This window comes from Brevirhabdus pacifica, assembly GCF_002797755.1.
Taxonomy (GTDB): domain Bacteria; phylum Pseudomonadota; class Alphaproteobacteria; order Rhodobacterales; family Rhodobacteraceae; genus Brevirhabdus; species Brevirhabdus pacifica.
Genome location: NZ_PGFI01000013.1, coordinates 108,535 through 333,780 on the forward strand (window position 1 = coordinate 108,535; position 225,246 = coordinate 333,780).

The window sequence follows — 225,246 nt, forward strand, 5'->3', positions numbered from 1 at the left end:
GCGGCCACCTGACGGGTCGAGCGCCCCGACGCGATCACCATGTGATCGGCCAGTTCGGTCCGCCCGCGCAGATCGATGGTCACGACATCCTCGGCCTTGTCGCTGGCCAGGGAGTCCAGGATTTCGTCAAGAAGTTGTTTGCTCGTGGCATTGTCCGCCGCCGATTCGGCGCCGGCATGTCGTGCGGCCGTCATATCGACCGTCTCCGCATGTTGAGACAGGACATCGTCCTCCTTAACAACGCGCCGGCAAGCCCCGGCGCCGGGCATGGGGCCAATATAGCAACCGCAAGCCCCATTCTCAATTGCGCCGGCCATTTTTTGCGCAGCACGGTCAGTCGAGCACCACCCCCGGGCTCTTGGGTATCTCGCCCAGGATGCGCACCTCGCGCTGGGGGAAGGGGATGTTGATGCCGTTTTCCTTGAACGTGTCCCACAGCGCCAGGAAAACGCCGCCGCGCACGTTGGTCAGCCCCTCGGTCGGGTCGCGGATCCAGAAGCGCAGCACGTAGTCGACCGAACTGTCGCCGAATCCCACGATGTGACAGACCGGCGGACGGATCGACAGCACCCGGTCGACCGACTTGGCCGCCGCGATTGCCAGCCGGCGCACGTCATGGGGATCGTCGTCGTAGGCGGCGCCGAAATTGATGTCGAGGCGCACGTAATCGTTGGAATGGGACCAGTTGACCACCTGGGTGGTGATCAGGTCCTCGTTCGGGATCAGGTATTCCTTGCCGTCGCGGGTGGTGATCGAGACGTAGCGCGCGGTCAGGGCGTTGATCCAGCCGAAGGTCTCGCCCAGGCTGATGACGTCGCCGGGCTTGATCGACTTGTCGAGCAGGATGATCACCCCCGACACCAGGTTCGAAACGACCTTCTGCAGGCCGAAGCCAAGGCCGACGCCGATGGCACCCGACAGCACCGCAAGGCCCGTCAGGTCGAAGCCGACGGATTTCAGCCCGATGAAGAAGGCCGCGCCGTAAAGCACGATCTGCAGGATCTTGACCGCCAGCACCCGCATGGAGGGCGACAGATCCTCATTGCCCTGGATGCGGTTCGAGGTGGCCGAGGAGACCAGCCGCGCCCCCGTGAACAGCAGCGCCGTGATCACCAGCGCCTTGAGAATGGCGAGCGCGGTCAGGCGAAACTCGCCAAACTCCAGCGCCAGCCCCTCCAGCATCCTGCCGAAGCTGTCGTCCAGTTCCAGATAGTAGAGCGTGACGTAGATCCACGCGCCCCAGGTCGCGACCCGGCGCAGCAGCGGATTGCGGATCAGCCGGGCGATCAGCCCGACGACGAACCAGGCGGTGACGATGGTGGCGAAGAGCCCCACGAAATAGCTGCGAGAGGGCCAGGTCAGCTCGCGCATGACGAAGACGACGCCCCAGGCAACCAGCATGGTGGCGATCAGCCAGATCCGCCGGTGCAGCAGCACCAGGACCCGCATCCGCCACTTCGCCAGGCCTTCGAGGCTGCGCATCCAGTCGTGCATGCGTGGCGCCACGACCATCCGCAGCAGGTAGGCGACCAGCACGATCCCGACGACGATGCCAAGCTGATAGAGCCGCCAGGGCAGCAGGAGATCGTTGAGCAGGGCCTCGACCTGCGACCAGAGGCCGATCGCCTTGTCGGACACGGCGTCGGGGAGGCCGGGAATTTCTGGGTTCATTCCGCCTGACCTTTTTTTGCCAGAGTTGCACAGCGCCCCGGCGCGCCGCAACAGTTCCGGCCGCCCCGCCCGCCGCCGCGGCACTGTGCGGGGCGGATCGCGGCTGTCGGGCAACGGATTCGTTATCCTCCATCAGCCGATCGTGTGGGGAAGCCGGGGGGATGGGCCCTAGGTTCCGGGGTCGATGAAACGACAACAGGGAACACAGCAATGAACAAGCAAAGACACACACGTCCCGGAACAGCGATCCTGGCCGCCGGCCTTGCACTGGCACTGGGCGCCGCGGCACAGGCCGCCCCCGTCGCGGTCGAGGCGGTGATGACCCCGAAAGAGCAGATGAAGTTCGAGTTCGGCGACGGCTCCAAGCACTTCGTCCTGGCCGTGCGCCGCGAGGGCAAGGCCGAGGGCGAGGGCATCCTGGCCGGCGCCTCGGTCACCGAGTTCGGCTGGCACGACATCCGCCCGCCCGTCGATGGCGACCCGCAGGGATACCTCGAGATGACCGACGCCGATGGCGATCTGGCAGTTCTGAAATGGTCCGTGCGCGCGATCTTCATGGCCGGCGAGGGCAAGCCCGCCCTGCATGACAACGGCGTCTGGGAACTGGTCAGCGGCACCGGCAAGTTCGAGGGCATGCGCGGCGTCGGCTCACTGGTCATCGAACCGGCGGGCGAGACCGAGCGCCGCTTCATCCTTGAAGGCGAGATCAGCGACGCCCCCTGAGGCGTGGCCTCCAATCAGACGATCCGGGACGGCCCTTTGGAACGGGGCCGTCCCGAGCCATCCGCCTTTGGCCCCCGCCGCTCCGGACCGGCCAAGTGCCTTCAAAACCCCTCGTCGCGGCCTGCGCCGCCCCCGCCCCGATGGCGGCACATCGGCCCAACGCGCTTCGCGCGCTTGCTGCCCGCCAGGTTAAGTTGTATTTGAGCGGCGTGACTCAGTTTTTTGACATGGATGACCGGGCGCGCCTTCCCTGGCGGTTCCACGGTTCGACGCTGACAATCCTGGCAGCCGAGTAGCGCCTGCGCGACCGGTGCCGCCTGCGCGGCCACCCGTCTTGATGCCCTTTCACGTTACATACCTATGCGGGAGATCCCCCGATGACTGCCCCCAAGACCCTCTATGACAAGATCTGGGACGCCCATGTCGCCCACGAGGCCGACGACGGCACCACCCTTCTCTACATCGACCGGCACCTGGTCCACGAAGTGACCAGCCCGCAGGCCTTCGAAGGGCTGCGCATGAACGGCCGCAAGGTCCGCGCCCCCGAGAAGACCATCGCCGTGCCGGACCACAACGTCCCCACCACCGAGGGGCGCGACACCTATATCGAGAACGAGGAAAGCCGCATCCAGGTCGAGGCGCTGGACCGCAACGCGCGCGAGTTCGAGCTGGTCTACTACCCGGTCAGCGACATCCGTCAGGGCATCGTCCACATCGTCGGCCCCGAGCAGGGCTGGACCCTGCCCGGCATGACCGTGGTCTGCGGCGACAGCCACACTGCGACCCACGGCGCCTTCGGTGCGCTGGCCCACGGCATCGGCACCTCGGAGGTCGAGCATGTGCTCGCCACCCAGACGCTGATCCAGAAGAAGTCCAAGAACATGAAGGTCGAGATCACCGGCAAGCTGCGCCCCGGTGTGACCGCCAAGGACATCACCCTGGCCGTCATCGGCGAGACCGGCACCGCCGGCGGCACCGGCTATGTCATCGAATATTGCGGTGAAGCGATCCGCGACCTGTCGATGGAAGGCCGCATGACCGTCTGCAACATGGCGATCGAGGGTGGCGCCCGCGCCGGCCTGATAGCGCCGGACGAGAAGACGTTCGACTATGTGATGGGCCGCCCCCACGCGCCCAAGGGCGCCCAGTGGGAAGCCGCCCTGGCCTGGTGGAAGACGCTTTACACCGACGAAGGCGCGCATTTCGACAAGGTGCTGACACTGAAGGGCGAAGACATTGCCCCGGTCGTGACCTGGGGCACCTCGCCCGAGGACGTGCTGCCGATCACGGCCAGCGTGCCCTCGCCCTCGGATTTCGAGGGTGGCAAGTCCGAGGCGGTCAAGCGCTCGCTCGACTACATGGGCCTGACCCCCGGCACGCCGCTGGACCAGGTCGAGATCGACACGGTTTTCATCGGGTCGTGCACCAACGGGCGGATCGAGGATCTGCGCGCCGCCGCGGCGATCCTGAAGGGCAAGAAGGTCAAGGACGGCCTGCGCGCCATGGTGGTGCCGGGTTCGGGCCTGGTCCGGGCCCAGGCCGAGGAAGAGGGCCTGGCCGACATCTTCAAGGAGGCCGGTTTCGAATGGCGCCTTGCGGGCTGTTCCATGTGCCTTGCCATGAACCCCGACCAGCTGTCGCCCGGCGAGCGTTGCGCCGCCACCTCGAACCGCAATTTCGAGGGGCGCCAGGGCCGGGGCGGACGCACCCACCTGCTGAGCCCCGCGATGGCGGCGGCCGCCGCGATCACCGGGCGGCTGACGGATGTGCGCGAACTGATGTAAGGCCCCAGGGCCACGGGCCGGCCTGCCTCCGGCGGGGATATTTTTCCTCGAGTGAAGCCCGCCGGGGCGGCCTGTCCGAGCAAGGAGACGACAATGGACAAATTCGAAAAGATCACCGGGGTGGCGGCGCCGATGCCGCTCATCAATGTCGACACCGACATGATCATTCCCAAGCAGTACCTGAAGACCATCGCGCGCACCGGCCTGGGCAAGAGCCTGTTCGACGAGATGCGGTATGACGACGACGGCAACGAGATCGAAAGCTTCGTGCTGAACCAGCCGGCCTATCGCAATGCCGAGATCCTGGTCGCAGGCGACAATTTCGGCTGCGGCTCCTCGCGCGAGCATGCGCCCTGGGCGCTGAAGGATTTCGGCATCTCCTGCGTGATCGCCCCCAGCTTCGCCGACATCTTTTACAGCAACTGCTTCAAGAACGGGATCCTGCCCGTCATCCTGCCCCAGGAACAGGTGGACGTGCTGATGAAGGACGCCGAGAAGGGCGCCAACGCCCGCATGACGGTGGACCTGGAGAACCAGACGATCACGACCTCGGAGGGCGAGAGCTTCGGCTTCGAGATCGACGCCTTCAAGAAGCATTGCCTGCTGAACGGCCTGGACGACATCGCGCTGACCTTGGAGAAGGGCGCCGCGATCGACGCCTTCGAGGCCAACGTCAACCAGCAGCGCCCCTGGGTCTGACCCGGGCCGCGCCACCGGCCAACAAGGCGGGCGGCGGCGATGCATGTGACATTTCGGGGCCCGGCCTTTCGCGTGAAGGGCCGGGCCCCGGTGCTTCCGACGCGCCCCGACGCAGGGCGCGGCTGATGCAAAGGGGCGACAGTGAGGGGGCGAAAACCCCTTCGCGCGGCCCCACCCGGCCCGGCGGCCTTGTCGCTCGGGGTGAAAAAAGGCAGGAATAAGACAATAAAGAGGCATTCCGCCACAATCGGACGGGGCCCGAAATGGAACAAGGATCCGGCGTGTACCGGGTTCGTCCAGTCGAGAGGCAGAGCAGTGATCCTACGGGTAGCAAGCGCGCTTTTGCGTGCATTCCTGATGATGACCTTGATCGTCCTGCCGTCACTTCTGGTGCCGACGGCCGGGGTGAACACCCATCTCATCACCCTGATCATCGGCCTGTCGCTGGCTGTCTTCGTCTTCACCGAGTACATGGCCCAATCGCCCGGCATTCTGGAATTCCGCGATGCGCCGCCCTACAACCGCATGCGCTTCCTTTTGCTGTTCGGCTCGATCATCCTGGCGGCGGTGGCCTATCGCGCGCCCTGGGATGGCACGCCGCTGGTGCGGCTGGTCTATTCGCTGGGCCTGCTGGTGGGGCAGACGCTGGACGTGCCCTTCAGCCCGATGCGCCTGGCCAGCGGGCTGATCCGGCCCGACGCCTCGCCCTGGATCTCGCAACTGGTCTACGTCACGCTGGGCCTGTCGTTCATCATGAGCGTCTTCGTCGTCTGGTCGCTGCTGCTGATCCTGCGGGTTAATAACTGGCCGTCGCGGTCGCGGGCCTTCAACCTGTGGGTCAACCTGCCGACCTTCGATCCGACCAGCGGCGGCGACGTGGTGGCGAGCCTGGTGCGCTCGGCCCGGATTAACATTTCATTGGCGATTCTGCTGCCATTCTTCCTGCCACTGGCGATGCGGGTAGTGATCGGGACACTGGATCCGAGCGCCCTGAACGCGCCCCTGTCGATCATCTGGATCGTGTCCATATGGATGTTCCTGCCCACCTGCTGCGTCATGAAGGCGATCGTCATGCACCGCCTGGCGCGGCTGGTCAGCATGCAGCGGCGCCTGGACCGGGTCCGGGAGGAACCGGCGGAGTTGGTTCCCGCCTGAGGCCGTCAGACCCGGGGCAGCGCCGGGCGGCTGGGCTTCACGGTCTTCATCGAACATGGCGTTTCGCTTGGTTGGTGCGGCACGGGGGCATTGCCGCCTGCCGGAATGTCGGCCTGCGCCTTGTCGCATTCCTGCTTGTCGGACTCCTTTGCACAGTGCCGGTCCGGGCGGCCTCGGCGCAGGCGCCCCCCCTTCCGCTGACGCCCCCTCCGCCCGAAAAGGGCAGCCTGCGGATTGCCGTCTTCAATGCCGAGTTGACGCGGCGGGGACCGGGGGTCCTGTTGCGGGACATTTCGCAAGGGCGCGATCCGCAGGTCGAGGCCGTGGTCGCGGTGATCGCCGCCGCGCGGCCCGATATCCTTCTGCTAGCCGGCTTCGACACGGATCTCGACGGGCATGCACTGGCAGCCCTTCGCGGGCAGATCTCGCGGGCAGGGCATCCGATGGACCATGCCTTTGGCGCCCTGCCCAACGCCGGCCTGTCCAGCGGGATGGACCTGGACGGGGACGGTCGGTTAAACGGGCCGCGCGATGCCCAAGGCTACGGGGCCTTCCACGGCGCGGGGGGCATGGCCCTTCTGTCGCGCCTGCCGCTCGGGTCCGTCACGGACCTGTCCCCCCTGCGCTGGGCGGAGCTGCCGGGTGCCCGCCTGCCGCGCCGGGGGGGCAAGCTGTTCCCGGACGAGAAAGCCGCGCAACAGCGCCGGCTGTCGTCGGTCGCCCATTGGCTAGTGCCGGTGCCCCTGCCCGATGGGGGTCGGCTGATGCTGATGCTCTACCATGCGGGGCCCCCGGTCTTTGACGGGCCGGAGGATGCCAACGGCCTGCGCAACGCCGAGGAGAACCGCCTGTGGCGGCTGGTGCTGGACGGCTGGGCGCCTTCCCAGACCGAGGGGCAGCTGATCGGGTCCGGGGATCTGCCGGTGCTGGCGGGGATATCGAACCTTGATGTGCGACGTGGCGAGGGGCGGCGCGCGGCGATGGCCGCACTCCTGCGCCACCCCCGGCTTCGGGATGCGCGCCCGGCATCCGCCGGCGCGGCGGCGGCGAATTCGGGGGCACCGAACGGCGAGCCGGCCCTCGACACGGTCGACTGGCCCGAGGAGGACGCGGCGGGCGGCCCCGCGCCGGGCAACCTGCGGGTGGCCTACGTGCTGCCCGACGCCCGGCTGCGAGTGACAGGCGCCGGGGTGTTCTGGCCGGCGCCGCAACCAAAGGCGGGCGGGGCGCGCGACAGGGGAGGACGGGGCTGGGCCGAGATCGTGGCCACCGCCTCGCGCCACCGGCTGGTCTGGGTCGATGTCGCGCCATCGCCACCCGGCGCATCCGGGCCGCGCAGAGCCGACATTTCGCCACTCCGGGGACGTGTTCGGGGGACAACGCCCGGCGCGGGCCGGGTCCGGCCCAGCTTGACCCCCCCTGCGGGCCGGGATACGCCATCCGGCGACCCATTCAAGGAGCCCGCGACCCATGAGCAACCCTACCCTTCTGATCCTTCCCGGCGACGGCATCGGCCCCGAAGTGATGACCGAGGTGCGCCGCATCATCGACTGGTTCGGCGACAAGCGCGGCCTTAAGTTCGACGTGGCCGAGGATCTGGTGGGCGGCGCCGCCTATGACGCGCATGGCACGCCGCTGACCGACAAGACCATGGCGCATGCCCAGTCTGTCGACGCCGTTCTGCTGGGTGCCGTCGGCGGCCCCAAATACGACGATCTGGATTTCTCGGTGAAGCCCGAGCGTGGCCTGCTGCGTCTGCGCAAGGAAATGGACCTTTACGCCAACCTGCGCCCCGCCCAGTGCTTTGACGCGCTGGCCGATTTCTCGTCGCTCAAGCGCGACATCGTGGCCGGGCTGGACATCATGATCGTCCGCGAGCTGACCTCGGGGATCTACTTCGGTGAGCCGCGCGGCATTCAGGCCGACAACGAGGGCGGGCGCGTCGGCGTCAACACCCAGCGTTACACCACCAACGAGATTCGTCGCGTCGCGCGCTCGGCGTTCGAACTGGCCCGCCGCCGCTCGAATCGCCTGTGCTCGATGGAGAAGGCCAACGTGATGGAATCTGGCATCCTCTGGCGCGAAGAGGTGCAGTGGGTCCATGACAACGAATACCCCGATGTCGAGCTGACCCACATGTATGCCGACGCCGGCGCTATGCAGCTGGTGCGCGCGCCCAAGCAGTTCGACGTCATCGTCACCGACAACCTCTTCGGCGATCTGCTGTCGGATGCCGCCGCGATGCTGACCGGCTCGCTGGGCATGCTACCCTCGGCCTCGCTGGGGGCGCCGGCTGAAAACGGCCGGCCCAAGGCCCTTTACGAGCCGGTGCACGGTTCGGCCCCCGACATTGCCGGTCAGGGCAAGGCCAACCCCTGCGCCTGTATCCTCAGCTTCGCGATGGCGCTGCGCTACTCGTTCGACCAGGGCACCGAGGCCGACCGCCTCGAGGCCGCGGTCGAGTCGGTCCTGCGCGACGGCGTGCGCACCGCCGACCTGATGCAGGCCGGCGACCGCGATCCGGCCTCCACCACCCAGGTCGGCGACGCCGTCCTCAAGGCGCTCGACGCCAGCCTCTGAGACTTCGCGGAACCCGGCCCCGGGCCGGGTTCCGCCCCTGCCCACCACCGGGGGAAGCCCGCCGGTTCGCGTCCGGCGCAGGCCCGGCGGGTTGACCCCGCCGCGGACGCTGCTTTTATCAGCCGTCAATCGCCTGCGGAGATCGCCCATGCCCGATACAGCCCGATCCAACCTGCGCGGCACGATCCTGGCGCTGCTGGCCTTTGCCACCTTCTCGACCCATGACGTGGTGGTGAAAAGCCTGGGCGGCTTCTATTCGGCGCCGCAGATCCTGTTCTTCAGCGTCCTGCTCAGCTTTCCGCTGGCGACGCTGATGCTGGTGCGCGACAGGACGGCCGGAAACCTGCGCCCTGTGCATCCCTGGTGGTCGGCCCTGCGCACGGCGGCCAGCGTGGCAACGGGGCTTTCGGCCTTCTACGCCTTCTCGGTCCTGCCCATGGCGCAGGTCTACGCCATCCTTTTCGCGGCCCCGCTGCTGGTGACGATCCTGTCGATTCCGATCCTCGGTGAAAGGGTCGGGCGCCACCGCTGGTTCGCCATCGCGCTGGGCATGCTGGGGGTGCTGGTGGTGCTGCGCCCCGGGGTGACCCCGATCGGCGCCGGGCACCTCGCGGCGCTGGTGGCAGCGGTCGGTTCGGCCACGGCCTCGGTCGTGGTGCGCAAGATCGGCAATGATGAACGGTCGGTCGTCCTGATGCTCTACCCGATGATGGCCAGCGTGGTGCTGATGGGGCTGATCATGCCCGTCAGCTACACCCCCATGCCCGTTACCCACCTGGGCATGCTGGCGGTGATCTCGGCCCTCAGTTTCGTGGCGGGGCTGCTCCTGATCGGGGCCTACCGGTCGGGCGACGCGGCGGTGGTCGCGCCGATGCAGTATTCCCAGATCCTGTGGGCGGTGCTTTACGGCGCGCTTTTCTTCGGCGAAAGCCCCGGCATCTTCACCCTCATCGGGGCCGGCCTGGTGATCGCCAGCGGCGTCTATATCGTGCTGCGCGAAAGCATCCGCGGACCCTCGCGCAACCAGCCGGTGCAGAAGATGCGGAGCCGTCAGGACAGCTGGCTTTCAATGCGCGCGGTGGCCCGCGCCACGCGCCGGCCGGTGGTCTGAATCACGGCCCCCGCGATAGGCATCGCGGGCCGGGCAAGCTGCTTGACACGCAACCGAAAAAAGCAAATAACCCGCCGCAACGGCAGACGCCCCGAGCCATCTGCCCCGCGCCCGAGCGGGGAAATGACAGGGCCGGACAAGCGTGCCGTTCGCGTCGGAGTGTAGCTCAGCCTGGTAGAGCACTGTCTTCGGGAGGCAGGGGTCGGAGGTTCGAATCCTCTCACTCCGACCACTTATTTCTCAAGCGATTGGATTGGCTGCGGACTGTTTGCCGCCGGGACGGATGTCGGGACGGATTTTCGCGCAGGTTTCGCGCCCGCGAAGGCTGGGTCAGCGGTCGGGGCCGAACAGCAGCGGCGCCGGAAGGTTGGGCCTTGTCAGGTCGGGGATCACCCATTCGGCGCCGGTGAAATCCTCGTCGGCGGTGTATGCCGACGGCGTTACCACGACCTTCAGCCCCGCCCCACGGGCCGATTTCAAACCGTTCAGGCTGTCCTCGAACGCAATCGCTTGCGACGGGTCAAGATCAAGCCGGCTGAGGGCCAGTTCGAACACATCGGGCGCGGGCTTCTTGGCGGCGACCTGATCGCCCGCCGCGATGACCTCGAACACCTCCGTGGCAGGGCGGCCCCAGCAGGCGCGGCACAGGGTCTCGACATTGGGAAGGTTGGTGGTGGTGGCGACGGCGACCCTGATTCCGGCATCCACCGCCGCCTGGATCAGCTGCGCGACGCCCGGGCGCAGGCTCAGCTCGCCCCCGGCTATGATCTCGCCGTAGATCTCGGTCTTGCGGCGGTGCAGGCGCGCGATTTCCCCGTCGTCCGGCATCCGGGCCCCGATATCGTCGCGATGGCGGCGGATCCGCTCCTTGCCGCCGGTGGTCTTCAGCAGCCGCTTGTAATCCGCGACCGTCCAGCACCAGTCCAGCCCGGCCTCGTCGAAGGTGCGGTTGAACGCCCTGCGATGCGCCTCTTCGGTTTCGGCGAGGGTTCCGTCCACATCGAATATTAGCGCCCTCAGGGTCATGCCCCCTCCGCCGCGGCGCGGATGGCGGCGATGTTGCGGCCATAGACATCGGGGGCTTCCACCGAGCCGCCGCGGAACACGGCCGAGCCTGCAACCAGCACATCCGCCCCTGCGGCGCGGACAAGCGGGGCGGTGTCGGGATCGACGCCGCCGTCTATCTCGATATGGACCTCGCGGTCGCCGATCATCTCGCGCAGGCGGCGCACCTTGGCCGTCATGTCGATGAACTTCTGGCCGCCGAAGCCCGGGTTCACCGTCATCACGCAGACCAGATCGCACAGATCGAGGACGTGGGCGATTGCCTCGGCCGGGGTGCCGGGGTTCAGCGCGACGCCCGCCTTCATCCCGGCGGCGCGGATCGCTTGCAGCGTTCGGTGGATATGCGGCCCCGCCTCCACATGGGCCGTCAGAATGTCGGCCCCTGCGTCGGCGTAGGCGTCGATCGAGGAATCGACCGGTGAGATCATCAGGTGGACGTCCATCACCGTCTTGACGTGCTTGCGGAACGCCTTGACCGCCGGCGGACCGAAGGTCAGGTTCGGCACGAAATGGTTGTCCATCACGTCGACATGGACCCAGTCGGCGCCCTGCGCCTCGATCGCGCGGATCTCCTGTCCGAAATTGGCGAAATCGGCGGACAGGATCGACGGCGCGATCTTAACGTTGCGATCAAAACCCATCTTGGGCCCCCTCTGGTTCTGGTTTGCGTGCGGCGCGGATCAGGCGGCCTTGGCGGCGCCGATGACCGGGTCGAGCGATCCGTCGGCATAGCGTCTGGCCATGTCATCCATCGGGATGACCTTGATCTTCGAGGCGTTTCCGGCCGTTCCGAACCGCTCGAACCGGTCACGGCACAGATCCTCCATCTCCTGCATGGCGGGGATCAGGAACTTGCGCGGGTCGAACTCTTTCGGGTTCTGGGTGGCGACCTTGCGGAACTGCGCGGTCATCGCCATGCGGCAATCGGTGTCGATGTTGACCTTGCGGACCCCGGACTTGATGCCCTTTTCGATTTCCTCCACCGGCACGCCGTAGGTCTGGGGCATCTCACCGCCGAATTCGTTGATCATGTCCTGCAACGACTGCGGCACCGAGGAGGATCCGTGCATGACCAGATGCACCGTGGGAATGCGCTTGTGGATTTCGGCGATGCGCGTCATCGCCAGGATCTCGCCGTCGGGCTTGCGCGAGAACTTGTAGGCCCCGTGCGAGGTGCCGCAGGCGATCGCCAGCGCGTCGACCTTGGTCGTGGCAACGAAATCGGCAGCCTGGTCGGGGTCGGTCAGAAGGTCCTCCATCGACAGCTTGCCGACCGCGCCCGATCCGTCCTCTTCGGCGGCTTCCCCGGTTTCCAGCGATCCCAGAACGCCCAGCTCACCCTCGACCGAGGCGCCGACCCAATGGGCCATCTGCGACACCCGCTGCGTGATGTCCACGTTGTATTCGTAGGAGGCGGGCGTCTTCATGTCCGCCTCGAGAGAGCCGTCCATCATCACCGAGGTGAAGCCGTGGCCGATTGCGCTGAGGCATGTCTGTTCGTTGTTGCCATGGTCCTGATGCATGCAGATCGGGTTGTTCGGAAACATCTCGGCCAGCGCCTGAACCATGTGGCGCAGCATGATGTCACCGGCGTAGGACCGGGCGCCGCGACTGGCCTGGAGGATCACGGGGGCGTCCACGGCCTCGGCGGCCTTCATGATGGCGATGCCCTGTTCCATGTTGTTGATGTTGAATGCCGGGACCCCGTAACCATACTCGGCGCCGTGATCCAGAAGCTGGCGAAGCGTAATCAGTGCCATTTGCGGTGAACCTCCTCAGGCTGCTTTGGTGGCCTGCATCAAGGCCGCGATACCGGGGAGCGCCTTGCCCTCCAGCCATTCCAGGAATGCCCCCCCGGCAGAGGAGACATAGGTGAAGTCGTCCGCGACCCCGGCGACGTTCAGCGCCGCGACGGTGTCACCGCCGCCGGCCACGCTGACGCAACTGCCCGCGCGCGTGGCCCGGGCGGCCTTTTGCGCCAGCGCGACCGTCGAACGGTCGAATGGCGGCACCTCAAACGCGCCCAGCGGGCCGTTCCAAAGGATCGTCCGTGCCCCGGCCACGACCTTCTCGAATTCGGCCAGCGAGTGGGGCCCGGCGTCGAGGATCATCATGTCATCGGGGCATTCGTCGGCGGCGAAGACATGCTGTTCGGCCCCTTCTGCAAATTCGCGCGCGCCGACGCAATCGGTAGGCAGCACCAGCCGGCAACCGGCCTTGGCGGCAAGCGCGCGGATCTCGGCGACGGTCTCGATCTGGTCGGCTTCGTGCAGCGATTTGCCCATGGGGGCGCCATCTGCGAACAGGAACGTGTTGGCCATGCCGCCGCCGATGATGACGGCATCTAGCTTGCCTACCAGGTTCTTCAGCACCGCGATCTTCGAGGACACCTTGGCCCCGCCGACAATGGCGACGGCGGGGGATCGGGGCGCCTCGAGTGCGGCGGAAAGTGCCTCGATCTCCTCGATCAGCAGGGGGCCGGCGGCCGAGGGCAGCAGCCGGGTGATCGCATGGGTAGAGGCATGGGCACGGTGGGCGCAGGAAAAGGCGTCGTTGACATAGATATCGCCAAGACGGGCCAGCCGGGCCGCGAAACCCGGGTCGTTCGCGGCCTCGCCCTCGTCGAAGCGCAGGTTCTCGCACAACAGAACCTCGCCGTCGCGCAACAGGGCGGCCTGGGTTTCGGCAGCCTCGCCCGTGCAGGTTTCGGCGAAGCGCACCGGCACGCCCAGCGCGTCGGACAGCGCCGGGCACAGCTTTCCGACCGAAAACTCGGGCTCGGGGCTTTGCGGATCGGGGCGACCGAAGTGGGTCAAGATCACAAGCCGGGCGCCCCGGGCCAGAAGCGGTTTCATCCCGGCGGCGAAGCGTTCGATACGCGTCGCGTCGGTGATCCGGTCGCCATCGACCGGCACGTTGAGGTCGGCGCGGACCAGCAATCGCTTGCCGCGCACGTCCATGTCATGGATGCGAGAAATATCCATCAGATCAACCTTTCCTTCGTTCCGGTTCATCCCAGGCCAAGCTTGCGTTTCGCCACGGCGGCGACATTGGCGGCGGTGATGCCGAAATGTTCGTAAAGCTCGGGGGCCGGCCCCGAGGCGCCGAATCCCGTCATGCCGACGAAAGCGTCGGAGCGTTCCAGAAACACCTCCCAGCCGTGGCGCACCGCGGCCTCGATGCCGACGCGGGGGACCGTGCCCCTGACCTGCTGGCGGTATTCGGAGGGTTGTTCGCGGAACAGCTTGAAAGAGGGGGCCGAGACGACCGCGGCGCCAATGCCTTCGGCGGCAAGCAGATCGGCGGCGTTCATGGCGATCTCGACCTCGGAGCCGGTGGCGATCAGCGTCACCTGGCGGGTGCCTTCGGCTTCGCGCAGCACATAGGCGCCCCGGGCGACAAGGTTTTCGCCTTCGTGTTCGGTGCGCAGTGTCGGCAGCCCCTGCCGCGACAGGCACATCAGCGTCGGCGTCGCGGTGGCGGTGGCGGCGATCTGCCAGGCCTCAGCGGTCTCGACCGCGTCGGCTGGGCGGATCACCGTAAGGTTGGGAATGGCGCGCAGCCCCGAGATGGTTTCCACCGGCTGGTGAGTCGGCCCGTCCTCGCCCAGACCGATGGAATCGTGGGTCATCACATAGGCGACCGGGAGGCCCATCAGGGCCGACAGGCGGATCGCGGGACGGCAGTAATCGGCAAAGGCCAGAAAGGAGCCGCCATAGGTGAAGAACCCGCCATGCAGCGCGATGCCGTTCATCGCCGCCGCCATCGCGTGCTCCCGGATGCCGTAATGGATGTAATCGCCCGAATAATCGCTGCGGGTCACGGGCCGCATGCCGCTTGTCATCGTGTTGTTGGACCCGGTGAGGTCGGCCGATCCGCCAATCGAATTCGGTAAGGTGCTGTTGATCACTTCCAGCGCCATTTCCGATGCCTTGCGGGTCGCCACCTTGGGCTTGTCCGCCGAAAGCCCGGCCTTGTAGGTATCGATCGCCTTGGCCAAGCGGTCGGCGTCGACCGGCGCGAGGGAGGCATCGAACGCACCGCTTTCGGGGCTGTCGGCCTTGCGCGCGCGCCACTCGGCGCGAGCCTCGGCGCCGCGTCGCGCCACGGCCTGCCAGGCGGCCCGCACGTCATCGGGCACCTCGAACGGGGGCGCGGTCCAGCCCAGCGCGTCGCGGGTGGCGGCGATTTCCTCGTCGCCCAGGGGGGCGCCGTGCACCTTGTGGCTGCCCGCCTTGTTGGGCGCGCCCTTCCCGATCACCGTGCGGCAGGCGATCATCGAGGGTTTGCCGGTCTCGGCCCGGGCGGCCTCGATCGCGGCGGCGATGGCCTGGTTGTCGTGACCGTCGATTGACTGGACATGCCAGCCCGCCGCCTCGAAGCGCATGGCCTGATTCATGGATGTGGACAGGTCGGTCCCGCCGTCGATCGTGATCCGGTTGTCGTCCCAGAAGACGACAAGGCGGCCAAGGCCCAGGTGGCCGGCAAGGTCGATCGCCTCGTGGCTGATCCCCTCCATCAGGCATCCGTCGCCGGCCAGGACATAGGTGAAGTGATCCACCAGCCCATCGCCGAACCGCGCGTTGTGCATCCGCTCGGCAAGGGCCATGCCGACAGCGGTCGAGATCCCCTGACCCAGCGGGCCGGTCGTGGTCTCGATCCCCTTGGCGTGGCCGTATTCCGGGTGCCCGGCGGTGCGATAGCCCATCTGCCGGAAATTCCGGATCTGGTCGGCATCCATGTCGTCATAGCCCAGAAGATGGTTGATCGCGTAGACCAGCATGGAGCCGTGGCCGGCACTCATGACAAAGCGGTCGCGATCGGGCCATTGGTGGTCGGCCGGGTCGATCCGCATGAAGCGGTTGAACAGGACGGTCGCCACATCGGCCAGGCCCATCGGCGCGCCGGGGTGGCCGGAATTGGCGGCCTGGACCGCATCCATGGACAGGACGCGGATCGCGCTGGCCATGCGGGCCTCGTCCGAGGTGACGGGGATCTGTTGGTTCATCTTCGCGTCCTCACTGTTTTCTGGACTCGTCGACCAGCCGCTGGATCATCGGGGTGAAGATCAGCTGCATCGCCAGGTCCATCTTGCCGCCGGGAACGACCAGGCTGTTGGCGCGGGTCATCCAGCTGTCGTGGATCATCGAGGTCAGATACTGGAAATCGATGCCGCGCGGATTTTTGAAGCGGATGACCAGCAGGCTCTCGTCGGCGGTGGGGATCCAGCGCGCGATGAACGGGTTCGAGGTGTCCACGACGGGCACGCGCTGAAAGTTGATGTCGGTTTCGGAAAACTGCGGACAGATGCAGTGCACATAGGCGTGCATGCGCCGCAGGATCGTGTCGGTCACGGCCTCGGTCGTGTACCCGCGCGAGGCCTTGTCCCGGTGGATCTTCTGGATCCACTCCAGGTTGATGACCGGCACCACCCCGATCTTCAGGTCGGCCAGCGCCGCCAGATTGACCTGATCGTTGACCACGGCGCCGTGGAGCCCCTCGTAGAACAGAAGATCGGATTCCTCCTGAAAGGCGGTCCAGGCGGTGAAATGCCCGGGCGGGACGCCGAATTTCTCGGCCTCCTCGTCGTCATGGACATAATGGCGCTTCAGCCCGTTGCCGGTCTCGCCATATTCGCGGAACACGCGCTCCAGCTCGCCCAACTCGTTGGCATCATAGCTGAAGTGGCTGAAGGTGTAATCGCCCTCGGCCATCCGCTTTTGCAGCTCGGTTTTCATCTGGGCGCGGTCGTAACGGTGAAAGGCGTCCCCCTCGATCGAGGCGGCCTTAACCCCCTCGCGACGGAAGATCGCATCGAAGGTGGTCTTCACCGTCGAGGTGCCCGCCCCGGAGGAGCCTGTGACCGAGATGATCGGATGCTTCTTTGACATTTCGCTCTCTTTCTCAGGCGCGGAACAGGCCGCGATTGCCGAAAAGGGCCGAGATCTCTTCATCCGGCAGCTCATGGTAGCCCGCGACGCGCATGACCTTGTCCACGCCCCCGAAGACCAGCGGCGATCGGGCGTGAAGCTCGTCGGGCACTATGTCCAGGATCGGGTCAGACCCGTTCGAGGCCATGCCGCCCGCGGCCTCGACCAGAAAGGCGATCGGCGCGCATTCATAGACCAGACGAAGGCGGCCGTGGGCGTAACCCTCCCGCGCGTCGGACGGGTAAAGGAAGATGCCGCCCCGCGTGAGGATACGGTGGGTTTCGGCGACCAGCGAGGCGACCCAGCGCAGGTTGAAGTTGCGGCCGCGCGGCCCTTCGGCGCCGGCGACCAGATCGTCGACATAGGCGCGGACCGGCTTGGTCCAGTGCCGGTAGTTCGACGCGTTGATCGCATATTCCGCCGAGTCGATGCCGACCCCGGCGGGCGAGGCGACCTGAACGAATTCCTGCGTCTCAGGGTCCAGCACGAATTTGAGAATGCCGTCGCCCACGGTCAGAACCACGGAACATTGCGGCCCGTAGATCGCATAGCCCGCAGCGATCAGTTCGCGCCCCGGGCGAAGGAAGGTCGCATCGCCGTCCGGTCCGGCGGGGTAGATGCCGAAGATGGCCCCGATCGAGACGTTGGTGTCGATGTTGGAGGAGCCGTCCAGCGGATCGATCGCCAGGCCAAGCCCGCCCTGCCCGTTCAACTCGACGACGCTGTCCTGTTCCTCGGACGCGTAATAGCGCACGTCGCTTCCCGCGAGGGCGGCCATGAAAGCCTCGTCCGCGATAACGTCCAGGGCCTTTTGCGCATCTCCGTCGGTATTGGTGCCGGCGGCTTTCGCCAGATCGCCCTCGATCTCGCCCCGCGCGATCAGGCGCGCGGTCTTGCGGAACACATCCGCCATCCGCTCCAGAACGTCCGATACGCCCGGGTGGCCCTCGACCGACGGAAAGCAGGTTCTTTTCGGATCTGCCACGTTCTTTCCTCCCAATCTGTGCTTTTCTCAGGGGTGACACGTTGCGAGACTTCAATAAATTTAATAATTGTGACGTATCTTTAAATTATTTGGATATCTGCCGTGTTCGACGCCGTCACACTGAAACAGCTGCGCAGCCTGAAGACCGTCGCCGAAACGCGGTCGATCACCGAGGCGGCGGCGCTGCATTCGCTCAGCCCCCCCGCGATTCACAGTCAAATAAGGAAGTTGGAAAGCCTTTTGGACGTTCACCTGTTGGCCAAGGATGTGGAGGACGGCGGCCTTGCCGCGACGGCCGAAGCCCGGATCCTGATCTCGGCGACCCAGCGGATCGAGGGCATTCTGGGCTGGGCCCGCGACAATTTGCGCGCGCTGGAAAGCGGCAATGTCGGCCACGTCCGGCTGGGGTTCGAATCGACGGGCCGTTATTTCGCGCCGCGCGTGGTGGCGTTGCTGAAGCACTGCTGCCCCAGCGTCGAAATCAGTTTCGAGGTCGCCAACCGGGGCAAGGTGATCGAGCGTTTCGAACAGGAACTGCTGGACCTTGCCTTCATGGGCCGCCCGCCGCGGACCGCCGGCATCGAGGCCGCACCGATCGGGGAGCACCCCTTCGGTCTGTTCGTGCCCAGCGGCCACGAACTTGCCGAAAGGGGCGATTACAACCCCGAGGGTCTTCTGGGACAGGTAGTCTTCGCGCGCGAACCGGGGTCCGCGACCCGGATCCTGCTGGACCGCTATCTGGACCAGATCGAGGGCTATGGCCCGCCGAAGCTGATCCAGCTGGATTCGAACGAGACGATCAAGGAATGCGTGATGGCCGGGCTGGGGGTCGCGATGCTGTCGCATCACGTCGTCCAGCGGGAACTGAAGGAGGGGCGGCTGACCGAACTGAAATGGCCGCGGCTGCCGATCATGCGCTATTGGTATCTGGTGTCGCACCGCAAGGAGGATGGCGCCGAAAGCACCCAAAAGGTGCGCCAGGCGGTCCTGGACGCCCACGGCTCGTTCATCGAGGGGTAGCGCTCAGTCGCTGAACTTGACCAGTCGGGTGACCTGGATATCCGATACGAAAACGACGCCGGAATGTTCCGAGAAGAATGGCTCCAGCCCCTCGAGGATGGGATCCACCCGCTCTTCCACGATGGCGGCGATGACCATGACAAGGACATCGTCCTCGTTGAACATCAGATGCCCTTCGTGAAAGCCCTGGCTTCCCTTGCCCGACAGGTTGTTGACGATCGTGTATCCCTTGACCCCCGCACGATCCAGAAGGTCCTTGGCGAAACCGACATGTTCGCCCCCAAGGACGATTTCGATTTTCTTGAGCGGGCTGAGTTTGATCTTGGTCATCTTGTCACCAGGTCCTCTGTTTGGTCGATCTGGCTCGGGCGCGTGATCCATTTCGACTCATCAAAAACATGTGCCTGCCCCGTCACGGGATCCAGGATCACCATCCGTATCCAGCCGTTCAGCACCAGCCGCTTGACCGAGGCGACGCCGTTGATCGCCCGCATCGCATGGTCAAAGGGGGCTTCGATCAGCGTCGTCAGGCGCAGGGGCTGATGATAGGGCTGACCCCGGTTCAGCACGGTCTGCGACGGCAGGCCGGTGCGCAGGTCGCTGAGATTCCCGGTCATGACCCCGAACTGCCCGGTGACGTTTTGATAAACCTTCGAACCCGCGCCCAGCCGGTCGTTATCGACGGTCGAGAAGTAATGTTCGAGGTTGATCCACTGGCCCACCACCAGCGGTCCGGTCAGGATGTTCTCGAGCAGCCGGCGCTTGGGATCCAGCCGGTAGTCGTAGGAATGCAGGAACGCCCGGCCGTCCATGCTGGTGCCCCGCGTCAGATCGCGGCGGCCGATGACGAAATAGGCGTTGCCCGACAGGCCCCATTCGGGGCGCACCTGCGACCAGTCGACCGCGTTGCGCTGGGTGCCGCGCAGGGCCGCGCGCGGATCGCAGCCGTGGTCGCTGCGGAACCCCAGCGCCGGCAGCCGTTCCTGGGCGCACAGCCGGCTGGCCGAGGCAAGGCCCACCCGCAGCCGGTCCAGATAGACCAAATGGGTTGCCGGCAGAAGCTCCAGATCGTGCAAGGCGATCTCGTCGGTGGTGGTGTTGTGCATGGCCGGCAGGAACCAGGTGTCGTCGGGGATCTCGATTCCCTTTTCCGCCAGCCGGCGGCGCACCGTGTGCTTGTTGGCCATGTTCGCCAGGATCCGCGCGCTGGACAGGCCGTCGTTGCCGCCGCAGGCGCCGCAGTCGAGCGAGGATTCATAGGCGTTGTTCTCGGACGTGCTGCCATGGCCGACCAGCAGGACGAAGCGCGAGAAATTCTCGCTTAGCCCGATGGAGCTGAGGGCCTGCTGCACGAACATCACCTGTTCTTCCAGACCGAAGCCGACCCGGCCCAGATGCTCCATCTGCATGTCGGCGACGCCGCGGTTGATGCGGTAGACCTCGCGCAGCTGCTCGACGAAACCCGCCAGGCCAGGCTCGTCTGTCTTCAGGCGGGCGGCCAGATCCGGCGAGGGTTCGGCGTTCTTCAGGGCGTATTCACGCAGCTCGCGCACGATGGCGTCGTTGATGTCCTCGGTCGGCAGGCCCAGCTCATGCTCTGCCGCTTCGATGATGACGGCGCGCTGCACGGCGCGGACGATTGAGTCGGCCTGCTCGCGGCTCAGCTTGTCCAGGATCAGATGGGTGCGGGGCTTTTTCGCGTCCAGCCGCTCGCGCAGACGGTGATAGGTCTGTGGCGCCAATGTCTTGCCGATCATGTCCAGACCGAACAGAAGCCCGATCGCCTCGACCGTCACGAAGGGCGAGATCACGGTCTCTTTCAACTCGTGCATGACCTTGTCCAGCAGCGTCACCGCGGCTTCGTCGCTCCAGTCCGCAGCGGACATTTCCAGGACCAGGTTGCGGGGGGTCAGCAGCACCGGGCAAAGGTGTTTCTCGCTGCCCTTGCCAAGTTCCAGCAGGCTGGCTGGAACACCGAAGAAGCCGGCGATGCCGAAGGTCTGGTAGTCGCCCACCCCCTCCAGGTGACGCCGGATCCGTTCGGACCGCACGTCGATACAGAAAGCGGCCTGCACGAAGGGTCTTTTGTCCCGGGGCGGCGGCGGCGTCAGGGTGAGACCCCCCATCAGCGTATCCAGCGCCGTGGCCTCGCTTGCGCGCAACCAGATCATCCCCTCGCGCCGCTCGATCCGGGAAAGAAGGTCCACCAGCGCCGCAAGATCCTCGGGCCCGAGCGACATCAGCGCGTCCAGCTGACCGGTTTTCCGGCCCAGGCGTTGCAGTTCCCCGGCCAGCCGCCGGTGGGCGGCGCGGTGACGTTCAGCCAGATAGCGGCTGGCGACCTTGTCCAGCCTGCTGGCTTTACCGCGTTCCACCGCAGTCTGCACGTCGCGGATCATCGGGGCCGGCACGCGGCGTTCGTGATAATCCCGCCGAAGCGCCATTTCGAAGGGCCGTTGCGCACACAGATCGCGCAGGGCCGGAACGGTGACCGGGCAGCCCTCAAGCCCCTGCATCAGGGCCATGCCGAGGGTGCAGCGGACCGCAAGCAGATCGACAAGGTCGCCGGGATGTTCCTGCGACCAGTAGTAACGCTTGGCCTGGGCCCGCCAGCGGATGAAACCCGACCACCCCTGAAGCCGCATCATCTCGCGGGTGAGATAGGTCGGCCGGGCCTCGGACGGCACGCCGATCGCGCTCAGCACGTGGTCGATCACCCGCTCGGGACCGGGCGCGGTGCCCGCCGGCGCGCCGGCCTCAACCTCGGCCAGCACGCGCCTTGCCCCCGAGGGGGCGACATTGCGCCAGGCTGTGAAGAACCCCTTGCTCCGGTCCGGCATGGACCAGACCGACTGTCCCTCGTCGAAAAAGGCAAGACAGGCGCGGATCACCTGTCCGTCCAACCTTTCGCCCAACTCGGTGCCGAACAGGGCGTCGATGGCCTCGTAAAGCGGGCGGTCGTCGGGAAAGGCCGCAAGAAGCTCGGCTTCGACGGCTTCTCGCGATGCCGGGGCGGCGGGGATTTCTGCGCCGTGCAGGGCGGCGTGAAGATCGGGCCCCTTCGCGGCCACCGCCGGCGACAGTGGGTCGATACATCCCGTCAGAAGGCTTTTGACCCAGGCCCCAAGGTCGATCCCCGGCAGGGTCGCCGCGTTCTTCGCCTCGCCCGCCGCTTCGCCGATCGCCGCGGCGATCTCGTGTTCCAGCGATTCTGCCGAGACCTTCCCGCCTGCCAGATAGGCCTGATACTGCCCGCGCGACAGGAACGTCCGCGCGCGGAAGAGATCGGCGCCTTTCGCCAACGCCTCCTCGAAGGCAAGATGTTCCAGACCGTGAAGCGGATTGCGTTTCACGAATGTCCGCATGGGCCAGAAGAATGGCACAGCCTCGCCCGCCACATAGGCTGTGGCGCGAATGCTGAGTTGGCGGCCAAGATCCTGTTTCACAGCAACATCCCCCCCAGAACGATCCCTGTTGCCCCCAGCCCGACGAAACCGGCGCCGTAGATCCGGGCAAGACCGGCAGGAATATCGTCGGTTCGCTCACGCCGGGGCCCAACCGCGATCCCCGCGAAGAGGCGCGCGGCCGACCATGACCACAGGATCCAGCAGCCAAGGATGGCAAGCGTGGTCGGCGCCGAAAGGCGGGACTGATCGACAACCAGCGCCAGCATTGTGAAGAAGGACGGCGAGACCGGCATGGCGATCACGGCAAGCAGGGCCGCGACAAACAGGGCCGACAGCTTTGGCGCCGCGGTTGCCAAACGAAGGTCCATACCCGCATGGGCGGCGCCGAACCGGCGTTCGATCAGCTCGACCAGCACACTCATCATCGCCAGAGGCAGCCCCAGGCCGAGCGCCTTCCAGAGTAACCCGTCATGCCCCGCCCCGGCCCACAGAAGCGCCCCCGAGGAGACGGCAAGAAACACCACCCACAGGCGCGCGTCCTGCAAGGCCACGGCCCGCCAGGCATAGAACACGGCCGTCAGCATCGCCCAGGCCAGCATCCAGTCGGGTGGAATGAACCCGGCCCGGTCCAGCACCGCCGCGCCGGGCAGAAGGCAGACCAGCAGTAAAAGCGACCGCAATGTTCCGTTGCCGATACGCTCGAAAACAGCGACCGCCAGAATGCTGAAGGGAAACAGCGGCAGCAGAAGGGCGGCACCGGCCAGAAGGGCAAGATCCGAGCTCATCTCAGCGCCAACCCAGCATGGCGTTGATCCGGCCGGCCCCGCCGATCACGGCCCGGGCGGTCCGGGCATAGACATCGCCCAGGAAGAATTCGCGCGAGACGGTGGCATAGAACATCCCGCGCAGCCGGCGGCTCCAGACGGGGGCAGGCAGGCGCTTGCGCTCGGAGTAATAGGTGAAGATCCAGCCCAGGACGATGACGGCGGCCAGCAGCGCGACGAAGACATCGAAATAGATCAGCTTCACCCCGGCGGCAGTGTAAAGCGCCTTGCGGAAGGCCTCGTCGGGATAGAGGTACAGATCGAACGTGTGGGCGATGGCCGAATAGCCGATGACGACGATGGTGAAGGACACCAGGATCAGCGAGAACAGCCGCAAGGGGTTCTCCGCCCGCATGTGATAGGTGGCGAAGATCAGCTGCGCCCCCGTCATCCACCCGAAGAACAGCAGGATCACCGCGCCCTGCTTTTCCATGAACGCCTGCTCGACGAAGTAATGGGCCAGGAACAGGATCACCGCGGGTACGGTCAGGGTAAAGATCGCCATGGCAAGCCAGGGCCGCCGCCGGCGCGCGACCTGGCGTTCGACGATGAAGGTATAAAGATCCTCGGCGGGGACACCGTCGTCGCGGCGCGCCGAACGGATGACCCCGGCGGCGTTCAGGAACATCGTGCCCTTGAACATGCCGTGCGCGATCAGGTGATAGATCGCCAGCGAAAAGGCCCCGACCCCGCATTCCATGATCATGAACCCCATCTGGCCCATGGTGGAATAGCCCAGCGATTTCTTGATGTCGTGCTGGGTCAGCATCAGCACCGATCCGACGATCGCGGTGAAGAGCCCGACCACGAACATCAGGTGCAGGATCTCGCCCGCATGGACATAGACCGGTGCGAAGCGGTTTACCAGCACGCCGCCGGCGTTCACGATGCCCGCATGCATCAGCGCCGAGACCGGCGTCGGGCCGTTCATCGTGTAGGGCAGCCAGGTGTGCACCAGAAACTGCGCCGAGCGGGCAAAGGCCGACAGCGCGATCAGAAAACCCACGACAACCGGCAGCGGAAGGCCGAAGGCGGTCGTCTGGGGTGTGTCGCCCAGGCGCGCGAAGATCTCGGTCAGCGACCAGGTCCCGTAGGCATGGAACAGCAACGCGGCCGCAAGCACCATCGGCAGATCGCCCAGCCGGTAGGTGAAGAAGGTCGTGAAGGCATGGCGTTGCGCGGGCCGGCTGTGCAGATCCTGCCCCAGCAGCAGATACAGCAGCACCCCGACGAAATGCCACGCGATGAGCAGCAGGATCAGGTTGCTGGCCGAGACCATGACCAGCAGTGCTGCGGTCATCAGGTTCAGCAGGATGAAAAAGCGCGCGTATCCCGGTTCATCGGCCATGTAGCGCCGGGAATAGACATGCACGATCAGGCTGAAACCGGCGATGACCCATGCCAGGATGGCGCTCAGCGGATCACGGAAGAGGGTGAGCCAGCCGCCCAGGACGATCTCGGCCCGGCCCTCCCATCCGCGGATCGCGGACCAGAATTCCAGCGTCGTCAGCGCAAAGCTGAGCGCGATCAGCGCGACGCTGATCTCGGAAACCTTCCGACCCATGCGCGCCGACAGAAAGAACGTCAACACGGCCGAAATCAGCGGAAGAGCCACGACAGAGGGAAGAAGGAGTGTCATCAGCGGCACCCGGGAACGTCAGTCGTCGCGGTTGCGGCAGATCACGCCGTGCAGGCCCCGCGGATCCATCCGGGAATGCATCGGCGAACCCGCGAAGACGTAGATGGGCGGGAAGGCAGGCACCCCCTCGGGCAGCGGCCGGTCGCGCAGAAGGATCACGTCGGCGTGCCGGGCCTCGTCCCCGCAGGGGTCGATCGCGGCATAGATCATGCCCGACCCCCGTTGCCGGGGCCCTTGGGCGCAACGGGTCGAAAGGACCGCGCCCGCACGCGCCGCGGTGTCCGGCGCCGCATCGACCCACAAGGCGATGCCCTGGCGCGAAAGTTCTGCCTGAAGCCTGCCGGCAAGTGCGGCCTGCTGTGCGGGGGGAAGACGACGGCAGGCCAGAAAGACCGCGCCTGCGCCGGAGGAGCGTGCCCGCAGCGCCGCGTCGCGGGCCCAGGCCGAGACATCCACCGCCGGCGGATCGACCTGCATCACGCGGGGCGGCAGGGTCAGCAGCTTCAGCGCCTTGAAATTCGATCCCAGGATCGGGGCGACATGGGGCTGGTCGGGGCGCACCCAGTCCAGCCTTTGGTTTTCGCGCCCGTGCGGGGTGCCGGACCATTCCGCCGCCTCGAACAACGTCAGCTCGATGCTGCGTCTTTCGAAACGATGGGCATAGCGGCTTACCGGTCTGAGGTTCCGCGCCACAAGGCCGGTTTCCTCGTGAAGTTCGCGGATCGCGGCATCGGCGGCGGCTTCGCCGGGTTCGACCTTGCCGCCGGGTATTTCCCAGGTGCCGGGCGACATCTGGTCGGCCCTACGCTGTGCCAGGAGCACCCTGCCCTGTTGGTCGCGGACGATGCAGGCAGCCACGGCGATCGTTCCGGCGCGATCTGGGGCGGTCGGCCCGGGCCGCCGCGCGTAACGGTGCGCGAGACCCTGCATCAGTCGGGCCAGACGGAAAGCTCGGCCGGGGTCGCCGATCCGAAGGCGTCGGTCGTCCCAGCTGTCTGGCCAACCGTCCGGTCCGTGATCCGATCAGCGGTCTTCGGCTGGTCGTCGCCGGATTTGGCCTTGGCGGGCTTGCGGCCCGGTGCCTTGGAGGTTGGGGCATCGGTGTTCATTCCGCGCCCTCCGCATAGGCTTCGTTGATCCGCAGGGCGAACTGGTCGCGCTCCGGGTCGTCTGGGATCGTCACGTTCACATAGGTCGCGGCGAACCCGAGGTCGGGAAACAGCCCTGTTTCTTCGGACAGGGCGTTAACGCGGTCCAGAAAGGCGCTTGTGCGCGCATAATCCGGAAATTCGAAACGGCGGGTGATGGATGCCGTCTTTCCGACGGTCTTCCAGTCGCTGGGCGTTGCTGCTGTCACACTCATCCCCGTTCCTGGCGTGATAGTCGTCATCAGTGTCATGATTAATGCCTCCCATCTGCCCTCCGCCGGATCCTGGGACCCGACGGAGGGGGATTGAAACGAAGCCAGACGTCCTGTCGTTGGCCGTTTATGCGCTGGCGTCGGTGGGGAGGACGTTCTCGACCTCCGAATGCGGACGGGCGATGATGTGCGCCGCCGCAAGGCCGTCTCCGACCCGCTCGCAGGCGTCAGCGCCCGCACGAACCGCCGCGTTCACGGCACCGGTTTCGCCGCGCACCATGACGGTGACATAACCGCCGCCCACGAACTGGCGCGAGATCAGGCGCACTTCGGACGCCTTGGTCATGGCATCCGCTGCCTCGATTGCCGGAACCAGGCCACGCGTTTCGATCATTCCCAGGGCGATGCCCGCTCTTTCAGTCGCCATTGTTTTCTCCTCTCTGGCTAAGCTTCTTCCATTCATCGCGCCGCCCGGACTGCCCGGGCGCCGCCGATCCGTTACGTTCCGGCGCGTGCCGGTCCGTGCCATTTGTCTTCGTCCCAGTCGTCGATGATCCCGCCGATCGTCAGATCGGTCGTGACCCGCGGGTCACCGGTGGCGATCCGCGCGGACGAATAGGCGATGGTGATGACGAAATCGCCGACCCTTGCGCCCACCGCGTCGACCGCGACCTCGAAATTGCCCCGGGCATCCTCGAGAACCCGCAGGGGGCGGGCTTGCAGGCCGCTCACCCGTTGGGTGGTGACCAGATCCCGGACGACGCGCATGATGTTCATGGTGCCGCCTTCCCGGCCGCATCGGCCTCCCAGAAGTCGATGATGCCTACGATTGTCAGGTCCGAGGGGTATTTCGCGTGGCCCGCGGCGTCCTTTGCCGCCGAGCTGCCGACCGCAATGACCCAGTCGCCTTCCTTGCAGCCCACCGGATCGACGGCGACCGAGCGGCTTCCGCCTTTTTCGCGCACGACCAGAAGGCGGTGATTTTCAAGCTGCGTGATCCGCGCGGTGGCGACCAGCGTTCGTTCCACCTGAAAGATTTTCATGTCCGAGCCTCCAGAAACTCCAGCGCACCGCCGGTGCCGGGCCGCAGCGCCGCCTCGACCGTCACGCGGGCCTCGGTTTCCATTGCGAGAACCGCCGCGCGCATCCTGTCCGCGACCTCGGCCGCCGCCCGGTCGTCGCCGGGGATCTCGGGGTCGAAGTCCCGCAGCACCAGGACCGGCACGTTTGCGGAGGATTGACCGGCCAGGATATGAAGGCCGACCTTCAGGTCCTGCGCGCCTTCCTCGACCGAATTCATCTGCGCCTGGAACGCCAGGTTGCGCAGCTGCACATCATCCACCGGGTCGCCGATCACGATCAGCTTTTCGGCGTGGCCCGCTTCGGGATAGGGGCCGTGATATTTCTGCAAGACGGCATCGACCTGGGCGATGTTGTTCTTCAGAAGGTAGCCGCAGAACCAGCGCATTCCCTCGGTTCCCGCGTCGTCGGCGTGAACCCCGGCGGCCCGGGCGACCGCTTCACGCACCGCATCCTTGGCGGCGTCGCGGGGCATGTCGCGGGTCGTCTGGTATAGGTCGGCCGCATCGACGAAACGGTTGTCATCCATCGCTCCCGAGGCGTCGGGCACATGCACGCGGATCGCGTCCGTGTCGGTGTCGAGCCCGATCAGAAGCAGGGCGATTTCGTCCCCGGCGCCGTGCATGGCCTGGGCGGCCGCCTGGAATTCAAGCAGGCGGCCATGAAGCGCGGTCATGGCGCGGCAGGTATCGCTGCCGTGGGCGGCACAGCCGTCGTGGGCGGGATCGACGCTGGAGTAGTGATAGACGCCGACCTTCAGGAAGCGGGTGCCCGCGTCGGGCGCGTTGGGCAAGCCCCGGCGATGACGGTTCAGCTCGACCTCTTCCCATTCGTGCAGGTTCTGCGCCACGTTGAACATGGCCCCCGCGAAGGATTTGCGCGCCGTGACGATGGACAGCGGGATCCGCAGAACCGCCCCCAGCAGACCGGCCAGGCGGCCATCGGCGCAGGGGGTGATATCGACCGCGTGGAAACCCCAGCGGCGGATCAGCTCGGCAACGGGCTCGCCATCGTCCGAGGCGTAGCGGTCCCGTTCCGTCCCGCTTTGAACAAGCGTCGCGAACAGGCGGCTGGCGGCGCGGGCATGGATCGCACCCATGTCCAGCGGGCGGGTCCAGTGGGCGTGAAACCAATCCGGGTCGGCATCGACGCCGATCGCACGAAGCCGCGCGACGGCAAGGGCCGGGAAATCATCCTCGAACTGCCGGGGCGCAAGATCGCGAAGCGTCTCGGACAGACGGGCGAAGCTGCTTTCGACCTCCTGCTCGCGGCGGTCCAGGTCCAGCGCGATCGCCGGTTCCGCGAAGGGGTGACTACCCCCCCCGACCGATAGGGAGAGGGCCGGCCGGGAGGGTGTGCTGCGAGGGCGCGCTTTCTGCGCCATCGGAACCCAGCTTGCGCGCCAGGCCTTGTTCGGCCCGGAGGAGGTGTGAATTGCGCTCATCATCCGGCCGCTCCGCCCGAAAGGGTGACCGTCGCGCCGGAGGCGGGCGTGCCGCCGGTGGCGCCGGTAACGGGGCTGACGGGATCATAATGAGGGGCCTTGGACTTGAAGGACCGGGCGCCCGCGAAGGAGTTCGCGCTACCGGACCGCTCCGAAGGGTTGCGCCCGGCGGCAAAGAAATCCTCGGTGCCGGTCACGTGCCGGTTTTCGCTCCAGGCCGAGCCGGTGATGTTCGCGCCGCGGGTAGAGCCCTCGCCGGTGATGTTGCCGCGGGCGGGGCGCTGGCCGGATTGCCCGCCGCCTGCCCCGCTACGCCGGGGGGCATGGAATTCGGCGTTGCCCGTCACCTTGCCCTCGCCCCGGGCGAAGGTGCCGGTGATGGCGGAAGGTGCCTGTTCCTCGGCCGGGCGGGTGGCGCGGGCCTGAAGATGCGTCTCGCGCTGGGGCGACATCACCGAGAAGCCGGCGATCGACTGGCAGACGGGGTCGCCGTCATCCTCGCGGCCACGCTCCGCGGCGACGAAATAGCTGGAGCCTGTGATGTTACGGTCGGCGCCGCGCCCTGTGCCCGAGACCATGGGATCGTTGAGCGGCACGTTGCCGGTGATGGCGCGCGGCATCTGCTTGGCGCGGCGCGCGTCCTCGGCGCAGGCGGTTTCGGGATCGCACCAGCCCTGGGCACCGCTGGCGCCGTAATAGGGCGTGCCGGTCAGCGTCTGGCAGGCACCATGTTCGGAGCCGGTGACCCGGCGGTCGCGTTCCATCTCGGGGCCGGTGATCGTCTGGCCGCCCCAGGTCTGGGATGCCGTGACCTTCCCGCCCGAGGCCGGATCCGCGCGGCCGCCTTCGGGGGCCGACATCGCCTGCTGGGATGCGGGGGCAAGATATTGCGATCCGGTCAGACTGTGGGCCGAGCCGTTCTCGTCCCCGGTGACCCGGGCCGAACGCCCGATCGCCGTGCCCGAGACCGAATGCCCCGCCAGCGTCTGCTCGACCGCGCGTTCGGTGTCGCGGCTGCGGGAGCCGACAGAACGTGCCGAGCGGCCCAGGTTCGTTCCGAAGACCGATGTACCATGGGGCTGCGATTGCCGGGCGAACTGCGCGCCGGTGGGCACGATGCTTTCCCCGCGGCCTTCGACATCGGTGAATTTCTGGTCGGCGTTGCCGGTGATCCGAAGATCGGCGTTGTCCTCGTCCCCGGTGATGCGCACGCCCGACCGGACCATGGTGCCCGATACGGTCTGTCCGCCGCCGGTCCGGGCATGCCCGACCTTGCCGGCCGAAGCGCGGTAACCGCCCTCGGTCCCGCCGACATATTGCGTGCCGGTCAGCGGCTTGTCATGGCCTGCCTCGGCGCCGGTCATGGCGCGGCCCGAGGCATAGCTGAGGCCGGTGACGGTCGCGTTGGCGACGGCGGTGGTGACCGAATGCACCTTGCGGGGGTAGCTCATCTCGCCCTGGCGCGCGGCCTGGGCCTGCGTGGCGCAGGACTGCTCGCCATTGCCGAGCTTGGCCCGGCGGGCGCGATACATCTGTGCGATTTCCCGCCCCGACAGCCGTTCGGGCGCCGGACCCGGCAGATCGACCGAGCTGGGATCGGGCATCGAACTGCCCATGGGGGCCTGTGCGACATCGCGGGGCATATCAGCCTCGCGGAAGCCCGAGCGGACGCGCTCGCTTGCCGCCGGAAGCGCGGCCTTGCCCTTGGAGAGGGCGCGGCGGCGGGCGATCGACGCCTCGCGGCCACCCTTGGGCTGGGGCGCGGAGCCCGCGTTGGAATTCTGGGGTGCGGACGGCTGAGCGGTGGCCGTGGTCCCGGGCAGCGACGCCTCCCGGAAGCCCGAGCGGAGACGCTCGGAGGCACCAGGCAGCGCGGCCTTGCCCTTGGACAGGGCGCGTCGACGCTCGATCGAGGCGGCGCGGCCGGTGGCGACCCCGCCGGCGGCCGGGGATGCCGGTGCCGGGGGCGGGCTCACGACCGTGTTCATGGTCACTTTCGCGTCCGCAGGGGTCGTCTTGGCGGGCATGTCGGCTTCACGAAAACCGGAACGCACCCGTTCGGAGGCCACCGGAAGGGCGGCCTTGCCCTGGGACAGCATCCGCCGTCTCAGCTGCGAGGCCTCGCGTCCGGACATGCCTTCGAGTGTGTTCTGGCTTGTCATGTTATACTCCACTCCGATCCGTCTTGATCCCAGGTTCCGTTGCTCAGGCGCGGTAGACCACGAAGGCCATGCCCTGCGATTGAGCGTAGTTGTCGTAGGCGATGAACCGGACATGCATGCCCGGGTTGGCCCGGTGACATGCCTCGAGTTCGTTCAGCACCAGTTCCACCGATTGCGTGCCGAAGAACGGCAGCTTCCACAGATACCAGAAGTTGGAAAAGGACTTCTCGGGCTCGGTGTATTCGATGGCGGGGTTCCAGCCGCGAGAGATGCAATAGGCGATCTGCTGCGCCATCCTCTCGGGGGACATCGGGGGAAGATACGAGAATGTCTCGGTTCTCGTCTTGGTTTCGGGATAGGCGGATGCGTCAGCCATGATCGTCTCCGATTGTCATTTTGCGGGAAGTGCGGCTTCTCAGGCGTCGAGCTTGTCGACGGTGTCGAAGTCGAACTTGATCTCTTTCCAGGTCTCCATGGCGACCGCCAGCTCGGGGCTGTGGCGGGCGGCCTCGGTCAGGATATCGCGACCTTCCCTCTCGACCGCGCGACCCTGGTTGCGGGCCTCGGTGCAGGCTTCCAGGGCGACCCGGTTGGCGTGTGCGCCCGCGGCGTTGCCCCAGGGGTGGCCAAGGGTGCCGCCGCCGAACTGCAGACAGGCGTCATCGCCGAAGATCTGGACCAGCGCCGGCATGTGCCAGACGTGGATACCGCCCGAGGCGACCGGCATCACACCGGGCATCGCGCCCCAGTCCTGGTCGAAGAACAAACCACGCTTGCGGTTCTCGGGGATGAAGGGTTCGCGCATCTGGTCGACCCAGCCCAGCGTCGCCTCGCGGTCGCCCTCGAGCTTGCCGACGACGGTGCCCGAGTGCATGTGGTCGCCACCCGAAAGCCGCAGACACTTGGTCAGGACGCGGAAGTGGATGCCGTGCATCGGGTTGCGGTCGACGACCGCGTGCATGGCCCGGTGGATGTGCAGCAACATGCCGTTTTCGCGACACCAGTTGGCAAGGCCCGTGTTGGCCGTGAAACCGGCGGTAAAGAAATCGTGCATGATGATCGGCGCGCCAAGTTGCTTGGCGAATTCCGCGCGCTTGTACATCTCTTCGGGCGTGGCCGCGGTGACGTTCAGGTAGTGACCCTTGCGCTCGCCGGTCTCGGCCTCGGCCTTCTGGACGGCCTCCATGACGAACTCGAACCGGTGCTGCCAGCGCATGAAGGGCTGAGAGTTGATGTTCTCGTCGTCCTTGGTGAAGTCCAGACCGCCGCGAAGGCATTCATAGACCGCACGACCGTAGTTCTTGGCCGACAGGCCCAGCTTGGGCTTGATCGTGCAACCCAGCAGCGCACGGCCATACTTGTTCAGCCGGTCGCGTTCCACCTGGATGCCGTTGGGCGGGCCGCCGCATGTCTTGACGTAGGCCAGCGGGAAACGGATGTCCTCGAGGCGCAGCGAGCGCACGGCCTTGAAGCCGAAGACGTTGCCCACAAGCGAGGTCAGGACGTTGACGACAGAGCCTTCCTCGAACAGGTCGATGGGATAGGCGATGAAGGCGAAGAAGGCGTCGCGGTTGCCCGGCACTTCCTCGATCCGGTAGCAGCGACCCTTGTAATATTCCAGGTCGGTCAGAAGGTCAGTCCAGACCGTCGTCCATGTGCCGGTCGAGCTTTCGGCTGCGACCGCGGCGGCGGCTTCCTCACGCGGAACACCTTCCTGGGCTACGACCTTGAACACGGCCAAAAGGTCCGTATCCAGAGGCACGTAATCGGGCGTCCAGTAAGTCTTGGCGTAGTCCTTGACGCCTGCTTGATACGTTTTCTCGGCCAACGCAGCTCCTCCCGGGTCGAATTTTTGAACAGTCATCTACTGTGGTTGCTTGAACCATAGGCGGGTTTAGAACATTCGCACAAATTACCTGTTGTTTAATTCTCATAACTATTGCTTATAGATTGTATGAGGATTGATCTGCGCCAGTTGGAGATGATCGACGCGGTCGCGCGCCTTGGGTCGCTGACCCAGGCGGCGGAGGCTCTCCACGTCACCCAGCCCGCCATTTCCAGTCAGATCCGCAAGCTTGAGGAACAGGTCGGGCTGCCCCTGATCGAACGGGACGGGCGCGGCATCCGCCTTACCGAGCCGGGCCAGAGCGTGGCCGACCACGCCCGGCGCGCGGCCCAGCTTCTGGAGGACCTGCGCGAGGATTTGCGCCAGTTCAAAAGCGTCGACAAGGGCGTGCTGAGGGTCGCGGTCGTGTCGACCGCCAATTACTTCATCCCCGAATACATCGCCCGATTCCGCGCCGCTCATCCGGGGGTCGAAATCAACCTGCGTGTGGCCAACCGCGACGAGATCCTGGAGATCCTGGCGGCGAACGAATCCGATCTTGCCATCACCGGCCAGCCGCCGGACGACGCGGATCTGGTCGCGCGGCCCTTCAAGGAAAACCCGCTGGTCGTGATCGCCCCCCCCGGGCACCCCCTGGCCGGGCGCAAGGGGGTGGGACCGCGCGATTTGGTGAAATACCCGTTCGTGACGCGCGAACAGGGCTCGGGCACCCGGGGGGTGATGGAACGCGCCTTCCTCGAACACGGGCTGGAATACTCAATCGCCTGTGTCCTGTCGTCGAACGAGGCCGTCAAACAGGCCGTGCAGGCCGGGCTGGGCCTTGCCGTGATCTCGCGGCAGACGATCGAGTTGGAACTGGAAACCGGCAGGCTGACGACCCTGCAAAGCGACAAGCTGTCCCTGGAACGCCAGTGGTTCCTGCTCTATCGCAGCTATCGCAGGCTGTCGCCCGCCGCCCTCAGGTTCAGGGATCAGCTTATGACGCCGGCCCCGTGATCCCGGGCGCGGCGCGCCAGGCTCAGCGCAGCGCGTCGGTGCGGTGCAGACGGACCTTCAGCCCGCCGAAGGCGACCGGCGGCTCCTCGGGGCCGAAGGGCAGGCCCGTCGCCTTCGCCAGCCCCGGGTCGCTGGTCACCAGCCCCACCCGCCAGCCCCGGAACCGGTCGGTCAGGACCTGCCCCAGCGTGCCGTAAAGGGCGAACAGCAGCTTCTTGTTGCCGATCCGCGCGCCATAGGGCGGATTGACCATGACCAGACCGGGCGGCCCCGGCGGCGGGGTCAACTGGCCCACGGGCAACATCTGGAACCCGGTCGTCGCCGCCACGCCGGCGCGTTCGGCATTGGCCGTGGCCATGCGAATCGCCCCCTGATCGCGGTCGGAGCCGTAAAACCGCACCGCCGAGTCGGGTCTGGGCAGGGCGCCGGCCCCGCGCATTTCCTCGAAGGCGGCCGCGTCGAAACAGGCCAGATCCTGGAAGGCGAAGCGGCGGTCGCGCCCGGGGGCCAGGCCGGCCGCGATCTCGGCGGCTTCGATCACGAAGGTGCCCGATCCGCACATCGGGTCGACCACCGGCTCGGACCCGTCGAAGCCGCAGCGCCGCAGGAACATCGCGGCAAGGGTTTCGCGCATGGGGGCCTTGCCGACGGCCTCCTTGTGACCGCGTCTGTGCAGGGGCTCGCCCGAGGTGTCGACGCTGAGCTGCACCCGGTTGTCGTCAATCCGCACCTTCAGGACCAGCGCGGCCTCGGGGGTGACGGAGGCGCCCAAGGTGTCGCGGATGGCGTTCTCGATCCTCTGGGCGGCGGCCCCGGCGTGGTAGATCTTGGACTTGCGGCTTGTCACCTCGACCCGCAGGGGCACGTCGGGGCGCAGGAACCGGTCCCAGGGGAATTTGCGCGCGCGCTTGTCCAGCTGTGCCAGGTGAAAGGCCATGAAGTCGCCGATCCGGGCCAGGACCCGGCCGGCGCCGCGCAGTTGCAGGTTGGCGCGCCAGACATCCGGCCAGCCCCCCTGAAAGATCACGCCGCCGGGCACGACCTCCAGCGGGCCGAAGCCCTTTTCCTCCGCCTCGCGGGCAAGGATCTGTTCCAGCCCCGGGGGGGCGGCAAGGAAGATCTCGAATGTGTCGGAACCTGTCATGGGGCGGGCTTACAGGGTCCGGGGCCCGCCGACGACAGGAATCTGCGTCTATCCGGCCCGCGCGCGCAGCAGGATTATTCCGCCCGCGCGCACAGCACGACGGCCACCGTCCGCAGCAGGATGCGCAGATCCCCGCGCAACGAGGTGGTGCGGTGATAGAGGTCATCGAAGGCGGCCCGGTCGGCGAAGCCCGATTGCGACCGCCCCGAGACCTGCCAAGGTCCGGTCAGCCCCGGCCGCATCCGGTAATAGAGAAATCCGCCCGCCGCGCCGTAAAGCCCGCGCTGAGAGGGCATGAAGGGCCGGGGCCCCACCAGACTCATTTCGCCCCGCAGCACGTTCCAGATCTGCGGCAGCTCGTCCAGGCCGGTGCGGCGCAACAGGCGGCCGACACGGGTGATGCGGGGATCGGCGGTCAGCTTCTGATGCCGGCGCCACTCGGCCGCCAGCGCTGGGTCGTCGCGGCACAGACGGCGCAGGGCAAGGTCGGCATCGGGGATCATGCTGCGCAGTTTCCAGCACCGGAAAACCCGGCCGTCCAGCCCCACCCTATCCTGGGCGAAGAAGGCCGCCCCGCCGCCGGCCCGCACCGCCAGCCACAGCAACAGCATCAGCGGCGCCAGCAGCGGCGAGAAGAGCGCGATCAGCGACAGGTCCAGCGCCCGCTTGCCCCCTCGGCGATAGAAGCCAGGCGCGAGTGCGGCGCCTCCCCCCAGGACGGCCCCCGGGGGCATGGCCGCCCGCAACCTGCGGCGGCGGGTGTCGGGCATCCTGTCCCCGGCGGGCAGCAGGCCGGAGGGGGTGGGGGCGGTTCGGTCGGTCATCTGGCGTCATCCTGGCGGGCAGCGCGCCCGGGGGACCGGGCGCTGGAATGACCTTCAGAGTTTCGACAAAAGGTAATTTTTTTGAGAACGAAGGATTAACGCTGATCGCGGCGGCCCCTTCCGTGGCGGAAGGAGACCTTTCGGAATTCGACACGAATTGTCTTTGTTTTCCTGCGGTGCCTTAACCCCCTCTTCCATGCGCGCGGGCCATGACTAAGCCGGGTGGTGGGCGTGTGCCCGGCGGATCCTGTATCGCCGGACACAGGTCTGGGGTGCCACATGAGATATATCCGACCCGGGGCGGGCCCCGGGATGGAACGGGGGCGGACCGGTTGGTCGCGCCCCCCGAATCGGCTTTTCCAATCCTGGGCGACCTGGGGGCGGCTGACGATCCTTTGCCTGTGCCTGGCCTGGGGGGCGACCGGGCCCATCCAGGCGGCATCGGCCAAACCGCCAGGCGCGCCGCCGCTGGTCATCCGTGGTGATCCCGGCGGCCTGCTGGAGGAACGGCTGACCCTGATCCGGCGGTTGCGGGCCAGCGGTCAGCGGGTCGAACTTCGGTCGGGCGAATGTCTGTCGGCCTGCACCCTTTATCTGGGGCTGAGCAATCTTTGCGTCTCGCCCGGCGTTGTCTTCGGCTTTCACGGCCCGTCGTCGGTGTTGCGGGGGCTGGCCCTGCCGCCGGACCTGTTCGAGAAATACTCCCGGCTGATGGCCGCCCACTATCCGCCCCCGCTGCGCCGGTGGTTCCTGCGCGAGGGGCGGCAGCGGACCTTGGGGTTTCATCGCATCGACGGCGGCACACTTATCGGGCTGGGTGTGCCGGCCTGCGCCGCCTGACCCGTCCGCCGGGCTCAGCGCGGGCTTGCCGCCACCGCCACCCCGACGGGCAAGGTGTCGAACGTGCCGTTGGCCACGGCCCCGGCCACCTGGCGCAGGGTGGTCTCCTGTGCCGGATCGTCGGTCGCGTCTGCGAGGCGTACGAGCACGCTTGCCAACGCGTCCGCCAGATCGGCCGCGCGCGAAGGCGGGGCCGAGGTCACGGCCTGCAACACCGCCGTGGCCAGAAGGGCGATGCGGCTGCGCAGATCGGCCGGCGCCAGCCCGGCCGCGGCCAGCCGGGCAAGATGGCCGTCGACGATGGCGCGGCAACTGCTGCCCGAGCTGGCGCAGGCGGCGGTCACCGCGCCCGGGTCGATGGCCACGCCCTGGGCCGGGGCGGGCTGGGACAAAGCGACATGCGCCAAGGCTGCGAACGCGAACGCCGGCGCCGGGATGGGGGAGAAACTGTTCATGCCCTCAGCCTTGCCCCGTATCGGTAAATATTTTGTTCACCTCGTTTTGCTCAGCTGCTTCCCGACTGGGGCTGGGAAGGACGACGATGATGACACAGGCGGAGTTGCTGGCGGGGGTGCTGAGCCGGGGCGGTTGCCTGGCCGCCGGCCTGGCGCTGATGACCGGGGCCCTCGGGCTTGCCGGGCCCGAGCTTGAGGCGTTGCGCCTGGCCGGTCGCGCAGCCGCCACGCCGATCTGGGCCTGGCCCGAAATCCCGGAGTTGAGCCGCACCGCAATGGCGCCAGGCCGCCGCGCCCGTGCCGCCGTGACCGATGGTTGCATCGCCGCCCTGCCCCCGGGGCCCAAGGGCCTTGTCCCCGAACCCGCCCTGCGCCGCGCCGCCCGACCCTGTGCAGCCCTGGGCCGCGCCTTGACCAACCGCACCCCGACCGACGCCAGTGCCTGGCTGATGCGCGCCCATGCCGCGCGCCACCTGGACCATCTTCCCACCGCGCGGTCCATGCTGGAGCGCGCACATCGGGCGGACCCCGAGAGCGCACATGCCGCCCGCATGCGGCTGGGCCTTGCCGCGGATCTCGACGGGCCCGCCTACGACGGACGGGCCGAGGACATGCGACTGGTCGCAAAATCCTGGCAGGGACAGCGGTTTCTGGCGGGGCTATACCGCGCCGCCCCTCGGATCCGCCCTGCACTGACCGCCGTGCTGGAGGGGGCAGACCACGCGGTCCAAAACGGCTTTCTGCGCGCCTTGCGCCAGATGAGCGGCGGAGCCCGTCCTTGAGCGCCGCGCACGCCTCCCTGCCCCCGGGCTATCCTGGCCGGACGCTGTCCGGGCTCGGGGATCTGCCCGCCCGGGCCGCCCTGACCGCGCCGCTGGCGGTGACCCTTGGGGCGCCCCTGGTCATGGGATCGGACCGCCCGCTCGCTTGGCTGAGCTGGGCGGGGGTTCTGGGCCTTGCTCTGAGCTTGCGTGCCCTGGACCGGCGAGCGGTTCGGGGATCGGCCACGCCGGCACTGACCGCCCTGCTGCCGGTCGCCGCCGCTTGGGTCTGGGCAGTCTGGCTGGCGCTGGAGGGTTCGGCCGATCCGGGCGCCAGCCTGGCCGGGCTGTTGCGCTGGCTCTCCTATGGCGCGCTGTTCGTGCTGGGGCTGGAACTGGGCTTGGCGGCGTCATCCGAGGACGGGGCGGGACGCCGCCGCCTGGCTTCGTGCATCCTTCTGGCCGGGGCGGCACAGGGAGTGCTTGCGCTGGGCCTGCTGCTGGGGGGCGATCTGTCCCCGTGGGGCACCAAGGCCCATTACCCCGACGCCGCGACCGGCAGTTTCATGAACCCCAACGCCCTGGCGGCACAGCTGGGAATGGCCGGCATCTGCGGTCTGGCGCTGATGCGCGGCTCCATGCGCACAAATGGCTGGCTCCTTCTTGCGCTGATGTTGATGGCGGCGGCGCTGCTGGCTACGGGGTCGCGCATGGGGGTGCTGGCCGCGCTGGCCGGCGGCGCGACTGTCTGCGTGGCCCGCGACACGGGGCGGCGATCGGGCCGCTTTCCGTTCTGGTCGCTGGGCCTGACGGGGGCGGCGGCGCTTGTCATGATGCCCCGCCTGGCCGACCTGCCCGCCGACCTTGCCATCCGGGCCGAGCTTTACCGCCAGGTGATCGAGATGATCGCCCTGCGGCCCTGGACGGGCTACGGGTTGGATGCTTTCGCAACCGCTTTTCCGCCGCTGCGGACGGCCGGTCTCCCGCCGGAACTCGTCTGGCTGAATCCCCATTCCACCTATCTTTCGCTGTGGGTCGAACTGGGACTGATCGCGGGCAGCCTGCCGCTTCTGGCGCTGGGCCTCATCGCGATGCGGCTGATCGGGCCTAGGGCGGGTGCGAGTGTGCCGGCGGATCCGCTGCGCCTGGCGGCGCTTGGCGTACTGGTGCAGGCGGGCCTGCATGCGTCGGTCGATTTCAGCTTCGAGATCGCGGCCAACGCCTATCTTCTTGTCCTGATCCTGTCGCTGGGCCTGACCGCCCTGCCCCGAACGGAGACCCTCCAATGAACCCTCCGCCCTTCCGCCCCGCTGCGGGGGCGATCCTGTCGATCCTCCACCGCAGGCTGTCGTCCTTTCTCATCGGTTTCGCCCTGGTGCTGGGCCTGGCCCTCGGCGCGCTTGCCGCGCTGGAGCCGCGGTTCACCGCCTCGGCCCTCATCCTGGTTGATCCCGGGCAGAAAAACCTGCTGAGCGCCGAGGCAGGCACCCCGGTTGCGGGCCCCCGCGCCGACGCCCGGGTCGAGAGCGAGGTCGGCATCCTGCGCTCGGACCGGGTGGCGCTGGCCACGGTGCGCGCCGCCGACCTGCTGGATGATCCAGAGTTTTCCCCCCGCCCCGGACCATGGACGCGGCTGCTCGCGCTGGCCGGGATCTCGGCCGCCACCCCACCCGTGGGCGCCCAGGTTCTGGAACAGACGCTGGCCAAGCTGCGCCGTGCCACGACCGTCCGGCGCGAGGGGCTGACCTACCTGGTGCGGGTTTCGGTCACCGCCGCCGAGCGCGACCGCGCGGCACATCTCGCCAACACCATGGCGCGCACCTACATCCGGCTACAGCTTGAGGCCAAGGTCGACAGCTTCCTGGCCGCCCGGGATCTGCTTGAGGGCCAGATCGAGGCCGCCCGCGACCGGCTGGCCCGGTCAGAAGATGCGCTCGACCGTTTCGTCGATGCCAATCCCGACCTGCTGGGATTGTCGGCCGGCGCCCCCCGGATCCGCCAGCTGCGCCAATCGCTGAAGGAGCTGAGTGCGCCGCGCCGACGTGCCGACGCCCTGGCGGCGATGGCCGGAACGGCGGTGGTCAACCGCGACTGGGACCGGCTTGCCGCCGCGCTGGAGGACGAGGCGCTGGAGGGGCTGCTGTCGCGGCGGCACGAGCTGGACCGCGTGGCCGCGGCCCCGGGCCGCCAGTCGGACGCCGTCGGCCTGCGCGAACGGATCGCCGGGCTGGAACTGGAAATCGCCGAAAGGGCGCGGCGCGTCACCGAAGGCCTTCGCGACGAATCCGGTCGCTTGGACGACGAGGCCGCGCGCCTGCGCGAGGAGATCCGCCAGGAGCTGGGCGCCACCATATCCGCCGACGCCCTTTCGCGGGCCTATGCCCTGCGCCAGGACGCCGAGATCGCGCAGCGCCATTACGCGACCCTGCTGTCGCGCTTGCGCGAGTTGGAGGCGCAATCGCTCCTGCAGGTCGCCGACAGCCGCATCGTCTCGGATGCTCTGACGCCCGGCGAGGCCAGCTTTCCCCGGGTGGGGATCCTCCTGATGATCGCGCTGATCGCGGCATCGGGGGTGGGGATCGCGGTGGCGGTCGGTCAGGAATACCTGAGCCGGCCGATCGTGACCGCCGATCAGCTGCGCAGGATGCTGCCGGGGGGCGCCCGGGTGGTGGCCCTGCCAAGGGTGGCCGCGCCCCGGGGTGGAACACTCCAAGGGCGGGAACCCGACAACAAGCCGTCGCCCGCAGATCTGGTGCTGGACGCGCCGCTATCGGCCTATGGCGAGGCGCTGCGCCGTCTGCGCGCAGAGGCGCGGCGGGCGGCCGATGGGCCCGCCCCCGATACTGCAAGCGGTTGCCGGGTCATCATGGTCGGCTCCTGCCTGCCGGACGAAGGCAAGACCACGGTCGCGGTCTCGCTGGCGCGAAGCTGCGCCGCAAGCGGGCAGCGTACGCTTCTGATCGACGCGGACCTGCGCCGTCCGGGCGTGCATCGGCTGCTGGGCCTGCCGCCCTCTGGCGGGCTGCTGCGGCTGCTGGACGGGGATGATGGGAAGGGCGTCTCGGCGGCGCGATCCCCGGGCGTGCCCGGCGCCGCGCTGCATGGCGATCCCCGCTCCTCCCTCTCGGTGCTGACGGGGCGGACGCCCGGCGAGCGGCCGGACGAGCGGGCTCTTCAGGACGGCCGCCTTGCCCGCCTGATCGAGCGGGCGCGCCATTCCTGCGAGGTGATCGTGATCGACACGCCGCCGCTGCACCCGGTGGTGGACGGGCTGCACGTCCTGCCGCTGGTCGATGGGCTTGTGCTGTGCGTGCGCCAAGGGCGGACACCATCGGAGGTGCTAGCAGCTACGCTGCGCAGCATCGGCGACGTGTCGCCGGGGACGGCCGTCGTGACGGCACTGACCCATAGCCCCCCCTCGCAGGTGCCGGCCGGCGAGGGGTATTACACCGACGCGCGCGGTGCTGTGATGTCGTAAGGGGCGGCGAAGGGGATCAGCCCCCGCGCGTCAGGCGGCGGGCATTGGCGCCCGTGCGCTTGCGCAGTGGGCGGATCCAGACCGCCAGCACCTGGTCGGCGCGCCGCCCGCGCATCAGCGCAGAGCCCGCCGCGAAGGCTGCCTCGGCAAAGGCCTCGGGCTTTTCGCTCAGCATCCTCTGGTTCTCGCCTGCGGCGGCGGGGATCATGCCGGCCATGCCCATCAGCCGCCAGGCGATGACAAGCTGGGCCTCGATTGCCAGCTGCTGAAGCTGAAAGCCGGTGCGGATAAGGTCGACGGGGGTGGAATGGGTCCTGCGCATGGGGGAGGGATCCTTGTGAATGCATGGATCAACTTCGGCCAAGGCAAATAAGATCCCCCGCGCCGCTGACGTCGGCGGATTGGTGTCGGCCGTCCCCCCGAGGGGTCACATCGCGGGGCCCATTTTGGTTTCGCCCGGCGCGCGCAGGCGCCGCCAGAAAACCACCGCCGGCACCGTCAGCGCCGCCAGAGTCAGCAGGCTTGCCACCGGGCTGGAGAACAGGAACAAACCGTCCCCGCCCGTGGCCGAGAAGGCCTGGCGCGCCGTATCCTCCAGCCGGTCGCCCAGGATATAGGCGATGACGAAGGGCAGCGGCGTGATCCCAAGCCGACGCATCCCCCAGCCGAGCGCGCCGAACAGCACCACGATCACCATGGCCGAAAAGCGCATCTGCTGGATGTAGATCCCGCTGAGCGTCAGCAGCAGGACGAAGGGCATGAGGATATGCTCGGGCACCCGCGACAGCACCGCCAGCCAGCGCATCATCGACCCGCCCATCAGCCAGTTGAAGGCGTTGGCCAGCATCATCATCGTGAAGATGCCGAAGACGATCACCAGCTCTGGATTCACGAGGCCGGGGCTGGTGCGGAAGGCGGTGGGGCCGGGGTTGAACCCCTCGATGGTCTCGGCGGCCAGGATCAGGAAGACGGCCGCGACATTGCCGGGGATGCCCAGGGAAAGCGCAGGGATCAGGTTGGCGCCCACGACCGAGGAATTGGCAGCCTCAGCGGCGGCGACCCCTTCGATCGCGCCCTCGCCGAAGGGGACCCGGTCATCCGCCCGCTTGCCGGCCGCCCCCGCATCCATCGCACCCGCCGCAGCGCGCGCCCGCAGGGCGCGGGCCTGCCGCATCCGCCCGGCCCGGTAGCCCAGCAGCGCCGCCAGGGTCGAGCCGATGCCAGGCAGCGCCCCGATGATCGTCCCGATCAGGGCCGAGCGGGCGATATGGGGCAGGAGGCGCCGGCGTTCCTGCCGGGTCAGCCGGCCCGCAAGGCGCTGGTGGACGGGGCGGGGGGTCCGGCGCAGGCGGCGGGCGTGCCACATCCCCTCGAACCGGGTGAAGACCTCCCCCAGGATCAGCACGCCCAGGATTACCGGCGCGGGTGCGAACCCGTCGGCCAGATCGTCGATCCCCAGGGTCAGGCGCGGGTGGAAATCCAGCCCCGTGCCGACATAGGCCACCAAAAGCCCCAACCCGGTCGAGATCAGGCCCCGCCCGACCGATCCGCCGATCGCCGCCGAGACGAAGGCCAGCGACAGCAGCAAAAGGGCTGTCTTTTCCGGCAGGTCGAGGAAGCGTTCGACCCCCACCGCCAGGAAGGGCGCGCAGAGGATCAGCACCAGGTCCGAAAACGTATCCCCCGAGGCCGATGAGAAATGCGCCACCCGCAACGCCTTGCCCGCCTGCCCCTGCCGGGTCAGCGGGTAGCCGTCCAGCGCGGTCATGTAGGCATCGGGCGTGCCCGGGGTGTTGAACAGGATCGCCGGGACGGCACCGCCCACGGTCGCCCCCTTCATCACCCCGATCAGAAAGCCCATCACCGGCAACAGGGCGTCCGACCCGAACCCGAAGACCGAAATCAGGATCGGCAGGGAGACCGCCATCGCCATCGGCCCCGCCAGACCCGGCGTCGCCCCCACGGCCACGCCCAGCACGAAGCCCGCCGCCACCATCACCAGCGCCGCCGAGACGCCATAGCCGCCCAGCGCGAAAAGCGGGTCGCCCAGAAGGACGGCCAGGATGCCCAGCCAGGCGTGATGCAGGATTTCGGTCATGGCGCGGCGTTGGGGGGCAGCAGAAGATGTTTGAACGGCAGGTCGAAGACCGCCCAGATCGCGATGGCCATCAGCAGGCCCAGGCCCAGCGCCCGCCAGCTGAGCCGATGCTCGAACGTGGCGATCAGCGCGGCGACCATGCCGCCGCCGCCCAGCACGAAGCCGATGGCGTTCCAGGGCGGGCTGGCCCGTAGGGCGCGATACTCGGGCACCGGGAACCCCGCCAGTTTGGCCAGGCCCAGAAGAACGGGACCGGCCCAGACCACCACAAGCGCCGCGGCGCAAAGCGTGGCGGCCAGGAACAGCACGAACAGCGCCCGCTTGCGCGCGCCCTGCCCCCCTTCCGTGCCCGCTCTCATAACGCCGGTCGGCGGTGACGCTCCCCGTTCAAATGCGGTGAGCAGACCGCCCAGGCCCAGCACTGCCGCCGCCAGAAGCGGCGCGAAGGCGTCGCCCAGCATCACCTGCCGCCGGGCGTATTGCAGGATTCCGGTCTGGGTATCGGCAGGAACCCAGACGGCCCCCAGAAGCAGCGCCGCCAGCAGGGTCGCCAGTCCCAGCGCCAGGCGCGACCTGCCCCGGCCCCCCCTGACGTTCGGGGTCGCGTCGTGCCGGCCCGCCAGCGCGCCCGCGTCCGCACCCGAAAAGGCGCCGGGCGGACCGGATCGGCCGGAAGGCTGGGACGGGCCGCTCATCCGATCGTCAGTCGCTGGCTGATGTCATCAGCGCGTCGGCATCGTCCCATGCCTTGCGCACCAGCGTGTCCAGCTCCTCGCCAGTGGTCAGGACCGCGCCGCCGAAAGCGCGCTCGACGAAGGCGGCGGGCTTGGTCGCGGGATCGCTCAGCACCTCGCCGATGGCCTGGGCCAAGGCGGTGCGCGCCTCGTCCGGCAGACCGGCGGGGGCGACGAAGATGAAACCGCCATCGGCGTTGAAGGGCACCCCGAATTCTCCGATCAGAGGCGCCTCGGGCGATTGCACGAGGGGTTCGCTCATGGCCGAGGCAAGGTTCACCAGATCGCCCGAGGCGACGCCCGACGACTGGACCCCGGCGATCATGCCCGCGTCCAGATCGCCGGCGATGATGCCGTCCAGCACCGCGCGCCCACCCGGCAGCTCGACAATGTTCAGCCGCGCGCCGGATTCCCGGCCCAGCACGTAGGCAAGATCGGCAAGCTTCGGGCTCATCACCCCGAAACGCAGGGGCTTGTCGTCGCGGGAGGCATCGATGGCGTCGGCCAGCGTCTTCCAGCCGCGCGCGCTTTGGGCAACGATCCCCATCTGGAACCCAGCGGTGGTCGTCAGCATGGTGAAGTCGTCCAGCGTCAGGTCCGAGTTCGAGGCCCGCATGTTGTAGCCAAGCGTCTCGATCGCGACGATGCCGATGGCGGTGCCGTCGGCGGGGGCCTTGCGCAGCTTGGCGGCCATGGCAAGGCCGCCCTGACCGGTGACATTTTCCGGGATCAGCTTCCAGCCGCGACGGTTCTCCAGCTCTTCGGCGATCAGGCGGGCCTGGGTGTCGGCGCCGCCGCCGGCGCGATAGGCGATCATCATCTGGATCGGGCCCGGCGGCGACCATTCGGCCGCCGTGGCGGGGGCGGCGAAAGCCACGGCCCCAAGCACGAGGGCCCGCAGGCCGCGGGCCCAAGGCGCCACACTCCGCTTCACAACCCCTTGCAGCGACCCCATATTGAACATCGAACCCGAACCGAACATGACCATTCTCCTGTGTTCACCATATCGTTGACCGCACAACTTCTTGATTGACGCCCAATCAGTTGGTGACGATACTCCCCGCACATACCAGCAGAGGGTTAACATGTCCGCAGGAGTCTCTGCAGCAAAACAATCATTGGATTCCTTCCAGGAAGCCGAGCTGAACCGGTTCATCACGTTCCGCATTGCGCGCCTGCACGCCAAGCTCAACATCCAGGCCGCCAAGCTGCTGGCCGAGACCGCCGGGCTCAGCCTGACCCAGTGGCGGATCATTGCCCTGCTGGGCAACATGGGCCAGTGCAATTCCTCGGACCTCGTCCGCGTCTCGGCCATGGACAAGGGACTGCTCAGCCGCCGCCTGAAATCCCTTGTGCAGGAGGGGCTGGTCGTGTCGATGGTCGACCGGTCCGACAGCCGGGTGCACCCTTTGCGCCTGTCGGCCAAGGGCCGCCGCCTGTTCGAAGAAACCCTGCCCCACACCCGCCGCCGTCAAGCCGCGATCCGCGCCTCCCTGACCGACGAGGAGCTGGAGACCCTTTTCACCATCTTCGAGAAGCTGGACCGCGCCGCCGAGCTGACCGAGTTCGACTGACCCCGCCGGCCGCCTCCGCCCCGGCCCGCAACCTTTCCCCTACACCGCGCAGAATTGCAGACCCGTCCCGACGGCCCCCGGCCCCTTGCCCCCCGCGCGCGATAGTGGCACCTGAGGCCAGGTCCCGAACGGAGCAGGCTCTTGAGAACCGGTCTATTGTTTCTGGTGCTGGCGTATATCCTCAGCCAGTTCTACCGATCCTTCCTTGCCGTGATGAGCCCCGTGCTGGCCGCCGACATCGGCGCCCGGGCCGAGGATCTGTCGCGCGCCTCGGGGCTGTGGTTTCTGGCCTTCGCCTGCATGCAGCTTCTCGTCGGTGCGGCGCTGGACAGGGTCGGTCCGCGGCTGACGGCGGCAGTGCTGCTGACCCTGGGCGGCGGCGGCGGTGCCGCGGTCTTTGCCATGGCGCAGGGGCCGGCCGCGCTGGACGTTGCGATGGTGATGATCGGGATCGGATGCTCGCCCGTGCTGATGGCCTCCTATTACATCTTCGCGCGGATGTTCCGCCCCGCCGTCTTCGCCACCCTGGCGGGGGCGCTGATCGGCGTCGGATCGCTTGGCAACCTAGCCGGGTCCCTGCCCATGGCCTGGGCGGTGGAGGTCTTTGGCTGGCGCGGCACCATGTGGGGACTGTGCATTGTCACGTTGCTGATCGGTGCGGCCCTCTTCGCGCTGGTGCAGAACCCGCCGCGCCTTGAGCATGACGGGCCGCGCGGATCGGTGCTGGATCTGCTGAAGATGCCGGTGATCTGGGCAATCCTGCCGATGATGTTCGTCAACTACGCCCCCGCCGCCGGCATCCGTGGCCTGTGGATCGGGCCCTACCTCGACGAGGTGTTCGGCCTGGATGCGGTCGGCATCGGGCGGATGACCCTGGTGATGGGCCTCGCGATGATCGCCGGCAATTTCATCTACGGCCCCCTCGACCGCATCTTCGGGTCGCGCAAATGGGTGATCCTTGCGGGCAACCTGCTTTGCGCCGGGGCGCTCCTGCTGCTGGCGGTTCTGCCGGCGGATTCGCTGGTCGCCGCCGTCGCGCTGATGTCGGCGGTGGGCTTTTTCGGTGCCTCCTTCCCGCTGGTGGTGGCCCACGCGCGGTCCTTCTTTCCGCCCCACATGATCGGGCGGGGGGTGACGCTTCTGAACCTATTCGGGATCGGGGGCGCCGGGCTGATGCAGCTTGCGACCGGCCGCATCTACGAGCGGATGGCGCCCGCCGGCGCGGGGGGACCGGCCCTGGCCGACACCGCCGCCCAGTCCCAGGCCTTCGCTGCGATCTTCCTGTTCTTCGCGCTGGCGGTCCTGGCGGGCTGTCTGGCCTACCTGTGGTCGCGCGACAGCACCGAATGACCGCTCACCGCCCCGGCCGGGGCACGCCGGGGCTTGCCCAACCGACCCCGGGTGCGCCAGATGGCAGGATGAAACCCGCAACTTCCCAGATCGCCGTTGTCGCGCCGAACCTCAAACGGCGCCTGTCGGGCGTCACCGCAACCATCGTCCGACTGGTGCCGCTGATGGCCCGCACGATGGGAGTCGTCGCCACCGGCCCCGGCCTGCCGCCCGAGGTGCCGCACATCCCGCTCGCGCGCGCCGCAACCCTGCCCCGGGACCGCTGGCGCGTTTGGCACGCCCGCCGCAACACCGAGATGCTGCTGGGCCTGGCGCTGCGCCACGTGCTGCGCAGACGCTACAGGCTTCTGTTCACCTCGGCCTCCCAGCGGCGTCACAGCGGCTATACGAAGTGGCTGATTGCCCGGATGGACGGGATCATCGCCACCTCGCAGAAGACGGCGCAATATCTGGAACATCCCTCGACCGTGATCCTGCACGGGATCGACACCGACCGCTTCTCGCCCCCTGCGGACCGGGCGGCGCTGCGGGCGCGCCTGGACCTGCCGGCCGGGCGGGTGATCGGCTGTTTCGGACGGATCCGCGAACAGAAGGGCACCGATGTCTTCGTCGAGGCGATGTGCCGCCTGCTGACGGCCATGCCCGGAGTTTCGGCCGTGGTCATGGGCCGCGCCACCGGCCCGCACGAAGAGCTGCTGGCGCGGCTGAAGGCACAGGTGGCGGCGGCCGGCCTGTCCGATCGCATCCTCTTTCCGCCCGAAGTGCCGGTCTCGCAGGTCGCCGAATGGTACCAGGCGCTGGACCTCTTCATCGCGCCCCAGCGGTGGGAGGGTTTCGGCCTGACGCCACTTGAGGCGATGGCCTGCGGCGTGCCGACGATTGCCACCCGCGTCGGTGCTTTCGAGGAGCTGATCCTCGACGGGCGCACCGGCCGCCTGATCGCCCCCGGCGACGCCGCCGAGATGACCGATGCCGCCCGCGACCTGCTGTCTGACCCCGAGGCCCTGGCCACCATGGCGGAAGCGGCCCGCGCCGACATGCTCAGCCGGTTCCGGCTGGAGCGGGAGGCCGAGGAGATCATGGCCGTCTACCGCGACTTGCTGGACAATGCCCCCGGCGGGGCGGCCTGATCCATGGGCGTGCGGGGCGACAGCCGGCAATTGGGATGTTGCCAAGCGACGGTTTCGGCGGCAGGACAGGCGCAACTTCCGCCCCGCCGCGCCGGATCGCGGCCCGGGGCCAGGCGAAGGCAGCGGGGCAAGACCATGGAAAGCGGTTTCTGGAACAGGCGCGCGGCGGATCTGAGGCAGGCGATCGGCACCCGCCGGATGCGCCTTGCGGGCATGGTCCTGCTATCCGGCCGCGATGGCCCGGCCGCCGCCCTGCCCGCCCGCACCCGCCGCGAGGTGCTGGAGGGCACCCACCGAAGCGCCGCGGCCGCGATGATCCGCGATTTCCTGCAACCCGGCGACAGGGTGCTGGAGGTCGGCACCGGCCCGGGGCTGACCGCCCTTCTGGCCGCCGAACGCACCGGCCCCGGGCAGGTCGTCACCTACGAGGCCAATCCCGCGCTGGCGCCGCTGATCCGCGCCAATTTCGCCCTGAACGACAGCGCGCCCGACCTGCGGATCGCGGCGATCTCGGCCGACGGGCGGGACTTCCCCGTCGCGGGCCACGCCCCGACCCCCGGCCTTTCAGTCGACGCGGCATTGGCCGAGCATCGCGCCAACGCGCTGGTGCTTGACGCGGGCGGCTCCGAGGTCGAGATCCTGACCGCGGCCGACCTGCGAAGGATCGCGCGCATCATCCTTGCCACCCACCCCGAGCGCACCGGCCCCGCCGCCCAGCGGGCGCTGGAAAAGACGCTGGTGGACCGGGGATTCCGCGTGTGGGCCCGCGCCGGCGCAACCTGCCTGGTGACCCGCTGATGTGGCCTGCCTACCTCATAAACCTTGCCGACAACACCGAACGGCTGGACCGCTCCAAGGCGCAGTTCGACGCCCAGGGCATCGCCTTTTCGCGCATCGACGGCGTCAACGGCTGGGCCATGTCCGAAGACGAGCTGTCCCGTGTCCACGACGCCGAGGGCAACGCCCGCATCGCGCGCCACCCGCTCGTTCCCGCTGAGATCGGCTGCTACCTCAGCCACATTGACGCCTGGCGTGCGATTGCCGAGGGCGACGCGCCGGGCGGCTTCATCTTCGAGGATGATTTCGCCGCCGAGGGTTTCCTGGCCGAGACGCTGGCCCTGCTGACCGCCGACGCCGAGGAGGGGGGCGCCTGGGACATGGTGAAGCTGTTCGCCTTCGACCCCGACGCCCGGCTTCTGGACCCGCGCCCGCTGGGGCGGTTCACCATCGGCATTCCCTACCGGGTGCCGACCTGCCTGATCGGCTATGGCCTGACCCGCGCCGCCGCCCGCCGCCTGTCGGAGGGCGCCCTGCCGATCCGCCGGCCCGTGGACGAGGATCAGAAATTCTTCTGGGAGACGGGCCTGCGCGTCGCGCTGATCACGCCGCCGCCGATACTGGTCGGCGACCAGCAGGCCGCCACCGGCACCATCGGTGAGACCCGCCGCAAGGCTGCCCGCAACGGCGGGTTTCCGGCCCGCCGCGGCCGGCTGGCCCAGGCCTGGCGCAGCCTGCGCTACCAGATCAACTACACGCTGCGCCTGCACTGGCACCGGCTGAAAGGGACAGGACGATGAGCGACGCCGCCGCCCCCCGGGCTGATACGGACTACCGCGCTGACAACGCCCCTCAGCGTATCCTCCACATGCATTTCGGCAAGGAGGGCGGGGCCGAGCGGTTCTTCGTCAACCTGGCCCGCGCCTTCGACGAGCGCGGCATCGAGCAGCGTTTCGTGATCCGCCCGAACCGCAGCTTCCTGCCCGCGCTCCAGGCCATGGGGCCGGTCATGCAGAACGATTACCGCCGGCTGTCGCTGAGCGCGCCGTTCCTGACCTGGCGGGTCCACCGCATGATCCGCGAGTGGCAGCCCGACGTCATCATGGCGTGGATGTCCCGGTCGTCGCGGCTGATCCCGGATTACCCACCGGCCTTCAAGGTGACCCGGCTTGGCGACTATCCCCGCCACCTGAAGCATTTCCGCCATAACGATGCGATCATCACCAATGCCCCCGGCATGGCCGAGGCCTGCCGCGAACTGGGCTGGGAGGGCGGGCTTCACATCGTCTCGAACTTCCCGCGCGAGGTGACGCCCGTCGCCATCGACCGCGCCAGCCTCGACACGCCCGAGGATGCTTTCGTCGTGGCCGGCACCGGGCGTTTCGTGCGCCGCAAGGGGTTCGACACGCTGATCCGCGCCGTCGCCGCCATTCCCGACGCCTGGCTGTGGCTGGCCGGAGAAGGGACCGAGGACGCCAACCTGCGCGCCCTGGTGGACGAGTTGGGGATGGCCGGGCGCACGCGCTTCACCGGCTGGGTCGATGAGCCGATGCACATCGTCGCCGCCGCCGATGCCTATTGCATGCCCTCGCGCCATGAACCGCTTGGCAATGTCATCCTTGAAAGCTGGCGCGCGGGCGTGCCCACCGTCACCACCCGCTCCGAAGGTCCCTCGTGGTTCGTCGAGGACGGTAAGGACGCGCTGATGGTCGACATCGACGACACCGAGGCGATGACGGCCGCCTTCCTCCGCCTGCGCGACGACCCAGCACTTGGCCGCACCCTGGTCGAGAACGCCAGCGCCAAGCTCGCGGCCCGCTTCACCAAGGAGCGGATCGTGGACGAGTACCTCGACCTCTTCGCGCGGCGGGGCTGATGCGGGCGCTGATCATCAACCTGGACCGCGCGACGGACCGACTGGCCCTGCAACAGCGCCAGATGCAAGTGCTGGGCATCGCGTGGGCGCGGGTCGCCGCCGTCACCCCCGACACCCTGGAGCCGCCAGTCGACGATCCGCTCTGGCACCGTTGGCAGCGGCCCCTGCGCGCCACCGAAAAGGCCCTGCTGGCATCGCACGCCCGGGCCTGGAGCCAGGTCGTCAAGCTTGATGAGCCGTGCCTGATCCTCGAGGATGACGCCCTTCTGGCCGTCGAAACACCTGTCGTCCTGGACCGGATCGCCGCGACTGACGGTATTGATCACGTCTCGCTGGAAACCCGCAGCCGCAAGAAGATCGTCGCCCGGCGGCCTCACCCGACCCTTCCGATCCGCCGTCTGTGGCAGGACAGGACCGGCTCCGCCGCCTATGTCCTCTTCCCGTCGGGCGCGCGCAAACTGCTGGGCCGCGCGGCCTATGCCGCCGCCCCTTCGGACGCCGCCATTTCGGGCACCTATTCCCTGCGCTCCTTCCAGGCCGATCCCGCGCTGGCGATCCAGCTGGACCAATGCGCGGCCTATGGCGTGCCGCAGCCGCTGGCCACGGCCTCGTCCATCGACGCGGTGCCGAAGCCCCCGGCCACCGACGGCTACTCGCCCCTGAAACAGCGCCTGTTCCGCGCCCGCCGCATCGGCGCGCAGCTGCGGATGGGGTGGCGCCAGCTGTCGCGCCTGCCGGTCGCGCAGCGTATCCACGTGCCCCCCGCCGAACGCTGGCCCGACCTCACCCTGCCGGAATAGCCCACGCCAGCCCGCGCACCGCCGCTGCAGAAGCGCACGTCTTCATTGTCGTGAAAATATCCCCGCCGGAGGCCGCGCGCCCGCCGCCTGCGCCCGTGTGGACAGACGCACCCCGCTCAGACCCCTCTTTCCCCCGCCGGGGAATTCAACTACAAGCCCGCGTCAACCCCGAGATGACCAGAGGAGTACCCGTCATGGGCTACAAAGTCGCCGTCGTCGGCGCCACGGGCAACGTGGGCCGCGAAATGCTGAATATTCTGGCCGAGCGCCAGTTCCCCGTCGATGAGATCTGCGCGCTGGCCAGCCGCAAATCCCTCGGCTCCGAGGTCAGCTTCGGTGACAAGACCCTCAAGACCAAGGACCTCGACACCTTCGATTTCACCGGCTGGGACATCGCGCTGTTTGCGGTGGGTTCGGACGCGACGAAGATCTATGCGCCCAAGGCCGCCAAGGCCGGCTGCGTCGTGATCGACAACAGCTCGCTCTACCGCTACGACGCCGACGTGCCGCTGATCGTGCCGGAAGTGAACGCCGACGCCATCACCGGCTACACCAAGAAGAACATCATCGCGAACCCCAACTGCTCGACCGCGCAGATGGTGGTGGCGCTGAAGCCGCTGCATGACCGCGCCCGGATCAAGCGCGTCGTTGTCTCGACCTACCAGTCGGTTTCCGGCGCGGGCAAGGCGGGCATCGATGAGCTGTGGGATCAGACCAAGTCGATCTACAACCCGGTCGACAACAAGCCGCCGACGAAGTTCACCAAGCAGATCGCCTTCAACGTCATTCCCCATATCGACGTCTTCATGGAAGACGGCTCGACCAAGGAAGAGTGGAAGATGGTGGTCGAGACCAAGAAGATCGTCGATAAGGATATCAAGGTCACCGCAACCTGCGTTCGCGTTCCGGTCTTCGTCGGCCACGCCGAGTCGATCAACATCGAGTTCGAGGAGTTCCTCGACGAGGACGAGGCCCGCGAGATCCTGCGCGAAGCCCCTGGTGTCATGGTCATCGACAAGCGCGAGGACGGCGGCTACGTCACCCCGACCGAATGCGTCGGCGACTTCGCCACCTTCATCAGCCGCATCCGTCAGGACGGCACGATCGAGAACGGTCTGAACCTGTGGTGCGTGTCCGACAACCTGCGCAAGGGTGCCGCCCTGAACGCCGTCCAGATCGCCGAGACCCTGGGCCAGCGCTGCCTGAAAAAGGGCTGAGCGGGCGCCGGCGCCCGGCTTTGGCCGAAGCAGAACAAGAAAAGGCGCCCCGCGGGGCGCCTTTTTTTCTTGGCCTATCCTGTGGTTCAGGAGGTCATATACGAATTTTCAAGAAATTCTCGTCTGCTCGTGAAACTTTAGGGGCCCTTCGACCGTAAGTTCTTCATGGATGTGGGGGCATCCAACGGGAAGACCTGACATGACTGCCATCATTGCCACCTGTGCCCGCCTTGCAGACGTTCTCAACCGCCGCAGCGCCATGGTCATCGCCGACCAGCCCATGCGCCCGCAGCTTTCCCGCTCGGAGCTGACGGCGCTTTTCGCGGCCGACCTGGCCCAGCAGGACACCTGCCTGCTTGCCCGCGCCCGCTGAGTGACCGCCCCGCGCGCCGACCGACCGCCCTTGCGGATGGCACGGCGCACGGGGGCCGATCCGGCCCGGTCAGACCGGGTGAAACTCTCCGTCGTCGGGGTGATAGCTGTGCAGCGTGCCTTCGCTGATGTCGGTCCACAGGCCGTGAAGCGACAGGAGCCCTGCATCGGCCCGCTCCTTGACGAAGGGGAAGGTCAGCAGGTTCTCCAGCGACACAAGCACGGCCTGATATTCAAGCGCGCGCGCCTTCTCTTCCTCGGGGACGTCGGCGATCCGCTCGTAGCCCGGGCGAAGAATATCCATCCAGCGGCCCACGAAGCTTGAGCTTTTCTCAAGCTCGGGCGCCTCGCCGGAACACATCTTCAGACAGCCGTTGACGCCACCGCAAAGCGAGTGGCCCAGCACCACGACATGGGCCACCTTCAGCACCGTCACCGCGTATTCCACTGCCGCCGAGGTGCCGTGATGATCGCCGTCGGGCTCGAACGGCGGCACAAGGTTGGCGATGTTGCGGTGGATGAAGAACTCCCCCTGTTCGGCCCCGAAGATCGAGGTCACATGAACGCGGCTGTCGCAGCACGAGATCACCATGGCGCGGGGGCGCTGCCCCTCTGAGGCCAGAAGCCTGTACCAGGCCTTGTTCTCGTCATAGGTCGTGGCTTTCCAGCCGTGATAGCGCTGCGCCAGGAAGTTGGGCAGGGGTTTGATGCTGGACATTGGTCCCTCCGGGCTGAGTGTCCCGCCACATCTAGGGGGAGGATGCCAATAATTCGAGCGATTTTTTTCCTGCGTCCTAAAGGTTTTCTACGGCCTTTCCCTGCAATCTTGCAGAAGGCGGCCATTTCGGGAACCAGCCAATGCCCCTTACCTTCGGACTTCGGGATCATGTCTTTGTCGACGACGCGGTACTTCACGGGCTTCGCGGTGCGCTGGGCTGTGTCGGCGCCGATCAGGCCATCACCCTCAGCTACGAAATCATGTCGGACCGGCTGAAGGAGATGGCGCGCCTCAGCCAGGCGGGCGACCTGGCGGGCGTCGCGGCGCGCTGTGACAGCGTCGACGCCATGGGCCGGGCGGTCGCCATGACCTCGGTCTGCGCCGTTGCGGGCGACGCCGGCCAATGTGCCCGGCGGGGGGAACTGGCGGCGCTTGCCGCCGTGCTGTCGCGACTGGGCCGGGTGCTGGACCGTTCCATTATGCAACTTCTGGACCTCTGACGCGGCAACCCTCACGGGCGGTGACTGCCGGTGCCCCCACCCTCGACCGCCGATCAGCCCAAGGGGCCGCCGCCGGGGCTTGCCCCGCCGGGCCATCTGGATAGTCTGGCCGCCGGTCAACACGAGGTTTTTCATGACGCCCGCCTTCGCCCCCCGGACTGCCGACGCGTCCGACGCAATCCCCGTCCACCTGCTCGACGAAGGGGACATTGAGGCCCGCATTGCCGGCTGGCGCGAAAGCGGTCAGGCCAACCTGGCCGATTGGGCCGAGGCCACGAAATTCACAGGCAAGGCGGGGCAGGTCCAGGTCGTGCGCGCCGCGACAGGCCAGCCGCTTGCCGTTCTCGCCGGCCACGGCACCCCGGCCACCCGCCGGCGCGGGCGCTTTGCCACCGCCGGTATCGCGGCGGGCCTTCCGGCGGGCACCTACCGCCTGGAATGCGATCTGGACGGCCCGGCATTGGAAGAGGCCGCCCTGGGCTGGCTTCTGTCGGCCTATCGCTTCGATCGCTACAAGAGCATGCCCCCGGCCGAGGCCCTGCTGCTGGCCCCCGACGGCGTGGACGCCAAGCGGCTTGAGATCCTGGCGGCGGCCGAGTTCCTGACCCGCGACCTGGTCAACACCCCCGCCTCGGATCTGGGGCCCGACGCGTTGGAGGCCGCGCTACGTGACCTGGCCGAGGCCCATGGCGCCGGCGTCTCGGTGACAGCCGGCGACCAGCTACTTACCGACAATTTTCCGCTGATCCACACCGTCGGCCGCGCCGCCGCCCAGGCGCCCCGGCTGCTGGACATGCGCTGGGGCAGCGAGGGCCCGACGCTGACGCTTGTGGGCAAGGGGGTCTGTTTCGACACCGGCGGGCTGAACATCAAACCCGGCACCTCCATGGGTCTGATGAAAAAGGACATGGGCGGCGCGGCCAACGTGATGGGCCTGGCAAGCGCGATCATGGCGCTGAAACTGCCCCTGCGGTTGCGGGTGCTGATCCCGGCGGTCGAGAACGCGATCGACGGCAGCGCCTTCCGCCCGGGCGACATCCTGCCCTCGCGCAAGGGGCTGACGGTCGAGGTCAACAACACCGACGCCGAGGGGCGGCTGGTGCTTGCAGACGCGCTAGCCCTGGCCTGCGAGGAGCCGCCCGAGATGCTGATCTCGATGGCAACGCTGACGGGCGCCGCGCGGGTCGCGGTCGGCCCGGACCTTGCCCCCTTCTATACCGACGACGACGACCTGGCCCGGGAACTGTCGGAGGCGGGCGGGCGGATGGCCGACCCGGTTTGGCGCCTGCCCTTCTGGGACCCTTACGAGGCACTGATCGAACCCGAGACCGCCGATCTGGACAACGCCCCCTCCGGCGGGTTCGCCGGGTCCATCACCGCCGCGCTGTTCCTGCGCCGCTTTGTCGGCGAGGGGCAGCGTTATTGCCATTTCGACATCTTCGCCTGGCGCCCCACCGGCAAGCCGGGCCTGCCCAAGGGCGGGCTGGGCCAGGGCCCGCGCGCCCTGCTCCACACGATCGAGCGGGTGCTGCTGGCATGAGCGATCCGCGCCTGACCCCGGCCAATGGCCGCGTCGCCCACGACAGCCTTCGGGGCAAGGTGCAGGCCGAACGCTTCACCCCGGGCACCGCCCATCGGGTCGCCGTGCCGCTGGTCGATCTCTGCCGTGCGCCCGGGGGCGCCCGCGATCGCCAGCTACTAGCGGGCGAAGGGTTCCTGGTGCTGGAACGGCGGGACGGCTACGCCTTTGGCCAGGCGGCGAATGACGGCTACGTCGGCTACCTGCCCGAGGATGCCCTTGGCCCCGACGGCCCCGTCACCCACCGGGTGGCGGCCCTGGCCACCCATGTCTATGACAAGGCGAATTTCAAATCCCGCGATCTGAGGCGTTTGAGCCATGGCGCCCTGTTGAACGTCACCGGCACCGAGGGTCGGTTCGCCCGGCTGGCGGATGGCGGCCACGTGCCAATGCAACACCTGGCGCCGCTGGACCGCCCCGACAGCGATCCCGCCGCCGTCGCCCTGTCCTTCCTGGGCACACCCTACCTGTGGGGCGGCAACAGCGCCGACGGAATCGATTGCAGCGGCCTGGTCCAGCGCGCGCTGCTGAGCTGTGGCATCGACTTCCCCCGCGACAGCGATCAGCAGGAGGCAGGCCCCGGAAAGGACCTGTCCCCCGACGCCCCCCTGCAGCGGGGCGACCTGATCTTCTGGAAAGGACACGTGGGCATGCTGCTGGATCCCGAAACGTTGATCCACGCCAACGCCCATCACATGCAGGTCGCGGTCGAGCCTCTGGAAACGGCCGTCGCCCGGATCGCCCAAGCCGAGTTCGGCGAATTGCGCAGCCGCCGCCGTCCGCCCGTGCCCCGGGGCTGAACCCGCCCGGCCCCCGGCGAATGTCCGAAAAAAAGGGCGGCTACTCGACCGCCCGGATCAATTTTCGCTCCAGCACCCGCAGGACGCTTTTCAGATCGTGCCCGCGTTTCAGGATCCGCCCATCCATTCCGATCACCGAATATTGCCCCTGCCGCAGGGCCAGGCGCGGGCGCTTTTCGATTCTGTAGATCGGGTGCTCGGCCGTGCGCCGGAAAATCGAGAAGATCGCCACCTCGCGCAAGCTCGAGATGCCATAATCCCGCCACTCTCCGGCGGCGACCATCCGCCCGTAAAGCCCCATGATCGCCCCCAGCTCGCGCCGCTGGAAATGGACCTTGTCGTCGGGGGCCTGGCCTGTAAGGGGCACGGGGGTGTGAGTGTTCATTCCCGAATGGTGGCGTCTGATCCCCGGGAAATCAAGCATGGCGGTGAGGAAGCGGGCGAATCCCCCATCAGCCGCGGATCCCGCCCCAATCTTGCCCACGAATTACCCCGCCCCCTCCGCGTTCGGATCACCTTCTGACCCTGATTGACTGCGATAAGGATCCCATAGCGATGAAGCGCTAACCCCGGTGTCGTGGATTTATTGCCCCCACCCAGCCTGCGGCACCGGGGACCTTACAAACCAAAAGCCTCGGCCCTCCCGGCCGGGGCTTTTCGCTTTCAAGCCCCCGAAAACAGCCCCCCGAACGAAAAACGGCGCGCAGGAGATGCGCGCCGCTTGGCATGTCGGGTAGGGCCGAAGTTTGGCCTCAGGCGTCCAGATTCTCGACGTTGAGGGCGTTGGTCTGGATGAACTCGCGCCGGGGTTCGACCACGTCGCCCATCAGCTTGGTGAAGATGTCGTCGGCCTCGGCCAGGTCCTCGATGCGGACCTGCAACAGGGTGCGGGCCTCGGGGTCGAGGGTGGTTTCCCACAGCTGGTCGGGGTTCATCTCTCCTAGGCCCTTGTAGCGTTGCAGCGACAGGCCCTTCTCGCCCTCGGTCAGGATGGCGTCCAGCAGGTCGACGGGGCCATAGATCAGCTGCTCGCGGTCCTTGCGGACCAGCTTGGCGGGCTTGTCGTAAACCTCCTGCAGCGCATCGGTCATCTGCCCCAGACGGCGGGATTCGCCCGAACGCAGGACCTGCCCGTCAAGGGTGCGGACCTCTTCGACCCCACGCAGGGTGCGGTTCAGGCGCAGGCCACGATCCTGGGTCTGGCGGCCTTGCCAGCCACGCTCGTATTCCACGGCGATCAGGTCCAGACGCTCGGCCACGCGGTCGGCGGTGCCTTGCAGATCGGCATCCACCACACCGGGCTTGAAGGCGCCGGCGATGGCGGCCTGTTCAAGGATGTGGGACGGGTAGTGGGTGGGGAAGGCCTGAAGGATGCGCCGGGTCTGGCGGGCCTCTTCGACGACGCGGGCCAGATCCTGACCCATGATCTCTTCGCCCGTGCCAAGGCGCAGGACCGCGCCATCGACACCCTGCTGGATCAGGTAATCCTCCAGCGCGGTCTGGTCCTTCAGATAGACCTCGGACTTGCCGCGGGCCACTTTGTAAAGCGGGGGCTGCGCGATATAAAGATAGCCCCCCTCGATCAGCTCGGGCATCTGGCGGAAGAAGAAGGTCAGAAGCAGCGTGCGGATGTGGGCGCCGTCGACGTCGGCGTCGGTCATGATGACGATCTTGTGGTAGCGCAGCTTCGAGATGTCGAATTCGTCTCGGCCGATGCCGGTGCCAAGCGCCATCACAAGGTTGCCGATTTCCTGACTGCCAAGCATCCGGTCGAAACGGGCGCGTTCCACGTTCAGGATCTTGCCGCGCAGGGGCAGCACCGCCTGGGTGCGCCGGTCGCGACCGGTCTGGGCCGAGCCGCCAGCGCTGTCACCCTCGACCAGAAACACCTCGGTCTTCGAGGGGTCCTTTTCGGAACAGTCCTTCAGCTTGCCGGCCAGAAAGTTCACGTCCATCGCCGACTTGCGCCGGGTCAGTTCGCGCGCCTTGCGGGCGGCCTCGCGGGCCATCGCGGCCTCGACGATCTTGCCGACGATCTGGCGGGCCTCGTTGGGGTTCTCCTCGAACCACTCGGCCAGCTTTTCGTTCATCAGACCCTCGACCGCGGGGCGCACCTCGGAGGAGACAAGCTTGTCCTTGGTCTGAGAGCTGAACTTTGGATCCGGCACCTTCACCGACAGCACGCAGGTCAGACCCTCGCGGGCGTCGTCGCCGGTGAACGAGATCTTCTCTTTCTTGGCGATGCCGCTGGACTGGGCGTAGTTGTTGATGGTGCGGGTCAGCGCGCCGCGGAAACCGGCCATGTGGGTGCCGCCGTCGCGCTGGGGAATGTTGTTGGTGAAGGGCAGCACCGTCTCGTGGTAGCTGTCGTTCCACCACATCGCGACCTCGACGCCGATGCCGTCACGCTCGCCCGAGACATAGATGGGCGCATCCATCACCGGGGTCTTGGAGCGGTCGAGATATTTCACGAACTCGCGCACGCCGCCTTCGTAGACCAGTTCGGTGCGCAGGGGCTCGGCGGGGCGCAGGTCCTCCAGCACGATCTTCACGCCCGAGTTCAGGAAGGCCAGTTCGCGCAGGCGATGCTCCAGCGTCTTGAAAGAATATTCCAGGTTCGAGAACGTGTCGGTCGAGGCCAGGAACCGCACCTCGGTGCCCTTGCGGCCGTTGGCGTCGCCAACGACGGTCAGATGCTCGGCCGTGTCGCCCCGCTCGAACCGGGCGTAATGCTCCTTGCCGTCGCGCCAGACCCGCAGTTCCAGCCAGTCCGACAGCGCGTTCACCACCGAGACACCCACCCCGTGCAGACCGCCCGAGACCTTGTAGGAGTTCTGGTCGAACTTACCGCCCGCGTGGAGTTGGGTCATGATGACCTCGGCCGCCGAGACGCCCTCTTCCTCGTGGATGCCGACCGGAATCCCGCGCCCGTTGTCGCTGACGGAAACGCTGCTGTCGGCGTGGATCCGCACGGTCACGGCGTCGGCATGACCGGCCAAAGCCTCGTCGATGCCGTTGTCGACGACCTCGTAGACCATGTGATGCAGGCCGCTTCCGTCGTCGGTATCGCCGATATACATGCCGGGGCGTTTGCGGACCGCCTCCAAGCCTTTGAGAACCTTAATGGAATCGGCGCCGTATTCTTCGGCGTTTTGCAGCTGTTCGGCCATGCGGACCTTCCTTGTGAACGTCCCGTTTTTATACGGGGGCCGGCCGGGAATGTCACGCCTTCACCCCTATATTTCGCGGTTATGCGAAGGGGATGACACAACCTACGATAATCAGCAGCCCCCCGGCGATCAGATTGGTCCGTCGCAGGGCGCGCGGGCTGCTCAGAAGGGCGCGGGCGCGGCCGATGAACACGGCCAGCATCAGGTTGCCGACAAGAGGCACCATGAAGCTGAGGGTGCAGATCGCGACGATGTCCGCCGCCCGCAGGCCGCTGAGATCGAAGAACCCCGGCAGCACCCCCATGTAGAACAGGATCGCCTTGGGATTGCCCAGGATCACCGCCAGCCCAGCGACAAAGCCCGCCCACATGCCGGGACGGGTAAGGCGGCTGTCGGTCGCGATCGACCGGTCGGCGTGGCGGATCAGCATGCCGCCCATCACCAGGAAGACCCCGCTGGCGATCCAGCGCATGATGGTCATGAAGCCCTCGAACGTGTCCACGATCCAGACCGCGCCCAGCACCGCCAGCAGCGGCCACAGGACATCGCCCACCACGACGCCCATTGCCAGCGGCCAGGCGGCGTGGAACCCGCCGGACATGGCGCGCGCGGTCAGGGCCACCCAGACCGGGCCGGGGGTCAGGAACAGCACGAAAAGCGCCCCTGCATAAATGGCAAGCTGTGCGATGGTGACAGTCATGGCCTCTCCTCGGGCGAGCGGTCGTCAGGCAGACGGGCAAGGATCCGCGTGGTGCTGGCGCCGTCGGTCTCGTCGACCGCGACCGCCATGGCCCGGTCGCCCACGGCGCGGAACAGTCCGGGCTCGGTCCCCGTCATGAAGGCCTGGGCCCCCAGGCCGGTGATCTCGTCGTAAAGGGCGGCGCGCCGGGCCTCGTCCAGGTGGGCCGCCACCTCATCAAGAAGCAGGATCGGCGGCGCGTCGAGCCGGGCCGAGAGTGCCCGCGCATTGGCCAGGATCAGCGAAATCAGAAGCGCCTTCTGCTCGCCGGTCGAGCAATGGCGCGCCTCCATGCCCTTGGCTTCGTAGATGGCGACAAGATCGGCGCGGTGGGGTCCGACCAAGGTGCGACCGGCCGCCATGTCGCGGGCGCGGCCGCGGGCCAGCGCCTCCCGCAGGGACGCTTCGTCCATCGCCGGGTCTTCAACGCCCTCCTGCCCCGCCTCCTCCATCCGAAGTTGGGCGGTCGGAAAGGCGGTTGTGGCGTCGGTCTGGGCCAGGCTCAGCGCGGTAAGCGCCTCGGCACGGTTCTGCCGGATCTCTGCGCCCAAGCGCGCCATCTGGGATTCCAATGCGCCATACCATGCCGGGTCGCGCGCTTGGTCCTTCAGCAGGCGGTTGCGTTCCCGCATGGCCTTTTCATAGGCCAGCGACGCCTCACCATGGGCAGGCTCGAAACTCAGTGTGACGCGGTCGAGAAAGCGGCGGCGCCCCTCGGCCCCCTCGATCCACAGCCGGTCCATGGCCGGGATCAGCCACAGGATACGGATCATCCGGCCCAAAGCCATCTGCGCAGCCGGCTTCTCGTCGATTGACAGGGTGCGGGGGGTGCCGGCCTCGGACCGCATCGCGATTTCATGGCTAACGCCCGGCCCGGTCAGCTCGGCCCGCAGTTTCCAGCCCAATGCCTCGGGCTTGCGGGCGATCTCTTCCATCGCGGCGCGGCGCATTCCGCGCCCCGGCGACAGCAGGGATATGGCCTCGAGGATGTTGGTCTTGCCGGCCCCGTTCGGACCAAAAATCGCGACCGGGCGCCCGTCAAGCGCCAGGTCCAGCGTGCGGTGCGAGCGGAAGCGCGACAGCGACAGGTGGCTCAGGATCAACCGACTCATGTCGCGGGCGCCCCTTGGCAGGCCGGCGGGCCGGCATTCCCTCCGGCGACGCCCGGCGTCAAACGCGCATCGGCATCACGACATAGACGGCCGAGCTGTCGTTGCCCTCGCGCATCAAGGTGGGATCGCCCGAGGAGTTGAACATGAAGACCGCATTCTCGCGGTCCACCTGGCTTGCGATCTCAAGCAGGTATTTGGCGTTGAACCCGATCTCGAGCTTCTCGTCGGCATAGGCGACGGCAAGCTCCTCTTCGGCGGCGCCGCTGTCGGGGGCGTTGACCGACAGGATCAGCCGGTCCTCGTCCAGCGACAGCTTGACGGCGCGCGAACGCTCGGAGCTGACGGTCGCGACACGGTCGACGGCCTTGGCGAATTCCTGTGCGTCCACCTCAAGCCGGCGAGTGTTGCCCATCGGAATGACCCGCGTGTAATCGGGGAAAGTCCCGTCGATCACCTTGGAGGTCAGCGTGATCTCGGGCGTGGCGAAACGGACCTTGGTCTCGGAGACCGAGACCGCGATCTCGGCGTCGTCATCGTCCAGCAGCTTGCGCAGCTCGCCCACGGTCTTGCGGGGCACGATGACGCCGGGCATGTCGGCGGCCCCTTCGGGCAGCGGCGTGTCGATCCGGGCAAGACGGTGGCCGTCTGTGGCCACACAGCGCAGCATGCGGCCATCCTCGGCCTCGGCGACATGCATGTAGACGCCGTTCAGGTAATAGCGGGTCTCTTCGGTCGAGATGGCAAACTTGGACTTGTCGAACAGGCGCCGCAGCACCGGGGCGGGCGCGCTGAAGTTCGACTGATACTCCGACGAGGCCATGACCGGAAAATCTTCCTTGGGCAGGGTCGCCAGCGCGAAGTTCGAGCGTCCGGCCTCGACCGTCAGGCGGCCCGAGGTGCCGTCGTCGGTCAACTGAACCAGCGCCCCGTCGGGCAGCTTGCGGACAATCTCGTGCAAGGTGACGGCGCTGACGGTGGTAGCGCCGGGGCGTTCCACATGGGCGACGGTCTTGTCGACAACCTCGATATCCAGGTCGGTCGCCCGGAAACTGACCGAGTTCGCGTCGGCTTCGATCAGCACATTGGCCAGGATCGGGATGGTGTTGCGGCGTTCGACCACCGATTGCGCCTGTGCCACGGCCTTCAGAAGCGTGCCGCGTTCGATGCTGATCTTCATTTTGATAGTCCCTCGTGCTGCCGGGGCCGGCAAGGTATCCGAAAATACCGGCGGCTCAAGCTTATTTTCCGGACTGTCCGACGTTCAATCAGGGGCGTCAAGGGGTGCGCGGGCACCCCCCGATCATGCCTCGAGCATGCGGCGCAAAAGTTCCACATCCTCGTCGATCTGGTTGTCGATCGACCGCAGCTCCTCGATCTTGCGGACCGCGTGCAGCACCGTGGTGTGGTCGCGACCGCCGAAACGCCGGCCGATCTCGGGCAGCGACCGCGAGGTCAGCTGCTTGGCGAGATACATCGCCACCTGGCGCGGGCGGGCAATGGTGCGCGTCCGCTTGGGGCTGAGGATGTCCGACATGCGGATGTTGTAATGCTCGCTGACCTTGCGGATGATTTCGTCGATCGTGACCTTACGGTCGCTGGCGCGCAGAATGTCGGCCAGGCAGTCCTGGGTCAGGTCCAGCGTGATCTCGCGGCCCACAAGAGAGGCGAAGGCGAAGAGGCGCGTCAGCGCGCCTTCCAGCACCCGCACGTTGGTCGAGATGCGATGCGCCAGGAATTCCAGCACGCCGTTGGCGATATCCAGTTGCGGATAGTCGCGGCGATACTGCTCGACCTTGGACTGCAGGATCCCGAGGCGCAGTTCGTAGTCGGTCGGGTGCAGGTCGACGACCAGACCCCATTGCAGCCGCGAGCGGATGCGCTCGTCCATGCCGTCCATCTCCGAGGGCGAGCGGTCGCCCGAGATGATGATCTGCCGGCCCTGATCGACCAACGCGTTGAAGGTATGGAAGAATTCGTCCTGGGTGGAGTTCTTGCCGGCGATGAACTGAACGTCATCCACCATCAGAACATCGACCGAGCGGAATAGCTGTTTGAAATCCATGGTCGAGCGGTCGCGCAGGGATTGCACGAAGCGGTACATGAACTGTTCAGCCGAGAGATACACGACCTTCTTTTCGGGGCTGCGGGCCTGAAGCTCCCACGCGATGGCGTGCATCAGGTGGGTCTTGCCGAGACCGACGCCGCCATAAAGGAAAAGCGGGTTGAACGTCACGGGCCCCGAGGAGGCAACCCGCCGCGCGGCGGCGTTTGCCAGCTCGTTCGGCTTGCCGACGACGAAGCTGTCGAAGGTGAAGCGGGCATCGAGCGGCGCCCCCGGGATCTCGTCGGTGACCGAGGCGGCGCTGGCTGGCACGGTGGCGGTGCGGGTGGTCGTCGCGGCCTCGTCCATGTCCCCGTCCTCGGGGTCACGGCCGGCGCGTGCGGCCTGGGCCTTGCCCGCGGGGGCATCGCCCGCCGTGGCGGCACAGGCCTGGTCGGCGCTGGCCTGGGCCGGCGGTGCAACAACGAAACGCAACCGTTCCACAGCCTCGCCCTCAGCCATCAGGTGCTGGCGGATCTGATCCCCGAAGTTCCGCGACACCCAGTCGCCGATAAAGACGGTCGGAACGCCGAAGGTCACGACGCCCGCCTCTTCCTTCAGAAATCGAAGCGGCTTGATCCAGGTTGTGTAATTGTTGTTCCCCACCGACCTTTTCAAAAGCTTGCTAACACGTCCCCAAGTGTCATCGGTCATTTTTTATAGCCCGTTTCTTTATTGTGCAGGACCGCCCCAAACAGCGATCCCCGGGCCTTCCATCCGATGAGGCCCCCCAGGTGTTCGTGCAGGTTCACACCACTGTCACAAGCCGCCGCTACGTTGACGCATGTGGCGGCGGGCCTTTTGCAGCAAAGGCCCCGACCACCACACTGGCAGCGCGCAACGTCCTGTCCCCGGCCCTGCACGCAGAGATGATCGACGGGATGACCCGTCGAGACCTCTCGGCGTTCGGACCGCGAACCGCGGCTTCAGGGGACACTTCGGAAAACCTCGTCCGTTCCGTCAGCGCATGCTGACGGCGACGCTCCGACATAGACGAGCAGACTACAAAAAACCGCACCGACAACAGCAAGCGCAAAGCCTTTGGCGGCTTTCGATCCCGCCCGACCTGCTCAGGAAAATCCTGTGCCTGGCCGCGCGACTTGCCCGCGCTCGTTAACTGTCCCCCAAGACAACGATGTGAATCGCAAGACCAAGCTAGCAAGCCGTGCACGGCACAGGCAACTGATCTTCACGCTTGACTCAGAGGGTTGTGGAAACCGAATCCGATGGGCGTTGCCAAAGGCCCACAGTTGCATGCGCTTCAACCGCGGGATGAACGAAAAAAGGGCGCTAACCATATGGTTGCGCCCGAATTCCGGATCTTCAAAATCTGTCGGCGATCAGGCCAGGGCTTTGACCCGGCTGTTCAGGCGCGACATCTTGCGCGAGGCGGTGCTCTTGTGCATCACGCCTTTGGTAACGCCGCGCATCAGCTCGGGCTGGGCCTGCTGAAGGGCGGTCTTGGCGGCATCCGCGTCGCCGGAGGTAATCGCTTCCTCGACCTTGCGGAGGAAGGTCCGGATCCGCGAACGGCGGGCCTTGTTCACGTTCTGGCGGCGCTCATTCTGGCGCGCGCGTTTTTTTGCCTGAGGCGAGTTAGCCATGGTTGCGCTGTCCGTTCTGTTCGGGTCACGATCTATTCAGAAGTGGCGCTTCTAGGGGCGACTCGGGTTCGTGTCAACAGCAGCCGCCGCGCGCCTGTGAATTTTGGCCTATTTATCGCGAAACTGCGGTTCGCGCTTCTCGACAAAGGCGTTCATCCCCTCTTTCTGGTCCTCTGTGGCGAACAGCGCGTGGAAGACGCGGCGTTCGAACAGAAGCCCTTCGGAGAGCGTGGTTTCATAGGAGCGGTTGACCGCTTCCTTGACGACCATGGTGGTCAGGGCGGATTTCTCGGCGATCTTCTGGGCCGCCGCGGTTGCCTCTTCGATCAGGCGCTTGGCGGGCACGACGCGGCTGACCAGGCCAGAGCGCTCTGCCTCCTCGGCATCCATGAACCGGCCTGTCAGGTGCATTTCCATTGCCTTGGACTTGCCGACAAAGCGGGTCAGACGCTGGGTGCCGCCGATTCCCGCGACAATGCCCAGGTTGATCTCAGGCTGGCCGAACTTGGCCGTGTCGGCGGCGATGATGAAGTCGCACATCATCGCCAGCTCGCAACCCCCGCCCAGCGCATAGCCCGCGACCGCCGCGATGATCGGCTTGCGACAACGCAGGATCTGGTCGGTCTCGGCTGAGAAGAGATCCTCCGTGAAAACATCGACAAAGCTTTTCTCGGCCATCTCGGTGATGTCGGCGCCGGCGGCAAAAGCCTTCTCGGATCCGGTCAGGATGGTCACACGCACCTTGTCGTTGACCTCCATCGAGCGCAGGCAGTCGGCCAGCTCGGACATCAGTTGCGCGTTGAGGGCGTTGAGCGCCTCGGGGCGGTTCAGCCTCACGATGGCGACGTGATCCTCGATCTCCACATTCAGCGTCTCGTAAGCCATGGCACGCCCCTTCCTTCGCTTTTGTCAGACCCGATTCCTTAACATTCGCGCGGGCCGGTTCAAGCTATCTTTGGCATTGCGCGCAATAGAAGGTCGATCTGCCTGCCTGCGTGATTCGACGAATACGCGCCCCGCAGCCGGGGGTCGCACAAGGCTGGTCCTCGCGGCCATAGACCTGGAAACTGTGCTGGAAATAGCCCAGCTCCCCGTCCGCCTGCCGATAATCGCGCAAAGAAGAGCCCCCCGAGGCGATCGCCTCCTGAAGCACCTCGCGGATGATCGGCACCAGCGCCTCGGCGCGGGCGGACGACAGGGCGCCGGCCTTGCGACGGGGCGAGATCCCGGCGCGAAACAGCGCCTCGCAGACATAGATGTTACCCAGGCCCGCGACGATTCCCTGATCCAGCAGCGCCGATTTGACGGGCGTATTCCGCCCGCGCAGACGTTCGGCCAGGTAAGTCCCCGAGAACCCGTTCCCCAGGGGTTCGGGCCCGATAACCGCCAGCAGGGGGTGCCCCTCCAGCCCCTCGGTCGGGGCAAGGTCCATCGACCCGAACCGGCGCGGATCGTTGAAGGTGATCCGCGCGCCCCCCTCCATGTCCAGCACGACGTGGTCGTGCTTTCCGGGCGCGGAATGGGCGTGGTGGAACTGACCCGGGCCATGCCGTTCCTCGTCGATCGAGATCAGCATCCGCCCGGACATGCCCAGATGCACGATCAACGTCTCGCCCGTCGACAGGTCCAACAGCAGGTATTTCGACCGCCGCCGCAGGCGCAGCACCTCGGCGCCCGTCAGGCGCTCGGCCATCCGTTCGGGGAAGGGGCGGCGCAGATCGGGGCGGCGGACGTCGGCCCGCAGGATCCGCCGACCTTCCATCACCGGTTCCAGTCCGCGCCGGACGGTTTCGACCTCGGGAAGTTCGGGCATGGGGTTCGGACCTTCGCATTGTAACGGCGGAGCGGCGTCCTATAAGAAGGGTGTGTTTCAGCAAACGGCAAGGCCCGGATGACCGACGAGCAGAAGAATACGACGCATTTCGGGTTCAGAACCGTCCCCGAGGACGAGAAGGCCGGCATGGTGCACGGCGTCTTCACCAATGTAGCCTCGCGCTACGATGTGATGAACGACGTCATGTCCGGCGGGGTCCACCGGCTGTGGAAGGACGCGATGATGGACTGGCTGGCGCCGCGTCCCGGCCAGCGCCTGCTGGACGTGGCGGGGGGCACGGGCGACATCTCGTTCCGGTTCCTCGACCGGGCGGGCGATGCCGAGGCCGTGGTGCTGGACATGACCGAGCAGATGCTGGTCGAGGGCCGCCGCCGCGCCGAGGCCGGTGCCCGCGCCGACCGCCTGTCCTGGATCGTCGGCGACGCCATGCAGCTTCCGTTCGAGGATGACAGCTTCGACGTCTACACCATCAGCTTCGGCATCCGGAACGTGACCCGCATTCCCGACGCCCTGTCCGAGGCCTACCGCGTGCTCAAGCCCGGCGGCCGTCTGATGGTGCTGGAATTCAGTCAGATCCCAAACCCGGCGATGCAATGGGCCTATGACCGCTATTCCTTCAACGTCATCCCGGCCATGGGCCAGGTGATCGCCAATGATCGCGACAGCTATCAGTATCTGGTGGAATCGATCCGCAAGTTTCCCGACCAGGAAAGCTTTGCCGCGATGATCCGCCAGGCAGGATTCGGCCAGGTGAAATACCGCAACCTCACCTTCGGGGTGGCGGCGCTGCACTCGGGCTGGAAACTCTAGGTGCGCGGGCCGCACAACCTCTGGCGTCTGGTCCAGACCGGCGCCACGCTGGAACGCACCGGGGCGATGGGCCCCGTGCTCGAGGCGTTTCAGGCCCCGCCCCGCATCCGCCTTCTGGTGCGGCTGCTGGCCAAGCCGTTCGGCTTCCTGGGCCTGCGCGGCGACACCAGCCTGCCGCCCGTTCCACGCGCCCTGACCGCGCTGGGGCCCGCGTTCATCAAGTTCGGCCAGATCATGTCGACCCGCCCCGACGTGGTCGGCGACGAACTGGCGATGCAGCTGCGCTTTCTTCAGGACAAGCTGCCGCCCTTCCCGCTGGCCGAGGCGAAGCGCACGATCGAGGTCGAGCTGGGCGAGCCGTGGGACGCGCTGTTCAGTGAGATCAGCGAGCCCATCGCGGCGGCCTCCATCGCCCAGGTTCACAAGGCCCGCCTTGCCACCAACGGCGAGGAGGTGGCGATCAAGGTCCTGCGCCCGGGGATCGAGCGGGCCTTTCGCAAGGACATCGACGCCTTCTACCTGGCGGCCCGGACGGTCGAGATCCTGTCGCCCGCCTCGCGCCGGCTGCATCCGACCGACGTGATCCGCCATTTCGAGGGCGTCGTCATGGGCGAGCTGGACATGCGCGTCGAAACCGCCGCCTGCGCCGAGTTCGCGGCCAACACCGGCGGTGACGCGGGCTTTGCCGTGCCGACCACGGATTACGTCCACTCGGCCCGCCGGGTGATGACGATGGAATGGATCGAGGGGGTGCCGCTGGGCGACATCGCCGCGCTGGACGCCGCCGGTCACGACCGCGAGGCTCTGGGCGACCGGGTCCTGCAACTGTTTCTCAGCCACGCGCTGCGCGACGGGTTCTTCCACGCGGATATGCATCAGGGCAACATGAAGGTGGCCGCCGACGGCACAATCGTGGCCCTGGACTTCGGCATCATGGGCCGGATCGACGAATATACCCGACGGGTCTATGCCGAGATCCTCTATGGCTTCATCCGCAAGGATTACCGACGCGTCGCGGAGGTCCATTTCGAGGCAGGCTACGTGCCCCCCGACCGCGACATCGACGAGTTCGCCCAGGCCCTTCGCTCTGTCGGAGAGCCGATTTTCGGCATGGACGCGACCCGGATCTCAATGGGCCGGCTGCTCAGCTACCTCTTCGAGGTGACCGAGCGTTTCGGGATGGAGACGCGGACCGAGCTGATCCTGCTGCAACGGACCATGGTGGTGGTCGAGGGGGTGGCGCGCTCGCTCAACCCCCATATCAACATCTGGCAGGTGGCCCGCCCAGTGGTGGAAAGCTACATCGCCGAATCCATCGGTCCCCGGGCCTTCGCCCGCGACCTGATGCTGACCGCCCGGGTGCTGGCCCGGTTCGGCCCGCGCCTGCCTGTGCTTGCCCAGGAAGCCCTGCAACGACAAAGCCAGCCGCGCGAGGTCGAGGTGCAGATGGGCAGCATCCACCCGATCCTGTGGTTTGCCGCCGGGGCAGTGACAACCCTCGGCTCGGCCTGGCTGATCAGCCTACTTTAGAGCCGCTTTCGCAGTCGTTCAAAGACCGGCGGCGGCCAGCTCCGCCGTCATCGCCTGCCGTGCGCGGGCGGGGTCCCCGCCGGGCCGAACACCGCGCCAGGCGCAATAGACTGCCATCCGCCAATGCAGCAGCGCTGACCAAGCCCCCAACCGTTGCCGCACCCCGGGCTCGGGGTAAACCGCGATCAGGGCCTGCCGCTCGGTCTTCTCCAGCGGCGCGCGGCCATAGGTGATCTGCATCGCGGGCGAGAGGGCTGTGGCAAGATCCAGCACCGGGTCGCCCGATGCCGGACATTGCCAGTCAACCAGCGTGACCTGCCCGTCCGCCCCCTCGATCGCGTTCGCGGCGACGGGATCCCCGTGTAAAAGAGCCGGTTTCGATGGGGCCAGCCCGCTGGGTGCGGGCAGATCCGGGCGCCGGGACCGCAGGTCCGCCGCCAGGTCCGCCGGCAGTTCGGCCAGCATGGGGGCGCATTGATCCGACAGCGCGCGCGGCCCTTGGGGTGCCGGCGGCAGCCACGCCGGCGGGTTGAGGGCATGAACACGCGAAAGGGCCTTTATAAGAGCCGCATTCGGCCGTGCCAGGGGCCTTCCCGCCGCTTTCCGGTAAAGGATCGCGGGGCGGGCATCGCCGGCTTGCCCGGCCTTCACCTCGGCCAGCAACCCGGGCGCCAGACCGTTTGGGGACAGGTGCCGCAGGATCGCGGCCTCGGCCCCGGCGTCATTGGCAAAGAGGGGCGTGGCGCCATCCGGGTCGTAGGATTTGCAGATCACGTCGCCCGCCGCCCAGACCCGGTTTGTGCGTCCCCCGGTCAGCAGCTGCCAGGGCCCGGCGTCGGGTTCCAGCCAGGGCGCGGCCAGCCGGGCCAGCGCCGGCGGGGGCGCGGCGGCGTCCAGGGGCCTCGGCGCGGCCGGGGCGGGAAGGGCGGGGTCGAACAAAGGCGCCTCCTGTCGGGCCCGGGGCCCTGTAGGCCGTTGCGACGAGCGCGCCGAAGCTACGGTCGGGCAGCGATGCGCGCAAGGGTGGGGCCGTCTAGGAAAGCGCCCGGCAATGCGCGACGGCGCGGCCTCAGTCGGGGCTGCCCAGGTGCCGCTCCCCCCGTTTGCGAGCCAGGGCGATCTGGCGCTGGCGCTCGCGGAACCGCTCCCGGTCCGCTTCGGAGAACTGGTCGACACATTGGTGGCACTGCACCCCCGCCTCGTATTCCGGGCGGCCCAGGTCAGGCATTGCAAGCGGGCGGCGGCAGGCATGGCACAGCACGTGGCTGCCCTGTTCCAGCCCGTGGCCCACGGAAACCCGCTGATCAAAGACGAAGCATTCGCCCTGCCAGCGGCTGTCCTCGGCCGGGACCTCCTCAAGGTATTTCAGGATGCCGCCCTTGAGGTGAAAGACCTCATCCACCCCCTCGCCTAGCAGGAAGTTGGTCGATTTCTCGCAACGGATACCGCCGGTGCAGAACATGGCCACGCGCTTGTTGTGGAACCGCTCGCGGTTGGCGCGCCACCAGGCAGGAAATTCGCCGAAACTGCGGGTGCCGGGGTCGACCGCGCCCTCGAACGTGCCGATCCCCACCTCATAATCGTTGCGGGTGTCGATCACGACGACGTCTTCCTGACCGATCAATTCGTTCCAGTCAGCCGGCGCCACATAACGCCCCACCGCCGCCGTCGGGTCGACATCGGGCTGGCCCATGGTGACGATCTCGCGCTTGAGGCGCACCCGCAGCCGCAGGAACGGCATCTCCTCGGCGTGGCTTTCCTTCCACTCCAGCCCGGCACAGCCCGGCAGCGCGCGCAGATGGGCGATCAGCGCGGCGATACCCCCCCGCGATCCGGCGACCGTCCCATTGACCCCCTCGGGGGCCAGAAGCAGCGTCCCGCGCAGGCCGTGGCCCTCGCAAAGCGCGCGGATCGGTGCGCGCAGGGCGTCAGGGTCGGAGAATCGGGCGAAGTGGTACAATGCGGCAACGGTGATCATGGCTGCGATCTACGCAGCCGCGCGCCGTCAGGCAAGGGCACGCAGCGGACGGCGACAGCCCAGATGCGGTCCGGATCGGGCAATCTGCCGCCATTGACGCCATGGCAAGGGCCTCTTAACCAGTTAACGCAGCCTGAGGGAGACAGCCATGCGACCCGCCAACGAAGCCCTGATCGTCATCGACGTGCAGTATGATTTCTGTCCGGGCGGAGCCTTGGCGGTCGAGGATGGGGATGCCGTGGTCGCGCCCATCAACCGCATGATGGACGAGTTTTCCGTTCGCGTCCTGACCCAGGACTGGCACCCGGAGGGGCATTCGTCCTTTGCCTCGCAGCATCCGGACAAAGCGCCCTTCGATGTCACCGACATGCCCTACGGCCCACAGGTGCTGTGGCCCGACCATTGCGTCCAGGGATCCGACGGCGCGCGCCTGCTGCTGGACCTGCACACCGACCGGGCCGACATGATCCTACGCAAGGGCTTTCGCCCCGATGTGGACAGCTATTCCGCCTTTTTCGAGAACGACCATGAAACCCCGACGGGGCTGGACGGCTACCTTGGCAGCCGCGGCGTCGACAGCGTGACGATCGTCGGGCTGGCGACGGATTTCTGTGTCCTCTACTCGGCGCTAGATGCTGCTCGGCTGGGATACCGCGTCCGGGTCGTTGAAAGCGCCTGCCGAGGGATCGACCTTGACGGATCCCTCGAGGAGGCGCGGGCCGCAATGCTGGCCGCCGACGTCGTGCTGGAGCGCTGAGATGGTCGATATCGCCGCCCGGGTCTATGACCACCGCTGGAAGATCGACCCGATCGTACGGTCGCTGATCGACACGGATTTCTACAAGCTGCTGATGTGCCAGTCGGTGTTCCGCAACCGGCCCGAGGCGAATGTCACCTTCAGCCTCATCAACCGCTCCAAGCAGATCCGCCTGGCCGACATCGTCGACGAGGGCGAGCTTCGTGAGCAACTTGATCACATCCGTTCGCTGTCGCTGACGCGCGGCGAGTCGACCTGGCTGCGCGGCAATACCTTTTATGGCAAGCGCCAGATGTTCCGCCCCGATTTCATGGAGTGGTTCGAGGCCCTGCGCCTGCCGCCCTACCACCTGGAAAAGCGCGACGGGCAATACGAGCTGACGTTCGAGGGCAAGTGGCCCGAGGTCATGCTGTGGGAGATCCCGGCGCTGGCCGTGCTGATGGAACTGCGGTCGCGCGCGGTGATGCAGGACATGGGCCGGTTCGAGCTTCAGGTGCTTTATGCCCGGGCGATGACCAAGCTGTGGGAAAAAGTCGAGAAGCTGCGCGAGGTGCCGAACCTGCGCCTGGCCGATTTCGGCACCCGGCGGCGCCATTCCTTCCTGTGGCAGGATTGGTGCGTGCGCGCCATGGTCGAGGGGCTGGGCTCGAAATTCGTCGGCACCTCGAACTGTCTCATCGCCAAGAACCGCGACCTCGAGGCGATCGGCACCAACGCCCACGAGTTGCCGATGGTCTATGCCGCCCTTGCCGACAGCGACGCAGAGCTGCGCCAAGCCCCCTACCGGGTGCTGGAGGAATGGCAGGAAGAGCATGACGGCAACCTGCGCATCATCCTGCCCGACACCTATGGCACCGCCGGTTTCCTGGCCGGGGCCCCCGACTGGCTGGCATCCTGGACGGGGATGCGCATCGACAGCGGCAGCCCCGAAGAAGGGGCCGAGGCCGCAATCGCCTGGTGGCAGGCCAAGGGCGAGGATCCCCGCAAGAAGCTGGTGATCTTTTCGGATGGGCTGGACGTGGACCGGATCGCCCAGTTGCAGGCCCGCTTTGCCGGCCGCGTCCGGATCTCCTTCGGCTGGGGCACGCTGATGACCAACGACTTCCGCGGGCTGGTGCCGGGGGACGCGCTGGCGCCCTTCAGCCTGGTGTGCAAGGCGGTCGCCGCGAACGGCCGCCCGACCGTCAAGCTGTCCGACAACCCCAGCAAGGCCATGGGCCCGCCCGAGGAGATCGAGCGTTACAAGCGCGTCTTCGGCGTCGGCCACCAGAAAGCGATGGAAGTGCTGGTCTAGGGATCGCGCCCCACGAACGCCGCCGCCGTCTCGATGGCGCGGCGGCGATAGACCTCCATCTTCCAGTGGCCGGGATGCAGGCGGGGCACCACCCAGCCCAGCGAGGCACAGCAGCGCAGCATCACGAACATGGGCAGGTCCCGCCGGGCATTTTGAGGCAGCGGGCGCGCGTCCTCGTACCCCTCCAGAAGCGCCGCCGCCAGATCGGCGGCGTGGGGGCTGTCGAGCGATTGGGTCAGGGCCACGCCCAGGTCGTACATGCGGTATCCGAACCCGCCGTCATCATAGTCGATCAGGCTAAGCCCGGGCGCGTCCCCCTCACCATGGGCGAAGATGTTCTCGCGCAGGGGATCGGCGTGGATCAGGCCGAAATCAGGCTCTTCACAAGCGTCCAGCACGGCGCGGGCCTTGTCACGGGCTTCCTGCAACAGGGTCATTTCCGCGGCCGAGAGGCTGGGGTTTTCCCAAAAGCGCCCCCAATGGGGGGCCTCACCAAGAAGTCCATCCGCGTCCCAGCGCGGGCGGTCCAGATCCGCGCCCCCCTCGATCCGGTCCGAGGTGGCGTGAAGACCCGCCAGCAGCGCCCCGATCCGACGGTGCAGCGCGCATTGCGCGGCCAGATCGCCGGTCAGCGGGGCCTCGCCGCTGCCCAGCGGCGCGCCCTCGACCCAGGCGATCAGCGTGGCAAGACAGCCCGCGTCCGCCGGCAGGACCAGCGGGCCGTCGCGGGTCGGGATCGGCGCGGGCGCAGCGAAGCCCAGCCGCGACAGGGCGCCGGTCCAGGCCAGTTCGGCCGCGATCTCCGAGGCGGTGCGATAGCCGGGACGATGCAGCCTCAGGGCCGCGCGCCGACCGTCCGACAGGCGGACGTCGAAAACCGCGTTCTCGCGGTGGGCGATGAGTGACGGCGGCTCCGCCACCCCGCCCCACTGCGCAAGCACCTTGCCCGCGATTGCATCAAGATCCAGCTCCGCCATGTCGGTGACACCTGCGCCCGGCCCTGCACCCCCGCTCATGGCGCGACCTCGTCCAGCGCCTCGGTCAGGGTCGCGATCATCAGGTCGGCGTGGCCATGGTCGAACACCATCGGCGGACGGATCTTCAGGATGTTCCCCTCGGGGCCGATCCGGTTGAGGAGCACGCCGCGCCGGCGCATCGCCTCGACGAGGTCGGCGGTCGCGTCGCTGGCCGCGCTTCCATCCGCATGCCGCAGCTCGGCCCCGAAAAACAGGCCCCGGCCTCGCAGCCCGGCGATCAGCGGGTGGCCGATGGCCGCCAGCCTTTCGCGGGCATAGGCGCCCACGTCCCGGGCCTTCGTCACAAGGTCCTCGTCCTCGATCACCGACAGGGTGGCATTGGCGGCGGCGGCGCTGACCGGGTTGCCGCCGAAGGTGTTGAAATAGCCGAATGCACCGCGAAAGGCCGCCATGATGTCGGGCCGCGTCATGACCCCGGCGACCGGGTGGCCGTTGCCCATGGGCTTGCCCATGCTCACTGCATCAGGCGCGATACCCAGAAGCTCATGTCCCCAGAAATGGCTGCCGACCCGGCCGAACCCGGCCTGCACCTCATCGCACAGGACCAGGCCGCCGGCCTTGCGCACAGCCGCGACCGCCGCGTCGGCATAGCCGGGCGGCACGTCGGGAAACCCCTCGTTGGCGAAGATCGGGCACAGCATCAGGCCGGCCAGGCCGTGACCGGCCTCTTCCAGCTCCTGGGCCGCGCGGGCCACGCTGCTTGCGAAGGCCTCGGCGTCGACATCGCCGCCGGGGGCGGGGACCAGGCGGATGTTTCCGGCATAACCACCGACGGGCGGGCGCCGGGTCGAAAGCTGGCTCACCAGGGCGGTGTTGCCGTGATAGGTCGCGTCGGTGGCGATGAAGCCGGTGCGCCCGGTCGCGGCCTGGGCCATGCGCATGGCCACGTCATTAGCCTCGGACCCGGTGCAGACCGGGACCATCTGGCTGAGGCCGTGGCCGAAACGGGCGCCCAGCCGCTCGACATAATCCAGGATGCCGCGATGCAGATAGCGCGAGTGGGTGTTGAGCGTGCCGGCCTGCTTGGCAATGGCCGCGACAACGCGGGGGTGGCAATGACCGACATGGGCCACGTTGTTGTAGCAATCCAGGTAGCGGCGGCCGTCGGCATCCCACAGCCAGACCCCTTCGCCGTGCACCAGTTCGACCGGGTCGCGATAGAAGGTCGGAACCGAGGGGCCAAGCAGCCGTTCGCGCCGTTGCAGCAGGGTTTCCGTCTGGTTCATCTCATTCCTCGCCGGTGACCTTGCCGCGCAGGGACTTGACCGTGCCGCGTTGCGCCTTGGCGGCCAGGCGCCGCCGCTCGGACCCTTTGGTGGGGCGGGTCGGGATACGCCGCTTGGGCTTGACCGTGGCCATGCGGATCAGGTCGGCCAGCCGGTTGCGGGCATCCTCGCGGTTGCGGGCCTGACTGCGGTGGCTTTCGGCGCGGATCACCACCGCCCCGTCGGTCGTCCAGCGCCGTCCGGCCAGACGCCGCAGTCGGGTCTTAACGGGTTCGGGCAGGTTGGGACTTCGGGCGGCCTCGAAACGCAGCTCGACGGCGGTCGAGACCTTGTTGACGTTCTGCCCGCCGGGACCCGAGGCGCGGGTGAACTGCTCGGTCAGCTCCCAATCCTCGATGGTGATCCTGTCGTCGATCCTGAGCATCCTGTCGTCCCGCCTGTCGCCGTCTTGTCATCGCGTGTTCGTTGCGCCTGTCCCGATGTGGACCCGCGCGGGCCCGAGGTTACCGCCCCCTCAAGGCGAAGACCATCGTTGGCGCGTCATGTCGCAGCGGCGGGAGGGGCCCGCCTGAATCGCAAAGGGCCGCCCGTTGCCGGGACGGCCCTTCCGAGAATTCCGGAGGCAGGGTCGGTCGATCAACCGATCTGCCGGGGCGGTCTCACACCGCTGGGGCTGCCCTAGCGGCGCGCCTCCCCGACTGTTCCGACACCTCTCTCCAATACCTCTCTCGACACTGGATCACCTCCTTTCAGAATGTTTCGGTCACAACTTGAAGGTGGGGTCGAAATCCTTCCGTGTCAAATCTTTCCGTGCGATTTCCCTCACGTCACTTTCCGCTGCCGCAAGCGGGCCGCGCCGACCTAGCGGGGCAGCGCGTATTCGACGATCTCGGTGCGCTGGAAGAAATTCTCGTTGTCATCCGAGATCAGGGTCATCCGCATCCCTTCCGGCGCCTGCCAGATCGCCATGCCCTCGAGGTTGTCGCGCTCGGTGCGCGGGGTTTCGAGGATGACCGTCTCGTGGCTGAGCGCGTCGCCGCGTAGCTCGAACCGGCGCACCCGGGAGGCAAAGCCCCCCAGCAGGCTGAACGAGCGTTCGAGCAGGTAGAACCGCCCGTCGGGACCGATCGCCGCCTCGGTGACAAGAAAGTCGCCGCGCTGGGGAATGGTGAAGGGCGTGTCCCAGTTGCCCCGTCGGTAGCGATAGACCTGAAAGGCCGTGCCGCCCACGTTCGGAGCCTCGGGGATGGTGTAAAGCGTGCCGTCCGGCGCCCGCGCCAGCGCCTCGAGCGACTTGTTGATGGGAAGCCCCTCGAAATCCTTGTGCCGGGGCAGCCAGGCTGCCTTGCCGCCGGGGCGGGCATAGGTCCAGACCCGGTGGAACCCCTCGAACGAGATGTAGAGCCGCCCGTCGGGCCGCACCGCCAGCCCCTCGCTGTCGGCGCGAAACCGGGTCAGCCCTTCGCCCTCGGTGCCCAGCAGGGGCACGAAACTGTCCAGGCGCGCGCCGGTGATGCGCCCCTTTGCGTCGCGACTCAGCCGCCCCTGCCCCAGCCTGCCGCGATCGGAAAGCACGGTGAAGGCCAACCCGTCCGAGCCCATGGCAAGCGCCGAGAAGCCGCCGAAGCCCTCGACGGATGATTGCCAGGTGAAGGCCGACAGAAGCTGCGCCTTGCCGTTGGCAAGGGCATCTGAGGACATCGGGGGCAGGAGGGCCAGGACCAGCGCAAGCGCCAGTCCCCGGGCCGCGCCTAGCGCCCTTGAAGGACGGTCGAGCATGCGTTGGGAAGATCCGCCAGAACCAGCTCTCGCCGGGGTTTCGGTTTGGGGGCGTTGGGATCGGGCGGGGGCGGGTTCAGGATGTCGTTGACCCATTTGCGCGCGTCCTCGCAGCCGTCGCCCGGAGGCGGGGGGGCCTGGTTCTCGCAGCCACGCGCGCCAGGCGGGCAACTCAGGCGGACATGGAAGTGATAGTGATGTCCCCACCACGGGCGGATCTTGCGCAACCAGGCGCGGTCGCCCTTCTCGTCATTGCACATCTGCACCTTGGCGCCAGGGAAGATGAAGATCCGCGCGACCCGGGGGTCGCTGGCCGCGGCCTTCAGAAGCTGGTGGTGCTGGGGTGTCCAGTTATTGTTGACGAAGGCGCCCTGGTTGCGCCGCAGCGAGATCGAGGAGATCTGCTCGCGCTGGCTCTGGCTCAGGCGCAGAGTGTCGGGCGGCAGCAGCCAGATATCCGCATCAAGCCCGATCTGATGGCTGCGGTGGCCGCTCGACATCGGCCCGCCCCGGGGCTGGCTGATGTCACCGACGTAAAGGCCGCCCCAGCCCGGAAGCTGGGCCGCCTTGCGCGACAGCTTGTCGATGTAGTCCAGCATCTGGGGGTGGCCCCAGTTGCGGTTGCGGCTGAGGCGCATCGCCTGCCAGGTGCGCCCGGTCTCGGGAAGCTGGCTGGCGCCCGCGATACAGCCCTTGGAATAGCTGCCGAAAGGCTCTGCCCGGTGGTTCGAGGCGGTGGGCTTGGCGCTGAACAATTCCTTGGCCAGGGGGGCCGCGGCGGCGGGGGCGGCAAGGCCCAGGCAGATCGCGGCGACGGCACCCAGCCGCGCAACGCAGCGCCGGACCCCGCTGGGCAGGGACCGGACAGGTCGGGAATTTCTCGGGGTCATTTCTGCTGCTCTCCCTCGGGTTTCACCCAGCGTAGCAGGGCCAAACCCGCAAGGAAAAGGACAATTACGGGCACCACGCCGATCCGCTGACTTCCGCTCAGGGCGGTGACGGCACCGATCATCAGCGGCGCCAGGAACGAGGTCGCCTTGCCCGCCAGCGCGTAAAGACCGAAGGCCTCGGTCATGCGGTCGGGATCGGCCTGATGCACCAGCATCGTGCGCGATGCCGATTGCAACGCGCCCCCTGCCGCACCGATCACCGCCCCCAGCCCGTAGAAGACGATATCCGGCAATGCGCTGCCCGCCGGCAGGCCGATGCCGAAGACGCTGTCGCGAGAGACCAGCACCACCGAGACAGAGGCCGCCACCAGCAGCAGGATGCATGTCAGGATCACCGGGCGCGGGCCGAACCGCCGGTCCGCGCGCCCACCCAGCCAGGCAAAGATCGCCCCCGAAACGGCGGCCAGGATGCCGAAGACACCGATGTCGATCACCGACCAGCCCAGAACCCCGGCGGCGTAGATCCCGCCGAATGTGTACATGCCGTTCAGCGCGTCGCGATAACTCATGGAGGAGGCGAGATAGGCCATCAGGCTGGGGCGGCGCGGCAAGGTGCGCAATGTCCGGGCCAGGCCCGACAGGGCGGCGCCCACGACCTCGCCCAGTGGCTGGCGGGCGGCGGGGGCTGGACGGGCCTCGCGCACCCACAGGAAGAACGGGATCATGAAAAGCGCGTACCAGATCGCCACCAACGGCCCCACCGACCGCGTCCCCTCGCGCAGCGCGGGATCAAGCCCGAAAAGCGGCGGGCGGCCCAGAAGGGTGACGCCGGCCTCGTTCTCGGCCAGCAGCAGCAGCATCAGCAGCAGGCTCAGCACACCGCCCACATAGCCCAGCGCCCAACCCGATCCCGAGATGCGCCCGATCTCGCGGCGCGGACCCAGCCCTGGCAGAAGGGCGTTTGTGAAGATCGTCGCGAACTCCATCCCGATGAGGCCCAGCGCGAAGAGGACCAGCACCGGCCAGACATGGACCATCCCCGGCACCGCCCACCACAGGCCGAAGGCACCAACGAAATAGAGGGCCGAGAACAACCAGATCCATGGCATCCGCCGACCGCTGCTGTCGGCAAGCGCCCCCAGAACCGGCGCGAGCAGCGCGATAACCAGCCCCGCCATCCCGATGGTCAGACCCCAGAGCGATTGCGCCCGCACCGGGTCGCCCAGCACGCCCGAGGCGAAGTAGGGGGCGAAGATGAAGGTCAGCAGCAGGGTGTTGTAGGGCTGGCTGGCCCAGTCGAACATCATCCACCCGAAGATCCGCCTGCGTGCCGTCCGGTCCATGCCATTCCCCTGTCGCCCGTTGGGGCAAGTAAGACAGGCTTCGACCCCGGCCCGCAACCCGGCGCAGACGCAGACCCGGGGTCTCGTGGCCGCAGGGCGCCGCAGGTGGCGCGCGAAGGGGTCCCGCCCCCGTCTTGTCAGTCGCGCAAGGTCATCGGTGGCCAGGGGCGCAGGTCTTCGGCCTCGCTCCAGGCGCGGGCCCAATCTTCCAACGCGGGCAGACGGGCCAGTTCGGGCATCACCTCGACCGCGCGCTCGGGCGGCACGATGTGGCCGTCGGTCATCGCGATACGCAGCAACGCGTGCGAGCAGGCATCGCCACGCACGCGGATCGACTGTTCGACGTAGAAGAAACGGCGGTCCATGCTGGCGATGCGGCTGCGCATCTCCATCCGGTCCCACATCTGCACCCGGCGGCGGTATCGCACGGTCGAGCCTGCGACGGTGAAGCCCCAGCCGTTGCGCCGCAGGGCGTCCACCAGGCCCATCCGCTCCATCATGCCCAACCGGCCCAGGTCGAACATCGTCATGGTGCGCCCGTTGTTCAGCTCGACCCAGGGATCCAGGTCCCAGGGCCAGCAGATGTGGTGCGAGACATGGATGTCGGTGACACCGATCGGCGGCTGGCTGCGGGCGATGCTGCGGCTGCGCATCATGCGGAAGAAGGGATACATCGCGGGTCTCGCTCCTTGGACTGGCTGGCGCAAAGCGCGCCTTCCGGGCTGGGCCCTAAGCCCGCCAAGGTCAAGACCCGCGTGACGGAAACCACGCGCCCTGGCCCCTTTGCCCGCCCGTCAGCTTGCCAAGCTGCCCTCGCGCCCTTACCTCTGCCCGCGAACACCGGCCGCCTGTTCATGGGCGGCGCAGCAAGGAACGCGCCCCATGCTCTCGCTTCTCCAAGCCCTCGACCTCGTGCTCAGCGTCGTCTGGTTCTTCATGATCGCCCACCTGATCATGAGCTGGCTCATCACCTTCCAGGTGCTGAACCTGGCCCAGCCCCTGGTGGCGCAGATCTGGTACGGGCTGAACCGCCTGCTGGAGCCCGTCTACGGGCCTATCCGCCGGATCCTTCCCAACATGGGCGGCCTCGACCTGGCGCCGCTGGTGGCGCTGATCGTGATCATCATCCTGCGCAACACGATCCAGAACAACATGTACGCCTTCGCCTGACGGGGCGGCCACCCGTTCGCGGGAAGGGGCCGATCGCCCCGGCTTGCCCTTGTTCAGGATTCCTTAGTGTGAAATCCTGAACCTCAGAGCAGCACCAACAGGCAAAAGCAGGTCATGGACGGATCCACACCCCCGCCCGATACCGGGGCGATTCTATCCTCGGTCTTCGGGTTCGACGCGTTCCGCCCCGGCCAGGAAGAGGTGGTCGAGGCCGTCCGCGCCGGCCGCAACACCCTGGCGATCATGCCCACCGGCGGCGGCAAATCCCTGTGTTTCCAACTTCCTGCCCTCTGCCGGGGCGGCGTCACCGTCGTCATCTCGCCGCTGATCGCGCTGATGCGCGACCAGGTCCGCGCCCTGCGCGAGGCCGGGGTCGAGGCCGGCGCACTGACGTCCGGCAACACCGACGAAGAGAATGACGAGGTGTTCCGCGCCCTTGACGAGGGGCGGCTGAAACTCCTCTACATGGCGCCGGAACGGCTGGCCTCGGGGGGGACGCACGCGCTTTTGCAGCGGATCGGCTGTGGCCTGATCGCCGTGGACGAGGCCCATTGCGTAAGCCAGTGGGGCCATGACTTCCGCCCCGACTACCTGCGCATCGGCGAGCTGAAGCGCGCCCTCGACGTGCCGCTGGCCGCCTTCACCGCCACCGCCGACGCCGAGACCCGCGACGAGATCGTCCGCCGCCTCTTCGGCGCCGAGATGCCCGAGATCTTCCTGCGCGGGTTCGACCGGCCGAACATCCACCTGGCGTTTCAGGCCAAGGACGGCCCGCGCCGGCAGATCCTGGATTTCGCGGCTGCCCGAAAGGGACAGTCGGGCATCGTCTATTGCGGCACCCGCGCCAAGACCGAGACCCTGTCGAAAGCCTTGGCCGATGCCGGGCACAGTGCCTGCTACTACCACGGCGGCATGGATCCCGAGGATCGCCGCCAGGTCGAACGCCGCTTCCAGCAGGAAGACGGGCTGATCGTCGTGGCCACCGTCGCCTTCGGCATGGGCATCGACAAACCAGACATCCGCTGGGTCGCACACGCCGACCTGCCCAAGTCGATCGAGGCCTATTACCAGGAAATCGGCCGCGCCGGGCGCGACGGCGCCCCGGCCGAGACGCTGACCCTTTTCGGGCCCGACGACATTCGCCTGCGCCGCAGCCAGATCGACGAAAGCGTCGCCCCGCCCGAACGCAAGGCGGCCGACCACGGGCGGCTGAACGCGCTGCTGGGCCTGGCCGAGGCGCTGCGCTGTCGCCGCACCGTCCTGCTGGATTACTTCGGGGAGGCGGCGGAGCCTTGCGGCAACTGCGACCTCTGCGCTACCCCGCCCGAGGTGTTCGACGGGACCGAGGCTGTCCGCAAGGCGCTTTCGGCGGCGCTGAGGACGGGCGAGTATTTCGGTGCCGGCCACCTGATCGACATCCTGACCGGCAACGCCACCGAGAAGGTCCGTCAGCGCGGCCACGACGCCCTGCCAACCTTCGGCGTCGGGCGCGAGTTCGACCGCCGCCAGTGGCAGGCGATCTTCCGGCAGATGATGGGCCGCGACCTGATGCGCCCCGACCCCGAGCGTCACGGCGCCCTGCGCATGACCCATGCCGCCCGGCCCCTCCTGAAGGGCGAGGCCGGGATCGAGCTGCGCCGCGAAAGCCTGACGGCCGCCAGCCGCAGCCGCCCCGCCGTCAAGGGCCTGGTGAACGAGGAGGACGCGCCGCTGCTGTCGGCGCTGAAGGCCAAGCGCCGTGCCCTCGCCGAACAGGCGGGCGTGCCGGCCTATGTCATCTTCAACGACCGAACCCTGATCGAGATGGCCGAGAAGCGCCCCCTCGATCGCGACGCGATGACCGGCATCACCGGGGTCGGCGCCAAGAAGCTGGAGCGGTACGGCGACGCCTTCCTGACCATTATCCGGGGCGAGGCCCCCGACGAACAGCACCCCCGCCGCCGCCGCATGGCGGGCACCGGCGCGGGTGAGCTTTACGACCGGCTGCTGGAGGTCCAGGCCGATCTGGCGCGCGGCCCCGACGGGCTGGACAAGCCCATGAGCTGTTCGGCCGCGCAGCTCGCGCGTTTGGCAGAGCATCGCCCCCGCGACGCCGCCGGCATTGCCCGCATTCTGGGTGAGCGTCGGGCCGAACGGTTCGGTGGAGCTTTCCTGGAATTGATCGAGGCTGTTTGAGGCTGTCCCCGCCCCCTAGGCATAATGTCCGCCCGCGCGCGGCCTAGCGCGGCCTGTGGGGTCTGGACCCCGGCGGCGCGCCTGCTAGGTTGCCCGCAACCGAACAAGATGCGGAGGGCCGGATGCTGGTCGTAATTTCGCCGGCCAAGCGGCTGGACTGGGACCGGGGTGCCGACCTGGAGACCACCCAACCAAGATTCGACCGCGAGGCCGCGCGCCTTGCCGGTCACGCGCGACAGCTGAACATCAAGGAGTTGCGCGCGCTGATGGACATCAGCGAGGATCTGGCCCGCCTGAACCGCGACCGCTTCCGCGACTTCGCGGCCGAGCCCGACCCCCGGGCGACCCGCCCCGCGGTTCTGGCATTTGCCGGCGACACCTACACCGGTCTGGATGCCCCCAGCCTCGATCCCGAGGGGCTGGCCTGGGCGCAGGATCACCTGCGCATCCTGTCTGGGCTTTACGGCGCGCTGCGCCCGCTCGACGCGATCCAGCCCTACCGCCTGGAGATGGGCAGCGCCCTGCGCAGCCGCCGGGGGGGGACGCTTTACGATTTCTGGCGCAAGGACCTTGCCCGCAGCCTGAAAGAGGACGCCCGCGCCCTGGGCACCGACACGTTGGTGAACTGCGCCTCGCAGGAATATTTCGGCGCGGTCGACGAGAAGTCGCTGGGCCTGCGGGTGATCTCGCCGGTGTTCCTCGAGCGCAAGGACGGCAAGGAAAAGATCGTCAGCTTCTTCGCCAAGAAGGCCCGGGGCGCCATGGCCCGTTTCATCATCGACCAGCGGGTTACCGACGCCGAGGGGGTGCTGGATTTCGATTACGGCGGCTACCGGCACGAGGCCGCGATGTCGGATTCCGATCGCCCGGTCTTCGTGCGCGAAACCCCGGCCGAGGCCGGCTGAACGCGCACCGGGCCAGGCCGGATCCGGGGAGGGTTTGGCCGGAATCACCATCTGCGATAGATTGGGGTCAGGAAATTTGACCCATGAATTTATCGGCCTTCGACCTCAACCTTCTGCGCGTGCTCGACGCCCTTCTGCACGAAGGCTCGACCGTGGGCGCCGCGCGTCGCATCGGCCTGTCGCAGCCCGCCGTTTCGGCCGCGCTCTCGCGCCTGCGCCACGCGCTGGGCGATCCGCTTTTCCTGCGGCGGGGCCAGGGTCTGGTCCCCACCGATTTCGCCCGCTCCCTCGCCACGCCCCTCCACGAGGCGCTGTCGGGGCTGGAGCAGCTTCTGGATCCCCCGGGTCAGTTCGATCCGCGTGCCGAGCGGCGGGACTTCCGCATCTCGGGCATGGATTTCTTTGCCGAGATGCTGATGCCCGAACTGGCCCGCCGCCTTGCCGACGAGGCCCCTGGCCTGCGGGTGCAGCTGGTCGACATCGCGCCCGACGACGACCTGCGGGTGCTGGAGCGGGAAGAGGCCGACGTGGTCCTGCTGCCCCGGGTCGAGATCCCGGACTGGCTGTGCCAGCAAACCGTGTTCACGGCGCATTTCGTGATGATCGCCCGCCGGGACAATGCCGCGATGAAGGCGGCCGGGACGGCGCCCGGCGCGACGGTGCCGCTTGATCTTTTCTGCGGGCTGAACCACGTGCTGACCTCGCCCCGGGGGCGGTTCAGCGGCCTCACCGACGTGGCGCTGGAACGGATCGGCCGCAGCCGCCGGGTGGTGATGACGATGCCCTTCTTCTGGGGGGTGTGCCGCGCGGTTTCGCAAAGCGATCTGGTGGCGCTGGTGCCCGAGCCGATGGCGCGGCGCGTCGCGGAATTCCTCCCGCTGGAGATCTACCTGCCGCCGATCACGGTCGGGCCCGCCGTGCTGGCGATGGTGTGGCACCGGCGCAGCGACCGCACCCCGGCGCATCAATGGCTGCGCCGGACCGTGGCCGAGGTGCTGCGCCCGCTGGACTGCGGCCAGGCGGCCGTTAAGGGAGCGGCCCGGAGCGGCTGACCTCCCCCGGGCCTACCCGCCGTTCAGCCCCAGTCCAGCACCACCTTGCCCGAACTGCCGCCACCCATGATCTCGAAGGCCCTTTCGAACTGGTCGGCGGGCATGCGGTGGGTGATGACCTCTCGCACGCCGAGGCCGTTTTCCAGCATCGCGATCATCTTGTACCAGGTCTCGAAGATCTCGCGGCCGTAGACGCCCTTGATCGTCAGCGCCTTGAAGACGATCCGCGACCAGTCCACCGGCGACTTGCCGGGCGGGATACCAAGCAGGGCGATGCGCCCGCCCATGATCAGCGCCTCGACCATCTGGTCCAGCGCCGCCTGGCTGCCCGACATCTCGAGGCCTACGTCGAACCCCTGCACCAGCTTCAGCCGGGCGGCGACATCGCGCAGGTCCTCCCGGGCGGGGTTGACGGTGACCACGTCGGCGACCCGGGCCGCGAGGGCCAGACGCTCCTCGCTGAGGTCGGTGATGACCACGTGGCGCGCACCCACATGGCGGGCGACGGCGGCTGCCATGATGCCGATGGGCCCCGCGCCGGTGATCAGCACGTCCTCGCCCACCAGATCGAAGGAGAGGGCAGTGTGCACCGCGTTGCCCAGCGGATCGAGAATCGCACCGATCTCGTCGTCGATGGCGTCGGGTAGCGGAATCACGTTGAAGGCCGGCAGCACCATGTATTCGGCGAAGGCGCCGGGCGCGTTGACCCCGACGCCCCGCGTCTCGGGATCGAGGTGGAACCGCCCCGAACGCGCCTGGCGCGAGCTATGACCGATCAGATGCCCCTCGCCAGAGCAGCGCTGCCCGACTTTCAGGTCCGTCACGTTCCGCCCCAACTCGACAATCTCGCCGGCGAATTCGTGTCCGGTGACGAGGGGCGTGGGCACGGTGCGCGCCGCCCACTCGTCCCAGTTCCAGATATGCATGTCGGTGCCGCAGACCCCGGTCTTGCGCACCCGGATCAGCACATCGTCGGGGCCGGGCGCGGGCTTGGGAACCTCGGTCAGGGTCAGCCCCGGGCCGGGTTCGGTCTTGACCAGTGCTTTCATGTCCCGTCTCCTTGGATGCGGCCACGACGGCCGCGGGCCGGGGCGACCCTGTCCCCGCCCGGGGCGACTGTCAACGCAAAGGCGGAACCTCGCCCTGCCTTCGCACGTTACCCGCCCGAGCGGCCCGAAGTCGCCGCCCCAGAACCGGGGCGCCCACCCCCCGGGGCCGCGAATGCGGCACCCCAGAATTCAAGGACGATCCATGCGCCTTCTCGGTTTTCTACTCCCCGCCCTTCTCGCAGCCCTGCCCCTCAGTGCCGAACAGGTGGGCGAGGTCGGTGTCGACTGGGTCGGCAACGACATCCTGATCGAAGCGATCCGCGACCCCAAGGTCGAGGGCGTGACCTGTCACATCGCCTATTTCGACCGCAGCCTGATCGACCGGCTGAGCAAGGGCAACTGGTTCGAGGATCCCTCCAACGCCTCGATCGCCTGCCGTCAGACCGGCCCGATCAAGATGGGCGATATCGACCGCAGCGAGGGTGGCGAAGAGGTCTTCCGCGAGCGTCGCTCGATCGTCCTGAAATCGCTGCGAATCAAGCGGATCTTCGACGAGGCCAACCAGACCCTGATCTACCTCGCCCATGCGCGCGAACTGACCAACGGTTCGGCCAAAACCTCGATCTCGACCGTGCCGCTCTACCAGCCCGGCGCGAGTGTTCCCGCACCTGCAAAATAAGCGGCAATCGGCAGGGCCCGTGACACGGCGGGTCCCTGTCCTGACATCTCCCTGACCGGCGGGGCCGCACGTGCTGCGGGCGCGCGCCGCCACGGCAATCCGCGCACGGGCTTTTGCCCGCCCCCGTTGCCCCCTAAAAGGGGGGTGAAAGCGCCCCCGGTGGCGCCCGTTTAGGGGAGAACTATCGTGAACGACATCGTGATTCTGAGTGGCGCGCGCACCGCGATCGGTACCTTCGGCGGCTCGCTGGCGGGGACGCCGCCGATCGAGTTGGCGACCACGGTCTCGACCGCCGCGCTGGACCGCGCCGGGGTGGAACCGGGGCGCATCGGTCATGTCGTCTTCGGCCATGTCATCAACACCGAGCCCCGCGACATGTACCTGTCGCGCGTCGCGGCCATGGGGGCGGGCGTGCCCGACACGGTGCCGGCAATGAACGTGAACCGGCTCTGCGGCTCAGGCGTGCAGGCCATCGTCTCGGTGATCCAGTCGCTGATGCTGGGCGATGCCGAATTCGGCCTTGCCGGCGGCTCCGAGAACATGTCGCGCGCACCTTACATCCTGCCCAATGCCCGCTGGGGCCAGAAGATGGGCGATATGGGCGGCCAGGACATGATGCTGGGCGCGCTCAACTGTCCCTTCGGCACCGGCCACATGGGCGTCACCGCCGAGAATGTCGCCGCCGAGCACAAGATCACCCGCGAGGATCAGGACGCCTTCGCACTGGAAAGCCAGGCGCGCGCCGCCCGGGCCATCAGCGAGGGCCGGTTCACCGACCAGATCGTTCCCGTCGAAGTGCGGCGCGGCCGCGAGACCGTCGAGTTCGCCACCGACGAGCATCCCAAGGCGACAGATGCCGCCGCTCTCGCCAAACTGCGCGCGGTCTTCCAGAAGGACGGCACCGTGACCGCCGGCAACGCCTCGGGGATCAACGACGGGGCCGCGGCGGTCGTCCTGGCCCGCGCCGACGCGGCCGAGGCGGCCGGCCTCAAGCCCCGTGCCCGCGTGCTTGGCTATGCCCACGCAGGGGTGCGCCCCGAGGTGATGGGCATCGGCCCGGTTCCCGCGGTCGAGCGGCTGCTGGAGCGGACCGGCCTGAAGGCCGAGGATTTCGACGTCATCGAATCGAACGAGGCTTTTGCCGCCCAGGCGCTGGCAGTCTCGGGCAAGCTGGGTTTCGACCCCGACAAGGTGAACCCCAACGGCGGCGCCATCGCCCTTGGCCACCCGGTGGGCGCAACCGGCGCGATCATCACCGTCAAGGCCTTGCACGAGCTTGAGCGGACCGGCGGGCGCCGGGCGCTGATCACCATGTGCATCGGCGGCGGCCAGGGCATCGCCCTTGCGATCGAGCGTATCTAGGCGAAAACAGGCTCTGATATTGGGCTTTTGACGGATTTGCGGCCTGCCCTTACCCGGCGGGCCGCAGCTCTTTCCGGCCCTCGTCCGTCAGCACGTAGACGGTCGTGCCCTCGCACACCACGGCGGTCAGCGGGTGGCCGTGACCCGCCCCGGTGTCGATGTTCACGCGGTTGCCGTAATGGGTCGGCTGGTCCACCGGCGTATGGCCGTGGATGATCAACGCTCCATGGTCGCGCGTATCAACATGGAAATCATCGCGGATCCACAGCAGGTCATCCTCGGATTGTTGCTCCAGCAGGATGCCGGGCCGGATGCCGGCGTGCACGAACAGCAGGCCGTCGCGGACAAGATGGGTTGGTAGTGTGCGCAGGAACTCTGGATGGGCCGGGTCGACGGCGGCCAGCGCCTCGCGGTGAATCTCGCGGCGGTCCCGCTCGGTCGTGTCCATCACCCCGTAGGAGGCCATGGTCGCATCGCCCCCCACCCGGGGATGGGTCCACCAGCGTCCCTCGCGCAGGCCCGCATCGCGGTAATCGGCATCGGCCATGAAGCCCGCGAACATGCGGTCATGGTTGCCCTTCACAACCTGCCACGGCTGTCCCGCCGCGATGCCAGAGATGAGGTGATCCAGCACGCCCCGGCTGTCGGGGCCCCGGTCGGTCAGATCGCCCATGTGGATCACCGGCGCGTCTGCATCGCCGTGGCGCTGACGGTCGTCCTCGATCCGGTCGTGGGCGGCACGCAGGGCGTCCAACTGGCCGTGGATGTCACCGATGGCATAGGTTTGCATGCACGTTCCTTTCCCGTGAATTCCCTGTGAAAGGGCCGGTTTTTACGCCGTCACATGGGTGTCGCTGGCGTAGCCCTGCAAGTAGAGCAGCGCAGATAGATCGCCATGGTTGATGCGAACCTTGGCCTGGGCCGCGACGGCCGGCTTGGCGTGCAGGGCAACGCCGGTTCCGGCCAGTTGCAGCATCCCCAGATCGTTGGCGCCGTCGCCGACGGCGATGGCATCGTCGGGCGTCAGGCCCAGCTTGGCGGCGGTCTCTTGCAGGGCCGTGACCTTGGCCTCGCGGCCCAGAATCGGCTCTTGCACAAGGCCCGAGAGGGTCTCGTCCTCGGCCAGCAGGACGTTGGCGCGATGCTCGGCAAAGCCAAGCTGGCGGGCGATCTCGGCGGCGAAATCGGTGAACCCGCCCGAAACCAGGATCGAATGGTGTCCACGCGCGGCCATCGTCGCCAGCAAGGTGGCGCCGCCGGGCATCAAAGTGATCCGCTCGCGCAGGACCTGCCCAATCACCGCCCGGTCCAGCCCTTTCAAAAGGCCGACACGCTCGCGCAGGGCCTCTTCGAAATCGAGCTCTCCGTTCATGGCGCGGGCGGTGATGTCGGCCACATGGGCACCGACGCCGGCCATGTCCGCCAACTCGTCGATGCATTCCTGCCGGATCATCGTGCTGTCCATGTCGGCGATCAGCAGGCGCTTTTCGCGGTTCGCGGTGGGCTGGATGGCAAGGTCCGTCTTCATCGACTGAAGCTCGGCCCAGTGACGCTCGAAATCCTGCGGCGCGTGGGCCAGTCCGAACTCGGCCGCGCAGCGGGGGTTCAGCCACAGGACATCGCCGCCGCCCCAAGCGTTGCGCAGCGCCTCGACCAGCGCGGGATCCAGCGGGGCGCCGGCAGGGTCGGTCAGCAGCGAGACGGTGAACATGGCCGGAATACCTTTCGCAACAGGGACATGAGGGCCCCGGACCAGCGGCGCGCGGATGTCGGACGCGCGCAATCGTGAAGGCATAGGACCCCGATGCCGCGTCATAGCGACCATTTCGCAGTTGCGAAAGGGTGCGGATGCCGCTACTTCGGTCAGTGGGACACCCTTCCCCAACGAAGGGCGAATATCTGGAAGGATATCCAAATGTTGGATGACACCAAACCGGCCGCGCGGCCGGCAAATCCGCGCTTTTCTTCTGGCCCCTGTGCCAAACCCCCCGCATGGACACTGGACAAGTTGCGCGACGCCCCGTTGGGTCGGTCGCATCGCGCCGCCGTGGGCAAGGAACGCCTTCTGAAGGCGATCGAGGACACCCGCGAGATCCTGGGCATTCCCGCAGATTACCGCATCGGCATCGTGCCCGCCTCGGACACCGGCGCGGTCGAGATGGCCATGTGGTCGATGCTGGGCCAGCGCCCGGTCGAGATGGTCGCCTGGGAAAGCTTCGGGGCCGGCTGGGTCACCGACGCCGTCAAGCAGCTGAAGCTGGACGCCCGCGTCCATGAGGCGCCTTACGGCCAGATCGTCGACATGAACGCGCTGGATTACGACCGCGACGTGGTCTTCACGTGGAACGGCACCACATCGGGCGTGCGGATGCCTGATGGTCAGGCCATCCCCGCCGACCGCGATGGCCTGACCATCTGCGACGCAACCTCGGCGGCCTTCGCGATGGACCTGCCCTGGGACAAGCTGGATGTCACCACCTTCTCTTGGCAGAAGGTGCTGGGCGGCGAGGCGGCGCACGGCATGCTGATCCTCAGCCCCCGCGCGGTCGAGCGGCTGGAAAGCTACACCCCCGACCGCCCGCTTCCCAAGATCTTCCGCCTGACCAAGGGCGGCAAGCTAATCGAAGGCATCTTCAAGGGCGAGACGATCAACACCCCCTCGATGCTGTGCGTCGAGGATTACCTGCTGGCGCTGGACTGGGCACGATCGGTCGGGGGCCTGAAGGGGCTGATCGCCCGCGCCGACGCCAATGCCGGTGCCGTGGCCGATTTCGTCGCCGCACACGACTGGATCGAGAATCTGGCCGAGGATCCGGCGACGCGTTCGACCACCAGCGTCTGCCTGAAGTTCACCGATGCGCGCATCACCGATGGCGCGGCGTTCGCCAAGGCTGTTGCCAAGCGGCTTGAGGGTGAGGGCGTGGCGCTGGACGTGGGCGCCTATCGCGATGCCCCCGCCGGTCTGCGGATCTGGTGCGGCAGCACGGTCGAAACCTCGGACATTCAAGCGATGCTTCCGTGGCTGGACTGGGCCTTCAACGCCGAGATCGACGCCCAGCGCGGCTGATCCCCCTTCGGGGCGGACAGCGATCCGCCCCCACCAAAATCCCCCGTGCAGGGCGCATTCCGCGCCCGCCTGACCCTTCTTTTTTCAAGGAGCCTCTCAGATGGCACCCAAGGTACTCGTCTCCGACAAGCTTTCGGAAACCGCTGTTCAGATCTTCCGCGACCGTGGCATCGAGGTCGATTTCGACCCCGCGCTGGGCAAGGACAAGGATCGCCTGCTTGAGGTGATCGGCCAGTATGACGGTCTGGCGATCCGCTCGGCCACCAAGGTCAGCGACAAGGTGCTGGCGGCCGCGACCAACCTCAAGGTCATCGGCCGGGCCGGCATCGGCGTCGACAACGTCGACATCCCCGCCGCCAGCCGCAAGGGCGTGATCGTGATGAACACGCCCTTCGGCAACTCGATCACCACGGCCGAGCATGCCATCGCGATGATGTTCGCCGTGGCCCGCCAGATCCCCGAGGCCAGCACCTCGACCCACGCCGGCAAGTGGGAAAAGAGCCGCTTCATGGGGGTCGAGCTGACCTCGAAGACGCTGGGCGTCATCGGCGCCGGCAACATCGGTTCGATCGTGATCGAGCGGGCGCACGGCCTGAAGATGAAGGTCGTGGCCTACGATCCCTTCCTGTCCCAGGAGCGGGCCGACAAGATGGGCGTGGAAAAGGTCGAGCTGGACGAGCTGTTGAAACGTGCCGACTTCATCACCCTGCACGTGCCGCTGACCGACAAGACCCGTAACATCCTGTCGCGTGAGAACATCGCCAAGCTGAAGCCGGGCGTGCGGATCATCAACTGCGCCCGTGGCGGTCTGGTGGACGAGGCCGCGCTGGCCGAGGCCCTGACCGATGGCCGCGTCGCCGGTGCCGCCTTCGACGTGTTCGAGACCGAGCCCGCGACCGACAGCCCGCTCTTCAACCTGCCCAACGTGGTCGTCACCCCGCATCTGGGTGCCGCCACCACCGAGGCGCAGGAGAACGTTGCGCTTCAGGTCGCCGAGCAGATGTCCGACTACCTGCTGTCGGGCGCTGTCACCAACGCGCTGAACATGCCGTCGGTCACCGCCGAGGAGGCCGCCGTCATGGGCCCCTGGATCAAGCTGGCCGAGCATCTGGGCGCCTTCGCCGGCCAGATGACCGACGAGCCGATCGAGGCGATCAACATCCTTTATGACGGCGCTGTCGCCGAGATGAACCTGGCCGCGCTGAACTGTGCCGCCGTCGCGGGTATCATGAAAGCGTCGAACCCCGACGTGAACATGGTCTCGGCCCCCGTCGTGGCCGAGGAGCGCGGGATCACCGTCTCGAAGACCACCCAGAACAAGTCGGGCGTCTTCGATGCCTACATGAAGCTGACGGTCCGCACCTCCAAGCGCGAGCGGTCGATCGCGGGCACGGTCTTCTCGGACGGCAAGCCGCGGTTCATCCAGATCAAGGGCATCAACGTCGACGCCGAGATCGGGCGCCACATGCTCTACACCACCAACATGGACGTGCCGGGCATCATCGGCGTTCTGGGCCAGACCCTGGGCGAGAATGGCGTCAACATCGCCAACTTCACCCTCGGACGTCACGACGGGCAGGCGATCGCGCTGCTTTATGTCGATGATGCGATTGGCGAGGACGTGCTTGATCAGATCCGTGCGACTGGCAAGTTCCAGTCGGTCGCGCCCCTGACCTTCGACGTCGAGTAAGACGCGGAGCCGGGCACCCGGATCGGGCGAGTTTGCGGGGCGCGCAGGGGACGGTCAGGACCAGGTCCTTCCCCCGCCTGCCCCGCGGACCCGCCCTCCGGGTCCCCTTACCAACCCGTGCGCAGCGCTTGGGCGGCGCGCACGGACCCCACGGTCATCCCCCGGCGGTTGATCAGCGGCGCGTTTGCCAGGCGCTGCACCTCGGGATCATTCTCCTCCAGCACGCCCAGCCCGACCAGGATCGCCGCGATCGCGGCTTCCGAGGCGCGGGTCGTGCCATCGTTGACCTTCAGCGCCACGCCCAGCCCCTGTTCAGGCAGGATGGCGACAAAGACGCCCTCGGCCCCGGTCTTGACCGCGGCCCGCCCCTTGGCCGCTCGCATCAGCCCGGTGCAGGCCCGACCCTCGCCGGCGACCAGCGCGGGATGGGTGACCATCGCCTCGTAAAGCCGTTGCTGCGCCACGCCCCGGACCGAGCTTTCGTCGGGCGCGGCAAACTTCGCCATCGCCCGCGCCAGCCCGCCCAGCGAGGTCGCGAAATTGGGCGCCGAGCAGCCGTCGATGCCATAGCCGGGAGAGGTCTCGCCGGTCTCTTCCTCGAAGGCCTCGCGCACGGCGCGCTGCACCGGGTGGTCGGGTTCGTGATACTCGGTCCCGCCGCCCAGATGCCGGTTCAGGGTCAGAAAACCTGCGTGCTTTCCCGAGCAGTTGTTGTGCACCTGGCAGGGGCTGGCGCCCGTGCGGATCATCTCGTGCCGCGCCTCGCGGTCGTCGGGGCGCTGGGGGCCACAGCGCAGGTCGTCGTCGCCCATCCCCAGGTCCTTCAGCCAGGCGCCGACCCGGTCGGTATGGATATGGGCGCCATTGTGCGACGCACAGGCCAGCGCCAGCGCCTCGTCGTTCAGCCCGGCGGCATCGGCCGCGCCGCTTTCCAGCAGCGGCAGCGCCTGAAGCATCTTGCACGAGGAGCGCGGGAAGACCTGCACGTCCGCATCACCCCAGACCCGCACCACCTGCCCCTCGGCATCGCAGATCACCGCGTGACCGGCATGCAGGCTTTCCACGAAATCGCCGCGGATCACTTCGCACAGGAGCGCCGGCGATGTCGTCGAAAGGGGCTTCAGGGCGGTCATAAGCGGTTCTCCATTCAGGGTTGGGCGGAATCATGCCAACGGGGTTCCCAAGATCGGGGCCTTCGCGTTATTGTCCCGCCGTCGGGTTGAAATAGAACCGCAAATAAGACCTTCCTCAAGAGCGGGTCCCGCGGTCGAACGAGGCAATAGCAGCTGGAGGCTGTAACACAACATGTCAACATCCGTAACGAAAACACGCGCAATGCTGGCAGCATCCGTTCTGGCAGCCGCCACCGCCCTGTCCACCGCGGCACCGGTCGTGGCGCAGGAATCGTCGAACCGCGTGGCGGCCAAGACCGACTGGAGCGTCTTCGTCGAGAAGGACCCGGCGGAATGCTGGATCGTCTCGGCGCCGAAGGAAACCGTCAACACCCGCGATGGCCGGGTCGTGGCTGTGCGGCGCGGCGACATCCGCCTGTTCGTCAGCTTCCGCCCCGAGGCCAACGTGGCCGGCGAAGTTTCCTTCCGGGGGGGATACCCCTTCGCCGACGGCTCGACCGTCTCGCTTCAGATCGGCGACGACACATTCGAGATGTTCACCTCGTCCGAGGATGAAACCGCATGGCCCCCCTCGGCCGCAGAGGACAGCAAGATCATCAGCTCGATGAAGCGCGGCTCCCAGGCGGTGCTGACGGCGGTGTCGGGTCGCGGAACCAAGACACGCGATTCGTTCTCGCTTCTGGGCTTCACCGCGGCGCTGGAAGACGCCGAGAAGCGGTGCAAGTCCGGCGCCAACGGCTGACACGGGACAAGCCCCCGGCGTTCGTCCGGGGGATAAACCGGGGGTTGAACCGGAGGCCCTGATCGGGCCCCGGCGACCGATGGACGCCCCGCGCGGGGGCTTGACGCGCCCTTCCAGACAGGCAAGCAAGGAGGCGCGCGGACGACATTGCCGTCCCGTGCGCCATCGCCAGCGTGCCGAAAATTTTGCGGCTCTCCCCGTTGGACAGGCGCGCCCCGCGATCTATTTGGCGACTGGACACCCAACCCGGAGGGATGATGTCTGACCTAGATCTGGAGTCCGTCTTCGCGGCGGTCTCAAGCCCCTATGTGCTTGTGGATCGCGATCTGCGGATGCTCTGGGCCAACCAGGCCTACATGACCGTCACGGGCCGCACCCGCGAACAGCTCATCGGTCGCATCATGACCGAGGAATTCCCCGCCGAGCCCGACAGCGTCTCGGACCAGATGCTGCGCCAGTCGCTGGCCCGCGCCTTCGACACCGGCATCACCGATCACCTTCCGTTGATCCCCTACCCGATCCAGAACGCCGACGGCACGCTTGTCACCCGCTACTGGAGCGCCAGCCACGCCCCGATCCGCGGCGCCGATGGCAAGGTGGCCTACGTGTTGCAGAACACCAACGACGTCACCGACCTCTATGACGAGATCAAATCCGCCGGCTCGGGCGAGGTCGGGCCGAAAAGCGACCTCCTCCGCCGCGCCGAGGAGGTCTCGATCCGCAACCTCGAACTGGGCAACGCGACCCAGTTCTTCCAGACCATCTTCGATCAGGCTCCCGGCTTCATGGCCGTCACCACCGGCCAAGAGCATGCTTTCAAGATCGTCAACGAGGCCTATTCCGACCTTTGCGGCCAGCGAGAGCTGGTGGGCCTGGGCGTGCGGGAGGCCCTGCCCGAACTTGCCGACCAGGGGTTCTTCGAGCTTCTGGACAAGGTCTACGAGACCGGCAAGCCGATCGGCCTGAACGGGGCCGAGGCCATCCTGACCGAGCGCGGGGGCGCACAGACCCGGGTCTATGCCGATTTCGTCTACCAGCCCCTGCGCGACCGCACGGGCAAGGTCATCGGCATCTTCACCCAAGGCCACGATGTCACCAGCAAGGTCCTGGCCGAACGCGCCCTGGCCGAGGCCGAGGAGCGGTTCCGCACCATGGCCCAATCGATGCCCAGCCCGGTCTGGACCGCCCTGCCCGACGGGCAGCTCGACTGGTTGAGCGACCGGTTCTACGAGGTGACCGGCCACGCCCAGGGCACGCTCTTTGGCGACGGCTGGCGGCAACTGCTGCATCCTGACGAAAGCGCCGAGGTCATCGCCGCTTGGGACCGCACCATCGCCGCCACCCGCGATTTCGAGGCCGAGCTGCGTCTGAAAGTGGCCGACGGCAGCTTCCGTTGGCACCTGGTCCGCGCCGCAGTGGTGCAGGATCCTTCGGGCAGGATCGTCCGCTGGGTCGGCACCAACACCGACATCCACGACCGCAAGCTCGCCGAGGCCGCGCTGGCCGATCTCAACGCCACGCTGGAAGAACGGGTGCAGGCCCGTAACAAGGAGCTGGAGGCCGTCCACGCCGCGCTGCGCCAAAGCCAGAAGATGGAAGCGATCGGCACCCTTGCCGGCGGCGTCGCGCATGATTTCAACAACCTGCTTCAGGCCATCACCGGCAGCCTCGAGCTGGCGTCGAAGGACATGGCCGAGGGATCGGCCGAACATCGGCGCATCGAACAGGCCATGACGGCGGTCGGGCGCGGCGCACGCCTTGCCTCGCAGCTTCTGTCCTTCAGCCGTCGCCAGCCCCTCAGCCCGCGTCCCGTCGACCTCGGCGCGCTGATCGAGGAAAGTCAGCCCATCCTCCGCAGCGCCCTGGGCGCCGGGATCGAGCTGCGCCTGGAATCGGCGCCTGACCTCTGGAACACGCTGGTCGATCCGGCCAGCATGGAAAACGCCCTGTTGAACCTGGCGGTCAACGCCCGCGACGCCATGGAGGGCATGGGCCGGCTGACCATTGAGGCATCCAACGTCCGTCTCGACGAGGAATATGCCCGCACCCACACCGATGCGGCGGCGGGCGAACACGTGATGCTGACGGTGTCCGACACCGGTCCGGGCATGAGTGCTGACGTGATCGAACGCGCGATAGAGCCCTTCTTCTCGACCAAGTCCGACGGGCGGGGCACCGGCCTTGGCCTGCCGATGGTCTACGGCTTCACGACCCAGTCGGGCGGCCACATGCGGCTGGAAAGCCCGCCGGGATCGGGCGCCGTGGTGCGCATCTACCTGCCCCGGACCGTGCGGCCCGCACTGGAGTCGGCGCCCGCCGTCATCCGCACCGGCGCCCGTGGCGGCCACGAGACCATCCTGCTGGTCGAGGATGACGAGATCGTGCGCGCAACCGTCCTCTCGCAACTGCACGACCTCGGGTACCGGGTGCTTGAGGCGCAGGATGCCGACGAGGGGCTCGTGATCGTCGACAGCGACGCCCATATCGACCTGATTCTGACCGATGTCGTGATGCCCGGCCGTCTGACCAGCCGCGAACTTGCGGCCCACGCGCTGAAGGTGCGCCCCGGCCTGCCCGTGCTGTTCAGCTCGGGCTACACGCGCGACGCGATGCTGCACGACGGCCGGCTGGAGGAAGGGGTGCAGCTTCTCAGCAAGCCCTACAGCCGCGAGACCCTGGCGGCCAAGCTGCGCGAGATGCTCGACGGCGCCGATGGGGCACCAGCCGCGTCCCCGCCTTCGGATCACTCCGCGGGCCGCGAATCGGGCAACGGTGCCGCCCCGTGGTCCCCGACGGGCAAAGGCCCCTCCGAGGACCAGGCCCAGGCCAACCCCGAGGAAAGCCAGTCCGGGATGCGCATCCTTGTCTGCGAGGACGACGCGCTGATCTGCCTGGACCTTGCCGAAATGTCGGCGACCCGGGGCGCCAAGGTCGAAATGGCGAACAACGGCCGCGATGCGATCCGCATCCTGGACCGGGACGGCGCCGACCTGTTGCTGGTGGATTTGGGCCTGCCGGACATGTCCGGCCTCGAGGTTGCGCAGCGGGCGGTCGAGATCAATCCCGACATCGCGATCCTCTTTGCCACCGGTCAGCATGATCTGCCGGAGCTGAGCGGCTTTGCCCGCGCCGGCCTGCTGACCAAGCCCTTCGGCGAGAAGATGCTGCATCGGCAGATCGACGCGCTGCTGCGCTAGCAAGGGATTGGCTGCAACACGCCGGCGGGGCCCTTTTGCGGGTGCCGCCGCGCCGCGACGCGGCGGCGGGGCTGTTTATTTCCCCCCAATCTTCCTATATGCGGGGCCAATCCGACGGAGATCAGACCATGACCGACACCCGTGCAGACATTGGCACCCCGGGGCCCGACAGCGATGGCGCCCCCCGCGCGAGCGATGCAACCCGCCCCTCCGGGGCGGTTGATGCGTCGCGCCCCTCCGGGGAGTCAGCCGGGCCGCGCCCCTCCGGGGCGACTGCACCCGTGACCCAGGACGTCATGACCATCCCGCGCAAGCTGCCGGAGGGGCCGACCAACCTTGTCGGCCTGACCCGCGACGGCCTGGCCGAAGCCCTGCGCGCCGCCGGCACGCCCGAGCGCCAGGTCAAGATGCGCACCGGGCAGGTCTGGCAGTGGATCTATGAAAAGGGTGTCCGCGACTTCGAGGCGATGACCAACCTCGCCAAGCCCTACCGCACCCTGCTGGCCGAGAACTTCGTGATCGCCGTCCCCGAGGTGGTGTCGCGCAATGTCTCGACCGACGGCACCCGCAAGTATCTGGTGCGGATCGCCGGCGGCCACGAGGTCGAGGTGGTCTATATCCCCGAGACCGATCGCGGCACGCTCTGCGTCTCCAGTCAGGTCGGCTGCACCCTGACATGCTCGTTCTGCCATACCGGCACCCAGAAACTGGTGCGCAACCTGACCGCCGGCGAGATCGTCGGCCAGATCCTTGTCGCCCGCGACGATCTGGGCGAATGGCCCGTCCAGGGTGCCCCCAAGAACGAAACGCGCCTTTTGTCCAACGTCGTGCTGATGGGCATGGGCGAGCCGCTTTACAATTTCGACAACGTCCGCGACGCGATGAAGATCGCGATGGACCCCGAGGGGATCAGCCTGTCGCGCCGGCGCATCACCCTGTCGACCAGCGGCGTCGTCCCCGAGATCGCCCGCACCGCCGCCGAGATCGGCTGCATGCTGGCGATCAGCTTCCACGCCACCACCGACGAGGTGCGCGACAAGCTGGTGCCGATCAACCGCAAGTGGAACATCGAGAAGCTGCTAAAGGCCCTGAAGGAATATCCCAAGGCCTCCAACTCCGAACGTATCACCTTTGAATACGTGATGCTGAAGGACGTGAACGACAGCGACGAGGATGCCCGCCGCCTGATCCGCCTGATCGAGGGGATCCCGGCCAAGATCAACCTGATCCCCTTCAACGAATGGCCCGGCTCGCCCTACCAGCGATCGGATTGGAAGCGGATCAAGGCCTTTGCCGACATCATCTACAAGGCCGGCTACGCCAGCCCGATCCGCACCCCGCGCGGCGAGGATATCATGGCCGCCTGCGGCCAGCTGAAATCCGCGACCGAACGGGCGCGCAAAAGCCGCGCCGAGATCGAGGCCGATATCGCCCGGGGCTGACATGGTAGTGCGGCTGACTTGGTAGAGCGCCGGGGTCTTCACCCCTCCTCGGTCTTCATCCCGCGCTGGATTTGAAGGAAGAGGAACGAGGCCGAGCAGCTGATCAGCAGAAAGCCGTTCAGCGCCTCAACCCCCGCCATCAGCCGCAAATGATCGCTGGGATAGATGTCGCCAAGGCCAAGCGACGTGTAGTTCACGATCGAGAAGTAATAGATGTCCATGAAGTTCTGGGGATCCTCGGGCTTAAACCCGCCCAAGCCCAGCTCGCGGCCGTAGAAGAAGCCGGCGGCGTAGAACCCGGCCTCGGCCGCGTGGGCCAGCCCCATCAGGCCCAGCGCCAGCACCAGCTTGCCCCCGTGCCCGATCGACAGCCGATTCACCCCATCCATCGAGCTGCGCATCGCCCAGTAATGGAAGTAACCCGAGCCGAGAAAGATCGCGGCGGTGAGCAGGATGGACAGCGTCATGGCATTCCCCGATATCGACGATGATTTCGGACCCATCCCGTGACGAAACACATCCGGCACCCCGGACCGTCCCGGGTTGATGTGTCAACCAACCGGGACGTGCAGGGTTCCCGTCAGGGTGGAATCAGCCAAAGCCATAGGGCGCGCTGGTGAATGCGCCGCCGGGTGAACGCCTGGCGTCAGCCCGCGTCGGGGCGACCGGGCACATGGTCGCGCGGGGTTTCGGGCAGGGGCCAGTTCTCGATCAGCTCGACCGCCTCCTCGGCGGTTTCCACAAAGCGGAACAGCTCCAGATCTTGGTCCGAGATCGTGCCCGCCTCGGCCAGCGCTTCCCAGTTGATGATGCTGCGCCAGAACTTCTCGCCGAACAGCAGGAAGGGGATGCGGGCCATGCGGCCCGTCTGGATCAGGGTCAGCGACTCGAACATCTCGTCCAGGGTGCCGAAGCCGCCGGGGAAACAGCAGATCGCCCGCGCGCGCATCAGGAAATGCATCTTGCGGATCGCGAAATAGTGGAAGTTGAAGCACAGCTCGGGGGTGACATACTCGTTCGGCGCCTGTTCATGGGGCAGAACGATATTCAGGCCGATGGACTTGCCGCCGGCATCGGCCGCACCACGGTTGCCGGCCTCCATCACGCCCGGGCCGCCGCCAGTGACGATGACGCTCTCGCCGCCGCCCGCGGCCATCGACCGTTCGGTCATGAGCTGGGAGAAGCGGCGCGCCTCGTCGTAGAAATGCGACAGCTCGGCCAGGGTCTGGGTGCGCGCGGTCGCGCGCTCGGCCGGGGCGGGGATGCGGGCGCCGCCGAAAAGGACGATCGTGCTTTCGATCCCGGCCTCTTCCAGCAGCATCTGCGGCTTGAGCAGTTCCAGCTGAAGGCGCACGGGACGCAGCTCGTCCCGGCACAGGAAATCCCCGTCCACGAAGGCAAGACGATAGGCCGACGCACGCGTCTGCGGCGTGTCCGGCGTCTCCCTCATCGTCTCTACATCCTGGTGTGAATCGCGGAACACCTGACGACGGCGATCGTCCATGCCTCTTGCCTCCTCGGATTGCGCCTGTATCAACCAGCATCTATAGGCTCGGGCTGACCTGCGCCATACACTTTCCGGAGGGACCCCATGTCGAACGCCCAGCTTGAAACCGCCATCGAAGCCGCCTGGGAAGGCCGCGACCAGATCACGCCCCAAACCAAGGGCGAGACCCGCGACGCGATCGAAACGACGCTGAATGCTCTGGACAGCGGCACCCTGCGGGTCGCCGAACGCCGCGAGAGCGGCGACTGGCACGTCAATCAGTGGGCCAAGAAGGCCGTTCTGCTGGGCTTCCGGCTGAACGACATGGAGATGCAGTCCGGCGGCCCGCAGGGCAGCGGCTGGTGGGACAAGGTCGACAGCAAGTTCAAAGGCTGGAACGAGGCCGACTGGAAAAAGGCCGGCTTCCGCGCCGTCCCCAACTGTGTCGTCCGCCGCTCGGCCTATATCGCGCCCGGCGTGGTGCTGATGCCGTCCTTCGTGAACCTCGGCGCCTATGTCGACGAGGGCACGATGGTCGACACATGGGCCACCGTCGGAAGCTGTGCCCAGATCGGCAAGGGCGTGCACCTGTCGGGCGGCGTCGGCATCGGCGGCGTGCTGGAGCCGATGCAGGCCGGCCCCACCATCATCGAAGACAACTGCTTCATCGGTGCCCGCTCCGAGGTGGTCGAGGGCGTGATCGTCCGCGAAGGCTCGGTGCTGGGCATGGGGGTGTTCCTTGGCCAGTCCACCAAGATCCTCGACCGCGAGACCGGCAAGGTCACCTATGGCGAGGTTCCGTCGGGCTCGGTCGTGGTGGCGGGCTCCATGCCCTCCAGCAACGGCGTGCATCTTTACTGCGCCGTGATCGTCAAGCGCGTGGACGAGAAGACCCGTTCCAAGACCTCGATCAACGAGCTGCTGCGCGACTGATCCGGGTTCAGGGACCGGCGGGGTCCCTTCAGGGAACTCCGCGGCCCCGCCGCGCGTTGCCAGCCCGAAACCGTCGCAATGGCGGTCATTGGAATGGAAAGGCGCGGAATATGGAAGGTCTTGGCTGGATTGCGGCTATCATCGTCGGCGGTATCGCCGGCTGGATCGCTGAAAAGATCATGCGGTCCGATCACTCGTTGCTGACGAACATCATCCTGGGCATCCTGGGTGCCGTGATCCTGAACGCGATCCTGGCGATGTTCGACGTCGCCTGGGGCGGCTGGATCGGTCAGCTGGTGATCGGCGTGATTGGCGCCTCGCTGCTGATCTGGGCCTCGCGGCTGGTGCGCGGCCGGGCCTGACACGGGCGCATCGCGCGGGCGGCTCAAGCCCACGGCAGATGACATGAAAGGCCGGTGCCCCCGTGGCACCGGCCTTTTTCGTGCGCCGCCCGTGGCGCCGCCGCCGCCCTTCTGGCACGCTCTCCCCGAAACCGGGACCGAAGGAGAGACGAATGGACCAGGCCACCTATGACAAGGGCATGAAGATCCGCCGCGAGACCCTGGGCGACGCCTATGTCGATCGCGCGATGGAAAACGTGGATGATTTCACCGACGATCTTCAGAAGATGGTCACCACCTATTGCTGGGGAGAGGTCTGGGGCCGCGAGGGCCTTGATCGCAAGAGCCGCTCGCTCATCAACATCGCGATGATCGCCACCCTGAACCGTCAGCATGAACTGGCGGCCCACCTGCGCGGCGCGCTCAACAACGGGGTCAGCCGGGACGAGATCAAGGAAGTGCTGCTTCAGGTCGGGATCTACGCCGGCGTGCCGGCCATGGTCGACAGTTTCCGCACCGCGCGCCGGACCCTGGACGAGATCGACGCCGAGGGCTGAAGCTTCCCACCGCCTGGCCCCCGCCTAAGGGGGGCTTGGCCTTCGGGGGCTTTGCCGACATAAGCGGTCCGCCGGCACTGCCGCCGGCGGCGAAGGCGGGATGCGAACGGATGGGCAAACAGCCGCAAGAGGTCTTTACCCTGGTGATCGAACTGGGACGCGCCCCCGGCGACGGCCTGCCCGAGGGCGCCACCGGCGCGGCGCTGATGTGCTATGCCTCGGGCGTGGACGAGGCCGAAGCCGTGCGCGAGACTGTCGCCATCCTGAAACAGGCCGAGATGGCGCCGCTGGACGTGACCGCCTACGGCACGGCCGAGGAACGAATCGAGCAGGGCCACGAGATCGGCGAGGACGAGCGTGAACTGATGGACCGGGCCCTGGCCGAGAACTCGGTCGTGGTGGCCCAGATCACCCCCTTCTTCGACGAGGCCGGGGCCGATGCCGCCCTGGGCCGGGACCCCGAGGATGACGGCGCCGGGGAAGAGACCGTGCTGGTCGCGGCCTCTGCCCCCGAGGCCAGCGAAAAGCCCCGGCGCACGGGAAAGGGGCCCGGCAAGGGCGCGGGTGGCAAGGGCGCGGGTGCCAAGCCCGCCAAATCCCGGCGCAAGCCCGGAGCCGGGCCGCGCACCACCAAGCCACAGCCCCGCTGACGACGCGACCTAGCGGTGGCGGTTGGTGCCGAACCACTTGAGCGTCAGGTCGTCATAGGTCCCGTTCTCGCGCAGCCGCAGCAGCGAGCGGTTCACCGGTTCGATCAGCGGGGAATGCTGCGGCAGGGCGATGCCGTAATTCTCTGACAGGAAGACACCGCCCACCAGTTTTCCGTGTTCGCGCCCCGAGGTGTTGACGTAATGGGCCAGTATCGGGGCGTCGAAGACCACCGCGTCGATCTCATGCTCTTCAAACCCTTTCAGCAGCGTGGCCAGGTCGATGTAGGTCCGGTGCTCCAACCCCCGCCCGGCCAGATAGGCGCTGGAGGTCGAGCCGACGGTCGTCCCCACGCTGCGCCCGTATAGATCGTTCACCGAACTGACCGACGACTGGATCGCGTTGACCGTCAGCACGGCGGTGATCTTGGCCACGAACAGCGACACGATGAAGAGTGACGAGATCACCATGAACGTGCCAAAAAGCCGGCCCATCGGCGTGCGCGGCATCCGCTCCTCGAAGCCGCCGTTCAGGATCAGGTTCAACGCCCACCAGAAGGCGGGGAACATGGCCTGCCGCGGCGGGTGGTCGAAATAGGGCTGGGCGCGCCGCTCGAAGAACCACATCAGCATGCCGCCCCCGAACAGCAGCGCGAAGGCGCCCACCACGGCCAGCAGCAGGTCGCGGGACATCAGCACCGACCAGACCGAGACGGACGTGTCGTTGACGCCGATCATGATCTGCAACCCGCTGGCAAAGATCGGGTGGCTGAAATCCATCACCTGCTCACGCGCGGCGGTGATCGAGATATTGGCGATCGCAAGGTCGGCCTCGGCCCGTTCGACCATGCCCAACATCTGGGCAAACTCGTCCACTCGCACGACCCGGTAGCGCATCCGCTGATCGGCGGCGATGGCCCGCCACAGATCCAGGCTGAAGCCCGTCTGCATCCGGTTGAGCTCCATCGAGAAGGGGGGCCGGGTGACGGTGGCGACGATCAGTTCCTGGCGTGGCCCGGACGGCGTCGTGACAGGATCGCCGGCGCCCTGTTGCGCAGGGGCCGGACCGCTGAGGGCCATCACGAGCCACAGGGCGGCGCCGACCAGCACCACTACCCTGAGGAACCGCATCCGCAGCGGACGCAACAGCAGCAACGGCCCGACCAGCAGGATCGGGACCGCCAGCCTGAGCGTCATCGCCAGGAACACGGAAACCAGCGCGCCCATCGTTGTCCTTCGCCCCCCATCGGGCGCTTTTCGCACCCGTTCGCTTGTCCCGATCCCCACCGGGACGACCTTCACCTTCGCGTCAACGTTAACCTCTCCTTACCGTTACGGATAGTTTCGCGCGCCTCGAAGGCCCTTGTCCGGACCCGCAAGCGCCCGGGTGATGCAGGATTGCAGCCCTTGACGCCAAAGTTGCCGGTTTGATCCCCTCGCCCGAAGGCGCTATCGCTGTCGGCGCACCCCCGCGAAGGAGCCGCCATGACCACCGATCCCGTAGCCCTGACCGCCGAGCTGGTCCGCTGCCCCTCGATCACGCCCGAGGAAGGGGGCGCGCTGTCGCTGCTTGAGGAGCGCCTTTCGCGGGCCGGTTTCGCCTGCACCCGGGTCGACCGGGGCGGCATTGCCAACCTCTATGCCCGCTGGGGCGCCGCCGGCCATCCGCGCAGCTTCGGGTTCAACGGCCACACCGACGTGGTGCCGCTGGGCGATCCGGAGGCCTGGACCATGCCCCCCTTCGGCGCCGAGATCCGCGACGGCATCCTTTACGGGCGGGGTGCCACCGACATGAAGTCGGGCGTCGCCGCCTTTGCCGCGGCGGCGATCGATTTCGTCACCGCAACCCCGCCCGATGGCGCCGTGATTCTGGCCATTACGGGTGACGAGGAGGGCGTGGCCACCGACGGCACCGTCGCCCTGCTGGACTGGATGCAGGAGAAGGGTGAGGCGATGTCCGTCTGCCTGGTCGGGGAACCCACTTGCCCCGAGACCTTGGGCGAGATGATGAAGATCGGCCGACGCGGATCGCTGACCGCCCGCTTCCGGGCGCGGGGGCGGCAGGGTCACGTGGCCTATCCGCACCGGGCGCTGAACCCGATGCCGGCGCTGGTCCGGCTGCTGGATCGTCTGGCGGGGCGCGAGCTGGACCAAGGCACCGATCATTTCGACGCCTCGACGCTGGCGATCACCACGATCGACGTGGGCAACCCGGCCAACAACGTCATCCCGGCCGAGGGGCGCGCCACGGTCAACATCCGCTTCAACGACGCCCACAGCGCCGACAGCCTGACGACCTGGATGCAGGAAGAATGCGACGCCATCGCCGCCGACACCGGCGTCACTATCGAGATGGAGGCCAGCTGTTCGGGCGAAAGCTTCGTCACCCCGCCGGGGCCTCTTTCGGATCTGGTGGCCGGCGCGGTCGAGGCCGAGACGGGGATCCGCCCCGTCCTGTCGACCTCGGGCGGGACCTCGGACGCGCGGTTCGTCAAGGATCACTGTCCGGTGGTCGAGTTCGGACTTGTCGGGCGGACCATGCATCAGGTCGACGAATGCGTCGAGGTGGCCCAGATCGAGGCGCTGAAGGCCATCTACCTGCGCTGCCTGCGGGATTACTTTGCGCAATAGCCTGATCGTCATGGTCAAGCTGCCGCGACCCGGACGGGTCAAGACGCGGCTGGCCCCGGCACTGGGAACGACCGGTGCCGCCTGGTGGTACCGGCACCAATGCGCGGCGCTGTTGCGGCGGCTGGAAGATCCGCGCTGGGACCTGATCCTTGCCGTGGCACCCGACGCCGAGGGGATGACGGCCCGGGCCTGGCCCGCCCACCTGTCCCGCATGCCCCAGGGGCCGGGCGACCTGGGCCAGCGCATGCGGCGCCTTCTGCGGATCGCGCCCGCGGGAAAGGTGCTGCTGGTCGGCTCCGACATCCCGGCGCTGGGGCGCGCGCAGGTCGCGCGGGCCTTTGCGGCGCTGGGGGCGGCCGACGCCGTGATCGGCCCGGCCCGGGATGGCGGTTACTGGGGCGTGGGATTGAAGCGCCGGCAGGCCGTGACGCCCCGGCTTTTCGACGGGGTGCGCTGGTCGGGGCCCCATGCCCGGGCCGACACGCTGGCCGGGATGCGCGGACTGCGCGTGGCGCTGGTGGACATGTTGGACGACGTGGACGAACCGGCGGACCTGGCCGCTGTTCCCAGGTCGGATCGGGCCCGGCGCTGACCGGCACGCGCCCTCGGGCGGAATTTCGCCTTTTCGCATGACCTGCCAGGGGCCGCGTGCTACCTCCCGGACATGAGCAACATTCCCTCCCGCGCGGAAATCCTCGACTGGATCGCGCAGAACCCGACATTGACCTCCAAGCGCGACATCGCCAAGGCGTTCGGCGTCAAGGGCGCCGCCCGGATCGACCTCAAGCGCCTGCTCAAGGAGCTGGAGGCCGAAGGCCATCTTGAGAAGCGTCGCAAGACCTATCGCGACCCCGACCGCCTGCCGCCGGTGGCGGTGCTTCAGGTTACCGGCCCGGACCGGGACGGCGACCTGTTCGCCCGCCCGCTGGAATGGCAGGGCGAGGGCGACGAGCCGCGCATCCTGCTGGCCCTGAGAGAGGCGGACCCGGCCCTCGGCGCCGGCGATCGCATCCTTGCGCGCATGCAGGAGGTGAAGGGCGAGGATCACCATTACGTCGGCCGGCTGATCCGCCGCATCGGCACCAATCCCAAGAAGATCCTCGGCATCTTCCGCAAGAGTGCCGAGGGCGGGCGCGTCATCCCCATCGACAAGAAGGACGACAAGGAATGGATGGTGCCCGAGGGCGCTACCCACGGCGCCCAGGACGGCGAGCTGGTCGAGGCCGAGCAATCGGGCCCCCGCGCCCGCATGGGCCTGCCCCGCGCCCGCGTCATCGACCGGCTGGGCGACCCCGGCGCGCCCAAGGCCGTTTCGCTGATCGCCATCCACCAGCACGGTATCCCCGACGAATTTCCCGATGACGCCATCGCCGAGGCCGACGCCGCCAAGCCCGCCGGTCTGAAGGGCCGCGAGGATCTGCGCGACCTGCCGCTGCTGACGATCGACCCCTCGGATGCGCGCGACCGCGACGACGCGGTGCTGGCCCAGCCCGATGACGATCCCGGCAACCCCGGCGGTCATGCGATCTGGGTCGCCATCGCGGACGTGGCCCATTACGTGCGCCCCGGTTCCGCCCTGGACCGCGAGGCCTGGAACAGGGGCAACTCGACCTATTTCCCCGACCGGGTCGTGCCGATGCTGCCGGACCGGCTGTCGGGGGACCTGTGTTCGCTGCACGAGGGCGTGCCGCGCGCCTGCGTTGCGGTGCGGATGGTGCTGGACGCCGACGGAAACAAGCTGTCGCACCGCTTCGTGCGTGGGCTGATGCGCTCGGTCGCCTCGCTGTCCTACCAGCAGGTTCAGGCCGCGATGGATGGCGCGCCCGACGACAAGACCGGCCCGCTGCTTGATGACGTGATCCGCCCCCTCTACGCGGCCTACGAGGCGCTGGCCTCGGCGCGCCGCCGACGTCAGCCGCTGGACCTTGACCTGCCCGAGCGCAAGATCGTGCTGAGCGACGAGGGTCACGTCACCTCGGTCGCCTTCTCCGAACGGCTGGACGCCCACCGCCTGATCGAGGAATTCATGGTGTTGGCCAACGTGGCCGCCGCCGAGGAACTCAAGAAGCGCCGTCAGCCCCTATTGTTCCGCGTCCACGAGGAACCCAGCCCCGAAAAGCTGGACAGCCTGCGTGAGGTCGCCCAGGCCAGCGGCCTGGTGCTGGCCAAGGGTCAGGTCCTTCAGACCCGCCACCTAAACCAGCTTCTGGCCCAAGCCGAGGGCACGGATTTCGACGAGCTGATCAACATGTCCACCCTGCGCGCCATGACCCAGGCCTATTACGGGGCCGAGAATTTCGGCCATTTCGGCCTGGCCCTGAAGGACTATGCGCATTTCACCTCGCCGATCCGGCGCTACTCGGACCTGGTGGTGCACCGTGCGCTCATCACGGCCCACGGCTGGGGCAAGGATGGCCTGGACGAGGCCCAGATCGAGCGGCTGGACGCCACCGGGGAACATATCTCCGAGACCGAGCGCCGATCGATGATGGCAGAGCGGGACACCAACGACCGCTACCTCGCCGCCTTCCTGGCCGAGCGTGTGGGCAACGAGTTCACGGGCCGCGTCTCGGGCGTGGCCAAGTTCGGCCTATTCGTGAAACTGGCCGAGACAGGCGCCGACGGGCTGGTCCCGGTCAGCACGCTGGGCCGCGAATTCTTCCATTTCGACGCCGACAGCCAGACCCTGATGGGCGCCGACAGCGGCACCACCATCGGTCTGGGCCAGACCGTCACCGTGCGCCTGGCCGAGGCCAGCCCCGTGACAGGCGGCCTGATCCTGGAACTGCTCAGCATCGACGGCGCGGCCATGCCCGCCGGCGGCGGCGGTGCGCGGCGGGGACGCGGCGGGCGCAAGGGGCCACCCACCGGCAGGCGCAAGAACCGCGACAAGATCCGCAAGGAAAAGCTGGGCAAGAAGATCACCCGGCGCAAGAAGAACGACTGAGGCCCGGGGCCGGACGGGCCGGACGCAGGTTCCGATCCGCCCGGCCCCTGCGGCACGCGGCAAAGCAGCGGTCTCTCGCCTATCGCCCGCGCGGTTTCCTTTCCGCGTCGGGCGGTTTCGGGTATACTGCGCGCAAACAAAGCAGTGACATACAGGTGTTTTCCATGCGGGCGCTGATTGCTCTCCTCGCGGTTCTGGTGCAGGTTTTTCCCATCATGGCCACCCCCGCCAACGCGGGCGCGGTCGAGGCTTCTCACCGCCCGATGCCACGGGCGGTCAAGGAAATGATCGTGCAGACGGCCACTCGCCCCGCGGGCTACATCTCCTGGATCCGCGACTTTCGCGGACGCGCCCGGGCCGAGGGCATCTCGGACCGCACCTTCGAGGCCGCGTTCAGCGGTGTCAGCTATCGCCAGGACGTGATCGAGAAGGATCGCAACCAGTCCGAGTTCACCAAGCAGATCTGGGAATATCTGGACCGCGCCGTGTCGGACAAGCGGGTCGCCAACGGGCGCGACGCTGTCCGCCGGCAACGCAACCTTCTGGAAGCGATCGAGCGTACCTACCGGGTCGAGGCCGAGGTGGTCGCCGCGATCTGGGGGCTGGAATCCTCCTACGGTGATTTCCGGGGCGACATCCCCATGGTCGATGCCCTGTCGACGCTGGCCTATGACGGTCGGCGCGGACGGTTCTTCGAGCAGCAGCTTATCGCAGTGCTCAAGATCATCCAGGCCGGCGATGTGGCCCCCCGCCAGATGACCGGCAGCTGGGCCGGCGCCATGGGCCATACCCAATTCATTCCCACCAGCTACCTGGCCTACGCGGTCGATTTCACCGGCGACGGCAAGCGGGACATCTGGTCCGAGAACCCGGCCGACGCGCTGGCCTCGACCGCCGCCTACCTCAAGCGCTTCGGCTGGACCTACGGGCAGCCCTGGGGGATGGAAGTGGCCCTGCCGCGCGGTTTCGATTATTCGCAGACCGGATCGCGCAACAAGAAAAGCGTCGGCGAATGGTCGGCCATGGGCGTGCGCCAGGCCGACGGCAGCGCCATCCCCGACCACGGCCCGGCCTCGATCCTGCTGCCGGCCGGTGCCCGGGGCGCGGCCTTCGTGATTTTCAAGAACTTCCACGTCATTGCCCGCTACAACGCCGCCGACGCCTATGTCATCGGGGTCGGCCACCTGTCGGACCGCATTCGCGGCGGCGGAGAACTGCGTGCCGGCTGGCCGCGCGGCGACCGGGGTCTGCTCTTCGCCGAGCGGCGCGAGATGCAGCAGCGCCTGACCGCGATGGGGTATGACACCATGGGCGCCGACGGCATCATCGGCCCCAACACCCTGCGCGCGATCAAGCGATTCCAGGCGGCCCAGGGCATGGTCCCCGACGGCTATGTCTCCTACGAGATCCTCCGCCGCCTGCGCTAACCCCACCCCTCCAATCGGCTAACTTCAGGTCACGACCCGCAGGGTCGTGGCGCGGGGTAAGCATTGCGGTGGCGCAGAATAATCTTTGCGCGCGGCAATTTTTCTGGAAAGATAGGCATCAGGCGCCGCAACCCCGGGGATGATTGCCGTGAGTAACAAGATCAAGAACATGGAGGAGTTTGCGCGCGTCAGCGGCATTTCTCGTCCGACGGTGTCGAAATACTTCAACGAACCCGAAAGCGTCCGCCCCTCGACCCGCGCCCGGATCGAGGAGGCGCTGGCCCGCTACGACTACCGGCCCAACGTCTATGCGATGAACCAGAACCGGCGCCTGACCAAGAACGTGGGCATCATCGTGCCCTACCTGGCAGACCCTTTCTTCGCCGAGATCGCCCGCAACATCGAGGATGCCTGCATCGCCCGGGGCTATACCCCGATGCTCCACAGCTCCCACGGGGATCCGGCGATGGAGGTCGAGATCCTGGAAAGCCTGCGCTCGCTGAAACCGGCGGGTGTGTTGCTGGCGCCGATCGGGCGCCGCTCGGACCGCAAGGCGGTTGCGGCATTTGCCAAGCATGTGCCCACCATGCTGTTCGACAGCAACCTTGAAGGCATCGGGGCGGGGTTCGTCGGGTCGGACAACTTCCAGTCCGTGCCGATGATCGTTGATTACCTGTGCCGCACGGGGGAGGCCCCCTGCTTCATGGAGATGCCCCCCGTAAACCCCAACGCCAACAAGCGCCGCATGGCCTATGTCGGCGCGATGGAGCGGCTGGGCAAGGAGCCGCAGGTGATCTCTCTGCCTGGTGATGGATGGAACTTCGAGGAGGTCGGCTTTCGCGAGGGGCGGCGCATCCTGGGCGACGGCGGCTTTCCCTCAAGCAATGTCCTGTGCAGCAACGACCGCCTGGCGATCGGCCTTCTGGCCGCAGCCTACGAGGCCGGGATCAAGGTCGGCCACGGCGCGGGGTGCAGCATGCGCATCGCGGGCCACGACGACCATCCCTTCGCCCGCTACACCTGCCCTTCCCTGACCACCGTCTCCCAGGACTACGACTCCATATCCCAGCGCAGTGTCGATTCGCTTTTTGCCCTGGTCGAGGGTGGGGGCAAGGCCACGTCTCGACCCGAAATCCTGTTCGAAGGGCGGTTGGTAATGCGGGACTCGGCCTGATAAATTTACGCGCGTAAAATTTTGATTGACTCCGAGTAGTGTTTCTGGCCATCCTCTCCCATGCCACATCCAAGGCAATCTGGGAGGATAATCGGATGATTCGTGTAGTTTCGACGGCCATGGCGAGCGCCCTGGCCCTTGCCGTGTCCGGCGCGGCGTTTGCCGAAGGCCACAGCAAGACCCTGACCATCGCAACGGTCAACAACGGTGACATGATCCGCATGCAGGGTCTGACCGAAGATTTCACAGCCAAGAACCCCGACATCGCGCTCGAGTGGGTGACCCTCGAAGAGAACGTCCTGCGTCAGCGCGTGACCCAGGACATCTCGGCCAAGGGTGGCCAGTTCGACGTGATGACCATCGGCACCTACGAGGTTCCGATCTGGGGCAAGAACGGTTGGCTGGTCTCGCTCAACGATCTGCCCGCGGAATGGGACGCCGATGACATCCTTCCGGCCATCCGCGGCGGTCTGACTGTCGACGGAGAGCTTTACGCCGCGCCCTTCTACGGCGAATCTTCCATGGTCATGTACCGCAAGGACCTGATGGAAAAGGCCGGCATGGAAATGCCCGATGCCCCGACCTGGGGCGACATCGCCAAGGCCGCCGAGGCGATGACCGACAAGGACGCCGAGGTTTACGGCATCTGCCTGCGCGGCAAGGCCGGCTGGGGCGAGAACATGGCCTTCCTGACCGCCATGTCCAACAGCTTCGGCGCCAAGTGGTTCGATGCGGACTGGAAACCCCAGTTCGACGGCGACGCCTGGAAGACCACGCTGACCACCTACATGGACCTGATGAACAACTATGGTCCTCCGGGTGCCTCGACCAACGGGTTTAACGAGAACCTGTCGCTGTTCCAGCAGGGCAAGTGCGGCATGTGGATCGACGCTACCGTGGCGGCCTCCTTCGTGACCAACCCCAAGGACTCGACCGTGGCCGACAAGGTCGGCTTTGCTCTGGCCCCCGATAACGGCCTTGGCAAGCGCGGCAACTGGCTCTGGGCCTGGAGCCTTGCGATCCCCGCCGGCACCGACGCCGAGGATGCGGCCAAGAAGTTCATCGCCTGGGCAACCAGCAAGGAATACACCGCCCTCGTCGCCGAGAAGGAAGGCTGGGCCAACGTTCCCCCGGGCACCCGCAGCTCGCTCTACGAGAATGCCGAGTACCAGAAGGTCCCCTTCGCCGAGATGACCCTCAATTCCATCAACTCGGCCGACCCGACCAAGCCGACCGTGGACGACGTGCCCTACACCGGCGTCCAGTTCGTCGCGATCCCCGAGTTCGCGGGCATCGCAACCCAGGTGGGCCAGGAGTTCTCGGCCGCCCTCGCCGGACAGCAGTCCATCGACGAGGCGCTGGCCAAGGCACAGGCCCTGACCACCGAGGAAATGGAAGCCGCAGGCTACTGACGCCTTCCCGGGGGGCGGCACGCCCGCCCCCCGAACCCCGTCCCGATTTCGCGCCCGGGCCCGCCTTCGCGCTGCCGCCCCCGCGCCCCGCACTGCCCACACGCTCCGAAATTCCATTATGATCGTCAGGCCACCATCGCGCCGCGGTAATTCCGCCGGTTATTCGGACCTGTGAGGAGAAACGTCATGGCCACCAGACATTCCCGTTCCGCCGCCCGCCTGATGATGGCGCCCGCCGTGATCCTGCTGCTTGGCTGGATGCTGGTGCCGCTGACGATGACCCTGTGGTTCAGCTTTCGCAAATACCTGCCCATGCGCGGCGGCGACCTGGGCGGCGTCGGCTTTGACAACTACGTTCGTTTCGTCACATCGTCGGCCTTCTGGCCCAGCGTCCAGGCGACGCTTGTGATCGTGGGCGGCGTGCTGGCGATCACCGTCACTTTCGGGGTGCTGCTGGCGCTGCTGCTGGACCAACCGATCTGGGGCCAGGGCATTGTCCGCATCCTCGTGATCGCACCCTTCTTCGTGATGCCCACCGTCTCGGCCCTGGTCTGGAAGAACATGTTCATGGACCCGGTGAACGGCCTGCTGGCGCACCTGTGGGGGTTTTTCGGGGCAGAGCCCGTGCAATGGCTCAGCCAGGCGCCGCTGGCCTCGATCATCCTGATCGTCGCCTGGCAATGGCTGCCCTTCGCGACCCTGATCCTTCTGACCGCGATCCAGAGCCTGGACAGCGAACAGCTTGAGGCCGCCGAGATGGATGGCGCACCGCCGCTCTCGCGCTTCGGCCACATCGTTCTGCCGCACCTCGGCCGTGCCATCACCGTCGTGGTGCTGATCCAGACCATTTTCCTGCTGTCGATCTTTGCCGAGATCTTCGTCACCACCCAGGGGTCATTCGGGACCCGCACGCTGACCTACCTGATCTACCAGCGCGTGCTGGAAAGCCAGAACGTCGGCCTGGGCTCCGCCGGCGGCATCTATGCCGTCATCCTTGCCAACATCGTCGCGATCTTCCTGATGCGGATCGTCGGCAAGAACCTCGACGCCTGAGGAGGGAACTGCCATGGCCCGCGCCGTCTCGACCCGCCGAAAGCTGATCTACACCCTCGCCGCATGGACGGCCGGGCTGCTGATCTTCTTTCCCATCCTCTGGACCGTCCTGACCAGCTTCAAGACCGAGGCCGACGCCATCGCCGATCCGCCCGTCTTCCTGTTCTTCGACTGGACGCTCGAGAATTACGCCATCGTGCAGGAACGCTCGGACTACATGCGCTTCCTTTGGAACAGCGTCATCATCGCCGGCGGCTCGACCCTGCTGGGCGTACTGATCGCGGTGCCGGCGGCCTGGTCGATGGCCTTCGTGCCCTCGCGCCGGACCAAGGACATTCTGCTGTGGATGCTCTCGACCAAGATGCTGCCGGCGGTGGGGGTTCTTTATCCCATCTACCTGATCTTCATCGAGATGGGCCTTCTGGACAGCCGCATCGGCCTGACACTCGTGCTGATGCTCATCAACCTGCCGATCATCGTGTGGATGCTCTACACCTATTTCCGCGAGATCCCCGCAGAGATCCTGGAGGCCGCCCGCATGGACGGCGCCACCCTGCGCGAGGAGATCCTGTACGTGCTGACGCCGATGGCGGTGCCGGGCATCGCCTCGACCGTCCTGCTCAACATCATCCTGGCCTGGAACGAGGCGTTCTGGACCCTCAACCTGACGGCGGCCAAGGCGGCCCCGCTCACGGCCTTCATCGCCAGCTATTCCAGCCCCGAGGGCCTGTTCTACGCAAAGCTCAGCGCGGCCTCGACCATGGCCATCGCTCCGATCCTCATCCTCGGCTGGTTCAGCCAGAAACAACTCGTGCGCGGTCTCACCTTCGGCGCGGTCAAGTAGGGAAGAATCATCATGGGACAGATCACGCTTGAAAAGGTGACCAAGAGCTTCGGCGACGTGGAGGTGATCCCGCCGCTGGACCTGACGATCCAGGACGGGGAGTTCACGGTGTTTGTCGGCCCGTCGGGCTGTGGCAAGTCCACGCTGCTGCGGCTGATCGCCGGGCTCGAGGATATCAGCGGCGGGACCATCTCGATCGACGGGCAGGACGCCACCAGCATCCCGCCGGCCAAGCGTGGCCTGGCGATGGTGTTCCAGTCCTACGCGCTTTATCCGCACATGAGCGTGCGCAAGAACATCGCCTTTCCGATGCGCATGGCCGGCCTGCCCAAGGACGAGCAGGACCGCCGGATCGCACAGGCGGCCGAGGCGCTGAACCTGACCGACTATTTGGACCGGCGCCCCGGCCAGCTGTCCGGTGGCCAGCGTCAGCGCGTGGCCATCGGCCGGGCGATCGTGCGCGAACCCTCGGCCTTCCTGTTTGACGAGCCGCTCTCGAACCTGGACGCGGCCTTGCGGGTCGGCATGCGGCTCGAGATCAGCGAGCTGCACAAGCGACTGGCGACGACGATGATTTACGTCACCCACGACCAGGTGGAGGCCATGACCATGGCCGACCGCATCGTGGTTCTGCGCGCCGGCCATATCGAGCAGGTCGGCTCCCCGCTGGAGCTTTACCGCAGCCCCCGCAACACCTTCGTCGCGGGTTTCATCGGCTCTCCGCGGATGAACTTCATCGAGGGGGCGGCGGCGCAGGCCCTGGGCGCCCACACCATCGGAATCCGCCCCGAGCATATCGACGTGGCCGCGCAAGACGCGCCCTGGCAGGGCACGGTCGGCGTGGCCGAACACCTGGGCTCGGACACCTTCTTCCATGTCCACGGCACAGGCCTTGCCGAGACCCTCACCGTTCGCGCCCCCGGCGAGGTCAGCTTCCGCCACGGCGACCGCATCGGCCTGGCACCCCGGACCCAGGAATTCCATCGTTTCGACGCAGAGGGACTGCGCATCGCATGAACCGCCTGACGGGAAAGATCGCCCTCATCACGGGGGCCGCGCGGGGCATCGGCCTGGCCTTCGCCCGCGCCTACGTGGCTGAGGGGGCCCGCGTGGTGCTGGCCGACATCGACATCGACCGCGCCCGCGCCGAGGCCACTGCCATCTGTGCCGAGAATGGCGGGGAGGCCTGCGCCATCGCCGTCCCCCTGGACGTGCGCAGCCAGCAAAGCATCGATGCGGCCATGGAGCAGACGCTGGCGGCCTTCGGGCGGCTGGACATCCTGATCAACAACGCCGCCGTCTTTACCGCCGCGCCCCTGACCGAGATCACGCGCGAGGATCACGCCCGCGCTTTCGACATCAATGTCACCGGCACGCTCTTCATGATGCAGGCCGCCGCCCGCCACATGATCGCGCGCGAAGGCGGCGGGCGGATCATCAACATGGCCAGCCAGGCCGGCCGCCGGGGCGAGACGCTGGTCGCCGTCTACTGCGCCACCAAGGCCGCCGTCATCTCGCTGACCCAGTCGGCGGGGCTGGCACTGATCGAACACGGGATCAACGTCAACGCCATCTCGCCGGGCGTGGTCGACGGGGACCACTGGGACGGGGTCGACGCGCTTTTCGCCCGCTACGAGGGCAAGCCCCCCGGCCAGAAAAAACGCGAGGTCGCGGCCTCTGTCCCCTTCGGACGGATGGGCACGGCCGAGGACCTGACCGGCATGGCGATCTTCCTGGCCAGCGACGAGGCCGCCTATGTCGTCGCGCAGACCTACAACGTGGATGGCGGCCAATGGATGAGCTGATTCCCCTTTCCGACGCGACCCTCGACCGGCTGCCCGCCGCGGTGGGCCGACCGCGCTATGACCGCCGCGCCCTGCGGCCGGGCATCGTCCATATCGGCCTGGGCAATTTCCACCGGGCCCACCAGGCCTGGTACCTGCACCGGCTGATGCAGGCGGGGCAGGCCCTGAACTGGGCCATCGTCGGGGCCGGGGTGCGCCCCGCCGACACGATCCAGCGCGACCGCCTGCTGGCGCAGGACTGTCTGACGACGCTGATCTCCCTCGATCCCGGCGGCAGCAGCGCCGAAGTGATCGGCCCGATGATCGATTTCCTGCCGGTCGAGGAGGACAACGCCGCCCTGATCCGTCAGATGGCCGATCCGGCGATCCGCATCGTCGCCTTGACGGTCACCGAGGGGGGCTATTACCGCACGCCCACGGGCGAGGCGCTGGACACCGCGCATCCCGACATCCGCCACGATGCAGAAAACCCCTACAGGCCGCGTACCGCCTTCGGCGCGATGGTCGCCGCCCTCGCCCTGCGGCGCCGGGCGGGGCTGGGCGCCTTCACCGCCATGTCCTGCGACAACCTGCAGGGCAACGGCGCGATCCTGCGGCGGGTGGTGGTATCGCTGGCGCGGCTGTCGGACCCGGGGCTTGCCGACTGGATCGAGGCCGAGGCCAGCTTTCCCAATTCGATGGTCGATTGCATCGTGCCCGCCACCGGCCCGAAGGAGATCGCGCTGGCCCGCAGCCTGGGTATCGACGACCGCTCCCCCGTCACCCACGAAAGTTTCCGCCAGTGGGTGATCGAGGATGATTTCTGCGCCGGCCGCCCCGATTGGGACCGCGCGGGGGCCATCTTCTCGGACCGGGTCCACGACTGGGAGGCGATGAAGATCCGGCTGCTGAACGCCAGCCACCAGCTTCTGGCCAACGCGGGCGAGATCCTGGGCGTCGAGACCATCGCCGCCTGCATGAACGACGCGGACATCGCGGGGTTCTTCCGCAACGTGGTCAGCACCGAGATCGCGCCCCATGTGGCACCAGTGCCCGGCATGACCCCCGCCGCCTATATCGAGTTGGTGGCCCGCCGCTTTGCCAACCCGGCGATCATCGACACCACCCGGCGGGTGGCCTTCGACGGGGCCTCGCGCCATCCCGGTTTCCTGCTGCCCGTGCTGCGCGACGCGCTGGCTGCCGGCACGCAGATCGAAGGGCTGGCCCTGGCCGAGGCGCTGTGGTGCCGGATGTGCGCCGGCACCCGCGAGGATGGCAGCCCCATCCCCGACAACGATCCGAACTGGGCTTCGTTGCAGATCGCCGCCCTCGCGGCCCGCGACCGCCCGGCCGCCTGGCTGGAACAGTCCCAGATCTACGGTGATCTGGGGGCCGATGGGCGATTCGCCGACAGCTTCGGACGCTGGCTGACGCTGCTGTGGACCCAAGGATGCCGCGCGACCCTTCATGCCTATGGCGCGAATGGCGGGGACCGGGCGGCGGTGCTTCGCGCCGGGCGCTGACCGGGCCCCGGCCTAGGCCGGGGTGCGAAGCTCCGACAGAACCCCGGCCGCGATGCGGAAGGATTTCAGCCGCGCGGCGGGATCGTGGATCATGCCCGTGACCATCAGCTCATCGGGCTTCCAGAGGTTGATGATCCTCTCCAGCCCCTCGCGCAGGCGCGGCGCGGCGCCGGTGGCCGAGCAGGACAGCGCCTGGTTCACCTGGGCAAGCAGGGGGGCCGGGATCTCGGCGGACAGATCGCGCACCGGGCGCGGCAGCTTGCCGGGCCTGCCGCTGCGCAGTCGGGCAAAGGCCAGAAGCTGGGAGGATCTGAGATACTCGGCCTCCTCGTCGCTGTCGGCGGCGAAGACCCCGGCGGCGATCATCGCATAAGGCCGCGACAGGTGGCGCGAGGGACGGAAGCTGCTGCGATAGACCTCCAGGGCCTCGCCCAGCATGGCGGGCGCGAAATGCGAGGCGAAGGCGTATGGCAGGCCAAGATAGGCCGCCAGCTGCGCGCCGAACAGGCTGGACCCCAGGATCCACACCGGCACGCCCGTTCCCTCGCCCGGGATGGCGCGGACCTGCGCCGGGGCCTCGCCCGGTTCGTCCAGATAGGCGATCAGCTCCTGGACATCCTCGGGGAAACGGTCCTCGGGGGACATGTGGCGCCTGAGGGCGCGCATGGTGCCGGGGTCGGTGCCGGGCGCGCGCCCAAGCCCCAGGTCGATCCGATCGGGGTAAAGCGTGGCGAGGGTGCCGAACTGTTCGGCCACCACCAGCGGCGCGTGGTTGGGCAGCATGATTCCCCCCGCACCCACCCGGATCGTGCGGGTGGCGCCGGCGACATGACCGATGACCACCGCCGTCGCGGCACTGGCGATGCCGGGCATGTTGTGATGCTCGGCCAGCCAGAAGCGGTGATACCCCTCCGCCTCGGCAAGCCGGGCCAAGTCGACCGTGTTGCGCAGGGCGTCGGCGGCGGTCCCGCCCTCGGGCACCGGCGACAGGTCGAGAATCGAGAACCGCTGCATCGCGGTCAGAAACTGTAGCTGACGCCGATGTTCAGCGCGTTGGTGACCAGGTTGGTCTCCAGCCGGCCACCGTTGTCCAGGTCCGCCTTGTTGCGTGAATAGCTGCCCTTGTATTCGCCGAAGACCGACCAGCTTTCGGTCAGACGATAGCTGACACCGGCCAGGGCGATCAGCGCGGGGCCCGTCATCTGGTAGCCGAAGGTCTTGCCGCCAGCGGTCTGCACATCGACATGGGGCACCGCGATGCCCAGGCCCGCGCCGACGTAGGGCGTCCAGGCGCGCTGGGGCTGATGCCAGCGATACATGACATTGGCAGTCAGAAGGTTCAGACCGTCGGTGAACTCCAGCCGGTTGAAGCCGTTGTTGGCCAGGGTGGCGTCATCGGCATAAACCTTGGCGTGGTTGAACTCGACCCCGTAGCCCAGGCGCGAATCCTGCCACCAGGTGGCGCGGAAGCCGTAATAGGGCGGCATCTCGAACGAGCGTCCGTCCCACTTCGCGTTGAAGTCGAAATTGCCGACACCACCGGGATCGTTGCCGCTGACGCCCGAGTGGGGGGCCGACTGCACGCCGGTGTAGAAGCTGAGTTCGACCTCGGCCATCGCCGCCGGCACCGTGCCGACGAGCATGCTGAGGGCAAGGGCCAGATAACGGATCATGAGAAGCACTCCAAAATGTCGCCCGGGGGCGAAGCCATCGCGCACAGCCTGTGCCAAAGCCGGGGGCAGCCGCAACCCCCCGCCCGGGGCAAGGGCGCGCATTTCTCCGCGAGCATGCCTTCGCGATCTGGGCACGGACCCGGCCGGAAACCGGCGACCACGGGAGGAATCGGCCGCTATGGATGGGTGGGGGCAAGGTTGCGACAGTCCACTGCGGGGCCGGTGAACCTGGGGCGCAAGGGCGGCAGATGCCATGCAGGACACGGAGAACAAGTAATTTTTCCGCCCCCTTGCCCTGTGGCCGAGGATTGGCAACCGTGTCCCTTATGGCGCTATTCCGGAAAAAAAATGCGAATCTGCGACAATAGGCCCGAACTGTGTGCCGATGCATGCTGGACGCGGGCGAACTCCGTGGATAGGAAAACACCAAACCGCGACCCGGAGGCGTCCGGGCCGTTTGCGACCGAGGCCACAAACCACCTTTGAAGGGAGTAACGCTCGTGTCCCATGCTGACGACCACGAAGGCACTCGCCGGGATTTCCTGTATTATGCAACTGCCGGAGCAGGCGCCGTCGCCACGGGCGCCGCTGTCTGGCCTCTGGTCAACCAGATGAACCCCTCGGCGGATGTCCAGGCGCTCAGCTCGATTCGCGTTGACGTGGGCGGTGTCGAACCCGGCACCCAGCTGACGGTGAAATGGCTGGGCAAGCCGGTCTTCATCCGCCGCCGCACCCCCGACGAGATCGAAGAAGCCCGCGCCGTCGACGTTTCGGCCCTGCCCGATCCCGTCGCGCGCAACGCCAACCTTCCCGACGCAGAGGCGACCGACGCCAACCGCGCCCTCGACGAGCAGGAAGAATGGCTGGTGATGATCGGCGTCTGCACCCACCTGGGTTGCGTGCCGCTGGGCGACGGTGCCGGCGACTTCAACGGCTGGTTCTGCCCCTGCCACGGCTCGCACTATGATACCGCCGGTCGCATCCGCAAGGGTCCGGCCCCCGAGAACCTCGCCGTCCCGGTGGCCGAGTTCCTCGACGAAACAACGATCAAACTCGGTTAAGGGAGAGGCGCATGTCCGGTATTCCTCACGACCATTACGAGCCGTCCACCAGTGGCGGCAGATGGCTTCACAAGCGCCTGCCCATCGTCGGGCTGCTTTACGACACGCTGATGATCCCCACGCCCAAGAACCTGAACTGGATGTGGATCTGGGGGATTGTCCTGGCCTTCTGCCTGGTGTTGCAGATCGCCACCGGCATCGTGCTGGTGATGCACTACACCCCCCATGTCGACATGGCCTTCGCCTCGATCGAGCACATCATGCGCAACGTCAACGGCGGCTACATGCTGCGTTACCTGCACATGAACGGCGCCTCGCTCTTCTTCGTCGCCGTCTACGCGCATATCTTCCGCGGTCTCTACTACGGGTCCTACAAGGCCCCGCGCGAGATCACCTGGATCATCGGCATGCTGATCTACCTGCTGATGATGGGCACCGCCTTCATGGGTTACGTCCTTCCCTGGGGTCAGATGTCCTTCTGGGGTGCGACGGTCATCACCGGCCTCTTCGGCGCCATCCCCCTGATCGGCGAGCCGATCCAGACCTGGCTGCTGGGCGGACCGGCGGTCGGCAACCCGACGCTGAACCGCTTCTTCTCGCTGCACTACCTGCTGCCCTTCATCATCGCGGGCCTGGTGATCGTGCATATCTGGGCCTTCCACACCACCGGCAACAACAACCCCACCGGGGTCGAGGTTCGCCGTGGCAGCCGCGCGGAAGCCGAGCGTGATACCGTTCCCTTCTGGCCCTACTTCGTCATCAAGGACCTCTTCGCGCTGGTCGTGATCCTGGTGGTCTTCTTCGCCATCGTCGGCTTCATGCCCAACTACCTCGGGCACCCCGACAACTACATCGAGGCAAACCCCCTGGCGACGCCGGCGCATATCGTCCCCGAATGGTACTTCCTGCCGTTCTACGCGATCCTGCGGGCCTTCACCTCGGACGTATGGGTCGTTCAGATCGCCAGCTTCGTCACCGGCGGCGTGATCGACGCCAAGTTCTTCGGCGTGCTGGCCATGTTCGGCGCCATCGCGGTCATGGCCCTGGTGCCCTGGCTCGATACCTCCAGCGTGCGTTCGGGCCGCTATCGCCCGATGTTCAAATGGTGGTTCGCCCTGCTGGTCGTCGACTTCGTCGTCCTGATGTGGCTGGGCGCCATGCCGGCGGAAGAGCCTTACGCCACCTTCTCGCTGATCGCATCGGCCTACTGGTTCGCCTATTTCCTGGTCATCCTGCCCCTGCTGGGCGTGATCGAGAAGCCGCTGGCCCGTCCCGAGACGATCGAGGAGGACTTCGAGGCGCATTACGGTCCTGTGGACGACGCCTTGAACGCCGGCTCGACTCCGGCCGAGTGAATGATGGAAAGGACTGTGAAAGTGACCTTCAAGAACCTGGCCCTGACCATTGCCACCACCCTGGCCCTGGCGCCGGCGCTTGTCGCCGGGCCGGCCATGGCCGCCGAATCCGAAGGCAAGATCGAGAACATCGATTTTCCCTTCGACGGGATCTTCGGCGCCTATGACCGCAACCAGCTGCAGCGCGGCCTGCAGGTCTACACCGAGGTATGCGCGGCCTGTCACGGGCTGAAATACGTCCCCCTGCGCACCCTGCACGACGAGGGCGGCCCCGCGCTGCCCGAGGATCAGGTCCGCGCCTATGCCGAGCAGTTCGAGATCTTCGATCCCGAACTGGACGACACCCGCCCGCGCAAACCCACCGATCCCTTCCCCTCTTCGGGGCTGGAGGGCGCTCCCGACCTCAGCCTGATGGCCAAGGCACGCGCCGGTTTCCACGGCCCCTACGGCCTGGGCATCAACCAGCTGACCAAGGGCATCGGCGGCGCCGAGTATATCGCGGCCCTCCTTCAGGGTTATACCGGCGAGGAGAAAGAGGAAGCGGGCGTCACCCTCTACGAAAACAAGGTCTTCCCCGGCGGCTGGATCGCCATGGCACCGCCGCTGGCCGGCGATGACGTGACCTTCGCCGACGGTTCCGCCAACACCCTGCGCGGCGAGGCCATCGATGTCGCGGCCTTCCTGCGCTGGACGGCCGAGCCTCATCAGAACGGCCGCAAGCACGTCGGCTTCCTGGCCGTCCTGTTCCTGGGTCTGCTGGCGGTTCTGCTGTACCTGACCAACAAGAAGATCTGGGCACCGTTCAAGTCGCGCCGCGCCAAGCACTGAGCCGCGTGCCACACATGATCGCGGGGGCGTCGTCCGAAAGGGCGGCGCCCCTTGCCTTTCGGGGTCCCCGCGGCGTGGCCCCCGGCCCCCACCATGCGCGCCACGGCGTCCCGCGTTCCGCCATAAGACTTGAGGCCCCGCCCCCGCCCCGCTAGACCGGCGCAAAGGAGCATCGCATGAGCATCAACGGTTTCGGTCACCTTTTCCGCGTCACCACCTGGGGCGAAAGCCACGGGCCCGCCCTGGGCGCCACCGTCGACGGCTGCCCGCCGGGGATCCCGCTGGACGCCGAGATGATCCAGACCTTCCTCGATCGTCGCAAGCCGGGGCAGAACCGCTATACCACCCAGCGGCGCGAGGCCGACGAGGTCGAGATCCTGTCGGGCGTGTTCGAGGGGCAGACCACCGGCACCCCGATCCAGCTGATGATCCGCAACACCGACCAGCGGTCCAAGGATTATGGTGACATCGCCAGCAAGTTCCGTCCCGGCCATGCCGATATCACCTACTGGCAGAAATACGGCATCCGCGACTATCGCGGCGGCGGACGTAGCTCGGCCCGCGAAACCGCCGCGCGGGTGGCGGCAGGCGGCGTGGCGCGGGCCGCGCTGTCGGTGCTGATGCCCGGTTTGCGTATCTCCGGCTACATGACACGCATGGGCGTGCATGCAACCGATCCCGCCCGCCATGATGCCGAAGAGATCGCGCGCAACCCCTTCTGGTGCCCCGACCCCGTCGCCGCCAGCGAGTGGGAGGGCTACCTCGACGGTCTGCGCAAGTCCGGAAGCTCGGTCGGCGCGGTGATCGAGGTGACGGCCAGCGGCCTGCCCGCCGGCCTGGGCGCGCCGGTCTACGCCAAGCTTGATACCGACCTTGCCGCCGGCATGATGTCGATCAACGCGGTCAAGGGCGTCGAGATCGGTGAAGGCATGGCCGCCGCCACCCTGACGGGCGAGGAGAACGCCGACGAGATCACGATGGGCCCCGACGGTCCTGTCTTTTCCTCGAACCATGCGGGCGGGATCCTTGGCGGCATCTCGACCGGGCAGGACGTGGTCGTGCGCTTCTCGGTCAAGCCGACCTCGTCGATCCTGACGCCCCGGCGCACGGTCAACATCGCCGGCGAAGAGACCGAGATCGTGACCAAGGGCCGCCACGACCCCTGCGTCGGCATCCGCGCCGTGCCCGTGGGCGAGGCGATGATGGCCTGCATCCTGCTGGATCACCTGCTGCTGCATCGCGGCCAGGTCGGCGACGGGCCGCGCGGCCACATCGGCTGACTACCCGCCCGTGCGGGCGCGCTGGCTGATCCCTGGGTATCGCCGCTAGTCGGGCCGCCCGCTTCGCGTGGCCGGGGCGGCGGGCACGGCGGGCGCGGCCACCGTTGTCACCCGGCACATCTGGACCGCCAGGATGCCGGCCATGATGATCAGCACCCCGATCAGGTCGGTCAGGTTCAGCGTCTCGCCCAGAAGGGCCGCGGCGACCAGCACCCCGAAGAACGGGTTGAGAAAGTGGAAGGTCGCCGAGCGGGTGGCGCCGATCCGACCCACCAGCATGAACCACACCCAGGTCGCGGCCAGCCCCGGCACCAGCGTCGTGTAGGCAAAGGCCATGAAGAGGCGCGGCGTCGGGTTGATCCACAGGGTCTCGGTCATCAGCGACACCGGCAACAGCACGGCCGAGCCGACCAGCATCTGAAGCCCCACGATCATCAGGATGTTGCCCCCCGAGGATGCCCCCCGCACCGCCAGCGTGGCAAAGGCCAGGGCAACGGCGGCGATGATGCACAGAACGATCCCCCAGGCATCGGCCCCGGTGCCCAGCCGTTCCCCCATGATAAAGGCGACGCCGACGAAGCCCGCGATCAGCCCTGCCACTCCCAGAAGGGGCAGCCGTTCGCGGAAGATCAGCCAGTTCGCCAGCGCCACCAGCAACGGCATGGACGAGGCGATGATCGCGGCCAGCGACGCCTCGATCGTTTGCATCGCGACGAAGTTCAGCCCGAGGTAAAGCGCGTTCTGGCAGACGCCGAAAACCACGATTGCCCACCATTGCCGTCGATCCAGCCGGCGCCAGCTTTGGCCAAGCGCCATGGCGATGCCTATGCCCAGCAAACCCGACACCAGGAACCGCGCCGACAGGGCCGCAAGCGGCGGGGCGTCGGCCACGATCATCCGCGCCGAGGTGAAGGCCGAGGACCACATCAGGGCAAAGGCCAGGCCCATTAGAAGCGCCTTGAAATCCAATCTCTCTCTCCGTCTGGGTCGGGGTCCCGGGGCGCGCGGCACAAAATGCGGCGCGTATGCCTGGGCCATGCGCGATGTCGGGGCCGCCCCCGAAATGAAAAGGGCCGCCCGAAGGCGACCCTAGTCATTCAGCAAGGCTGTGCAAGCGTCACTCGTTGACGCTGTCCTTGAGGGCCTTGGCGACGGTCACTTTGACGACGCGGTCGGCTTCTTTCTTGATCTGCTCGCCGGTGGCGGGGTTGCGCACCATGCGCTCGGGGCGCTCGCGGCAGTAGAACTTGCCCAGGCCGTGCAGCGTGACGGCGCCGCCTTCGGCGACGGTCTCGGTGACGATGCCGGTCAGCGCGTCCAGCGCGGCAGCAGCGGTCTTCTTGTCCAGATCGGCCCGTTCGGCCAGGGTGGCGACCAGCTGGGTCTTCGTCATGGGTTTTTGTGCCATGTAATCATCTCCTCGTTCTGGCCACCTTCTATAGGGCCATGATGCAGGCATTTAAGTGCATGTTGTGGTCTCGCACAACAATTAGTGTAGGAAAATAAGGCTGTTTCGGCGGAAAATCGGTCGATTTCCCCAAATCAGAGGAAAGCTGTTTCCTCAAAACTACGCAATTTGCGCGAATGAAGGCGCTCGAGCGGCATTTCCGACAACTCCTCCATAGCGCGAATTCCGATCAGCAGGTGCCTGAGGACCTGTGTCCTGTAGAAATCCGACGCCATTCCCGGCAGCTTCAGCTCTCCGTGGAGGGGTTTGTCCGAAACACACAGCAACGTGCCATAAGGCACGCGGAAGCGAAAGCCGTTTGCCGCGATCGTCGCACTTTCCATGTCGAGCGCGATGGCGCGGGACTGGGACAAGCGCTGCACCGGGCCGGACTGATCCCGCAACTCCCAGTTGCGGTTGTCGATGGTTGCCACCGTGCCGGTGCGCATGATCCGCTTAAGCTCGAACCCCGTCAGCTCGGTCACCTGCTCGACCGCGTTTTCCAGCGCGATCTGGATCTCGGCCAGAGCGGGAATCGGCACCCAAACCGGCAGGTCGTCGTCCAGCACGTGATCCTCGCGCAGATAGGCGTGGGCCAGGACGAAATCGCCCAGCCGCTGGCTGTTGCGCAGCCCGGCGCAGTGACCGACCATCAGCCACGCATGGGGGCGCAGGACCGCGATGTGATCGGTGGCCGTCTTGGCGTTCGAGGGGCCGACACCGATATTGACCAGCGTGATTCCCTGCCCGTCGGCGCGCTTGAGGTGATAGGCCGGCATCTGCGGCAGCTTCTCGGGGCCCGGCAGGGGCGAATGGGGCTCCGTGATCTCCTGATTGCCGGGGCCGACGAAGGCCACGTAGGGGCTGTCATCCTCGTCTAGCTTCATGCGGGCGTAGGCCTCGAACTCCTCGACGTAGAACTGGTAGTTGGTGAACAGGACGTGGTTCTGAAAATGCTCGGCCCTAGTGGCTGTGTAATGCTCGAGGCGCGCCAGCGAATAGTCGATACGCTGTGCGGTGAAGGGCGCCAGCGGCCCCGAGCCGTCGGGATGGGTGAAGCCATAGCCATTTACGATGGCGTCGTTGGTGGTGTTGAGGTCCGGCACATCGAAGACGTCGCGCAGCGGAAAGGCCATCGCCCCTTCCTGGGGCACGCTGAGATCGGGATCGCCCGCGACGGCGAAATGCAGCGGAATGGGCGTGTCCGACAGGCCGATCCGCACCGGAACCCGGTGGTTGCGCATCAAAAGGCCGATCTGCTGGATCAGGTATTGGCGGAAGAGGTCCGGCCGCGTCACGGTCGTGGAATAGCTGCCCGGCTGGGAGACATGGCCATAGGAGAGGCGGCTGTCGACCTGGACATAGCTGGTCGTGGTCAGACGAATCTCCGGGTAATAGGCGCGGTAGCGGCGGGTCGGGCTGTGCTGGGCGGCGGCCTCGGTGAAACGTTCGGCAAGGAAACGGGTGCCGCCGGCGTAAAGCTCTTCCAGCCGCGCGACGGCGGCCTCGGCGTTGTCGAATGTCTGCGCCTCCGGCAGGTCGGGGGTGACGACGGGCAGTTGGGTGGGCATGGCCGTTCGGATCCTTTCGCTTTTCCCAGTTAGAATTCAGTTTCGCCGCGGATGCCAGCCCCGATCCTCCCGGCTGCCCTTGGGTCCCCGCCCCCTTCGTGGCGATTGCACCGGCCCGGCCTTTGCCCGACAAGGGGATCATGGAAAAAACGCTCTTCATCTTCGGGCATGGCTACAGCGCCGCCGCCCTGACCCGCCGCCTCGTCGGAAAGGGCTGGACCGTGCACGGCACCACCCGCGACGCGGGCCGGGCCGAGGAAATTGCCAGCGCCGGGGCCATTCCGGTGGTTCTGAACGAGGGGGGTGGCGAGCCGTGGCTCGAAGGTCTGGCGCGGGCCGATCACCTGCTGATCTCGGCCGGGCCCGACGCGGACGGCGACCCGGTGCTGAACATGGCCGCCCAGCGCATCGCGGCGCTGGCGCCCCGGATCCGCTGGGCCGGGTATCTGTCGACGACCGGCGTCTATGGCGACAGGGGCGGCGACTGGGTCGACGAGGCCTCGGCCCTGGATCCCGCGACCGCGCGCGGACGCGCGCGGGTCGAGGCCGAGAGCGGGTGGCAGGCTTTGGCCGCGCGCAGCGGTCTGCCGCTGCATATCTTCCGGCTGGCGGGGATCTACGGCCCGGGGCGTGGCCCCTTCGCCAAGCTGCGCCAGGGCACGGCCCGACGGATCGTGAAGCCGGGGCAGGTCTTTTCGCGCATCCATGTCGAGGATATCGCGCGGGTACTCGACGCCTCGATCGCGGCGCCGCGACCGGGGGCGGTCTACAACGTCTGCGACGACGATCCGGCCCCGCCCCAGGATGTCATCGCCCACGCGGCGCGGCTGCTGGACCTGCCGGTGCCGCCCGAGGTCGATTTCGAGAGCGCCGAGCTTTCGCCCATGGCGCGCAGCTTCTACAGCGAGTCAAAGCGTGTCTCGAACCGGCTGATGCACGAGGAACTGGGGGTGGCACTGGCCTATCCCGATTATCGCAGCGGGCTGGCGGCACTGTTGCGCGACGACCCCCACGGCTGAGCCGGCAGGCCTTGGGGCAGGCCGGGCCTCCGGCGGGGATATTTTCGCGACAATGAAGGCGGGGGGCGCCCCCCTCAGGCGCGGCGGCTGGAGATGTCGGCGATGCCGAGCGCGTCGAGGACGCGCTGTACGATGTGGCGCGCATCCAGCTCGGCCATGGCATACATGTCGGCCGGCGAGGCCTGGTCGATGAAGGTGTCGGGCAGCACCATCGAGCGGAAGCGCAGCCCCTTGTCGAACACCCCCTCGTCCGAGAGAAGCTGGGCCACATGGCTGCCGAAGCCGCCGACGGCCCCTTCCTCGATGGTGATCACCGCCTCGTGCCGGGCGGCGAGATCGAGGATGAGATCCCGGTCCAGGGGCTTTGCGAAGCGGGCGTCGGCCACGGTGGGGGTGATGCCCATCTGGGCCAGGGTTTCAGCGGCGGCCTCCACCTCGGCCAGGCGGGTGCCGAAGGAAAGGATCGCGGCCCGCGCGCCCTCGCGGATGATGCGGCCCTTGCCGATCTCGAGAAGTTGGCCCTTTTCGGGCAGCTCGACGCCGACCCCCTCGCCGCGCGGGAAGCGGAAGGCGATGGGGCCCGCATCATAAGCGGCGGCGGTGGCGACCATATGCACCAGCTCGGCCTCGTCGGCGGCGGCCATGACCACGAAATCGGGCAGGTTGGCAAGAAAGGCAATGTCGAAGGCGCCGGCATGGGTGGCCCCGTCGGCGCCCACCAAACCGGCGCGGTCGATGGCGAAGCGCACCGGCAGGCGCTGAATCGCGACGTCGTGCACCACCTGGTCGTAGCCGCGCTGCAGGAAGGTCGAGTAGAGCGCGCAGAAGGGCCGCATTCCCCCTGCGGCCAGCGCTGCCGAGAAGGTGACCGCGTGCTGCTCGGCGATGCCGACATCGAAGCAGCGGGTGGGGAAGCGTTCGGCGAAGAGGTTCAGCCCGGTGCCGTCCGGCATGGCGGCGGTGATGGCGACGATGCGGTCGTCGGCCTCGCCTGCGCGGATCAGCGACTTGGCGAAGACCGAGGTGTAGCTGGGCGCGTTGGAGGGGGATTTCTTCTGCTTGCCGGTCACCACGTCGAAGCGGGCCACCCCATGGCCGCGGTCGATCGCGGCTTCGGCCGGGGCATAGCCCTTGCCCTTGCGCGTGAGGGCGTGGATCAGGATGGGGCCGGTGGCCCGCGCCTTGACCGTGCGCAGAACCGGCAGCAACTGGTCCAGGTCGTGCCCGTCGATGGGGCCCACGTAGGAAAAGCCCAGCTCCTCGAACATGGTGCCGCCGACGGCCATGCCCTTGAGCATTTCCTTGGCCCGGCGGGCGCCCTGCTGGAAGGGTTCGGGCAGCAGGCTGACCGCGCCCTTGGCGGCGGCCTTGAATTCCTGAAAGGGCGCGCCGGCGTAGAGCCGCGACAGATAGGCGGACATGGCACCCACGGGGGGCGCGATGCTCATCTCATTGTCGTTGAGGATGACGATCAGCCGCTTGCCAAGGTGGCCCGCGTTGTTCATCGCCTCATAGGCCATGCCGGCGGACATCGCCCCGTCGCCGATGACGGCGATGGCGTCGCCGAGTCCGGGATCGGGGGCGCCGCCCAGATCGCGGGCCACGGCAAAGCCCAGCGCCGCGCTGATCGAGGTCGAGCTGTGGGCCGCGCCGAAGGGATCGTAGGGGCTTTCGCTGCGCTTGGTGAAGCCAGAAAGGCCATCCTTCTGGCGCAGGGTGCGGATGCGATCGCGGCGGCCGGTCAGGATCTTGTGGGGATAGCACTGGTGGCTGACGTCCCAGATGATGCGGTCGCGGGGCGTGTCGAAGACCGCGTGCAACGCGACCGTCAGCTCGACCACGCCGAGGCCCGCGCCGAGATGGCCGCCGGTCTCGGACACGGCCGAGATCGTCTCGCGGCGCAGCTCATCCGCCAGGCGATGCAGCTCGGCATCGCTCAGGGACTTCATGTCCGCGGGCACGTTCACGCGGTCAAGGGTCGGGGTCAGGGGTCGGTCGGACACGGGTTGTCGCCCTCCTGGGCCTGTCAGCTGTCGCGCTCGATAACGAAGCGCGCGGCCTGCCGCAAGGTTTCGCCATCCGCCCCGAAGGGCATGAGGGCGGCTTCGGCCTCGGCCACCAGTTCGCGCGCCCGGCTTCGGGCCCCTTCAAGGCCCAGCAGCGACACGAAGGTGGCCTTGCCGGCCGAGGCATCCTTGCGCAGGCGCTTGCCGGCGGCGTCGGCGTCGCCCTCTATGTCCAAGATGTCGTCGGCAAGCTGAAAGGCAAGACCCAGCGCGCGGGAATAGCGCGCCAGCGGTGCCGGATCGGCCCCGGCCAGCACCGCGCCCGCCGTGGCGGACCATTCGATCAGCGCGCCGGTCTTGGCCTGTTGCAGGCGGGTGATCTGCGCAAGGTCCAAGGGGGTGGCGGCGGTTTCGGCGGCGATGTCGAGGGCCTGGCCGTGGACCATGCCGGCGGCGCCGCTGGCCGCCGCCAGCCGGGCGACGAGGGCGATGCGGATCGCGGGATCGGCGGCGGTCTCGGGCCGGGCCAGCAGTTCGAACGCCAGGGTCTGAAGCGCGTCGCCGGCCAGGGTGGCTGTGGCCTCGTTCCATTTCACGTGGACCGTGGGCTGTCCCCGGCGCAGGTCGTCGTCATCCATGCAGGGCAGGTCGTCGTGGACCAGCGAATAGGCGTGCAGCGCCTCGACCGCCGCGCCGGCGTTGAGCGGGCCGGCCCCGTTCAGCCCGTGCAGGCGCGCGCCCTCGACCACCAGGAAGCCGCGCAATCCCTTGCCGCCCCGGGTGGCATAGGCCATCGCGTCACGCAGCTCTCCGCCGGGCTGGGCCAGGATCGCCTGTTGCAGCCGGTCGCGCACCGCGCCGGCGGACCGTTCCAAGGCATCGCGAAACATTCAGAGGCCGTCGACCGGGGTGGCGCCGGTGGCATTGCCCTCTGCATCGGTAGTGATGGCGGCAACCTTCTCCTCGGCTTCCTTCAGCTTCTCGTCGCAGCGCTTCTTCAGCCGAGCGCCGCGTTCGTAGAGGCGGATGGATTCCTCAAGCTCGACCTCCCCGCGCTCGAGCTTGCCGACCACGGTCTCCAGCTCGCGCATCGCCTGCTCGAAGCTCATCTCTTCAATGGGGGTCTCGGTCATCGGCCGCGCTCCATCAGGGTTTTCACGTGCACCGCCGTGCTGGCGGCCAGGGCGTCAAGGTCGTACCCCCCTTCGAGCGAGGAGACCACCCGCCCTTCGCAGACATCGTCGGCCAGGTCGCAGATCGCGCGGGTCACCCAAGCGAAATCGGCCTCTTTCAACATCATCTGTGCCAAGGGGTCGGCGGCATGGCTGTCGAAACCGGCGGAGATGATGATCAGCTCGGGCGCGAAATCGCGCACGCGGGGCAGGATATGGGCCTCCCACGCGCTGCGAAACTGGTCGCTGCCGGCGCCGGGGGGCAGCGGCACGTTGATGACATTGTCATGGGCGCCCGTCTCGTCGGCAGCGCCCGTGCCGGGATAAAGCGGCATCTGGTGGGTCGAGGCGAAAAGCACGCCCGCGTCATCCTCCAGCAGGTCCTGGGATCCATTCCCGTGGTGGACGTCGAAATCCAGCACCGCCACCCGCTTCAGCCCGTGGTTGGCCAAGGCGTATTTCGCGCCCACGGCGACGCTGCCGAACAGGCAAAAGCCCATGGGCGTCTCACGCTCGGCATGGTGGCCGGGGGGGCGGATGGCGCAGAAGGCGTTGTCGACCTCGCCGGACATTACCAGGTCGACGGCGCGGACATTGGCGCCGGCACAGCGCAGCACCGCGTCGAGGGTGCCGGGCGACATGTGCGTGTCGGCATCAAGCGAGACCGTCCCCGCATCGGGGGCGGCGTCGCGGATCGCCTGAATATAACGACGGGGATGGACCCGCTCCAGATCGTCGTCGGCGCAAAGCGGGGCGGTGACCCGGCGCAGGCCATCGAATTCGGGCGCTTCCAGCGCGCGCAGGACGTATTCCAGGCGCGCGACCTGCTCGGGGTGGCCCGGCGGCGTGACATGCGCAAGGCAGTCTTCGTGGGTGATGAGAGCTGTTGTCATGGCCCGACCCTAGTGCCGCCCGCAAAGCGCCGCAAGAGCGCGGCGCGACCCTAGTCGGGGGCCAGCATGTAGCCCGCGCCGCGCACCGTCTGAAGGTATCGGGGCTGACGCGGATCGGCCTCCAGCTTGCGGCGCAGGCGGGTAATCTGCACGTCGATCGCCCGTTCCTGGGCCTGGCCCCGGTCGCGGCCCAGATCCTCCACCAGCTTGTCGCGCCCGATCGGCTCACCGACCCGGCCCGAGAAGATGCGCATGAGCTGGCTTTCGGTGGCCGTCAGCCGCACCGGATCGGTGCCATGCCACAGCTCTCCGCGGTCCACATCATAGCGCAGGGGGCCCAGGTGAAGCACACGTGGGCCGTCATCCTCGGGCGGGTTCTGGGGCATCCGGCGCAGGATCGCGTTGATGCGCAGCAGCAGCTCGCGCGGCTCGAATGGCTTGGTCAGGTAATCGTCGGCCCCGGCTTCCAGCCCCGCGATGCGGTCGTTGGTCTCACCCTTGGCGGTCAACAGCAGGATCGGCGTGGTGACGGATTCTCGCAGGGCCGCGGTGAAGCTGATGCCATCCTCCCCCGGCATCATTACGTCCAGCACGATCAGATCGAATTCCAGCCCCGCCAGAATGCGCCGGGCATGGGCCGCGTCGCGGGCGGTGCTGACGCAGAACCCGTGACGGATCAGGAATTTCTGGATCAGGGTGCGGATACGCTCGTCATCGTCGACGACCAGCAGGTGGATGTCCGCCAATTCGCTCATCACGACCCGTCCTTCATGCGGTTGAACTGACGCCGCGGCTCGGGGTCCATCATCGCCTCGAGTACCTGCTTGAACCCGGCCACCGCCTCGGGGCCCGCATCGCGGAAGGCCTGGCGCATGCGCCGCCGCTGCGCCTCGCTCAGCGCCTGCTCCAGCTCGACCCCTGCCTCGGTCAGGTAGAGGTGCCGCTCGCGCTTGTCGCGGGTGCCGACGCGGCTTTCGATCAGCCCGTCGGCGATCAGGGTGCGCAGGACCCGGTTCAGGGACTGCTTGGTCACGCCGAGGATATCCAGAAGGTTGTTGACCGTGGTCCCGGGCGAGCGGTTGACGAAATGCACCGCCCGGTGATGGGCGCGGCCATAGCCGTGCTTGGCGAGGATGCGATCGGGATCGGCCGTGAAGCCGCGATAGGCGAAGAACATCGCCTCGATCCCCTTGCGGAGCTGCTCGTCTGTCAGGAACAGCAGGCTCTCGCCCCCCTGCCCCGCGGTCACCCGCTCTGCCATGCGCAAATCCAGCTTGCCTCAAATTACCGTCCGGGTAACATTAAGTCAGCCTTGTTGACTTTCCAAGAATCAATTGCTAGCAATCCCGGGATTTGGCGCAATATTATGTCCGTTTCGGACCTATAGGGCGCAACTATCGGAAAATTCAGGGCCTTGGGGTTGAGGGAGCGATTCATGTCCGGAACTTACGACGATCGTGACGGTGTCATCTGGATGGACGGGAAACTGATCCCGTGGCGCGATGCCAACGTGCATATCCTGACCCATGCCATGCATTATGCTAGCTCTGTCTTCGAGGGAGAGCGCGCCTACAACGGCAAGATCTTCGAAAGCCGGCGCCATTCCGAGCGGCTGAGAAAATCCGCCGAGATGATCGATTTCGAGATCCCCTGGACCGTCGACGAGATCGAGGCCGCCAAGATGGCGGTCCTTGAAGCCAACGGCCAGACCGACGCCTATGTGCGCGCCGTCGCATGGCGCGGTGTCGGCGAGGACATGGGCGTGGCCTCGGCCCGCAACCCGGTCCGTCTGGCCATCGCGTCCTGGGCGTGGGGCAACTATTACGGCGACGCCAAGATGAAGGGCGCCAAGCTTGACATCGCCAAGTGGCGCCGCCCCGATCCCGCCACTGCCCCCAGCCAGGCCAAGGCCGCCGGTCTTTACATGATCTGCACCATGTCCAAGCACGCCGCCGAGGCGAAGGGCTGTTCGGACGCGATGATGTTCGACTATCGCGGCTATGTCGCCGAGGCGACCGGCGCCAACATCTTCTTCGTCAAGGACGGCGAGGTGCACACCCCCGATCCCGATTGCTTCCTGAACGGCATCACCCGCCAGACGGTGATCGGCATGCTCAAGGATCGCCAGATCAAGGTACACGAGCGCCACATCATGCCCGAAGAGCTGGAAAGCTTCGAGCAGTGCTGGCTGACCGGCACCGCGGCCGAGGTCACCCCCGTCGGCAAGATCGGCGACTACAATTTCGAAGTCGGCAGCCTAACCCGCGACATCTCGCAATCCTATGAGGAGCTGGTGCGCAAGTAGGCGCCCGGCCCCGCGCCCGCCAGGCGCAGTTGACCAGCTTTCGGCGGCCCCCTCGGGGGCCGTTCGCGTTTGCGAGGGTACGGATCACCAGTTCTGCTTGGCGCCCAGTTTCCGTTGGGCGGTGCGGCGCAGGCCAAGCTGACGTTCGCGCAGGACAATCGCCACGCCCGACCCCATCACCAGCAGCGCGCCCGCCAGCATCGGCATCGTCGGAAGCTCGGCAAAGACAAGGTATCCGATCAGCAGCGACCAGACGATCGAGACATAGGTGAAGGGCGCCAGAACCGAGGCATCCGCGTGGCGGTAGGCCCCTGTCAGCATAAGCTGTCCCACAGCCCCCAGCGCACCCGCCGAAAGCAGCAGGGCGAATTCCGTCGGGGTGGGCATCACCCAACCCCACGGGATCGTCAGCAGCGAGGCCACCGTCGCCGTCAGCGAGAAGTAGAAGACGATGGCGATCGTGCGCTCTCCTCCGGCCATGGACTTGATGAAGATTTGCGCGAATGCCGCCGACAGGGCCGAGCCGAGCATCACCATCACGCCCAGCGTGCCCTGCGAGCTCGTGTCCGACAGGTCCAGGCGCGGCCACATGATCAGCACCACGCCCAGAAGGCCCACGCCCACCGCCGACAGGCGGATCAGGCGCAGCCGCTCGCCCAGCAGAAGCGCGGCCAGGATCACGATCAGGATCGGGGTCGCGAATTGCAGCGCCGTCACCTCCGGCAGCGGCAGAAGCTTCAGACCCGTGAAGGTCAGGCCCATCCCCGCCGTGCCGAAAAGCCCCCGCCAAGCGTGGGCCTTCCAGTTCTTCGTCGCAAGGTCCCGCGCCAGGGTGCCGCGCATCAAAAGCCAACCCGCGATAAACGGCAGGCCGGTCGCTGCGCGGAAGAACAGCGCCTCGCCCGCAGGGATGCGGTCGGCCGCCTTGACCAGCGCCGACATGACGACGAAGACGCTCATCGCCAGGATCATCATGATGATTCCACGGACCGGCTGCATGCGTGAGGTTTCCCGGCGCCGAAAGGGCGCGCGGTTTCTCTAACGCAGGAATTGGCCGCATGGGAAGGCCCGGGCGCGGGCATGCGCCTTTGCATGGCCGGTGCGGCGGGGTCGCGGCGCGCATGCGGCAACGCCTTCCCCGCCGGCTTGGATCAGGGCCGTGCCGTCAGGCCAGCCGTCCCCGCGCGATGCGCAGGAACTGCGCCGCCCGCCCGGGCGATACGCCGCGCGACCGCCGCCTCAGATCCTCGGCCGTCTGGGCGCCGGGGCGCGGGCCGGGACGCAGGCCAAGACGGGCCTCGACCTCGGTATAGATCCGCAAAAGGCCCTTCTGCGGGCGGCTGCGGGCCTTGTCGGCAAGATGTCGTGACATGGTGCACCTCATCCGTCTGGTGTCGGTCAGGGCAGCCAACATAGCAGATCGGCCGCGATTCTCACAGGATCGCGGTCGGCACCTCCAGCCCGGCGCGGCGCAGCTCATGATCAAAGCCGGTGAAGTCGGGCCCATGCAGCAGGGGCACGCCCATGGCGGTGATCGCCGCCATCTGCTGTTGGCTGGCGGCATCGGGGCCGGGGCCCGGTTCGCGCAGCACCACGGCACAGATGCGCCCCGGGTGACGCTCGCACGCGGCGCGGTAGACATGGGCGTCCTTCTGGCCGGTATCGCCCATCAGCACGAAGGCGATGTTCGGGTTGGCCTCGAGCACCCGGTCGATGGCCTCGCCCTTGTGGTCGGCGTGGGAGGCCCCGATGAACCGATCGCGCTTGACCCCCAGATCACGCAGGAACATCGGCCCCGGCACCAGCCCCGCCCGCGCGAAGATCCGGTCCAGGAAGGCATGCAGGTTCCAGGGCGACGAACTGACGTAGAAGACCGGGTTGCGGCCGCCAGCGTGCAGATGGCCCATCAGCTCGATCGCGTCGGGAAAGACATGCCGCGTCAGCGCGTTTCCGGTGAGCGATGTCCAGAGGTTGCGCAGCAACGAGTAGGCCCCGGTTTCGAGCATGGTGTCGTCGACATCCGAGATCACGCCGAAAGACGCCTCGGGATCCGTCACCAGCACGGGGAAATTGACCCGCGTCTCGGGGTGGCCCGCCACTTCGACCGCGACCTCGGTCCAGCCGGGGCCGAATTCCTGGCGCGGCACCTCAAGCCAGATGTACCCCTCGGGATCGGTGGTGGTGGCAACGCGGCTTTGCGAGGCGACGATGGGCACGTTCGCCAGCTCTCCGGTCAGGAAAAGCGAGATCATCTGACGAAGGTTGGTCGACAGGCGCTGGCCCTCGCTGGGATCGGTGCGGCGCAGGGCGGTCAGCGCCCTGCCCCGCACGATGGCATGGCCGGGGGTGGAAAAGCCGCGATAGGGGTCCAGCGCCGGCACATCCTTGCGGGTACGCAGGACCACTATGCGGTTGACCAGCCGCTCGATCCAGAAGGCCAGCCGGTGGAATATGGCCCGCAGCCAGCTCATGCAGCGTGGTCCCGAAGCCGGGCCACGGCCCAGCGGGCGGCGTCGGCCAGCGCGGGGTCGGGATCGTCCAGCAGCGGCCCGAGGCTGGGCAGCATGTCGGGCCGGCCCGAATTGCCGATGGCATAGCAGACATTGCGCAGGAAGCGCGCCCGCCCGATCCGCTTGATCGGGGAGCCCGAGAAAAGCGCCCGAAACCCGGCGTCGTCCAGGGCCGCCAGCCTCGACAGCTCCGGCGCATCCAGGTCGTCGCGGGCGTGGTAGCGGATCTCCTGCGCGTCGCGGGCGAACTTGTTCCAGGGACAGACCGCAAGGCAGTCGTCACAACCGTAGATCCGGTTTCCCAGCGCCGGGCGCAGCTCCTCGGGGACGGGGCCGTGATGCTCGATCGTCAGGTACGAGATGCAGCGGCGGGCATCCAGCTGGAAGGGCGCGGGGAAAGCGGCGGTGGGACAGATGTCCAGGCAGGCGGTGCAGCTTCCGCAATTCTCGCGTCCGGGCGTGTCGGGGGGCAGTTCCACCGTGGTGAAGATCGCGCCCAGGAAGAACCAGTTGCCCAGATCGCGGCTCAGCAGGTTGGTGTGCTTGCCCTGCCAGCCCAGCCCCGCGGCCGCGGCCAGGGGTTTCTCCATCACCGGTGCGGTATCGACGAAGACCTTGATCTCCTCGCCCCGGGATTGTTCCAGAAGCCAGCGGCCGACCTTCTTGAGGCGCTTTTTCACCACGTCGTGGTAATCGCGGTTGCGGGCATAGACGCTGATCGCGCCCCGGTCGGGCCTTTCCAGCACCTCCAGCGGATCGGCGTGGGGCGTGTAGAGGTCGGCCAGCATCACGATCGATCGCGCCTCGGGCCAGAGGGCGGCAGGGTTGCCGCGCCAGTTGCGCCGTTCTTCCATCCAGCCCATCTGCCCGTGGCGCCCGGCGGCGACGAAAGCTTCCAGCCGGCCGGCCAGTTCGGGCACGGCATCGGGGCGGCAGACTCCCATGCTGGCAAAGCCGCTTTCACGCGCGAAGACGGCCAGGCGGGCCTTGAGGTCGGAGCCCGGCAGATCGGAATCGCGCGAGCTGGTCAAAAATCCAGGTTCGAGTATTGCCGCGGCTGCGGAAAGCCCGGCACATTGTCCGCCAGGATCGAACGGAACGCGGGGCGCGACTTGATCTTGGCGTACCAGTCCTTGACCTGTGCGTTCCGGTTCCAATCCACGTCGCGGATATAGTCCAGCGACGAGAAATGCGCCGCGGCGGCGAAATCGGCCAGGGTCAGGTGATCGCCCGCAAGCCAGCGCCGCTGATCCAGAAGCCAGCCCATGTAGTCGATGTGGAACTTGATCCGCTTGGCACCCAGCTTGACGTTGGTGCTGTCGGGATAGCCCTGGCCGGTGATCTTCTTGTTGACCCGCTCGTACAGAAGTTTCGACGTCACCTCGTTGTGGAACTTGTCGTCGAACCACATCACAAGGCGCCGGACCTCGGCGCGGGTCACCGGATCGCGTGGCATCAGCGCCGGATCGGGCACCGTTTCTTCAAGGTATTCACAGATCGCTGAGCTTTCGGACAGGGTCAGACCGTTGATCTTCAGGACCGGCACCTTGCCCGCCGGGTTGCGGCGCAGGAAGTCGGGCTGCTCTTCCCAGTAGCGCTCCTCGATCAGTTCCACCTCGATCTTCTTCTCGGCCATGACCAGCCGCACCTTGCGGCAAAACGGAGAGAGGGGGACATGATATAGTCTGTTCATTCAATCACCTGAGACGCCTACAGCAACGGTTCTGCCGCTGCGGGAGAGGTTTTTCAACCGGCGAAACACCGCGCGCGGCCATCCAAGCGGAGGGTCGCCGCACCGTCCATGATCTGCCGCGTACGCTTCTTGATATAGTCCGTCGGCCGCGCCGCGCTACGGTCTTTCGGGTCCGGCAGGATCGCGGCAAGCCGGGCAGATTGCACCGGCGTCAGCTCGGACGCGCTGGTGCGGAAGTAGCGGAAGGCGGCGGCATCGACGCCGAAGACGCCTTCGTCGAACTCGGCCACGTTGAGGTAAAGCTCGAGGATGCGGCGCTTGGGCCAGGCAGCCTCGGCCATGGGGGTCAGGATCGCCTCCAGCGCCTTGCGCGTCCAGCTTCGCCCCTGCCACAGGTAGACGTTCTTGACCGTCTGCTGCGAGATGGTCGAGGCGCCGCGCTGGCCGCCATCGTCCAGCGCCTTGCGGATGGCCGCCATGTCAAAGCCCCAGTGCTGGCAGAAATTGGCATCCTCCGCCGCGACCGCCGACAGCGGCATCGAGGGGTCCATTTCCGAAAGCGGCACCCATTGGTGGTCGATGCTGCCCAGACGCTGTGCTTCGGCCGCCATGTAGTAGGTGGTGGGCGGGCTGAAAAAGCGAAGGTAAAGCAGCGAGAGCAGAAGCACCGCCAGAACCGCCAGCGCCCCCCGCCCGATCCACCGCAGAATCCGCGCGCGCAGGCCCGGCGTCGCGGCCTTGCCGCCCCGGCCTGATTTCTTCGCCGGGCGCTTGCGCGTCGGGGATTTGCGAGAGGATGTCTGCCGTGCCACGCACCGTTCATCCACCACCGGCGACATCGGGTCAAGGGCGCGCCTTGCGGGCATGCGCCAAAGCGCGGACGAAAAAGGCGCGACCCGTTTCGGGGCCGCGCCTTGGTCCTTGTTCGGGGCGTCACGCCCCGGCGGGGATCATTCTGCCGGGATGGCCGTATCCTCTTCCGAAAGGGGATAGGGCAGGCGCGACAGCATCTCCTTGGGACAGACCTGCAGGAAGTTGTCCCGCTCCAGGTCCCAATGCTGCAACAGATCGGCCGCCTTGACGCTACCCGTCTCCTCGTGGTGGCGACGGACCAGCCCGTGCAACAGTGTCATCCAGTGATCCACCGTGACCGGGCAGGTCACGACCGTCTCGCGGTTGATCATGGTCTCTGCCTTGCCCTCGGGGTCATAAAGGAACGCCATGCCCCCGGTCATGCCCGCGCCGAAGTTGGCGCCGACGCTGCCCAGGATCACGGCGGTGCCGCCGGTCATGTATTCGCACCCGTTGGTGCCACAGCCCTCGATCACGACCTGCGCGCCCGAGTTGCGGACGGCGAAACGCTCACCGGCGCGACCGGCGGCGAAAAGGCAGCCGTCGGTGGCACCGTAAAGCACGGTGTTGCCGATGATCGTGTTCTGCGAGGCCACCAGCGGCGAGGCCATCGGCGGACGCACCACGATGGTGCCCCCCGAGAGGCCCTTGCCGACATAGTCGTTGGCATCGCCCGACACTTCGATCTTCAGACCGGGCGCCGCAAAGGCCCCCAGCGACTGGCCGGCCGAGCCGTTCAGCTTCACCGTCAGGTGGTCCGGCTGGAGCGAGTTGCGCATCCCGAACTTTCTGACGATGTGGCTGGAGGTGCGGGTGCCCACCGTGCGCAGTGTGTTCTGCACGGCATATTGCAGCTGCATCTTCTCGCCATCGTTGAGGAAGCGCGAGGCGTCGTTGACGATCTGCGCGTCCAGCGTGTCGGGCACCGCGTTGCGGGGCTTGTCGCGATCGTAAACGATGTCGGCCGCGCCATCGACGGTGATCAGCAGCGGGTTCAGGTCCAGATCGTCCAGATGCGCCGAACCACGGCTGACCTGGCTGAGCAGATCGGCCCGGCCCACCACGTCATCCAGCGAACGCGCCCCGATCGAGGCCAGGATCTCGCGCACTTCGGTGGCGTAGAAGGTGATCAGGTTGACCACCTTGTCGGCGTTGCCGGTGAACTTGCCGCGCAGGGCCTCGTCCTGGGTGCAGACGCCCACCGGACAGGTGTTCGACTGGCACTGACGCACCATGATGCAGCCCATCGCGATCAGGGCGGCGGTGCCGATGCCGAATTCCTCGGCACCCATCATCGCGGCCATGACGATGTCGCGGCCCGTGCGCAGACCGCCATCGGTCCGCAGGGTGACGCGACCGCGCAGGTTGTTCATCGCCAGAACCTGATGCGCCTCGGTCAGGCCCATTTCCCACGGCAGGCCGACGTATTTGATCGAGGTCGCCGGGCTGGCACCCGTGCCGCCGTTGTGCCCCGAGATCAGGATCACGTCGGCCTTGGCCTTGGCCACGCCGGCGGCAATCGTGCCAACGCCCGAGCTGGCGACCAGCTTGACCGTCACCTTGCAGCGCGGGTTGATCTGCTTGAGGTCGTAGATCAGCTGCGCCAGATCCTCGATCGAGTAGATGTCGTGGTGCGGCGGCGGGCTGATCAGCGTGACACCGGGGGTCGAGTGGCGCAGGCGTGCGATCAGCTCGGTCACCTTCATGCCGGGCAGCTGGCCGCCCTCGCCGGGCTTGGCACCCTGGGCGATCTTGATCTCCAGCTCTTCGCACTGGTTTAGGTATTCGGCCGTGACGCCGAAACGTCCCGACGCGACCTGCTTGATCTTGGCGCTGGGGTTGTCGCCGTTGGCCTCGGGCACGAAATGCGCCGGATCCTCGCCGCCCTCGCCCGAGTCGGACTTGGCGCCGATGCGGTTCATGGCGACGTTCAGGGTCTTGTGCGCCTCGGGCGACAGAGCACCAAGGGACATGCCCGGCGTCACGAACCGCTTGCGGATCGAGGTGATGCTTTCGACCTCTTCGATGGGGACCGGGGTGCCCATCGGCTTGATCGCCAGCAGATCCCGCAGGTGGATGGGCGGGTTCGACTGCATCGCCTTGGAATACTGCTTCCACATCTCATAGGAGGCTTTGTTGCACGCCGCCTGAAGCAGGTGCATCGTCTGGGCTTCCCACGCGTGCTTCTCGCCCGAGCGGCGCAGCTTGTAGAAGCCGCCGATCGGCAGGATGTCGCGTTCGCCGCGCCAGCCAAGGGCGTGGACCTCTTCCAGCTTGCGCTGGATGCCGCTGACACCGATGCCCGAGATCCGCGACAGCATGCCGGGGAAATATTCGGCGCACATGGCGCGGCTGAGGCCCACGGCCTCGAAGTTGAGGCCGCCGCGATAGGACGAGATCACCGAGATGCCCATCTTGGACATGATCTTCAGCAGGCCCTGGTCGATGGCGGTGCGGTAGTTTCGGACCGCCTCGGTCACGGTGCAGTCCAGCAGGCCCCGCTCGACCCGGTCGGCCAGGCTGTCCTGGGCCAGGTAGGCGTTGACGGTGGTCGCACCGGCACCGATCAGCACGGCGAAGTAATGCGGATCGACACATTCGGCCGAGCGCACGTTGATCGAGCAGAAGGTCCGCAGACCCTTGCGCGTCAGCCACGAATGCACCGCGCTGGTGGCCAGGATCATGGGCATGGCGACACGCTCGGGGCCCTGGTTCTGGTCGGTCAGCACGATATGCGCGGCGCCCGAGGCAACGGCGTCCTCGACCTCGGCGCGGATGCGGGTCAGACCCTCGCTCAGCGCGGCGGGACCGGCATCGTAGGCGAAGGTACAGTCGATGGTGACGACGGCCTCGCCGAACTGCTCCAGCAGCGCCTCGAACTTGGCGTTGGACACGAAGGGGCTGTCCAGCGACAGGATTTCGGTCTGACTGCTCGACTCGTCCAGCACGTTCTTGAGGTTACCGAAGCGGGTCTTGAGGCTCATCACCCGGTATTCGCGCAGGCTGTCGATCGGCGGGTTGGTCACCTGACTGAAGTTCTGGCGGAAGAAATGGCTGAGCGGGCGGTATTTCGACGACAGAACCGCCGAGGGCGTGTCATCGCCCATCGAGGCCACCATCTCCTTGCCGTCCTCGGCCATGGGCGCCAGCACCTGCTCCAGCTCCTCGACCGAGAAGCCGGCGGCGATCTGACGCTTGCGCAGCTCGCTGCCCGCGTAGATCGGCTTGCCCTGATCCAGGGTGGTCTTGGCCTCGAGGTCGACAATCCGCTTCACCCAGTCGGCGTAGGGACGGGCGTTGGCCAGCTTGTCCTTGATCTCGGTGTCGTGGAACAGCTTGCCCTCTTTCATGTCGACGGCAATCATCTGGCCCGGACCCAGCGCGCCCTTTTCCTTCACGCGGGCTTCGTCGATCGGGACCATCCCGGCCTCGGAACCCGCGATGACCAGACCGTCGCCGGTCACGACATAGCGCATCGGGCGCAGGCCGTTGCGGTCAAGGCCGGCACAGACCCAGCGGCCATCGGTCATGGCCAGGGCGGCGGGGCCGTCCCAGGGTTCCATCACCGAGTTGCAATAGGAATACATGTCCCGCCACGCCTGCGGCAGGTCGCGGGCCTGCTTGGACCAGCTTTCGGGCACCAGCATGGTCTTGGCCATGGGCGCGTTGCGCCCGGCGCGGACCAGCACCTCGAACACCGAATCCAGCGCGGCCGAGTCGGACGATCCGGCGGCGACGATCGGTTTGATGTCCTCGGCCATGTCGCCGAAGTAGTTCGACGCCATGCGGATTTCGTGGGACTTCATCCAGTTGACGTTGCCCTTGAGGGTGTTGATCTCGCCGTTGTGGGCCAGCATGCGGAAGGGCTGTGCCAGCCACCACTGGGGGAAGGTGTTGGTGGAATAACGCTGGTGATAGATGGCAAAGGCGCTTTCGAAACGCTCGTCCATCAGGTCCGGATAGAACTCCGCGACCTGTTCGGCCAGCATCATGCCCTTGTAGATGATCGACCGGCACGACAGCGACGCCAGGTAGAGGGTCGGCACCTGGGCGGCCGCGGCGGCCTTCTCGATACGGCGGCGGATGACGTAAAGCTCGCGCTCGAACGTCTCTTCGTCGACACCCTTGGAGTTCGAGATCAGGATCTGCTCGATCTCGGGGCGGGTGGCGTTGGCCTTTTCGCCCAGACAGTCGATGTTCACCGGCACATGGCGCCAGCCGTAGATGTAGTAGCCCATGCGCAGAACTTCGGATTCCACGATGGTCCGGCAGATTTCCTGTGCACCGAAATTGGTGCGCGGCAGGAAGACCTGGCCAACGGCGATCTGGTGATTCTTGTTGGGCTTGTGGCCGGTGCGCTCGATCTGGTCGTAGAAGAACTCGACCGGGATCTGGACGTGGATGCCGGCGCCGTCGCCGGTCTTTCCGTCTGCATCGACCGCGCCGCGGTGCCAGATCGCCTTGAGTGCGGCGATCCCGTTTTCGACCACGGCGCGGGACTTGCTTCCATCCACCGAGACGACAAGACCGACGCCGCAGGAGGCGTGCTCGCTTTCCTCGTGGTAGAGGCTGTTTTCCGCCATGAACTTGCGCTTGGCCTCTTCGGCCGCGACCCAGGCGTCATCAAATTTGGTCATGAAGGATCTCCTCGCTGGCCCAGTCGGCCCCGTGCGTTACGGGCCGCGAGAACGACCCGTTATCTAGAACATGTGAGCAGGCGGATAGGCGCAGGCGCCCTCGCGTCCCATGACGACGGTGCGCTTCTCGGCGCCCATCTCGCTCATCGTTTCGGCAACCTTGTCGGTCGCCAGCCCGAAGCAATCGTTGACCAGCGGCGCAAGCGTGCCCTGCCGGCGCAGCCGGTAGGCCAGGCTCTCGTCGCTTTTCGGCATCACGAAGTGGTGCAGGTTGGGACGGATCGGAAACAGGTCGCACTGCATTGCCTCGTCCGGCGTGTCGCCGTGGAAGGCATAGAACTGTGTCTGCGCCACCAGGCGCCGCCCAAGCGAGCGGACGCGATAGCGGTGAATCTGCGCGCGATACTCCAGCCAACGCTCCTCTTCCGGGGCGAAATGCGGGTGCACCGAGAACTGCGGCGAGAAGGCGACAGCCGCCTTTAGCGGATAGCAGGAGGCCAGCGCCATGGCGCTGAAGCCGCCCATGGAATTGCCGATCGACACGACCTCGGTCGCCCGCATCTCGTAGGCGGTGTAGGTGACGTGCTTGATCACGCTGTCCAGAAAGCCCGGCGTGTTGAGCCAGGTGCGCTTGGGATCGGCGACGAAGATCGCGGAATCGAACCCCTCGCGGGTGGCGACCTGAGCAAACTCCACCTTCGGCGCCGTCTCTGGCGTTCCCAGACCCGAGAAGCAGACGACCAGCCGGCGACTGCGGCCGTGGTGCCGCCACATGCGGATGGTCTCGGAATCCTCGATCGTCTCGATGGTGACCGGATGTTTGATAGCTGTACTCATGGTCGATACCCCTTACCTGATGCGCACATGTGCATCTGGAATCAGAAGTATCGGGCAAATGTGAACCAAATTTGCCGAGATGCGGGCAAGGGCGGGACATTACTCTGCCGCCACCACTTCGCGGCTGGCAAATTCCGCGATGATCGCATCGGCGGCTTCGCGGCCGTCACGGATCGCCCAGACAACCAGGCTTGCACCGCGAACGATGTCGCCCACGGCGTAAACGCCCGGCATTGCGGTCTGGTGGGTGCGGAAATCGGCCTTCACCGTGCCCCAGCGCGTCACTTCAAGTTCCGGCTGGCTCCAAAGGGTCGGCAGGTCCTCGGGCTCGAAGCCCAGTGCCTTGATGACCAGATCGGCCTCCTCGACATAGTCGGCTCCTTCGATCACCTCGGGCATCTGGCGGCCGGTGGCGTCGGGCGCGCCAAGGCGCATCCGCGAAACCATCACCCCCTCGACCGTGTCGCCGGTGAAACCCTTGGGGGCCGAAAGCCAGACGAACTCGACGCCCTCTTCCTCGGCATTGGCAACCTCGCGCTGGGAGCCGGGCATGTTGGCCCGGTCGCGGCGATAAAGGCAGCGGACGCTTTCGGCGCCCTGGCGGATCGCCGTGCGCACGCAGTCCATCGCCGTGTCGCCGCCGCCGATGACGACAACGCGCTTGCCCTTGGCGTTCAGCTCGCCCGACTCGTACTCGGGGACAGTGTCGCCCATGTTCTGACGGTTCGAGGCAGTCAGGTAGTCCAGCGCCCGGACGATGCCCTGGGCACCGATGCCCGGCGCCTGAAGATCGCGCGACTTGTAGACGCCCGTCGCGATGACCACGGCGTCATGAGCCTCGCGGATCTCGTCAAACCCGATGTCCTCGCCGACATTGCAATCCAGACGGAAGGTGACACCGCCCTGCTCAAGCTGATCGATGCGGCGCATGACCACGTCCTTCTCCAGCTTGAAGCCGGGAATGCCGTAGGTCAGCAGGCCGCCCGCGCGGTCATAGCGGTCGTAGACGGTGACCTGGATCCCCTGCTGGCGCAGCATGTCCGCCGCCGCGAGACCCCCGGGGCCGGCACCGATGATGCCGACGCTTTCCGAACGCTCCTGCCGGGGTGCGGCGGGGGTGACCCAGCCTTCTTCCCAGGCGGTGTCGGTGATGTATTTCTCGACCGAGCCGATCGTGACGGTCCCGTGGCCCGACTGTTCGATCACGCAATTGCCCTCGCACAGGCGGTCCTGGGGGCAGATGCGGCCGCAGATCTCGGGGAAGGTGTTGGTGGCTTGGCTGACCTCGTAGGCCTCGCGCAGGCGGCCTTCGGCGGTCAGGCGCAGCCAGTCGGGGATGTTGTTGTGAAGCGGGCAATGGGACTGGCAATAGGGCACGCCACACTGGGAACAGCGGCTCGACTGCTCGGCCGCCTTCGCGTCGGCGAACTCGGCATAGATCTCGTCGAAATCCCGCGACCGAAGGTCGGGCGGGCGCTTTTCAGGCATATCCCGCTCAATGTTCACGAATTTGAGCATGGGCTGTTTTGCCATATGAGATTCCTCCGGGAATGCGAGTCATGTTCGAGAGCGCGCACCTATACCTCTTCCTTGAATCAAAGAAAAGGCAAATGTGCTGACCTATTATTATCGCTCGGCGGCTTTTTGGCATGCAATTTCGTCGCAGGGTGAAATTTTAGGTAAGCATGAGTTACCTATTAATGGCCTTTCCCTTCAAACACGTGGCGATAGGGTCGGCACAACGAATCACAGGCAGATCTCATGACGCTATTTCACCTGTTTCTGGTCGCTGTCATCCAGGGCCTTACCGAATTCCTCCCGATCTCATCTTCCGGCCACCTGATCCTCCTGCCCGAGCTGACGCGCCTTGCGGACCAGGGCCAAGGCGTGGACGTCGCGGTGCATGTCGGCACGCTGCTGGCAGTCATCCTCTACTTCCGCGCGGATGTGGCCCTGGCCGCGCGCGGCATTCCCGATCTTCTGCGCGGGCGCATCGACAGCCCCGGCGGGCGGTTGGCTTTTCTGCTGCTGATCGCGACCCTGCCGGTGATCGTGATCGGGCTGGCCTTCAAGGTAACGGGGCTGGACGACGCCCTGCGCTCGGTCGCGGTGATCGGCTGGACGATGCTGATTTTCGGGATCGTGCTTTATGTCGTCGACCAGCGCGGCGCGACCACCCGCGAAACCGCCGACTGGACCCGGCGCGACGCGCTGACCATGGGTCTTTGGCAGGCGGTGGCGCTGATCCCCGGCACCTCGCGCTCGGGCATCACCATCTCGGCGGCCCGCTACCTGGGATATGCCCGCGAGGATGCGGCGCGCCTGTCGATGCTGATGTCGATCCCCACGATCATCGCCTCGGGCGTGCTGGTGGGGGCGGACGCCGCGATGAACGCCGACGCGCAAATGTGGCACGACGCCGGCATTGGCGCGATCTTCGCCTTCGTCTCGGCACTGCTGGCGTTGACGCTGATGATGCGGCTGCTCCGCTCGGTCAGCTTCACGCCATACGTGATATACCGCGTCGTCCTGGGCGTGCTGCTGCTGGTCTACGCCTACAGCTAGCAGGCCCGGGCCGGCTCAGGTCTGTTCGTGGCGCAGGTTGCGGGCCGAGGCCTTGATCGCGTCATACTGGCCCGACGGGCGGTAGCGCCAAAGATACTCGGGCAGCACCGCCTCAAGGGAGACAGGTTCGATCCCCAGATCGGCAAAACCGCGCGCGCCGTCACCCACCACGTTGTCGCGCCGCAGGTTGATCACCTGGTCGCTGGTCACGGGCCCGGTTACAAGACCGAAGGTCAGCGCCCGGACAAGACCGAATGCCTTGGCCATCAGACCGGCGATCCCGAAGGGAATGTTGACCACCAGACGACGGCGGTTGATCACGCGCAGCATCTGCTGGATCAACTCGCGGAAGCTGTCCACGTCGGGGCCGCCCAGCTCGTAGACGCCGGGGGCCGCCTGGCCGGTGGCCCCGAGGACCGCGGCGCGGGCGACGTCATCGACATAGACGGGCTGGAACTTGGTGTCCGCGCCGATGATCGGCAGAACCGGCCCGAACCGCGACATCGAGGCGAAGCGGTTGAAGAACTCATCCTCGGGCCCGAAGATCACCGAGGGGCGCAGGATCACGGCGTCCGGCTGATGGCGCAGAACGCCCTCCTCGCCCAGCGCCTTGGTGCGGGAATAGTCGCTTTCGCTGTCGGCATCCGCGCCGATAGCCGAAACATGGACCATCCGGTGGATCCCAAGCCCGGCGGCGACGCGGGCAATCCGCTCGGCCCCCTCGGCCTGAACACTCTCGAACGTGTTGCGCCCCGAGGGCACCAGAACGCCAACACAGTTGATGACCACATCCGAGGATATCAGGACCTGGCGCACCGACTCGTCGTCGCGGATATTGGCGAAGACGGGCTCGACCTGGCCGACGACCCCGTAGGGGCGCACGAAGATCGCTTCGTTCGGATTGCGGCAGGCGACGCGGACGCGCCAGCCCTCGCGGGCCATCCGGCGGGCGATGTAACGCCCCACGAATCCCGAGCCGCCGAAGATGGTTACCAGCCTGGACATGTGCAATTCCCATTCCCTTTGTCGACAAAGGTCTACCGGCTGCCCGCCCCCCAGACAAGTCCGCAGAGCGCCACATCCCGCCGCATCCACCCGACCCGCGGACCCGAGCCCGCCGAAAGGTGTGCCGAACCCGGATCGCCACCTCGAAGTCGGGGTGCGAAAATTTTCTCGCCGCCAGCGCGATATTCCGTTGCGGGGCCATTGACACCCCCCCGCCCCCCGGCTAAATCGCGGCCTCGACACCTTGCCCAGGTGGCGGAATGGTAGACGCGCTAGCTTCAGGTGCTAGTGTCCGTATGGACGTGGAGGTTCGAGTCCTCTCCTGGGCACCAAATTCCCCCAAGACATTGTTCCGATATTCCCCGACGGCATTGCGGCCGGTTTCGGGCCGTATGCATGCCTGGATGAAGGCCGTGCTTGGCCGCACCTGTCAGGACCGCTTGCGGATCCGGACAAAAGGCTTGCCCGCCACCTCTACCGCGCCCTCGCCATCGGCGTCGGTCAGGCTTTCGGCCAGCAGCCGCTTGAGCTTGTTGCGCTTCCAATTGGTTTGAACCTGCCGCGTCAGCACGGTCGTCGGCAGGAAGATGCGCCGATCATCCCGCCATTCCACCTGAAAGCTGCGCCAGGCGGCGGCCAGGTGGCTGGCGTGGCCGGTGGCGGCGGCGACGGTGATGGTCATGCAGGTAATGTCCCGCTCTTCCAACGGGGTCTCGATCGCGTCGCGCGCACGCATCTCCAGCTCGTGAAAACTGCCGGCGTCGAAGAACTTGCCGCTTTCCAGCGGCCCCTGGTTCGTCCGCTCGGAGGGGCGGTTCAGGTCCTTGAAATCGGTCTCCACCCGGTCGGTTACCACCGCCGAGTAACTGCGATCCTTGGTGTGCAGCTCGGCGATGAGGTTGAGGATGTAGATCGCCTCGGACCCCATGTTGGTGATGAAGCACCGTGCCTCGTCATCCAAGGCAGCACTCCGGGTGATCATGATCACCGGCCGGCGCTGGCGCATAAATTGGGAAACGAAGACCTGAAGGTAGACCAGCCAGATCAGCGCCATGATGGCGCTGAGGGCGAGGCTCAGGATTTCGACATTGTCGCGCAGCCAGTCCATCACGGCCTCCTTGCAAGGTCATACATGGAGGGTGAACGGGCGCGGCGCCGAATCGTTGCAAGAAATCCCGGGCACGAGGGCCCGGGCGCCCGCTCAGTTGAAAGCGATGACCGCGAAGACGATGGCCAGCGTGACGCCACTCATCCCCACCATGGACCACAGACGCACCTTGCCGGGGTCGGGCGCGGGCCCGCCCGTTGCGGCCCGCCCGCGCAGCCATTTCAGGAACCCGCTTGCGCCCAGCACGACCGTCGCAGCCAGCAGCTTGACGTAGAAGGCCCAGCCGACGGCCAGGGTGCCCGCGGTGATCGAGATCATTCCCAACCCCGTCACCCAAAGCAGCACGATCGCCCAGAACGACATGTTGCCCAGCACGCCCATCGCCTCGCGCAGCCAGGGCGCGGGCGACTCGCCGCTGGCGCCCACCCGCTTGAGCAGGACGGCATTGCCGACCGACCCTGCCCCGCCAACGAAAAGACAGAACAGGTGGATGATCTTGAGCGTGATGAACATGCGTCCCCTCCGGATTTTGCCAACGCTAGCATGGGCGCACCGCCAGTCCCAGCGCTTCCGCGCGGGAGGACTGGCAGAGGGGCGCCATGCCGCTTTACCCGGGCGCGGCCTTTCGGCAGGTTGCGCAGCGGGCCGCCTGGATATTTATGACGGCATCGGATTGAGCAGAAGGAAGGCGAAGGCATGGCGGCAAAGATCATCGACGGCAAGGCATTCGCGGCCGACGTCCGCGGGCGGGTGGCCGAACACGTGGCGGGGCTGCAACGGGATCACGGCCTGACGCCGGGTCTGGCCGTCGTGCTGGTGGGCGAAGACCCCGCCAGCCAGGTCTATGTCCGCTCAAAGGGCAAGATGACCGTCGAGGTCGGCATGCACTCGGAAGAGCATCGCCTTGACGCCGACACCCCCGAGCAGGAGCTGATCGCGCTGATCGAGAAGCTGAACGCCGATCCCGCGATCCACGGTATCCTGGTGCAGCTGCCGCTGCCCAAGCACCTGGACGAGGACCTGGTCATCAACACCATCGATCCGGCCAAGGATGTCGACGGGTTCCACATCTCGAACGTGGGCCTGCTGAGCACGGGTCAGAAAAGCATGGTGCCCTGCACGCCGCTGGGCTGCCTGATGCTGCTGCGGGACGAGCTGGGCTCGCTCTCGGGCAAGGACGCGGTGGTGATCGGCCGGTCGAACATTGTCGGCAAGCCGATGGCACAGCTTCTGCTGGGCGACAGCGCCACCGTCACCGTTGCCCATTCGCGCACCAAGGACCTGGCCGAGGTCGTGCGCCGCGCCGACATCGTCGTGGCGGCCGTCGGCCGGCCCCAGATGGTGCCCGGCGACTGGATCAAGCCCGGCGCCACTGTGATCGACGTGGGCATCAACCGTATCGACGCGCCCGAGAAGGGCGAGGGCAAGACCCGCCTGGTCGGCGACGTCGATTTCAACTCGGTCTCCCAGGTGGCTGGGGCGATGACGCCGGTTCCGGGCGGGGTCGGGCCGATGACCATCGCCTGTTTGCTGGCCAACACCCTGACCGCCGCCTGCCGGGCCAACAACCTGCCCGAGCCGGAGGGTCTGACCGCCTGATTTTCCGACCGCGTTGCGGTCGCGGACATGAGAAGGGCCGGGCGCCTCGCGGCGACCCGGCCCTTTCCTTGTCCTCATGGCGCCCGCCGTGCGGGCCCCATACTTACCAGATGCCGTGGTCCTTCAGCTCCTGGCTCAGCTCCCCTTTGAAATCGAGGGCGGTGGCCGAGGGCCGTGTCAGCAGGCTGACGATGACGAACAGGCCCACCGTGACGCCGATGACCGTGGCCGCCAGGATCGGGTTGAAGACGCTGATCCCGGCAAACATCGCCATGTAGATGGCCGTGCCCGCACCGCCCACAAGCGATGCCAGCACGCCCCAGGCGGTGCCGCCGCGCCAGAAGAAGGCGCCGATGGTCGCCGGCACAGTCACGATCAGGCCCGCCGCCGACAAGGCGGCAAGCTGATCCACGATCGTGGCGTTGCGCAGGGCAAACCAGGCCGCGAACAGCACCACCAGGACCACGACGACCCGACCGACGAAGATCTGCTGCGCGTCGCGCCCCTCACCCTGGCGCATCAGGTCGCGCGCCACCATCGAGCCCAGGGTCAGCGCGATGGAGTCGAGGGTCGAGACCGCTGCCGCCAGGATGCCCACGATCAGCAGCAGGCTGATCCAGACCGGAACCGCACCCGAACCCAAAAGCGCGGGCGTCGCACCGCTGGGATTCTCAAGATCCGGCACCAGCACCAGGGCGGCAAAGCCCCAGATCACGGCAATCAGCGTGAAGACCAGACCGAAGCCCAGCACCCAGAAGATCATCCGGCGCATGGCCGCAAGATCCTTGGTCACGAAAAGCCGCTGGCTGACCTGCGGGTTCGAGAGGGGAAAGAAGAACCAGGGCAGGGCAAGCGCCAGGAAGGTCGGCAACTTCCACAGGCCCGGTCCCGGCACGTCCAGCCACTGGCCACGGCTTTCCTTGATCTCGCCCGCGAAGGCATCAAGCCCGCCGATGGCCGCGATCACGAAGCCGACCGCCAGAAGCGCCGACACCAGCATCACCACCGCCTGCACCGCGTCCGTCCACGCGACCGAGCGCAGGCCGGCGACGAGGGTCCAGAAAATGGCCAGCACCGCGCCGATGGCGATGGCGGTGCCCAGGGTGATCGCCCCTCCGGTCACGCCCGAAAGCAGCAGGCCGATCCCGGCCATCTGCGTCGTGCAATACGGAAGCAGGAATATAAGGCTCAGCACCGCGGTCAGCCGCGAGATGTTGCGGCTGCCGTAGCGCGCGCCCAGCATCTCGGCCGGGGTGATGAAGTTCCAGCGCTTGGCAGCCAGCCAGAAGCGAGGGCCAAACACGACCAGCAAGGTCAGGCCCGAGAAATACACAAGCTCGAATCCCAGCGCGCCAATACCGCCGCGATAGGTCAGGCCGGTCAATACCACCAGCATGAAGGCCGAGTAGGTCGTCGCGGCGTAGGACAGGCCCGAGACCATGCCCCCGATATGGCGGCCGCCCAGGTAGTAGTCCGCCGCCGTGCCCTTGTTGCCCCGCGCTGCCGCGAAGGCCACGAAGCCACCGAAAACCGCGAAGATCGCGAGGGTGATCCAGATCAGTGTCGTCGAAATCATCGGCTCAGGCCCTCCAACGGGCGACACCGATGCCGACCAGGACGACGATCGCCGCCCCGAACAGACACCAGAAGATCAGGATGTCGAAGGAGGGCTCGCCCCCTCCGAGTATTGCGTAAGGCACAAGGATGCCGGCAACGATGACCACCCCCACACCGAGCAGCCACCGGGTAAATCCGTGCATTTCAGTCTTCCCTTCCATGAAACGACGGGTTTGCGTCGCTTTTCATGCCAAATCGATACCCGTTCACATGTCCGTGTGCAAATGCGGCATTTACGGCCGCGAGTTTTCTGCGGGCGCGCGGTAGCCCGTGCGAAAATACTGCGACCGGGCCTGATAAGCGGTTCAGCCCCGGGGACGGGCATGGAGCATTCGGTAGAGCCAGGGCGCGATCGTCACCGCCAGCCCGATCCGCATGACGTGATGGGTGGCCACGAAGACCGGGTCGGCATCCAGCGCGATCGCGATCAGCCCCATTTCGATCAGGCCGCCCGGCGCGAAGGCGATGAACGCAACCTCCGCCTCGGCCAGGCCAAGGCCCGCGGTCATCACCGCAAGACCCAAGGCGACGGATAGCGAAAAGCCCAGCGCAAGCACGGCCAGCCCCAGCCCCCTCAACAGGTCCCGCGTGGATGGCCCCGCGAAACGCGCGCCCAGCGTCGTGCCGATCACAAGCTGGGCCGCCTTCAAAAGCGCGTCGGGGATCTGGGCCTCGGTCATGCCGGTGGCGTGGATGATCGCGCTCAGCAACAGCGGGCCCAGCATGATGGCGGCGGGGATGTGCAGGCCGCGCCCCAGGTAGACCCCGGCCACCCCGGCGGCGGCCATCAGCAGGACATCGAATATCCCTTCGATGCCCGACGCCAGGCTATCATCTGGCGGCACGACGCCAACGGGCTGCCCCATCTCAAGGCTCAGCAACAGGGGGATCACCGAGACCGACAAGGTGAGCCGCGCAAAATGCTGCATCGACATCAAGGGGCCGTTGCCGCCATTTGCCTCGCCGATCAGCACCGCCTCGACCAAACCACCGGGACTTGCGGCGAAGAACGCCGTCGGCCGGTCATAACCGCCCAGCCGGCGCAGGATCGCGGCATTGATCAGCTGGACCACGACCATGTAGGGCACCACAATCAGCAGGCTTGGCCACCATCGCGCCACCTCGGTGGCAATATCGGGGGTGATCCGGGCCCCGATCATCACCCCGATCACCGGCACGAAGACGACCCGAAGCCCCACCGGCAAACCCAGCCTCAGCCCTTTGCCCCGGCCCGTCGGGCCCATTCCCGTCAGGCTGAGCATGGCGAAAAGGAAAAGCGGCCCCAGCATCCAGGGCAGCGGCATGCCTGCCCCCTCGAACAGCAACGCGGCGCCGACGCCCAGCCCGACCGAGGCGGCACCGCTGATAGCTGCATGGAGGGGGCTGGTCACGGGCATCTCCGGCCGGGCGAATGGGGATGGGCCATTGCGCAACCCGCGCGGCCCACCCCGGGCAATGCCGCCCGGGCAGTCCTGTGCCGACAAGTTGATACCGCAGATGGTTAAGAGAGGGTTGAGGCGGCACACCCCCGGATCGGCGCCGACGCACGACGCAGTTGCGCAAATGGCCCGGTTTCGGTAGTGCCGGCAGAGTTTTCGCAATTCGAAGAAGGACGGACCGACGTGGCGAACCACCTTTACAGGGGCGACTTGCCCGACGGGCTGGACTTGGGGCCGATCGTGGCCATCGACTGCGAGACGATGGGCCTGAACCCCCATCGCGACCGGCTGTGCGTCGTCCAGCTTTCCGGCGGCGACGGGAACGCCCACCTTGTGCAGATCGAGAAGGGACAGACCAGCGCGCCCAACCTGTGCCGGATGCTGGCCGACCCCGCCGTGCTGAAGCTGTTCCATTTCGGCCGTTTCGACATCGCCGCGATGCTCCATGCCTTCGGTGTCACCGCGGCCCCGGTCTATTGCACCAAGATCGCCTCGAAGCTGGTGCGCACCTACACCGACCGCCACGGGCTGAAGAACCTGCTGCAGGAGCTGTTGAACATCGACATCTCCAAGCAGCAGCAAAGCAGCGACTGGGGCGCACCGAACCTGACCGACGCACAGCTGAGCTATGCGGCCTCGGACGTGCTATACCTGCACAAGGTCAAGGAGGCGCTGGACACGATGCTGGAACGCGAGGGCCGCACCGAACTGGCCCAGGCCGCCTTCGACTTCCTGCCCACCCGCGCCCGGCTGGATCTTGCCGGCTGGGCTGAAATCGACATCTTCTCGCACTAGATAGGTCGGATGGAACAGTCGAACCCCCAAGCCCCGGACAGCACCGAAGCCGCCCCCCGCGAGGGCTCCGTCGGCGGCCAGGCCGGTACCCTTCTTGCCGCAGGCCGCCGCGTGGTCGCCCGCGAGGCCGAGGCGCTGCGCGCCCTCGAAGGCGCGCTGGGCGACAGCTTCGTCGCGGCGGTCGAGCTGATCCTGTCGGCCCGCGGCCGCATCATTGTCTCGGGCATGGGCAAATCGGGCCATGTAGGGCGCAAGATTGCCGCGACACTCGCCTCGACCGGGACGCCCGCGCATTTCGTCCACCCCGCCGAAGCCAGCCACGGCGACCTGGGCATGATGACCCGGGGCGACGTGGCGCTGGTGCTGTCGAACTCGGGCGAGACGCCCGAGTTGGCCGACCTCATCGCCCATACCCGCCGCTTCGACATCCCGCTGATCGGCATCGCGGGGCGGGCCGGCTCGACCTTGATGACCCGCTCGGACGTGGCGATTCTTCTGCCCCCGGCCGAGGAGGCCTGTGACAAGGGCATCGTGCCCACCACCTCGACCACCATGACCTTGGCGCTGGGCGACGCGCTGGCCATCGCCCTGATGGAACACCGCGACTTCACGCCCGAGAATTTCCGCGACTACCACCCCGGCGGCAAGCTGGGCGCGCGCCTATCGAAGGTCCGCGACCTGATGCACGGCGCGGACGAGCTGCCGATGATCGACCAGGATGCCCCGATGGCCGACGCCCTGCTCGCGATCAGCCGCAAGGGCTTCGGCGTCGCCGGTGTCCAGGACGCGACCGGCGCCCTGACCGGCATCATCACCGACGGCGACCTGCGCCGCCACATGGACGGGCTGCTGGACCTCACTGCCCGCGAGGTGATGACCGCGACACCCCGCACCATCGCCCCCGACGCCCTGGCCGAGGAGGCCGTGGCGCTGATGAACCGGCTGAAGATAACCTGCCTGTTCGTGGTGGCCCCCGACACCGCCGGCAAGGCGATCGGCATCCTGCACATCCACGACTGCCTGCGGGCCGGGGTGGCCTGACATGCTGCGCGCCGACAACCGGTATTCCCGGTTCGTGGCCCTGGCCAAGATCATCCTGCCGCTGGCCGCGCTGGGCCTGCTGTCGACGCTGGTTCTCTTCTCGCGCAGCGTCGACCATGAAAGCGCGATCCCCTATGCCGAGGTCGACGTGCACGAGCTGGCGCGCGGCCAGGGCATCGGAGAGCCGACTTATTCCACCGTCATGGGCGACGGCTCGGCCATCACGGTGCGCGCGGCCACCGCACGGCCCAACCTGGCCAAGCCTTCCCAGGCCACGGCCAGCGGCCTGTCGGCCCGTCTGACCGCCCCCGACGGCACCGTCGTCGACATGTCCGCCCGCGAGGGGGCGATCGACACCGACACCAGCACCGTCGACCTGCGCCGCGATGTCACGATCGTGACCTCGACCGGTTACACGATCACTACGGACGCCCTTGCCACACGCATGGACCGGACCCAGGTCGTATCGCCCGGACGCATCGTTGCCGACGGGCCGATGGGCCATCTGGAAGCCGGCCGGATGGAGCTGACCGACGGCTCGGGAATGGCCGCCGCGGGGGACAACGGCGGAGAGGCGCAGGGCGGCTACGTTCTGCTTTTCCAAGGCGGCGTGAAACTGGTATACAAGCCCGAATAACCCTTCAGAAAGGACGTCTCGTGCGATTTTCGACCGTAAGGATGGCACTTGCCGCCGCTGCCGCCGGGATGCTCTGGGCGGCCCTGCCCCAGGCTGCGATTGCCCAGGCCCAGGTGGCTTTCGGCGGCCTGAAGGTCGACAGCAGCCTGCCGGTCGAAGTCACCGCCGACAGCCTTTCCGTCAGCCAGAGCGACGGCACAGCCGTCTTCACCGGCAACGTCCTTGTCGGCCAGGGTGAGATGCGCATGACCGCCGGGACCATCCGGGTCGAATATGCTCAGGACGGTTCCAACGACATTCGCAAGATGGTCGCCACCGGCGGCGTCACCTTCGTCAACGGCCAGGAAGCCGCCGAGGCGCGCGAGGCCATCTACACCCTTGAATCCGGCCAGGTCGTGATGACGGGCGACGTGATCCTGACGCAGGGGCCGAACGCGATCTCGGGCGAACGCCTGACGGTGAACCTGAACGACGGCACCGGGCAGATGGACGGGCGGGTGAAGACCATCCTGCAGACGGGCAACCGGTGACCCTGGGACCGCGCGACAACGAACCCGGACAGGCTTCGGGGGCGGTGGCCGGTGACGGATCCAGCCCGTCGGCCAGTGCGTCCTCCGGCGGCTCGCCCGACCTGACGCTGGCCCAGGCCGACGGCGGCCTGCGGATCGAGCATCTGCGCAAATCCTACCGCAAGCGGCCCGTCATCCGCGATGTCTCGATGCACCTCGGCCGGGGTGAGGTCGTGGCGCTTCTGGGTCCCAACGGCTCGGGCAAGACCACCTGTTTCTATTCCATCGCCGGCCTTGTCACGCCCGAGGGCGGCAAGGTCCTGATCGATGGGCGCGACGCCACAACGCTGCCCATGTATCGCCGGGCCAAGATGGGCATCGGCTATCTGCCGCAGGAAGTCTCGATCTTTCGCGGACTCAGCGTGGAGCAGAACATCCTGGCCGTGCTGGAGGTCGTGGAGCCCAAGCCGAATCGCCGCCGCGAGCGGCTGGAACAGCTGCTATCGGAGTTCTCGATCGAGCATCTGAAGCGCGCGCCGGCCCTGTCGCTCTCGGGCGGGGAACGGCGCCGGGTCGAGATTGCCCGCTGCCTGGCGGCCAACCCGAAATACCTGCTTCTGGATGAGCCCTTCGCCGGGGTCGATCCCATCGCCGTCAGCGAAATCCGCAACCTCGTCGCCGACCTCAAGACCCGTGGCATCGGGGTGCTGATCACCGACCACAACGTCCGCGAGACGCTGGAAATCGTCGACCGCGCCTACATCCTGCATGACGGCAAGGTGTTGATGAGCGGCACAACCGACGAGGTCGTCCGCGACGAGCATGTGCGCCGGGTCTACCTCGGTCAGAATTTCCGCATTTCCTGAAGATAGGGTGAACGCGGTCTGAACCCCTTTCCGAGAGGTCATGCGGGCCCGTGCCGCGACGCCCCGAGTCGCAGCACATTCGCACAAGTCTTTGATTGAAAACTGATTTTGCGGAAATCAGCCGCCGCGCCCGGCTGCCGGAACGGAATCATGGGAAGATTTGACCAAGAGTTCAAGAGTTGACAGAGACCCCGCTTCCGGTCCCAAATATAAGGGATGACGACCGCATTTCCCTCCGTCTCTTCACCACAACCCGCGCGGGTTTCAGGGCCGCGCCGGCGGGGAAATGCCCAAGTCGCAAAACCCTGTTTTTCCCTAGATTCGCGGCGGAACGATGGAGGCGGTTCAAGCGATTACCTGTAGCATCAAACAATCCTTAAGGAGGTGCCATGCGTTACCAGATTACCGGCAAGCAAATCGACGTGGGCGAGTCGCTTCAACAGCACGTGAAGGACGAACTGGCCGCGATCATCGGGAAATATTCCGAGCGACCGACCGACGCTTTGGTCGTGTTTTCCCGCAACGCCCATGAACATGTCTGCGAAGCCACCGTGCATCTTTCGACCGGCCTGACCGCTCAGGCCAAGGCGCATGCCACTGATATCTATGCCGCATTCGATTCCTGCGGCGAGAAGATGGAAAAGCAGCTCCGCCGCTACAAACGACGCCTGAAAAACCATCACCGCGATCGGGCAGGCCCGGTTGAACTTTCGGGCGGGTCTTCGTATATCCTCGCCGCATCGGAGGACACCGGGGAAGAGAACGAGCCCGAGTCGCTGCAACCGATCATCATCGCCGAAACCGAGGCCAAGATCCCCTCGGTCTCCGTAGGAGAGGCGGTCATGCAAATGGAGTTGTCGAACGCCCCCCTGGTGGTGTTCCGGAATGAATCGAGTGACGGATTGAACGTGGTCTACCGGCGCGATGACGGAAACATCGGCTGGATCGATCCGAAATCTAGCGGCTGACCCCTGAGCGGGGATCTGAGGCAGGGACGATCAAAGGCATGGAACTTACCAAGATCCTCGTACCGGGGGCCGTCAGGGTCGTCGGTCACATGACCAGCAAGAAGCGGCTCTTCCAGGAATTGGGAGAGCTTGCCGCTTCCGCCTATGGCGTTTGCCCGGCGACCGCCTTCGACGGCCTGCAGGAACGCGAAAGCCTGGGTCCGACCGGGGTGGGCCACGGCGTTGCCCTGCCCCACGCCCGCATCGACGGGCTGGACCGCATGTGCGGCATGTTCCTGCGCCTCGAAAAGCCGATGCCCTACGACTCGGTCGACCGCCAGCCGGTCGACCTGATCTTCGCGCTGCTGGCCCCTCAGCAGGCCGGCGTCGATCACCTGAAGTCGCTGGCACTGGTATCGCGCACCATGCGCGACCCTGCGATCTGCACCAAGTTGCGCGCCAATCTGGAGCCGGCGACCCTTTACGCCATCTTCGCCGAAGGCCCCGCCAGCCAGGCAGCCTGACGGCATCGCGGTCGCGGCTGGCGGGCGGCCTGCGCCGTCAGCCCCAGTCCGCGAACCCGAAATTCAGGTAGTCGCGCTGGTAGACCCGGCGCGTCGCGGCCTCGATCTTTTCGTCATAGATTTTTTCCAGCGCTTGGGGCGCGGCCGGCGGCGTGGTCTTGATGCCGGTCGGATCGACGCCGACGGCACGGGCCAGTTCGGCCAGGCCGGCGGTCAGCTCCTCTTCGCGGATCAGACGGTCGGGGACCGAAACCTCGGCCATGCCGCGAAGCACCTCTGTCTGGGTGGCCCAGGCCGAGTCGACCCGGATCGCCGTCTGCCCGGCCAAATTGCCCCGCAGAAACTCGAGGAACTCGATGAAGGCGATGCGGTGCTTCTCGGCGCTGTAATCGGCACCTACCGCCCCCTCGGGGATCGGCAGGTTGTATTTCTTGCGCAGGCGCCTGCGGATCTCCAGGTAGGCGCCCTTCTCGGTCGACAGGATATACTGGCAGAAGGTGGCGTGCGCCCGCTCGACCGGGTGGCGCAGCACGGCAAAGCTGCGCAGCCCCTCGTGATCGCGCTTCCATTCCTTCAGGCTGTTCTGGGTCATGCCCGAAACCAGCTCGTCGCGCCCGCAGCCATCCAGCGCGGCCATCCAGTCCAGCACAGGCTCCACCGGGCCGCCCCGGATCGGCAGGAACAGCAGCGGCCGGCCCGGCGTGGCGAAGTAGGTGGGCACGCTGGGCGGGCGGCGCGGTTCGAACTGCGGGGTGCGCGACAGGTCGAACCGGTCCAGCTTGGCCAACTGGCGCTTCATCTCGTCGTAGTTGCGCACCTTCTCGGTCATCGGCGCCGGGTTCTGGGGCTTGAGGTGTCGCTGCAGATCCTCAAGCTGGTCTTCCGACCCCAGATAGCGCGCCAGACCGTTCAGCACGGCCACGTCGTTGATGTCGTCGTAATTGATGTAGAAGGGCGCCTGCCCCGTCACCTGACAGCCGCGCAGGATCCGAAGCTGAAACTCCTGCAGCCGGTCGAGATGGGCCTCGAACTCCTGCAGGTCGAAATTGATCATCGCCCGCTTGGCGTCCTTCATGTCGGTCAGGATCCACTGGTCCGTCTTCGAGGCCAGCTTGACCGAGACATAGCTGTCCAGCGGGTTGCGCGTCAGCACGACCTTGCCGCAACGCGGGTTCTCCAACATCTCGTCGATCACCCGCGGCTCATGGTCGAAGAAAAAGCGGAAGCCGGGCAGCGCCCGTGCCTGGGCGGCCATGTTGGTCAGAAGCCCCTTGGGATCGGCATCCCGCGCCTCCATGCTCTGGCCGAAGAGCTCTGGCCAGTTGGGCCGGCCGATGAAGTCCGGGTTGAAGGCCTCGCCATACATGTTGATGTCCTTGAACTCGCCCAGGTTGCGTTCAAGGAAATTGGAGCCGGTGCGCATCTCGGCGAAAATCACGAAATAATCGAACTTGCGGGCCACGTGGCGTCACCTCACCAGATAGGGTTTTGCGGGGATGGCGGCGGCGGTCGCCACGTCGTTACCGGCGGGGAAGTCCCCCATCAGGACCGGCTTCATGCCCTGGTTCTTCAGGTTCTGCAGGAACTGCCCGAAGCCGGTCATGTCGATCATCTGCGGCACCTCGGTCAGCCGCCGGGATGAGCGTGGCCCAGTCTCGTCCAGGATGTCCTGGAGGTTGGTCATCGGGTCCTGGATGAAATCGGCCAGGGTCCAGATGCGCACCCGTGCCTTCGTGTAGGGAGAGCGCAGGATGTTCAGATGCTCGCCCTCGATCTTCTGAAGGCGCGCGGCCTCCTTGCGGATCTCGGAGAAGTTTCGATTGGAATGGAATAGCGGCAAGGCCCAGGCGCCGCTGATGACGTTGACCTGGGCGTTGCTGTCCTTGGCCAGGAACCACGAGATGTCCTGATTGTCGGCGGGCCCGAACTGAAAGCTCTGGCGTTCGCCCCGGGTGGCCCAGATCAGGTTGATGAGGAACGCCTCGCTATCATAGTCACGCAGCGCCGCGCTGTCCGACAACGCCCCGTTATAGGTCGATTCCGTGCCCGCGAACTGCACCCGGCGCGGATCGAACAGGTTGCCATGCACCCGGGTGCCGGTGCGCCGCGTCAGCCACTGCTCGAAATCGTTGAAAAGACAGTTGAACCCTTCGAACACCGAGTAGGTTGCGGCGGTGCGGCCGTTCTCCCACCCGTCGTTGGGAAAGCGCGACTGCATGGTCAGCCCGGCGCGCCCCCGGGTCCGCCGGTCAACGGCTTGGGCAAAGACGCGGTCGATCTTCTCGGGGCTGGGTTCGGTCCCGGCCATGGTGGTGCGGCTGCCCGACAGGAACGTCTCGTAGAGCCGGTCGGCATGGGGCCAGATCTTGCGCGCCACGAAACAGTCGGACCGGCGCAGAAGCTGAAGGTGATCGTCGTAGAAGATATGCGGCTTGCCCTGGAAATCGAATTTGCTCAGCGTCAGCGAACGGCTTTCGATCTGGCGCGAGTAAAGGCGCACCAGCGTCTGGAAATAGCTTTCGTCGGGGATCCACACGCGCCTGAAGTAGCGGTCGAAAGTGGCCCGGTCCGGATCCTCCAACAGGGCCGACAGGGTCTGGCGGGTCAGGCACCACCATTGGGAGCCCATGTGCGGATCGATGCGCTCGGGGATCTTGCGTCTGACGCGCAGGGCGCGCTGGATCTGCACGTAGCGGTCGAACAGGAACCGCTGCCGCTTCCACGAGAAGGGAAAGCGCAGGGTGAAGCGTTCATGATCGAGGCCACCGACGATCCAGGGCACATCCTCGATGGTGACGCTTTCGATGAAATCGGTGTTGGGCCGCTTGGCCAGGTAATCCTTCAGCTCGCTCACCGGCCGCAGGGGCATGCAGGAGCCGGAGGCGAAATAGACGTGCCGCACCTCGGGAAATTCCCGCAGCATCACCTCGGACACTTCCTGCGTCGCGGCGACCAGCGACCAGGTCCCCCATTCGCAGCGGCGGCGCGAGGTGAAGCGGATGTTCTCCAGGTCCGAGAGGGATTCCATGAAGGCGCGGAATCGCTTCGTCGGCACCCGCTTGTCCGCGTGGATCACCACCGGACAGTCGCGTGACGCCCAGTGGCGCGCCACCTGGCTGGCCCGGTCCAGCGCCGTGTGGACAAGCATGACGAAACCGACGCTCATGCCCAGTTCCCCTTGGACATGAGGCCCAGGATCTCAAGCTGTCGCCAGTTGATGTACTTCTCGGACCACTTGCACCAGAGAGAGGGGTCGTCCTTCAGCTTGGAGTGGTAGGCGCGGTATTCGTGACTGTTGGCGTAATGCTGGCCGCGCGTCAGCTCCTCGGCGGATTTCTCGGCGAACGTGTCCAGGAACTTGGCGTGCAGCAGGCAGCCCGACGCCTTCTCGCCCCCCCACTCGTCGTAGACCTGGTTCAGGCCGCGCGGCAGCAGCATGTGGGTCGAGCTGACGTAGGTGTAGGAGCGGTGCCACTTCACCAGCGGGATCTTGTTCAGTGCAGGGGCCCGTTCCGGCAGGTCCGAGAAGAACGCCCGCGCCCGCGGCCCGCCCTGCACCCAAAGGTTCCCGTAAAGCCGGTTCCGCTTGATCGTGTAGTTCGAACTGTCGAACCAATTGGCGATCTCGAAAGGGTTCTGGCCGGGCGTGTAGGGCACGTCGCTGATCGCGCCCTTGGGGTACATGTCCAGCAGCATGGCGCCGAAGGACTTGATCGACGAGGCATCCAGCCAGTCGGTCAGCGCCCGCAACGGGCGCGTGTCGCAAAACGGGTAGACGAAGAATTCATCCGGGTCGACGACCAGCGTCCAGTGCCCGTGACCATAGCGCATCTGAAGCCAGTTCAGCCAGTCGACCCCGAAGCGCGACCGCTTGTAGCTGGCCCCGGTGGTCCAGAGCGACACGTCGCGCTGTTCGCGCAGAAACTCCCGCGAGCCGTCGTCGGAGGCGTTGTCGACCATCAGGAAATGGTTCACCCCCAGCTCGCGGTAAAAGCGCAGAAAATATTCAAGCCGCGCGCGTTCGTTGCGCATGGTCGAGAAGACAAGGATGTCGCTGGAGCGGATGGCGCTGGTGCGGTTGACCACGGATCTCAGCTCGCGCCGCTTGCGGAAGGCCCGCACGCGCCAACGTTTTCGTTCCAGCCGGAGTCGGTATGACGTCAGCGCGCCCATAGCCCGGTCATTTCACTGGCACCCTGTTCCCTGGTCGGATCACCGCGATCAGATCCGGCGAAAAACGGCGTCGAAATGCGTGCTCCAGCCCAGCAGGCGGGACAGGCCTTCGACGGTTTGCGCGTTCACCGACGTCTTTAGCCCAAGTCGAGCTTTGATCTCGTTAACCCAAGAATAGCTGTCGCCCATAGGCAGGTAAACCGGGTAATCGCCTAGAATCTCGCGAAAAACTTCAAGTGGTGCAGCAATGACCGGCACCCCCAGCGCGGCCGCCTCGACCAGGGGCAGGCCGAAGCCCTCGGCGTGGCTGGGAAAGAGCAGCCCCCGCGATTTTTGCAGCAACGCGGTGACCGCCCCGTCGGTCAGGTTGGAATATTCCAGCACGAACCGGCCGCTGAGGGGCGAAACCTCGAGCCAGTCGAACACCTCGGCATTGTTCCAGCCCCGATGCCCGATGACGTGCAGAAGCGGCATCTCCTCGGGCGGCTGATCCTCGGCCAGCTTTTCCCAGACCCGGAACAGCAGCATGTGGTTCTTGCGCGGCTCGATCGTGCCCAGCACGACGAAGCCGGGGCGATCGCCCTGCGCCGCTGTCGGCAGGGCCCCGGGGTCGGGCGGGGCGGGGGTGACGCCCAGATGGGCGACCAGCATCGGCGGCTGGCGCTGTCCCTCAAGGTGACGCTGCACATCCGCCCGTGTTTTTTCGGAGTTGCAGAGGATCAGCGCGGCATAGGTCGCCACCGCCGTCAGCCGGGCGCGGAACCGCTCGACACTGCCGGGGGCCTGAAACTGCGGGAAATCCAACGGGATGGTATCATGGATCATCACCGCGATCTGAAGCCCCGGCACCGCCCCCAGTGCCGCCAGGCCCGCCGCATCCAGGTTGGCAAGGCCCACGTTGAGATAGCTGACGCCGGTGGGCAGGGCCTGTGCCACCAGGTCGGTCAGACCGGGTTTGCCGCAGCGGCCGAAACACAGGCGGCGGGCGTCGGATTCGGCCCTTTTGCGGGCCTGCGACAGGCGCGGCGACAGCAGGCTGGTCAGGTCGGCGCGCCCCCAACGGACCCGCCCCTCGAACCGGTCGCGCAGAGCCATGCCCCCCGCCCGGTCCAACAGCAGGTAGCCGCGTCCGGTGCGGATCAGGAAAAAGCATGGGTCGGGACGGCGCAGAAGCTCGTCCAGATAGGCGGCCTCCACCCGGTCGACGCCGGTTGCCGCCCCCCGACCCACCCGCGACATCAGCCGGGTCAGGTCAAGCAGCCGGCAGCGGGGGCTATCGGTCGTAATGTCCATGCTGGTGCCATTGCCAGGCGTCGGCGATCATCGTCCGCATCTGGGACCGTTCCGGCGCCCAGCCCAGTTCCGAGCGCGCGCGCGAACTGCCCGAGACCAGCCGCGTGCAATCGCCGGGTCTGCGCTGCCCCTCCACCACGGGGACGGGGCGGTTGGTGACGCCGGCGCTGGCATCCACCACCTCGCGAACCGAGAAACCCGTGCCGGTGCCCAGGTTGAAGACCCGGCTGGGATGCCCGTCGCGCAGCCACCGCAGCCCCAGAATATGGGCGTCGACCAGGTCGCAGACATGGACGTAATCGCGCACGCAGGTGCCGTCGGGCGTGTCGTAGTCGGTGCCGAAGATGGTCAGCGCCGGCCGCTTGCCGTCGATCGCGTCCAGCATCAATGGCACAAGATGCGTCTCGGGGCGGTGAAACTCGCCAACCTCCCCGTCGGGATCGGCCCCGGCCACGTTGAAATAGCGGAAGATCACGTGGCGCAGCCCGTGGCTGACGCCGAAATTGGCCAACATATCCTCGATCGCGCGTTTCGAAGCGCCGTAGGCGTTGATCGGGTGCTGGGCGCTGTTCTCGTCCAGAACCACGCCGTCCTGGTCGCCATAGGTCGCGCAGGTCGAGGAGAAGACGAAATCCAGGCACCCGGCCGCGACCGCCGCCTCAATGAGTGTCAGGGAGCCGGCGACATTGTTGCGCCAGTAGAGGCCCGGTTTCTCCATGGATTCGCCGACCTGGCTGAGGGCAGCGAAATGCATGACTGCCACCGGGCGATGCTTGGCGAAAACCTCGGCCAGCCGGTCGGCATCGGTCAACTCGCCCTGCTCGAACGGGCCGAACTTCACCGCGTCCTGCCAGCCGGTCGATAGGTTGTCGTAGGTGACGGGGACATAGCCTGCCCGCGCCAGCGCCTTGCAGGCGTGGGAGCCGATGTAGCCGGCCCCGCCGGTAACCAGCACAACAGGGGACGGCGTTTGCAGGGCCATGGTTACTGGGCGGCCTTCTGGGTCGCGACCATCTCGTTGAGATAGGCCCAAAGCTCGTCGCGCAGGTCATCGCGCGACAGGCCGAAGGCGACCGTGGCCTGAAGGAACCCGGCCTTGGAGCCGCAATCGAAGCGTTGGCCGCGGAAGCGATAGCCGAAGACCTCTCCGGTCTCGTCGATCTCGCGGGCGATGGCGTCGGTCAGCTGGATCTCACCACCGGCGCCGCTTTTGATGCGGTTGAGGTTCTGCATGATGCGCGGCGTCAGGATGTAGCGGCCGATGACCGCCAGGTTCGACGGGGCGGTGCCGGGCGCCGGCTTCTCGACCATGCCCTTGACCGAGACGATCGAACCGCGATCTTCCTTGATGTCCAGCACGCCATAGGCCTGCGCCCGGTCCTCGGGGACATCCATGGCGGCGACGATGTTGCCGCCCGTCTCCTCGAAGGCCTCGACCATCTGCTTGAGGCAGGGCACGTCGCCGGCGATGACGTCATCGGGAAGGATGACGGCGAAGGGCTCGTTGCCGACCAGGCGACGGGCGCACCAGACCGCATGACCCAGGCCGAGGGGCTTGTGCTGGCGGATGTAGGCGATGGCGCCGCTGTCCATGTTGGTCGTTTTCAGCGCCTCCAGCAGGTCGTCCTTGCCGCGCTTGCGCAGGGAATGCTCCAACTCGGGGGCGTGATCGAAATAATCCTCCAGCGCGGATTTCCCGCGCGAGGTGACGAAGATGAATTCCTTGATGCCGGCGGCGCGGGCCTCATCGATCGCGTACTGGATCAACGGGCGGTCGACGAGGGTCATGATCTCTTTCGGGATCGACTTGGTCGCGGGCAGGAATCGCGTGCCCAGCCCCGCGACGGGAAAGATGGCCTTGGTGACCTTGCGTTTCATCTGACCTCGAACTCCCTTCAAACTCGAACACCTGACCCCGTGAAACCACATGAATGTGGCGGGAAAACCGTTACAATTGAGTAATTAGTTGGACACGCTCCGGTTGCCACCGTTTTTTTACGTGCCCTTACCGCCCCGTTATCGGCCCGAAACGGCCCGCTTTCAACCGCCTTGCGGGGTTTTTACGGCGGGGCGAACCCCTGTGCCTCCTTCGCCACGCGGCGGCTGAAGCGGACAAGGCGAAAGAGGGGCTCGTCGCGCTCGGCCCGGCCGAAAAGACCGCCTTCCTGCACCCAGAAGCCGCGCGCATCGAACCGGCGACGATGAAAGCGGGCGTCGGGCCACAAGATGATAACATGGGCCAGGATACCCTGCTCGGCCAGCCTCGATGCCCTTTGAAAGAGCCGCTTTTTCTGCCAGGGGCGACCGGCCAGTAACTCTTGTGCCTCGTGCCGTCCCCAGGCGTTGAAGGGTTTGAAGGGTTTGAAGGCGGGTATCTCACCCAACGTGGGTGCAGGTGTCGGGCAACGCCCGCGCCCTGCGGCGATGCCGTTTGCGAGGGTCTTCATCAGGCGATTTACCTGACCCGGATCCAGCCGGCCCGCCCGCAAGTGGTCGCACAGACGCGCGTGCTGATCGCGGGTCAGCCTGGCCAGCGCCCCGGCATGACTGCCTGGCGGGGCGTGCTTGCGCAGGTAAAGCATGGTGCTGGCCCCAATCTCGGTCATATCCAGCGGCACCCGCGCCGTCGTCCGCCGGCGACTCGCCGCGAACCCGTGATGGACCAGCGCCCCCGGCACGACGGCCACGCCCGCCCCCTCCCTGTGCAGGCGCCAGCACAGGTCCGTCTCATCAAGGTAGAAATGAAACCCCTCGTCGAACCCGCCCATCGCCCGCAATGTCGCGGTGCGAAAGGCGCAGTTGGTCCCCTCCAGCTTGACCGCGTGATCGCGGTCGGGGATAGGCAGGTAGACCGGCCCCGCCCCCGCTTCCAGATCCACTGCATGGCCCTGTGCGTCGACCTGGCGGGTGCGCCACTGGTAGGAAAAGCCGTTGCGCCCGATGACGTGGCCGCCGACCGCTGCCACCCCGGGCAGGGCAAAGCCCGCCATCAGTCCGGTCAGCCAGTCGGGCCGCGCCACGGCGTCGTCATCCAGGAAAGCCACCACCGGCGCGGCGGCCAGGGCAAGGCCCATGTTGCGCGCCCGGGAGATGTTGGGCAGGTCCAGCCGCGCAAGCTTCAGGTCGTCCTGCCCCGTCAGCGCCTCCAGCCCGGCGGCATCGGCCACGACGATCACTTCGAGCGGACGGTGGAACTGGGTCCGCAGCGAGGCGATGCAGCGCGGCAGAAGATCGGGGCGCCCGTGGCTGACCACGATGACGCTGACGGCGGGCCAGTCGCCGCAGGCCTTGTGCGCGGCGCCGGGATCACTCTCGGGCCGCGCAGGCGTCACGACATGCCCATCCGGGCCATCATCGCCTCGATGCGGGGGATGTCCTCGGGGTTGTTCAACTCCCAGAACTGGCGGCCGCGGGCATCGACCTGCACGCAAAGAAGTCGGGCGCCATTTTCCAGGAAGCGCAGCTGTTCCAGCCCCTCCAGGTCCTCCAGCGGACCGCTGCTCCAGCCCAGGTAATCCTCCAGCGCGGAGGGGCGGTAGGCGTAGACACCGACATGGTGGAAGACCGGCGTCGGGGCGGCGTCGTCGAACCGCTCGGAGGTGAAGGGGATCACCTCTTTCGAGAAATAGAGCGCCGCCATCGAGCGGTCGAAGACGGCGGTGGTGCCACCCACGCGGCCGTTGCGCCGATCCTCGAGAAAACCGTTCAGCGCCGCGCCATCGGCGCGCAGCACGGGGGTCGCCACCTCGGCATCGCCATCGCGCAGCATGCCGGCGATCAGATCCTCGATGAACCAGGGCGGGGTCAGGGGCGCGTCGCCCTGAAGGTTGACCACCAGGTCGTATTGCCCGCCCAGCGCGGCCAGAGCCGCGGCGCAACGCTCGGTGCCGTTGGCGCAGCTTTCGGGGGTCATCACCACCTCGGCGCCGAACTCGGCGCAGGCCGTGGCAATGCGGTCGTCGTCGGTGGCGACGACGATGCGCGCCGCGCCCTCGACCTCGACCTCGACCTGGCAGGCAGCTTCCCATGTGCGGCGCACCAGACTGCGGGCGACGCCGTCGGCGCCCGTCAGCTCGGCCAGCGGCTTGCCGGGATAACGGGTCGATGCATAGCGCGCCGGGATCACGATCAGGACGCGCGGCTGCTCGGTGTCCTGGGCCATCTTGCCGTCCTTGTCCGCCATCAGCCTTCCCTCAGCTCGACGCCCGGCGCATGGGCGATGAAGAACGGGTTGGCGTGGCCCGGCTTGCCGTAGGTCAGCGGCTCCAGCCGGTCGAAGTCGACGACCCGGCCGCCCGCGCCGCGCAGGACGGCATCGCCCGCGGCAGTGTCCCATTCCATGGTGCGCCCCAGCCGGGGGTAAAGGTCGGCCTCGCCCGTCGCGACGAGGCAGAATTTCAGGGACGACCCCGCGCTCGCGGCCTCGGCCACCTCGTAGCGCGAGATATAGGCGTCGGTCGCCTCGTCCCGGTGGCTTTTCGAGGCGACGACGATCAGCGCGTCGTTGTCGGGGTCCGAGACGCGGATCGGCGCGCAGACGCCTGGCTCTTCGCCGAAGGGCCCCTGCTCTTCGATGCTGGTGCCATCGGCGAGGGTGTAGAACATGCGCTTGCGGGCGGGGGCGTAGACCACGCCGCGAAGGGGCACGCCGTCGCGCACGTAGGCGATGTTGACGGTGAACTCCCCCCGCCGCTTGACGAATTCCTTGGTGCCGTCCAGCGGATCGACGATGATGAACTCGGTCCCCGCCCCGCTGTGCGAGGCTGCCTGTTCCTCGGTCACGACGGGGATATCGGGAAAGGCCTGGGCCAGGCCGGCCGAGATGATGGCGTCGGCGGCGAGATCGGCGGCGGTCACCGGGCTTTCGTCGGCCTTGGACATGACCCCGAAATCGTCGGAGCCATAGATCTCCATGATCTTCTCGCCCGCTTCCAGCGCCAGCTTGCGGAACACCCGCTCCATCCGTTTTCCCAGATCGCCCTGCACGTCATCAATCCTCCGTTACGGGGCCGCGAAATGGCCGCAATGTTGCTAGATGCTGTCTCAAACCTTATGGTGCGAGTGCGGACGGACGGCAAGATCCGTTCAGGGTAACGGTAGGTGGGACCATGTTCACAAACGGCAGACCGACGACCTTTCTGGGGTCCGCGTTCGTCACGCTATCCCTGATATTCGAGGTCGCCGTGCGCGAGCAGCGCAAGGGTCACCGAAACGCCCTTCTGGGCCTTATCATGAACATCGCCACCACGGTCGCCTTCATCCTGGTCTTCCAGCTGATGTTCTCGATCCTCGGCCTGCGGGGCGCGGCCCTGCGGGGGGATTTCCTGCTGTTCATGATGACGGGCGTGTTCCTCTTCCTGACCCACACCAAGGCCGTGGGCGCCGTCGCCAGCGCCGAGGGTCCGACCTCTTCGATCATGCTGCACGGGCCGATGAACACGGGCGTCGCCATCGCGGGCGCCGCGCTGGGATCGCTTTATACTCAGACACTGACAGTCTTTCTGGTGCTGTTCTTCTATCACGCCGCCTTCACCCCGATCCTGATCGAAGACCCGGTGTCGACCTTCGGGATGTTCCTGCTGGCGTGGTTCTCGGGCTGCGCGATCGGCATGCTGTTTCTGGCCGTGACGCCCTGGGCGCCGGGCTTCTTCTCGCTGGTGCGGACGATCTACCAGCGGGCCAACATGATCGCCTCGGGCAAGATGTTCGTCGCCAACACGCTGCCGGCGACCGCGCTGATGATGTTCGACTGGAACCCGCTGTTCCACACGATCGATCAGGCGCGGGGCTTCACCTTCATCAACTATGTGCCGCAGAAGACGTCGATCATGTACCCGGTCTACCTGTCGATCACCTGCATCGTGCTGGGCCTGATGATGGAATTCTTCACCCGCCGCAGCATGTCCGCCAGCTGGAGCGCCGGGCGCTGACAGGCCCTGTCGCAGCCGGTTTCACTGTCTAGGTCACAACCCGCAGGGTGACGTTGATGCGTCCGCCATCGGGCAGCAGGGTCGAGCTGTTGTAGCGGATCCGATCCACCCCGTGGTGGGTCAGCCGCGCCTCGCCCCCCATGACCACCACGTCGCCCGAGCGCAGCCAGATCGACTCGGTCGATCCTTCGCGGGTGGTGTTCCCGATGCGGAACAGCCCCTCGTCACCCAACGAGATCGAGACCACGGGCCATTTGAAATCGGCCTCGTCCCGATCTTGGTGCAGCCCCATGCGCGCACCCTCGCCATAGTAGTTTATCAAGCAGCAATCGGGCGCCCGCGCCACGCCCGAGACGGCATCCCACACCGCCGCGACGGATGGGGGGACCGGCGGCCATGCGACGCCCGAGGGGTGCGCCGGGGCATAGCGGTAGCCGCGCCTGTCCGAAATCCACCCGTGGGAGCCGGCCGAGGTCATGCGCACCGACATCTTCTTGCCGAACCGCGTCTCGGGCGTGACGAAGGGCGCCAGGCGCGCGACCTCGCGCAGCTCCTCGACCATCGCGGCCTGTGCCTCGGGGTCAAGGAACCCCTCGTGGATGCGAAAGCCGCGGACGATCAGGTCGGGCCTGGGGAAGGGGCGGGTTTCGGGATCGTCTGCCATCGGATCAGACCCGCGACAGCAGGGCGCCGCCCAGCACCAGCACGACGCTCAGCAACCGGGTCCAGCCAATCTCGCGCACAGGCAGGCCGAAAGCGCCCACCGCGTCCATCACCATCCCCGTCAGGACCTGTCCAAGGATCACCACCGCGACCAGCGTCACCAGCCCTAGCGACCCCACGCTGAAGGCCGATCCCCAGACGTACCACGCCCCCAGCGCCCCGCCCGCGAAGGCCCACCAGGGTGCCTGGGCCAGCCCGGCCAGCGACGGCGTCTCGCCCCGCATGACCCCCAGTGCCACCAGCACCAGCAGCCCGATCCCGAACGAGATCACCGCCGCCGCCAGCGTGCCGCCCGCATGGGCCGCCAGCCGCCCGTTGATCGGCGCCTGAAGCGCCACCGCCGAGCCTGCCACCAGCATCACCGCCAGGGCCGTCCAGAATCCGTCTGCCATCGTCCTTGGTCCTTTTTCCCGGCCCCTGCGGGGCCCGCACCGATCTTGTCACCGCGCTGCGGCATCCCCAGATTGTAGCCCGGGCGCCGGATCCGCAAGCGCGGCCCCACGACCAAGGCAACAAAGGGAAAAATTCGCCGTTCTGCCCCCCTGCACGAGGTTGCAGCACCCAAGGGCGGCACTTATATACCCACCGGAACGTGATCGGGGCACCCTGCTTCGGTCTTTGGGATCGGGGCTTGGGCGCCGGAACGGGCCTTCGCCCCCCAACATCGCCAACGTAAAGAGGACTGAGCACATGGCTAAAGTCATTGGTATCGACCTGGGGACAACCAACTCCTGCGTCGCAATCATGGACGGCTCGCAGCCGCGGGTCATCGAAAACCAGGAAGGCGCACGCACCACGCCTTCGATCGTCGCCTACACGGATGACGAGCGTCTTGTCGGCCAGCCCGCCAAGCGTCAGGCCGTGACCAACCCGGAAAACACCGTCTTTGCCGTCAAGCGTCTGATCGGCCGCCGCGCCGACGACCCGGATCTGGCGAAAGACCTCAAGAACCTGCCCTATGCCGTCGTCGATGGTGGCAACGGCGACGCCTGGGTCCAGGTGCATGGCGAGAAGTTCTCGCCGGCGCAGGTCTCGGCGCTGATCCTGCAAAAGATGAAGGAAACCGCCGAGAAATATCTGGGCGAGGATGTCACGCAGGCCGTCATCACCGTGCCCGCCTACTTCAACGACGCCCAGCGTCAGGCCACCAAGGACGCCGGCAAGATCGCCGGTCTGGAAGTGCTGCGGATCATCAACGAGCCGACCGCCGCTGCCCTTGCCTATGGCCTGGACAAGAAGGACAGCAAGACCATCGCCGTCTATGACCTTGGCGGCGGCACCTTCGACATCACCATCCTCGAGATCGACGATGGCCTGTTCGAGGTGAAGTCCACCAACGGCGACACCTTCCTGGGTGGCGAAGACTTCGACATGCGGATCGTCAACTACCTTGCCGACGAGTTCAAGAAAGAGAACGGCGTCGACCTGACCAAGGACAAGATGGCCCTGCAGCGTCTGAAAGAGGCGGCTGAAAAGGCCAAGATCGAACTGTCCTCCTCGACCCAGACCGAGATCAACCAGCCGTTCATCTCGATGGACCCCAAGGGCGGCCAGCCGCTGCACATGGTCATGAAGCTGACCCGTGCCAAGCTGGAAAGCCTTGTGGGCGACCTGATCAAGGCCTCGATCAAGCCTTGCAAGGAAGCTCTGAAGGACGCGGGCCTGTCGACCAACGACATCGACGAGATCGTTCTGGTCGGCGGCATGACCCGCATGCCCAAGGTCAAGGAAGAGGTCACCAAGTTCTTCGGCAAAGAGCCGCATCAGGGCGTGAACCCCGATGAGGTTGTCGCGATGGGCGCCGCCATTCAGGCCGGCGTTCTGCAAGGCGACGTCAAGGACGTGGTCCTGCTGGACGTGACCCCGCTGTCGCTGGGAATCGAAACGCTGGGCGGTGTCTTCACCCGTCTGATCGACCGCAACACGACCATCCCGACGAAGAAAAGCCAGATCTTCTCGACCGCCGAGGACAACCAGAACGCCGTGACGATCCGGGTGTTCCAGGGTGAGCGCGAGATGGCTGCCGACAACAAGATGCTGGGCCAGTTCAACCTTGAGAACATCCCCCCCGCACCGCGTGGCATGCCCCAGATCGAGGTGACCTTCGACATCGACGCCAACGGCATTGTCTCGGTCGCGGCCAAGGACAAGGGCACCGGCAAGGAGCAGACGATCACCATCCAGGCTTCGGGCGGTCTGTCGGACGACGAGATCGAACAGATGGTCAAGGATGCCGAGGCCAACGCCGACGCCGACAAGGAGCGTCGCGAGCTGGTCGAGGCGCGCAACCAGGCCGAGAGCCTCATCCACTCGACCGAGAAGTCGATGGAAGAGCATTCGGACAAGGTCGACCCGACCACGATCGAAGCCATCGAGCTGGCCATCGCGGCCCTCAAGGACGACCTGGAAAAGGACGATCCGGCCAAGATCAAGTCGGGCATCCAGAACGTCACCGAAGCCGCGATGAAGCTGGGCGAGGCCATCTACAAGACGCAGCAGGAATCGGCTGCGGGCGAGGCCCCGGAAGGCGAGAGCGAGGAGTCTCCGCGCTCGGTCGATGATGACATCGTCGATGCCGACTTCGAGGACATCGACGACGACAAGCGCGCCTGAGGCGACGAGACAGACCTACGGGCCGGCCCTGTTCCAGAAACGGGGCCGGCCTGCGTGTTCAAGGATGGATGATCCATGGCTAAACGTGACTTTTATGACGTTCTCGGCGTATCGCGCGGCGCCTCGGAGGCCGAGATCAAGAAGGCCTACCGCACCAAGGCCAAGGAATTGCACCCCGACCGCAACGCCGACAAGCCCGAGGCCGAGTCCCAGTTCAAGGAGGTCAACGAGGCCTACGACGCGCTGAAGGACCCCTCCAAGAAAGCCGCCTACGACCGCTACGGACATGCCGCCTTCGAGGGCGGAAACGGCGCCAGCGCCGGCCACGGCCGCGGCGGCTTCCACCCCGGCGGCGGCGACTTCGCCTCTGCCTTCTCGGACGTGTTCGACGACCTCTTCGGCGATTTCGTCGGCGGCGGCCCCCGCGGTCGCGGCGGTCAGCCCCGCGCCGCCCGCGGCTCGGACCTGCGCTACAACCTGCGCGTCACCCTCGAGGACGCCTACGCTGGCGTCCAGAAATCGATCAACGTTCCCACCTCCGTGCGCTGCGGCACCTGCGAGGGCTCGGGCGCCGAAGGCGGCGCCGTCCCCGAGGCCTGCCCCACCTGTTCAGGCATGGGCAAGGTCCGCGCACAGCAGGGCTTCTTCACGGTCGAAAGGACCTGCCCCACCTGCGGCGGCATCGGCCAGATCATCAAGAACCCCTGCAAGTCCTGCGGCGGCGCCGGCCGGGTCGAGAAGGAACGCGCGCTCAGCGTCAACATCCCCGCCGGGGTCGAGACCGGAACCCGCATCCGCCTTGCCGGCGAGGGCGAGGCCGGGCTGCGCGGCGGACCGGCGGGCGATCTCTACATCTTCATCGAGGTGGCCGAGCACACGCTTTTCGAGCGCGACGGCGAGAACCTCTTCTGCCGGGTGCCCGTCTCGCTGACGGCGGCCGCCCTGGGCGGCGACATCGAGGTGCCCACCATCGACGGCGGCCGCAGCCGGGTTAAGGTCCCCGCCGGCAGCCAGTCGGGCCGGCAGATGCGCCTGCGCGGCAAGGGCATGCCCCGCCTGCGTGGCGGCGGCTCGGGCGACATGTTCATCGAGATGGCGGTCGAGACCCCGGTCAACCTGACCTCCAAGCAGAAGGACCTGCTGCGCGAATTCGAACGACTGTCCGAGGACAACAACCCCCACGGCAGCAGCTTCTTCGACTCGGTCAAATCCTTTTGGGACGGCATGAAGGGCTAATCCACCGTTTGAGCCGGATGCGATTAAACCCCGCTTAACGATCTTTGTGAAAGGGTCGGGCCATGGCCCGGCCCTTTTCCGCATCCACCCCCGAGGGCGATTCCGCCGCACCCGGCCTCTTTGATGCCCAGGGGCTGGCCCCCGTGGCGCCACCCCCGCCTGCGGCATCGCCGCGCCAACCCTCCTACATCCGCGGTCACCGCCAGCGCCTGCGCCGGCGTTTCACCGAGGGCGGCGCCGAAGCCATCCCCGATTACGAGATGCTGGAACTGGTCCTCTTCCGCGCCCTGCCCCGCCAGGACGTCAAACCCCTCGCCTCCCGCCTGATGGAGGCTTTCGGCAGCTTCAACGCCGTCCTCTCGGCCCCGCCCGCCCGCCTGCTGGCCTTGCCCGAGGTCGGCCCCGCCGTGGTCTGCGAGCTCAAGATCGTCGAGGCCGCGGCCCACCGGCTCGCCCGCTCGCGGGTGATGAACCGCCAGGTGCTCTCCTCCTGGGACGCGCTGCTGGCCTATTGCCACGCCACCATGTCCCACCGGGAAACCGAGCAGTTCCGCATCTTCTACCTGGACCGCAAGAACGTCTTGATTGCGGACGAGGAGCAGGCGCGCGGCACGGTCGACCATGTCCCCGTCTACCCGCGCGAGGTTGCCAAGCGCGCGCTCGAGATCAACGCCTCGGCGGTGATCCTGGTCCACAACCACCCCTCGGGCGATCCCACCCCCTCGGACAGCGACATCGACATGACCGGCCGCATCCTCCAAGCGCTGACGGCGCTGGGGATCGTGCTGCACGACCATTTGGTGATCGGCAAATCGCGCGAGATATCGTTCCGCGCCGAGGGTCTGATCCTCTGACCTCGTCCCCGGTTCATTGTCGTGAAAATATCCAGGCCCCCCGAAGGGGCCGCCACGGACCGCAATTCAGCGCAGCCACAGCTCCACCCGGCGATTGACACGCCGGCCCCAGGCGCTGTCGTCGCAGGCCATGGGCAGCGCCTCGCCAAAGGCGTCCACCGTCAATTTCAACCGCGAGAAATCGGCCGTGTGCGCCTCGGCGCGCACGGCTTTGCGCACCGCCTCGGCCCGGCGGCGGGAAATGGCGCGGTTGGGCATCGCCCCGCCCTCTCCGTCCGAGAACCCGACGAAGACCAGTTGCCGGCCATCGAAGGCGCCGGTCTCGATCGCCTGGGCCAGCCGCGCCACGTTGCCCCGCGACTGGGCGTCGAGGTCGCTGGAGCCGCCCTCGAAGCGGAAGGTTGTGCTCAGCCGCTCGGCGCCGCGCAGGGCCCGCGCCAGGCGCTGCAACTCCTCCAGCGGGACCTCACCCCCCGCGCCAAGGATTGCGTTGGTCAGCCGCGCGCCCTGACGTGCCAGCGGCGTGCGGTCGATCCCCTGGTCGACAAAGCCCGCCCGGCGGATCACCAGCTCGGCGGCCGAGCTGTCGAAGAAGGCAATGAACTCCCGCGCCAGCAACGGCAACCGCCGCGCGGGGGAATAAAGCATCAACGGAAGGCTCAGCGGGTAATCCTCGGACTTCAGCGTCGCCACCTCGGCGGCCAGCACCGCGCCGCAGGATCCGCGCAGGTCCAGGGGCGCGGTGTTGCCCATCTCGGACCAGGCCGTCAGGCCGATGGCACCGGGATCGTCGGCCACCGCATCGACCAGGTCGGCAACATCGGCATGTCGCCGCGCTTGCCCCGACATGGTCTTGCCGAAGGGCGCCAGCACCTCCTCGGCGAAAAGCTGGCCCAGCGCCGAGTCGCCCGCCGGAGCGTGCAGGCTGATCGGCCCCTCGGCACCGCCCAGGGCGGACCAGTCCGAGACCTCTCCGGCGAAGACCGCCGCCAGCTCGTCGGGCGTCAGGGCCCGCAGGGGGTTGGCCGCCGCCACCACCGGCACCAGCGCGTCCAGCGCCAGCACCAGCGACCGCCTGGGCCCCGAGAGGTCCCCCAGCCCGGCAAGCGCCGCGACTGACAGCTCCTCGGGCCCGATCTCTCGCAGGGACAGGGCCAGGTCGGCCTCTCCCGCCGCCAGGTCGGCGAACCCTTCCTCGCTGCTGGACAGGCGCAGGGTGATGCGGGCCTGGTCGGTGCCCGTGGCCGGATCGCTCAGCACAAAGCGCGAGCGGCTTTCGTCCAGCACCTCGCGCAACAGGCGCAGACCCCGCTGGCGGGCAAAGGCATCGACCAGGGCCGGCAGCAGGACCTGCCCCATCGCCGCCGAGCCCGAGAGGGCGAATTCGGCCACGAACGCCTCCAAGTCCGGGCAGCCGATGCCGTTGCAGATCACCCCCTGCCCGTCGATCGTCAGCGGCCCGTAGACCGTGTCGACCCGGTAGAATTCCCCGTCGTAGGATTGCAGCGTGCCCGAGATGTCCACTGTGCCATCGCGCGACGTCAGCGTCACGTCCTGCGCGACGGCGGGGCCAATCGCCAGGGACGCGACAGCCGCCGCTGCAAGGGCGGCGCGGAACGGACGATTGGGCATGGGCGGATCAGGTCACTTCAGTTTCGCGCGATCTTCAGGTCTGGCAGCACGCTTTTCAACCGAAGATATTCCCCCACCCGTGCGCAACCGGGCATGCGCAGGCTCAGCGCGCTGCGCTCGGGCCCTCCGGCAGGGGCGGCGCGCAGCACGGTCGCGGGCACGGCCTGACTGCAATTGGCCTGCGTCACCTCGCCTTCCAGGCTCAGCCGCACCGTGCCCAGACGGCGCGGCGCGGTATAGACCTCGGCCCGGCCATTGTCCGCGTCGATCACCGTCATGCGCCCGCCCTGACCGCGCAGCAGGCGTCCGGAATTGCCGGGCTGTCGGTGCCACAGATCGGCGCCCTTGGCGGCGGTGCGGGCCACCTCGCGGGCGTGCAGGGCCAGCGGGGGCTCCCCCACCCCCTCGTCGCCAGACGCCGCCCCACGCTCCCACAGGACGACGACGCGGGTGAATTCGCCCATGTCGGGGACAACCACCGTGCGGGCCAGCCGCGTGCCGTCCTCGAACCCGGCCGAGAGTTCGCCCAGCCCGACCAGCGCCGGCAGATCGACGCGCAGGGCGCCCATGGAATCGGTGGGCATCTCCAGCACCAGACCGGCATGCTCGATGCGCACCGTTGCCCCGGCCCGGCAGGGGGCGAACAGGGTCAGGCGGATCATGGCACCCGGTGCCGATACGGCGGAAAGCTCTTCCCGGCAGGGCATGCCATAGGGGGAGAGCCGTCGCTCGGGCGCACGGGCCCAGTCGCCCGGGCCGGCGTTGTCTCCGGCCCCCTCGGCCCTGTCGGCAGGACGCGCGGAAAGGGGAAGCAGCGCGCCCGGGTCAAAGCCCGCGCGACCGGCCCCCGGCGCCCGGGGCAGGTGGGGCGCGGCCCCCGCATCACCCGCCACGACAGGCGCAGGAAGGGTGCCCGACACCAGGGTGCCAAGCGCGATGACGGCCATCGCGGCCCATCGGCGGGGAAAGATCTGCATGCCTGCTCCGACGCGTCGTTGCGCGATGGGACAAGTATGGCGAAAATCGGGCAGGCTGAAAAGCCGAACGCCCCGCCAAGGGCGGGGCGCTGGGAACTGTGTCGGATAAGTCGCCGCGATCAGGCGGTGACGGCACCGTGGCAATGCTTGTAGCGCTTGCCCGAGCCACAGGGGCAGGGATCGTTGCGCCCCACCTCGGCGACGGCTGTCTCTCCGGCCCCGTCAGGCTGTGCGGCCGCCTGCGGGCCGGCCGCCGGTGCGGCACCGGGTTGCGCGCCCGCCTCGGCGCCCTGCAAGGCACGCTGCTGTTCGATCAGCTGGGCCAGCATCTGCTTCTGCTCTTCCTCGCTGAGCGGGCGAAGCTGTGCCAGCTTCTCGGTCACTTCCTCGCGGAGGGAGTTCAGCAGGCTCTCGAAAAGCTGGAAGCTTTCGTTCTTGTACTCGTTGAGCGGATCGCGCTGTGCATAGCCGCGGAACCCCACGACCGAGCGCAGATGCTCCAGCGTCACAAGATGCTCGCGCCACTTGGCGTCGATGGTCTGCAGCAGGACCTGTTTTTCGATACGGCGCATCTGCTCGGGGCCGAACTTGGCGGCCTTGCCGGCCATGAACTCGTCCGTTGCCTTGTAAAGACGCTCGCGGATGTCGGAATCATCGACCCCTTCTTCCTGCGTCCAGGCGATGACGGGGGCGTCGACGCCCAGCTTCTCGATGACAGCGGCATAAAGCCCCTCGCCATCCCACTGGTCGGCGTAGGACCGGGCGGGGATGTAGAAATCGACCAGGTCGTCGATGACCTGGTGGCGCATATCCTCGACAATCTCGTTGACGTCTTTGCTTTCCATGATCTCCAGACGCTGGCCGAAGATGGCCTTGCGCTGGTCGTTCATCACGTCGTCGAACTTCAGCAGTTGCTTGCGGATGTCGAAGTTGCGCGCCTCGACCTTGGCCTGGGCCTTCTCGAGGCTCTTGTTCACCCATGGGTGGATGATCGCCTCGCCTTCCTTCATGCCCAGCTTGCCCAGCACGTTGTCCAGACGCTCGGACCCGAAGATCCGCATCAGGTCATCTTCAAGGCTGAGGTAGAAGGCCGAGCGGCCGGGGTCGCCCTGACGGCCCGAGCGGCCGCGCAGCTGGTTGTCGATGCGGCGGCTTTCGTGCCGCTCGGTGGCCAGAACGAACAGGCCGCCTGCCTCCAGCACCTTCTTCTTGTCGCCGGCGACCTCGGCCTCGGCGCGTTCGCGCAGGGCGGCGGGATCGGCCTCGGGGTCGGTGGCCAGGGCCTCCAGCACCTTCATGTCGACGTTGCCGCCAAGCTGGATGTCGGTGCCGCGACCGGCCATGTTGGTGGCGATGGTCACAGCGCCCGGCTTGCCGGCGTCGGCGACGATGGCGGCCTCCTGCTCATGCTGGCGGGCGTTGAGGACGTTGTGGGGCACGCCGCGTTCCTTGAGCATCTGCGACAGGAACTCGGACTTCTCGATCGAGGTGGTGCCGACGAGGATCGGCTGACCCTTCTTGTGGGCCTCCTCGATCGTCTCGCGGATGGCGTCGTATTTTTCCTTGGCGGTCCGGTAGACGGCGTCATGCTCGTCGACGCGGGCGATGGGCCGGTTGGTCGGCACCTCGATCACGCCCAGCTTGTAGATCTCGGCGAATTCCTCGGCCTCGGTCGCGGCGGTGCCGGTCATGCCGCCCAGCTTGTCGTAAAGCCGGAAATAGTTCTGGAAGGTGACCGATGCCAGGGTCACGTTCTCGGGCTGGATCGAGACGTTCTCCTTGGCCTCGATCGCCTGGTGCAGGCCGTCCGACAGGCGGCGACCCGACATCATGCGGCCGGTGAATTCGTCGATCAGCACGACCTCGTCATCGCGGACGATGTAATCCTTGTCGCGCTGGAACAGCTTGTGGGCGCGCAGGGCCTGGGTGACGTGGTGCACCAGCGTCGTCGACTCGGGGTCATAGAGGGATTGACCCTCCGGCAGGATCCCCTGACGCAGCAGCTCCTGTTCCAGGAACTCGTTGCCCTCGTCGGTGTAGGTGACGTTGCGGGTCTTCTCGTCGATGGTGAAATGCTCGTCCGAGAGGCTGGGGACCACCGTGTCGATGGTCTTGTAAAGTTCGCTCCGGTCCTCGGAGGGGCCCGAGATGATCAGCGGCGTGCGCGCCTCGTCGATCAGGATCGAATCGACCTCGTCGACGATGGCGAAGTAGTGGTCGCGCTGGTTCATCTCGTCGAGATCCATGCGCATGTTGTCCCGAAGGTAGTCGAAACCCAGCTCGTTGTTGGTGGCGTAGGTGACGTCGGCGCCGTAGGCCTCCGCCTTTTCCTGCTCGGGCTGCTGGGGGTAGACCACGCCGGTGGTCAGGCCCAGGGCGGCATAGACCTTGCCCATCCATTCGGCATCGCGCCGCGCCAGGTAGTCGTTGACCGTGACGATGTGCACGCCGCGCCCCGTCAGGGCGTTCAGATAGGCCGGGAAGGTCGCCATCAGCGTCTTGCCCTCGCCGGTTTTCATCTCGGCGATGTTGCCCTGGTGCAGGAAGATCCCGCCCATGAGCTGCACGTCGAAGGCCCGCAGGCCCAGGGTGCGGCGGGCCGCTTCGCGCACGTTGGCGAAGGCCTCGGGCAGCAGGTCGTCCAGGGCTTCGCCCTTGGCCAGGCGCTCGCGGAACTCGGCGGTCTTCTCGATGATCTGCTCATCGGTGAGGTCGGTGAACTGTGGCTCGAGGGCGTTGATCTTTTCGACAAGCGGCCTGCGGGCTTTCACCTCGCGGTCATTTGGCGTTCCGAATACTTTCTTGGCGATGGTTCCGAGACCCAGCATCGTGTCGTCCGCTCTCCGCTTGGGGGCGTGGTTCGCCCCGTCCTGACAGGCTTTTCTGACAGGTTCGTGTGATGGCAAGCCTTGCCCCTGCTTCACGCCACCCATAGAACGGCGGACAAGCGCGGCACGGCCTGCTGAACCCTTCGGCACATAAGGGCCTGCCTGTTGACTGTCAACTTGACCCGCTGTCCCAGTGGATTCTGGACGCGGGCCGGCCACCTCGAGGCCACGCGAAAGGAGCCTACCATGAGCCGATTCCACGCCTACGGTCCCGCCCTTGCCATAAGCGCCGCCCTGCTCACCGCGACGGGCCTTGCCGCCCCTCTCGCCGCGCAGGAAGAAAAGGCCGCGGATCCCGCCGCCGAGACTGCCCAGACCGAAGCCCCCGCCCCCTCAGGAGCTCCCGCCGAGGGCGCCGACACGGTTCTGGCGCGCGTCGGCGGCACCGACATCAAGCTGGGTCATCTGATGCTTCTGCGCGAGGGTCTGCCCGCGCAATACCAGTCGCTTCCGGCCGAAACCCTGTTCGAAGGGCTGCTTGAGCAGCTGATCCGCCAGGCCGCCCTGGCCCAGTCCCTTGAGGATGACGACAGCAGCCGCCTGACCCTCGGCCTCGAGAACGAGGTGCGCGGCTACAAGGCCGGCCTGGTGCTGGACCGCGTCGTGCGCGAGCAGGTGACGGAGGGGGCCATTCAGGCCGCCTACGACGCCCAGTACGGCGACCAGGAGGTGCAGACCGAATGGAACGCCTCGCACATCCTCGTGAAGACCGAGGAAGAGGCCAAGGAACTGACCGCCGCCCTCGACAAGGGCGCCGATTTCGCCGAGCTGGCCAAGGAGAAATCCACCGGCCCCTCCGGCCCCCGCGGGGGTGAGCTGGGCTGGTTCTCGGACGGGCAGATGGTGCCGCCCTTCCAGAACGCGGTCGCCGCGCTGGAGATCGGCGAGGTCTCTGCCCCCTTCCAGACCGATTTCGGCTGGCACGTGGCCAAGCTGAACGACACCCGCGAGGCGGCGCCGACCAGTCTTGAGGATGTCCGCCAGGAAATCGTCACGACCCTGACCAACGCCGCCATCGACCAGGTGATGACCAACGCCACCGAAGGTGTCGAGGTCGAGCGTATGGTCGAAGGGATCGACCCCTCGGTCATCGATCAGCGCGACCTGGTCTCGGACTGATCCACTAGCGACACACGACTGACACGCGGACAGCACAGGAACTTTCCGATGGGTGCCAACGACATGCTCCGGCAGCTTTCGCTCCGGCTCAAGGCGGCGGGGCAGGCATTGCGCCAGCCCCTCCCCGAAACCTCCGCTGGCACGACCGGCGCCCAGGCCGACCAGGCCGCCGTCAAACCGGCCAAGCCCGCCAAGGCGCCGCCGCCGGTCTCTCCGCTGGCGCCCAAGGGCGGCTTCCCCGCCCTGCCGGTGATCGAGGGCGCCCGCTTTGCCGCCGCCGCGGCCGGTGTCCGCTACACGACCGGCCGGCTTGACGTGGCTTTGATGGAGCTTTGTGCAGGCTCCACCGTGGCCGCCGTCTTCACCCGCTCCGCCACCCGCGCGGCCCCCGTCCTGGACGGTGAGGAGAAGCTGGCGCGGATCGCCACCGGCTCGGCCGGTTCGGGCGACGCGGGCTTTGCGATCATCGTCAATGCCGGCAATGCCAACGCCTTCACCGGCGCCGCCGGCAGCGGTAGCGTCGAGGCGGTGTCGAAAGCCGTTGGGGAACGGCTGGGCATCCCCGCAGGCCATGTCTTCATGTCGTCGACCGGCGTCATCGGCGAGCCGCTGAAGCACGAGCGCATTGTCGCCGTTCTGGACGGGCTGAAATCCGACCTGGATGGCGCGGCCCTGCCCCGCGCCGCCGAGGCGATCCGCACCACCGACACCTTCGCAAAGGGCGCCTCGGCCGAGGTGGCGATTGGCGGCGGCACGGTCCGCATTGCCGGCATCGCCAAAGGCTCCGGCATGATCGCGCCCGACATGGCGACGATGCTGGTCTATCTTTTCACCGATGCGCCCATCGACCAGCCGCTGCTTCAAGCAATGGTATCGCGCGCCTCGGACCGCACCTTCAACTGCATCACGGTCGACGGCGACACTTCGACCTCGGACACGCTGATATGCGGCGCAACCGGCAAGGCCAAGGGCGTCGCCCGCCTGACCGACGCCGAGAGCGACGACGCCCGCGCCTTCGAGAAGGCGCTGCACGGCGTCATGCTGGACCTGGCCCACCAGGTCGTACGCGACGGTGAAGGCGCCACCAAGTTCGTCGAGGTGCGCGTCACCGGCGCCCGCTCGGACGAGGACGCGCGCAAGGTCGCGCTGGCGACCGCCAACTCGCCGCTGGTCAAGACCGCCCTGGCGGGAGAGGACCCGAACTGGGGCCGCATCGTCATGGCGGTGGGCAAATCCGGGGCCGAGGCGGACCGTGACCGCCTGGCGATCCGCCTGGGCGATCTGACCATCGCCGAGAAGGGATGGGTCGCCGAGGGCTACCGCGAAGAGGACGGCGCCGCCTACATGAAGCGCGACGAGCTTGTGATCGGGATCGACCTGGGGCTGGGCGACGGCGAATCCGTGGTCTGGACCTGCGACCTGACCCATCAATACATCACGATCAACGCGGATTACCGTTCGTGAAGACGGTTCTGGTCTCGGCCGTCGCACTGATTGACGTGGACGGCCGGGTCCTGCTGACCCAGCGGCCCGAGGGGAAATCCATGGCGGGCCTGTGGGAATTTCCCGGTGGCAAGGTCGAACCGGGCGAAACGCCGGAGGCCGCGCTCATCCGCGAGCTGAAGGAAGAACTGGATATCGACACCTGGCAATCCTGCCTCGCGCCGCTGACCTTTGCCTCCCACAGCTACGAGAATTTCCATTTGCTAATGCCACTCTTTGCATGTCGCAAATGGCAAGGCACGCCCAGGGGCCTGGAGGGGCAAGAGATGGCCTGGGTACGCCCGAACGCCCTCCGCGACTATCAAATGCCCCCTGCGGACGTTCCCCTCATCCCTATTTTGCGTGACTGGTTGTAAGCTTACAGCCACCGGATTGAGCGGCCAAAGGCCACTGGGCTCCAGTTTATGCTAGACAAAGCTGCGCGATTGTAACAACTTACGGTTGTTATTGGCGCGGTCGCATCCCGTCCGACCAAAGTCGCATTAGCTATTTGCGCAACCCCGCAGCGCACAATTACGCGCTCTCATGAAGGTAGCCAAAGCCAATACCGGCACGCTACAGTTGTGACAAGAACAACAACAACAATACCAGAATAACAAGAATAACCTGCATCTAGGGGAGGCGTTCTAAATGGTGGCAACAATCATGATCGGCTCCTGTGTATCAGTGCAGGGAACCTTCATCAGGCAGCTGAGCGACGGCAAGATCGTGGTTCAAGTCGGCGACCGGCTCTATCAGGGTCGGGCCGTGAACCAAGCAGCCTGACACCGCTTTCACATCACATTCGACACATCCCGCCATCACTCAACACCCTCCCTACTACCCAATGAGCAGGATGCTAAAAGGGCCCCTTCGGGGGCCCTTTTTGTGTCTTGCGATAGTGTTTGAGGGTTGGCCGGGCCCAGGGCCTCGAGGGCCCCGGGCGGCGCGCCCCGAGCCTTAGCTCAGGGTACGCTCGACCTCTTCGCGCTCGAAGATCTCGATGACATCGCCGGCACGGATATCGTCGTAGTTCTCGAAGGCCATACCGCATTCCTGGCCGGACTGGACCTCTGCAACCTCGTCCTTGAAGCGCTTGAGCGTCTTCAGCGTGCCCTCGTGGATCACCACGTTGTCGCGCAGCAGGCGCACACCGGCCGAACGGCGGGCAACACCCTCGGTGACCAGACAGCCGGCGACCTTGCCGACGTTGGACACCTTGAACACGTCCTTGATCTCGGCGTAGCCGATGAAGTTCTCGCGAACCTCTGCCGACAGCAGGCCGGATGCGGCCGCTTTCACGTCGTCCACAAGGTCGTAGATCACCGAGTAGTAGCGGATCTCCACGCCCTTCTGGTTGGCGCTGTTGCGGGCCGAGGCATTGGCACGGACGTTGAAGCCGAAGACCGGCGCGCCCGAGGCTTCGGCCAGGCCGATGTCGGATTCAGTGATCGCGCCGACGCCGGAATGCAGGACGCGCACGCGCACCTCCTCGTTCCCGATCTTCTCCATCGCCTGAACGATGGCTTCGGCGGAACCCTGAACGTCGGCTTTGACCAGGATCGGCATCTCCGAGACGTTCTCGTCGTCCTTGGCCTTGGCCATGAGCTGTTCGAGGGTCGTCGCGGCACCGGCAGCGGCGCGCTTTTCCTTGGCCGCCTTCTCGCGGTATTCGGCGATCTCGCGGGCCTGTGCCTCGGTCTCGACGACGTTGAGCACGTCACCGGCCTCGGGGGTGCCGTTGAGGCCGAGAACCTCGACCGGGACCGAGGGGCCGGCTTCGTCGACCCGCTCGCCCTTGTCGTTGATCAGGGCGCGAACCTTGCCGTACTGCTCGCCCACGACGAAGATGTCGCCGCGGCGCAGGGTGCCGTTCTGAACCAGGACGGTGGCCACGGGACCGCGGCCGACGTCCAGCTGGGCCTCGATCACGGCGCCGGAGGCGGCACGGTCGGGGTTGGCTTTCAGTTCCAGGATCTCTGCCTGCAGGGCAATCGCCTCAAGCAGTTCGTCCAGGCCGGTGCCCTTGATGGCCGAAACCTCGACATCCTGCACGTCGCCGGACATCTTCTCGACCACGACTTCGTGCTGCAGCAGATCGGTGCGCACCTTGTCGGGGTTGGCCTCATGACGGTCGATCTTGTTGATCGCGACGATCATCGGAACGCCGGCCGCCTTGGCATGGTGGATGGCTTCGACGGTCTGGGGCATCACGGCGTCATCGGCCGCGACCACCAGGACCACGATGTCGGTCACCTGCGCACCACGGGCACGCATCGAGGTGAAGGCCGCGTGGCCGGGCGTATCCAGGAAGGTCAGGATCTGGCCGTCGGCCGCCTGCACCTGGTAGGCGCCGATGTGCTGGGTGATACCGCCGGCTTCGCCCGCGACGACCTTGGCGTTGCGGATCGCGTCCAGCAACGAGGTCTTGCCGTGGTCGACGTGACCCATGACGGTGATGACCGGCGGACGGTTGCGCAGATCCTCGGGCTTGTCGTCGATCGTGTCGATGACCTGCTCGACGTCGGCATCCGAAACGCGCACGACCTTGTGGCCGAACTCTTCGATGATGAGCTCGGCGGTATCGGCGTCGATGGTCTGGTTCTGGGTCGCCATGATGCCGCTGGTCATCAGCGACTTGACCACGTCGGCCACACGCTCTGCCATGCGGTTGGCAAGTTCCTGGACGGTGATCGCCTCGGGCAGGTTGACGTTGCGCACGACCTTTTCGCGCTCGACGTTCTGACCCATCGCCTTCTGGCGGGCGCGTTCCTGCTTGCGCTTCATCGCGGCCATGGACCGCTGACGGCCACCCTCGCCGCCCGAAAGCGCCTGGTTCAGCGTCAGCTTGCCCGAGCGGCGGCGGTCGCCGGCGCCCTTGGCTTCGCGCTTGGGACGGTCGTCCCGCTCGGTCTTGCGGGGCGTTGCGGCGGGCTTGAGGCCGCCACGGGGCCCGGCGGGACCGGCGTCAGCCTGGGGCTCGGCGCGTTCCTGCGGTGCGGGCTGTGCGGCACGCTGCTTGGCTTCCTCGGCCTCGCGCTGCTTGCGCTCGTCCTCTTCGGCCTTCTGGCGGGCACGCTCTTCGCGCTCACGCTCTTCGCGTTCCTTGGCCTCGGCCTCGGCGCGGCGGCGTTCGCGGTCTTCGGCGCGCTCGCGCTCCTCGCGCTCGCGGCGCTCGGCCTCTTCGGCTTCGCGGGCCTTGGCGGCCTGCAACGCCTTCAGGCGACGCTCCATCTCGGCATCGGTAATCCCGGCGGGACGCTTGGAGGCGTCACCCCCGCGGTTCGACGCGGCGCCGGCGGCCTTGCCGGAAGCACCCGGCTTGGGAACCACGACGCGTTTGCGTTTGGTTTCCACCACGACGTTCTTCGTCCGGCCATGGCTGAAGCTTTGCTTAACCTGACCGCTGCGAGGTCCGCCGCGAAGACCGAGAGTTTTCTTGCCGTCTTGATCGCTCATGCGTCTGTCGTACCCTTTCCGGTGGCTGAATCGCCGCCGATTTCGCGAAGGCCCGTAAGCCGCGCGGCCTCATCTACAACACGTGCAGTGAGTCCGCCAGCCGATAAGGCGCCATGTATCACACTTTCCCGACCGAATGCCAAACCCAATTCCCGGGCGTACAGGCATCCGATAAAACTGTCTTTTCCGTCCGGTGGACGAAGCTTCGTCTTGCCCCGTTCCGAGCCGTCGATCGCCTGCATCAGCACCCGGCCCTCGCCGGTGGCGAGCCAGCCGCGGACCTTCTCGTAGCCCGCGACCGCCTGCCCGGCCTTGCGGGCCATCGAGATCCGGTCGACCAGCCGGCGCACCAGCGCCGCCTCGATCATCCCGACCAGGTCCTCCGGCACGGTGACCTGCTGTCGCGCCGCACGGGCGAAGCCGCCCTTGCGCGCGGCCTTGTCCAACGCGTCGCGGGTGGGGGTCACCCACATCCCGCGCCCGGGCAGCCGCCCGAGAAGATCGGGCACGACCTGGCCGTCGGGCCCGGTCACGAAGCGGATCATACGCTCCTTCGGGGCCACCTCGCGGGTCACGATGCACCGGCGCTCCGGTGCATCATTGTCCTTCTTGCGGCCGCCGCGCGTCATGCCCGGTTCTCCGCGGCTCAGGCGCCGGACCCCGCGGGGGTTGCGGTCTCGTCATCCGAGGGTGCGGCGTCGCCTTCGGCGGCCTGGCCCTCTTCGCCCTCGGCGTCCTCGCCGGTATCCTCGGCCAGCATCTCGGTCGGATCGACCCAGCCCAGCATAACGCGGGCGGTCATAACCATGTCCTGGGCCTCTTCCAGCGAAACGTCGAATTTCTCCAGCAGGCCGTCATCCTTGACCCGCTCGCCTTCGACCGTGGTCCAGCCGCCGGCCAGTTCCCAGTCGGCGCAGGTCGCGAAATCTTCGAGCGACAGGATACCGTCCTCGGCCAGCGCTTCTACCATCTGGGGGGTCAGCCCCTCGAAATCAACCAGGCTCTGGTCGACGCCAAGCTCGGCGGCGCGCTCCAGCGCCTTCTTGTTGATCGCCTCCAGGTGGTCGCGGGCGCGGGCCTGAAGCTCGCCGGCGGTGTCGCTGTCGACTCCGTCGATCACCAGCAACTCGTCGGCGTCGACATAGGCGACTTCCTCGAGGTTGGTGAAGCCTTCCGAGACCAGAAGCTGGGCGAAGAACTCGTCCAGATCCAGCGTGTCCATGAAGAGCTGCGTGCGCTCGGCAAACTCGGCCTGGCGGCGCTTGCTTTCCTCTTCCTCGGTCATGATGTCGATGTCGAGGCCGGTCAGCTGGCTGGCCAGACGCACGTTCTGACCGCGACGGCCGATGGCCAGCGACAGCTGCTCGTCGGGCACGACGACCTCGATGCGCTCGGCCTCTTCATCCAGAACCACCTTGGTGACCTCGGCGGGCTGCAGCGCGTTCACAAGGAAGGTCGGCTGATCCTCGTTCCACGGGATGATGTCGATCTTCTCGCCCTGAAGCTCGTTGACGACAGCCTGAACCCGGCTGCCGCGCATGCCGACGCAGGCGCCGACGGGGTCGATCGAGCTGTCGTAGGAGATGACGGCGATCTTGGCGCGGGAGCCCGGATCGCGGGCGACGGCCTTGATCTCGATGATGCCGTCGTAGATCTCGGGCACTTCCATCTTGAACAGCTCGGCCATGAACTCGGGCGCGGTGCGGCTGAGGAAGATCTGCGGGCCACGGGGTTCGCGGCGCACGTCCTTGATGTAGACGCGGATGCGGTCGTTGGGCCGGTAGCTTTCGCGGCCGATCTTCTCGTTGCGGCGCAGGACAGCCTCGCCACGGCCGATGTCGACGATGACGTTGCCGTATTCCTCGCGCTTGACGACACCGTTGATGATGGTGCCGGCGCGGTCCTTGAATTCCTCGTACTGGCGGTCACGCTCGGCTTCGCGGACCTTCTGCAGGATCACCTGCTTGGCGGACTGGGCGGCGATGCGGCCCATCTCGACGGGGGGAACCTCATCGACGATCTCGTCGCCGATCTGGGGGTCCTCTTTATACTGCTTGGCTTCCTTGACGGTCAGCTCGGCCTGGTAGTTCTCGACCGCGTCATCTTCCACAACGGTGCGGACGCGGGTGAAGGTGGCACGTCCGGTCTTGCGGTCGATGCTGACGCGGATGTCCATCTCGGCGCCGTAACGGCTCTTGGCGGCCCGGGCCAGGCTTTCTTCCATCGCCTCGATCACGAGCGACGGGTCGATCATCTTCTCGCGCGCGACCGCCTCGGCGGTCTGCAACAGCTCCAGCTGGTTTGCAGAAGTAATAGCCATTAGTCCTCACCCTCTCCGTCGATGATGGTTTCGATCTCGTCGAATTGTTTCTCGTCCACTTCGCCCGCGTCCTTGCGCTGGCGCAGCACGTCGCGGATCAGTTCGTCGGTCAGCACCAGCTTGGCGTCCGACAGCCAGTCGTATTGCAGCCCGATGGTGCCTTCCTCGATCTCGATCAGGACCTCGCTGCCCTCGACGCCGGCCAGCTCGCCCTTGAAGCGGCGGCGCCCGTCGATCAGTTCGGTCGTCTCGATCTTGGCCTCGTAACCCTGCCAGGCCTCGAAATCCTTCAACCGGGTCAGCGGCCGGTCGATGCCGGGGCTGGAGACCTCGAGCGTGTAGGCGTCCTCCAGCGGATCCTCGACATCGAGGGTGGCGCTGACGGCGGTGGAAATGCGGGCGCAATCGTCCACCTCGATGCCGCCGCCGGGGCGTTCGGCCATGATCTGAAGGGTGCGGGTCTTGCCCGACATCAGACGCACACGCACAAGTTCGAACCCCAGGTCCTCGATGACCGGGGTGATGACCTCCGCCAGGCGGCGGTCGATCGAGGTCTTGGCGATGAGATCCGACATGGCTTCGTCCAAATTCCAGATACGGCAAACACAAAAAAACGGGCGCGCGGCCCGTTGATCTTTCCCGGTGGAGCGCCGGGTGTGGAGGCCGGTGCGCCGCTGTTGAGGGGGATATACGCCGCCGACCCCGAGTCTGCAAGCCCCCCTGATCCGGGGGGCGATGGGGGGATGGCTGCGCGCCCGCCCGCGCCTGCCCTTCAAGGGCGCGCGGGCGGGGCTTAGGCCCTGGGGCTTACGCCTTCATCCACCAGCGTTCGCCCATCCGGCAGTTGTCCATCTGGAACATGTTGCCGATGGTCTCGTCGGTGCCGACCTTGTTGGACAGCGCCTGGACGTAGTTGGCGAACATCGGGATGATCGCGCCGCCCTCGTCGCGCAGGATTTCCTGCATCTCGAAATACTGGGCGCGGCGCTTGTCGCTATCCAGCTCGGCCCGGGCCGACAGGAGCAGTTCCTGGAACCGCGGGTGATCCCAATGGGTATCGTTCCACGGCACGCCCTTCTCGTAGGCAGACGAGAACATCCAGTCCTCGGTCGCCCGGCCCGACCAATAGGCGGCACCCCAGGGCTTTTTCAGCCAGACGTTGGACCAGTAGCCGTCGGCAGGCTCCTGTACGACGTTGATCTCGATGCCGGCGGCACCGGCCGAGGCTTGGTAAAGCTGCACCGCGTCAACCGCCCCCTCGAAGGCCGCGTTCGAGGCCGACAGATCGACCTTGAGATTGTCCAGCCCGGCTTCTTTCAGGTGGAACTTGGCCTTGTCGGGGTCGTAGGCCAGCTGCTCCATCTCGGTGTTGAAATACTGGTTGGCGGGGCCGATCGGAGAGTCGTTGCCCACCTGACCGTGACCAAGCAGGATCTTGTCGACCATTTCCTGCCGGTTGATGCCGTATTTCAGCGCCTTGCGGACGTGCAGATTGTCGAAGGGCGCAACATCGGTCAGCATCGGGAAGGTATAGTGCTGGTTGCCCGTCACCTCCTGGATGGTGACGTTGGGATTGGCGCGCAGAAGCGCCTCGGTCTTGAAGTCGATGCGGTTGATGGCGTCGACCTGACCGGTCATCAGCGCGTTCATCCGGGCGGTGGAATCGTTGATCGCGATATATTCCAGCTCGTCGAAGAAGCCGGCCTTGCCGTCCTTGTAGTGGCTGTCGACCCGCTTGCCGACGAACCGCACGCCCGGCTCGAAGCTGACGACGCTGTAAAGGCCGGTGCCGATGCCCTTGGCGATGGCCTCTTCGATCTGGCCGGCGGGATAGATCAGTAGGTGATAGTCGGCCATCAGGAAGGGGAAGTCGGCGTTGCCGGATTCCAGCGTCATCTGGACCTGATGCTCGCCCAGCTTCTTCATCTCGGTGATGGCGCTGATGATGGGCTTGGCGGCCGATTTGGCGCCCTCGGCGGTGTGCAGCGCCAGGCTTTCGATCACGTCGTCGGCGCCGAAGGCCTTGCCGTTGTGGAAGGTGACGCCCTTGCGCAGGTTGAAGGTCCAGACCTTCGCATCGGCCGAGGCTTCCCAGCTTTCGGCAAGCTCGCCGCGCAGGGTGCCGTCGGGGGCCACTTCGGTCAGGTTGTCAAAGACCGCGCCCTGCCCGCAGGAGTTCATGAACACGTCAGAATGGGTCCGTGCATCCCAGCTGTCCGAGCTGTTGGCCCCGTTCATGCCGACCCGAAGCCGCCCGCCCTTCTGGGGCGCGGCCCGAAGCGGCATGCCGGTCGCGGCAAGAAGGCTGGCCGCAACACCGGTTCTGAGAAGTCCGCGTCTGCTGAATCGTGTCATCTCTTCTTTCTCCCTTGGTCGTATGCCAAGCCTCCGAAGTGGCGCCCGTCAGGGGCCGGCGGAGGCGATTCGTCTTACATCTTATCAGTTGCCGCCTCGCCGATGTTCCCGACCCCGCGTTCGGCCAGCAGGTTGGTCAGCCAATCGGGATCCATTTCCGGAACAGAGGATAGCAGAAGGTCGGTATAGGCGTGGTGGGGCGGGCGGAACATGTCGTCCTTGGCGCCCTGTTCGACGACCTCGCCCTCCTTCATCACCACCACCTCGTCGGCGATGGCGCGAACGGTCGCCAGGTCGTGGGTAATGAACATGTAGCTCAGGCCCAGCTTGTCCTGAAGGTTGGCCAGCAGGCGCAGGATGCCCTCGGCGACCAGTTGGTCGAGGGCGCTCGTCACCTCGTCGCAGATGATGAACCGCGGCTCAGCGGCCAGGGCGCGGGCAATGCCGACGCGCTGTTTCTGGCCGCCCGACAGCTCGGACGGCAGCCGGTCGCGGTAGGTCTCGGGCTCCAGCTCGATCTGTTCCAGCAGGTCGTCGACCCGGGCGCGCAGCGCCTTGCCCCGCAGGCCCGAGTAGAATTGCACCGGGCGCCCGATAAGCTGTGCCACCGTCTTCGACGGATTCAGCGCCGTGTCGGCCATCTGATAGATCATCTGGATCTGGCGAAGCTGATCCTTGGAGCGGCGGCGATAATCGGCAGGCAGCGCCTCTCCCATGAACTCGATCGTGCCTTCGGTGGGCGGAAGAAGGCCCGTGATGCAGCGCGCCGCCGTCGATTTGCCCGATCCCGACTCGCCAACCACGGCGACGGTGCGCCCCTCGTGGATGTCGAAATGGACATTGTGCAGAACCGGCGTGCGCCCGTAGGAGGCCGAGACACCATCGACCCGCAAAAGCGGCGTCTGCCCGCGGGGCACCAGCGGTTTCTGGGGCCGCTTGTAAGCCCGCACCGCCCAGAGCGAGCGGGTGTATTCCTCTTTCGGGTCGGCCAGCATCTCGCGGGTTTCGGCCTCTTCGACCTCGTCGCCGCGCAACAGGACCTTGATGCGGTCGGCCATCTGGGCAACCACGGCCAGATCGTGAGTGATGTAGATCGCGGCGGTATCGAACTGCTCGACGATGTCGCGGATCGCCGCCAGCACCTCGATCTGGGTGGTCACGTCCAGCGCGGTCGTCGGCTCGTCGAAGATGATGAGGTCGGGGCGGCTGGACATGGCCATAGCGGTCATCGCCCGCTGCAACTGACCGCCCGATACCTGGTGCGGGTAGCGGAAACCGATCTCCTCGGGGTCGGGCAGGCGCAGACGGCGATAAAGCTCGACCGCGTCGGCCTGGCTTTCCTTGCGCCCCATGACCCCGTGCTGCACCGGCGCCTCGGCATATTGGTCGATCAGCCGGTGCGCGGGGTTGAACGAGGCCGCCGCCGACTGGGCGACGTAGGCGATGCGCTTGCCCAGCAGACTGCGCCGGGTCGCCGCCGGCGCCTTCACCAGTTCGATCCCGTCGAATTCGACCGAGCCCTTGCGGATGCGCACGCCGTCGCGGGTGAAGCCCATCGCGGCCAGGCCCAGGGTCGACTTGCCGGCCCCCGACTCGCCGATCAGGCCCAGCACCTCGCCCCGGTGCAGGTCCAGGTTCACCCCGTTGATGATCGGATTCCACGTCTCGTCCGAGCGCCCCTCGATCCACAGATCGCGTATTTTCAGCAGGGGCGCGCTCATTCCTTCAACCCCGAGGATCGGTGCAGCATCCAGTCCACCACGAAGTTCACCGCCACCGTCAAAAGTGCGATCGCCCCCGCCGCCAGCAGCGGGACCGAGGCGGCAAGCGGCACGAAGGCGGCGTAGTTGATGAATTGCGACAGGTCGCGCACCATCGTTCCCCAGTCGGCCAGCGGCGGCTGGATCCCGACCCCCAGGAAGGACAGCGACGCAATCGTCAGGAAGACGAAGCAGAAGCGCAGGCCGAACTCGGCCAGCAGGGGCGCGGTGGCGTTCGGCAGGATCTCACGGAAGACCAGATACCTCAGCCCCTCCCCGCGCAGGCGCGCGGCCTCGATATAGTCCATGACGACGATGTTCAGCCCCACCGCCCGCGACAGCCGGAAGACGCGGGTGGAATCGATCACCGCGATGATGACCACCATGTAGAGGGTCAGCAATCCGCGCTCGGATCCCGCCCAGGCCGAGGCGATGGTCATCAGCAAAAGCGCGAAGATCAGCGCCGGGATCGCCATCAGCACATCCATCAACCGCGACAGGAGCTGATCCAGCCAGCCGCCCAGCGTCGCCGCGAGGAACCCCAGCGTGCCGCCCAGCAGGAAGGCAAGGCAGGTGGTTGCGAAGGCGATGCCGACCGTGTTCTGGGCGCCGTAGATCAGGCGGCTGAGGATGTCGCGCCCGATCTGGTCGGTGCCCAGCGGAAAGCCCGGATCGCCGCCCAACGCCGGGTCTCCCCCGGGCACCAGGTTGGCACGGGCCAGGATCTCTTCCTGGCCATAGGGGGCCAGCCATTGGGCGAAGATCGCGACAACTGCGTAGACCAGGATCGTCAGGATGCCGAAGCTGGCGGTCAGCGGCATCTTGCGGAACTGGCGACGGCTCCAGCCGGTGCCGATGTGCCGCCCCGCCAGTCGGAAGAGATAGGCCGCGATGGCGAAGGCGATGAAGCCCTGCACCCCCCAGCGGAAGAAGACGTTGCCGTTGACGAAGTAAAGCCACGCCGAACCCGCCAGCGCCAGCGCCGCCAGCACATAGCCGTAGGCGGCCCCATAGGGCATGTCGCGCCAATAAGGCGCGTCCCCGCTGAGGCGGCGGCCGGACCAGCGCACCAGCGGCGCCACCAGAAGGCCCAGCGCCAGGGCCAGAGGAATGATCATCCAGCCGCTCACTTGGGATGCCTCAGGCGCGGGTTGGACAGGATCGACATGATGTCCGCCACCAGGTTCAGAAGGATGTAGGCCCCTGCGAAGATCAGACACGAAGCCTGGACCACGGGGATGTCACGGATCTTGACGCTGTCGACGAAAAGCTGCCCGATCCCGGGGTAGACGAAGACCACCTCGACCACGACGACGCCGGTAATCAGGTAGGCCAGGTTCAGCGCGATCACGGTGATGATCGGCGCCAGCGCGTTGGGCAGGGCGTGGACCACGATCACCCGCAGGGGCGACAGGCCCTTCAGGCGCGCCATCTCGATATAGGGGCTGGCCAGCAGGTTGATGATGGCGGCGCGGGTCATGCGCATCATGTGGGCCGTGACCACCAGCGTCAGCGTCAGTGCCGGCAGCAGCGTGCGGTCCAGACGCTCGGCAAAACTCATGCCCTGGTAGATGTTCGACAGGCTCGGCAAGACCGGGTTCAGGACCGCGAGGAAGAGGATCAGGATATAGGCCAGGAAGAACTCGGGGCTGGAGATGGCCGAGAGGGTAAAGATATTCGTGGCCTTGTCGAAAAGCGTGTTCCGGTAAAGCGCGGCCAGCACCCCCAGGATGAGGGAGACCGGCACCGCGATGGCGGCCGAGACGCCGGCCAGGAACAGGGTGTTGGCAAAACGCGGCGCGATCTGCGCGGCCACCGTGTCCAGGCCCGAACCCGCGTCGGCCCCCACGAAGGAAGCGAAGTTCGCCTTGGCAAAGCTGGTGCCCAGGTCCCCCTGCAACGCGCCGCCCAGCCATTCGAGGTAGCGTGTCACCGGCGGCTGATCGAGACCCAGGTCACGGCGGATGGCGGTTACCGCCTCCTCGGTCGCGCCCTGGCCCAGCACCGCCTCCGCAAAGTCGCCGGGCAGCATGTTCACTGCGGCGAAGATCACGATCGACACGATCAGAAGAGTCAGAAGTCCGAGTAGCAGTCGCTGCAGGATTATTCTGAACAGGGTACTCACCCAGGCGCCACTCCGACCGGTTACAGTTGCGGACAGCGTAGCGAACCCGCGCCTGCTGTAAACCCTCGGTTGTCGGTTGCCATTGCCACAGACCGGATTTCAGACGCTTAACGGGGAGATCCGGTTGATAAGAAAAATCGCGCGCAACTTATGCGTGTGTCGCGAGACCCAGCGCGCCCAGATCGTCGCGCAGCCCGTCCATCACGCGCACCAGTTCGGCGCTGATCCCCGGCTCGGACAGGGCATGTCCTGCCCGGGTCACCATGTGCAGACGCGCCATCGGCATCGCGCTGGCCAGGTCATAGGCGGCGCGCGGCGGGCAGATCATGTCGTACCGTCCCTGCACAACCGCCGCGGGCGTGTTGCGCAGCAGGCCGATGTTGTCCAGCAGCTGGCCGTCGGCCTCGAAGAAGCCGCCGTTGATGAAATAGTGATTCTCCAGCCGCGAGAAGGCGCGCGCATATTCGGGCGGGCTTTCCCCGCCCCGCCCGTCCGAGTTGATCGAGGCCAGCGCGTTTTCCCAGGCGGCCCAAGCCCGGCCGAACCGGATCTCGGTGGTCAGGTCCCCCGAGAAAAGGCGCCGGTTATAGCCGGCGATGGGATCGCCCCGCTCGGCCTCGGGCAGAAGGCTCAGGAAATCCGCCCAGAGATCGGGCCAGAAATGCCCCGCGCCACCGCCATAGAACCAATCAAGCTCGGACCTGGTCATCAGGAAGACGCCGCGCAGCGCCAGGAAGGCGGCACGGTCGGGATGCGTTTCGGCATAGGCCAGGGCCAGAGTCGCGCCCCAGCTCCCGCCGAAGACGATCCAGCGGTCGATGTCCAGCCGCTCGCGGATGGTCTCGATGTCGCGCACCAGATGCCAGGTGGTGTTTGCCGTGACGCTGGCATGGGGACGCGAGCGTCCGCAGCCGCGCTGATCGAACAGGATGATGCGATAGACCGCAGGGTCGAAATAGCGGCGCATCGTGGGGCTGCACCCGCCACCGGGCCCGCCGTGAAGCACCACCACGGGCACGCCCTGGGGGTTTCCGCACTGCTCGACATAGATTCGATGGCCGTCGCCGACGTTCAGCATCTTCTGGTCGAACGGGTCGATCAGTGGATAGAGATGCTGATACGCGCGATTTTGGCTCGAAGACTTGTCCATATACGACCTATATAGGCGGCGAGGGGGAGGCCGCAGGCGCGGCCCTTGCCCAACATTTGCAACTCGGAGGTCAGATGTCCATGCCAAGCGATCCAAGCACTGGTCCAGACACGGGCCCCCGGGCGAACCCGAAGACCGGCCCGGGCAGCCAATCGGGCACCGGCAACACCATCGACCCGTCCGAGGTCGCCAAGTTCGAGGCCATGGCGGCCGAGTGGTGGGACCCGTCCGGCAAGTTCAAGCCGCTGCACATGCTCAACCCCTGCCGGCTGGACTACATCACGCGGCAGATCGCGGCGGAATACGGCCGCGACCTGTCGGTGCCGCGCCCCTTCGAGGGGCTGCGGATCCTGGATATCGGGTGCGGCGGCGGGCTGCTGTCGGAACCCATGGCCCGGCTGGGCGCCGAGGTCGTCGGCGCCGACGCGGCCGAGCGCAACATCCCCGTCGCCCAGGTCCATGCCGCCCAATCGGGGCTGGATATCGACTATCGTCACACCACCGCCGAGGCCATGGCCGAGGCCGGCGAGACATTCGATGCCGTCCTCAACATGGAGGTGATCGAGCATGTCTCCGATCCCGCCGCCTACCTGCGGGCCTGTCACGCGCTGCTCAGGCCCGGGGGGGTGATGGTCTGCTCGACCCTCAACCGGAACCCGAAATCCTTCCTCTTTGCCATCGTCGGCGCCGAGCAGGTGATGCGGTGGCTGCCGCGCGGCACCCATGAGTGGAGCAAGTTCATCACCCCGGACGAGCTTTACGACCTGCTGCGCCAGGCAGGGTTCGAACCTGTGGACCGCAAGGGGTTCGTCTTCAACTTCGCCCTGTGGGACTGGTCCTTGTCGGACCGGGATCTGTCGGTGAACTACGTCACGACCAGCCTACGGCCCGGCGGGTAATCCGGGCCGATCCGGCGGCAAGCCTCAGCCGATGTCGCCCAGCCGCGAGCGCAGTTCGCGCAGAACAGGCAGGGCTGCGCGCACCTTGTCGGCGCCGATTTCCTGTACGACCTCGTCGATCAGGGGCACGATGGTTTCCAGTGCGGCGTCGCGGGCCTTGATGCCCGAGGGGCTGATGCCCACGAACTTGCGCCGCGCATCCTCCCAGTCGGGGCGGATATGGACGTGGCCGGCCCATTCCAGCTTGTTCAGCGTGTTGGTCATCGCGCCCTTGGTGACGTGAAAGCTGCGGGCAAGCTGGGCCGGCGTCCGCTCTGCCTGACTGCGGGCAAGGTGGTTCAGCACCGAGAAATGCGACAGCTCCATCCCTTTGGGAAGAACCTTGCTGATGCGGTTGCGCGCAAGCTGATCGGCCGAGAAGATCTCGCTGAACAGCGCCACGGCGAGAGAGGCGGATTCGTCGTTCATCCCCGCGCTCTCACTCCTCGACCGGGCCGAAATCGCGGTCATGCTCCAGCGAGGGCACGCGCTGGCGCGCCTCGGTCACGGCGGCAAGGTCGATGTCCAGCACGTGGACGCCCGGCTCGGTTCCGGCATCCAGAAGAACCTCGCCCCAGGGGGCCACGACCATCGAGTGACCGTGGGTCCGCCTTGCCCGTCCTTCGCTGGCGCGGTGTGTGCCGGTCTGGGCCGGCGCCAGGACGAAGGCACCGTTCTCGATCGCGCGGGCGCGCAAAAGCACCTCCCAATGGGCCTCGCCGGTGACGGGCGAGAAGGCCGAGGGGACGGTCAGGATCTGGGCCCCGGCCTGGGCCAGGCCCCGGTAAAGCGACGGGAAGCGCAGGTCGTAGCAGATGCTCAGGCCGAGGTTGCCGAACGGAGTCGTCGCCAGCACGGCCTGGGCGCCCGGCCGGAACCCGGCCGATTCCCGGTAGGATTCCCGGTCCGAGATTGCCACGTCGAACATATGGATCTTGTCATAGCGGGCGCGGATGGCGCCATCTGGCCCGATAAGGAACGATCGGTTGGCAAAGCGCCCGTCCGCATCCTCGGTCTTCAGGGCGAGTGAGCCGATCAGGATCCATACCGAGTTTTCCAGCGCAAAGGCCCGGATCGCGGTCAGCGTCGCGTCATCCTCCTCGGTGGAAAGGACGCGGCGCTGATGGTCCCGATCCGCCGAGACGCAGTTGGTGACCTCGGGCGTCAGCAGGAAGCGCGCGCCCTGTGCCACCCCTTGGCGCAGCATCTCGAGCGTGCGTTCCAGGTTTTCGGGGGGCGCGTCAGACGCGTTCAGCTGACAGAGCCCGACACGCATGGTCAGGCCGCCAGCATCGGGTCAAGCTTGCCAGACCGTTCCATCGCATGCAGCTCGTCCGAGCCGCCGACATGGGTGTCGCCGATGAAGATCTGAGGCACCGTGTGCCGCCCGTTGGCGCGTTGCATCATTTCCTTGCGCTTGGCGGGGTCGCGGCTGATGTCGTATTCGGTGAACGACACGCCCTTGCCCTTCAGAAGGCGTTTTGCCGCGTGACAGAAGCCGCAAAGCGGCGAGGTGTAGATCTCGACTGGTTTCATGACCGATCCCTTCGGGGTTTGTTGGAACTATAGGGATTTAGTCATCCTTCGCAACGCGTGCGAGGGTCTGCACGAAGACTTCCGCCGCGCCGGCGGAAAGACACGCCTCGGCCGCCGCCGCCAGGGTCGCCCCCGAGGTCATCACGTCGTCGACCAGCAGGATCCGCGCCCCCCGGATGAGGGCCCGATGGCGCGGCGTCACCGTGATCGCCCCCTGCATGTTGGCAAAGCGTTCGCGGGCATCCAGGCCCCGGTGCTGGCGTGTGGCCCGCCCCCGGCGCAGCAGGTCGGCGACCACCGGCAGGTCCAGCTCTCGCCCCAGCCCCAGCGCCAGCAGCGCCGCCTGGTTGTAGCGCCGCGCCAGCAGGCGCCGCCAATGCAGGGGCACCGGCACAACCAGGGTCGGGGACTCTGCCGCCCCTTCCAGCATCCGGCGCGCACCCCGTGCCATCCATGCCGCCGCCGGGCGGGCGAAATCCTGGCGATCCCCATGTTTCAGGCCCAGAACCAGCCGCCGCGCGTTGTCGCGATAAATCAGCGCCGTGCGCCCCCGCGACCAAGGCCGGGCAATGCGCAGACAGTCGTCGCAGGTGGCGCGCCCCTCCTCACCGCCGGGCCCGGGGGGCAGCGGCGCGCCGCACAGATCGCAGACGACCCCCTCGACAAAGGGCGTGTCCCGCCAGCAGGGGCCGCAAAGGCCGAAATAGCTCTCGACCGGCTCGGAACAGCTGATGCAGAGGGGCGGGTATACCATGCGCAGCAGCATTTGCATTTGTCCCCGTTCCCTCTAGATATGCGCAAACCTCGCCAAGGACCCCCATGCCAGCACCGCCCGAGATCTTCGACCGCGCCGCCGTCCGGCTTCACCGCGACCGCGCGCGGCACAGCGGCGACCCGGGCGCGCTGTTCCTGCATGACATCGCCATCGACGAGATCCAGCAGAGGCTGAGTGAGGTTAAAAGAACCTTTACCGACATCGTGATCGTGACCGGCCATCCCGAGACATGGGCGCCCGCCTTTCCCGGGGCCCGCGTGATCGAGGATACCGCCACGCTGGAGGTGGCCGAGGGGCAGGCCGACCTGGTGATCCACGCCATGGCCCTGCACCTTGCCAATGATCCGGTCGGCCAGATCGTCCAATGCGGCCGCGCGCTACGGCCCGACGGCCTGTTCCTGGCCGCCGCGCCGGGCGGCGAGACCCTGACCGAGCTGCGCAGCACCTTGGCCGAGGCCGAGATCGCCCTATCGGGGGGCCTTTCACCCCGCGTCTCGCCCATGGCCGAGATCCGCGACATGGGCGGGCTGTTGCAACGGGCGGGCCTGGCCCTTCCGGTGGCGGATGCGGTAAAACACCGCGCCAGCTACCCGTCGCTGACCGCGCTGATGCACGACCTGCGCGCGATGGGCGAGGCCAACGCTCTTGCCGGGCGGTTGCGTCACGCGACGCGGCGCGCCCTGTTCGAACGGGCGCAGACCCTCTACCAGCAGCATTTTCCCGATACCGGGACGCCGCCGGACGGGGCACCGCGCCTGCTGGCAACCTTCGAAATTCTGTTCCTGACCGCCTGGCGGCCGGACAGTTCGCAACCCCGGCCAGCGCGGCCGGGATCGGCCAGCCACAGCCTGGCCGAGGCATTGAATGCAATCGACATCCAAGGGTTGAACGGGCAGTCTGCCGGGATGACGGAAAGTGAAAGGGGACAGGTAGATGAGTGAGCAGACCGAGGGCGCCAAACAGCCATCAGCCAAGGCGGAATCCGCCGCCGCAGGAACCGTCCCAAACCACGCCCCGGCCGATCACCCGCGCATCAAGCCCGCCCGGATCGGCGTGCTTCTGGCCAACCTGGGCACCCCCGACGGGCATGATTACTGGTCGATGCGCCGCTACCTGTCCGAGTTTCTGTCCGACCGCCGGGTAATCGACTATTCCCCCTGGCTGTGGCAACCGCTGCTGCAGGGTGTGATCCTGACCAAGCGGCCCTTCACCTCGGGGGCGGCCTACCGCTCGATCTGGAACAACGAGGCGAACGAAAGCCCGCTTGCCACCATCACCAAGGCCCAGACCGAGGCGATCCGCCAGGACCTGGCCGCCAGCTTCGGTGACGCGGTGCAGGTCGAATACTGCATGCGCTATGGCAACCCCTCGACCCGTTCGGTGGTGGACCGGATGATCGCCGACGGCTGCCAGAAGATCCTGTTCTTCCCGCTTTACCCGCAATACGCGGGCGCCACCTCTGCCACCGCGAACGATGCCTTCTTCGCCGCGCTTTCCAAGGCGATCTGGCAGCCCGCCGCCCGCACGGTGCCGCCCTATTTCGACGATCCGGCCTATATCGACGCCCTCGCCCAATCGGTCGAGCGGGCCTATGCTGCGATGGAGAAAAAGCCCGATATTCTGGTCTGTTCCTACCACGGTGTGCCGGAACGCTACCTGACCCAGGGCGACCCCTATCATTGCCAATGCCAGAAGACGACGCGCCTGCTGCGCGAACGGCTGGGCTGGGGCGCGGACCAGCTGCGCACGACCTTCCAGTCGAAGTTCGGCCCCGAGGAATGGCTGAAGCCCTACACCGTCGAAGAGGTGGCGCGCCTGGCATCCGACGAGGGCAAGAAGCGAATTGCCGTCATCGCGCCGGCCTTCTCGGCCGACTGCATCGAGACGCTTGAGGAGATCAACGAGGAGATCCGCGAAAGCTTCGAGCACGCGGGCGGCGAATCCTTCACCTACATCCCCTGCCTCAACGACGACGCGGCCCATGTGGCGGCCCTGTCGGGCGTCATCCGCCGCAACCTGGAAGGGTGGATCGGCTAGGTTCTGCGTGATCGGGGGCGCCGCAGACGCGCCCGAGCGCGGCCCTGAGAGGGGATCCGCGCATGAAAAAAGGCGGTGGAACCCCACCGCCTTTTAATTGTTCTGTCCCTGAGGACTCGCGCTTAGCTGGTTGCAGCGGCGACGAGAACCAGAAGCAGCAGCGGAATGACGATTCCGGCGCTGGAGGACGAAGTGTCCTCAACGATCACTTCGGGCTCGATGATCGGCTCGACATAGCTACCGGCAAAAGCGGTAGAAGCGGCAACCGAGAACGCAGCAGCGAGAGCGATTTTTTTCATTGGATCCTCCGATTAATTTACTCACCTTGGGCTAATTCACAAACCCGCGATAAGTTCCAAGTCTGTACCTCGTTTTTTCGTTTAAGCAACAACACCATGCTTTTGCAATGGGATCGCTCAACGTACACAGGGTGGCACGGCCCTTTGTCGTCAAATTAGCAACACCTGTGTCCCCACCTTGGTCAGGGCGAAAAGCTCCTGGATGTGCTGATTGTAGAGGCCGATGCAGCCGTTCGACGACTTCCGACCGATCTTGCGCGTGTCGTGGGTGCCGTGGATGCGGTAATACTGCCAGCTGAGATAGAGGGCATGGGTGCCCAGCGGGTTGTCCGGGCCGGGGCCGACGAACTCGGGCCATTCGGGGTTGCGCCGGCGCATCGCCGGGGTCGGACGCCACGAAGGACCCTCGACCTTGCGGATGACCGAGGTGCGGCCCAGGCGGGTCAGATCCTCGGACAGCGGCACACTGGTCGGGTAAAGCTTGTAGACCGACTGATCCTCGGACCAGTAATGCGCGACCCGGCTGGTCGTATCGACCAGCACCGCGCCGTTGCGCAGGCTTTTGAAATAGGGGCGCCAGTCCAGCGATCTGAAGCTGGATACGTTGTGGCGGGCGATCTCTACCCCTTGCTCTGCCTGGCCGGCGGCGCTTTGCGCCAGCGCAGGAGAGGCGATCAGGCCGGCCGTGGCGGCCGACGCGGCCACGAAGGCGCGGCGGTTCACGGTCGAATGTCTGGACGGATCGGTCATGGCTTCCCTCACGAATAGTCCCAATTGCGTCAGATGGGCCCGAAAATGCACTTATCTGTTGAAATGGTGCGCCGGTGACAGCAGGGCCCTGAGTGCGAACGTTTGAATCCGGTTCTGGTTCCGGCTACAGCAGATCCAGACAATTTCAAGATCGGTGGTCCCATGATCCGTAAAATCGCCCTGCTGCTGCTTCCTACACTGTTTTTCGCCGCCTGCTCCCAGACGACCTTCGTCGCCGCGGACGGCACGACCAAGGTCGGCAAGGTCTATCGCCTGCCTGCCGGCAACTCCGACAAGGTCCAGCTTCGCATGCTGGATTCGGTCAACGCCCTGCGTCAGGCCGCCGGCGTTTCGCCGGTCGTGCTCAACGCCCAGCTCAACGCCGCCGCCGCGACCCACTCGCGCGACATGAGCGTCCAGAATCGTCCCTGGCACTTCGGCTCGGACGGCTCCTCGCCGCTGGAGCGGGCTGCCCGCGTCGGCTACACCGGCACCCTGAAGGGAGAGGCCATCTCGGAAACCTTCGAGACCGAGGTCGAGACCCTGGCCGCCTGGATGGAGGAAGAGGGCACCCGCGAGGTGATCCTGGATCCCGCAGCCCGCGACATGGGCTTTGCCTACTACCAAGAGACCAACGGCAAGATCTGGTGGACCCTGGTGCTGGGCGACCCCGGCACCCCGCCGGCCCGCATCACCGCATCGCCCAGCGCGACGGCGGCCTTCTGAACGACCTGATTCGTCCCCATCGGGACAAATGCAAAGGGCCGGGCGTCATCGCCCGGCCCTTTCGCGTTTAGATCAAACCCTGTTTCAGGGGTAGATGTCGATCGGGGTGCCGTCGCGGACCATGGCATAGATCTTTTCGATCTCGCGGTTGGTCACGGCGATGCATCCGGCGGTCCAGTCATCCCCGCCCTTGAAGAACAGGTTCTTCTGGCCGTGGATGAAGATGTCGCCGCCGGGGCTTTTGCCCATCGAGCTTGCGCGCGCGCGGTCGTCCTGGTTCGGGTAGGAGATGCCCAACGACAGGTGATAGCTGCTGTTGGGATTGCGCCTGTCGATGAAATAGCGCCCCTCCGGGGTCTTTCCGTCGCCTTCGAACTCCTTCGGGCCGTCGGGGGCGAATCCCAGCTCCATCCTGAACGCCTCGAGGACCTGCTCTCCGCTGTAAAGGACGATGCTGCGCGATGACTTGAAGACCGCGACGCGGGTGACTTCGGGGCCGGTGTAGGTCTGGAACTTGGAACAGCCGGCGACGACTGCCATCAGACCCAGCACGGCCAGGATTTTCAGGATTTTCATTTTTTTGCCTGCTCTGCTTGCCTGGGCCCGAGCATACAAAAATCACCACGACCCGACTAGGGGGCGCGGCCCCCGCGACACCGCGTTCCGGGCCGGCCGTGGCAGGAATATCAGGGCAGGCGGTCCAGCTTCTGCTCGATCGCCGCAAGCCGCGCCACCACCTCGTCGCGGTGGGCGTCGGTGCGGGCGTTGTCCTCTTCGTGGTGGGCGTCCTGCATCGAGTTGACGATGAGACCGACCACCAGGTTCACGACCGCGAATGTCGTGATCAGGATGAAGGGCACGAAGAAGGCCCAGGCCCAGGGGTAGACCTCCATGATGGGGCGGACCATGCCCATCGACCAGCTTTCCAGCGTCATGATCTGGAACAGTGAATAGCCCGAGCGGCCAAGGCTGCCGAACCACTCGGGGAAGGCCTCTCCGAAGATGTTCGTCGCCATCACCGAGCCGATGTAGAAGATCAGCCCCGTCAGCAGAAACACCGATCCCATCCCCGGCAGCGCCGCCAGGAACCCCTCGACCACGCGGCGCAGGCGGGGGGCGACCGACACCACCCGCAGAACCCGCAGGATCCGCAGGGCGCGCAGCACCGACAGGCTTTGCGCGCCGGGCACGATCGAGATGCCGACGATGAAGAAATCGAAGATTCGCCAGCCCGAACGCGGGAAATCGCGCCCGTAGGCGATCATCTTGGCGACGATCTCGGCAACGAAGACGGCCAGACATGCCGCATCCAGCGCCCGGATTACCCCGCCGAAACTGGCCATCACCGTCTCGGAGGTCTCAAGCCCCAGCAGGATGGCGTTGAAGATGATGACACCGATGATGGCGTTGCGCACGTCGGCGCGTTCCATCCATGCCTTCAGACGTTCTCTCATTCGCTTCTCAATGCCTCTGGTCCGCGCATTCGTTGGTTTCCGCGCCGGGGGTTAGCCTGGGCGATCAGCCCGGGGGATGGCCCAACGCGAAGCGGGCCGCAAGTTCGACATGTGCCGACCAGCGGAATTGGTCCACCACGTCGACCCGCTCAAGGACATATCCCCCCGCAACCAGCACCGCCGCGTCGCGGGCGAAGGTCACCGGGTTACACGAGACATAGGCCACCACCGGCACCCGAGCGCGCGCGATCTCGGCGACTTGGGCCGCTGCGCCGGCGCGGGGCGGGTCCAGCACCACGGCATCGAACCCGGCCAACTCGTCCGGCAGCAGCGGGCGGCGGAACAGGTCCCTTTGCAGGGTCTTCAGCGGGCGAAGCCCCTGCGCCTCGCGCCAGCCCCGGTCCATCGCCGCCAGCAATGCCTCGTCCCCCTCGACGGCGGTGACGCGGGCGCGCTCGGCCAGCGGCAGGGCGAAGGTGCCCATGCCGGCGAACAGATCCGCCACCTCGCGCGCATCGCCCACAGCCTCGGCGACCAGCGCTTGCAAGGCAGCCTGACCCTCAAGCGTGGCCTGCAGGAAGGCGCCCGGCGGCATCGCCACCCGGGCGCGGCCCAGGCTCAGCAGCGGGCGTTCACGCTCGGCGATGATCTCGTCGTTCCACGACAAGCGGGCCAGGCGGTGCTGACCAGTCAACTCGCCCAGACGCATCCGCAGGGCGCCGTCGGCGGGCTTGCCACCCCGGAACGCCAGGTCCGCACCCGACTCCGTCTCGGTCATGGTGATCGACATCTCGCCCTTGCGCGAAGCCCCCAGCGGCACGATCTCACGCACGGCCGGCAGGGCAGCCATCAGCCCGGGTGTCAGAAGCTGACAACCGGGGATGTCCACCACCACGTCCGAGCCGCGGGCGTGAAACCCCAGCAGAAGACCCGATTTCGTGCGTCGCGCCGTCAGGGTCGCCCGCCGCCTGGAGTTGGGTGGAGAGGTGTGGATCCCCCGGATCGGCGCCGGAAGATCCCGCGCCAGCAGAGACTGCCGCACGACATCGGCCTTCCAGTCCGCGACGAAGGCGTCATCGGCATGCTGAAGGGCGCAGCCGCCGCAGCGTTTGAAATGCACGCAGGGCGGCGCCACCCGCCGGTCCGAGGGATGAAGGATGCGCATCCCCTCCAGGCGGTCGTCCTCAAGCCGGCCCTCGACCCGTTCGCCAGGCAGGCTGCGCGGCACGAAAACCGGCCCCTCGGCGATGCCGTCGCCATGATGGCCCAGCCGTTCGATCACAAACTCTGTCATTCGTACGCTACTTCCTGCCTCGTCCCGCCGCGCATCGTCACGCGCCGGCATCTACCCGGTCGACCGCCGGATCGCCCACCTGCGCGTCGATCCCATTGGCCCCCTCTTCATCCGGCACGTCGTCGTCCATGCCGATGAAGCCCCCCGATTGCCGGTTCCAGAACCGCGCGTAAAGGCCGTTCTGCGCCAACAGGCTTGCGTGATCCCCCTCTTCGGCGATGCGCCCGTCCTGCATGACAACGATCCGGTCCATCCGGGCCAACGTCGACAGCCGGTGCGCGATGGCGATCACGGTCTTGCCCTCCATCACCCGTTCCAGCGCGGTCTGGATCGACGCCTCGACCTCGGAATCCAGTGCCGATGTCGCCTCGTCCAGAACCAGGATGGGGGCGTTCTTGAGGATGGCGCGGGCCAGGGCGATGCGCTGGCGCTGCCCGCCCGACAGCTTCACCCCCCGCTCACCGAGATGGGCGTCATAACCGCGCCGCCCGGCATGGTCGCAAAGGCCGGTGATGAACTCGTGGGCCTCGGCGCGGCGGGCGGCCTCGATCATCTCGTCCTCCGAGGCGTCGGGGCGGCCGTAAAGGATGTTGGCACGGGCCGAGCGGTTGAACATCGCCGTTTCCTGCGTGACCATCCCGATGTGACGGCGCAGGCTGTCCTGCGTCACCTCGCGGATGTCGCGGCCGCCGATGCGGACGCGGCCCCTCTCGGGGTCGTAGAGGCGCAGCAAAAGCGCCACCAGGGTTGATTTCCCGGCGCCCGAGGCGCCGACAATGCCCAGCTTCTCGCCCTCGGCGATGGCCAGGTCCACGCCCTGGATGCCGCCCGCGCGCCGGCCATAGGCGAAATCGACCCGCTCGAACGTGATGGGGCCGCCCGCGCCCAGCGGCGTGGCGTTCGGGGCATCCTTGATCCGGTCGCGGCGGGCCAGGGTGCGCATTCCGTCCTCGACCTCGCCGACGTTGGAATACATCGCCATCAGTGTGAAACTGACCCAGCCGGTCATCTGCGAAATTCGGATCGCGATGGCACCGGCGGCAGTGATGTCGCCGGCCGTGGCGCTGCCCTGGGACCACAAATAGACCGTGCCCCCGATCAGAAGCACCGGCAGGATCCCCGCGATCGCCATCAGCGAGAACCGGAAGCCCGCCGCCAGCCGCCCGAAATGCAGCGCCTTGTCGCGGAAACTGTGCATCGCGCCCAGCGCCGCGCGATCCTCGTGATCGTCATGGGCGAACAGCTTGACCGTCTTGATGTTGGTGATGGTGTCGACCACCTGCCCCGAGACCATGGCCCGCGCCCCCGCCCGCGCCGCCGAACGCTTGCGCACACGCGGCATGAACCACACGATCAGCGCGAAGTAGCCCCCCAGCCAGATCAGCAGCATCAGCGCCACCCGCCAGTCGATCGTGGTCAGCAGCAGGGCCGAGCCGATCAACGAGGCCAGCGCGAAAAACACCACGTTGACCGTCTCGACCGTGACATCGGTGACGGCGCGGGCGGTCTGCATCTGTTTCTGCGCGATGCGGCCCGCGAAGTCGTCGTCGAAGAAGGTCACCGATTGTCCAAGGGTCCAACGGTGCAGGCGCGACAGCACCAGCGGGTTGATGTTGGGCCCCACCACGATCGAGTTCGCCGCCGCCGAAAGCCCGAAGAGAAGCGGCCGCAGCACCATGAAGAACCCGGCAAAACCCAGCAGGAAGAGCCAATTGTCCACGAAGAACCCCTTGGGATCCGAGGCCAGCGCCAGGTCGATCACCTGCCCCAACAGGATGGCCGTCACCACCTCCAGCGTTCCGGCCCCCGCCGACAAAAGCCCCGCCAGCGCCAGGATCGGCAAGGCCCCCTTGAGGCACCAGAACATGAAGGCGCGCAGGGTCTCGGGCGGCGGGCCGTCCGCGGGGCGGAAGGCGTCGATGAGGTTCGCGATCCTCATGGGCGGCGACCGTCGGCTGGCCGCGGCAAGGGATTGGTGTGGATTGGGGGCATCTGTGGAACCTTTACGGGGTGATGCAGGATATAGCCCGCGACGGGTGCATTTGCCACGGTCGGGCGCGCTAAGGGCCGCGCCAGAGGATCCCGCCCCTCAGTCCAGCGCCAGCAGCGCCTCTCGCCCCAGGGTGAAGCCCGAGGCGATCCAGGCCTCCTCCAGCTGGTGCAGGCGCTGGCCCAGCGCAGCACCGGAATAGGCGGGCATCAAGTCCTGGGCCGAGACGGGGAAGCGGGCATTGCCGCCCTCCGCCACCTTGTCGGCGAGGTCGGCGGGCAGGGGTGATTCCAGCATCGCCGCCCGGATCAGGGACGCATCCAACGCTGCCTGCGCGCCATGGCGATAAGCATCGGCGGCGGGCGCACTGCCCCGCCCGGCCAGATCCCGCAGAAGGGCATGTCGGCGGCTGTCAGCGCGGCTCAGCCGCAGGGTGCCAGCGCCGTCCTCGTCCGCGATCAGGGCAAGGCGGCGGACGGCGTCCGGGCCCTGCCCAGCCGTCCCTTCCAGGTGCACCAACAGGGCAAGTTGCCGGGCGTCGGCGCCGGGTAGCACGCGTGATAGGATACCGGCCTGCTGCATGGTGGCGACCGAGGGCGCGGGATCGGGGGCGCCAAGCAGGCGCATCAACTCACCCCCCACCCTTTCGCGCGAAAGCTGCTCCAGCCCGTCGGCAAGCTCGGCCGCGGCGGCAAGCCCCTCGGGGTCGATCCCTTGGGCGGGGTCGCCATACCATGCGTGAAAACGAAAAAGGCGCAGGATCCTCAGAAAATCCTCGCGGATGCGCTGCTGCGGCTCGCCGATAAAGCGGAAACGGCGCGCCCGAAGGTCGGCCATGCCCCCGACCGGGTCAAAAATGGTGCCGTCGGGCCCGGCGTAAAGGGCGTTCATGGTGAAGTCGCGGCGCCGGGCATCCTCGGCAATGTCGGTCGAAAAGGCGACGACCGCGCGCCGGCCGTCGGTGGCCACATCCCTGCGCAGGGTCGTGACCTCGTATCCCGCGCCCTCGGCCACCACGGTGATGGTGCCGTGATCCTCCCCCGTGGGCACCGGCTTCAGACCGGCGCGGGCGGCCAGGTCGCTGACCTGCGCGGGGGTGGCGTCAGTTGCTATATCGATGTCGCCCACGGGCGCGCCCAGAAGCGTGTTGCGCACACAGCCGCCCACGAACCAGGCCCGCTTGCCCCCGTCCGCCAACGCCCCCATCACCCGAAGGGCGCCGGGATCGCGCATCCAGGGGGCATCAAGCCGCGTCATGGCGCGGCCCGATCGGCCAGGGAGCGCAGGATCCGGGCCGTGGCGCCCCAGATATAGTAGGGCCCATAGGGAACGGTGTAATAGCGCCGCTCGCGCCCTTGCCAGATCCGCGACTGCACAGCGTAATTTGCCGGGTCGAGGACATGGGCCAGCGGTACGGCGAAGACCTCGTCCACCTCCCCCGCCTCGGGCACACAGGCGAAATCCCGGTGCAGGATCGCAACCACCGGGGTCACCGAGAAACCGGTCACCGTCTCGTGCAGAGGCATGGTGCCGACGACATCAAGGCACCCGCTGTGGAGGTTGATCTCCTCATGGGCCTCGCGCAGGGCGGCGGCGATCGGATCGGCATCCTCGGGGTCCTGCTTGCCGCCCGGCAGGGCGATCTGCCCGGGGTGGTGACGCAGCCGCGAAGACCGCTTGGTCAGAATCAGTTCGGGCCCCGACGCGGTCCGGCGCACCGCGACCAGCACGGCAGCGGGGCGAAGCTCCCGCCCGGGCGGCAGGCGAAACTCGGGGTTGAGGTCGAAATCGGACGAGCTGCCACCGGGCCGCGCCATGGCCCGGTGCAATTGTTTCATCGGATCGGCGATCACGCTTCGTCCCGTGTCGCGGGGCCGCCCTCGGCCCCGTTCGCGGCACTGGACGCGTCCTCCCCTTCGGCCTCGCGGGTGGCCTCGAACCCAAGGGTCGCGGGGTCGAACTTGTAGTGGGCGCCGCAGAACTGGCAATCGGCGGTCACGATCCCCTCGTCGGTGGTCATGTGCTCGATGTCCTTGGACGAGTAGATCGACAGGCTCTGGCGCACACGATCGGCCGAGCAGGTGCAACCGAACTTGACCGGCTGGGCGTCGAAGACCCGCGGGGCCTCTTCGTGGAACAGCCGCAGAAGCAGCTCGGTCGGCTGCACCAGCGGGCCGATCAGCTCCAGGTCCTCGACCGTATCCAGCAGGATGTTGGCGCGGTTCCAGTTCTCACCCTCGTCAGGCGACAGCAGGTCCTCGGCGCTCAGGAGCGCGGGCTGGGCGGCGGCGCTTCCCTCGGGCTTGGCCGCGAAGGGAGAAGCCTTGGGCATCTGTTGCAGCATGATGCCGCCGGCGCGCCAGCCGGGTTCGTGCCCCGGCGACTGGCTGCGGCCGAAGGACAGGGCGAACCGGGTCGGCAACTGCTCGGACTGGGCGAAATACGTCTCGGCACAGGCCGAGAGAGAGCCGCCTGCAAGCGGGGTAATCCCCTGGTAGGGCACCGTGCCGTCACCCTGATCGATCAGAACCGCGAAATAGCCCTTGCCGATCTGCGGGAAGCCCGCGTCCTCACGGTCCAGCCGGTCGGCATCATAGCTGGCATAGGCGCGGATGCGGGCGGGTTCGCCCTCGGCCTCGGGCGCATAGTAATCGGTCGCGATGATCCGCACGGGACCGTTGCCCCGCACCTGGAGCGACAGCTTCCAACGCAGCTTGATGGTCTGGCCGATGATGGCGGTCAGCAGGGCCGCCTCGGCGACCAGCGCCTCGACGACGGGCGGATAGTCATGCTGCTCGAGAATACCCTCCAGCACCCCGTCCAGCCGCGCGACCCGGCCACGGATGTCGGACCGGTCCAGCTGAAATGGCAGGACGGTGTCGTCCCAGGCGATTTTCGATCCAAGCAACATGGGTTTCCTCTTCGGCCTCGAATTGGCATACCGCGTGCATATAGGCACGGGCAACCGGAACACCAACGCCCGCCCCGGGGACAGGTCCACATGATACGCCGCTACGACGAAGGCATTCGCAACGATCAGGTCTATCGGTGTCGTCCCGGCATCTATGCCATTCTTTGGCGCGAGGGGAAGGTCCTGCTGACCCTGCAGATGGGCGAGACCGCCGAATACCAGCTGCCTGGCGGCGGGATCGAGCGGGGCGAGCAGCCCCTACCCGCCCTGCACCGCGAGGTGGTCGAGGAAACCGGCTGGCGTATGCGGCTGGACCACAGGCTCGGCACCTACCGGCGGTTCACCTACATGCCCGAATATGGCTACTGGGCCGAGAAGCTATGCCACATCTACCTGGGTCGCCCGACCCTGCGTCTCGGCCCCCCGGTCGAACCGCATCACCACGCCGGCTGGTTCACGCCCGACGACGCGCTGGAGCGGTTGGCGAACGCCGGCGATCGCGCCTTTCTGGCGCAGCTTGTCGCGGCCTGACCGAAGGCGCTGCCGCAGTTATCCAGTCCCGCTTCATCGCTCAGGCGGCCGCCGTTCCTTGCGCGGCTTCGGGGTCCGGCGCCCCTTCATCAGGGGGCGTGGTGAATTCCAGGTTCACGACCGAGATGTCGTCGCCGAACCCGGCCTCACCCGCAAATCCTTCCAACTCGGCCATCAGCGCGTCCAGAAACCCCTGGCCTGTGGCCGCGCCGCAGCGGGTCAGGATGTCCTTCAACCCCTCCTGCCCCAGCTGCCGGCCCTCGGGATCCTCGCACTCGCCGATCCCGTCCGATGTCAGAAGCAGGCGGTCGCCTGGCGACAGGGTCAGCGGCAGGCGGGTGTAAAGCGCGTCAGGCAACAGCCCGACCGGAAAGCCGCCGCCGCCCGGAAACTCGATCCGGCCATCGCGCCGCTGGATGACCGGGTTGGGATGGCCCGCCTGGCACAGGGCCACCGCCCCGGTGGAAGTATCGACCTCGGCCAGCAGCAGGGTCAGGTAATGATCGCTTGCCACCTCGGCCAGCATCAGGCGGTTCAGCCTGGCGACCGTCTCTTCCGGGGGGCGGTGGACAAGCTGCCCCTCCCCGTCCCGGCGCAGGGCCAGGTGCCGCACGGGCGAATGCCCCGAAAGATAGCCCGAGAGCCGTGCCGTCACCAACGCCGAGCTGACACCGTGGCCCGACACGTCCAGCGCGTAGATACCAATGCGGCGGGCGTCGATCGGATAGGTCCCCACCAGGTCGCCCCCCACGTGCCCCGAGGCCCGCAGCAACAGCGAGATGCGCGCGCCGCCGTGGCGCTGATGCAGTTCCGGCAGAAGCGATTCCTGCAACCGCTGCGCCGCGCGCAGGTCCCGTTCCACCCCGTCATACATCACCCGCAACTCGTCCAGCGTTTGGTTCACGACGCGATTGCGGCTGCGAAGCTGGCCCTCCATCGCCAGGATCCTCTCGCCGGCGCGGATGCGGGCGCGAAGCTCGGACACATCCACCGGCTTGGTGACGAAATCATCCGCCCCGATGTCCAGCGCCGCCGCGACCGCGGCCTTGTCGCTGATCGAGGTCATCAGGATGAAATAGCCATATCCCTCCCGGTCCAGCTTGCGAAAGCTGCGGCAGAATTCGGGGCCTGACATGCCGGGCATGATCCAGTCGCAGATGACCATGTCGATCTGGGTCGTGCGGCAGATCTCCATCGCCCGGGCGCCCGACGCGGCCTCGAGCACGCGAAAGCCGAAGCGTTCCAGCGTCCGGCACAGGATACGGCGTTGGGTCGGACTGTCCTCGACCAGCAGGATGGTAAGCCGGCGTCGCGCGGCCGTGCCCGCGGCGACCGCGAGGGGTCCGATGCACGCCCTTGCCGCCGGGGGGCCGCCGGGCCGGATAGCGCCTCGGGCCGGGGTCCGGGGCGCACGTCGGGGCGGGCGTCCCCCGTCTCGGCGCGTGTTATCGGGCCGGTAGCGGCCCCGTTCTGCTGTCCAGGCTGCATCGGCGCCCTCCTTTCAGGACCACCGCTAACCGCGTGCGTCTTAATGTTCGTTGAATGTTTTTTTGTCCTAAATGCCCCGGACAGGAGGGTGCGATGCTGAACACCATCAAGTTTCACGAGTTGCTTCGCGAGTTGGGCGCGGGCGAATGCCGCGCGGTCATCGCAGTTTTCGCCGAGGAGGCCCAGGAAACCATCACGCAGCTTGGCGGCGCCATTGGCACCCCCGCGGCGGCACAGCTGTGCCACGGGTTGCGCGGCGCGGCAGAGGCGCTGGGCTTCGACGGGCTGGCGCGGCTTTGCCTTCTGCACGAGGACGGGAAATCCACGCCCCCGCCCGAGGCCGCCCCCGACGCCCTTGGCGATTGCCTTCAGGACAGCATCCGCCTGGCCGAGGCCGAGATTGACCGGCGCAGGCCCGCGTAGCGCGTCACCACCCCGCGCCGCCATCGCCCCGCGACCCTGCCGCCGGCTGCAAAGGCCACACCGGCGGCGGCTGGCCGGTCGCGACCGCGCCATCCCTTGCGCAGAAGGCTGTAAACCGATAATCGCGCCCCAGATCATCGGCCCCCAACATCGGAGCTTGCAACATGTCCGCGCCCAAGAAAGTCGTCCTTGCCTATTCAGGCGGCCTCGACACCTCGATCATCCTGAAGTGGCTCCGCACCGAATACGATTGCGAAGTCGTCACCTTCACCGCCGACCTCGGCCAGGGCGAAGAGCTTGAGCCCGCCCGCAAGAAGGCCGAGATGATGGGCGTCTCGGAGATCTATATCGAGGACCTGCGCGAGGAGTTCACCCGCGACTTCGTCTTCCCGATGTTCCGCGCCAACGCCCTTTACGAAGGGCTCTACCTGCTGGGCACCTCGATCGCACGGCCGCTGATTTCCAAGCGCCTGATCGAGATTGCCGAGGCGACCGGCGCCGATGCCGTCGCCCATGGCGCCACCGGCAAGGGCAACGACCAGGTCCGCTTCGAGCTGTCCGCCTACGCGCTGAACCCCGACATCAAGGTCATCGCGCCCTGGCGCGAGTGGGACCTGACCAGCCGTACCAAGCTGCTGGACTTTGCCGAGCGGAACCAGATCCCGATCGCCAAGGACAAGCGCGGCGAGGCGCCGTTCAGCGTCGACGCCAACCTGCTGCACACCTCGTCCGAGGGCAAGGTGCTTGAGGATCCCGCCGACGAGGCACCCGATTACGTCTACCAGCGCACGGTCCACCCCGAGGATGCGCCCGACACCCCCGAGTATATCGAGGTCGGGTTCGAGAAGGGCGATGCCGTCTCGATCAACGGCGAGGCCATGTCGCCCGCCACCATCCTGACCCGCCTGAACGAGCTGGGCGGCAAGCACGGCATCGGCCGCCTCGACCTGGTCGAGGGGCGTTTTGTCGGCATGAAATCCCGCGGCATCTACGAGACCCCCGGCGGCACCATCCTGCTGGAGGCCCACCGCGGCATCGAGCAGATCACCCTGGACCGTGGCGCGGCGCATCTGAAGGACCAGATCATGCCGCAGTATGCCGAGCTGATCTACAACGGCTTCTGGTTCTCGCCCGAGCGCGAGATGCTCCAGGCCCTGATCGACAAGAGCCAGGAGCATGTGACCGGCACTGTCCGGCTGAAGCTTTACAAGGGCTTGGCCCGCACCGTCGGCCGCTGGTCGGATCACTCGCTCTACTCGGAAGAGCATGTGACCTTCGAGGATGACGCCGGCGCCTATGACCAGAAGGACGCGGCGGGCTTCATCAAGCTGAACGCCCTGCGCCTGCGCCTGATCGCCATGCGCAACCGTCGCCTCAAGGGCTAAGGGAGTCGGGGCCCGGGCGGGCCCCGTCACCGAGCCTTCTGAAATTCAAGCACCTCGGCAAGGGCCGGTATCGCGATGGCGGCACCGGCCCTCGTCACCTGTATCGCCGAGGCTGCCGCCGCGCGGGCCAGCGCCTCGCGCGGGTTCAGCCCCCCGTTTGGCCCCCCGTCCAGCCCGGCAATGAAGTAGCCCGCGAAAGTGTCACCCGCGCCGGTCGTATCGACGGGATCAACCTTGAAGGCAGGCTGTTCCACCGTCTCCTGCCCCTGGACGTAAAGGCCCACGCCGCGCGCGCCACGGGTGACGACCAGCGTCGGCACCGGTATCTCCTCGACAGAGCAACCCAGCATTTGGCGGATCTCCTCGGCCTCGCCCTCATTGCACAGAAGAATATCGCACAGGGGCAGCATTGCCCGAACCGCCCCGGCATCGAAGGGCGCGGCGGAATAGGCCACGCGCAGGCCCTTCGCCCGACCGATCGAAGCGGCCTCCTCGACCGCGTTGGTCTCGTTCTGAAGCATCAGCGTGTCGCCCGGCGCGGCAGCGGCGAGGGCCTGGGTGATCCTTCCTGTGTCCAGGCAGGCGTTGGCACCGGCAAGGATCACGATGGCATTTTCCCCGGAATCATCGACGTTGATGATGGCGTGGCCCGTCGGCCCCGCCTGCCGGTCGACGCCAGCGACGTCCACCCCGGCCTGCGACAGGGCCGCAATGGCCGCGTCGCCGTCGGGGCCCACCGCGCCGACATGGTGCACCGTCGCCCCGGCGCGTGCGGCCGCGATCGACTGGTTGGCACCCTTGCCGCCCAGCCCGCAGGAATAGTCATGCGCTGCTATCGTCTCGCCGGCGCGCGGCAGCTCGTGCACCCGGTAGACATGGTCAAGATTGATCGACCCCAGAACCCAGATACCCATGTCGCATTCTCCATGAAACAGGGCCTAACCAAGGGCATTTCCCCGGTTTCGGCCGCGTTCTGCCCGCGGGTGAATTCCCGCTTTTCGTCGCTGTCGCGCACCGTTAGTCTTTTGCGAAATTCTGTTCGGGGGCAACCGTGAGTGTAGCAAAGACGGCTGTCACGCCGATGATGGCGCAATTCCTTGAAATCAAGTCCGAGCATCAGGACGCGCTCCTGTTCTACCGGATGGGCGATTTCTACGAGATGTTCTTTGACGATGCCGTCGCCGCCGCCGAGGCGCTGGACATCTCGCTGACCAAACGCGGCAAGCACCTGGGCGATGACATACCCATGTGCGGCGTGCCGGTGCATGCTGCCGAAAACTACCTGCTGACCTTGATCCGCAAGGGCTTTCGCGTCGCCGTCTGCGAACAGACCGAGGATCCGGCCGAGGCCCGCAAGCGCGGCTCGAAATCCGTGGTCCGGCGCGAGGTCGTGCGCCTCGTCACCCCCGGCACCCTGACCGAGGATGCCCTGCTGGACGCCCGGCGTCACAACTACCTTTCGGCCTGGGCACAGGTGCGCGACACGGCGGCGCTGGCCTGGGTCGATATCTCGACCGGCGCCTTTCACGTCATGCCCTGCCCCGCCGTCCGCCTGTCGCCCGAACTGGCCCGCCTGACCCCGCGCGAGGTTATCGTTGCCGAGGGCGCGCAGGAGCCCCTGCGCGATATCGCCCGCGAGATGGGCGCGGCGCTGACGCCGCTGGCGGCCTCCGCCTTCGACAGCACCGCGGCCGAGCATCGCCTGACCGATCTTTTCAAGGTCGGCACGCTCGAGGCCTTCGGGCGCTTCGACCGGGCAGAGCTGGCGGCCATGGGCGGCATCGTCGAATATCTGACCCTGACCCAGAAGGGGAATCTGCCGCTGTTGCGGGCGCCGGTGCGTGAACAGGCGCGCGATGCCGTGCAGATCGACGGCGCCACCCGCCGCAATCTGGAACTGACCCAGGCCCTGTCGGGGGGACGCGCAGGGTCGCTGATATCTGCCATCGACCGGACGGCCACCGCCGGGGGCGCCCGGTTGCTTGAGCGGCGCCTGTCCAGCCCCTCGCGCCATCTGGAAACGGTGCGGGCGCGCCACGACGCCGTCGAATGGCTGGTCGAGAACCGCGCCATCGCCGCCGACCTGCGCGACACGCTGCGCAAGGTGCCGGATCTGTCGCGGGCCTTGTCGCGCCTGTCGCTGGAACGTGGCGGGCCGCGCGATCTGGCCGCCGTGCGCAACGGGTTGGAGCAGGCGGACCGCATCGCCGATAGCCTTTGCCGGCTTGAGATGCCGCCCGTCCTGGCCGAGGCGGTGCAAAGCCTGATGGGACATGACGCCCTTCTTGAACGGCTGCAATCGGCGCTGGTGGCGGAGCCGCCGCTCCTGGTGCGCGACGGCGGCTTCATCGCCCCCGGGGTGGACCCCGAACTGGACGAGGCGCGCCAGCTTCGCGACGAGGGGCGCGGCGTCATCGCCCGCCTGCAGGCCCACTATGCCGAGGAGACGGGGATCCAGAGCCTGAAGGTCAAGCACAACAACGTGCTGGGCTATTTCATCGAGGCTACCGCCACCCATTCGGCCAAGCTGCTGGCCGAGCCGTTGTCGCAACGCTTCATCCACCGCCAGACCACCGCCAACGCCATCCGCTTCACCACAGTCGAACTGAGCGAGCTTGAAACCCGCATTCTGAACGCTGGCGGCCGCGCGCAGGAGATCGAAAAACGGCTCTTTTCCACGCTTTGCGACGAGGTTTTGGCCCTCGCCCCCCAGCTTGGCGATGCCGCCGCAGGGCTGGCAGAGGTCGATCATTCCCGCGCTCTGGCCGACCTGGCGGTGGAATGCGACTGGTCGCGCCCGCAGATGGAGGACAGCCGCGCCTTCGACATTCGCGGCGGACGCCATCCGGTGGTAGAACGCGCCCTTCGCCAGCAGGGGGGCGCCGCATTCATCGCCAATGATTGCGATCTGTCGGGCGAGGACGGCACCGGCGCCGATCCCGCGCGCATCTGGCTTCTGACCGGTCCCAACATGGCCGGTAAGTCGACCTTCCTTCGGCAGAACGCGCTGATCGCGCTGCTGGCGCAGGCCGGTTCCTACATTCCCGCCACCTCGGGACGGATCGGGCTGGTGTCGCAGATTTTCAGCCGCGTCGGCGCCTCGGACGACCTGGCGCGGGGCCGCTCGACCTTCATGGTCGAGATGGTCGAGACCGCCGCCATCCTCAACCAAGCCGACGAGAATGCGCTGGTCATCCTGGATGAGATCGGGCGCGGCACCGCCACATACGATGGCCTGTCCATCGCATGGGCGACGTTGGAGCACATGCACGACACCAACCGCTGCCGCGCTCTTTTCGCTACCCATTACCACGAGCTGACCGGCCTCTCGGCCAAGCTGGAGGGGGTGGAGAACGCCACCGTCGCCGTCAAGGAATGGGAGGGCGAGGTGATCTTCCTGCACGAGGTGCGTCGCGGCGCCGCCGACCGCTCCTACGGGGTGCAGGTGGCGCGGCTGGCGGGGCTGCCGGCCTCGGTCGTGGAACGGGCGCGCACCGTGCTTGAGGCCCTTGAACAGGGCGAGCGCGAGGGCGGAAAGCGCAAGCAGACCTTGATCGACGATCTGCCGCTTTTCTCGGCCACGCCGCCGCCACCGGTCCGTCCCGCGCCCCCCGCCGCCGATCCCCTGGCCGAGCGGTTGGAGGCCGTGAACCCGGACCAGCTGACGCCCATGGAGGCGCTGAACCTCGTCTACGAGATGAAGGCGCTGGGTCGCGATCGGGGCTGAAGCGTCCACGCGATCCACGGACCAGGCGCGAAAAGAAAAAACCGGGCGCTGGGGCCCGGTTCATTCAATCGTCCATAGAAAGCGTTGCCCCAGCGGGGCCTGCCCCTCAGCTGGCGGGGGTCGAGGACACACCGACCTGCGCCGGGCGCAGAAGGCGGTCGTGCAGCAGGAAGCCTTCGACCATCACCTGGATGATCTCGCCGGCGCGGGTGCCGGGCAGCGGCGCTTCGAACATGGCCTGATGCATCTGGGGATCGAACTTGTCGCCAACCTCGGGGCTGACGGGCGTGATGCCGTGCTTGGAAAACACATTCAGAAGCTCGCGCATGGTCAGTTCGATCCCTTCCAGGATCGGACCGGCGGTGCTGCGATGCTCGTCATTGGCGGCATCCAGCGCCCGGCGCAGGTTGTCGTAGACCGGCAGCATGTCGCGGGCCAGCTTGGAGCCGCCATACTGCTCGGCCTCGCGCCGGTCGCGGTCGCTACGCTTGCGCATGTTCTCGGCATCGGCCAGCGCCCGCAGCAACCGGTCCTTCAGCTCATCCCGCTCTTCGGTCAGGGCAGCCATCTCGGCCGCGCCGGAGGGGCGCTGCTCGTTGCTGGCCTCGTCATCCGTGATGTCGATGAGGTCGTCGGATTCCGCGTTCATCAGTTCGTCGGGATCGTCCAAAAAGGGGTTTTCTCTCGATTCAGCCATTTCGTCACCTGTCAGCCTCGGTCGGAAATCAGCTTTCCCACCAGTTGCGCGGTATAGTTCACGATCGGAACGACGCGTCCGTAGTTCAGCCGCGTCGGACCGATCACACCGACCGCGCCCACAATCTTTCGGTCAGCGTTCATATATGGGCTGACGACCAAAGAGGAACCCGAAAGTGAAAAAAGCTTGTTCTCGGAGCCGATAAAAATCCGCACACCATCGCCTGCCTCGGCCAATTCAAGGAATTCCGCGATGTCCCGCTTGCGCTCCAGGTCGTCGAAAAGCGAACGGATGCGGTCAAGATCGGCCTCGCTGCCGCCCTCACCCAGCAGATTCGCCCGGCCGCGCACGATCAGCCGCTCGTTCTGACCGTCGGCGTCATCCCAGATCGCCAGGCCGCTCTCCACCAGATCGCGGGCCAGCACGTCGATCTCCTGCCGGCGGCGGGCGATCTCCTTGGTCATCCGCGCGCCCAGCTCGGACAGGGTCAGCCCCTCTGCGACGGCGTTGACGAAATTCGCGGCCTCGCGCATGGCCGAAGGGGTCAGTCCCGGCGGCGGGGTGAAGACACGGTTCTCGACCTGGCCGTCGGCAAAGACCAGAACCACCAGCGCCCGGTGCGGCGCCAGGCTGACGAATTCGATATGCTTGATCGGGGCCTCGTGCTTGGGCGCAAGCACCAGGCTCGCCCCCCGCGTCACGCCCGACAGGGCCGCGCCCACCCGGTCAAGGATGGAACCCACATCCCCGTTGCTGTTGCCGACCGTCGCCTCGATCCGCAGACGGTCGTCGGGCGTCAGGTCATCGACCTCCAGAAGGCCGTCGACGAACATCCGCAACCCCTGTTGGGTCGGGATCCGCCCGGCCGAGACATGGGGGCTGTCCAGCAAGCCGAGATGCTCCAGATCCTGCATCACGTTGCGCACGGTCGCGGCACTGATCCGTTCGCTCATACTGCGCGTGAGCGTGCGCGAACCGACGGGGTCCCCGGTGATCAGGTAACCCTCGACGACCCGGCGAAAGACTTCGCGGGAGCGGTCGTTCATCTGTTTCAGTATGTCGCCGCTGTCGGTCATGTGATCCGCCAATCGTGGAATGCCATTAAATCCGTCGCGCTGGCGGGGTCAATCAGGGCTTGTCTTGATCAACCACGCCCGGCTATCTGTGCCGCAATCAATGGACAAGGACGGTTTTGCATGCGCCCCTCAGGCCGACAGATAAGCGAATTGCGCCCGGTTTCAATCGAAACCGGGGTTATGAAACACGCCGAGGGCTCCTGCCTGATCCGCTGTGGTGACACCCACGTGCTGTGCACCGCCACCCTGGAAGAGCGCGTGCCGCCCTTCCTCAAGAACACCGGTCTTGGCTGGGTCACGGCCGAATACGGCATGCTGCCCCGCGCCACCAACACCCGTATGCGCCGTGAGGCCAAGAACGGCCAGTCCGGCCGCACCCAGGAGATCCAGCGCCTGATCGGCCGCAGCCTGCGTGCCGGGATCGACCGCTCGGCCCTGGGCGAACGTCAGATCAGCATCGACTGCGACGTGATCCAGGCCGACGGCGGCACCCGCTGCGCCTCGATCACCGGCGGCTGGGTCGCCCTGCGCCTTGCGGTCAACAAGCTGATGAAGGCCGGCGACATCACCAGCGATCCGCTGACCGACCACGTGGCCGCCGTCTCCTGCGGCGTCTACGCCGGGCAGACCATCCTTGATCTGGATTACGCCGAAGATTCCCAAGCTGGCACCGACGCCAACTTCGTGATGACCGGCAGCCACGGCCTGATCGAAATCCAGGGATCGGCCGAAGGTGCGACATTTTCGCGCACCCAGTTCGACGAGCTGATGAACCTTGCTGAGGCCGGGATCACCCAATTGGTCGAGGCCCAGAAGGCGGCCATCTGATGCGGCGCTTCTCCGGCGATACCCTGCTGATTGCGACCCACAACCAGGGCAAGCTGGAGGAGATCCGGCGCCTGCTGGCGCCTTACGACGTGAACGTCACCTCCGCGGCCGAGCATGACCTGCCCGAGCCCGAGGAGACCGAAGACAGCTTCGTCGGCAATGCCCGCATCAAGGCCCATGCCGCAGCCCGGGCCACCGGGCTGCCGGCCCTTTCCGACGACAGCGGGATCGAGATCGAGGCGCTTGGCGGCAAGCCGGGCGTCTACACCGCCGACTGGGCCGAAACGCCCGAAGGCCGCGATTTCGAAATGGCCATGCGCCGCACCTGGGACGAGCTTGAGCGGATCGCCGCCCCCTTCCCCCGCCGCGCCCGCTTTTGTTGCACCCTGGTCCTTGCATGGCCGGACGGCCATGACGAAGTATTCCCGGGCAAGATGGACGGGCAGATCGTCTGGCCGATGCGCGGTGAACAGGGCCATGGCTATGATCCGATCTTCCAGCCTGACGGGTTCGACCAGACCTTCGGCGAAATGGAACGCTGGCAGAAAAACCGCATCAGCCACCGGGCCGACGCCTTCGCGCAGCTGGTCGCAGGCTGTTTCGCAAACCCCGATGACTGAACCTTCACAAGGGGGTTTCGGCCTTTATCTGCATTGGCCCTTCTGCCAGGCAAAATGCCCCTATTGCGATTTCAACTCCCATGTCGTGGCCCGGATCGATCAGGAACAATGGGAAACCGCCTACCTGGCCGAGCTTGATCGCGCCGCGGCCGAGACACCGGACCGCATCCTCGACACCGTGTTCTTCGGCGGCGGCACGCCCAGCCTGATGTCCGCCAGCCTGGTCCAGGCGATCATGGACAGGATCCGCCGCAACTGGCGCCTCTCCAACAGCCTCGAAGTCACGCTGGAGGCCAACCCCACTTCGGTCGAGGCGGGCCGGTTCCAAGGCTACCGGCAGGCCGGGGTGAACCGCGTATCCATGGGAATTCAGGCTCTAAACAACGACGATTTGCGTCGCCTGGGCCGGCTGCACTCGGTCGAGGAAGCCCGCCGCGCCTTTGACTTCGCGCGAGAGACGTTCCCTCAGGTGAGCTTTGATCTGATCTACGCGCGCCAGGACCAAAGCCTTGCAGCCTGGGAGGAGGAATTGTCTTCCGCCCTCAACATGGCGGCCGATCATCTCTCGCTTTATCAACTGACGATCGAGGAAGGCACCGCCTTTGGCGAGCGTATGGCACGCGGTGGCTTGAAAGGCCTGCCGGACGAGGACACCGCCGCCGCGATGTTCGAGATGACCCAGGCCATGACCGCTGACGCCGGCCTGCCGGCCTACGAGATCTCAAACCACGCCCGGCCGGGCGCCGAATCCCGCCACAACATGATCTACTGGAAGGGCGGCGAATACGTGGGCGTCGGTCCCGGCGCCCACGGGCGTATCGTATCCGATGGTCAGCGTTACGCGACCGAGACCCATCTTGCGCCCGGGGCCTGGCTTCAGGCGGTGGAGCGGCAGGGGCACGGGGAAAGCCTCAGAACGGCTCTTACAAAGGCCGATCAGGGCGAAGAACTGCTACTGATGGGGCTTCGGATATCCGACGGTGTCTCGGTTTCCCAAGTTCAGGATCTTCTGGGCCGCCCCCTGCCCTATAGCGCAATCAAGCAGCTTTCAGATGACGGCTACCTCGTTCATGACGGCGATCGCCTACGGGTCACGGGCGCCGGTCGCCTGGTTCTGAACGGCGTGCTGCGCGAACTTCTGGCCGGCTGATGCGCGCGTTCTGGTTCATCATCGGAATGCTAAGCCTGATCCTCGGATTGGCGGGCATCCTGTTGCCCCTGCTGCCCACCGTGCCGTTCCTGCTGCTGGCCGCCTTCTGCTTTGCCCGCTCATCCCAGCGGGTGCACGCCTGGCTGATCGGGCATCCGCGCCTGGGCCCGCCCATCACCGATTGGCAGGAACGTGGTGCAATCGGCCCGAGGGCAAAACGGCTCGCCAGCCTATCGATCGGTCTGGCCTTCGCCCTGTCGGTCGCGATGGGCGTGCGTCCGCAAATCCTTGGAATTCAAGCCGCCGTATTGGTCGCCGTGACGATCTTTATCTGGACACGTCCATCGGCCTGACGTTCAGAAGCGCGATCAGCCCATCAAGCTGGTCCAGATCCTTGTAATTCAGGACCATTCGACCGCTTTCCTGGCCAGCCTGGTGCTCGATCCGTACCTCCAGACCGAGGTTCGCCGTCAGCTGATCCTCCAGCGCCAGCGTATCCGGATCGGTGGTTCGCCCACTGGACTTGCGCGACGCTTTGGGCGCGGCTGAGCTGCCGCCGCCCCCCTTGGCCAGATCTTCGGTTTGGCGCACCGACAG

General features: G+C 66.9%; 211 protein-coding genes, 2 tRNA genes and 1 pseudogene (2 of these 214 cut by a window edge). 91 read left to right on the forward strand and 123 right to left on the reverse strand.

From position 1 onward, the window contains the following. A protein-coding gene (rsfS, locus tag CLV77_RS12330; RefSeq protein ID WP_233128059.1) for a ribosome silencing factor crosses the window boundary here: on the reverse strand, positions 1-194 show its 5' portion. It extends 184 nt beyond the left edge of the window; 194 of the gene's 378 nt are visible here — the first part of the coding sequence; its start codon is at positions 192-194; its stop codon lies beyond the left edge, outside the window. A gap of 139 nt (positions 195-333) precedes the next feature. Next, the gene (locus CLV77_RS12335) at positions 334-1,671 is read right to left on the reverse strand and encodes a mechanosensitive ion channel family protein (RefSeq protein ID WP_076980033.1); all 1,338 of its coding nucleotides are present in this window, start codon (positions 1,669-1,671) and stop codon (positions 334-336) included. 210 nt (positions 1,672-1,881) lie between these two features. Here CLV77_RS12335 and CLV77_RS12340 point away from each other — a divergent pair, with 210 nt between their 5' ends. From CLV77_RS12340 to CLV77_RS12375, 8 genes are all read left to right on the forward strand, one after another. Next, positions 1,882-2,394 (forward strand): hypothetical protein, encoded by a 513-nt coding sequence (locus tag CLV77_RS12340; RefSeq protein WP_197685739.1) that lies wholly within the window; start codon positions 1,882-1,884, stop codon positions 2,392-2,394. 377 nt (positions 2,395-2,771) lie between these two features. Further along, the gene (leuC, locus tag CLV77_RS12345; RefSeq protein WP_076980032.1) at positions 2,772-4,178 is read left to right on the forward strand and encodes a 3-isopropylmalate dehydratase large subunit; all 1,407 of its coding nucleotides are present in this window, start codon (positions 2,772-2,774) and stop codon (positions 4,176-4,178) included. A gap of 93 nt (positions 4,179-4,271) precedes the next feature. Next, positions 4,272-4,877, forward strand: a complete 606-nt coding sequence (gene leuD / locus CLV77_RS12350) for a 3-isopropylmalate dehydratase small subunit (protein ID WP_076980031.1) — start codon at positions 4,272-4,274, stop codon at positions 4,875-4,877. Between the two features lie 360 nt (positions 4,878-5,237). Further along, a complete protein-coding gene (locus CLV77_RS12355; protein WP_170043963.1) occupies positions 5,238-6,032 on the forward strand; it encodes a hypothetical protein in 795 nt (264 codons plus the stop codon). 281 nt (positions 6,033-6,313) lie between these two features. After that, entirely contained in the window at positions 6,314-7,609 is a 1,296-nt protein-coding gene (locus tag CLV77_RS12360) for an endonuclease/exonuclease/phosphatase family protein (protein WP_197685738.1), read from the forward strand. Beyond that, the gene (gene leuB / locus CLV77_RS12365) at positions 7,503-8,612 is read left to right on the forward strand and encodes a 3-isopropylmalate dehydrogenase (protein WP_076980028.1); all 1,110 of its coding nucleotides are present in this window, start codon (positions 7,503-7,505) and stop codon (positions 8,610-8,612) included. Before CLV77_RS12360 ends, leuB begins: the two co-directional genes overlap by 107 nt. 148 nt (positions 8,613-8,760) lie before the next feature. Further along, on the forward strand, positions 8,761-9,723 hold the full coding sequence (locus CLV77_RS12370; RefSeq protein WP_076980027.1) for a DMT family transporter: 963 nt from the start codon (positions 8,761-8,763) through the stop codon (positions 9,721-9,723). A 155-nt stretch (positions 9,724-9,878) separates the two neighbouring features. Beyond that, a tRNA-Pro gene (locus tag CLV77_RS12375) sits at positions 9,879-9,955 on the forward strand. Between the two features lie 98 nt (positions 9,956-10,053). On the opposite strand, the gene CLV77_RS12380 is transcribed toward CLV77_RS12375, so the two are convergent. The 7 genes from CLV77_RS12380 to CLV77_RS12410 are packed head-to-tail and all read right to left on the reverse strand — an operon-like array spanning position 10,054 to position 17,703. Continuing rightward, positions 10,054-10,749, reverse strand: a complete 696-nt coding sequence (locus CLV77_RS12380) for an HAD-IA family hydrolase (RefSeq protein ID WP_076980026.1) — start codon at positions 10,747-10,749, stop codon at positions 10,054-10,056. Beyond that, entirely contained in the window at positions 10,746-11,429 is a 684-nt protein-coding gene (gene rpe / locus CLV77_RS12385) for a ribulose-phosphate 3-epimerase (protein ID WP_076980025.1), read from the reverse strand. The genes CLV77_RS12380 and rpe overlap by 4 nt, the downstream gene beginning before the upstream one ends. 39 nt (positions 11,430-11,468) lie before the next feature. Continuing rightward, complete coding sequence (fba, locus tag CLV77_RS12390) at positions 11,469-12,548, reverse strand: class II fructose-bisphosphate aldolase (RefSeq protein WP_076980024.1); 1,080 nt, start codon at positions 12,546-12,548, stop codon at positions 11,469-11,471. A 15-nt stretch (positions 12,549-12,563) separates the two neighbouring features. Further along, positions 12,564-13,772 (reverse strand): phosphoglycerate kinase, encoded by a 1,209-nt coding sequence (locus tag CLV77_RS12395; RefSeq protein WP_076980023.1) that lies wholly within the window; start codon positions 13,770-13,772, stop codon positions 12,564-12,566. 26 nt (positions 13,773-13,798) lie between these two features. Continuing rightward, complete coding sequence (gene tkt / locus CLV77_RS12400; protein WP_076980022.1) at positions 13,799-15,796, reverse strand: transketolase; 1,998 nt, start codon at positions 15,794-15,796, stop codon at positions 13,799-13,801. Positions 15,797-15,806: 10 nt separating this feature from the next. Then, positions 15,807-16,679, reverse strand: a complete 873-nt coding sequence (locus CLV77_RS12405) for a phosphoribulokinase (RefSeq protein WP_076980021.1) — start codon at positions 16,677-16,679, stop codon at positions 15,807-15,809. 13 nt (positions 16,680-16,692) lie between these two features. Further along, positions 16,693-17,703 carry a class 1 fructose-bisphosphatase gene (locus CLV77_RS12410; RefSeq protein ID WP_269843295.1) on the reverse strand — a complete coding sequence of 337 codons (1,011 nt, stop codon included), beginning with the start codon at positions 17,701-17,703 and terminating at the stop codon, positions 16,693-16,695. Positions 17,704-17,805: 102 nt separating this feature from the next. Between CLV77_RS12410 and CLV77_RS12415 the strand changes: the two genes are divergently transcribed. After that, a complete protein-coding gene (locus CLV77_RS12415) occupies positions 17,806-18,723 on the forward strand; it encodes a LysR family transcriptional regulator (RefSeq protein ID WP_076980020.1) in 918 nt (305 codons plus the stop codon). 3 nt (positions 18,724-18,726) lie between these two features. Here CLV77_RS12415 and CLV77_RS12420 read toward each other — a convergent pair whose 3' ends face one another. From CLV77_RS12420 to CLV77_RS12485, 14 genes are all read right to left on the reverse strand, one after another. After that, the gene (locus tag CLV77_RS12420; RefSeq protein WP_076980019.1) at positions 18,727-19,053 is read right to left on the reverse strand and encodes a P-II family nitrogen regulator; all 327 of its coding nucleotides are present in this window, start codon (positions 19,051-19,053) and stop codon (positions 18,727-18,729) included. Further along, on the reverse strand, positions 19,050-22,169 hold the full coding sequence (locus CLV77_RS12425; protein WP_076980018.1) for a DUF2309 domain-containing protein: 3,120 nt from the start codon (positions 22,167-22,169) through the stop codon (positions 19,050-19,052). The genes CLV77_RS12420 and CLV77_RS12425 overlap by 4 nt, the downstream gene beginning before the upstream one ends. Then, positions 22,166-22,915, reverse strand: a complete 750-nt coding sequence (locus CLV77_RS12430) for a hypothetical protein (RefSeq protein ID WP_076980017.1) — start codon at positions 22,913-22,915, stop codon at positions 22,166-22,168. Before CLV77_RS12430 ends, CLV77_RS12425 begins: the two co-directional genes overlap by 4 nt. A gap of 1 nt (position 22,916) precedes the next feature. Continuing rightward, complete coding sequence (locus CLV77_RS12435) at positions 22,917-24,593, reverse strand: NADH-quinone oxidoreductase subunit 5 family protein (protein ID WP_076981110.1); 1,677 nt, start codon at positions 24,591-24,593, stop codon at positions 22,917-22,919. Between the two features lie 18 nt (positions 24,594-24,611). Then, a complete protein-coding gene (locus tag CLV77_RS12440) occupies positions 24,612-25,523 on the reverse strand; it encodes an NUDIX domain-containing protein (protein WP_083707787.1) in 912 nt (303 codons plus the stop codon). Further along, entirely contained in the window at positions 25,523-25,702 is a 180-nt protein-coding gene (locus tag CLV77_RS12445; protein ID WP_076980015.1) for a hypothetical protein, read from the reverse strand. The genes CLV77_RS12440 and CLV77_RS12445 overlap by 1 nt, the downstream gene beginning before the upstream one ends. Beyond that, positions 25,699-25,992, reverse strand: a complete 294-nt coding sequence (locus tag CLV77_RS12450; RefSeq protein ID WP_197685737.1) for a 4a-hydroxytetrahydrobiopterin dehydratase — start codon at positions 25,990-25,992, stop codon at positions 25,699-25,701. The genes CLV77_RS12445 and CLV77_RS12450 overlap by 4 nt, the downstream gene beginning before the upstream one ends. A gap of 88 nt (positions 25,993-26,080) precedes the next feature. Further along, on the reverse strand, positions 26,081-26,380 hold the full coding sequence (gene csoS1, locus CLV77_RS12455; protein WP_076980013.1) for an alpha-carboxysome major shell protein CsoS1: 300 nt from the start codon (positions 26,378-26,380) through the stop codon (positions 26,081-26,083). Positions 26,381-26,451: 71 nt separating this feature from the next. After that, positions 26,452-26,730 (reverse strand): carboxysome peptide B, encoded by a 279-nt coding sequence (locus tag CLV77_RS12460; protein WP_076980012.1) that lies wholly within the window; start codon positions 26,728-26,730, stop codon positions 26,452-26,454. Further along, positions 26,727-26,996, reverse strand: coding sequence for an alpha-carboxysome shell vertex protein CsoS4 (csoS4, locus tag CLV77_RS12465; RefSeq protein ID WP_076980011.1), 270 nt, complete (start codon positions 26,994-26,996; stop codon positions 26,727-26,729). The genes CLV77_RS12460 and csoS4 overlap by 4 nt, the downstream gene beginning before the upstream one ends. Further along, positions 26,993-28,477 (reverse strand): carboxysome shell carbonic anhydrase, encoded by a 1,485-nt coding sequence (locus CLV77_RS12470; RefSeq protein WP_197685736.1) that lies wholly within the window; start codon positions 28,475-28,477, stop codon positions 26,993-26,995. Before CLV77_RS12470 ends, csoS4 begins: the two co-directional genes overlap by 4 nt. Beyond that, positions 28,477-30,639 carry an alpha-carboxysome scaffolding protein CsoS2 gene (locus CLV77_RS12475; protein WP_076980009.1) on the reverse strand — a complete coding sequence of 721 codons (2,163 nt, stop codon included), beginning with the start codon at positions 30,637-30,639 and terminating at the stop codon, positions 28,477-28,479. Before CLV77_RS12475 ends, CLV77_RS12470 begins: the two co-directional genes overlap by 1 nt. 43 nt (positions 30,640-30,682) lie before the next feature. Continuing rightward, a complete protein-coding gene (locus CLV77_RS12480) occupies positions 30,683-31,015 on the reverse strand; it encodes a ribulose bisphosphate carboxylase small subunit (protein WP_076980008.1) in 333 nt (110 codons plus the stop codon). Positions 31,016-31,054: 39 nt separating this feature from the next. After that, positions 31,055-32,467, reverse strand: coding sequence for a form I ribulose bisphosphate carboxylase large subunit (locus tag CLV77_RS12485; RefSeq protein ID WP_076980007.1), 1,413 nt, complete (start codon positions 32,465-32,467; stop codon positions 31,055-31,057). Between the two features lie 126 nt (positions 32,468-32,593). Between CLV77_RS12485 and CLV77_RS12490 the strand changes: the two genes are divergently transcribed. Further along, the gene (locus CLV77_RS12490) at positions 32,594-33,481 is read left to right on the forward strand and encodes a LysR family transcriptional regulator (RefSeq protein ID WP_076980006.1); all 888 of its coding nucleotides are present in this window, start codon (positions 32,594-32,596) and stop codon (positions 33,479-33,481) included. A 22-nt stretch (positions 33,482-33,503) separates the two neighbouring features. Here the strand turns inward: CLV77_RS12490 and CLV77_RS12495 are convergent, their stop codons facing one another. Together CLV77_RS12495 and CLV77_RS12500 are read right to left on the reverse strand one after the other, a co-directional pair. Then, the gene (locus CLV77_RS12495) at positions 33,504-34,625 is read right to left on the reverse strand and encodes a THUMP domain-containing class I SAM-dependent RNA methyltransferase (RefSeq protein ID WP_076980005.1); all 1,122 of its coding nucleotides are present in this window, start codon (positions 34,623-34,625) and stop codon (positions 33,504-33,506) included. Between the two features lie 74 nt (positions 34,626-34,699). Continuing rightward, positions 34,700-35,449, reverse strand: a complete 750-nt coding sequence (locus CLV77_RS12500) for a sugar transferase (protein ID WP_233128002.1) — start codon at positions 35,447-35,449, stop codon at positions 34,700-34,702. Positions 35,450-35,728: 279 nt separating this feature from the next. Between CLV77_RS12500 and CLV77_RS12505 the strand changes: the two genes are divergently transcribed. Further along, positions 35,729-36,289 (forward strand): hypothetical protein, encoded by a 561-nt coding sequence (locus CLV77_RS12505; RefSeq protein WP_143815125.1) that lies wholly within the window; start codon positions 35,729-35,731, stop codon positions 36,287-36,289. A 14-nt stretch (positions 36,290-36,303) separates the two neighbouring features. Here the strand turns inward: CLV77_RS12505 and CLV77_RS12510 are convergent, their stop codons facing one another. After that, positions 36,304-36,681 (reverse strand): hypothetical protein, encoded by a 378-nt coding sequence (locus CLV77_RS12510; protein WP_170043964.1) that lies wholly within the window; start codon positions 36,679-36,681, stop codon positions 36,304-36,306. 152 nt (positions 36,682-36,833) lie between these two features. Between CLV77_RS12510 and CLV77_RS12515 the strand changes: the two genes are divergently transcribed. Genes CLV77_RS12515 through CLV77_RS16405 form a run of 3 tightly spaced genes read left to right on the forward strand, consistent with a single transcriptional unit; the run spans position 36,834 to position 40,983 of the window. Continuing rightward, entirely contained in the window at positions 36,834-37,526 is a 693-nt protein-coding gene (locus CLV77_RS12515) for a hypothetical protein (RefSeq protein ID WP_143815126.1), read from the forward strand. After that, positions 37,523-38,794, forward strand: a complete 1,272-nt coding sequence (locus tag CLV77_RS12520) for an O-antigen ligase family protein (RefSeq protein ID WP_076980002.1) — start codon at positions 37,523-37,525, stop codon at positions 38,792-38,794. Before CLV77_RS12515 ends, CLV77_RS12520 begins: the two co-directional genes overlap by 4 nt. Further along, the gene (locus tag CLV77_RS16405; RefSeq protein ID WP_076980001.1) at positions 38,791-40,983 is read left to right on the forward strand and encodes a GumC family protein; all 2,193 of its coding nucleotides are present in this window, start codon (positions 38,791-38,793) and stop codon (positions 40,981-40,983) included. Before CLV77_RS12520 ends, CLV77_RS16405 begins: the two co-directional genes overlap by 4 nt. A gap of 16 nt (positions 40,984-40,999) precedes the next feature. Here the strand turns inward: CLV77_RS16405 and CLV77_RS12535 are convergent, their stop codons facing one another. The 4 genes from CLV77_RS12535 to CLV77_RS12550 form a co-directional block, all read right to left on the reverse strand. Beyond that, the gene (locus tag CLV77_RS12535) at positions 41,000-41,305 is read right to left on the reverse strand and encodes a hypothetical protein (RefSeq protein WP_076980000.1); all 306 of its coding nucleotides are present in this window, start codon (positions 41,303-41,305) and stop codon (positions 41,000-41,002) included. Between the two features lie 105 nt (positions 41,306-41,410). Further along, positions 41,411-43,081 carry a tripartite tricarboxylate transporter permease gene (locus CLV77_RS12540; RefSeq protein ID WP_076979999.1) on the reverse strand — a complete coding sequence of 557 codons (1,671 nt, stop codon included), beginning with the start codon at positions 43,079-43,081 and terminating at the stop codon, positions 41,411-41,413. After that, complete coding sequence (locus CLV77_RS12545) at positions 43,078-43,776, reverse strand: hypothetical protein (RefSeq protein WP_083707785.1); 699 nt, start codon at positions 43,774-43,776, stop codon at positions 43,078-43,080. Before CLV77_RS12545 ends, CLV77_RS12540 begins: the two co-directional genes overlap by 4 nt. Before the next feature lie 7 nt (positions 43,777-43,783). Beyond that, positions 43,784-44,797 (reverse strand): tripartite tricarboxylate transporter substrate-binding protein, encoded by a 1,014-nt coding sequence (locus CLV77_RS12550; RefSeq protein ID WP_157802060.1) that lies wholly within the window; start codon positions 44,795-44,797, stop codon positions 43,784-43,786. Between the two features lie 136 nt (positions 44,798-44,933). On the opposite strand from CLV77_RS12550, the gene CLV77_RS12555 reads away from it, so the two are divergent. From CLV77_RS12555 to CLV77_RS16410, 9 genes are all read left to right on the forward strand, one after another. Beyond that, positions 44,934-45,389, forward strand: a complete 456-nt coding sequence (locus tag CLV77_RS12555; protein WP_076979998.1) for a MarR family winged helix-turn-helix transcriptional regulator — start codon at positions 44,934-44,936, stop codon at positions 45,387-45,389. Between the two features lie 141 nt (positions 45,390-45,530). Continuing rightward, a complete protein-coding gene (locus CLV77_RS12560; RefSeq protein ID WP_076979997.1) occupies positions 45,531-46,739 on the forward strand; it encodes an MFS transporter in 1,209 nt (402 codons plus the stop codon). Positions 46,740-46,807: 68 nt separating this feature from the next. Next, complete coding sequence (locus tag CLV77_RS12565) at positions 46,808-47,869, forward strand: glycosyltransferase family 4 protein (protein ID WP_076979996.1); 1,062 nt, start codon at positions 46,808-46,810, stop codon at positions 47,867-47,869. Between the two features lie 135 nt (positions 47,870-48,004). Beyond that, positions 48,005-48,667, forward strand: coding sequence for an SAM-dependent methyltransferase (locus tag CLV77_RS12570; protein ID WP_076979995.1), 663 nt, complete (start codon positions 48,005-48,007; stop codon positions 48,665-48,667). Next, complete coding sequence (locus CLV77_RS12575) at positions 48,667-49,446, forward strand: glycosyltransferase family 25 protein (protein ID WP_076981105.1); 780 nt, start codon at positions 48,667-48,669, stop codon at positions 49,444-49,446. The genes CLV77_RS12570 and CLV77_RS12575 overlap by 1 nt, the downstream gene beginning before the upstream one ends. Beyond that, positions 49,443-50,522: a glycosyltransferase gene (locus CLV77_RS12580; protein WP_076979994.1), complete on the forward strand. Its 1,080-nt coding sequence runs from the start codon at positions 49,443-49,445 to the stop codon at positions 50,520-50,522. Before CLV77_RS12575 ends, CLV77_RS12580 begins: the two co-directional genes overlap by 4 nt. After that, entirely contained in the window at positions 50,522-51,322 is an 801-nt protein-coding gene (locus CLV77_RS12585; protein ID WP_076979993.1) for a glycosyltransferase family 25 protein, read from the forward strand. Before CLV77_RS12580 ends, CLV77_RS12585 begins: the two co-directional genes overlap by 1 nt. A gap of 194 nt (positions 51,323-51,516) precedes the next feature. Continuing rightward, positions 51,517-52,539, forward strand: a complete 1,023-nt coding sequence (locus CLV77_RS12590; protein WP_076979992.1) for an aspartate-semialdehyde dehydrogenase — start codon at positions 51,517-51,519, stop codon at positions 52,537-52,539. A gap of 199 nt (positions 52,540-52,738) precedes the next feature. After that, positions 52,739-52,912, forward strand: a complete 174-nt coding sequence (locus CLV77_RS16410) for a hypothetical protein (RefSeq protein WP_157802062.1) — start codon at positions 52,739-52,741, stop codon at positions 52,910-52,912. Between the two features lie 69 nt (positions 52,913-52,981). On the opposite strand, the gene CLV77_RS12595 is transcribed toward CLV77_RS16410, so the two are convergent. Next, positions 52,982-53,629 carry a carbonic anhydrase gene (locus CLV77_RS12595; protein ID WP_076979991.1) on the reverse strand — a complete coding sequence of 216 codons (648 nt, stop codon included), beginning with the start codon at positions 53,627-53,629 and terminating at the stop codon, positions 52,982-52,984. Positions 53,630-53,769: 140 nt separating this feature from the next. On the opposite strand from CLV77_RS12595, the gene CLV77_RS12600 reads away from it, so the two are divergent. From CLV77_RS12600 to CLV77_RS12610, 3 genes are all read left to right on the forward strand, one after another. Further along, positions 53,770-54,129 carry a hypothetical protein gene (locus CLV77_RS12600; RefSeq protein ID WP_076979990.1) on the forward strand — a complete coding sequence of 120 codons (360 nt, stop codon included), beginning with the start codon at positions 53,770-53,772 and terminating at the stop codon, positions 54,127-54,129. 133 nt (positions 54,130-54,262) lie between these two features. After that, complete coding sequence (locus CLV77_RS12605; protein WP_076979989.1) at positions 54,263-55,669, forward strand: leucyl aminopeptidase family protein; 1,407 nt, start codon at positions 54,263-54,265, stop codon at positions 55,667-55,669. Beyond that, the gene (locus CLV77_RS12610; protein WP_076979988.1) at positions 55,666-56,508 is read left to right on the forward strand and encodes a C40 family peptidase; all 843 of its coding nucleotides are present in this window, start codon (positions 55,666-55,668) and stop codon (positions 56,506-56,508) included. The genes CLV77_RS12605 and CLV77_RS12610 overlap by 4 nt, the downstream gene beginning before the upstream one ends. A gap of 40 nt (positions 56,509-56,548) precedes the next feature. On the opposite strand, the gene CLV77_RS12615 is transcribed toward CLV77_RS12610, so the two are convergent. From CLV77_RS12615 to mutM, 9 genes are all read right to left on the reverse strand, one after another. Beyond that, complete coding sequence (locus CLV77_RS12615) at positions 56,549-56,893, reverse strand: DUF2794 domain-containing protein (protein ID WP_076981104.1); 345 nt, start codon at positions 56,891-56,893, stop codon at positions 56,549-56,551. Positions 56,894-57,260: 367 nt separating this feature from the next. Continuing rightward, on the reverse strand, positions 57,261-59,678 hold the full coding sequence (gyrB, locus tag CLV77_RS12620) for a DNA topoisomerase (ATP-hydrolyzing) subunit B (protein WP_076979987.1): 2,418 nt from the start codon (positions 59,676-59,678) through the stop codon (positions 57,261-57,263). A 79-nt stretch (positions 59,679-59,757) separates the two neighbouring features. Further along, a complete protein-coding gene (locus tag CLV77_RS12625) occupies positions 59,758-60,378 on the reverse strand; it encodes a LysE family translocator (RefSeq protein ID WP_076979986.1) in 621 nt (206 codons plus the stop codon). Next, the gene (gene recF, locus CLV77_RS12630; protein WP_076979985.1) at positions 60,375-61,529 is read right to left on the reverse strand and encodes a DNA replication/repair protein RecF; all 1,155 of its coding nucleotides are present in this window, start codon (positions 61,527-61,529) and stop codon (positions 60,375-60,377) included. Before recF ends, CLV77_RS12625 begins: the two co-directional genes overlap by 4 nt. Before the next feature lie 58 nt (positions 61,530-61,587). Then, entirely contained in the window at positions 61,588-62,706 is a 1,119-nt protein-coding gene (dnaN, locus tag CLV77_RS12635; protein ID WP_076979984.1) for a DNA polymerase III subunit beta, read from the reverse strand. A 123-nt stretch (positions 62,707-62,829) separates the two neighbouring features. After that, positions 62,830-64,284: a chromosomal replication initiator protein DnaA gene (dnaA, locus tag CLV77_RS12640; RefSeq protein ID WP_076979983.1), complete on the reverse strand. Its 1,455-nt coding sequence runs from the start codon at positions 64,282-64,284 to the stop codon at positions 62,830-62,832. A gap of 686 nt (positions 64,285-64,970) precedes the next feature. Then, a complete protein-coding gene (rpsT, locus tag CLV77_RS12645; protein WP_076979982.1) occupies positions 64,971-65,234 on the reverse strand; it encodes a 30S ribosomal protein S20 in 264 nt (87 codons plus the stop codon). Positions 65,235-65,342: 108 nt separating this feature from the next. Beyond that, complete coding sequence (locus CLV77_RS12650) at positions 65,343-66,119, reverse strand: enoyl-CoA hydratase (RefSeq protein WP_076979981.1); 777 nt, start codon at positions 66,117-66,119, stop codon at positions 65,343-65,345. Between the two features lie 64 nt (positions 66,120-66,183). Beyond that, positions 66,184-67,047, reverse strand: a complete 864-nt coding sequence (gene mutM / locus CLV77_RS12655) for a bifunctional DNA-formamidopyrimidine glycosylase/DNA-(apurinic or apyrimidinic site) lyase (RefSeq protein ID WP_076979980.1) — start codon at positions 67,045-67,047, stop codon at positions 66,184-66,186. A gap of 78 nt (positions 67,048-67,125) precedes the next feature. On the opposite strand from mutM, the gene ubiE reads away from it, so the two are divergent. Beyond that, a complete protein-coding gene (gene ubiE / locus CLV77_RS12660; RefSeq protein ID WP_076979979.1) occupies positions 67,126-67,878 on the forward strand; it encodes a bifunctional demethylmenaquinone methyltransferase/2-methoxy-6-polyprenyl-1,4-benzoquinol methylase UbiE in 753 nt (250 codons plus the stop codon). Continuing rightward, complete coding sequence (gene ubiB, locus CLV77_RS12665; protein ID WP_076979978.1) at positions 67,879-69,408, forward strand: 2-polyprenylphenol 6-hydroxylase; 1,530 nt, start codon at positions 67,879-67,881, stop codon at positions 69,406-69,408. It abuts the gene before it with no gap. Positions 69,409-69,426: 18 nt separating this feature from the next. Here the strand turns inward: ubiB and CLV77_RS12670 are convergent, their stop codons facing one another. Both CLV77_RS12670 and trhO read right to left on the reverse strand, forming a co-directional pair. Beyond that, positions 69,427-70,347, reverse strand: a complete 921-nt coding sequence (locus CLV77_RS12670; protein ID WP_083707782.1) for a phosphotransferase family protein — start codon at positions 70,345-70,347, stop codon at positions 69,427-69,429. A 130-nt stretch (positions 70,348-70,477) separates the two neighbouring features. After that, a complete protein-coding gene (trhO, locus tag CLV77_RS12675) occupies positions 70,478-71,386 on the reverse strand; it encodes an oxygen-dependent tRNA uridine(34) hydroxylase TrhO (RefSeq protein ID WP_076979977.1) in 909 nt (302 codons plus the stop codon). A 148-nt stretch (positions 71,387-71,534) separates the two neighbouring features. Here trhO and pncA point away from each other — a divergent pair, with 148 nt between their 5' ends. Together pncA and pncB are read left to right on the forward strand one after the other, a co-directional pair. Then, positions 71,535-72,143, forward strand: a complete 609-nt coding sequence (pncA, locus tag CLV77_RS12680; protein ID WP_076979976.1) for a bifunctional nicotinamidase/pyrazinamidase — start codon at positions 71,535-71,537, stop codon at positions 72,141-72,143. Between the two features lies 1 nt (position 72,144). Then, positions 72,145-73,437, forward strand: coding sequence for a nicotinate phosphoribosyltransferase (pncB, locus tag CLV77_RS12685; protein ID WP_076979975.1), 1,293 nt, complete (start codon positions 72,145-72,147; stop codon positions 73,435-73,437). Here the strand turns inward: pncB and CLV77_RS12690 are convergent. The 7 genes from CLV77_RS12690 to CLV77_RS12720 form a co-directional block, all read right to left on the reverse strand. Then, the gene (locus CLV77_RS12690; RefSeq protein WP_143815130.1) at positions 73,434-74,453 is read right to left on the reverse strand and encodes a phosphotransferase enzyme family protein; all 1,020 of its coding nucleotides are present in this window, start codon (positions 74,451-74,453) and stop codon (positions 73,434-73,436) included. The two genes, pncB and CLV77_RS12690, sit on opposite strands and share 4 nt — an antisense overlap. Continuing rightward, positions 74,450-75,700, reverse strand: a complete 1,251-nt coding sequence (locus CLV77_RS12695) for an aspartate aminotransferase family protein (RefSeq protein WP_076979973.1) — start codon at positions 75,698-75,700, stop codon at positions 74,450-74,452. Before CLV77_RS12695 ends, CLV77_RS12690 begins: the two co-directional genes overlap by 4 nt. Position 75,701: 1 nt before the next feature. Beyond that, the gene (gene arfB, locus CLV77_RS12700) at positions 75,702-76,124 is read right to left on the reverse strand and encodes an alternative ribosome rescue aminoacyl-tRNA hydrolase ArfB (RefSeq protein ID WP_076979972.1); all 423 of its coding nucleotides are present in this window, start codon (positions 76,122-76,124) and stop codon (positions 75,702-75,704) included. 437 nt (positions 76,125-76,561) lie between these two features. Further along, a complete protein-coding gene (locus CLV77_RS12705; protein ID WP_170043965.1) occupies positions 76,562-77,401 on the reverse strand; it encodes an esterase-like activity of phytase family protein in 840 nt (279 codons plus the stop codon). 50 nt (positions 77,402-77,451) lie between these two features. Next, a complete protein-coding gene (gene mepA, locus CLV77_RS12710) occupies positions 77,452-78,369 on the reverse strand; it encodes a penicillin-insensitive murein endopeptidase (protein ID WP_083707781.1) in 918 nt (305 codons plus the stop codon). After that, complete coding sequence (locus CLV77_RS12715; protein ID WP_076979970.1) at positions 78,366-79,712, reverse strand: MFS transporter; 1,347 nt, start codon at positions 79,710-79,712, stop codon at positions 78,366-78,368. Before CLV77_RS12715 ends, mepA begins: the two co-directional genes overlap by 4 nt. Positions 79,713-79,849: 137 nt before the next feature. After that, positions 79,850-80,386 carry an acyl-CoA thioesterase gene (locus CLV77_RS12720; protein ID WP_076979969.1) on the reverse strand — a complete coding sequence of 179 codons (537 nt, stop codon included), beginning with the start codon at positions 80,384-80,386 and terminating at the stop codon, positions 79,850-79,852. Positions 80,387-80,594: 208 nt separating this feature from the next. On the opposite strand from CLV77_RS12720, the gene CLV77_RS12725 reads away from it, so the two are divergent. The 4 genes from CLV77_RS12725 (at position 80,595) to CLV77_RS12740 (ending at position 85,014) form a co-directional block, all read left to right on the forward strand. Beyond that, positions 80,595-80,882 carry a YggT family protein gene (locus tag CLV77_RS12725; protein WP_076979968.1) on the forward strand — a complete coding sequence of 96 codons (288 nt, stop codon included), beginning with the start codon at positions 80,595-80,597 and terminating at the stop codon, positions 80,880-80,882. A gap of 114 nt (positions 80,883-80,996) precedes the next feature. After that, entirely contained in the window at positions 80,997-83,057 is a 2,061-nt protein-coding gene (gene recQ, locus CLV77_RS12730; RefSeq protein WP_076979967.1) for a DNA helicase RecQ, read from the forward strand. 122 nt (positions 83,058-83,179) lie between these two features. Further along, complete coding sequence (gene yaaA / locus CLV77_RS12735; RefSeq protein WP_076979966.1) at positions 83,180-83,962, forward strand: peroxide stress protein YaaA; 783 nt, start codon at positions 83,180-83,182, stop codon at positions 83,960-83,962. 83 nt (positions 83,963-84,045) lie between these two features. Then, positions 84,046-85,014 (forward strand): LysR family transcriptional regulator, encoded by a 969-nt coding sequence (locus CLV77_RS12740; protein WP_076979965.1) that lies wholly within the window; start codon positions 84,046-84,048, stop codon positions 85,012-85,014. 23 nt (positions 85,015-85,037) lie between these two features. On the opposite strand, the gene tdh is transcribed toward CLV77_RS12740, so the two are convergent. Continuing rightward, complete coding sequence (tdh, locus tag CLV77_RS12745) at positions 85,038-86,063, reverse strand: L-threonine 3-dehydrogenase (protein WP_076979964.1); 1,026 nt, start codon at positions 86,061-86,063, stop codon at positions 85,038-85,040. A 202-nt stretch (positions 86,064-86,265) separates the two neighbouring features. Here tdh and CLV77_RS12750 point away from each other — a divergent pair, with 202 nt between their 5' ends. After that, positions 86,266-86,742, forward strand: coding sequence for a CreA family protein (locus CLV77_RS12750; protein ID WP_076979963.1), 477 nt, complete (start codon positions 86,266-86,268; stop codon positions 86,740-86,742). Between the two features lie 186 nt (positions 86,743-86,928). Then, positions 86,929-88,104, forward strand: a complete 1,176-nt coding sequence (locus CLV77_RS12755) for an acetyl-CoA C-acyltransferase family protein (protein ID WP_076979962.1) — start codon at positions 86,929-86,931, stop codon at positions 88,102-88,104. A gap of 49 nt (positions 88,105-88,153) precedes the next feature. Here CLV77_RS12755 and CLV77_RS12760 read toward each other — a convergent pair whose 3' ends face one another. Beyond that, positions 88,154-88,894, reverse strand: a complete 741-nt coding sequence (locus CLV77_RS12760) for a metallophosphoesterase (protein WP_076979961.1) — start codon at positions 88,892-88,894, stop codon at positions 88,154-88,156. A gap of 42 nt (positions 88,895-88,936) precedes the next feature. After that, positions 88,937-89,815, reverse strand: coding sequence for a phosphoserine phosphatase SerB (gene serB / locus CLV77_RS12765; protein WP_076979960.1), 879 nt, complete (start codon positions 89,813-89,815; stop codon positions 88,937-88,939). A gap of 204 nt (positions 89,816-90,019) precedes the next feature. Here serB and CLV77_RS12770 point away from each other — a divergent pair, with 204 nt between their 5' ends. Together CLV77_RS12770 and serA are read left to right on the forward strand one after the other, a co-directional pair. After that, complete coding sequence (locus CLV77_RS12770; protein ID WP_076979959.1) at positions 90,020-91,171, forward strand: phosphoserine transaminase; 1,152 nt, start codon at positions 90,020-90,022, stop codon at positions 91,169-91,171. Positions 91,172-91,271: 100 nt separating this feature from the next. Beyond that, the gene (serA, locus tag CLV77_RS12775) at positions 91,272-92,861 is read left to right on the forward strand and encodes a phosphoglycerate dehydrogenase (RefSeq protein ID WP_076979958.1); all 1,590 of its coding nucleotides are present in this window, start codon (positions 91,272-91,274) and stop codon (positions 92,859-92,861) included. Between the two features lie 107 nt (positions 92,862-92,968). Here serA and CLV77_RS12780 read toward each other — a convergent pair whose 3' ends face one another. After that, positions 92,969-93,994: an asparaginase gene (locus CLV77_RS12780; RefSeq protein ID WP_076979957.1), complete on the reverse strand. Its 1,026-nt coding sequence runs from the start codon at positions 93,992-93,994 to the stop codon at positions 92,969-92,971. A gap of 202 nt (positions 93,995-94,196) precedes the next feature. Here CLV77_RS12780 and CLV77_RS12785 point away from each other — a divergent pair, with 202 nt between their 5' ends. The 3 genes from CLV77_RS12785 to rlmN all read left to right on the forward strand — a co-directional run bounded on the left by CLV77_RS12785 (position 94,197) and on the right by rlmN (position 99,375). Next, positions 94,197-94,736 carry an invasion associated locus B family protein gene (locus tag CLV77_RS12785; protein WP_076979956.1) on the forward strand — a complete coding sequence of 180 codons (540 nt, stop codon included), beginning with the start codon at positions 94,197-94,199 and terminating at the stop codon, positions 94,734-94,736. Between the two features lie 257 nt (positions 94,737-94,993). Continuing rightward, the gene (locus CLV77_RS12790) at positions 94,994-97,933 is read left to right on the forward strand and encodes a hybrid sensor histidine kinase/response regulator (RefSeq protein ID WP_076979955.1); all 2,940 of its coding nucleotides are present in this window, start codon (positions 94,994-94,996) and stop codon (positions 97,931-97,933) included. Between the two features lie 296 nt (positions 97,934-98,229). Beyond that, positions 98,230-99,375, forward strand: coding sequence for a dual-specificity RNA methyltransferase RlmN (gene rlmN, locus CLV77_RS12795; protein WP_076979954.1), 1,146 nt, complete (start codon positions 98,230-98,232; stop codon positions 99,373-99,375). Between the two features lie 38 nt (positions 99,376-99,413). Here the strand turns inward: rlmN and CLV77_RS12800 are convergent, their stop codons facing one another. Further along, on the reverse strand, positions 99,414-99,842 hold the full coding sequence (locus CLV77_RS12800; protein WP_076979953.1) for an ion channel: 429 nt from the start codon (positions 99,840-99,842) through the stop codon (positions 99,414-99,416). A gap of 179 nt (positions 99,843-100,021) precedes the next feature. After that, entirely contained in the window at positions 100,022-100,879 is an 858-nt protein-coding gene (locus tag CLV77_RS12805; protein ID WP_076979952.1) for an LOG family protein, read from the reverse strand. Positions 100,880-100,966: 87 nt separating this feature from the next. On the opposite strand from CLV77_RS12805, the gene dapD reads away from it, so the two are divergent. The 4 genes and pseudogenes from dapD to CLV77_RS12825 all read left to right on the forward strand — a co-directional run. Further along, entirely contained in the window at positions 100,967-101,794 is an 828-nt protein-coding gene (dapD, locus tag CLV77_RS12810) for a 2,3,4,5-tetrahydropyridine-2,6-dicarboxylate N-succinyltransferase (RefSeq protein WP_076979951.1), read from the forward strand. A gap of 110 nt (positions 101,795-101,904) precedes the next feature. Beyond that, on the forward strand, positions 101,905-102,156 hold the full coding sequence (locus CLV77_RS12815; RefSeq protein WP_076979950.1) for a GlsB/YeaQ/YmgE family stress response membrane protein: 252 nt from the start codon (positions 101,905-101,907) through the stop codon (positions 102,154-102,156). 152 nt (positions 102,157-102,308) lie between these two features. Then, the gene (locus tag CLV77_RS12820; RefSeq protein WP_076979949.1) at positions 102,309-102,692 is read left to right on the forward strand and encodes a carboxymuconolactone decarboxylase family protein; all 384 of its coding nucleotides are present in this window, start codon (positions 102,309-102,311) and stop codon (positions 102,690-102,692) included. A 110-nt stretch (positions 102,693-102,802) separates the two neighbouring features. After that, positions 102,803-103,120 (forward strand): annotated as a pseudogene (locus CLV77_RS12825) (hypothetical protein); the annotation flags it as partial. Positions 103,121-103,351: 231 nt separating this feature from the next. On the opposite strand, the gene CLV77_RS12830 reads toward CLV77_RS12825, so the two are convergent. After that, complete coding sequence (locus tag CLV77_RS12830) at positions 103,352-104,566, reverse strand: transporter substrate-binding domain-containing protein (protein ID WP_233128016.1); 1,215 nt, start codon at positions 104,564-104,566, stop codon at positions 103,352-103,354. A gap of 258 nt (positions 104,567-104,824) precedes the next feature. Here CLV77_RS12830 and dapE point away from each other — a divergent pair, with 258 nt between their 5' ends. From dapE to CLV77_RS12885, 11 genes are all read left to right on the forward strand, one after another. Next, a complete protein-coding gene (gene dapE, locus CLV77_RS12835) occupies positions 104,825-105,970 on the forward strand; it encodes a succinyl-diaminopimelate desuccinylase (RefSeq protein ID WP_076979948.1) in 1,146 nt (381 codons plus the stop codon). After that, positions 105,960-106,562, forward strand: coding sequence for a TIGR04282 family arsenosugar biosynthesis glycosyltransferase (locus CLV77_RS12840; RefSeq protein ID WP_076979947.1), 603 nt, complete (start codon positions 105,960-105,962; stop codon positions 106,560-106,562). The genes dapE and CLV77_RS12840 overlap by 11 nt, the downstream gene beginning before the upstream one ends. 72 nt (positions 106,563-106,634) lie before the next feature. Beyond that, entirely contained in the window at positions 106,635-108,917 is a 2,283-nt protein-coding gene (gene rnr / locus CLV77_RS12845; protein ID WP_076979946.1) for a ribonuclease R, read from the forward strand. A 164-nt stretch (positions 108,918-109,081) separates the two neighbouring features. Continuing rightward, positions 109,082-110,344: a lytic murein transglycosylase gene (locus CLV77_RS12850; RefSeq protein ID WP_076979945.1), complete on the forward strand. Its 1,263-nt coding sequence runs from the start codon at positions 109,082-109,084 to the stop codon at positions 110,342-110,344. 169 nt (positions 110,345-110,513) lie between these two features. Then, complete coding sequence (locus CLV77_RS12855; RefSeq protein WP_233128067.1) at positions 110,514-111,518, forward strand: LacI family DNA-binding transcriptional regulator; 1,005 nt, start codon at positions 110,514-110,516, stop codon at positions 111,516-111,518. Between the two features lie 95 nt (positions 111,519-111,613). Then, a complete protein-coding gene (locus tag CLV77_RS12860; protein WP_076979943.1) occupies positions 111,614-112,930 on the forward strand; it encodes an ABC transporter substrate-binding protein in 1,317 nt (438 codons plus the stop codon). Positions 112,931-113,116: 186 nt separating this feature from the next. Further along, complete coding sequence (locus CLV77_RS12865) at positions 113,117-113,983, forward strand: carbohydrate ABC transporter permease (protein ID WP_076979942.1); 867 nt, start codon at positions 113,117-113,119, stop codon at positions 113,981-113,983. Between the two features lie 13 nt (positions 113,984-113,996). Next, positions 113,997-114,827, forward strand: a complete 831-nt coding sequence (locus tag CLV77_RS12870; RefSeq protein ID WP_076979941.1) for a carbohydrate ABC transporter permease — start codon at positions 113,997-113,999, stop codon at positions 114,825-114,827. Positions 114,828-114,839: 12 nt separating this feature from the next. Continuing rightward, positions 114,840-115,844, forward strand: coding sequence for an ABC transporter ATP-binding protein (locus CLV77_RS12875; RefSeq protein ID WP_076979940.1), 1,005 nt, complete (start codon positions 114,840-114,842; stop codon positions 115,842-115,844). Then, entirely contained in the window at positions 115,841-116,632 is a 792-nt protein-coding gene (locus CLV77_RS12880; protein WP_076979939.1) for an L-iditol 2-dehydrogenase, read from the forward strand. The genes CLV77_RS12875 and CLV77_RS12880 overlap by 4 nt, the downstream gene beginning before the upstream one ends. Then, positions 116,620-118,134 carry a mannitol dehydrogenase family protein gene (locus CLV77_RS12885; protein WP_076979938.1) on the forward strand — a complete coding sequence of 505 codons (1,515 nt, stop codon included), beginning with the start codon at positions 116,620-116,622 and terminating at the stop codon, positions 118,132-118,134. The genes CLV77_RS12880 and CLV77_RS12885 overlap by 13 nt, the downstream gene beginning before the upstream one ends. 12 nt (positions 118,135-118,146) lie before the next feature. On the opposite strand, the gene CLV77_RS12890 is transcribed toward CLV77_RS12885, so the two are convergent. Beyond that, positions 118,147-119,148 (reverse strand): LLM class flavin-dependent oxidoreductase, encoded by a 1,002-nt coding sequence (locus tag CLV77_RS12890; protein WP_076979937.1) that lies wholly within the window; start codon positions 119,146-119,148, stop codon positions 118,147-118,149. Between the two features lie 5 nt (positions 119,149-119,153). Next, positions 119,154-119,807 carry an outer membrane protein gene (locus tag CLV77_RS12895; protein ID WP_076979936.1) on the reverse strand — a complete coding sequence of 218 codons (654 nt, stop codon included), beginning with the start codon at positions 119,805-119,807 and terminating at the stop codon, positions 119,154-119,156. A 500-nt stretch (positions 119,808-120,307) separates the two neighbouring features. Between CLV77_RS12895 and petA the strand changes: the two genes are divergently transcribed. The 4 genes from petA to aroC all read left to right on the forward strand — a co-directional run bounded on the left by petA (position 120,308) and on the right by aroC (position 124,331). Beyond that, positions 120,308-120,868 carry a ubiquinol-cytochrome c reductase iron-sulfur subunit gene (gene petA / locus CLV77_RS12900; RefSeq protein ID WP_076979935.1) on the forward strand — a complete coding sequence of 187 codons (561 nt, stop codon included), beginning with the start codon at positions 120,308-120,310 and terminating at the stop codon, positions 120,866-120,868. Positions 120,869-120,879: 11 nt separating this feature from the next. Beyond that, a complete protein-coding gene (gene petB / locus CLV77_RS12905) occupies positions 120,880-122,223 on the forward strand; it encodes a cytochrome b (protein WP_076979934.1) in 1,344 nt (447 codons plus the stop codon). A 36-nt stretch (positions 122,224-122,259) separates the two neighbouring features. Next, on the forward strand, positions 122,260-123,051 hold the full coding sequence (locus CLV77_RS12910) for a cytochrome c1 (RefSeq protein ID WP_416171611.1): 792 nt from the start codon (positions 122,260-122,262) through the stop codon (positions 123,049-123,051). Positions 123,052-123,227: 176 nt separating this feature from the next. Beyond that, positions 123,228-124,331, forward strand: a complete 1,104-nt coding sequence (gene aroC, locus CLV77_RS12915; protein ID WP_076979933.1) for a chorismate synthase — start codon at positions 123,228-123,230, stop codon at positions 124,329-124,331. A 45-nt stretch (positions 124,332-124,376) separates the two neighbouring features. Here aroC and CLV77_RS12920 read toward each other — a convergent pair whose 3' ends face one another. From CLV77_RS12920 to CLV77_RS12930, 3 genes are all read right to left on the reverse strand, one after another. Beyond that, positions 124,377-125,300, reverse strand: a complete 924-nt coding sequence (locus CLV77_RS12920; RefSeq protein WP_076979932.1) for a DMT family transporter — start codon at positions 125,298-125,300, stop codon at positions 124,377-124,379. A gap of 148 nt (positions 125,301-125,448) precedes the next feature. Beyond that, positions 125,449-125,739 carry an HU family DNA-binding protein gene (locus CLV77_RS12925; protein WP_076979931.1) on the reverse strand — a complete coding sequence of 97 codons (291 nt, stop codon included), beginning with the start codon at positions 125,737-125,739 and terminating at the stop codon, positions 125,449-125,451. Between the two features lie 134 nt (positions 125,740-125,873). After that, the gene (locus CLV77_RS12930; RefSeq protein WP_076979930.1) at positions 125,874-127,349 is read right to left on the reverse strand and encodes an AMP nucleosidase; all 1,476 of its coding nucleotides are present in this window, start codon (positions 127,347-127,349) and stop codon (positions 125,874-125,876) included. A gap of 140 nt (positions 127,350-127,489) precedes the next feature. On the opposite strand from CLV77_RS12930, the gene CLV77_RS12935 reads away from it, so the two are divergent. After that, a complete protein-coding gene (locus CLV77_RS12935) occupies positions 127,490-128,368 on the forward strand; it encodes an SDR family oxidoreductase (RefSeq protein ID WP_076979929.1) in 879 nt (292 codons plus the stop codon). Positions 128,369-128,442: 74 nt separating this feature from the next. On the opposite strand, the gene dxs is transcribed toward CLV77_RS12935, so the two are convergent. Genes dxs through CLV77_RS12965 form a run of 6 tightly spaced genes read right to left on the reverse strand, consistent with a single transcriptional unit; the run spans position 128,443 to position 133,700 of the window. Beyond that, positions 128,443-130,371 (reverse strand): 1-deoxy-D-xylulose-5-phosphate synthase, encoded by a 1,929-nt coding sequence (gene dxs, locus CLV77_RS12940; protein ID WP_076979928.1) that lies wholly within the window; start codon positions 130,369-130,371, stop codon positions 128,443-128,445. Positions 130,372-130,394: 23 nt separating this feature from the next. Further along, positions 130,395-131,264, reverse strand: a complete 870-nt coding sequence (locus CLV77_RS12945) for a polyprenyl synthetase family protein (RefSeq protein ID WP_076979927.1) — start codon at positions 131,262-131,264, stop codon at positions 130,395-130,397. Next, positions 131,265-131,507, reverse strand: a complete 243-nt coding sequence (locus CLV77_RS12950) for an exodeoxyribonuclease VII small subunit (RefSeq protein ID WP_076979926.1) — start codon at positions 131,505-131,507, stop codon at positions 131,265-131,267. Continuing rightward, entirely contained in the window at positions 131,504-132,439 is a 936-nt protein-coding gene (locus CLV77_RS12955; RefSeq protein WP_076979925.1) for a histone deacetylase family protein, read from the reverse strand. Before CLV77_RS12955 ends, CLV77_RS12950 begins: the two co-directional genes overlap by 4 nt. 50 nt (positions 132,440-132,489) lie before the next feature. Continuing rightward, positions 132,490-133,194 carry a response regulator gene (locus CLV77_RS12960; protein ID WP_076979924.1) on the reverse strand — a complete coding sequence of 235 codons (705 nt, stop codon included), beginning with the start codon at positions 133,192-133,194 and terminating at the stop codon, positions 132,490-132,492. Then, positions 133,194-133,700 (reverse strand): MarR family winged helix-turn-helix transcriptional regulator, encoded by a 507-nt coding sequence (locus CLV77_RS12965; RefSeq protein ID WP_076979923.1) that lies wholly within the window; start codon positions 133,698-133,700, stop codon positions 133,194-133,196. Before CLV77_RS12965 ends, CLV77_RS12960 begins: the two co-directional genes overlap by 1 nt. A gap of 174 nt (positions 133,701-133,874) precedes the next feature. On the opposite strand from CLV77_RS12965, the gene CLV77_RS12970 reads away from it, so the two are divergent. Then, on the forward strand, positions 133,875-134,744 hold the full coding sequence (locus tag CLV77_RS12970; RefSeq protein ID WP_076979922.1) for a branched-chain amino acid aminotransferase: 870 nt from the start codon (positions 133,875-133,877) through the stop codon (positions 134,742-134,744). 84 nt (positions 134,745-134,828) lie between these two features. Here the strand turns inward: CLV77_RS12970 and CLV77_RS12975 are convergent, their stop codons facing one another. From CLV77_RS12975 to CLV77_RS13015, 9 genes are all read right to left on the reverse strand, one after another. Then, positions 134,829-135,743, reverse strand: a complete 915-nt coding sequence (locus CLV77_RS12975) for a DMT family transporter (protein WP_076979921.1) — start codon at positions 135,741-135,743, stop codon at positions 134,829-134,831. Positions 135,744-135,909: 166 nt separating this feature from the next. After that, a complete protein-coding gene (locus tag CLV77_RS12980; protein ID WP_076979920.1) occupies positions 135,910-136,116 on the reverse strand; it encodes a hypothetical protein in 207 nt (68 codons plus the stop codon). Positions 136,117-136,177: 61 nt separating this feature from the next. Next, positions 136,178-137,215, reverse strand: a complete 1,038-nt coding sequence (locus CLV77_RS12985) for an App1 family protein phosphatidate phosphatase (RefSeq protein ID WP_076979919.1) — start codon at positions 137,213-137,215, stop codon at positions 136,178-136,180. Next, on the reverse strand, positions 137,212-138,285 hold the full coding sequence (gene queG, locus CLV77_RS12990) for a tRNA epoxyqueuosine(34) reductase QueG (protein ID WP_416171622.1): 1,074 nt from the start codon (positions 138,283-138,285) through the stop codon (positions 137,212-137,214). Before queG ends, CLV77_RS12985 begins: the two co-directional genes overlap by 4 nt. Then, positions 138,282-138,947, reverse strand: coding sequence for an FtsZ-binding protein FzlA (gene fzlA, locus CLV77_RS12995; protein ID WP_076979918.1), 666 nt, complete (start codon positions 138,945-138,947; stop codon positions 138,282-138,284). The genes queG and fzlA overlap by 4 nt, the downstream gene beginning before the upstream one ends. A 53-nt stretch (positions 138,948-139,000) precedes the next feature. Then, entirely contained in the window at positions 139,001-139,759 is a 759-nt protein-coding gene (mtgA, locus tag CLV77_RS13000; protein ID WP_076981098.1) for a monofunctional biosynthetic peptidoglycan transglycosylase, read from the reverse strand. A gap of 138 nt (positions 139,760-139,897) precedes the next feature. Continuing rightward, positions 139,898-144,436, reverse strand: a complete 4,539-nt coding sequence (gene gltB / locus CLV77_RS13005) for a glutamate synthase large subunit (protein ID WP_076979917.1) — start codon at positions 144,434-144,436, stop codon at positions 139,898-139,900. Between the two features lie 63 nt (positions 144,437-144,499). Then, positions 144,500-145,273 (reverse strand): YqiA/YcfP family alpha/beta fold hydrolase, encoded by a 774-nt coding sequence (locus CLV77_RS13010; RefSeq protein WP_076979916.1) that lies wholly within the window; start codon positions 145,271-145,273, stop codon positions 144,500-144,502. A 99-nt stretch (positions 145,274-145,372) separates the two neighbouring features. After that, positions 145,373-146,806 carry an NAD(P)-dependent oxidoreductase gene (locus CLV77_RS13015; protein ID WP_076979915.1) on the reverse strand — a complete coding sequence of 478 codons (1,434 nt, stop codon included), beginning with the start codon at positions 146,804-146,806 and terminating at the stop codon, positions 145,373-145,375. 228 nt (positions 146,807-147,034) lie between these two features. Here CLV77_RS13015 and CLV77_RS13020 point away from each other — a divergent pair, with 228 nt between their 5' ends. Next, the gene (locus CLV77_RS13020; RefSeq protein WP_076979914.1) at positions 147,035-147,838 is read left to right on the forward strand and encodes an undecaprenyl-diphosphate phosphatase; all 804 of its coding nucleotides are present in this window, start codon (positions 147,035-147,037) and stop codon (positions 147,836-147,838) included. A 15-nt stretch (positions 147,839-147,853) separates the two neighbouring features. Here CLV77_RS13020 and CLV77_RS13025 read toward each other — a convergent pair whose 3' ends face one another. Beyond that, positions 147,854-148,843 (reverse strand): complex I NDUFA9 subunit family protein, encoded by a 990-nt coding sequence (locus CLV77_RS13025; protein WP_076979913.1) that lies wholly within the window; start codon positions 148,841-148,843, stop codon positions 147,854-147,856. A gap of 246 nt (positions 148,844-149,089) precedes the next feature. Here CLV77_RS13025 and CLV77_RS13030 point away from each other — a divergent pair. Continuing rightward, positions 149,090-149,175: transfer RNA gene (locus CLV77_RS13030), tRNA-Leu, on the forward strand. Positions 149,176-149,273: 98 nt separating this feature from the next. On the opposite strand, the gene CLV77_RS13035 is transcribed toward CLV77_RS13030, so the two are convergent. Both CLV77_RS13035 and CLV77_RS13040 read right to left on the reverse strand, forming a co-directional pair. Further along, complete coding sequence (locus CLV77_RS13035) at positions 149,274-149,951, reverse strand: hypothetical protein (protein WP_076979912.1); 678 nt, start codon at positions 149,949-149,951, stop codon at positions 149,274-149,276. Between the two features lie 93 nt (positions 149,952-150,044). Then, positions 150,045-150,464, reverse strand: coding sequence for a hypothetical protein (locus CLV77_RS13040; RefSeq protein ID WP_076979911.1), 420 nt, complete (start codon positions 150,462-150,464; stop codon positions 150,045-150,047). A gap of 183 nt (positions 150,465-150,647) precedes the next feature. Here CLV77_RS13040 and folD point away from each other — a divergent pair, with 183 nt between their 5' ends. Then, entirely contained in the window at positions 150,648-151,550 is a 903-nt protein-coding gene (gene folD, locus CLV77_RS13045) for a bifunctional methylenetetrahydrofolate dehydrogenase/methenyltetrahydrofolate cyclohydrolase FolD (protein WP_076979910.1), read from the forward strand. Positions 151,551-151,653: 103 nt separating this feature from the next. Here the strand turns inward: folD and CLV77_RS13050 are convergent, their stop codons facing one another. The 3 genes from CLV77_RS13050 to CLV77_RS13060 all read right to left on the reverse strand — a co-directional run bounded on the left by CLV77_RS13050 (position 151,654) and on the right by CLV77_RS13060 (position 154,558). After that, the gene (locus CLV77_RS13050; protein WP_083707779.1) at positions 151,654-153,126 is read right to left on the reverse strand and encodes a sodium:solute symporter family protein; all 1,473 of its coding nucleotides are present in this window, start codon (positions 153,124-153,126) and stop codon (positions 151,654-151,656) included. Positions 153,127-153,130: 4 nt separating this feature from the next. Next, a complete protein-coding gene (locus tag CLV77_RS13055; RefSeq protein ID WP_076979909.1) occupies positions 153,131-153,310 on the reverse strand; it encodes a hypothetical protein in 180 nt (59 codons plus the stop codon). A 162-nt stretch (positions 153,311-153,472) separates the two neighbouring features. Then, a complete protein-coding gene (locus CLV77_RS13060; RefSeq protein WP_157802064.1) occupies positions 153,473-154,558 on the reverse strand; it encodes an AbrB family transcriptional regulator in 1,086 nt (361 codons plus the stop codon). Positions 154,559-154,789: 231 nt separating this feature from the next. Between CLV77_RS13060 and CLV77_RS13065 the strand changes: the two genes are divergently transcribed. The 7 genes from CLV77_RS13065 (at position 154,790) to CLV77_RS13095 (ending at position 159,925) form a co-directional block, all read left to right on the forward strand. Further along, positions 154,790-155,401, forward strand: a complete 612-nt coding sequence (locus tag CLV77_RS13065; RefSeq protein WP_076979907.1) for a ribonuclease D — start codon at positions 154,790-154,792, stop codon at positions 155,399-155,401. Positions 155,402-155,410: 9 nt separating this feature from the next. Next, a complete protein-coding gene (locus CLV77_RS13070; RefSeq protein ID WP_083707777.1) occupies positions 155,411-156,442 on the forward strand; it encodes a KpsF/GutQ family sugar-phosphate isomerase in 1,032 nt (343 codons plus the stop codon). 1 nt (position 156,443) lies between these two features. Beyond that, complete coding sequence (lptC, locus tag CLV77_RS13075; RefSeq protein ID WP_076979906.1) at positions 156,444-157,079, forward strand: LPS export ABC transporter periplasmic protein LptC; 636 nt, start codon at positions 156,444-156,446, stop codon at positions 157,077-157,079. Positions 157,080-157,120: 41 nt separating this feature from the next. Further along, positions 157,121-157,609: a lipopolysaccharide transport periplasmic protein LptA gene (lptA, locus tag CLV77_RS13080; protein ID WP_076979905.1), complete on the forward strand. Its 489-nt coding sequence runs from the start codon at positions 157,121-157,123 to the stop codon at positions 157,607-157,609. Positions 157,610-157,710: 101 nt separating this feature from the next. Further along, positions 157,711-158,454 carry an LPS export ABC transporter ATP-binding protein gene (gene lptB, locus CLV77_RS13085; protein WP_076981095.1) on the forward strand — a complete coding sequence of 248 codons (744 nt, stop codon included), beginning with the start codon at positions 157,711-157,713 and terminating at the stop codon, positions 158,452-158,454. Positions 158,455-158,843: 389 nt separating this feature from the next. After that, entirely contained in the window at positions 158,844-159,422 is a 579-nt protein-coding gene (gene hpf / locus CLV77_RS13090; RefSeq protein ID WP_076979904.1) for a ribosome hibernation-promoting factor, HPF/YfiA family, read from the forward strand. Between the two features lie 38 nt (positions 159,423-159,460). After that, on the forward strand, positions 159,461-159,925 hold the full coding sequence (locus tag CLV77_RS13095) for a PTS sugar transporter subunit IIA (protein ID WP_076979903.1): 465 nt from the start codon (positions 159,461-159,463) through the stop codon (positions 159,923-159,925). Between the two features lie 37 nt (positions 159,926-159,962). Here the strand turns inward: CLV77_RS13095 and CLV77_RS13100 are convergent, their stop codons facing one another. From CLV77_RS13100 to cysQ, 9 genes are all read right to left on the reverse strand, one after another. Then, on the reverse strand, positions 159,963-161,387 hold the full coding sequence (locus CLV77_RS13100) for a sulfotransferase family 2 domain-containing protein (RefSeq protein WP_076979902.1): 1,425 nt from the start codon (positions 161,385-161,387) through the stop codon (positions 159,963-159,965). Between the two features lie 6 nt (positions 161,388-161,393). Continuing rightward, on the reverse strand, positions 161,394-163,091 hold the full coding sequence (locus CLV77_RS13105; protein WP_076979901.1) for a DUF5927 domain-containing protein: 1,698 nt from the start codon (positions 163,089-163,091) through the stop codon (positions 161,394-161,396). Beyond that, positions 163,088-164,098 carry a glycosyltransferase family 2 protein gene (locus CLV77_RS13110; RefSeq protein ID WP_076979900.1) on the reverse strand — a complete coding sequence of 337 codons (1,011 nt, stop codon included), beginning with the start codon at positions 164,096-164,098 and terminating at the stop codon, positions 163,088-163,090. The genes CLV77_RS13105 and CLV77_RS13110 overlap by 4 nt, the downstream gene beginning before the upstream one ends. A 48-nt stretch (positions 164,099-164,146) precedes the next feature. Then, complete coding sequence (locus CLV77_RS13115) at positions 164,147-165,391, reverse strand: glycosyltransferase family 4 protein (protein WP_076979899.1); 1,245 nt, start codon at positions 165,389-165,391, stop codon at positions 164,147-164,149. Next, complete coding sequence (gene galE / locus CLV77_RS13120; RefSeq protein ID WP_244901598.1) at positions 165,372-166,346, reverse strand: UDP-glucose 4-epimerase GalE; 975 nt, start codon at positions 166,344-166,346, stop codon at positions 165,372-165,374. Before galE ends, CLV77_RS13115 begins: the two co-directional genes overlap by 20 nt. 29 nt (positions 166,347-166,375) lie before the next feature. Continuing rightward, the gene (galU, locus tag CLV77_RS13125) at positions 166,376-167,269 is read right to left on the reverse strand and encodes a UTP--glucose-1-phosphate uridylyltransferase GalU (RefSeq protein ID WP_076979897.1); all 894 of its coding nucleotides are present in this window, start codon (positions 167,267-167,269) and stop codon (positions 166,376-166,378) included. Positions 167,270-167,451: 182 nt separating this feature from the next. Continuing rightward, the gene (locus CLV77_RS13130; RefSeq protein WP_076979896.1) at positions 167,452-168,723 is read right to left on the reverse strand and encodes a glycosyltransferase family 2 protein; all 1,272 of its coding nucleotides are present in this window, start codon (positions 168,721-168,723) and stop codon (positions 167,452-167,454) included. Next, positions 168,720-169,574 (reverse strand): 3-deoxy-manno-octulosonate cytidylyltransferase, encoded by an 855-nt coding sequence (locus CLV77_RS13135; protein WP_233128132.1) that lies wholly within the window; start codon positions 169,572-169,574, stop codon positions 168,720-168,722. The genes CLV77_RS13130 and CLV77_RS13135 overlap by 4 nt, the downstream gene beginning before the upstream one ends. Further along, positions 169,574-170,353 (reverse strand): 3'(2'),5'-bisphosphate nucleotidase CysQ, encoded by a 780-nt coding sequence (gene cysQ, locus CLV77_RS13140; protein WP_076981093.1) that lies wholly within the window; start codon positions 170,351-170,353, stop codon positions 169,574-169,576. Before cysQ ends, CLV77_RS13135 begins: the two co-directional genes overlap by 1 nt. A gap of 146 nt (positions 170,354-170,499) precedes the next feature. Between cysQ and CLV77_RS13145 the strand changes: the two genes are divergently transcribed. Next, the gene (locus CLV77_RS13145; protein ID WP_076979895.1) at positions 170,500-171,321 is read left to right on the forward strand and encodes an ABC transporter permease; all 822 of its coding nucleotides are present in this window, start codon (positions 170,500-170,502) and stop codon (positions 171,319-171,321) included. A 28-nt stretch (positions 171,322-171,349) separates the two neighbouring features. On the opposite strand, the gene CLV77_RS13150 is transcribed toward CLV77_RS13145, so the two are convergent. Then, positions 171,350-171,985, reverse strand: coding sequence for an alpha-ketoglutarate-dependent dioxygenase AlkB family protein (locus CLV77_RS13150; RefSeq protein ID WP_076979894.1), 636 nt, complete (start codon positions 171,983-171,985; stop codon positions 171,350-171,352). 4 nt (positions 171,986-171,989) lie between these two features. Then, entirely contained in the window at positions 171,990-172,436 is a 447-nt protein-coding gene (locus CLV77_RS13155) for a DMT family transporter (protein ID WP_076979893.1), read from the reverse strand. Positions 172,437-172,734: 298 nt separating this feature from the next. On the opposite strand from CLV77_RS13155, the gene dnaK reads away from it, so the two are divergent. The 3 genes from dnaK (at position 172,735) to radC (ending at position 176,747) form a co-directional block, all read left to right on the forward strand. After that, positions 172,735-174,657, forward strand: a complete 1,923-nt coding sequence (gene dnaK / locus CLV77_RS13160; RefSeq protein WP_076979892.1) for a molecular chaperone DnaK — start codon at positions 172,735-172,737, stop codon at positions 174,655-174,657. Between the two features lie 75 nt (positions 174,658-174,732). Next, positions 174,733-175,893: a molecular chaperone DnaJ gene (gene dnaJ, locus CLV77_RS13165; protein ID WP_076979891.1), complete on the forward strand. Its 1,161-nt coding sequence runs from the start codon at positions 174,733-174,735 to the stop codon at positions 175,891-175,893. A 62-nt stretch (positions 175,894-175,955) separates the two neighbouring features. Next, the gene (gene radC / locus CLV77_RS13170) at positions 175,956-176,747 is read left to right on the forward strand and encodes a RadC family protein (protein ID WP_083707776.1); all 792 of its coding nucleotides are present in this window, start codon (positions 175,956-175,958) and stop codon (positions 176,745-176,747) included. 66 nt (positions 176,748-176,813) lie between these two features. Here the strand turns inward: radC and CLV77_RS13175 are convergent, their stop codons facing one another. From CLV77_RS13175 to secA, 3 genes are all read right to left on the reverse strand, one after another. Then, positions 176,814-178,379 (reverse strand): substrate-binding domain-containing protein, encoded by a 1,566-nt coding sequence (locus tag CLV77_RS13175; protein WP_076979890.1) that lies wholly within the window; start codon positions 178,377-178,379, stop codon positions 176,814-176,816. Positions 178,380-178,396: 17 nt separating this feature from the next. After that, positions 178,397-179,356: a hypothetical protein gene (locus CLV77_RS13180; RefSeq protein ID WP_076979889.1), complete on the reverse strand. Its 960-nt coding sequence runs from the start codon at positions 179,354-179,356 to the stop codon at positions 178,397-178,399. 119 nt (positions 179,357-179,475) lie between these two features. Beyond that, on the reverse strand, positions 179,476-182,184 hold the full coding sequence (gene secA, locus CLV77_RS13185) for a preprotein translocase subunit SecA (RefSeq protein WP_076979888.1): 2,709 nt from the start codon (positions 182,182-182,184) through the stop codon (positions 179,476-179,478). 246 nt (positions 182,185-182,430) lie between these two features. On the opposite strand from secA, the gene CLV77_RS13190 reads away from it, so the two are divergent. Genes CLV77_RS13190 through mutT form a run of 3 tightly spaced genes read left to right on the forward strand, consistent with a single transcriptional unit; the run spans position 182,431 to position 185,222 of the window. Then, the gene (locus CLV77_RS13190; protein WP_076979887.1) at positions 182,431-183,363 is read left to right on the forward strand and encodes a peptidylprolyl isomerase; all 933 of its coding nucleotides are present in this window, start codon (positions 182,431-182,433) and stop codon (positions 183,361-183,363) included. Between the two features lie 48 nt (positions 183,364-183,411). After that, on the forward strand, positions 183,412-184,827 hold the full coding sequence (gene argJ, locus CLV77_RS13195; protein ID WP_233128024.1) for a bifunctional glutamate N-acetyltransferase/amino-acid acetyltransferase ArgJ: 1,416 nt from the start codon (positions 183,412-183,414) through the stop codon (positions 184,825-184,827). Then, the gene (gene mutT, locus CLV77_RS13200; protein WP_076979886.1) at positions 184,824-185,222 is read left to right on the forward strand and encodes an 8-oxo-dGTP diphosphatase MutT; all 399 of its coding nucleotides are present in this window, start codon (positions 184,824-184,826) and stop codon (positions 185,220-185,222) included. Before argJ ends, mutT begins: the two co-directional genes overlap by 4 nt. A gap of 583 nt (positions 185,223-185,805) precedes the next feature. Here mutT and infB read toward each other — a convergent pair. The 9 genes from infB to pip all read right to left on the reverse strand — a co-directional run bounded on the left by infB (position 185,806) and on the right by pip (position 198,014). After that, complete coding sequence (gene infB, locus CLV77_RS13205; protein ID WP_076979885.1) at positions 185,806-188,304, reverse strand: translation initiation factor IF-2; 2,499 nt, start codon at positions 188,302-188,304, stop codon at positions 185,806-185,808. After that, positions 188,301-188,933 (reverse strand): RNA-binding protein, encoded by a 633-nt coding sequence (locus tag CLV77_RS13210; RefSeq protein WP_076979884.1) that lies wholly within the window; start codon positions 188,931-188,933, stop codon positions 188,301-188,303. Before CLV77_RS13210 ends, infB begins: the two co-directional genes overlap by 4 nt. Before the next feature lie 17 nt (positions 188,934-188,950). Then, complete coding sequence (nusA, locus tag CLV77_RS13215; RefSeq protein WP_076979883.1) at positions 188,951-190,624, reverse strand: transcription termination factor NusA; 1,674 nt, start codon at positions 190,622-190,624, stop codon at positions 188,951-188,953. Continuing rightward, on the reverse strand, positions 190,624-191,199 hold the full coding sequence (rimP, locus tag CLV77_RS13220) for a ribosome maturation factor RimP (protein ID WP_076979882.1): 576 nt from the start codon (positions 191,197-191,199) through the stop codon (positions 190,624-190,626). Before rimP ends, nusA begins: the two co-directional genes overlap by 1 nt. 232 nt (positions 191,200-191,431) lie before the next feature. Beyond that, positions 191,432-192,979 carry an ABC transporter substrate-binding protein gene (locus CLV77_RS13225; protein WP_076979881.1) on the reverse strand — a complete coding sequence of 516 codons (1,548 nt, stop codon included), beginning with the start codon at positions 192,977-192,979 and terminating at the stop codon, positions 191,432-191,434. A gap of 74 nt (positions 192,980-193,053) precedes the next feature. Next, complete coding sequence (locus tag CLV77_RS13230; RefSeq protein ID WP_076979880.1) at positions 193,054-194,700, reverse strand: ABC transporter ATP-binding protein; 1,647 nt, start codon at positions 194,698-194,700, stop codon at positions 193,054-193,056. Beyond that, positions 194,697-195,857 (reverse strand): ABC transporter permease, encoded by a 1,161-nt coding sequence (locus CLV77_RS13235; RefSeq protein WP_076981090.1) that lies wholly within the window; start codon positions 195,855-195,857, stop codon positions 194,697-194,699. The genes CLV77_RS13230 and CLV77_RS13235 overlap by 4 nt, the downstream gene beginning before the upstream one ends. Before the next feature lie 8 nt (positions 195,858-195,865). After that, positions 195,866-196,864, reverse strand: a complete 999-nt coding sequence (locus tag CLV77_RS13240; protein ID WP_076979879.1) for an ABC transporter permease — start codon at positions 196,862-196,864, stop codon at positions 195,866-195,868. Between the two features lie 148 nt (positions 196,865-197,012). Next, the gene (gene pip, locus CLV77_RS13245) at positions 197,013-198,014 is read right to left on the reverse strand and encodes a prolyl aminopeptidase (protein ID WP_076979878.1); all 1,002 of its coding nucleotides are present in this window, start codon (positions 198,012-198,014) and stop codon (positions 197,013-197,015) included. A gap of 80 nt (positions 198,015-198,094) precedes the next feature. On the opposite strand from pip, the gene ubiG reads away from it, so the two are divergent. Then, the gene (ubiG, locus tag CLV77_RS13250) at positions 198,095-198,913 is read left to right on the forward strand and encodes a bifunctional 2-polyprenyl-6-hydroxyphenol methylase/3-demethylubiquinol 3-O-methyltransferase UbiG (protein WP_083707915.1); all 819 of its coding nucleotides are present in this window, start codon (positions 198,095-198,097) and stop codon (positions 198,911-198,913) included. A gap of 24 nt (positions 198,914-198,937) precedes the next feature. On the opposite strand, the gene CLV77_RS13255 is transcribed toward ubiG, so the two are convergent. From CLV77_RS13255 to CLV77_RS13270, 4 genes are read right to left on the reverse strand one after another with little or no spacing between them, the layout of a single operon-like run. After that, the gene (locus tag CLV77_RS13255; RefSeq protein WP_076979877.1) at positions 198,938-199,381 is read right to left on the reverse strand and encodes a MarR family winged helix-turn-helix transcriptional regulator; all 444 of its coding nucleotides are present in this window, start codon (positions 199,379-199,381) and stop codon (positions 198,938-198,940) included. A 10-nt stretch (positions 199,382-199,391) separates the two neighbouring features. After that, complete coding sequence (locus CLV77_RS13260; protein ID WP_076979876.1) at positions 199,392-200,228, reverse strand: carbon-nitrogen hydrolase family protein; 837 nt, start codon at positions 200,226-200,228, stop codon at positions 199,392-199,394. Between the two features lie 2 nt (positions 200,229-200,230). Beyond that, entirely contained in the window at positions 200,231-200,488 is a 258-nt protein-coding gene (grxC, locus tag CLV77_RS13265; protein ID WP_076979875.1) for a glutaredoxin 3, read from the reverse strand. Positions 200,489-200,525: 37 nt separating this feature from the next. Next, positions 200,526-201,242: a ComFC family protein gene (locus CLV77_RS13270; protein WP_236860984.1), complete on the reverse strand. Its 717-nt coding sequence runs from the start codon at positions 201,240-201,242 to the stop codon at positions 200,526-200,528. A 65-nt stretch (positions 201,243-201,307) separates the two neighbouring features. Between CLV77_RS13270 and CLV77_RS13275 the strand changes: the two genes are divergently transcribed. Both CLV77_RS13275 and hemH read left to right on the forward strand, forming a co-directional pair. After that, the gene (locus tag CLV77_RS13275; protein ID WP_076979873.1) at positions 201,308-202,204 is read left to right on the forward strand and encodes a methyltransferase domain-containing protein; all 897 of its coding nucleotides are present in this window, start codon (positions 201,308-201,310) and stop codon (positions 202,202-202,204) included. Continuing rightward, positions 202,197-203,300, forward strand: coding sequence for a ferrochelatase (gene hemH, locus CLV77_RS13280; RefSeq protein ID WP_076979872.1), 1,104 nt, complete (start codon positions 202,197-202,199; stop codon positions 203,298-203,300). The genes CLV77_RS13275 and hemH overlap by 8 nt, the downstream gene beginning before the upstream one ends. A 122-nt stretch (positions 203,301-203,422) precedes the next feature. On the opposite strand, the gene CLV77_RS16545 is transcribed toward hemH, so the two are convergent. Both CLV77_RS16545 and CLV77_RS13285 read right to left on the reverse strand, forming a co-directional pair. Then, entirely contained in the window at positions 203,423-203,599 is a 177-nt protein-coding gene (locus CLV77_RS16545) for a hypothetical protein (RefSeq protein WP_100053131.1), read from the reverse strand. A 150-nt stretch (positions 203,600-203,749) separates the two neighbouring features. Continuing rightward, positions 203,750-204,349, reverse strand: coding sequence for a L,D-transpeptidase (locus CLV77_RS13285; RefSeq protein WP_076979871.1), 600 nt, complete (start codon positions 204,347-204,349; stop codon positions 203,750-203,752). Between the two features lie 162 nt (positions 204,350-204,511). On the opposite strand from CLV77_RS13285, the gene dalA reads away from it, so the two are divergent. Further along, a complete protein-coding gene (dalA, locus tag CLV77_RS13290) occupies positions 204,512-205,075 on the forward strand; it encodes a divisome-associated lipoprotein DalA (RefSeq protein ID WP_076979870.1) in 564 nt (187 codons plus the stop codon). Positions 205,076-205,159: 84 nt separating this feature from the next. Here dalA and CLV77_RS13295 read toward each other — a convergent pair whose 3' ends face one another. The 7 genes from CLV77_RS13295 to hslO all read right to left on the reverse strand — a co-directional run bounded on the left by CLV77_RS13295 (position 205,160) and on the right by hslO (position 212,724). Further along, a complete protein-coding gene (locus tag CLV77_RS13295; RefSeq protein ID WP_076979869.1) occupies positions 205,160-205,651 on the reverse strand; it encodes a L,D-transpeptidase family protein in 492 nt (163 codons plus the stop codon). A gap of 110 nt (positions 205,652-205,761) precedes the next feature. Next, positions 205,762-206,529 carry an ion transporter gene (locus tag CLV77_RS13300; RefSeq protein WP_076979868.1) on the reverse strand — a complete coding sequence of 256 codons (768 nt, stop codon included), beginning with the start codon at positions 206,527-206,529 and terminating at the stop codon, positions 205,762-205,764. Between the two features lie 64 nt (positions 206,530-206,593). Then, complete coding sequence (locus tag CLV77_RS13305) at positions 206,594-207,823, reverse strand: class I SAM-dependent RNA methyltransferase (RefSeq protein ID WP_076979867.1); 1,230 nt, start codon at positions 207,821-207,823, stop codon at positions 206,594-206,596. 37 nt (positions 207,824-207,860) lie between these two features. Beyond that, positions 207,861-209,762 (reverse strand): ABC transporter ATP-binding protein, encoded by a 1,902-nt coding sequence (locus CLV77_RS13310; RefSeq protein ID WP_083707775.1) that lies wholly within the window; start codon positions 209,760-209,762, stop codon positions 207,861-207,863. Positions 209,763-209,912: 150 nt separating this feature from the next. After that, complete coding sequence (locus CLV77_RS13315; protein ID WP_076979866.1) at positions 209,913-211,070, reverse strand: CCA tRNA nucleotidyltransferase; 1,158 nt, start codon at positions 211,068-211,070, stop codon at positions 209,913-209,915. Then, positions 211,067-211,630 carry a CoA pyrophosphatase gene (locus CLV77_RS13320; RefSeq protein ID WP_244901599.1) on the reverse strand — a complete coding sequence of 188 codons (564 nt, stop codon included), beginning with the start codon at positions 211,628-211,630 and terminating at the stop codon, positions 211,067-211,069. Before CLV77_RS13320 ends, CLV77_RS13315 begins: the two co-directional genes overlap by 4 nt. A 32-nt stretch (positions 211,631-211,662) precedes the next feature. Next, complete coding sequence (gene hslO / locus CLV77_RS13325) at positions 211,663-212,724, reverse strand: Hsp33 family molecular chaperone HslO (RefSeq protein ID WP_076979865.1); 1,062 nt, start codon at positions 212,722-212,724, stop codon at positions 211,663-211,665. Between the two features lie 90 nt (positions 212,725-212,814). Here hslO and CLV77_RS13330 point away from each other — a divergent pair, with 90 nt between their 5' ends. Next, on the forward strand, positions 212,815-213,255 hold the full coding sequence (locus tag CLV77_RS13330; RefSeq protein ID WP_076979864.1) for an NUDIX domain-containing protein: 441 nt from the start codon (positions 212,815-212,817) through the stop codon (positions 213,253-213,255). 40 nt (positions 213,256-213,295) lie between these two features. On the opposite strand, the gene CLV77_RS13335 is transcribed toward CLV77_RS13330, so the two are convergent. Beyond that, positions 213,296-214,639 (reverse strand): PP2C family protein-serine/threonine phosphatase, encoded by a 1,344-nt coding sequence (locus CLV77_RS13335; RefSeq protein ID WP_416171599.1) that lies wholly within the window; start codon positions 214,637-214,639, stop codon positions 213,296-213,298. Positions 214,640-214,836: 197 nt separating this feature from the next. On the opposite strand from CLV77_RS13335, the gene CLV77_RS13340 reads away from it, so the two are divergent. Next, a complete protein-coding gene (locus tag CLV77_RS13340; protein ID WP_076979862.1) occupies positions 214,837-215,166 on the forward strand; it encodes an Hpt domain-containing protein in 330 nt (109 codons plus the stop codon). A 164-nt stretch (positions 215,167-215,330) separates the two neighbouring features. Next, positions 215,331-216,551: an argininosuccinate synthase gene (locus tag CLV77_RS13345; RefSeq protein ID WP_076979861.1), complete on the forward strand. Its 1,221-nt coding sequence runs from the start codon at positions 215,331-215,333 to the stop codon at positions 216,549-216,551. Between the two features lie 26 nt (positions 216,552-216,577). Here CLV77_RS13345 and CLV77_RS13350 read toward each other — a convergent pair whose 3' ends face one another. Continuing rightward, positions 216,578-217,465 (reverse strand): ribokinase, encoded by an 888-nt coding sequence (locus CLV77_RS13350; RefSeq protein WP_076979860.1) that lies wholly within the window; start codon positions 217,463-217,465, stop codon positions 216,578-216,580. 167 nt (positions 217,466-217,632) lie between these two features. Here CLV77_RS13350 and mutS point away from each other — a divergent pair, with 167 nt between their 5' ends. Continuing rightward, positions 217,633-220,278, forward strand: coding sequence for a DNA mismatch repair protein MutS (gene mutS / locus CLV77_RS13355; protein ID WP_076979859.1), 2,646 nt, complete (start codon positions 217,633-217,635; stop codon positions 220,276-220,278). Between the two features lie 106 nt (positions 220,279-220,384). Here mutS and CLV77_RS13360 read toward each other — a convergent pair whose 3' ends face one another. Further along, positions 220,385-220,975 (reverse strand): nucleotide exchange factor GrpE, encoded by a 591-nt coding sequence (locus CLV77_RS13360; protein WP_076979858.1) that lies wholly within the window; start codon positions 220,973-220,975, stop codon positions 220,385-220,387. Between the two features lie 11 nt (positions 220,976-220,986). After that, positions 220,987-222,051: a heat-inducible transcriptional repressor HrcA gene (hrcA, locus tag CLV77_RS13365; RefSeq protein WP_076979857.1), complete on the reverse strand. Its 1,065-nt coding sequence runs from the start codon at positions 222,049-222,051 to the stop codon at positions 220,987-220,989. A gap of 120 nt (positions 222,052-222,171) precedes the next feature. Between hrcA and rph the strand changes: the two genes are divergently transcribed. Genes rph through CLV77_RS13385 form a run of 4 tightly spaced genes read left to right on the forward strand, consistent with a single transcriptional unit; the run spans position 222,172 to position 225,002 of the window. Further along, the gene (gene rph, locus CLV77_RS13370; protein WP_076979856.1) at positions 222,172-222,879 is read left to right on the forward strand and encodes a ribonuclease PH; all 708 of its coding nucleotides are present in this window, start codon (positions 222,172-222,174) and stop codon (positions 222,877-222,879) included. Continuing rightward, positions 222,879-223,499, forward strand: coding sequence for an RdgB/HAM1 family non-canonical purine NTP pyrophosphatase (rdgB, locus tag CLV77_RS13375; RefSeq protein ID WP_076979855.1), 621 nt, complete (start codon positions 222,879-222,881; stop codon positions 223,497-223,499). Before rph ends, rdgB begins: the two co-directional genes overlap by 1 nt. Next, positions 223,492-224,649, forward strand: coding sequence for a radical SAM family heme chaperone HemW (gene hemW, locus CLV77_RS13380; RefSeq protein WP_076979854.1), 1,158 nt, complete (start codon positions 223,492-223,494; stop codon positions 224,647-224,649). The genes rdgB and hemW overlap by 8 nt, the downstream gene beginning before the upstream one ends. Further along, entirely contained in the window at positions 224,649-225,002 is a 354-nt protein-coding gene (locus tag CLV77_RS13385) for a YbaN family protein (protein WP_076979853.1), read from the forward strand. The genes hemW and CLV77_RS13385 overlap by 1 nt, the downstream gene beginning before the upstream one ends. Here the strand turns inward: CLV77_RS13385 and CLV77_RS13390 are convergent. Further along, positions 224,977-225,246, reverse strand: the end of a protein-coding gene (locus CLV77_RS13390) for a ParB/RepB/Spo0J family partition protein (protein WP_076979852.1). It continues 648 nt past the right edge of the window; 270 of the gene's 918 nt are visible here — the last part of the coding sequence; its start codon lies beyond the right edge, outside the window — the gene reads right to left on this strand; its stop codon occupies positions 224,977-224,979. The genes CLV77_RS13385 and CLV77_RS13390 overlap by 26 nt on opposite strands.

Excerpts from the sequence above, each read along its gene's own strand:
- CLV77_RS12625 (WP_076979986.1), bottom strand. The coding sequence starts at position 60,378 with ATGACTGTCACCATCGCACAGCTTGCCATTTATGCAGGGGCGCTTTTC.
- CLV77_RS13110 (WP_076979900.1), bottom strand. The coding sequence starts at position 164,098 with ATGGGCGCGCTGACGTCATACCGACTCCGGCTGGAACGAAAACGTTGG.
- CLV77_RS12370 (WP_076980027.1), top strand. The coding sequence starts at position 8,761 with ATGCCCGATACAGCCCGATCCAACCTGCGCGGCACGATCCTGGCGCTG.
- CLV77_RS12780 (WP_076979957.1), bottom strand. The coding sequence starts at position 93,994 with ATGACCGCCCTGAAGCCCCTTTCGACGACATCGCCGGCGCTCCTGTGC.
- CLV77_RS12490 (WP_076980006.1), top strand. The coding sequence starts at position 32,594 with ATGAGGATTGATCTGCGCCAGTTGGAGATGATCGACGCGGTCGCGCGC.
- CLV77_RS13235 (WP_076981090.1), bottom strand. The coding sequence starts at position 195,857 with ATGATCATTCCTCTGGCCCTGGCGCTGGGCCTTCTGGTGGCGCCGCTG.
- CLV77_RS13340 (WP_076979862.1), top strand. The coding sequence starts at position 214,837 with ATGCTGAACACCATCAAGTTTCACGAGTTGCTTCGCGAGTTGGGCGCG.
- mutM (WP_076979980.1), bottom strand. The coding sequence starts at position 67,047 with ATGCCCGAACTTCCCGAGGTCGAAACCGTCCGGCGCGGACTGGAACCG.
- CLV77_RS12805 (WP_076979952.1), bottom strand. The coding sequence starts at position 100,879 with ATGGACGATCGCCGTCGTCAGGTGTTCCGCGATTCACACCAGGATGTA.
- CLV77_RS12335 (WP_076980033.1), bottom strand. The coding sequence starts at position 1,671 with ATGAACCCAGAAATTCCCGGCCTCCCCGACGCCGTGTCCGACAAGGCG.
- nusA (WP_076979883.1), bottom strand. The coding sequence starts at position 190,624 with ATGGCTATTACTTCTGCAAACCAGCTGGAGCTGTTGCAGACCGCCGAG.
- CLV77_RS12500 (WP_233128002.1), bottom strand. The coding sequence starts at position 35,449 with ATGACCGACCGAACCGCCCCCACCCCCTCCGGCCTGCTGCCCGCCGGG.
- CLV77_RS12505 (WP_143815125.1), top strand. The coding sequence starts at position 35,729 with ATGAGATATATCCGACCCGGGGCGGGCCCCGGGATGGAACGGGGGCGG.
- recQ (WP_076979967.1), top strand. The coding sequence starts at position 80,997 with ATGGACGGATCCACACCCCCGCCCGATACCGGGGCGATTCTATCCTCG.
- CLV77_RS12760 (WP_076979961.1), bottom strand. The coding sequence starts at position 88,894 with ATGCAAACCTATGCCATCGGTGACATCCACGGCCAGTTGGACGCCCTG.
- CLV77_RS13270 (WP_236860984.1), bottom strand. The coding sequence starts at position 201,242 with ATGGTATACCCGCCCCTCTGCATCAGCTGTTCCGAGCCGGTCGAGAGC.
- CLV77_RS12615 (WP_076981104.1), bottom strand. The coding sequence starts at position 56,893 with ATGAACACTCACACCCCCGTGCCCCTTACAGGCCAGGCCCCCGACGAC.
- CLV77_RS12770 (WP_076979959.1), top strand. The coding sequence starts at position 90,020 with ATGTTGGATGACACCAAACCGGCCGCGCGGCCGGCAAATCCGCGCTTT.
- leuC (WP_076980032.1), top strand. The coding sequence starts at position 2,772 with ATGACTGCCCCCAAGACCCTCTATGACAAGATCTGGGACGCCCATGTC.
- yaaA (WP_076979966.1), top strand. The coding sequence starts at position 83,180 with ATGCTGGTCGTAATTTCGCCGGCCAAGCGGCTGGACTGGGACCGGGGT.
- CLV77_RS12885 (WP_076979938.1), top strand. The coding sequence starts at position 116,620 with ATGGATGAGCTGATTCCCCTTTCCGACGCGACCCTCGACCGGCTGCCC.
- radC (WP_083707776.1), top strand. The coding sequence starts at position 175,956 with ATGGCCCGGCCCTTTTCCGCATCCACCCCCGAGGGCGATTCCGCCGCA.
- mepA (WP_083707781.1), bottom strand. The coding sequence starts at position 78,369 with ATGACCCCGAGAAATTCCCGACCTGTCCGGTCCCTGCCCAGCGGGGTC.
- leuD (WP_076980031.1), top strand. The coding sequence starts at position 4,272 with ATGGACAAATTCGAAAAGATCACCGGGGTGGCGGCGCCGATGCCGCTC.
- CLV77_RS12380 (WP_076980026.1), bottom strand. The coding sequence starts at position 10,749 with ATGACCCTGAGGGCGCTAATATTCGATGTGGACGGAACCCTCGCCGAA.
- CLV77_RS12695 (WP_076979973.1), bottom strand. The coding sequence starts at position 75,700 with ATGAACCAGACGGAAACCCTGCTGCAACGGCGCGAACGGCTGCTTGGC.
- hrcA (WP_076979857.1), bottom strand. The coding sequence starts at position 222,051 with ATGACCGACAGCGGCGACATACTGAAACAGATGAACGACCGCTCCCGC.
- dnaN (WP_076979984.1), bottom strand. The coding sequence starts at position 62,706 with ATGAAGATCAGCATCGAACGCGGCACGCTTCTGAAGGCCGTGGCACAG.
- CLV77_RS12460 (WP_076980012.1), bottom strand. The coding sequence starts at position 26,730 with ATGAACATCATGCGCGTCGTCCGGGATCTGGTCACCACCCAACGGGTG.
- CLV77_RS13070 (WP_083707777.1), top strand. The coding sequence starts at position 155,411 with ATGGAACAGTCGAACCCCCAAGCCCCGGACAGCACCGAAGCCGCCCCC.
- CLV77_RS13210 (WP_076979884.1), bottom strand. The coding sequence starts at position 188,933 with ATGACGCGCGGCGGCCGCAAGAAGGACAATGATGCACCGGAGCGCCGG.
- dnaJ (WP_076979891.1), top strand. The coding sequence starts at position 174,733 with ATGGCTAAACGTGACTTTTATGACGTTCTCGGCGTATCGCGCGGCGCC.
- CLV77_RS12650 (WP_076979981.1), bottom strand. The coding sequence starts at position 66,119 with ATGGCTTACGAGACGCTGAATGTGGAGATCGAGGATCACGTCGCCATC.
- CLV77_RS12955 (WP_076979925.1), bottom strand. The coding sequence starts at position 132,439 with ATGACAACAGCTCTCATCACCCACGAAGACTGCCTTGCGCATGTCACG.
- pncA (WP_076979976.1), top strand. The coding sequence starts at position 71,535 with ATGCGACCCGCCAACGAAGCCCTGATCGTCATCGACGTGCAGTATGAT.
- CLV77_RS12855 (WP_233128067.1), top strand. The coding sequence starts at position 110,514 with ATGGAGGAGTTTGCGCGCGTCAGCGGCATTTCTCGTCCGACGGTGTCG.
- tkt (WP_076980022.1), bottom strand. The coding sequence starts at position 15,796 with ATGAACCAACAGATCCCCGTCACCTCGGACGAGGCCCGCATGGCCAGC.
- CLV77_RS13225 (WP_076979881.1), bottom strand. The coding sequence starts at position 192,979 with ATGACACGATTCAGCAGACGCGGACTTCTCAGAACCGGTGTTGCGGCC.
- CLV77_RS13315 (WP_076979866.1), bottom strand. The coding sequence starts at position 211,070 with ATGACGCGGCTTGATGCCCCCTGGATGCGCGATCCCGGCGCCCTTCGG.
- dapE (WP_076979948.1), top strand. The coding sequence starts at position 104,825 with ATGACCACCGATCCCGTAGCCCTGACCGCCGAGCTGGTCCGCTGCCCC.
- CLV77_RS12980 (WP_076979920.1), bottom strand. The coding sequence starts at position 136,116 with ATGTCACGACATCTTGCCGACAAGGCCCGCAGCCGCCCGCAGAAGGGC.
- CLV77_RS12450 (WP_197685737.1), bottom strand. The coding sequence starts at position 25,992 with ATGACACTGATGACGACTATCACGCCAGGAACGGGGATGAGTGTGACA.
- CLV77_RS12540 (WP_076979999.1), bottom strand. The coding sequence starts at position 43,081 with ATGACCGAAATCCTGCATCACGCCTGGCTGGGCATCCTGGCCGTCCTT.
- CLV77_RS13145 (WP_076979895.1), top strand. The coding sequence starts at position 170,500 with ATGTTCACAAACGGCAGACCGACGACCTTTCTGGGGTCCGCGTTCGTC.
- aroC (WP_076979933.1), top strand. The coding sequence starts at position 123,228 with ATGAGCATCAACGGTTTCGGTCACCTTTTCCGCGTCACCACCTGGGGC.
- CLV77_RS12925 (WP_076979931.1), bottom strand. The coding sequence starts at position 125,739 with ATGGCACAAAAACCCATGACGAAGACCCAGCTGGTCGCCACCCTGGCC.
- ubiG (WP_083707915.1), top strand. The coding sequence starts at position 198,095 with ATGCCAAGCGATCCAAGCACTGGTCCAGACACGGGCCCCCGGGCGAAC.
- tdh (WP_076979964.1), bottom strand. The coding sequence starts at position 86,063 with ATGAAAGCACTGGTCAAGACCGAACCCGGCCCGGGGCTGACCCTGACC.
- serB (WP_076979960.1), bottom strand. The coding sequence starts at position 89,815 with ATGTTCACCGTCTCGCTGCTGACCGACCCTGCCGGCGCCCCGCTGGAT.
- arfB (WP_076979972.1), bottom strand. The coding sequence starts at position 76,124 with ATGCTCAGGATCGACGACAGGATCACCATCGAGGATTGGGAGCTGACC.
- CLV77_RS12820 (WP_076979949.1), top strand. The coding sequence starts at position 102,309 with ATGGACCAGGCCACCTATGACAAGGGCATGAAGATCCGCCGCGAGACC.
- CLV77_RS12865 (WP_076979942.1), top strand. The coding sequence starts at position 113,117 with ATGGCCACCAGACATTCCCGTTCCGCCGCCCGCCTGATGATGGCGCCC.
- CLV77_RS12475 (WP_076980009.1), bottom strand. The coding sequence starts at position 30,639 with ATGACAAGCCAGAACACACTCGAAGGCATGTCCGGACGCGAGGCCTCG.
- argJ (WP_233128024.1), top strand. The coding sequence starts at position 183,412 with ATGGGTGCCAACGACATGCTCCGGCAGCTTTCGCTCCGGCTCAAGGCG.
- recF (WP_076979985.1), bottom strand. The coding sequence starts at position 61,529 with ATGAGTCGGTTGATCCTGAGCCACCTGTCGCTGTCGCGCTTCCGCTCG.
- CLV77_RS12740 (WP_076979965.1), top strand. The coding sequence starts at position 84,046 with ATGAATTTATCGGCCTTCGACCTCAACCTTCTGCGCGTGCTCGACGCC.
- dnaA (WP_076979983.1), bottom strand. The coding sequence starts at position 64,284 with ATGACCGATGACACTTGGGGACGTGTTAGCAAGCTTTTGAAAAGGTCG.
- CLV77_RS13255 (WP_076979877.1), bottom strand. The coding sequence starts at position 199,381 with ATGAACGACGAATCCGCCTCTCTCGCCGTGGCGCTGTTCAGCGAGATC.
- CLV77_RS12950 (WP_076979926.1), bottom strand. The coding sequence starts at position 131,507 with ATGACCGAGACCCCCATTGAAGAGATGAGCTTCGAGCAGGCGATGCGC.
- CLV77_RS13020 (WP_076979914.1), top strand. The coding sequence starts at position 147,035 with ATGACGCTATTTCACCTGTTTCTGGTCGCTGTCATCCAGGGCCTTACC.
- CLV77_RS12705 (WP_170043965.1), bottom strand. The coding sequence starts at position 77,401 with ATGTCCTCAGATGCCCTTGCCAACGGCAAGGCGCAGCTTCTGTCGGCC.
- CLV77_RS12785 (WP_076979956.1), top strand. The coding sequence starts at position 94,197 with ATGCTGGCAGCATCCGTTCTGGCAGCCGCCACCGCCCTGTCCACCGCG.
- CLV77_RS12445 (WP_076980015.1), bottom strand. The coding sequence starts at position 25,702 with ATGAACACCGATGCCCCAACCTCCAAGGCACCGGGCCGCAAGCCCGCC.
- CLV77_RS12965 (WP_076979923.1), bottom strand. The coding sequence starts at position 133,700 with ATGGCAGAGCGGGTGACCGCGGGGCAGGGGGGCGAGAGCCTGCTGTTC.
- CLV77_RS12545 (WP_083707785.1), bottom strand. The coding sequence starts at position 43,776 with ATGAGCGGCCCGTCCCAGCCTTCCGGCCGATCCGGTCCGCCCGGCGCC.
- CLV77_RS12790 (WP_076979955.1), top strand. The coding sequence starts at position 94,994 with ATGTCTGACCTAGATCTGGAGTCCGTCTTCGCGGCGGTCTCAAGCCCC.
- CLV77_RS13385 (WP_076979853.1), top strand. The coding sequence starts at position 224,649 with ATGCGCGCGTTCTGGTTCATCATCGGAATGCTAAGCCTGATCCTCGGA.
- CLV77_RS12565 (WP_076979996.1), top strand. The coding sequence starts at position 46,808 with ATGAAACCCGCAACTTCCCAGATCGCCGTTGTCGCGCCGAACCTCAAA.
- mutS (WP_076979859.1), top strand. The coding sequence starts at position 217,633 with ATGATGGCGCAATTCCTTGAAATCAAGTCCGAGCATCAGGACGCGCTC.
- CLV77_RS12800 (WP_076979953.1), bottom strand. The coding sequence starts at position 99,842 with ATGACGCTGTCCATCCTGCTCACCGCCGCGATCTTTCTCGGCTCGGGT.
- CLV77_RS13285 (WP_076979871.1), bottom strand. The coding sequence starts at position 204,349 with ATGACCGATCCGTCCAGACATTCGACCGTGAACCGCCGCGCCTTCGTG.
- CLV77_RS12575 (WP_076981105.1), top strand. The coding sequence starts at position 48,667 with ATGTGGCCTGCCTACCTCATAAACCTTGCCGACAACACCGAACGGCTG.
- trhO (WP_076979977.1), bottom strand. The coding sequence starts at position 71,386 with ATGATCACCGTTGCCGCATTGTACCACTTCGCCCGATTCTCCGACCCT.
- CLV77_RS13105 (WP_076979901.1), bottom strand. The coding sequence starts at position 163,091 with ATGAGCGTCGGTTTCGTCATGCTTGTCCACACGGCGCTGGACCGGGCC.
- csoS1 (WP_076980013.1), bottom strand. The coding sequence starts at position 26,380 with ATGGCGACTGAAAGAGCGGGCATCGCCCTGGGAATGATCGAAACGCGT.
- CLV77_RS13310 (WP_083707775.1), bottom strand. The coding sequence starts at position 209,762 with ATGAGGATCGCGAACCTCATCGACGCCTTCCGCCCCGCGGACGGCCCG.
- CLV77_RS12715 (WP_076979970.1), bottom strand. The coding sequence starts at position 79,712 with ATGGACCGGACGGCACGCAGGCGGATCTTCGGGTGGATGATGTTCGAC.
- pip (WP_076979878.1), bottom strand. The coding sequence starts at position 198,014 with ATGGACAAGTCTTCGAGCCAAAATCGCGCGTATCAGCATCTCTATCCA.
- dalA (WP_076979870.1), top strand. The coding sequence starts at position 204,512 with ATGATCCGTAAAATCGCCCTGCTGCTGCTTCCTACACTGTTTTTCGCC.
- hslO (WP_076979865.1), bottom strand. The coding sequence starts at position 212,724 with ATGTTGCTTGGATCGAAAATCGCCTGGGACGACACCGTCCTGCCATTT.
- petB (WP_076979934.1), top strand. The coding sequence starts at position 120,880 with ATGTCCGGTATTCCTCACGACCATTACGAGCCGTCCACCAGTGGCGGC.
- secA (WP_076979888.1), bottom strand. The coding sequence starts at position 182,184 with ATGCTGGGTCTCGGAACCATCGCCAAGAAAGTATTCGGAACGCCAAAT.
- CLV77_RS12945 (WP_076979927.1), bottom strand. The coding sequence starts at position 131,264 with ATGTTTCGCGATGCCTTGGAACGGTCCGCCGGCGCGGTGCGCGACCGG.
- CLV77_RS13135 (WP_233128132.1), bottom strand. The coding sequence starts at position 169,574 with ATGGCGGACAAGGACGGCAAGATGGCCCAGGACACCGAGCAGCCGCGC.
- CLV77_RS12970 (WP_076979922.1), top strand. The coding sequence starts at position 133,875 with ATGTCCGGAACTTACGACGATCGTGACGGTGTCATCTGGATGGACGGG.
- CLV77_RS12605 (WP_076979989.1), top strand. The coding sequence starts at position 54,263 with ATGACGCCCGCCTTCGCCCCCCGGACTGCCGACGCGTCCGACGCAATC.
- CLV77_RS12720 (WP_076979969.1), bottom strand. The coding sequence starts at position 80,386 with ATGTATCCCTTCTTCCGCATGATGCGCAGCCGCAGCATCGCCCGCAGC.
- rpsT (WP_076979982.1), bottom strand. The coding sequence starts at position 65,234 with ATGGCTAACTCGCCTCAGGCAAAAAAACGCGCGCGCCAGAATGAGCGC.
- rlmN (WP_076979954.1), top strand. The coding sequence starts at position 98,230 with ATGACCATCCCGCGCAAGCTGCCGGAGGGGCCGACCAACCTTGTCGGC.
- rnr (WP_076979946.1), top strand. The coding sequence starts at position 106,635 with ATGAGCAACATTCCCTCCCGCGCGGAAATCCTCGACTGGATCGCGCAG.
- CLV77_RS13295 (WP_076979869.1), bottom strand. The coding sequence starts at position 205,651 with ATGAAAATCCTGAAAATCCTGGCCGTGCTGGGTCTGATGGCAGTCGTC.
- CLV77_RS12815 (WP_076979950.1), top strand. The coding sequence starts at position 101,905 with ATGGAAGGTCTTGGCTGGATTGCGGCTATCATCGTCGGCGGTATCGCC.
- rimP (WP_076979882.1), bottom strand. The coding sequence starts at position 191,199 with ATGTCGGATCTCATCGCCAAGACCTCGATCGACCGCCGCCTGGCGGAG.
- CLV77_RS13115 (WP_076979899.1), bottom strand. The coding sequence starts at position 165,391 with ATGGACATTACGACCGATAGCCCCCGCTGCCGGCTGCTTGACCTGACC.
- CLV77_RS13350 (WP_076979860.1), bottom strand. The coding sequence starts at position 217,465 with ATGGGTATCTGGGTTCTGGGGTCGATCAATCTTGACCATGTCTACCGG.
- gltB (WP_076979917.1), bottom strand. The coding sequence starts at position 144,436 with ATGACCAAATTTGATGACGCCTGGGTCGCGGCCGAAGAGGCCAAGCGC.
- hemW (WP_076979854.1), top strand. The coding sequence starts at position 223,492 with ATGACTGAACCTTCACAAGGGGGTTTCGGCCTTTATCTGCATTGGCCC.
- CLV77_RS16410 (WP_157802062.1), top strand. The coding sequence starts at position 52,739 with ATGACTGCCATCATTGCCACCTGTGCCCGCCTTGCAGACGTTCTCAAC.
- csoS4 (WP_076980011.1), bottom strand. The coding sequence starts at position 26,996 with ATGAAAATCTTTCAGGTGGAACGAACGCTGGTCGCCACCGCGCGGATC.
- CLV77_RS12880 (WP_076979939.1), top strand. The coding sequence starts at position 115,841 with ATGAACCGCCTGACGGGAAAGATCGCCCTCATCACGGGGGCCGCGCGG.
- CLV77_RS12610 (WP_076979988.1), top strand. The coding sequence starts at position 55,666 with ATGAGCGATCCGCGCCTGACCCCGGCCAATGGCCGCGTCGCCCACGAC.
- folD (WP_076979910.1), top strand. The coding sequence starts at position 150,648 with ATGGCGGCAAAGATCATCGACGGCAAGGCATTCGCGGCCGACGTCCGC.
- CLV77_RS13175 (WP_076979890.1), bottom strand. The coding sequence starts at position 178,379 with ATGCCCAATCGTCCGTTCCGCGCCGCCCTTGCAGCGGCGGCTGTCGCG.
- CLV77_RS12975 (WP_076979921.1), bottom strand. The coding sequence starts at position 135,743 with ATGCAGCCGGTCCGTGGAATCATCATGATGATCCTGGCGATGAGCGTC.
- CLV77_RS16545 (WP_100053131.1), bottom strand. The coding sequence starts at position 203,599 with ATGAAAAAAATCGCTCTCGCTGCTGCGTTCTCGGTTGCCGCTTCTACC.
- CLV77_RS13360 (WP_076979858.1), bottom strand. The coding sequence starts at position 220,975 with ATGGCTGAATCGAGAGAAAACCCCTTTTTGGACGATCCCGACGAACTG.
- CLV77_RS12890 (WP_076979937.1), bottom strand. The coding sequence starts at position 119,148 with ATGCAGCGGTTCTCGATTCTCGACCTGTCGCCGGTGCCCGAGGGCGGG.
- galU (WP_076979897.1), bottom strand. The coding sequence starts at position 167,269 with ATGAAACGCAAGGTCACCAAGGCCATCTTTCCCGTCGCGGGGCTGGGC.
- CLV77_RS13300 (WP_076979868.1), bottom strand. The coding sequence starts at position 206,529 with ATGAGAGAACGTCTGAAGGCATGGATGGAACGCGCCGACGTGCGCAAC.
- CLV77_RS12340 (WP_197685739.1), top strand. The coding sequence starts at position 1,882 with ATGAACAAGCAAAGACACACACGTCCCGGAACAGCGATCCTGGCCGCC.
- CLV77_RS13190 (WP_076979887.1), top strand. The coding sequence starts at position 182,431 with ATGAGCCGATTCCACGCCTACGGTCCCGCCCTTGCCATAAGCGCCGCC.
- dnaK (WP_076979892.1), top strand. The coding sequence starts at position 172,735 with ATGGCTAAAGTCATTGGTATCGACCTGGGGACAACCAACTCCTGCGTC.
- CLV77_RS12420 (WP_076980019.1), bottom strand. The coding sequence starts at position 19,053 with ATGACCAAGATCAAACTCAGCCCGCTCAAGAAAATCGAAATCGTCCTT.
- CLV77_RS13025 (WP_076979913.1), bottom strand. The coding sequence starts at position 148,843 with ATGTCCAGGCTGGTAACCATCTTCGGCGGCTCGGGATTCGTGGGGCGT.
- CLV77_RS12690 (WP_143815130.1), bottom strand. The coding sequence starts at position 74,453 with ATGAGCGGGGGTGCAGGGCCGGGCGCAGGTGTCACCGACATGGCGGAG.
- CLV77_RS12435 (WP_076981110.1), bottom strand. The coding sequence starts at position 24,593 with ATGACACTCCTTCTTCCCTCTGTCGTGGCTCTTCCGCTGATTTCGGCC.
- CLV77_RS16405 (WP_076980001.1), top strand. The coding sequence starts at position 38,791 with ATGAACCCTCCGCCCTTCCGCCCCGCTGCGGGGGCGATCCTGTCGATC.
- CLV77_RS12750 (WP_076979963.1), top strand. The coding sequence starts at position 86,266 with ATGCGCCTTCTCGGTTTTCTACTCCCCGCCCTTCTCGCAGCCCTGCCC.
- CLV77_RS13055 (WP_076979909.1), bottom strand. The coding sequence starts at position 153,310 with ATGCACGGATTTACCCGGTGGCTGCTCGGTGTGGGGGTGGTCATCGTT.
- serA (WP_076979958.1), top strand. The coding sequence starts at position 91,272 with ATGGCACCCAAGGTACTCGTCTCCGACAAGCTTTCGGAAACCGCTGTT.
- pncB (WP_076979975.1), top strand. The coding sequence starts at position 72,145 with ATGGTCGATATCGCCGCCCGGGTCTATGACCACCGCTGGAAGATCGAC.
- CLV77_RS13330 (WP_076979864.1), top strand. The coding sequence starts at position 212,815 with ATGATACGCCGCTACGACGAAGGCATTCGCAACGATCAGGTCTATCGG.
- CLV77_RS12585 (WP_076979993.1), top strand. The coding sequence starts at position 50,522 with ATGCGGGCGCTGATCATCAACCTGGACCGCGCGACGGACCGACTGGCC.
- CLV77_RS12395 (WP_076980023.1), bottom strand. The coding sequence starts at position 13,772 with ATGGATATTTCTCGCATCCATGACATGGACGTGCGCGGCAAGCGATTG.
- CLV77_RS12850 (WP_076979945.1), top strand. The coding sequence starts at position 109,082 with ATGCGGGCGCTGATTGCTCTCCTCGCGGTTCTGGTGCAGGTTTTTCCC.
- CLV77_RS12595 (WP_076979991.1), bottom strand. The coding sequence starts at position 53,629 with ATGTCCAGCATCAAACCCCTGCCCAACTTCCTGGCGCAGCGCTATCAC.
- CLV77_RS12570 (WP_076979995.1), top strand. The coding sequence starts at position 48,005 with ATGGAAAGCGGTTTCTGGAACAGGCGCGCGGCGGATCTGAGGCAGGCG.
- CLV77_RS12515 (WP_143815126.1), top strand. The coding sequence starts at position 36,834 with ATGACACAGGCGGAGTTGCTGGCGGGGGTGCTGAGCCGGGGCGGTTGC.
- rph (WP_076979856.1), top strand. The coding sequence starts at position 222,172 with ATGCGCCCCTCAGGCCGACAGATAAGCGAATTGCGCCCGGTTTCAATC.
- grxC (WP_076979875.1), bottom strand. The coding sequence starts at position 200,488 with ATGAAACCAGTCGAGATCTACACCTCGCCGCTTTGCGGCTTCTGTCAC.
- CLV77_RS13305 (WP_076979867.1), bottom strand. The coding sequence starts at position 207,823 with ATGACAGAGTTTGTGATCGAACGGCTGGGCCATCATGGCGACGGCATC.
- lptC (WP_076979906.1), top strand. The coding sequence starts at position 156,444 with ATGCTGCGCGCCGACAACCGGTATTCCCGGTTCGTGGCCCTGGCCAAG.
- CLV77_RS12355 (WP_170043963.1), top strand. The coding sequence starts at position 5,238 with ATGACCTTGATCGTCCTGCCGTCACTTCTGGTGCCGACGGCCGGGGTG.
- CLV77_RS13155 (WP_076979893.1), bottom strand. The coding sequence starts at position 172,436 with ATGGCAGACGGATTCTGGACGGCCCTGGCGGTGATGCTGGTGGCAGGC.
- CLV77_RS12535 (WP_076980000.1), bottom strand. The coding sequence starts at position 41,305 with ATGCGCAGGACCCATTCCACCCCCGTCGACCTTATCCGCACCGGCTTT.
- CLV77_RS13010 (WP_076979916.1), bottom strand. The coding sequence starts at position 145,273 with ATGAGTACAGCTATCAAACATCCGGTCACCATCGAGACGATCGAGGAT.
- CLV77_RS13095 (WP_076979903.1), top strand. The coding sequence starts at position 159,461 with ATGGAACTTACCAAGATCCTCGTACCGGGGGCCGTCAGGGTCGTCGGT.
- CLV77_RS12430 (WP_076980017.1), bottom strand. The coding sequence starts at position 22,915 with ATGAGCTCGGATCTTGCCCTTCTGGCCGGTGCCGCCCTTCTGCTGCCG.
- rdgB (WP_076979855.1), top strand. The coding sequence starts at position 222,879 with ATGCGGCGCTTCTCCGGCGATACCCTGCTGATTGCGACCCACAACCAG.
- CLV77_RS12590 (WP_076979992.1), top strand. The coding sequence starts at position 51,517 with ATGGGCTACAAAGTCGCCGTCGTCGGCGCCACGGGCAACGTGGGCCGC.
- CLV77_RS13035 (WP_076979912.1), bottom strand. The coding sequence starts at position 149,951 with ATGGACTGGCTGCGCGACAATGTCGAAATCCTGAGCCTCGCCCTCAGC.
- CLV77_RS12935 (WP_076979929.1), top strand. The coding sequence starts at position 127,490 with ATGGAAAAAACGCTCTTCATCTTCGGGCATGGCTACAGCGCCGCCGCC.
- CLV77_RS12440 (WP_083707787.1), bottom strand. The coding sequence starts at position 25,523 with ATGCAGGGTCTCGCGCACCGTTACGCGCGGCGGCCCGGGCCGACCGCC.
- CLV77_RS12960 (WP_076979924.1), bottom strand. The coding sequence starts at position 133,194 with ATGAGCGAATTGGCGGACATCCACCTGCTGGTCGTCGACGATGACGAG.
- CLV77_RS13150 (WP_076979894.1), bottom strand. The coding sequence starts at position 171,985 with ATGGCAGACGATCCCGAAACCCGCCCCTTCCCCAGGCCCGACCTGATC.
- ubiE (WP_076979979.1), top strand. The coding sequence starts at position 67,126 with ATGACCGACGAGCAGAAGAATACGACGCATTTCGGGTTCAGAACCGTC.
- hemH (WP_076979872.1), top strand. The coding sequence starts at position 202,197 with ATGAGTGAGCAGACCGAGGGCGCCAAACAGCCATCAGCCAAGGCGGAA.
- CLV77_RS13050 (WP_083707779.1), bottom strand. The coding sequence starts at position 153,126 with ATGATTTCGACGACACTGATCTGGATCACCCTCGCGATCTTCGCGGTT.
- CLV77_RS12875 (WP_076979940.1), top strand. The coding sequence starts at position 114,840 with ATGGGACAGATCACGCTTGAAAAGGTGACCAAGAGCTTCGGCGACGTG.
- CLV77_RS12870 (WP_076979941.1), top strand. The coding sequence starts at position 113,997 with ATGGCCCGCGCCGTCTCGACCCGCCGAAAGCTGATCTACACCCTCGCC.
- dapD (WP_076979951.1), top strand. The coding sequence starts at position 100,967 with ATGTCGAACGCCCAGCTTGAAACCGCCATCGAAGCCGCCTGGGAAGGC.
- CLV77_RS13180 (WP_076979889.1), bottom strand. The coding sequence starts at position 179,356 with ATGCAGATCTTTCCCCGCCGATGGGCCGCGATGGCCGTCATCGCGCTT.
- CLV77_RS12480 (WP_076980008.1), bottom strand. The coding sequence starts at position 31,015 with ATGGCTGACGCATCCGCCTATCCCGAAACCAAGACGAGAACCGAGACA.
- CLV77_RS12495 (WP_076980005.1), bottom strand. The coding sequence starts at position 34,625 with ATGACAGGTTCCGACACATTCGAGATCTTCCTTGCCGCCCCCCCGGGG.
- rpe (WP_076980025.1), bottom strand. The coding sequence starts at position 11,429 with ATGGGTTTTGATCGCAACGTTAAGATCGCGCCGTCGATCCTGTCCGCC.
- CLV77_RS12600 (WP_076979990.1), top strand. The coding sequence starts at position 53,770 with ATGCCCCTTACCTTCGGACTTCGGGATCATGTCTTTGTCGACGACGCG.
- hpf (WP_076979904.1), top strand. The coding sequence starts at position 158,844 with ATGCGTTACCAGATTACCGGCAAGCAAATCGACGTGGGCGAGTCGCTT.
- CLV77_RS12930 (WP_076979930.1), bottom strand. The coding sequence starts at position 127,349 with ATGCCCACCCAACTGCCCGTCGTCACCCCCGACCTGCCGGAGGCGCAG.
- CLV77_RS13040 (WP_076979911.1), bottom strand. The coding sequence starts at position 150,464 with ATGTTCATCACGCTCAAGATCATCCACCTGTTCTGTCTTTTCGTTGGC.
- CLV77_RS13015 (WP_076979915.1), bottom strand. The coding sequence starts at position 146,806 with ATGGCAAAACAGCCCATGCTCAAATTCGTGAACATTGAGCGGGATATG.
- CLV77_RS13320 (WP_244901599.1), bottom strand. The coding sequence starts at position 211,630 with ATGGCGCGGCCCGGTGGCAGCTCGTCCGATTTCGACCTCAACCCCGAG.
- CLV77_RS13275 (WP_076979873.1), top strand. The coding sequence starts at position 201,308 with ATGCCAGCACCGCCCGAGATCTTCGACCGCGCCGCCGTCCGGCTTCAC.
- CLV77_RS12580 (WP_076979994.1), top strand. The coding sequence starts at position 49,443 with ATGAGCGACGCCGCCGCCCCCCGGGCTGATACGGACTACCGCGCTGAC.
- CLV77_RS13345 (WP_076979861.1), top strand. The coding sequence starts at position 215,331 with ATGTCCGCGCCCAAGAAAGTCGTCCTTGCCTATTCAGGCGGCCTCGAC.
- CLV77_RS13260 (WP_076979876.1), bottom strand. The coding sequence starts at position 200,228 with ATGCGTGTCGGGCTCTGTCAGCTGAACGCGTCTGACGCGCCCCCCGAA.
- CLV77_RS12725 (WP_076979968.1), top strand. The coding sequence starts at position 80,595 with ATGCTCTCGCTTCTCCAAGCCCTCGACCTCGTGCTCAGCGTCGTCTGG.
- CLV77_RS12470 (WP_197685736.1), bottom strand. The coding sequence starts at position 28,477 with ATGAGCGCAATTCACACCTCCTCCGGGCCGAACAAGGCCTGGCGCGCA.
- cysQ (WP_076981093.1), bottom strand. The coding sequence starts at position 170,353 with ATGGAGCGGGTGTTCCGCAAGCTGGCGCTGGAAGCGGGCGAGAAGATC.
- CLV77_RS12830 (WP_233128016.1), bottom strand. The coding sequence starts at position 104,566 with ATGGGCGCGCTGGTTTCCGTGTTCCTGGCGATGACGCTCAGGCTGGCG.
- lptA (WP_076979905.1), top strand. The coding sequence starts at position 157,121 with ATGGCACTTGCCGCCGCTGCCGCCGGGATGCTCTGGGCGGCCCTGCCC.
- CLV77_RS12405 (WP_076980021.1), bottom strand. The coding sequence starts at position 16,679 with ATGTCAAAGAAGCATCCGATCATCTCGGTCACAGGCTCCTCCGGGGCG.
- CLV77_RS12550 (WP_157802060.1), bottom strand. The coding sequence starts at position 44,797 with ATGTTCGGTTCGGGTTCGATGTTCAATATGGGGTCGCTGCAAGGGGTT.
- gyrB (WP_076979987.1), bottom strand. The coding sequence starts at position 59,678 with ATGGCCGAACAGCTGCAAAACGCCGAAGAATACGGCGCCGATTCCATT.
- CLV77_RS12895 (WP_076979936.1), bottom strand. The coding sequence starts at position 119,807 with ATGATCCGTTATCTGGCCCTTGCCCTCAGCATGCTCGTCGGCACGGTG.
- CLV77_RS12860 (WP_076979943.1), top strand. The coding sequence starts at position 111,614 with ATGATTCGTGTAGTTTCGACGGCCATGGCGAGCGCCCTGGCCCTTGCC.
- fba (WP_076980024.1), bottom strand. The coding sequence starts at position 12,548 with ATGGCACTGATTACGCTTCGCCAGCTTCTGGATCACGGCGCCGAGTAT.
- leuB (WP_076980028.1), top strand. The coding sequence starts at position 7,503 with ATGAGCAACCCTACCCTTCTGATCCTTCCCGGCGACGGCATCGGCCCC.
- CLV77_RS12985 (WP_076979919.1), bottom strand. The coding sequence starts at position 137,215 with ATGAGCTGGCTGCGGGCCATATTCCACCGGCTGGCCTTCTGGATCGAG.
- infB (WP_076979885.1), bottom strand. The coding sequence starts at position 188,304 with ATGAGCGATCAAGACGGCAAGAAAACTCTCGGTCTTCGCGGCGGACCT.
- CLV77_RS13230 (WP_076979880.1), bottom strand. The coding sequence starts at position 194,700 with ATGAGCGCGCCCCTGCTGAAAATACGCGATCTGTGGATCGAGGGGCGC.
- fzlA (WP_076979918.1), bottom strand. The coding sequence starts at position 138,947 with ATGAACAGACTATATCATGTCCCCCTCTCTCCGTTTTGCCGCAAGGTG.